Source organism: Rhizobium sp. ARZ01 (genome assembly GCF_014851675.1).
GTDB lineage: Bacteria > Pseudomonadota > Alphaproteobacteria > Rhizobiales > Rhizobiaceae > Mycoplana.
Map to the genome: position 1 here is coordinate 510,187 of NZ_JACVAE010000002.1, position 187,732 is coordinate 697,918.

The following is a 187,732-nucleotide window of genomic DNA, read 5'->3' on the forward strand; positions in this document are numbered from 1 at the left end:
CCCATCACCTCGAGCCGGGAGACTGCCTCTACATGAGCATCACCGAAGGCCACATTTTTCACAATCCGGGCATGGAAATGGCGCACTACGCCGTCGTGCTCGATCGCGGCCGCAATTGAAGAAACGAGGGAACCAAATGAACGTCGTGCGAATGCTGGGAACGGCGGAAGCCGAGGCACGGATTGGAGAACTGGCCGATGTACTCGTCGACTGCGTCATGGGCGGCGCATCCGTCGGCTTCATGGCGCCCTATGAATTGGAAGAAGCCCTCGCCTTCTGGGTGAACGTAATCGAAGCAGTCTCGGACGGGTCGACGCTCCTCTTCGCCGCAGAGATCGACAACCGCATTGTCGGAACGGTGCAGATCGGCATGCGCCAGATGCCGAACCAGGGCCATCGGGCCGATGTCAAGAAACTGCTCGTCAGGGAAAGCGCGCGAGGCCAGGGACTCGCCCGCCAATTGATGGACATGGCAGAGAGCGAGGCCGCGGTGCGCGGCAAGACCGTTCTCGTGCTCGATACCGCCACCGGAAGCCCGGCCGAAGCCGTCTATGGCAGGCTTGGCTGGGAACGCGTCGGCGTCATCCCCGACTATGCGCTCTATCCCGACGGCAGCTTCTGCGGAACAACGCTGTTCTACAAGCGGGTCGGCCCCGCCAACGTGGCCGCCTGATCGCCTTTCGCGTGCCGCAATCCCGATTGCAATCGCGCCGCTTCGGGTTCACCATTCGCCATCATCTCTACGGGAGTGCGCGCGATGGTTTTCGGACCCTCCAGGCCGCCGATCACGGAAGATGTGGCGGAAGTTATCGCCAAAGACGTTGCGGAGGGCGAAGGCCATACCCCGACCTCTGAAACGCCGATCGCCTTCGTCAAGCACCCGGCCGCGACAGTGGACATGAACAATCGCGTTCGCTGGACGCTCTTGGGCGTCCTCGCCGCGATGCTGGTTCTGATCGCGATGCTGATGATGCGCTGAGGCAATCAGGCGGAAAAAACCGCCCCGGCCGATACGGCGGGGGCGGAGGTCGTTATTCGCTGTCGGCGCGTGCGAGCGTTTCCAGTGTCGGCATCGAGGTGATGTTGAAACCGGAATCGACGTAGTGAATCTCGCCGGTGACGCCGCTGGAAAGATCCGAAAGCAGATAGAGCGCAGAATTGCCGACGTCGTCGATAGTGACGGTGCGACGCAGAGGCGAGTTCTTCTGCTGCCAGGAGAGCATGGCGCGCGCATCGGAGATGCCGGCGCCCGCAAGCGTGCGGATCGGGCCGGCAGAAATAGCGTTCACGCGGATACCGCGCGGGCCGTAGTCGCCAGCGAGATAGCGCACGGAAGCCTCCAATGCAGCCTTGGCGACACCCATGACATTGTAGTTCGGCATCACGCGCACCGAGCCGCCATAGGTCAGCGTCAGCATGGTGCCGCCTTCGTCCATCAGGTCGGCCGCGCGACGCGCGATCTCGGTGAAGGAGAAGCAGGAGATCACCATGGTGCGGGTGAAATTGTCCCGCGACGTATCGGCATAAAGGCCCTTCAGCTCGTTCTTGTCGGAAAAGCCGATCGCATGAACGACGAAATCGAGCTTGCCCCAGCGCTCCTTGATTGCTGCGATGACGGCGTCGACCGAAGCGATGTCCTCGACGTCGCAGGGCAGCAGGAATTCGGAGCCGAGTTCGGCCGCCAACGGCTTGACGCGCTTGCCCAGCGCCTCTCCCTGATAGGTGAAGGCGAGCTCCGCGCCCTGGCCGGCGAGCGCCTTGGCGATGCCCCAGGCGATGGAATGATTGTTCGCGACCCCCATGATGAGACCGCGCTTTCCTTTCATGATCCCCGTCATTGGTCTTTATCCGTTGTAGCGCTGGAAAACGAGCGTCGCGTTGGTGCCGCCGAAGCCGAAGGAGTTGGAGAGTGCGATGTCGATCTTGGCGTTGTCGATCCGCTTGCGAACGATCGGCACGCCATCGAATTCCGGGTCGAGTTCGGCAATATGCGCACTCTCGCCGATAAAGCCCGCCTGCATCATCAGGAGGCTGTAGATCGATTCCTGCACGCCAGCTGCACCCAGCGAGTGGCCGGTGAGCGACTTGGTCGACTGGATGTGCGGGAGCTTGTTGGCAAACACCTCGCGAATCGCGCCGATTTCCTTCGAATCGCCGACCGGCGTCGAAGTACCGTGCGTATTGATGTAGTCGACATCGCCCTTTACGGTCGAAAGCGCCTGGCGCATGCAGCGCACTGCGCCCTCACCTGAGGGAGCGACCATGTCGTAACCGTCCGACGTCGCCCCGTAGCCGACGATCTCGGCATAAATCTTCGCGCCGCGCGCCTTCGCATGCTCCAGTTCCTCGAGCACCAGCACGCCTGCGCCGCCGGCAATAACGAAGCCGTCGCGGTTGACGTCATAGGCCCGGGAAGCGGTGGCCGGCGTCTCGTTGTACTTCGAGGACATCGCGCCCATGGCGTCGAAGAGGTTCGACATCGACCAGTCGAGATCCTCGTGGCCGCCGGCGAACATCACGTCCTGCTTGCCCCACTGGATCATTTCCGCAGCGTTACCGATGCAGTGCGCCGAGGTCGAGCAGGCCGACGAGATCGAGTAGTTGACGCCATGGATCTTGAACCAGGTCGCAAGCGTGGCCGACGCGGTGGACGACATCGCCTTCGGCACGGCAAAGGGGCCGATGCGTTTGGGGCTGCCATTCTTCAACGTGATATCGGAGGCTTCCACGATCGTACGGGTGGACGGCCCGCCGGACCCCATGATGATGCCGGCGCGCTCGTTTTCGGCGTAGACTGACTCTTCCAGGCCGGAATCGGCGATCGCCTGCTTCATGGCGACATGGTTCCACGCGCCGCCCTGGGACAGGAATCGCATGGCGCGGCGATCAACAAGATCAGTGGTGTCGATATTGGGCGCGCCCCAAACCTGGCACTTGAAACCGTGCTCGGCGAAATCATTGGAAAAGCTGATGCCAGACCTGGCCTCGCGCAGTGAGGCTGTCACCTCATCCGCATTGTTCCCGATGGAGGAGACGATCCCCAGACCCGTGACAACAACCCGTCTCATGATTCTGACCTTTTCTTGTTTTGTCGCTCGATACGCGCTTCGGCCTTACTCGGCCTTGTCCTTCGACAGACCCACGCGCAAGTCGGTCGCCTGATAGATCACTTCCCCGTCGGCCTTCAACCAACCATCGGCCGTGCCGAGCACCAGGCGCCCGCGCATGACGCGCTTGAAGTCGATTCCGTATTCCAGAAGCTTGGTGTTCGGCCGTACCATGCCCTTGAACTTCACCTCGCCGGTGGACAGCGCCATGCCGCGTCCCGGCTCGCCAAGCCAGCCGAGGAAAAAGCCGGTCAGCTGCCACATGCCGTCGAGGCCGAGGCAGCCGGGCATGATCGGATTGCCCTGGAAATGGCAGGGGAAATACCAGTCGTCGGGGCGCACGTCATACTCGGCGCGGATGTAGCCCTTGTCGAAGGCGCCGCCCGTTTCCGAGATATCGGTGATGCGATGAACCATCAACATCGGCGGCAGCGGCAGTTGGGCGTTGCCCGGGCCGAAAAGCTCACCGCGTCCGCAGGAGAGAATTTCTTCATAGGTGAAGCTGGACTGCCTGGTGGTCATGGACTTTTCTTCCCCGGTCCTAAAATTCTTATCATCCAGCATTAGAGCAGGATGGCATCAAAATGAAGCGCCGGCTTGATCCTGCGCCGCTGACGACTGCCGCATCCCGGTCGAAATGCGGCGTCATTTTCGCGTTCCGCATACATGATGACCGGGTCTACAGCTAGTCCAAAGTGCCAGTCGGATCGTCAAAGTACTGGTTTTCCGCATTCGGTCGCCTGTTTGCACATTTCAAAACTATTGAATCCGCCGGTTCCAAAAGTTATATCGAAACGTCAAGATTGTTCTGCAAGGTCCGGCAAGTGGATTCGTCACCCATGGCGCATGCAAGAGAAGTTACTATCGAAGCGCGGTTGCGCGACTGCGGCCTGCGGCCTACGCGGCAGCGCATTGCGCTGGCCGACCTTCTCTTCGCCAAAGGCGATCGCCACCTGACCGTCGAGGAACTGCACGAAGAGGCGGTCGTCGCGGGCGTCCCGGTATCGCTTGCGACTGTCTATAACACTCTGCACCAGTTCACCGAAGCAGGGCTGCTGCGCGTATTGGCGATGGAAGGGTCACGCACCTATTTCGACACCAATATCTCCGATCACCATCACTTCTTCGTCGAAGGCGAAAACGAGGTACTCGATATTCCGTTGAGCAGCATCGAGATCGGCAACCTGCCCGCCCCGCCCGAGGGAATGGAAATCGCCCACGTCGACGTCATCATCCGGTTGCGGCCCAAAAAGGGCCGCTGACAGCCAGCGGCCAATCTCAACATAGATTTACATCACGTCGTCGGGATGTCGCCCCGGTCGAGGCTTATAGACGGTAATGCGCCAACCGAATCGCAAGGCCCCGCCGCGCACAAAAAAAGCAGCGAGGAAGCCAGCGCCGGAAGCGACCGCGAGCGGCGCACCGACCATAATCGCAGTCGTGTACACCGCAGCTCCAATCAATGCCGCCGTCACATAAATCTCCGGACGCAGCAGGACGGAAGGCTCACCCGCCAGCACATCACGCAGGATGCCGCCGATGCTCGCGGTCATGACGCCGGTGGTGATTGCCACGGTGGGCGAACCTGTTGCGGCCAATCCCTTGGCGGCACCCATCACGCTATACGCCGCCATGCCGATCGCATCGAACCACAACAGCAGGCGATAGCGTGACTCGAACAAATGCGCGGTGAAGAAGACCACCAGCCCGACGCAGACACACACAATCAGATAGGCAGGCTTGACCACCCAGAAGACCGGCCCAGTATCCAGGATGACGTCGCGGAAGGTACCACCGCCGACACCGGTTGCCGCTGCCAGAAAGAGAAAGCCGATGACGTCGAGCTGCTTGCGGGATGCCGAAAGCGCACCGGTTGCGGCAAAGACGGCGACGCCGGCATAGTCGAGCAGTTCCAATATCGTCACGCTTTCCCCTCTTCCGCTCGCTTCATCTCGGCACTTGCCAAGCCTCGCGACAGATTGATCAGGCAATGATGCGGCTCAAGCCGCCCTGCGCCGCCAGATGGATGCGCGCAGCCATCTTGACCGATCCCGCCGCCTTGGAAAGGCCTTGCACGATGTTTTCCCGCTCAGCCCTTCGCATTGTCCTTATGTCGCTTGCCTTGGTTCAGGCAATACCTGGCAGGGCGGCGGCAATCATCGATGACGCAGTCGCCTACGAAAAGGAACAGGTGGCCGATCAGTGCAAGGCGACGGTCTATGGTGATGACTTCGCTTCGATCGTGGACTTCAATAACGATGGCCTCGATGACGTGATCACCAATCTCGGCGCAGTCAATTGCGATGGCGTTGACGGCAAGCTGTGCGGCAATGTTGGCTGCCCCCACAATTTCTATGTCGGGGTCGCCGAAGGCGGCTACGTCTTCATCGCCAACGCCGACCTCTACGGTTACGAATTGAAGAAGCGCTACGGCAATTTGGTATTCGAGATGAAGGCCAACGCCGCCTCCTGCGGCCGTGACGACGATGAGTATTGCATCATCACCAGCCGCGTCCGCGGCCTGCGCTTTGACACGATCTCCAAGAAATAGACACCGCCTGCTTTACGTAGGTGGCCGCCTCACTCCGGCAGCAGCGACTGCGTGCGGCCCGCCAGGTAATAGGCAAGTAGGCCGGTCCATTCCCGAAGCGCTGTCGTCGTCAGCTGCGCATTGGCCGACGGCTGGGTAAAGTCCAGCGCCAACTGCGCAACGCCGCTCGTACGGTAGTCTGTCGGCCATGGCAGAACGTCCAGCCCCACCTTTCGAAACAGCCCGATTGCCCGCGGCATATGGAAGGCCGACGTCACGAGCAGGCAATTGTCCAGCCCGTTCTCAGCAATCAGGGTCTTAGTGTTCTCGACATTTTCGAAGGTGGTTCGCGACGCTGTCTCCTGAATGAGGCGTTCCGCTGCGACCCCGAAAGTGGCGAAAAACTCGGCCGCGACCGCGGCATCGCCGGCATAGCGGCCGCTGAACGAGCCATCGCCGCCGGACACGAGAATGCGGGCGTTCGGATAGGCTTGCACCAGCCGCAACGCTTCAACGAAACGATCACCCGCCTGGTTCATCTCGATCCCGCCGCGTGACGCGATCACCTCCGCCTCGAAGCTGCCGCCTAGAACGATGATGCAGCCAGGTCCGCCGCTCGGCATAGTGGCTCTCGGAACGTGATTTTCTAGGGCCTGCAGCATGACGGTGCCGGTGCTTGTGTACAGCGTGACGAAGAGGATCGCCGCGGACGACAGCACGCACAGCGTCCGCAGGCGCCGGAAGCCGAACCAGCCGAAGACAAGGGCACCGAGAATCGCGAGGAATGCCAGCGACAGCGGCTGGGCGGTCAGCCAGAAGATCTTCGATGCGAGATAGCTCACGTACACTCCGTCTGTGGACAACACATTCGGCAAGGCACCGAATCGCTTGCGCGGAGGGAATCACGCATGGCGCACGATGAAAAGGTCACACCGCGCCAATCCGGCTACGGCCGCTGACCGGCTATGCTGCCGCGGGCAATGCCTGCCTGCCACGGCGGAGATAGACGATCCCGGCTGCAAGCAGAGCTCCGGCCGCGAGGACGCCGATGGCGACCAGCGGCCGGTAGGCGATCCAGGCGACCGCAATGACCAGGGGACCTATCAGCATCGTGAGGACCAGCGCCACCGCACCGGTACCGAAGCGGACGATCGAACCGATGAACGGCACCACATCGGCGATCACGCCGAGGATCGACAGCATCATCGCAAAGCCGACGAAGATGCCGACAAGTCCGCCGATACGGATCAGCCAGGTGATGAGCGTGTTTTCGCTCTGTGCGGCGTCAAACATCCGCGCGGCATCGACCGTACCGGCCTCGCTCAGGAACAGCGTACGTCCGTTGCTGGCGCGATAGCCGACGATCTCCTGGCCGCGCTGGGCACCGACAAAGCTCGCCTGATCGAGATCGACGCGTTCGAAGCGAACACGCAGGTCGGCGATCGCCGGCTTCTGCGGATCGTCGGAGAAGATTGCCCACCCGTTGCGCACCGCCGCGGATCCGTCGAGACCGATGGCCTCGCTCACTTGTGCAGCTTCATCCGCCGTCAGCTCGATCGCCTTGCTCTGACCGAGGGCGGCAACTCTGTCACCGTCAATCCGGAAGGCGCCAAGGCTGGCGCTGTCGACAGTGGACAAGGCCCCCTCGATCGGCATTTCCGGATTGTCGTGCCCGGCTTGGCGGAAATTGCTGGAATCGACGGCGTCGCTCCGCCACTCCTTTGCATAGGAGTAGGTGGTGACGGTTTCCTCGCTGCCGCCGAGCTGCTTTTTCGTCTCGGACTTTTCCTGCTGGACCCACTGGTACATTTCGACGGCTCGACGGACGGCGAAGGCACCTTCGGCCGCGACACCAAGCTCGTCGTCCACCGGAACGCCATCGGGGCGGATCGCTCCAGAGATATGGACGAGTTTGCCTTCATTCGCCGGATCGACCGAGGCGCTGTCGACGGAAGAGACGAGGCCGGCGCCTTCAACGAGCGCACGGTAGGTCGCCACCGAGCGACCTTCGTTCCAGGCAAGAAGCCAGATGCAGCCGCAGACCAGCGCAAGCCCGATCAGGATCATGACGAGAGCGTTCTTCACCCTGGCGAACCAGGACGTGGTGGTTGTTTCGGTAAAACTCATCGTCAAATCCCCAGCCAAACCCTGTAAGGGTACCCGGCTTCTTAAAACGCAGTCGAGCTAAGAAAGGGACTACGCGGTTTCCCGCCGGCTGTATGCCCGGGCGGACCGGACAAGCCGCGTCCACCAACGGCAGATAGCGTTGGCAGGACTACCGCCTGCCCCACAGAACCTTGAAACGGGCGTTGCGGCAGACTTCGCCGCTGTCCTTGAAGGCTTCCTTCAGGACAGGCTCGTAGGGCAAACCGCGGTTGGCTACCATCAGGAGGCGACCGCCGATTTTCAGCGACTTTGCCGCCATGCGGATCATACCCGCACCGAGGCCGTGGTCGGCAGCGTGTCCTTCGTGGAAGGGCGGGTTCATGACGATCAGGTCGTAATGGTCGCGCGGCGCTTCCACCGTCAGATCCTGCCAATAGTAGCGGGCCGGCACGTCGGGGCAGTTTTCGGCCATGTTCTCCTTGGCCGCCTCAAGCGCATTGTAGTCGGCCTCGAACAGGTCGACTCCCTTGAGGCCCGGCGCGTGTTCGCAAAGCAGAACCGAGAGATAGCCCCAACCGGCGCCAAAATCAGCGGCATGGCCGTGGAAATCAGCCGGAATGCGGCCCGCCAGAAGCTCGGAGCCTTCATCGATGCGATCATGTGAGAACATGCCGGGGGCGGCGGTGAAGCGACCTTCAACGCGGACCGGGCTTGCGGCGAGAGCCTTGATTGCCGCGGTGGCATCTGCAGGACGAGCAAACCAGAAGGCAACACCATGATACTTCGGCGCGTGGTCGCCGCCGAATTCGTAGCGGTCGATGCGCTTGCGCAGCGACTGGATACCGTCTTCCTTGCCGCCGGCAACGAGGATCAACCCGCCCTCGCGCACGCGCCGCAACGCTTCGGCGATACGGTCTTCGTTCTCGCCCTTGTGCTTGCCGCATAGGACGAGGGCGCCGTCATAGGCCTCGCCCTCGACCATCGGCGTCACTTTCGAGCGCGCCGCCTCCAACGCCCGGTAGAGCGGCCGGAGAGGCTGTACCGCATCGATCTCAGCCACAAACCCTTCCGGCGCGCGCTGACCGGCTTCGGCACCGAGGAAGAGGAAGCGCTGGCCTTCAGTCGGCATCTCGACCAGACCGGCGGCAAAGGGGTGGAACAGGGTTTTAAGCGCGTCGCGGCTCATGGGACAACTCTCAGGACGTGCGCGGGTTAAGCCCCGCGTCTGCAATGAAAAAGGGGCGCGGAACATGCCGCTCCGCGCCCCCGCATTCGATCGGAAAGATCTTACTCGGCAGCCTCGCCGCCGTCGCTCTTCTTCTCGGCGACGATTTCCTTGCCGGTCGCCTGATCGACGACCTTCATGGAAAGGCGAACCTTGCCGCGCTCATCGAAGCCCATGAGCTTGACGTAGACCTTGTCGCCTTCCTTGATGACATCGGTGGTCTTGGCCACGCGCTCGGAGGAGAGCTGCGAGATATGGACCAGGCCGTCACGCGGGCCGAAGAAGTTGACGAAGGCGCCGAAGTCGGCGGTCTTGACGACCGTGCCTTCGTAGATCTGGCCAACTTCCGGCTCAGCGACGATCGAGTGGATCCACTTGCGGGCCGCTTCGATCTCCTTGGCCGAGGACGAGGCGATCTTGATGGTTCCGTCGTCTTCGATGTTGACCTTGGCGCCGGTCTTTTCGACGATCTCGCGGATGACCTTGCCGCCCGAACCGATGACTTCGCGGATCTTGTCGACCGGGATGTTCATCACTTCGATGCGGGGAGCGAACTCGCCGAGTTCCGAACGGCCTTCGGTGATGGCGTTGGCCATCTCGCCGAGGATGTGCTTGCGGCCGCCCTGTGCCTGGCTGAGGGCGACCTTCATGATCTCTTCGGTGATGCCGGCGATCTTGATGTCCATCTGCAGCGAGGTGATACCGTCAGCAGTACCTGCGACCTTGAAGTCCATGTCTCCGAGGTGATCCTCGTCACCGAGGATGTCGGAGAGAACCGCGAAACGGTCGCCTTCCAAGATCAGGCCCATGGCGATACCGGCAACCGGCTTTGCCAGCGGAACGCCTGCATCCATCAGTGCGAGCGAGGTGCCGCAGACGGTTGCCATCGAGGACGAGCCGTTCGACTCGGTGATCTCGGAAACGACGCGCAGCGTGTAGGGGAACTGCTCGGCGGTCGGCAGCATCGGACGAATGGCGCGCCATGCGAGCTTGCCGTGACCGATTTCGCGGCGGCCCGGGGAGCCCATGCGACCGGTTTCACCGACCGAGTAGGGAGGGAAGTTGTAATGGAGCAGGAAGCGCTCCTTGTACATGCCCGTCAGGCTGTCGACGTATTGCTCGTCTTCGCCGGTGCCGAGGGTGGCAACAACGATCGCCTGCGTTTCACCGCGGGTGAACAGGGCCGAACCGTGGGTGCGCGGCAGGATGCCGACTTCCGAGACGATCGGGCGAACGGTCGACAGGTCGCGGCCGTCGATGCGGCTCTTGGTGTCGAGGATGTTCCAGCGAACGATCTTGGCCTGCAGGTGCTTGAATACGGCTCCGATAACTTCGGCGGTGTACTTCGGCTCAACACCTTCCGGGAAGAAGTGAGCCTTGACCTTTGCCTTGACGGCGTCGACGGCAGCGTAGCGATCAGCCTTCTGGGTGATCTTGTAGCCTTCGCGCAGTTCGGCTTCGAAGAGCTTGAGCATTTCGGCTTCGAGCTCGGAATGATCTTCCGGCTGGAAATCGCGGGGCTCTTTGGCAGCGACCTCGGCGAGCTTGATGATCGCGTCGATGACCGGCTGGAAACCGCGGTGGCCGAACATGACGGCGCCGAGCATTACCTCTTCGTTGAGTTCCTTGGCTTCGGATTCAACCATCAGAACGGCGTCCTGCGTGCCGGCGACGACGAGGTCGAGAACCGACTCGTCCATCTCGTCGAGATGCGGGTTCAGAACGTATTCGCCGTTGATGTAGCCAACGCGTGCGCCACCGACCGGGCCCATGAAGGGAACGCCGGAGATCGTGAGAGCAGCCGAAGCAGCGACCATCGAGAGAACGTCGGGGTTGTTCTCGAGATCATGCTGGACAACGGTGACGACGACCTGCGTGTCGTTCTTGTAGCCTTCCGGGAAGAGCGGGCGGATCGGGCGGTCGATCAGGCGCGAAACCAGGGTTTCGTTTTCGCTCGGACGGCCTTCGCGCTTGAAGTAGCCACCCGGGATCTTGCCGGCCGCGTAGGTCTTTTCCTGGTAGTTGACGGTCAGCGGGAAGAAGTCCTGGCCCGGCTTCGGCGCCTTGGCCGAAACGACGGTGGCGAGAACGACGGTCTCGCCGTAGGTGGCGAGAACGGCACCGTCAGCCTGACGGGCGATCTTGCCGGTTTCCAGCTTGAGCGGACGACCCGCCCATTCGATTTCAACCGTATGAGTATCGAACATGTCTTGTCCTTACTTGTTGCGGAGATACGCACCGCCGCCTAGTCGGCGCAGGTGGCTCTATCCGCATTCGTGACGCATCATGGGCAAGACAACAGGAGGCTTCGCGTCGTGGCGACTTCGCATTGTCCGGATCTGGCGCTTCTCGCCGCCGGACACAGGCGAGCGCCTGAAGCATCCTGCAATCCTGCCCCATGACAGGCCATCGGTTGTTCCGCAGGTCCGGCCCATCCGGCCTGCTGGACGATTTTGTTCCGATCAGCGGAACATGCGGAGAAGCTCCGCGAAAACAACTGGCGGGCGCTCCGCGAGGAACGCCCGCCAGAAAACCTTAGCGGCGGATGCCCAGAGCAGCAATCAGCTTGCTGTAGCGGGCTTCATCCTTCTTCTTGAGATAGTCAAGAAGCGAGCGGCGGCTCGAAACCATCGTCAACAGGCCACGGCGGGAATGGTTATCCTTCTTGTGGCCTTTGAAGTGTTCCGTCAGGTTGTTGATGCGCTCGGTCAGGATCGCCACCTGGACTTCCGGAGAACCGGTATCGCCTTCGACGGTTGCGTATTCCTTGATCAGCGCAGCCTTGCGCTCAGCAGTGATCGACATCGGAGATCCTTTCTTGAAATGGAGGACTTGGGTCGCCAATCGCCGGGATGTCGTCCAGCGACGGCCATGAAGGCAGGCGGAATTGGCCCGCATGCTGGCGGTGCCTATAAACCATTCAACGGGGAAATGGAAGGGGCGTCGGTTCGGCTGCCAATGGTCTGACGTCCGCAACGCCTCCCGTCTCAACCTACCCTCTCACCGGGCATGTTGGCCGGCTCATCATCGAGCTTCGACAGCGGGATGGAAAACCGCCATTCAATTCCGTCCGCATGCATTCGGCGCTCTAGTTCCGCATCCATCGCAATGCCGATCATGCGTTCCAGGACGACGCTTCCGAAACCCTTCGGCGGGGCCTCTGTCCGTTCCGGATCGAGATTCACACCGCTCTCGCGCCAGACAAGGTTCAACCGCTCGCCCTCGACTGCCCAAGAAAATTCGACGATGCCGCGAGCATTGGAAAACGCTCCATGCTTGGCGGCATTGGTCGCAAGCTCGTGAAGCGCCATGCCGAGTGTTTGCGACGCCTGGCTGCCGAGCCGCACGAGGGGACCGGACATTCGAACTCGCGCAGGGTCATCAGGCACAAAGGGTTTCAGCTGGTTTCGCGCCAGTTCTTCGAGGGCGACGCCAAGTGCGGTATTTGCGATCATCAGGTCTGTCGAACGGGCAAGCCCCGCGAGTCGCTTTCGAAAGGCATCGGCGAAGGCAGTCGGGGATGCCGCCGTGGTCACGGACTGGTTCAGCATCGCCTGGATGACCGTCAGCTGGTTCTTCGAGCGGTGTGCCACTTCGCGCATGAGAAAGCGTATCTCGCTCTCCGCCCGTTTGCGCGCATCGGCCGCCCCCGATAACGCCTTCGACACCGTGTCCAGCTCCGAAATGATGTGGCGGCGGGGCGGCACGCGCTCGCCGAGCCCGAGCCGCATGGCGTCGCGTGCAAGCATCCTGACGTCCCGCGATAGGATCCGTGCGATGAACACCGCCGCGGCCGTCGCCAGTGTTGCGATGATCGCCCCACCGGCAATGAGCCACACGAGCGACGAGGTTGCCGGAGCCTGAACGACGGCGGCCTCGGCCCAAGTGACGATTTTCCATCCGGTCAGGGCTGAGAAGTCCGTCACGACCTGATAGTCGACATCCTGGTGACGGGCGCTGCCAAGGCCGATACGGAAGGCGGGCACCACCTGAAGGAAGAAAGGCTTGCCGGTGACGGCCGCAGCATCCGTCGAGACGATGACAGTCCCGGTATCGTCGAGCACCGCCGCATTCCAACCCGGAGACAAAAGGTCCGGCGTCACGACTTTGGACAGATAGTCCGCATCCTGGGTCAAGGTGAGTAAGACCGTTTCACCAGAGTTGAGCCGGACCGGCTGATGAACATTGAACACCCACTTCTGGGCGACTTGGTCGAAAAACAGGTTTGATACCGCCGGCCTATCGCCTTCCAACGCCTTCTGCGCGGTCGCTTCGTCCGATGTACGGCCAAGTTCCGTGCCAGAGGGCACGCGCGTGTTCAGACGCTGCTGATAGTCCTTGCCGATCACGAGTAGATGGGCATCCGTGCCTGCCAATGCTTTGACTGCCTGTGCCTGAAGGCCCTTGAAGTCGCCATTCTGCAGGTAGGATGACGTCGAAAAGAACGTCAACGTCGACAACATTGCCGACACCTCACGGTCAATCACCCTGTTGACCGCTCCGGTCGAGGTCTTGAGAAGCGATTCGACCGCCCGTTCCTGAGCCTCATTAGCTCTATTGAGCACAAGGGTGGCGAACACGAAGGACGGAACCACCACGACGAGGATCAGGCAGACAAGATAGAAAGCGACAGGACGGCGCATCCTTTCGCGCCAGCCACCTCCCGCGCGGGATGGACTGGATACAGCTCGTTCGTCTCGTGGGCTTTTGATCGTCAACCGGTGGCCCGTTCCGTGTTGGCGCTCGACGCGCATTGCTCGCTCAGCAAACGCTATTCAGCATTGCCGCCAGATGGAAATCAAGCGGCGACATTTGACCACTTCAGTAAAGCCGGACAGACAGATGATCCAAAAGCAATGTTTGCAATTGGGCTTCGGACGGGTATTCCAGCCGCGTTGCCAGTCGTTTTCCAGGAAGGAAATTCACGTGAAGCTCTACTACTCACCCGGCGCCTGCTCGATGGCTTCCCACGTCGTTCTCAATGAGATCGGCAAGCCGTTCGAGATCGAAAAGGTCAGCACCAAGACGAAGGTCATGGAAAGCGGCCGGGACTATTGGGCGATCAATCCCAAGGGCGCCGTGCCTGCGCTCGAAATTGAAAACGGGGAAATCCTGACCGAAGGTCCGGCGATCCTTCAGTACATCGCCGACGCCAATGGAGCGACGGAGCTTGCACCTCCCGCCGGCACGCTTGCGCGTGCGCGGGTGCAGGAAATGCTGAGCTTCGTCGGTTCGGAACTGCACAAGGCGTTCAGCCCCCTTTTCCATCCCGGCAAGACGGACGCAGAAAAGGACGCTGCGCGCGAAATGGTCGGCAAGAAATTCGACTGGCTGGAATCCTGTCTGTCGGACGGTAGGGCCTATCTGACAGGTTCCGCCTTCACAGTTGCGGACGCTTATGCGTTCGTCGTCGCCAACTGGTCGAGCGTCACGGGCATTTCTCTTGCGGGGTGGCCCAAGCTGACGGCCTACGTGGAACGGATTGCTGCTAGGCCCTCCGTGCAGGCAACGTTGAAGGCCGAAGGTCTGGCCTGACCGGCCAAAGCATGCGCGCGGCCAGGCCGCGCGCATTGCATCAATTGAATACCCGTTTCGGACGGAATTCGCCCCCGCCGATCTCGCCGATCGCCACCAGCTTACCGCGTGCCGTGGCATAGGCCTCATCGGCGGAAACCGGCGCATCACGGCCACGCAGGATGATGGGATTGCCCATGCGCAGCCTATGGGCCTGATCGTCATTGATGACGATCTGCGGAAGGGTCGAAAGCGCTTCACCGGTATCGATTAGGAACGCGTCCAGGGCGGCGAGGCGTTCGGCCTCATCCTCGATCTTCTCAAGTGCGGTCAGATCGGCCAGCGGCACCATATCCTCCTCGCCGAAAGGCGCGACATAGGTGCGGCGTAACTCGGAAATGTGCCCGTAACAGCCGAGATCGCGACCGAAATCGCGGGCGAGCGCGCGCACATAGGTGCCTTTGCCGCATTCAACCTCGAACCGGGCGCTGTTTGCATCAGGACAGCCGAGAAGAGTAAGGCGGTGGATTTCGACCTCGCGGGCGGGTATTTCCACCGTTTCGCCGTCACGGGCGATGTCGTAGGCGCGCTCACCGCCGATCTTGATCGCCGAGAACTGGGGCGGCACCTGCTGGATCACACCGGTATAGCCCGACAGCAATGCGTTGATTGCGTCGGCAGTCGGGCGCGTGTCGGAAGACAGCGTCACCTCTCCTTCCAGATCGTCGGTTGAGCGTTCCTCGCCCCAGGTGACGGTGAATTCGTAGATCTTCCGCCCATCCATGACATAGGGAACGGTCTTGGTCGCATCACCGAGCGCGATCGGCAGCATGCCGGAGGCAAGCGGGTCGAGCGTTCCGGCATGCCCGGCCTTCTGCGCCTTGAACAGCCACTTGATTTTCGAGACTGCTTCGGTCGAGCCGAAGTCGAACGGCTTGTCGAGGATCAGCCAGCCCGAGATCGGGCGGCCCTTGGGTTTGCGTGGTTTGGACATCGGCTCTTCTGTTATTGTTCGTCGGTGTCGTCGAGGTCGCGCGCCACTTCCGGGGAGCGCAGCAATTCGTCGATCTTCTTGTAGTTGTCGAAGCTGGTGTCGTCGCGGAAACGCACGTCCGGCATGTACTTCATCTGGCGCAACTGCGGACCGAGGCGGCCGCGGATGAACTTCGCGTTGCGATTCAGTGCCTCGATGACGGCCGCGTGGTCCTGCACGCCAAGCGGCGTAACATAGGCGGTGGCATGCTTAAGATCGGGCGACATACGCACTTCGGAGATCGAAATGACTGTCTTTTCGATCAGCGGATCGCGCACTTCACCGCGCTGCAGGACCTGGGTAATCGCGGCGCGGACCTGTTCGCCGACACGCAGCATGCGCTGCGAGGGAGCAGAGGAGGTTGCTCTAGTCATTGTCGATACCTTTAAAAAAATGCGAGCGCCGAAACTCTCCGACGCTCGCATGACAGCTGACTGGACGAGCCCTTACAGCGTGCGCGTGATGTGCTCCACGCGGAAGCACTCGATCGTGTCGCCGGCGCGGATGTCCTCGTAGTTCTCGAAGGCCATGCCGCACTCCTGCCCGGACTGCACTTCCGAGACTTCGTCCTTGAAGCGCTTGAGCGTCTTGAGCTTGCCCTCGTGGATGACGACGTTGTCGCGCACCAGGCGGACGCCAGAGCCACGCTCGACCTTGCCTTCGGTGACGCGGCAACCCGCGACCTTGCCGACCTTGGTGATGTTGAACACCTCCAGGATCTCGGCATTGCCGAGGAAGGTCTCGCGGCGCTCCGGAGACAGCAGACCCGACATCGCAGCCTTCACGTCATCCATCAGATCGTAGATGATGTTGTAGTAGCGGATCTCGATGCCCTGGCGCTCGGCGAGGCTGCGGGCCTGCGCGTTGGCGCGGACGTTGAAGCCGATGATGGCGGCGTTCGACGCTTCGGCAAGCGAGATGTCCGACTCGGTGATACCGCCGGCGCCCGAATGGACGATGCGGGCGCGCACCTCGTCGGTGCCGAGCTTTTCGAGGGAGCCGGCGATGGCTTCGATCGAGCCCTGCACGTCGCCCTTGATGACCAGCGGGAACTCCTTCAGACCGGAGGAGTGCAACTGGCTCATCATCTGCTCGAGCGAACCGCGCGAACCGGACTGGCGTGCAACCTGCTTCTCACGGGCGAGACGCTGGCGATATTCCGAGATTTCGCGGGCGCGGCTTTCGTTCTCTACCACGGCGAACTTGTCGCCGGCGGCCGGCGTTCCCGACAGACCGAGAATCTCGACCGGCATGGAGGGACCAGCAGCCTTCACATGCTCACCCTTGTCGGTGACGAGCGCGCGCACGCGGCCCCACTGGTCGCCGGCAACGATGATCTGGCCGGGCGTCAATGTACCCGTCTGCACGAGCACGGTGGCGACGGCGCCGCGACCACGATCAAGCTCGGCCTCAACGACGACACCTTCAGCAGTGCGGTTCGGGTTGGCCTTGAGATCGAGGATTTCGGCCTGCAGCAGCACCGCTTCGAGCAGCTTGTCCAGATTGGTGCCGTTCTTCGCCGAAACCTCGACGTCAAGCACTTCACCGCCCATGGATTCGACGAAAACCTCGTGCTGGAGGAGCTGCGTGCGCACCTTCTGCGGATCGGCCGTCGGCTTGTCGACCTTGTTGATCGCCACGATGATCGGCACGCCGGCCGCCTTGGCGTGGTTGATGGACTCGATCGTCTGCGGCATGACGCTATCGTCTGCCGCAACGACGAGGATCGCAATGTCGGTCGCCTGCGCACCACGGGCACGCATCGCCGTGAAGGCGGCGTGGCCGGGAGTGTCGATGAAGGTGATCTTGTTGCCGTCCTGCTCGACCTGGTAGGCGCCGATGTGCTGAGTGATGCCACCGGCTTCGCCGGCCACCACGTTTGCATGCCGGATGGCGTCGAGCAGCGACGTCTTGCCGTGGTCGACGTGGCCCATGATGGTCACGATCGGCGGACGCGAAACCATTTCGGCCTCGTCGTCGGCAACGTTGAAGATTCCTTCCTCAACGTCGGATTCCGATACGCGCTTGACCGTATGGCCGAATTCGCCAGCGATCAGCTCGGCCAGATCAGCATCGATCAGGTCGCCCGGCTTCATCATCTGGCCTTCCTTCATCAGGAACTTGATAACGTCGACGGCGCGTTCGGACATGCGCTGCGACAGTTCCTGAATCGTGATGGTTTCCGGCAGGACGACTTCGCGCGAAATCTTCTCGCGAGTCTCCTGCATCATGGAGCGTTTGAACTTTTCCTGGCGGCGGCGCATGGCCGACAGCGAACGGCCGCGCTGCGTGCCGTCTTCGTCCGTCGATGCGGTCGTCAGCGTCAGCTTGCCCTGGCGGCGGCCATCATCGCCCTTCGGGCGGGCAGGGGCCTTGGCGGGCTCGGGACGCGTAATCTTACCGCGTGCCGGACCGCTTGGACCGCGCGCACGGCTTTCATCCTCTTCGGTTTCGCGGCGGCCGCGTGCACCGATAGCAGGGGCAGGAGCCCCTGGGGTCGGGGATGCCGGACGGGCGCTCTGCGGACGCGGTGCGACGACCGGTGGAACAACTGGCGCTTCGACGGGCGCGGCGGCTTGCTCGACTACGGCCTCGCCGCGCGCTTCGGCGGCGGCCCGGCGCTCGGCCTCTTCCTTCTCGCGCTGGACGCGTGCCTCTTCCTCGGCCTTGCGGCGCGCCTCTTCCTCGACCTTGCGGCGCGCCTCTTCTTCGGCGCGGCGACGCGCGTCTTCGGCCTCACGCACCTGCGCATCCGCCAGTGCCTTGCGACGAGCCTCGATCTCTTCCGGTGACAGCTGGTTCAGCACGACGCCGACGCGCGGCCGCTGCTGCTCCTGGCGCTGCGGCTGGGCTGGCTGGTGACGCACGGGCTGCTCGGCAACGCGCGGCGATGGAGCCGGCGTATGGACCACCGGCGCGCGCTCGTCCTCCGGCCGCCCCGGGCGCCGCTTGCGGGTCTCGACGACGACGGCCTTCGTGCGGCCGCGGCCCATATCCTGACGCACGGTACCCTGTTGAACGCCGGTCGGCTTCAGGTGAAGGGTCTTCTTGCCCGCTACGCTGATCGTCTTGTCATCTTTGTTGTCCGTCATTCCGCTTCCGTTCCGTTAGATCAGGACCGGATGCGTCGCACCAGACCCTGTCGTTCAATTCCTGTCGCTCGACGCGCTTGATGCCGGTTTCGGCCGGTCACCCGCGTCATTGCTTTGGCTGGCGAGCGTCGCCTTGTGCCCGAACCGAGCCAGCGCCACGGTATCTTTCGAGCATGATTGCGCGCTTCACTACACCCTCACCCGCCTGCCCTGCAAGCGCGCAAGCATGGATAAAAGCATTCTGGCCTAAAAGCCCTTCCATTTCCGCTTCCGAGAAGAAGCGATAGGAAGGGATTTCGTTCTCTTCCTCCGCGGCGAACATATAGGCCCTCCGCGCCTGGTCAATCTTGCGCACACCATCTGCTGCCGCATCGGTGGCGTGGAACACCGCAAGGGCGGCGCCTGAGCGCACCGCCTTGTCGACATTCATGCCGCCAGTGATGAACTGGCCGGCCTTGCGGGCCATGTTCATCATGCCGGCAAGCTGCGTCACGAGGAGCCGGTCGATTTCGGCACCCAAGTCTGCAGAAGCCCGGACCTCCGCCTTTAGAGCGCGGGCGAAGGCCTTCTTCGCCACGGCCTTGTCGACCAGCGCCCGCTCCGCCTTGACCCAGCATCCGCGACCCGGAAGCTGACGCTTCAGGTCGGCAACGACAGTGCCGTCGGGTCCGGCGACGAAACGGATCAACATGTCGACATCGCCGCTCTCGCGGGTCACGATGCACATACGACCGTTCTCGCCGTCGTCCTTCCTTCTATTGTCGGGCAACGGTATCTCCGGCTGCTCAGGAGAGGCCGCCGATCAGGCGTCCTGCTCCGCACCTTCCACGACTTCAACGGGCGCATCCTCGCCAGCGAGATCGTCCTCGGTGATCCAGCCGGCTGCAAGACGCGCCTGAACGATCATCGCTTCGGCCTCGGCACGCGAAATCTCGAACTTCGAGAACAAGCCCTCGAATTTCTTGGTCACGCCATCCTTGCGCTCCGACCAGCCGACGAGATCGTCGGCTGCGCAGCCGGCGAAATCCTCCATGGTCTTGATGCCGTCTTCACCGAGCGCGACCATCATCTGCGAGGTCACGCCATCGACCTGGCGCAGATCGTCGGACACGCCGAGCTCCTTGCGCTTGGCATCCATTTCGGCCTCGATGCGATCCAGATACTCGCGGGCGCGGGTCTGGATTTCGGTGGCCGTGTCCTCGTCAAAACCGTCGATCGAGGCGATCTCGTCAAGGTCGACATAGGCGAGCTCGTCGACGGCGGCAAAGCCTTCGGAAGCGAGCACCTGGCCGACCATCTCGTCGACATCGAGCGCGTCCATGAACAGCGCGGTCCGCTCGTTGAATTCCTTCTGGCGGCGCTCGCTCTCTTCCTGCTCGGTCAGGATGTCGATGTCCCAACCGGTCAACTGCGAGGCGAGACGGACGTTCTGGCCGCGGCGGCCGATGGCGAGCGAAAGCTGCTCATCGGGAACGACCACTTCGATGCGCTCGGCATCCTCATCAAGAACGACCTTGGCGACTTCCGCCGGCTGAAGGGCGTTGACGATGAAGGACGCCGGGTCCTGCGACCATGGAATAATGTCGATCTTCTCGCCCTGCAGTTCGCCGACGACGGCCTGGACGCGCGAACCGCGCATACCGACGCAGGCGCCGACGGGGTCGATCGAGCTATCGTTGGAGATCACGGCGATCTTGGCGCGCGAACCCGGATCGCGGGCGACCGACTTGATCTGGATGATGCCGTCGTAGATTTCCGGCACTTCCATGGTGAACAGCTTCACCATAAACTGCGGGTGGGTGCGCGACAGGAAAATCTGCGGGCCGCGCTGCTCGCGGCGGACGTCGTAGACGAAGGCGCGGACGCGGTCGCCGTAACGCATATTTTCGCGCGGGATCATCTCGTCGCGACGGATGATGCCTTCGCCACGGCCGAGATCGACGATGACGTTGCCGTATTCGACGCGCTTGACCGTGCCGTTGACGATCTCGCCGACGCGGTCCTTGTATTCGTCGAACTGACGGTCACGTTCGGCTTCGCGCACCTTCTGTACGATCACCTGCTTGGCCGACTGGGCGGCGATACGGCCGAAATCCATCGGCGGCAGCGGGTCGGCCATGAAGTCGCCGATCTTGGCGTCCGGGTTGCGATCGCGTGCCAGTTCCAACGGGATCTGGGTGGAGTAGTCCTCGGCGTGTTCTACGACCTCCAGCAGGCGCTGAAGGCGGATTTCGCCGGTCTTGGAATTGATGTCGGCGCGGATGTTCGATTCCGAGCCGTAGCGCGAGCGCGCAGCCTTCTGGATGGCGTCGGCCATCGCGGCCAGAACGATTTCGCGATCGATGACCTTTTCGCGAGCCACGGCATCCGCGATCTGCAGAAGTTCGAGCCGGTTAGCACTGACTGCCATTGTCTCAAGTCTCCGTTGTCACGCCGGGGCATCGCCTCCGGCTCTGAGGAGCGTCTGCCGCTCCGGTTCCCTTTTCGCCGTCGCACGCCACGGGCCGACGCCCGAGGGAAGCAACGCACTCTAAAACTATTCGCCGTCTTCGTCGTTCTGGTTCGCCGCTTCTGCCTTGGCCGCCTTGTCGGCGCGCAACGCATCGCGGATCAGATCGTCGGTCAGGATCAGCTTCGCCTCGGCCAGCGCCGAAAACGGAATGACCACGCTCGGCTCCTCACCATAAGCCGGCTGATCACGCTCGATCGTGAAGCCATCCGCGTCAGCCGAAACGATCTTTCCGCGGAAACGCTTGCGGCTGTCGATCAGAATCGACGTCTCGCATTTGACGAGATGCCCAAGCCAACGGGAGAAGTCCGACTTTCGAACCATCGGGCGATCGATGCCCGGCGATGACACTTCCAAATGATACGCCTTGTCGATCGGATCCTCAACGTCGAGCACCGGCGAGACAGCCACGGAAACGGCTTCGCAATCCTCGACGGTCATGGTGCCATCGCTTCGCTCGCACATGATCTGCAACGTCAGGCCATGCTGCGCTGATAGGCGAACGCGAACCAGGCGGTATCCGATCTGCTCGATCGTCGGCTCGATGATTTCGGCCACCCGCCGGTCAAGGCCGGTTTCCACGATCAACCGAGGTTCGTTCTCTTGTTCCGTCATTGTCGAGTCCCTTGGCGCCGCGACCCTCGTTGAGGAAGGGCAACTGGCTTTCAAGCTTCCGGCGCGCCGTCGTCGATTGACGGCGAGCGACGCTTCCGGAGCATCGTTCATCATGCGCTCGACCTGGCCAATAAAAAAGAGCGGGTCCTTGCGGGCCCACTCTTCATCAAACCGATCAAGAATTTCGTGGCTATATACGCCGGCTGGCGGGAAATTGCAAGCTGCGCTGGAATGCGGAACAAAGTCCGGCGGGACATCAAACAGCGCCCCCGCGACAATATTCATCCACATGGTTGACTAATGGGCCGAAATCGAATATTCAACCTTATGGGTGAACAAATGGAAGTCGATGCCCTGTCACGCATCCTGAAAGCCGCGGGCGATACGACCCGGCGGAAGATACTCACGCTTCTCGTTCAGGAGGGGCCTCTGAGGGTGACCGGGCTCGCTGCCCATTTCGACATGTCCCTGAACTCGGTGTCCAAGCACATCAAGGTGCTTGAGGAGGCGGGACTGGTCACTCGCCGGACTTTGGGCCGCGAGCATTTCATTGCCGCGGAGCTCGATCCGTTGAAGCATACGGAGCAATGGTTCGGGCAACTGAAGTCCATATGGGAACTGCGCCTGTCGGCGCTCGATCAACTGCTCGCTACCGAGGAGAAGGACTATGAGCCAACTCGAATTGACCAGTGAACTCGAACTGACCGTAAACCGCACGATCGCCGCCCCGCGAGAGAAGGTGTTCAACGCGTGGCTCTCGCCGCAAACGCTTGCGAGATTCATGCGCCCATGTGAGGGGGAAGGCATGGATGCGAGGGTGGAGAACGACCCTGTTGAGGGCGGTCGCTTTTCCATCGTCATGAAACTGCCGGACCGGGAGGTGCCGCATGCCGGAACCTACTTGGAAATCGACCCCCATTCACGCCTCGCCTTCACGTGGGGGTCACCGCATTCGCTGGACGACAGCGTCGTGACGATCGACTTCACAGCGATCGACAGCCGCACCACGGAAATCGTTCTGAGGCAGGTCAAGTTCGCAAGCGAACAGGCCCGCGACGGTCACGTGGCCGGATGGACCGAGATATTGGGCAAGCTCGCCGCGATTGTTGCATAACCCTCAGGATAGGGCCGGCGACACTGCCCGGCCCTATCCCGCTGGCGGCGTTTCGTCGCCTGCGGCTCGACTTCTGCTCTTCCTGCGAAGGCGGTGCGCGATAGCACATTGGCGTGAATGTCGCTCCCCACTCATTTCGATGGCGGGTTTTTCTTGCCGCCACGCTTTACCTCGCTATCTTGGGCAACGAGCCAAATCATACGAGGTGAGACTGAACGGTGCCCGATCGCAATTCCCCCCTTGCACCCTTCAGGCACGACATCTTCCGCCTCATCTGGGCGGCGAGCCTCGTTTCCAATTTCGGCGGCCTCGTCCAGTCGGTGGGCGCTGCCTGGATGATGGCTTCGATTTCCGACTCGGCGAATCTGGTTGCACTGGTGCAGGCCTCGACGGCCCTGCCGATCATGCTGTTTTCGCTCGCCTCGGGGGCGCTGGCCGACAGCTTCGATCGCCGCCGCATCATGCTGACCGCGCAGTTCTTCATGCTCGCCGTCTCGATCACGCTGACGCTCGTTGCCTGGTACGGGCTGATCACACCCTGGCTGCTCCTCTGCTTCACCTTCCTGATCGGCTGCGGAACGGCGCTGAACAATCCCGCGTGGCAGGCCTCGGTCGGCGACATGGTGCCGCGCGAGGACCTGCCGGCGGCAGTGGCGCTGAACTCAATGGGCTTCAATCTCACCCGCAGCGTCGGCCCTGCCCTGGGTGGCGCCATCGTGGCGGCGGCCGGCGCAGCTGCGGCGTTTGCCGTCAATGCCTGCAGCTATTTCGCGTTGATCCTGGCGCTTCTGCGCTGGAAGCCGGCCCTGCCGAAGAGCCCCCTGCCTCGCGAGCCGTTCGGTCGGGCGATTTCCGCCGGCTTCCGTTACGTCTCGATGTCGCCCAACATCGGCAAGGTGCTGCTGCGCGGCTTCGCCTTCGGCCTTTCGACCAGCGCCATCCTTGCGCTGCTGCCGCTGGTCGCGCGCGACCTCGTGAAGGGCGGACCGCTCACCTACGGCATCCTGCTCGGCTGTTTCGGTATAGGTGCAATCGGGGGTGCGCTGGCCAGCGCGCGAATGCGCGACATACTCTCCAGCGAGACGATCGTGCGCTACGCCTTCGCCGGATTTGCCCTCAGCGCCGTCGTAACCGCTTTCAGCCCCAATTCGCTCATCACCGGCCCCGCCCTTTTTCTCGCCGGCGCCTGCTGGGTGCTGGCGCTGTCGCTGTTCAACACGACGGTCCAGCTTTCGACACCGCGCTGGGTCGTCGCGCGGGCGTTGTCACTCTATCAGACGATGACATTCGGCGGGATTGCCGGGGGCAGCTGGCTTTGGGGCGCCGTTGCCGACGGCCACGGGGCAACCAATGCGCTCTTGTGGGCTGCCGCTGCGATGATGGCCGGCGCGGCACTTGGTCTTCGCTATCCCCTGCCGCAGTTCGAATCTCTCAACCTCGACCCGCTCAATCGCTTCAGCGAGCCGAGCCTGCCGCTGGATCTCAAGCCCCGAAGCGGCCCGATCGTCGTACTGATCGACTACGAAATTGACGAACAGGACATACCAGCGTTCCTGACGGCAATGACGGAGCGCCGCCGCATCCGTATCCGCGACGGCGCTGGGCAGTGGACGCTGATGCGCGACCTCGAAAATCCGACGATCTGGACAGAGACCTACCACGTGCCGACCTGGATCGAATATGTCCGCCACAACCAGCGCCGCACGCAAGCAGACGCTGAAAACGGCGATCGGCTACGCGCGCTCCACCGCGGCAGGGAAGCGCCGCGCGTGCACAGGATGATCGAGCGGCAGACCATCCTGCCGACCGAATATGAGCGCTATAAACGGCAGGTCGACATGCACTGACAGAGATCAGCGCAGCTTCGCCTTCAAGGAGGCATCCGGGAAACAGGTGGCCGCCAGCCCGGATTTCGATTGCCAGTCGCCAAGCGAACGTCGGGTCTTGTAGCCGGGCAACCCATCCACCTTGCCGACGTCGTAGCCCTTGGCGACGAGCGCCTTCTGCATGGCCAGCACATCGGAGCGCAGCATCTTGCCGACGTCGCCCCACGCGCCCTGGAACGGGCCGTTGCCATAGGCGATGCGGTCGGCGAGATTGCCGATGTAGAGCGCGTAGAGATCGGAGTTGTTGTACTCCTTGATCACGTAGAAGTTCGGCGTGACGATGAACTCCGGGCCGTGTTTTCCCGCTGGCACCAGCATCATGCCGGACGCTCGCCCCTCGGTCTTCGGGAACGGTTTTCCCGAGATACGCGTAATGCCGGTGGAGGTCCACTCGCCGATCGGCTTGGCAAGATCGGGGCCCTCCTGGGCGCAGGAGACGCCGTCTGGAATACTGACTTCGTAACCCCAGCCGCGGCCTGGCTCCCAGCCTTTCTTGCGCAGATAGTTGGCGATCGAGGCGAGACTGTCGGGAACCGAGTTCCAGATGTCGCGCACGCCATCGCCATCGAAATCGACGGCATATTTCAGGTAGCTCGTCGGCATGAACTGGGGCTGGCCCATCGCGCCCGCCCAGGAACCTTTCAGCTGTTCCGGCGTACGGTCGCCGCCGTCGACGATGTGCAGGGCCGCAATCAGTTCGCGCCGGAACATATCCTTGCGCGTCGACATGAAGGCCTTGGTCGCCAACACTTCGATGGCCGGATGCGGGATATCGGCACGGCCAAAGCCGGACTCACGGCCCCAGACGGCCAGGATGATTTCGCCCGGCACACCATAGGCCTGCTCGACCTTGCGTAACGTGCCGGCATGGGTCGACGCCAGCGTGCGCCCGCTCGCAGCCAGCCCCTGCAGACGCTTCTCGGAGAAATAGGCGCCTGGCGAGGAGAACTCTGCCTGGCTCTGCTTCTGCTCTTTCTTTGGCGCCGAGCCGGGGGGCACGAGATCGGGAAGGTCCCAGTTCAGTTGAACGCCGTCAAAGGCAGCCTTGAAGGTCTTCTGCGAGACGCCAGCCTTTGCGGCTTCCGGCCAAAGATCGTTTTGCAGCCAGGACTGGAACTGGCTCTCCACCTCGGCCTTGGAGGCAGCGAGCGAAGACAACGGAGCGAAGAGAAGAGCGAGGGCTGCAAGCGTTCCCCCGATGCGGCGCACCAAACGATCCGAACATACCCGTATTACCTGCATGTCAGTCCTCTCAAATCGTCGTGCGTGCGCGCAAGGCGGCCGTCAGTGTTCCCTCGTCGAGATAGTCGAGTTCGCCGCCGACGGGCACACCGTGCGCCAGCCGGGTAATCTTCACCTCCAGCCCCTGAAGCTGGTCGGTGATGTAATGAGCGGTCGTCTGACCTTCGACGGTGGCGTTGACGGCGATGATCAGTTCGCGAACGCCGCCGGCAGCAACACGGTCAATCAGGCCGCGGATGTTGAGATCGTCCGGACCAATGCCATCGAGCGGTGACAGCGTGCCGCCGAGCACGTGATAGGCCGCGTTCATGGCGCCGGCGCGTTCCAGCGCCCAGAGATCGGAGACGTCTTCGACGACGATGATCACCGACTGGTCCCGGCGCTCATCGATGCAGACCGTGCAAGGATCGATCGTGTCGACATTGCCGCAGCAGGAGCAGATGCGCACCTTGCGATGGGCCTCACCCATTGCGTCCGCCAGCGGCCCTAGCAGCTGATCCTTCTTCTTGACGAGGTGCAGAGCCGCACGCCGCGCCGAACGTGGACCAAGCCCTGGCACTTTTGCAAGGAGTTGAATGAGTTTTTCGATTTCCGGACCGGTGACTCGTTTTGCCATGGGCGGTTTCTATCGCAAATCCGCACGGAACGAAAATCGAGAAAGCAGGTCTTTCAACGAATATCGAGCGCTCCTACCCATCATACGGGTGTTGGAGACAAGAGAGCAACCAGATCGTCGGAGCCTGTGCAACATTGATGCACGCCATCGCTGCCGCCACTCGCCGCAGGTTTGGTGCGCCAGCGTTACAGCCATTCCCGCGACGAACATCTTTGAAGCAGATCGCACCTCGGGCAGTGCTTCCGCGGCGGGAAAGCACGCGTGCCACGAGCGCCGCAATGCTTGGACCGGGCGAGCCGGCCGCCATCAACAGCGCTCCGGCAAAGACCATAAGATTTGTCAGGCTCAATGCATCGCCTCCACGTCCCTGCTCCCACCGGATCTCACTGTTCCGGTGGGGGTTCCTTTACTCCCCTTCAGGGGAGCATGCCTCAGAACGGCATCTTGAAGCCGGGCGGAATCGGCAGACCGGCCGTCAGCGCCTTGGTCTTTTCCGCGGCAAGCGCCTCGGCCTTGTCCTTGGCATCCTTGTGGGCGGCGACGATCAGGTCCTCGAGAATCTCGACGTCGTCTTCCTTGAACATGGACGGATCGACCTTCAGCCCCTTCATGTTGCCCTTGCCGTCGAGCGTGACCTTGACGAGGCCGCCGCCGGAGGTACCCTCGACGGTGAGGGCAGCGATCTCCTCCTGCATCTTCTCCATCTTGGCCTGCATTTCCTTGACCTTGCCCATCATGCCCATGATGTCGCGCATCGGCCGCTCCTTCCGTAGTTCTCTTTGAATGCTCTCAAAACTCGATGTCGTCGCCGGGCAGGATATCGCCCTCGGCGGATTCAGCGGCAGCAGCCACTTCGATCGTCTCGCTCTCGACCTCCGGCGCCTTGATGCGCACGTCGGTGATCCTGGCGCCCGGAAAACGCTGCAGGATCGCCGCGACGTCGGGATCCTGCCGCGCATCGGCGACACGCTCTTCCTGTGCCTTGACTTCGGCTTCCGCAAGCGTCAGCCCGGTGGCCTCACGGGAAACGATGACCATCCAGCGGATACCGGTCCATTCCTCCAGGCGCCGCTGCAGGTCGCCGACCAACGCCTTCGGCGCGTCATCGGCAAGGCCAATCTCGGCGCGTCCAGCCTCGAAGCGGCCGGGCCGCACGAAGTTGCGAACCAGCGCCCGCAGCCGGATGTCGCGGTTCTTCGTGCAAAGGTCGGATATGTCTTCGAGCGACCGGACGGGCACCTTCGGAACCGGCGCGGCCTCTGCAGGTTCCGCACGGCCCTCGATCGGCGCTGCCACTTGCGGCGTTGTATCGGTTGCCGGCACAGGGCGCAGCATCGTGGCTGCCCCTCCGGTGGCGCGCATGGTCGGCTGGTCAGGCGCACGGCCCACAGCGGAAACAGTACCCGATGCGGATGCCTGCACGTTTCCGGAATAGCCGGAGCTGGATGGCGCACGCTGGCCGTTGCCGCCGCCATTGCCGCCTGCAAGCTCGGCGAGGCGGCGAGCCGCGTCCTCCGGTGACGGCAAGTGGGCCGCATGGGCGAGCCGGATCAGTACCATCTCGGCTGCCCCCGCCGGGCGGCTCGAGGCTTCCGTCTCCGGAATGCCCTTCAACAGCATCTGCCAGATCCGCGACAGGGCGCTCACAGCAATACTCTGGGCCAGCTCGGCGCCGCGAACGCGCTCGATCTCGCTCAGCGACTGGTCGTTTGCCGCGTCGGGCACGTATTTCATGCGGGTGACGAGATGGGTGAAATCGGCGAGGTCGGTCAAAACAACCGGTGGGCTCGCGCCGGCCTCGTACTGAGCAGTGAACTCGGCAAGGGCCGCAGCAACGTCGCCGCGGACAACATGGCTGAAGAGATCGACAATGCGGGCGCGATCGGCAAGGCCGAGCATGGAACGCACGGCACCCACTTCCACCACGCCTGCACCATGGGCGATCGCCTGATCAAGCAGCGACAGCCCGTCGCGGGCCGATCCCTCGGCGGCGCGGGCGATCATGGCGAGCGCGTCCGCCTCCGCCTGCACGCCTTCCTTCTGAAGGATCGTGGTGAACAGGCCGACAAGGTCAGTCGCTGCGATCCGGCGCAGATCGAAGCGCTGGCAGCGTGACAGGACCGTGATCGGAACTTTGCGGATCTCGGTGGTGGCGAAGATGAACTTCACATGCTCCGGTGGCTCTTCGAGCGTCTTCAGCAGACCGTTGAAGGCCTGCGTCGAGAGCATGTGCACTTCGTCGATGATGTAGACCTTGTAGCGGGCAGAAACCGGGCGGTAGCGCACCTGCTCGATGATCTCTCTGATATCGTCGATGCCGGTATGCGAGGCAGCGTCCATCTCGATTACGTCGACATGGCGGCCTTCCATGATCGCCTGGCAGTGCTCGCCGGGGCTCTTGAGATCAATTGTCGGCTTGTCGATGTCGGCGGTCTTGTAATTCAGCGCACGGGCGAGAATGCGGGCGGTGGTCGTCTTGCCGACCCCGCGAACGCCGGTCAGCATGTAGGCCTGCGCGATGCGACCTGTCTCGAAAGCATTGGTAAGCGTACGGACCATCGGCTCCTGGCCGACCATGAGGTCCGTAAAATCTCTGGGACGGTACTTGCGCGCCAGAACCCGGTATGCGGCGGGCTTTTCGCCTGACGGAAGTGGAGTGTCTTCGCTCATCGCCCCTGCCGCATCGCTTGAAAGTCGCGTCCCGACAGGACGTTAGGTGGGAGGCTGGCACGATGACCCGTGCCGGGGCTCGTTAGGGCTGCTTCCTTCCGGACCTGACCCGGTTGGCGAGTGGCTCGTCCACCACCAACCTCCCGGCTTCCATATCGGCAATAATGCATCAGAATGCAAGCCGGAACGTCAAAAAACTGTTGGAGCGGACGGCGAACACGTGGCATGACTCGCTATGGGGCGAAACGACGGGAGCGAAAAGTTGAACCCATTCGAGGCGGATGAGCGGCTTGTACGCGATAGCGAGGTGCTGACGAGGATCGGGCTTTGCGAACTGCGCCTGATGAAGGATGCGCGCTGGCCCTGGCTCGTGCTCGTGCCGCAGCGGGCGGATGTCTGCGAGATTTTCGACCTCACACCGCTCGACCAGACGATGCTGACTTTCGAGATCAATCTCGTCGCCGACGCGCTGAAACGCGCCACCGGCGCGACCAAGATCAATGTCGGTGCGCTCGGCAACATCGTGCGTCAGCTCCACGTTCATGTCATTGCCCGCAACGAGGGCGATCCCAACTGGCCCGGCCCCGTCTGGGGTTTTGGATCTGCAGAGGCGTGGGACGAGAAAAACAAGGCCACATTCACCGCCAAGCTGCTGGAACACCTGAGCTCATGACGTCATCGATCTTCGACCTGCACCTTCCGCACGCCGAACCAAGCACGATGGTCGCCTTTGCCGAAAACAGTTTGGACCGGCGCTCGGAATACCGCGCCGAGGACTGCGTCGAACGCGCCTTCGAAATGGAGGGCGTGCATGCGTTCGCCTTTGCGAGCGGCAAATTGGTCGTGAAACACGACGAGAAAATCATCGACCCGCTGTTTGCACCCTACGAGCTTGCCGGGCTCAACCCGATTGTCGAGGAGACAATCCTGCTGGGCTACCTGAAGAACGGCGAGCCGCGGCTTGCCGTACCGGTCCGCGCCGATCCGGATGCCTTGCACGAGCCGCTCAGGGCCGCCGACGGGCGCACGCTCTATCGCCAGCAGATGCTGGATGACGACCTACTCGGCCAATTCGCGCAGGCATCCGCGCTCCTGACCTGGAACGGCAACAACCGCTTCTGCGGCCGCTGCGGCGCGCCGAATCGAATGGAGATCGGCGGCTATCGCCGCGTCTGCACCGTCTGCGGTCACCAGACCTTCCCGCGCACCGATCCCGTGGCCATCATGCTCGTGATCGACATCGAACGGGACCGCTGCCTGCTTGGCCGGTCGCATCATTTTCCCGAGGGCATGTATTCCTGCCTTGCAGGTTTCCTGGAGCCGGGGGAAACGATCGAACACGCCGTGCGGCGGGAAACGCTCGAAGAGTCCGGCATCAAGATCGGCCGGGTTCGCTATCACGCGTCGCAACCCTGGCCCATGCCGCACTCATTGATGATTGGCTGCTACGCAGAAGCAAAATCCTTCGCGATCCATCGCGACGAACAGGAACTGGAGGATTGCCGCTGGTTCACACGGGCCGAAACGGCGGAAATGCTTGCCCGGACCGCGAGCACCGACCCCGTGACGGGCGCGACCAGCTCTCCGCCCAAGGGCGCAATCGCGCACCGCCTGATGCGCGACTGGCTGGATTGGACGACATCATAGGCTGAAGGTAATGGCGCGCTCGGAACGCCTTTTGACCCTGCTTCAGACACTGCGCCGGTACCGTCGCCCGGTTAGTGGCGCTGTGCTTGCGGCCGAAGCTGGCGTTAGCATCCGTACGCTCTATCGCGATATCGCCAGCCTTCAGGCGCAGGGGGCGTTGATCGATGGCGAGCCCGGCGTAGGCTATGTCCTGAAACCCGGGTTCATGCTGCCACCCATGATGTTCTCGCAAGACGAGATCGAGGCGCTGGTCCTGGGATCACGGTGGGTCGCACGTGCCGCCGACCCGCGTCTTGCGATGGCGGGGGCCGATGCTCTTGCCAAGATCGCCGATGTTCTTCCGCCGGATATGCGTGAGGAGGTGGAAGCATCGACGCTTCTCGTCAACCTCCGCCCACCGGTCGAGACGAAGGCAGACCTCGGCATCATTCGGAAGGCCATCCGCAGCGAGCGGATGCTTAGACTGACCTATTCCGACGAGGTCGGCACAGTCTCCGTGCGGCGCATCTGGCCCTTCGCGCTCAGCTATTTCGAACAAGTACGTGTGGTAGCCGCCTGGTGCGAACTCCGGCAGGACTTTCGCCACTTCCGCACCGATCGCATCATCGAGATGCTCCCCCAAAACGAGCGCTATCCCCGCCGGCGGGCCGTTTTGCTGAAGGCCTGGCGCGACCAGCAAGATGTGCGGATCGAAGCTTAGGCTACTGCCATAAACTGTCAGCAGTGACCTGTATAGTTCATGTCATTCCAGCAGGATGGAGGACATGACGATGGCGACACTCAATCTCTCCCAGCAATATGGCCCGGTGCGGTGCGCTCTCGACGGGCGAGGCGGGAAGCCGCAACGATCGCTCCTCGTTCGACTTGCCGATCGCCTTGGCTGGCAGACGGGTCGGTCACGCTGCCCGCGTCTCGACCTTGAGCGCATGCCGGACTATCTGCGTCGCGATATCGGCTTCATCGACTGGGGCTCGCCGCCCGGCGCGTCTCGGCGACCGCTATGGAAGTCGTCCGACTTCTGAGGAACGCGCGCGCTCGATCGGGTGATCACCCGTTCCGGCTGATAGTCGAAAAGTGCGCCCCTGCCGCTGTGTTTGCGGCGGGGTGAATTTGTCAGAGTTGTCCGCGCATGGGATGCGCACGGTAAGAGCCGAGGATGCGTACTTTCTCGGAGAAGAAGCGAAGCTCGTCGAGCGCGCGGCGAACATTGGCATCGTCTGGATGCCCCTCGATATCGGCGTAGAACTGGGTAGCGTAGAACTTGCCGCCGATCTGGTAGCTTTCCAGCTTCGTCATGTTGATGCCGTTGGTGGCGAAACCACCAAGCCCCTTGTAGAGGGCGGCCGGAATGTTGCGCACGTTAAAGACAAACGTCGTGACAATGACCTCGTCGGGCTGGGTGCGGGCGGGGATATTCGGCTCGCGCGCCAGCACGACGAAGCGCGTGACATTGCTTTCCGAATCCTCAACGTTCTCGGCAATGATCTGTAGACCGTACAACTCTGAAGCCAGCCGCGGCGCCAGTGCCGCCATACTGCGATCGCCCTTTTCCGCCACCAGCTTTGCGGCGCCTGCCGTGTCGCCCGCGATCACCGGCTTCCAACCGTTCATCCGCACGATCCTGCGGCACTGGCCGAGCGCGTGGATGTGGCTGTGAACGGTGCGGATCTCGTCCTTTGTGACGCCCGGCAGGACCATCAGCTGGAACCGGATCGGCATGAAATACTCGCCGACGATGTGCAGCCGCGACTCCGGCAGGAGATGGTGGATGTCGGCGACGCGGCCGGCGAGGGTATTTTCGATCGGGATCATCGCCAGATCGGCGTCGCCGTTCTCGACAGCGAGGAAGGCATCCTCAAACGTCTGACAGGGCAAGGGTTCCATCTGCGGGAACATGTCCCGGCAGGCCATGTCCGAATTGGCGCCGAAGTCGCCCTGGAAGGCGATCCTGTTGGTCTTCTGTATCATGGACGGTCCATTCAGCGGCTCGTGGCCGAAAGCAGCCGGCAGGCCTTTTCGAGGTCGGCCGGAGTATCGACACCGAGCGGAACGGTGTCAACGATCTCGGCGTCGATCCGAAGCCCCGCTTCCAGCGCACGCAGTTGCTCGAGCGACTCGCGCTTCTCGAGCGTCGACGGCGGGAGCGAAACGAACGTTTCCAGCGCCTTTCGGCGATAGGCGTAAAGGCCGATGTGATGGTAGAGCGGGCCGTCACCATAGGGTGCGGTGGCGCGGGTAAAGTAGAGAGCCCGGAGCCGGCTGTCGCCGATCGGCGAGCCTACGACCTTCACAACGTTCGGATTCGTCTTTTCTTCCGGATCGGTGATCTCGGTCGTCAACGTGGCGATATCCGTTGCGGGATCGGCGAGCGGATTCAATGCCGCCTGGATCGTCGCCGGGTCGATCGTCGGCAAATCACCCTGGACGTTGATGATGAATTGCGCGCGCCTGTCCGGATCGCATTTCAGCAGCGCCTCGTGGATGCGGTCGGAGCCTGACTGGTGCTCGACCTTTGTCATCACCACCTCGAAGCCGGCGCTGGCGACCACATCAAAGGTATCCTGGTGGTCGACTGCGACGACAACGCGTCCAGTACGGGACTCCGTCGCGCGCTTGGCAACTTGCACGATCATCGGCAGCCCGCAGATGTCGGCAAGCGGCTTACCCGGCAGGCGCGTGGAGGCCATGCGCGCCGGGATCAACACGAGCGTTTCTTCAAAATTAGGAGGATTCATGCCCTGCCCTTCAAGCGCACATAACAAGTGTCAATTCGTCTCATCGACAGCTGCACAATCTCTGTTGCAACGAAGCAGCAAAAGACATAGGTTCCGCGCGATTTCAAGACTGGCCGGCTAAGATGTGCCGGCTCCAGGGGAGCTGCGGATGAACTCTTATGTGAACATGGGCGTGGGTGCCCTTCTCGGCACCGTCTTTGTGCTGATGTCGGTATCCATCGCGTCGGAAGGCATCTTCCACTCGGCGACCCCGGAGAAGGAAGGCTTTGCGATCGTTGCCGAGGAAAGCGGAGCGGAAGCAGGCGGAGAGAGCGCCGGCGCTGAAGCCGCAGCGGCCGTGCCGATCGCGACACTGCTGGCATCGGCGGATGCCGCAGCCGGCGAAGCCACCTTCAAGAAGTGTGCCGCCTGTCATAGCGGAGACAAGGGCGGTCCGAACAAGGTTGGCCCGGGTCTCTGGAACATCGTCAACCACCCGGTTGCCACGCATGAGGGCTTCAGCTACTCGGCCGGCATGAAGACCTTTGCCGAAGGCGGCAAGGTTTGGGACTACGAGCACCTCAACCACTTCCTCGCAGGTCCGAAGAAGTACGTCGCTGGCACGGCGATGGGCTTTGCCGGCCTGAAGAAGGATGACGAACGCGCCAACCTGATCGCTTACCTGCGCACGCTTGCCGACAGCCCGGCACCGCTTCCGGATGCGTCGGCAGAAGGCGCCGCAGCCGCTCCGGCCGCCGAAAGCGCAGCTCCTGCAGCAACGGAGACCGCGCCGGCTGCCCAGTGAGGCGACTGCTAAATTCTTATCTGTCAAACCCGGCCTATTCGGCCGGGTTTTTTGTTTGATGGTCATGGCGATTGCAAGGTTGGAAACTAAGCGCGAAAACGCCATGGACCGCGCTGCGGAAATGAAAAAAGCGGGGTCATGTCACCCCGCTTCCCCATTCCCGGCCTTGCCGGGACCATGTCCGATGCTGCCAGTACATCCGTGGTCAGCATCAGGACAAATCGTTTGTCGCCGTTGACCGGCGAGTGCCTGTACGATCCTGTAGTTTGCCTCGGTAACAACCGTATGACAGGATCGGCCTCGGCCCTGATTGATCCAGCATCGGCGGAATTGGTTAATGAACCGTCAAGAGATCGAAATTCGGCGTCCCCCTCGGTCATCGGGGAACCCGACGCCAGTCTTTTCAGTTCCCTTCCAGACAGACACAGCTGTTGCAGGAGACTTAGATGGCAAATGACAAGGAAACAGGTGAAAACGGTCGGCGCGCGTCGATCGGCGTCGTGCGCGGCAGCGACAAGAAGGCAAGCAAGACGGACACAGACGTCCCTGAACGCACCCCGGTGGAGGAGCAGGATGCCGAGGCGGCAAAGGCTGCAATCGTCGAGCAGATTGCGCTACTGAAAGAAGAGGTAGCACGCCTCAAAGCATCGCTCGGTGTTCTCGCCGAAAGCAGCGGCCAGTATGCCGTATCGCAGGTCAATTCGCTGCGGGACGACGTACGTGCGGCGGTAGTCGCAAACCCATTGTCCGCAGTTCTCTGTGCGTCACTCGTCGGCTATCTTTTCGGCCTTCGCCGACGGTGATGGGCTCAACTGACGAGTGACGAGATTACAGGGTGACAATCGGCGACCACATCATCATTGGGCTGCACCGCAAAGTACGGAAGAGCCTAAGTTCAACGCCAATATCTGCTGCGCGTAGGTGGTTCGGCGGCGCTCGCCAAGAGGTAGCCGATGACGACACCGGCGAGGCCGGCCGTCAAAACCAGCGTCGAGACGGCGGCGGGGTGCTCGCGCGCTGCATCAGCGACAGCGGTTCCTTCGGATCGGACATAGCCAGCACCGGTTCTGGCCGCTGCGCGCATTGATCTGCCCGCTTTACCGGCTCGGTTACTGATCCCTTCGTAAACTTCGGCGGATTGCGCCGCAAGTTCCTCATGAAGCTTCGCCATCTCTTCGCGAAGGGCCTCGATTTGTGCCTGAGCATCGAAGTTTGCCATACTTGTCTCCCTTTCAGAGGCGCAGGTTGTGACGATGGTGCCAACTGTGCCACCTCATGGCGGCGCATCCAAGCGGACCCACGAAAACGGCAACGCCTGCTGTCGGCCGCACAAACACACGAACTATCGTTCGTGTCCGCTGGTCGTCAAACGGACAAACCTGCTGGAAGTTCCTGGGGAATACGGCTTGCAAAATTCAGATCGCAACAGGAAGAACCCGGCGCTGCGCGCGGGCGCCGGGAGGCACAGGTTGGGACCTTTTGTAGGGTGGAGCTAGCGCCACCACTAGAAGCTTAATTGCAATCAGCATTTGTTCCAAGCAGTTTTGGACAATCTAGATCGAATTGTTGACCCATGCGCCAAAACCTAGTCAACGACTTCCGGGAGCCGGTCGCCGACCGTTCGTAACGATGCAGCCGCCTTATTCGACGACAGCGACCTGCTCGACTTCATCCCCTGCAAAATGGGAGGCGACAAACTCGGGAGCAAGCGCCAATCCGAACATCACGGCGATAAATGTGACAAACACCGTCACTGACAGACTGGTACGAATCATCTCCGCCCTCCTTATACAGAGTCAGGCTACACCAGCACCGAAAGGTGCATCAGTGCTTTCTGAACGCCAGATGAACAAAAAACCGTGACAGGGGGAAGTAACGAAATTTTTACGCCTGTCACTAAACCACCCTCCACGCCCACCCCGCTGAAGTCGTCTCTTTGACATGCCCATCCAAGCAGGGCTACCTAGCCCGGCGTCCTACCGATTCCGGATCCTTTACATGCCCCCCCAAAAAACGCGAAAACGCAAAAGCACCGGAGGCCGTCGGCCATCAGTGGCACGCAGTCGAATGTGGCCCTGGTATCTCCTCGGCCTAGCGATCATCGGCGTTATCGTGGCAAGGGAAAACCTGCCCGACCTTGCCTCGCGGCTGATGCCCGCAGAGCCCACCCGCAAGATTGAGGCCACCCGCAAAGTTGAGGCCAAGGCACCCAGCAGGCCGGCGGAGACCAGAACGCCCCATGTTCCGCCGCCAACGCCGGATCAAAGGCCGACGCTTCCGCACGCGGCGGCGAGCGAAACCGGCTCCGGCACTAACGATATCACCTTCTTCTACTGTGGCATCAAGCAGGACAACTGCATCGTGGATGGCGGCAACTTCATCTATCGCGGCGTAAGGATCCGCATGGCCGACATTTACGTTCCGGCGACGAAGGAAGCGAAATGCGACCGCGAACGCCTGCTCGGTGGTGACGCCAAGGAAGCCTTACGCATTCTGCTCAACGCGGGCCAGTTCGAACTTGCCGAATGGCGTCCGATCGGCGAGGACCAGTTTGGCCGCAAGCTTCGTGTCGTACGCCGGGACGGCAAGTCGATTGGCGACGCTCTCGTCGCACGCGGCCTGGCCAGGCCCTGGACCGGGCAGCGCGAGTCTTGGTGCCCGTAGGCGGATTTTGGGCAAGACGCGCGGTGCCACGGCTCGCGGCCTCGCTATCTGTTAAGCCGCGGCACAAGGGATACGACCTTGATCAGGCTCAAGGAGCGCTCGATTTCAGCGGCGAGACTATCGACCAGTTGGGTGAACTCAATGCGCCGATCGTCACGAACCGCACTTGGCAGCCGGTCGACAGAAAGCAACGCCTGTTCTGCGATCGCGAGGTCGTCGCACATCGCTCGAAAGCTCTCGTTGCGCTCGATCAGATGCTGGATCTGTGCTGCATGAGTCGGAAATCGCCGAAGCGCAGACGACAGTCCCTCATCTCCCCCCGATCCAGTCATGGCGTTTCTCCGGCCAGACACAGCAGATGGAATGCAGGTATTGAAGGATGATATTGCGCCGCCTCGATCCGTTGACGTAACATACTTGAACATACAGGCGTGGGTCCTAGCTATCCTTGTTACGCGAAGGCACGAGGGGAACGGATGTGAGTCTGGCTATACCGGAAAACGTTCCGGCGGACGTCTCCACTCCGCCTACGAACAGCGAAATCCAGGACCAACTCGCACGAATCCGAGCAAGCTCGGCGTTCGACGCGCCTGACCGGGCGCACAAATTCCTCGCCTATGTCGTCGAGGAGGCGCTTGAAGGGCGGGCAGACAGGATCAAAGCCTACTCCATTGCCATAGAGGTCTTCGGCCGCGACGCAACGTTCGACGCACAGAACGATCCTGTCGTTCGGATCGAGGCAGGGCGCGTCCGGCGCGCCTTGGAGCGCTATTACCTTCTCGCGGGGCAGCGGGACCCTATTCTCATCACCATGCCGAAGGGTGGCTACGTTCCCGTTTTCACCCGCTTCAATGGCGCAGCGCCGAAGACGCTAACCTCGCAACCCGGGGAGGCCCGGTTTGGCGCAGAAAAGGGCAAGAGGGGATGGCCTGCTTTTGGCACTGCACTCGGCATTGTTACCCTTGCGGTTGCGGGGATGGCCTTGCTGAGCAATTTGCGTGACATTCAGTACTGGAATTCGGATTCAAGGCCATTCCCCAGCGCCACGCCGAACATGCCACAGGTGATTGTCAAACCGTTCGAGGACCTCACCAACACACCGAATTCGGCGATGATCGCACGAGGTCTTACAGATGAGGTCATCGGGCAGATGGCCCGCTTCAAGGAAATAGAGATCGTCGCTGGCCGGCCGAACGATGCCGCCGAAGCAAGTCACCCTTCCGATAAGAGTCTCCCGCTCTATATGCTTGAGGGGCGCGTGCGGGCAGACAGCGACAGGCTCCGATTGACCACTCGCCTCGTCAGCCGGACAGATGGCTCCGTCGTATGGACCAGCAGTTACGATGCTGACATTGGTGCGCGCGAACTTCTGGATCTTGAGGCCGATATGGCGCGCTTGGTCGCAACTACGCTTGCCCAACCCTATGGCATCATATTCCAGACAGATGCGGCCCAGATGCTCCAGGCGCCTTCCGCCGACTGGAAGGCATACGCCTGCACCCTGTCCTACTATGGTTATCGAGCGGATCTGCACCCGCAAACGCACGCATCGGTCCAGAACTGCCTGAAGGAGGCCGTCGCGCGCTTTCCGAACTATGCAACGGCATGGGCACTGCTGTCGCTCACCTACATCGACGAACTGCGTTTCCGCTACCGCTTGCAAACGCCCTCCCCGCCTCCGATCGATGTGGCGGTGCAGGCAGCCGAGCGCGCCGTCCAACTTGATCCCCAGAGTGTTCGCGCGTTGCAGGCCCAGATGCTCGCCTATTTCTTCCGGGGTGATGTCGACACGGCCATTGCCGTGGGGGAACGGGCCCTCACCATCAATCCGAACGATACGGAACTCAGCGGCGAGTACGGATTTCGCCTGGCGCTGTCGGGGCAATGGCAGCGCGGATGTGCGCTGGTAAAGGAGACCGTTGGCCGCAATCCGGGGCCTATTGGGTATTTTCAGGTCGCACTGTCCGTCTGCTCATACATAGACCGGGACTACGGTGGCGCCGAGCGATGGGTCCGCATGGCAGACCTGCGCGAGAGTCCCATTTACCATATCATCCTGACCGCCATTCTCGGCCAGCAGGGCAAGCTTGCAGAGGCACAGGAAGAACGCAACTGGCTGACAGCGCATGCACCCGAGTTTCTGGACGGTATCCGAAAGGAAATAGCGATGCGTTTCCACCGCCCCGAAGATCAGGAGCGGATTTATGACGGGCTGCGAAAAGCTGGGATGAAGATCCCCGCGCATTAAGGGGAGGAAGCAGCACGCGCATTGGCAATCGACCGCACCCCCGCGGTCCGGATAAGGAGAAGCGAAGGCTTCAACTCTACAGCTTTTGCTCGGGTCACCATATTGCTTCGGATGAAGACCCTATCCCAATGACAAGACACTCTACCGACAGCGCCATAAATCGAGAAGCTATTCACCGAGTTCAAGGGGCGAAGTACGCTCGCCGTCCCCGGGGGTGGCTCTCAATTTTTTCGGGTTCGCCTGGGCCCTGGAGTTTTTCAGGTGGCAAGCCCTATCGGGAGCGCATCAGCCGTCCTGCGCCGTCCAGCAAGATTTTCCGCCTTCCGAAACGAATTGGGAGGAACGCCAAAAAGCACTCTCGAAAAAGCGCTATCTGTCAGCCATTTAGGGAGAGGAATGGCGGACAGAGAGGGATTCGAACCCTCGATAGAGTTTCCCCTATACACGCGTTCCAGGCGTGCGCCTTCAACCACTCGGCCACCTGTCCGTCCGCAAACGACCGGCGGTCAACCCGGTGCGGGCCGCCTTCCTGTTTCCATTGGGGCGGGACGGCGCGATATATACCGATGATGGCGACGGGATCAACCCGCTTTCTGACAGAATTTTAACATCGTCGCGATCGGCCGCAGCAGCGGGCCGGATTGCAACAAAAGCCCGTAACTCCTATCTATCGTTGGAAGCTGCGGACTGTGCGTTGTCGTTCCGCCTCGGAGTCAAGCAAATCGATGTTCCGCTTCATTTTTCGGATCCTCAGCCTCATAGCCCTTGCGATGGCCATCATGGCCGCAACGCTGGACGCGATCCAGTCGGTGGCAGCCTCCGAGCCGGTGCTGACACCGCTTGCGGTGGCCTGGACTGCCTCAAGCCCCGATTCGATCGCCTTCGTCGCCGATACGATCATGAACCGGCTTCATCCTGCCCTGTGGGACCCCGTCGCCCTTTGGGTTCTCGCGCAGCCGGCGTCGATAGTCCTGCTCGTGCTTTCGCTTTTGTTCTGGATGGCCGGCTACAAGCGCCGGCCCTTCGCCGGCCGCTTCACCGCCTGAGCGCCGATCGTCGGCGGGAATAGACAAGGAGTATTCGCGTGTTTCTGATCGACATGTTCAACAAGAAGACGACGATGCCAACGCCGGAGAGCGCGCTTCCCGGGCGACCTGATCCAATCCCGACGGCGGAAACGCATTTCGTCAACGGCCGCCTGCTGAAGGAGCCGTATCCAGACAACACACGCTCTATCCTACTGGGTCTCGGCTGCTTTTGGGGTGCCGAGCGGCTCTACTGGCAAATCCCGGGGGTGTACGTGACAGCGGTCGGCTATTCGGGCGGCATCACGCCGAACCCGACCTATCAGGAGACCACGACCGGGCTTACCGGCCACGCGGAAGTGGTTCGGGTGGTATACGATCCGCAAGTCGTTTCCCTGGAAGACCTGTTGAAGGTCTTCTTCGAGCAGCATGACCCAACCCAGGGCATGCGCCAGGGCAATGACATCGGCACGACCTACCGCTCGGCAATCTACACGACCGGCGACGACCAGATCGAAACAGCCCGCAAGGTTCGCGACCGGTATCAGGCGGCACTGAATGCAGCCGGCCATGGCAGCAAGATCACGACGGAGATCGCACCTGCCGGGCCATTCTTTTTCGCCGAGCCGTATCACCAGCAGTACCTTGCAAAGAACCCCGACGGGTATTGCGGTCTCCGGGGTACGGGTGTTGCCTGCGCCGTCGGCTAAGGTGGCAAGAAACACAGGGTGTTAGGGTGCCCATAGAGACGCCGGTGACAGGCCGTTCCGGGCGCGCAACGTTTTTTTACCAAGTGAAAAAATTCTGGTGAATTTTTCCTGCAACCATGCAAGGATCGCGGCCGTCTGACCCTAGGGAACGGGGTCGGCGACTCCGCAAACCCGTCATATACGGGACGTGCGGGAGGGACCCGACATAATCAGAGCAACAGGGCTGCACGATGAAAAAAACCTTTCTGACACTTCTTGCTACAGCGGCCATGTCGGCGACGGCGCTTGCGGCCGACATCAAGCCGGCGATCATCTACGATCTGGGCGGCAAATTCGACAAATCCTTCAACGAAGCCGCGTTCAACGGGGCTGAAAAGTTCAAGACCGAAACCGGTATCGAATATCGCGATTTCGAGATCGCCAACGACGCCCAGCGCGAACAGGCGCTGCGCCGCTTCGCCGGCGACGGCAACAATCCGATCGTGATGGCCGGCTTCTCCTGGGCCGCGACGCTGGAAAAAATTGCTGCCGAATACCCGAATACCCAGTTCGCCATCATCGACATGGTCGTCGACAAGCCGAATGTTCGTTCGGTCGTCTTCAAGGAAGAGGAAGGCTCCTGGCTCGCGGGCATCCTCGCCGGCATGTCTTCGAAGTCCAAGACCGTGTCCTTCGTCGGCGGCATGGACATTCCGCTGATCCACAAATTCGCCTGCGGCTACATCGGTGGCGCGAAGTCGACCGGCGCGGACGTGAAGGTGCTGGAAGCCTATACCGGCACGACGCCTGACGCATGGAACGACCCGGTCAAGGGCGGCGAAATCGCCAAGTCCCAGTTCGACCAGGGCTCGGATGTCGTCTATCACGCCGCCGGCGGCACGGGCGTCGGCGTCCTTCAGGCGGCAGCGGATGCCGGAAAGCTCGGCATCGGCGTCGATTCCAACCAGAACATGCTGCATCCGGGCAAGGTGCTGACCTCGATGCTCAAGCGCGTCGACGTGGCCGTCTATGATGCCTTCAAGACCGCCAATGACGGCACGTTCAAGCCCGGCATCAACGTGCTCGGCCTGAAGGAGGACGGCGTCGGCGTCGCCTTGGACGACAACAACGCCCCGCTGATCTCCGACGAAATGAAGGCTGCGATCGAAAAGGCCAAGGCTGACATCATTGCCGGCACGGTCACCGTCCACGACTACATGTCGGACGAGACCTGCCCCTACTGATCGGGGTTCGGATCGAAGGCCCGCCGGTTTGAAAAGGACCGGCGGGTTTTCTGTGCCTGCTCGGCGCGTCAGTAATGCGGCGGGCGTGTGATCGCAGGCGCTTCCAACGCGTTCCCCTCGAGAACGAGGAAGCGCTCGGTCAGCTGGTCGAGTTTTGCGCGCATCTGCTCGACGACCTTCCACTGCTCGGCAAGCTGGTCGGAGAGTTCCTCGATCGTACGGTCCTGGTGGGCGATATGCTCTTCCAGCGCGGCGACGCGGCTTGAGGTGGCAAGGTCGAGGGTTTCACGATTGGTCATGGTTCGATCGGTCCTGGCACGACCGCCTCCGCTTCGTTGCGGTGGGTCTATCGAATGATGGGGCTGGCCGCAATGATGCTGGACAAGCGGAACGGAAGCAACAAGACTGAACCAGAAGAATCCGCGCCAAGCGGACGGTCGGTTTCCATGTGGGAAAACAACGGATGGTCATGGGCGAATTGGCTATAGAACTGAAGGGCATAGACAAGAGCTTCGGGCTCGTCCATGCCAACAAGGACATCAACCTGAAGGTCCGCAAGGGCACCATCCATGGCATCATCGGCGAGAACGGCGCCGGCAAGTCGACGCTGATGTCGATCCTCTACGGCTTCTACCAGGCCGACCGCGGCGAGATCCTGGTCGATGGCCGCCCGGTAGACATCCGAGACCCGAATGCGGCGATCGCCGCTGGCATCGGCATGGTCCACCAGCATTTCATGCTGGTCGAGAATTTCACTGTGCTGGAGAACGTCATGCTCGGGGCCGAGGAGAGCTCGATCCTCAACGCCGGCATCGCCAAGGCGCGGACCGAACTGAAGCGCCTCGAAAAGGAATATGCGCTTGAGGTCAATCCGGACGCGGTGATCGAGGAACTGCCGGTTGGCATCCAGCAGCGTGTCGAAATCCTCAAGGCGCTCTATCGCAAGGCGGACATCCTGATCCTTGACGAGCCGACGGGCGTACTGACCCCGGCGGAAGCCGACCACCTGTTTCGCATCCTCGAACAGCTGAAATCACAGGGAAAGACGATCCTCCTCATCACGCACAAGCTGCGCGAGATCATGGCCATTACCGACGAAGTCTCCGTCATGCGCCGCGGCGAGATGGTTGCGACGCGTGAGACGGGCAAGACCTCGGTGGAGGAGCTTGCGGAGCTGATGGTCGGCCGCCGCGTGCTGCTGCGCGTCGAAAAGGGCGAAGCCCATCCCAGCGACGTCAAGCTTTCGGTCAACAACCTCACCGTCCGCGACAGCCGCGGGGTGACGATGGTGGATAACGTCTCCTTCGACATTCGCGCTGGCGAGATCGTCGGCATCGCGGGTGTAGCCGGCAACGGCCAGTCCGAACTGCTGGAAGCAATATCGGGAATCCGGCGTGCGATTTCCGGGACCGTGCTGCTGAACGGCGAGGCGATCAATGTTACCGGCGACGCCGATCCGGCTGAACTTCGCGCGCGAGGCCTCGCTCACGTGCCGGAAGACCGACACCATGTCGGCCTGGTGCTGAAATTCGAGGAGAGCGAGAACGCGATCCTCGGCTACCATCACGATCCGAAATACCGAAAGGGCGTTTTGCTCGACGTCGACGCGATCCGCGCGGACGCGGAAGAGAAGATCCAGAAATACGACATCCGCCCGCCGAACGCCCGGTTGAAGACCGCCAATTTTTCCGGCGGCAACCAGCAGAAGATCGTGCTGGCGCGCGAAATGGAACGCGACCCGGACGTGCTCATCATCGGCCAGCCGACGCGGGGCGTCGATGTCGGGGCGATCGAATTCATCCACAAGCGCATCATCGAGATGCGCGATCAGGGCAAGGCGGTTCTGCTTGTTTCCGTTGAACTCGACGAGATCCGTGCCCTGTCCGACCGCATCCTTGTCATGTTTGCCGGCCGCGTCGTCGGCGAGCGCGCACCCGATGCCACCGAAGGCGAACTCGGCCTGTTGATGGCCGGCGTGGAAGGCCGGAAGGAGGCCGCAGAATGAGTGTCCCCTATGTGAAACTGCCGGCCTGGGTCGAATACGGGCTGATACCGCTCGTCAACCTGGTCGTCGCCTTCGCTGTGGCCGGCCTCGTCGTGCTGCTCGTTGGCGAGAGCCCGCTCGAAGCCGCCTACCATATGATCAATGGCGCCTTCGGGCGCGGCGAATATATCGGCTTCACACTTTACTACGCCACCACCTTCATCTTCACCGGCCTGGCCGTCGCCGTCGCCTTCCACGCCGGACTGTTCAATATCGGCGGCGAAGGGCAGGCCTATGTCGCCGGTATCGGCGTGGCGCTCGCCTGCCTCTGGCTCGACCGGATCATGCCCTGGTACGTGGTTTTTCCAGTTGCGATCCTAGGGGCCGCCCTCTTCGGCGCCGCCTGGGCGTTCATCCCCGGCTGGCTCCAGGCCAAGCGCGGCAGCCACATCGTCATAACTACGATCATGTTCAACTTCATCGCCGCGAGCCTGATGAACTACATGCTCAACCGCGTGATGAAGCCGCTTGGCTCTATGTCGCTGGAGACGCGCACTTTCGACGCCGGCGGACAGCTGCCGAAACTTGATTGGCTGATGTCGATCTTCGGGCTCAGCGTCGGCACCTCGCCCTTCAACGTCACCTTCCTTCTGGCGCTCGCAGCCGCCTTTGGCGTCTGGGTGCTGATCTGGCGCACCCGGCTCGGCTACGAGATGCGTACGATGGGGCACAGCCCGGCGGCCGCCCGCTATGCCGGCATCAAGGAGGCGCGCATCATCGTCATCACCATGATGATCTCCGGTGCGCTCGCCGGCATGATGGCGCTCAACCCGATCATGGGCGAAACCTACCGCATGCAGCTCGATTTCGTGCAAGGCGCGGGCTTTGTCGGCATCGCCGTGGCGCTGATGGGCCGGTCGCATCCGGCCGGCATCATTCCGGCGGCGGTCCTGTTCGGCGTGCTCTACCAGGGCGGCGCGGAGATCTCCTTCGAAATGCCGTCCATTTCGCGCGACATGATCGTCATCATCCAGGGTCTCGTGATCCTCTTTGCCGGTGCGCTGGAGCACATGTTCCGTCCCGCCATCACGCGCGCCGTCCTCGCGTTCTCCGGGCGCGGGCGCACGCAAGCGGCCGTCAAGGGAGCCTGATACAATGGACCTACTCCAGCTCTTCCTCGAACTCGGCCAATCGACGATCCGCCTTTCGACGCCCCTCATTCTCGCAGCGCTTGCCGGCCTCTTCACCGAGCGGGCCGGCGTCTTCGATATTGGCCTGGAAGGCAAAATGCTCGGTGGCGCGTTTGCCGCCGGTTGCGTGGCCTTCGTTGCGCAGTCGGCCATGGCCGGACTGCTCGCGGCGGTCGTCGTCTCGGTCCTACTTTCGTTGGTCCACGGCTATGCCTCGATCACGCAGCGCGGCAACCAGATCGTTTCCGGTGTGGCCATCAACTTCATCGTGGCCGGCTCAACCGTCATCCTCGGCGAGGCGTGGTTCCGGCAGGGCGGTCGCACGCCGGCACTTGCCGAAGGCGCGCGCTTCCAGGCTATCGACCTGCCCTTTGCGGAAGAGCTGCGCGGTGTTCCCCTGCTCGGCCCGATCTATGCCGATCTCATCTCCGGTCACCAGGCGCTGACCTACTTCGCCTTTCTGATGGTGCCTATCACCTGGTGGATCCTCTATCGCACGCGGTTCGGTCTGCGCCTGCGCGCCGTCGGCGAGAATCCGGGTGCAGTCGATACGGCCGGCATTTCCGTCATCTGGATGCGCTATCGCGGCGTCATCTGCTGCGGCATCCTGTGCGGTGTCGCCGGCGCCTATCTGTCGCTGGCCGCCAATGCCGGCTGGACCAAGGGCATGACCGCCGGCAAGGGCTATATCGCGCTCGCGGCGCTGATCTTCGCCAAGTGGCGGCCGGTCAACGTGATGCTTGCCTGCCTCCTCTTCGGCTTTCTCGACGCGTTCGCGATCCGTTACCAGGGAACACCGCTGCCCCTGATCGGTAAGGTCCCGGTACAATTGATGCAGGCGCTGCCCTATATCCTTACCGTCGTCCTGCTGGCAGGCTTCATCGGCAAGGCCATTCCGCCCAAGGCAGGCGGCGTCCCTTACGTGAAGGAGCGCTGAGAAATGTCGCACGACCTGTTCGAAGCGGCGCGGAATGCAATGGCATTCGCCCACGCACCCTACTCGAAGTTTCCCGTCGGCGCGGCCATCCGCGCCGAAGACGGCAGGATCTATGCCGGCGCTAACATCGAGAACATCTCGTTTCCGCAGGGCTGGTGTGCCGAGCCGACGGCGATCAGTGCCATGATCATGGGCGGCGCGAAGAAGATCGTCGAAATGGCTGTGATCGCCGAGAAGCTGCCGCTCTGCCCACCCTGCGGCGGTTGCCGGCAGAAGATTGCCGAATTCGCTTCCCCCTCGACGCGCATCTATCTCTGCGACGAGACGGGCGTGAAGGAAACTTTGACGATGGATAAACTTCTTCCGCACAGCTTCGCAACGGAGGTCATCGGATGAAAGGGGTAATCGATCATCTCGTCCCGCGCCTCGGCGGACTTCTGCCGCGCTATGGCATCGTCCTCGGCTCCGGGCTGGGCTCGCTGGTGGACGCGGTGGAAAACAGCGTTCGCATCCCCTACGCCGAGTTGCCCAGCTTTCCGGTCAGCGCTGTATCCGGCCATGCGGGCGAACTGGTCGTGGGCCTCCTCAGGGGCGTGCCGGTGATCATGCTGTCGGGCCGCGTGCATTACTACGAGCGCGGCGATGCGAACGCCATGCGCGGGCCGATAGAGGTTTTGAAGGGCCTCGGCGTGCAGTCGCTGATCCTGACGAACTCGGCAGGCTCCCTTCGCGAGGACATGCCGCCCGGCTCGGTGATGCGCATTGCCGACCACATCAACTTTGCCGGTGCCAACCCGCTGATCGGCGTCGAGAGCGACGATCGTTTCGTCGGCATGACCAATGCCTACGATGCGGGACTGGCTGCGCGAATGGAGAAGGCTGCGGAGAAGACCGGCACGCCGCTGCACCAGGGTGTCTACATGTGGTTCTCCGGGCCCAACTTCGAAACGCCGGCCGAGATCCGTATGGCACGCATCCTCGGTGCCGATGCTGTCGGAATGTCGACTGTGCCGGAAGTGCTGATCGCCCGCTTCCTCGGACTGAAAGTCGCGGCGGCTTCGGTGATCACCAATTTCGGCGCCGGCATGACCGGCGCGGAACTCAGCCATCACGAAACCAAGGACATGGCCCCGGTCGGCGGCACACGGCTTGCCACCGTCCTTGCAGAAATGATCTCGGGCGGAGACACGGACGATGAATGAGACCACACCCCGCCAGATGGCAGCCAAGGCGCTGTCACTGCTGGATCTGACCGACCTGACGGACAATTGCGACGCCGCAGCGATCGAACTGTTGTGCCAGCAGGCCGTCACACCATTCGGCCACACGGCAGCCATCTGCATCTGGCCGCGCTTCGTCAAGCAGGCGCGAGCATTGCTTGGATCCAGCAGCCCGATCAGGATCGCGACCGTGGTCAATTTCCCTTCTGGCGGTCTGCCGGTCGATGACGTTGTTGCCGAAACCAGACAGGCTATCGCGGACGGCGCCGACGAGATCGATCTGGTCATCCCCTACAAGGCCCTTATAGCCGGGGACGAGGCGGCGGTACGGGAGATGGTCGTCGCTGTGCGCGCGGTTTGCGCGCCACCCGTCCTGCTTAAGGTCATCCTCGAGACAGGCGAATTGAAGGATCGCGACCTGATCCGCAACGCTTCCCACCTAGCGATCGCATCCGGTGCCGACTTCATCAAGACCTCGACCGGTAAGGTCGCGGTCAATGCAACGCTCGAGGCCGCCGACATCATGCTGAACGCCATCCGCGAAAGCGGACGCAAGGTGGGCTTCAAGCCAGCCGGCGGTGTGCGCACGGTCGGCGACGCGGCCCTCTACCTCAATCTTGCCGCAACGATCCATGGGCCGGACTGGGCGATCCCCTCCACCTTCCGCTTCGGCGCCTCCGGTCTCCTGGGTGACATCCTCGCTGTGCTCGATGGCCGCGGGTCCGGTAGCTCGAACGCGACCTACTGAGATGCTCCCGCAGGAGATCATATGCCGCAAGCGCGACGGCGAGGCGCTTAAGCCCGAAGCCATCCGCGAGTTCATCTCCGCGCTGGCTGACGGCACCGCAAGCGAGGGACAGGTCGCCGCCTTCGCTATGGCGGTGTGGTTTCGCGGAATGGACGCGGGCGAAACCGTGGCGCTTACGGAAGCGATGCGGGATTCCGGTGAGGTCCTCGACTGGCGGGACATCGACCGTCCGGTTGCCGACAAGCATTCGACCGGTGGCGTCGGCGACGATGTCTCGCTGATGCTGGCGCCGATCGCGGCCGCCTGCGGACTGGCCGTGCCGATGATCTCCGGGCGCGGCCTCGGCCATACGGGCGGCACGCTCGACAAGCTGGAGTCGATCCCCGGTTACACGATCAATCCACCATCCAGCCTGTTCCGTCGAACCGTGAAGGACGCCGGCTGCGCCATCATCGGCCAGACGCGCGATCTGGCGCCCGCCGACCGGCGCCTCTACGCCATCCGCGACGTCACGGCAACAGTCGATTCCGTGCCGTTGATCACGGCCTCGATTCTGTCAAAGAAGCTTGCCGCCGGGCTCCAGTCACTGGTGCTGGACGTCAAGCTCGGCAACGGCGCGTTCATGACCGACCGGCCGGACGCCGAGCGCCTCGCCCGCGCGCTCGTTGAAGTCGCAAACGGTTCGGGCCTGCGCACCACAGCCGTGATCACGGACATGAACCAACCGCTGGCTGACGCCGTGGGCAACGTGGTGGAGATCGAAAACTGCATCGCTTTCCTGAAAGGCGAGAAGGCGGGAACGCGGTTGGAAACGGTCGTTCTGACGCTCACCGGAGAAATGCTGGTGACAGCCGGCCTTGAGCCGGATCAAACTGCTGCGCATGCCACGGCACAGCGCGCCCTATTGGACGGCAGCGCCGCCGAAACCTTTTCGCGGATGGTCGCCCTTCTCGGTGGTCCCGGCAACCTTCTTGACGATCCAAGTTCGATACTCGCAAAGGCACCGGTCATCCTCCCGGTCACGATGGATGAAGTCGGCTATCTCAAAGCCTGCGACGCCCGCGGTATCGGAATGGCCGTCATCGAGCTGGGCGGCGGCCGAACGCGCCCCGATCAGTCGATCGATCATCGCGTCGGCTTCGACCGGCTGCGACCGCTCGGGACATGGATGGACAAGGGCGATGAGATCGGGCGCGTGCATGCCCGGACGCTTGACGAGGCGGCGGCTGGTGCCGCGCGCCTACGCAGCCTCTACATGGTCGGCGACGAGGCGCCCGGCCCCGAGTACCCGATCGTCGGCCGTATCAGCGAATGAGCCGCATCTTGTCGCCATCCACCTGGTAGGACGACAGTCCCTTGAGGAAAGTCATGCCGATCAGCATGCCCGACAGCGCCTTGTCCTCCAGCACCATGGCACCGACGTTCGGGACGCTTATGGAGCCGATGGCTATACTGTCGAGGCGCACATAGGCGGCCCGCGCCTTCCCGTTGGCGGTGTCGACGGCATAGCGGAAGTCCAGATTCTTGCGCAGAATGCCGAGCCGCTCGGCGGTCGACAGGTTGATCGCGACCATGCTGGCGCCGGTATCGATCATCCCCTTTTCCTTGCGGCCGTTGACCATGAACAGGCCGGAGAAATGGCCGGCACCGTCCGCTTCCAGCGTCACACCGCGATTACCGGTGTAGCGGGCAGTCGAAACCGGCTGCGCCTTTGCCGCTTCTGTCGCCTTGGTTTCCGGCTCGACCTGAAGGTAGGTGCCGGCAAGGCCGGGCACATAGACCGCGGCGACGGCAACGGCGGCGACCACGAAAAGACTGCGGGCGAACATGGGCATCTCCTTGGGAACGTCCCAACTAGAGCATGCCCGGGTTGACGGAACAGAAATATCCGCTCGACCTGTCCCGTTTTGCCACAACGAACCTGCGCTGTGGCAAACGCTTCGTTAATGCACCTATTTCGTGCCGTACATCCGGTCACCGGCATCACCGAGGCCAGGCATGATGTAGCCCTTTTCGTTCAGATGACTGTCGATGGAAGCGGTGTAGATCTTCACGTCCGGATGTGCCGCCCGGAAGTTCCGGATGCCCTCCGGGGCCGCCAGCAGGCAGAGGAAGCGGATGTTGGTGGCGCCGCGTTCCTTCAGCTTCTCGATCGCCGCGATCGCCGAGTTACCGGTCGCCAGCATCGGGTCGACGACGATGACCAGGCGCTCGGCCAGGAGATCCGGCGCCTTGAAGAAGTATTCCACCGCCTCAAGCGTCTCGTGGTCACGATAGACGCCAATATGGGAGACGCGGGCGGAGGGGACGAGTTCGAGCATGCCCTCGAGCAGGCCATTGCCGGCGCGCAGGATCGAAGCGAAGACGAGCTTCTTGCCTTCGAGGATCGGCGCGTCGATGACCTGGAGCGGTGTTTCAATGCGCTCGGTCGTCAGCTCGAGATCGCGCGTGACCTCGTAGCAGAGGAGGGTCGAGATTTCGCGCAGCAGCCGGCGAAAACTGCCGGTCGACGTTTCCTTCTTGCGCATGATGGTCAGCTTGTGCTGCACGAGCGGGTGATCGATGACTGTGACGCCGTCCATGGACAAACCTTCCCTATTTCTCTGTTGATGGCCCTCTTTTTCCACAATAACGCCACCTCCTGCAAGAGATCGCAGACGCCTACGGCAGCTCATCCCCGATTGGGCACAAAACCGCTTCGCACAAATAGCGAAGCCGGATCAGAGGCGCGCAAGGAGTGCTGTACGCGTCGCCTCGTCGACGAAGGCCGCTTCGATGGCGGTCCGCGTCATTCCATCGAGCTCCGCCTCGGTGAACCCCATTGCCTCGGAGGCGATAGCATACTCCCGTTGCAGCGAGGTCTGGAAGAACGGCGGATCGTCGGAGTTGAGCGTAACCTTGACCCCGGCGGCATGCAGTCGGCGGAGAGGATGTGCGGCAAAGTCCGGGAACACACCGAGTGCTACGTTGGACCCCGGACAGACCTCGAGAACGACGCCTTCGCCCGCCAGCCGGGCTACGAGGTTGGGATCCTCGATTGCGCGTACGCCATGCCCGATGCGGCTTGGACGGATATGGTCCAGCGCGTCGCGCACGCTGGACGCGCCGCAAAGCTCGCCAGCGTGAACGGTGATGCCGAGGCCCGCAGCGCGCGCGATGTCGAATGCACGGGCGTAGTCGGCAAGGCGTCCCATTCGCTCGTCACCGGCCATGTTGAAACCGGTGACGAGTGGGTTGCGGCAGTTCGCGGCGTAACGCGCGGCCCATTCGACCCGCTCCGGTCCCCGGTGCCTGAGGCCGACCACGACCATGCGGCATTCGATCCCGGTCCGCGCTTTCGCTAACTCGATTCCCCGGCCGATACCGGCAATATAACCATCGGCGCCTAGCCCGACTGCCTCGCCGTGGTCGGGAGAGACGAAAAGCTCGCTGTAGACCGCTCCGGCCGCGGCAAGCTCTTCGAGATAGGTCTCCGTCAACAACGCGTAGTCGTGCTCGGTGCGAAAGAGGTCGGCCACAGCATCATATGCGGCAAGAAAACTCGTAAAATCGCGCCAGACATAGGCGCCGTCACACAGGAACCCGCTGGCATCGACACCGTATTTCCTCGCCTGCGCCTGTGCCAGCGCCGGCGGCACGGCACCCTCCAGATGACAATGAAGCTCCGCCTTCTTCACATGTGCGCTCACAGGAAGCTTTTCCCGTGCGGTCCGGGCGGAATGCCCAGGTGCCTTGCGATCGTTTCCCCGATGTCGGCAAAGGTCATGCGGGTCCCCAGCAGACGGGAGCGGATCCCTTGGCCGAAGGTCAGGACCGGAACCCGCTCACGCGTGTGATCGGTGCCGCGCCAGGTCGGGTCACAACCATGATCAGCAGTGAGAATGAGCAAATCACCCGGACGCATCTTACGATCGACCTCCGGCAGAAGCCGGTCGAACGCCTCAAGTGCAGCGGCGTAACCCGCCACGTCGCGGCGATGACCGTAGAGCATGTCGAAATCGACGAAATTGGTGAAGACGAGGTCGCCGTCCTTGGCTTCATCCATGGCGCGCAACGTCTCATCGAAGAGCGCCGCATTGCCGTTTGCCTTCGACAGCCTGCCGATGCCCTTGTGGGCGAAAATGTCCCCGATCTTACCGACGGCGTGTACCGTGCGTCCCGCCTCGGTCAGGCGATCCAGGAGGGTCGGCTCCGGTGGCTCGACCGAATAGTCGCGCCGGTTGCCGGTTCGCTCGAAGGTCGCCGGCGTCTCGCCGACAAACGGGCGCGCGATCACGCGACCAATTTTGCCACCCGGCCATTCGTCGAGAATGATCCGTACCGTCTGGCAGAACGACAGAAGCCGATCGAGCCCGAAATGGATCTCGTGTGCCGCGATCTGGAAAACGGAATCGGAGGAGGTGTAGCAGATCGGCTTTCCGCTACGGATATGCTCCTCGCCGTATCGGGCGATGATATCCGTGCCGGACGCGTGGCAATTGCCAAGGATTCCCGGAACCTTGCCGATCTCGCAGATCGCCGCGACCAGTTCGGGGGAAAAGGCATCGCCTTCTGAGGGAAAATAGCCCCAATCGAACATGACGGGTGTACCGGCGATTTCCCAGTGGCCGGACGGCGTATCCTTGCCGCGCGAGACTTCGGTTGCGGCCCCATGGTGGCCGAAAACGCGCTCGGGGACATTCATGCCTGCCGGAAAGCGTCCGGTCGCCGCGTGCGCGGCGTGGAGCAGGCCGAGGGCAGCCATGTTGGGAAGCTTCAGCGGTCCCTGACGCAGGCCAGAACGTTCCGCGGCACCCGCAGCGCAGAACTCGGCGATGTGCCCGAGCGTGTCCGCGCCCTCGTCACCGAACGCAGCCGCATCCGGCGCCCCGCCGATGCCGAAGGAATCAAGTACGAAGAGAAACGCTCTGGCCATCCGACACCTATTTCGAACACAAGGCGACCCATGTCGATCTGTCGGCACGGCTGCACTTTGCTACGACATGGCACGGAAAAAGACGTGCGCTCAAGAAAAATCGATGAGCCTTACGGCAGGATTCTCGCCCTGTCCAAGTCGAATTGACTGCCCACTATTTGGCCATGCAAAGGTTGCAAGAAATGTCGTTGCCCTTGCGAACGCGGCTGTAGGTGACGCGGGTTAGCTTGATCGGCTGAACATCCGTGGCCTTAGGCACACCGGGTAGGCTGGGCAGAAAGATCAGCACCCTGTAGGGAAGAACGAGTTTGGTTTCGACGTAGAAGCTCCTGGTCTTGCGCATGTCCTCCGGAAGCTTGCCGTCGGTGCCTGGCACTTTGGCCTCGGCTTCGTCACCCCACCCACGTGACCAAGCGACCGTTGACTTTTCATTGTCATCGACGGCTATGCCAGTCACAGTCAAACTGAAGTTCTGCGGCTTCTCGACCGTGCCGGTCGTCATATTGGGCGAGCCTACGGCGGCGGCGACGTCGTTCATGCTGGTCAGGAAAGTCGAATTGACCGATTCCTGTTGGGCGATCATGTCGGAGATGGTGGCTGACGCCCGACCGACCTTGTTCAAGACCGTCATCCCCACCGATAGCTCATAGGCACCGATATAGCCGAAAAGCAGGAGTGGTGCGACGATGGCGAGTTCGACGGCGGCGGAGCCGTTCCGCGCGCGCTTGAGGCGAAGCAGTGTCGCCAACAGACCTTTTTCGGGCCTTCCGCTTTCTACCCCATCGGTCATTTGTAGTCCTCGTTTTGGACTACCGCCGTAGCAACCAGCTCGTGGGAAGCCCCCAAAGAGCTATTCGGAGGCAGCAGACGAAGGTAGTCCACGATCACAGGCCAGTGATACTTTGCGCGAATGAGATTTGTGGACGATTTTCCACCTGGTGCATATCTGCGCTCGAATTTGGATTCTTTGGCCGTCAAAAGGCCGCTCAAGGGGACGCTGACGACATCGATTTCCAGTTTCGAAGGGATCTCGATTTCCTCTAACGAACACGTGACCAGAATCGTGAGCTCAGCGCAGTATTTTTTACGAAACGCGGCCTCATTCTCTACATCGGTCGAACGGCCGGTATTGAAGGTGATCTGGCCCAAGCGGATCTGGCGCGCAATCGCATCATTGGCGTTGAGCAGGACCTGCCCGGCCATGTAGGCGACGAACGTCTCCAGGATCGCAAACACGACGGCGAAGAACACCGGGGCGCCTATGGCAAACTCGATGGCGGTGGCACCTTGGCGCTCGCCAAGGAAGCGCTTCATAAGCCCCAATTTCCTCTTTGCCCGCTTCCCGATTGTCAGCATGGTTGCGACACACCCTACACCCACATCGTCGGCCCATCGCTGATGGTCGCCGGATGCTTAGATCCACGCATCGCCGTGCCGTCTACCCTCATGGCGCCCCGGCAGGACAGCTTCGGCAAGCTTAATTCATCGATTGTTTATTTTTCGTAAGCAGGAGCCGAGGCATTTTAGCAGGCACTCACTTTCGCATAGTGGCGATACTTTTTCTTCAGGGGGAGGTGTTCGCAGTGCGTTGCGCATGCTGCTCGCAGATGGGGGTGCAGGAAAGTACCGAGCGCTCCGTCTGACGGAACACGCGAACGGTATTGCCCTCATCAATTGAAACGAGGATGCGCTCATCGACGATCGCATTGCCGTCCGCATCGAGCAGGACGAGATTGGTGGTGCCAAAATTGCGGCCGGTCAGAACGATCGTCTTGGCATCGGCCACCGTCGCATCGGCAACGTCGGCGTTGCCGACGATGACCTTGCTCACCGGGCGATCGAGCTTGAGCACGCGCGCGTGGTCCATATAGACCCGCAGCATATCATTCTCCTCGGCACGGGCGGCGCCGATCGCAAGACATGTCTGTGAAAGCAGTACGCCGATGACCAGACGCATGATCCTGGAGGTGGCAAGTGCCCCGACGGTTTCCATCCCGAATACCTTATAGCTGTCGCTTTCGCTAGCATCGCCGTGAATGGTGAATGAAGCCTTAATCAGCCCGGAATTCTTCAGCCCCTGCGTGTGCGGTTAAAAAGCGGACCGCTACTCGACGCGCTCCGAGTCACTTTTCAGCATCTCCAGCGCCCGCGTGCCGCCCGCGCGATCGTTGGCCCTTTGTTTACCACAATATCTGGCAGGCCGCATTAACACTCCAGTAACCGATTTCCTTAAGCAGGCAGCAATGCGACGTCTGTAGGTTGCAGTCATCCGAACAACGGCAAACAGTTGTCGGACGTGCTGAACCCAACACTCGTGGAGTTAGGAGAAATTCCCATGACCAAGATCTTCGCTCGCTTCCTGAAAGACGAATCCGGCGCGACCGCCATCGAATACGGCCTGATCGCGGCCCTCATCTCCGTCGCCCTCATCACCGGCGCAGGTATGCTGGGCGGCGCACTGGACAACCAGTTCAAAGAGATTTCCAAGGAAATGGACTACACGGCGAAGCCTTAAGGCACGCCTTAGAGATTGAGATGTGAGCCGCCTCGTAAGAGGCGGTTCATTTTATTTGAACATCATACGGAAATGCCGAAACTACGTCCAAGTATTCACCGTTCGGTAATTTAGACTATGGGAGAAGGCCGTGACCGCAGCAGCAATCTTTGTCATATTTCCGCTGTGCCTGGCGATCGCCGCTCTCTCCGATTTCTTCACCATGACCATCCCGAATCGCATCTCCGCGATTCTTCTCGCCAGTTTCCTACTGATCGCTCCGCTTGCCGGCCTGCCCCTCGCGCAGATCGGGCTGCATCTGGCTGCTGGGCTGGTCGTATTCGGCGTCTGTTTCGGGCTTTTCGCAATCAACGTCATGGGCGGAGGCGACGCAAAGCTTTTGACGGCGAGCGCAGTGTGGTTCGGCCTGACGCCGTCTCTGGTCGTCTACCTCATCTACGTATCCTTCTTCGGCGGCATACTCACGCTTGCGATCTTATCGCTTCGTGGCCACACGAACACGATCCTGGCCTCGGGCCTGCCGGTTCCCAATCACCTCCTGACGCACAAAAAGATACCCTACGGCATCGCTATCGGCATTGCGGCCTTCTTCGCCTACCCTTCATCGCCGCTCATGCAAGCCGCGCTGGCCAGTTTCCGTTGAAAAGCAGCCGGCTGCGGCCCTGACGCTTTTCGTCCCGCCAATTCCGCAAGTCGAGCCGAGGTGATTGCGCAGCAACGCAAATGCGATCCATTCACATTTGATTGCATGGCCGTTGCAGCCTGATTCTAGCCCACCGGAAACGATCCGTTAACCAAGTCCTTAAGCAACTTATTAACCATAAATACACCAATTGATGGTCAATGTGACGTTACGCATCTCCGCACGTCCAGGGGCCAACCATGAAACCGGCGCGAATCATCATTCTGGCAGTGGCCGTCCTTTCGGCCGGCGGCGCAGGCTATCTCGCCCTGCAGCTCGCCCGCGGAAAATCCGTGGTTCAAAGCGAGCCGGTGGTGGAGCGCGAGCCGACGGTCAACGTGCTGGTCGCAACCCAAAGCCTCCCTGTTGGTTCCCGGCTGAACGCCGATTCGCTCGGCTGGAATGCTTGGCCGGAGAACAGCGTCGCCGAGGGCTTCATGACCGATCAGAACCGACCCGACGCGGTCGAGAAACTCGACGGCGCGGTCGTGCGCATGCCGATCTTCAAAGGTGAACCGATCCGCCAGGAAAAGGTTGCCGATTCGAACAGCAAGATCATGTCGTCGTTGCTTCCGGCCGGTAAACGGGCCGTCTCGACAGAAATTTCCGTCGCGACAGGTGCCGGCGGCTTCATCCTGCCGAACGACAGGGTCGACGTTATCATGGTCCGCCAGGGCGACGATGATATGAAGATCACCGAAACCATCCTGAACAATGTGCGGGTGCTGGCGATCGACCAGCAGATCGAGGAGAAGGACGACGGGTCGAAGACCGTCGTCGGCACGACGGCAACGCTCGAGCTAACCCCCGACCAGGCCAAGGTTATCACCGTTGCCCAGCAAATGGCCGAGCGCCTGCAACTGGCGCTGCGAAGCGTCGCCGATGCGCAGGAACAGGATACCGAGGCCGCGGATCATCTTTTGAGTGGCGGTGACGGCGCGCCGATCATCCAGGTCATCAAATCCGGCGAGATCGTCAAGTCGAACTCGCCCGCCGCCAACCAATGAAGCAGGAGCGCAACGTGCGTCGATTCGGAAAGAGATTTCGGGCTTCTGTCGCCGGCGGGATGACCTTCTGCCTTGCTTTCTCGGGCATGCCGGGAGCGGTATTGACTGGTGGAAGTGCCATCGACCGCGCAGAGGCGGCTTCGGTCTCGCTCGTACGCATCACCAACGCCGGACCGGGTGCGCGCAAGTCTCTAAAGCTCGGGCTGAACAAGGCGATAGTTGTCGACCTGCCGGCCGACGCGCACGATATCCTCGTCGCCGACCCGATGAAGGCCGATGCTGTCACCCGTACGTCACGGCGCATCTACATCTTCGGCAAGGAAGTCGGCCAGACGAACGTCTTTATTTTCGGCCCGAACGGCGAAGAAATCGTCAGCCTCGAGCTCTCCGTCGAACGCGACATTACTGGCTTGGAAGCCCACCTGCGCCGGTTCATTCCGGACTCCGATATCTCCGTCGAGATCATCTCGGACAACATCGTGTTGACCGGTACGGTGCGTACGCCGCAGGATGCGCTGCAAGCCGCGCGCCTGGCCGACATCTTCCTCACCGGCGGTGAGGCGACGACCCGCACGGTGACCGCCCAGGGCAATAACGGCGATGCCGCGATCTTCGGCGAGGAGCGCCAGCGCTCGCAGGTCGTCAACATGCTGAAGATCGACGGCGAAGACCAGGTCACGCTAAAAATCACCGTGGCCGAGGTCAGCCGTCAGGTACTGAAGCAGCTCGGTTTCAGCGGGTCGATCGGCGGCACGGACGGCGGTATTGCCTTCCGCAACCCGACCAATCTGGGTGGCGCCATAGACTGGACCACGAACACCGCGCTGAAGGGTACGGTTGGCGGCCTGAACATTGCGACCTACGTCAATGCGATGGAACAAGCGGGCGTCATGCGAACGCTCGCAGAGCCCAGCCTGACAGCCATCTCGGGTGAAGCTGCGAGCTTCTATGTCGGTGGCGAATTCTGGCGCCCCGTCGAGCAGGAGATCGACTCGGAAGATAACAAAATCAAGCGCACGAACGAGGAGATCGAGTATGGCATCCGCTTGAACTTCAAGCCCGTCGTGCTTTCAGCCGGCCGTATCAGTCTGCGTGTCGAAACCGAGGTATCCGAACCCACATTCGAAGGGACCACCAACACCGGCGGTATCATTCAGCGGGGCCTCGACGCATTCAAATTTCCACACAACGACCAACTTGGCTTGCCCGCCGTCACCACGATGTCGATCCGGAGGCGTGAGGCTTCCACGAGTGTCGAGCTTCCCTCTGGCGGTTCCATCGTGATCGCCGGTCTTGTCAAGGAGGACATCCGTCAGGCCATGTCGGGCTATCCGGGACTATCGAAGATACCGGTGCTCGGTACGCTGTTCCGGTCCAAAGACTTTGTGCGCAATGAGACCGAAATGGTCATCATCGCCACCCCCTATCTCGTTCGACCGGTTGCCCGCAGCGAGCTGAACAGGCCTGATGACAATTTCAATCCGACGAACGACGCCGCGAGCTTCTTCCTTGGCCGGGTCAACCAGATCTACGGCCGCAAGGAGGCCGGGATGCCGTCCGGAAACTACGCCGGCGCAGTCGGCTTCATCTACAAGTGATCGGGGAACGGACATGACCGCACGCACGCACTCCAAGGGTCCCTTCGAAAGGCTCCGCCCCATGCCGCTCACCCGCATATTTCCGGCTGCGCTCGTGCTCTCGGCCGCCTTGGTCACGGGTTGTGCCAATCGCGACGCCACGACGACCGCGTCGATCCCCGACGACTATCGCACCCGGCATCCGATTGTCCTGACTGAAGCCGAGCACACGTTGGACATCCCCGTCGCCTCGGGCGATCGATCGCTGACGCTGTCAGTGCGCGATAACATTCGCGGCTTTGCCCAGGACTACGCGTCGAAGTCGAAGGGGACGGTGCAGATCATGGTCCCGCAGGGCTCGATGAACGCCGGTGCCGCCGCGGCACTGCGCAAAGAGGTCCGCGCAACGCTCGTTGGCGCGGGTGTGCCGAGCAAGCGCATCATTCAGACCACATACGGGGCTGCCGGCCAGGGCGACGCCGCCCCGATTCGGCTCGCCTTCGTCTCGACCACCGCAAAGACGAATACCTGTGGCCAGTGGCCGGAAGACCTGACGCTGAACACGATGGAAAACAAGCAGTACTACAATTTTGGCTGTGCGACCCAGGCCAATCTCGCAGCACAAATCGCCAACCCGATGGATCTCGTCGGACCGCGCGGCATGACGCCAATCGATGCCGAACGGCGGGCCACAGCCATCCAGGACTATCGCGAAGACGGAACGAGTTTCTGACGGAACGGGTCGCAGCGGTCGACCTGACGGACAAGGATAGGACTTCACGATGACGAGTATCGACTACGGCATTGAGGCGCGGCAGCCGTCCGACGCCTTCCTCGACGAAGGCGGGCACGCCGGCGAACTCGACCACCTGCGCCCGTTGCCGCGCATTTCGATCCATGCCTTCTGTGAGAGCGAGGGCATGCTGCAGGCGATGGAGCGCTGTGCAAGCGATCGTCGCATGGCGAAGGTCAGCCTGCGCATCAATAGCGGCAGCATACCGGCAGCCGCCAACATGTTTGCCTCCGCCCCGACGCCGAACCTCATTGTCATCGAGACGCAGACCGAGCCGTCCGCGCTGATGAACGAGCTTGCACCGCTTGCCGAGGTTTGCGACCCGAGCACGAAGGTGGTGATCGTCGGTCACTACAACGACATCGCGCTCTACCGGGACCTCATTCGAAACGGAGTATCGGAGTATCTGGTCGCACCGGTCTCTATGGCCGATATTCTCAATGCAATCGCTGCAATCTTCATCGATCCCGAGGCCGAACCGCTCGGCCGTACAATCGCCTTTATCGGTGCCAAGGGTGGGGTTGGATCTTCGACGATCGCGCACAATTGCGCCTGGGGCATCTCCAACCTGTTTTCGACGGAAGTCATCCTGGCCGATCTCGACCTGCCCTACGGCACGGCCAACATCAATTTCGACCAGGACCCGCCACAGGGCATGGCCGAAGCGGTCTACACACCCGAGCGGCTGGACGAGGTCTTCCTCGATCGGCTGCTTTCGAAATGCTCCGAACATTTGTCGCTGCTCGCGGCACCCTCGATGCTCGACCGGGCCTATGATCTCGAACGTGGTTCGTTCCAGCCGATGATCGAGGTCTTGCAGCGCAGCGCCCCGGTGAACGTGCTCGACGTGCCGCATGCATGGTCGGAGTGGACGCGCACTTTGCTCGGCGAGGCCGACGAAGTCATCGTGACCGCCGTGCCAGACCTTGCGAACCTGCGCAATGCCAAGAACATGTTCGACGCGTTGAAGAAGCTGCGGCCGAACGACCGCCCCCCTCACCTGATCCTCAACCAGGTCGGCATGCCAAAGCGACCAGAGATTGCCCCCAGCGACTTTTGCGATCCGCTGGAGATCCAGCCGATCGCGATCATTCCCTTCGATGCGCAGTTGTTCGGGACAGCCGCCAACAGCGGACGCATGATTGCCGAGATGGACAAGAAGTCCCCTGCGGCGGAAACGTTTTCGCAAATTGCGCACGTCGTAACGGGACGGGCAACCGTCAAAAAGCCCAAGAAGGGCGGGCTCGGCAAGGTGCTGGGCATGCTCGGCCGCAAATGATGCCCCGCCGGGGCCTGGAAAACTGGATGAAACGGCATGTTCGGTAGACGCGGAAACGAAGGCTTTGGAAAGGGCGGCCCGGCCGGCCATGCGCCACAGGCCGCGCCGGTGTCTGCGCCCGCCGAGCGCGCAGCCGCAACGGTTACCGTCGAACCCATCCGGGAGACGGCAGTTGCCGCACCGCCGCCACACCAGCCCTCACCAATCGGGCGCAAGCGTTCGCCGCGGACGGAGGACTACTACGACACCAAGTCGCAGGTGTTTTCCGCACTGATCGATACGATCGACCTGTCGCAACTCGCCAAGCTCGATACCGAGAGCGCGCGTGAGGAAATCCGCGACATCGTCAACGACATCATCACGATCAAGAACTTTGCGATGTCGATCTCCGAGCAGGAAGAACTGCTCGACGACATCTGCAACGACGTTCTCGGCTACGGTCCGCTGGAGCCGCTGCTTGCACGTGACGATATCGCCGACATCATGGTGAACGGCGCGGGTAAGACCTACATCGAAGTGGGAGGCAAGGTGCAGGAATCGGAAATCCGCTTCCGGGACAATGCCCAGTTGCTGTCGATCTGCCAGCGCATCGTCAGCCAGGTCGGTCGACGCGTCGACGAGTCGAGCCCGATTTGCGACGCCCGCCTGCCCGACGGCTCGCGTGTGAACGTTATTGCCCCGCCGCTCGCCATAGACGGCACCGCGCTCACCATCCGCAAATTCAAGAAGGACAAGCTGACGCTCGACCAGCTCGTGCGCTTCGGTTCGATCACGCAGGAAGGCTCAACGATCCTGCAGATCATCGGGCGCGTGCGCTGCAATCTCGTCATCTCGGGCGGCACCGGTTCGGGCAAGACGACGCTGCTCAACTGCATGACACGCTACATCGATGCCGACGAGCGGGTGATCACCTGCGAAGACTCCGCCGAACTGCAATTGCAACAGCCGCACGTGGTCCGCCTCGAAACCCGCCCGCCGAACATCGAGGGCGAGGGCGAGATCACCATGCGTGACCTGATCAAGAACTGCCTGCGCATGCGGCCCGAGCGCATCATCGTCGGCGAAGTGCGCGGCCCGGAGGTGTTCGACCTCTTGCAGGCCATGAACACCGGCCACGACGGATCGATGGGGACGATCCACGCCAACTCCCCCCGCGAATGTCTGAGCCGAATGGAATCGATGATCGCCATGGGGGGGTATACGCTGCCGGCCAAGACGGTGCGCGAGATTATCGCCGGCTCGATCGACGTCATCATCCAGGCTTCACGCCTGCGCGACGGTTCCCGTCGCATCACGCACATCACCGAAGTCGTCGGCATGGAAGGCGACGTGATCGTCACCCAGGACCTGATGCGCTTCGAGATGGAGGGCGAGGATGCGAATGGCCGGATCATCGGCCGCCATGTCGGCACCGGCATCGGCAAGCCGCATTTCTGGGACCGCGCACGCTATTTCAACGAAGAACGGCGCCTAGCGGCAACGCTCGACATGATGGAAAAACCGGAATAACCGAGGTTTAGGATGTTCGGACTGGATATCACCATCGTCGCGATCATCGCCCTGGCGGCCCTGGCCGCCGGCGCCCTTGGATACGGCTTGCTCTTTTCGCGCATCGAAACCGAGAAAAAGGCCGAAAGCCGCGTCAACCGGGTGAAAGCTGCCGAAACCGATCAGATCAAGGTCAAGGCAGCACGCGAACGCATGCAGGAGATGACGAAGCGGCGCAAGTCAGTCCAGGATTCACTGAAAGAGCTCGAGAAGAAGCAGGCCGAACGTCACAAAAAAGCCTCGCCTAATCTCAAGGCTAAACTGTCGCAGGCGGGCCTCTCCATCACTCCGACGCAGTTTGTGCTGGTCGGCATTGCCTTTGGCCTCTTCATGATGGTCGCATCACTCGTTGCCGGCGCCCCGCTGGTCATTGCAGCCGGCCTCTTTGTCGTCGCCGGTCTCGGCCTTCCGCGCTGGGCCCTGAACTTCAGCGTGAAACGGCGCATGAATAAGTTCCTGGAGGAGTTTCCAAATTCGCTCGACGTAATGGTGCGGTCGATCAAGTCGGGCCTACCGCTCACCGACGCTCTGCGCCTGATCGCTGCGGAAGGTCAGGAGCCGGTCAAGTCGGAATTTCGCCGTGTCGTCGAATCGCAGCAGATGGGCATGAACATACCGGAGGCCTGCGCCCGCATGGTCACCCATATCCCCCTGCAGGAAGTCAACTTTTTCTCCATCGTCATTGCTATCCAGAGCCAGGCGGGCGGCAATCTCTCCGAGGCCCTCAGCAATCTTTCCCGCGTTCTGCGTGAGCGACGCAAGATGAGGGCTAAGGTTAGCGCGATGTCGATGGAGGCAAAGGCGTCTGCTGCGATTATCGGTGCCCTGCCTTTGATCGTCATGCTTCTCGTTTACCTGACGTCGCCTGACTACATGATGATCCTCTTCACCGACCCGCGTGGCCATCTCATTCTCGGTGGCTCAGCCATCTGGATGTCCATCGGCATCCTGGTGATGCGCAACATGATCAACTTCGATATCTGAGAGGGAATGGCCGCAATGTCAGAACTGGCCGCCACGCTTACGGACCCCGACAATCTGCTGCCGGTTTTCGTCGCAATCGCGGTTCTCGCGACCATCTACTCACTCGCCGCCCCCTATTTCGAGGGAGGCGATCTCGACAAGCGGATGAAGACGGTCGCGCTGGAGCGCGACCAGATCCGGTCACGGGAACGCGCGCGGCTGAATGCCGAAACCCAAGGCAAGGGCTCGCTACGGGCCCAGCACAACAGCTCCGTGCGCCAGATCGTCGAAAAGCTCAATCTGCGGGAGGCGCTGGTCGATGCCGGAACGATGAACCGGCTGCGTCAGGCGGGATACCGGTCGCAGAACGCGCTCAACATCTTCCTCTTCGCCCGCTTCGTCCTGCCGTTTGTATTTTTTGCCGTTGGCGCGTTCTACATCTTCTATCTTGGCTACCTCGGCGACAAGCCGATGGCGATCCGCATCCTTGCAGCCATCGGCAGCGCCTATGTCGGCTTCTACGCGCCCAACATTTACATTTCGAATCGCGTCTCCAAGCGCCAATTGTCGATCAAGCGGGCCTGGCCCGATGCACTCGATCTGCTGTTGATCTGCGTCGAATCCGGGGTGTCCATGGAAGTGGCTCTGCGCCGCGTTGCCGACGAAATCGCCATGGCCTCGACGGAGCTTGCCGAAGAGCTGGTGCTGACGACGGCGGAGCTTTCCTTCCTGCAGGACCGACGGGTTGCCTACGAAAACCTCGGTACCCGTACAGGTCTCGATATCGTGAAGGCAGTGATGCAGGCGCTGATCCAGGCCGAGCGCTACGGTACGCCGATAGCCCAGGCGCTGCGCGTGCTGGCGCAGGAAAGCCGCGATACCCGCATGAACGAGGCCGAGAAGAAGGCCGCGGCCTTGCCTCCCAAGCTGACGGTGCCGATGATCCTGTTCTTTCTGCCAGTTCTGATCGCCGTTATCCTTGGCCCAGCCGGAATTCAGGTGGCGGACACGTTCTGAGTTCGGCCGCGGCCCGCGTTCACTTGTGACATCTGAGCAAACCAACGAAGCCGGCATCGTCGACCGGCGAGTGACGCGTGTTTAGGCCGCTCGGCCGGACGGTTAGGCGGCAACACATGTCACGCGAACATCGGCGTTATGCACGAAGTTGGGATCGGCGGGCACTCTGGCATGAATGGGTCACCCCACCTGTCAGTTCGTATTGCCTGCATCATCCTTGGAAAGCTGCTTCCATGCGTTTTGCTGCGAAAGCATGCCACGAAGATAAGCCACGTTTGCCCGGGCTTGTTCAACATTGAGTTCTTGCCCGGCGATCTGCTCTGCCTCTTCGAACCGGCCCTGCAGGCCGACCGTAAGGGCGAGGTTCTGCCTGACGCTGCTGTCGGCACCGGGCTGCTGAACGGCTGAGCGCAGGTAGGTCTCGGCCGTACGGAGGTCGCGCGCGAGCACATAGGACATGCCGAGATTGGAAAGAACGGACGGTTCGTTCGGCTGCAGGTCAAGCGCCTCGCGGTAGCGGGTGCGGGCATCGGTCGAGCGGCCCAACTGATCCAGGATCGCGCCTTCTGCCGACTTCAACCGCCAGTCCGGACGATCGGGCGTCTGCGCCCGCTGAATGGTGCCCAATGCCTGCTCGAGTTGGCCTGCTGCGGCCTGCGACTTTCCGTAGGCAGCGAGCACCTCCCGATCGGTCGGATGGAAGATCGCCACTTGCTGCATGACGGCAAGCGCCTGATCGTTGCGACCCGTCATTCGCAGCAGGTTTGCGTAGTTCAGGCCAGCCTGACGATCCTTAGGGTTCCTTTCGTAAGCCTTGCCGACGCCTTCCGCCGCGCGGCTCAACTCGCTGGCGTTCATTTCGGTCACAGGTTTCGAAAGCTTGGGTATCGAGCCGGTCTTCAGGTCATCGCGCCCAGCACCAGCACAGCCTGCAAGCGTCGCCGTCAGCAGCGCCGCTGCGGTTGCCATCAGCAGTTTTCGGCTAGAAGAACTTGCGTGCGCGGAGCGGTGCATGAATTTTCCCCAGGGCGTCTGCAGCGGCATGTGTGCGAAAGAATCACGCCGCAATCCTCACGCCAGCAATAATCTGTTAACCCTAACAGACCGTTAATTCGCTGATTCCCGGATCGCACCGCAAAGGCTCTGCAATGGCCCCCTACCAGTTCATCGATCGCCCATCTCCGTTCAACACGCGCGGAGGAAAGACGCTCCCAATCTTCGCGATCACGCCAGCCCATATCGAGACAGGCACGATCGATCCGATTGCGCTGGACTGGGCCAGGAAGGCTGGCTTCAAGGGGGATTCCGGTTCCCTTCTGCTGATTCCAACCGAGGACGGCCACCTGGGTGGAGCCTTGTTTGGCCTTGGCAAATCTCCGTCCGAGGCGCCCTTTCTGACCGGCAAGCTCGCACGCACATTGCCGGCGGGCGACTGGCACATCGAGACAGCACCCCTGACGGCAAACCGGCTGTCGCTCGGCTACGGCCTCGGCAGCTATCGCTTCGAACGCTACCGCGCCGCGACGAACGATGCGCCCACACTGATGATTCCTGCGGACGCGGACGCAGTCGACATCAAGCGTCAGCTTGCCGGGGTCTTCCTCGCCCGTGACTTGATCAACATGCCGACCAATGACATGGGGCCGGATGCCCTCGAAGACGCTTTCCGCGCTCTTGGCGCGCACTACAAGGCCAAGGTTTCGGTCGCTCAGGGCGACGACCTCCTGAAGGAGAACTTTCCTTTGATCCACACGGTCGGCCGCGCCGCTGCCGAGGCACCGCGCCTGCTGGAACTGCGCTGGGGCAAGAAGGGGCATCGCAAGGTGACCCTCGTTGGCAAGGGCGTGTGCTTCGATACCGGCGGGCTCGATATCAAGCCGGCCGCTTCGATGCTGCTGATGAAGAAAGACATGGGCGGGGCCGCCAATGTCATGGGCCTGGCACTGATGATCATGGACGCCAAGCTCAAGATCGATCTCCGCGTGCTGGTGCCTGTCGTCGAAAATTCGATCTCCTCCAACGCCTTCCGGCCCGGCGACATCTATCGCAGCCGCAAGGGCCTGACGGTGCAGATCGACAACACCGACGCGGAGGGCCGATTGATCCTGGCCGATGCATTGGCTCTGGCCGATGAGGACGAACCGGACCTCCTGATTGACATGGCGACGCTGACCGGTGCGGCTCGCGTCGCACTCGGCCCCGATCTTCCCCCCTTCTTCACCGACGACGAGGACCTGGCGCATGACCTGGTCGACGCCAGCCTGTCGGTGGACGATCCGATGTGGCGGATGCCACTCTACATGGGCTACGACAAGGACGTCTCGGCCCGCATCGCCGATCTGACCAATGCGCCGGCAGGCGGCATGGCGGGCTCCATCACTGCGGCCCTGTTCCTGAAGCGTTTCGTGACGCGAACAAAGAGCTGGGCGCATTTCGACATCTATGGCTGGGCCCCGACCGAACGGCCACATTCGCCGATTGGCGGCGAAGCGCAGGCGATCCGTGCGCTCTACAAACACCTGAAGTCTTTTGCCGGATAACGACAGACGGAATGCGCGGTGGTCAGCACCGCGCATCTCTACTTGGATGTCAGTTCTCACGACCAGCAGATTGGGCCAAACAGCGAAGTCCTTTTCATCCCAGCAACGATCGGATAGCGTGATAACACTATCACCACTTCGGAGTCGGACTTGCCAGTGGAACTTACGGCCTCGCAGGCGCTCGGCCTCTGGCATACCGTGTCGCTTGAGCAGGTGCGGCTTGACGGACGCGACCTGAGCCTGCGCCAGCTTGCAATCCTCCTGGAGATCTACCTCGTGCCGCCGCCACACACGGTTCGGGGCCTTGCCGCGAAACTCGGCGTGACGAAGCCCGTCATTACCCGCGCGCTCGACACGATGGGCGAACAGGGCCTTGTGACGCGCGAACGCGACGAAAGCGACAAGCGCAATGTCATCATCAAGCGTACCCTGAGCGGTGCGCTCTATCTTGAGAAACTCGGCGATCTGATCATGCGTCGCGGCCGAGTGCTGAACCCGTGAGACCTGTTATGAACGCTTTGCCCGACCGCCGCCTGAACGCCTATCGCGCCGATCTTGCCGAGGAAGCGCTACGTGGCGCCGTCGATGCAGTTCGCTATACCGCCGGCACACCGGCGCGGATCAACGCCCCTGTGATCGGGCTCCGCCCACGGCCGGATCTGACGGCGGGCATCGATACGGAGCTGCTCTACGGCGAAACCGTGCGTGTGCTCGACCGGGCCGACGGTTGGGCCTGGGTTAAAGCGGACTTCGACGGTTATGTCGGCTACCTGCCGGAAGCGGCCCTGCTGGGTGCCGACAAGGTTGCGACGCATGTCATCACCGTTCCGCGCACCTTCGCCTATACCGGTGCCGACCTGCGCACACCGGCGGCATTTTCCTTGTCGCTCGGAAGCCGGATATCGGTCATCGGCGAGAGCGAGACCCGTGGCACGCGATATTTGACCCTGGAGAGCGGCCAATCGGTCGTGGCGAACCATTGCGTTCCGGTAGGCCAGCTGATCGCAGACGACTACGTATCGGTCGCGCTCCGGTTTTTGGAAACACCCTATCTGTGGGGCGGTCGCAGTGGCTTCGGCATCGATTGCTCCGGCTTGGTCCAGCTCTCGATGATGATGACCGGCCGTGTAGTCCAGCGCGATTCGGATATGCAGGCCAGCGGCCTTGGCACGCCGATTGATCGTAGTGATCTGCGGCGCGGCGACCTGGTGTTCTGGAAGGGTCACGTTGCGATCATGGAAGATCCGGAAACCATCGTGCATGCCAACGGCCACACGATGAGCGTCGCGCGAGAGGGGCTGCAGGCGGCGATCGAACGGATCGGCTGGCTCTATGAGCAGCCGAACGGATACCGCAGGCCCTGAAGCGCGACCCGATCAGTAGCCGGCAGTGCGATCGACCACGTGCTCCAGCGATCGACCGCCTTCCAACCGGGCAATCTGTTGCTCGACATGCGCAAACAGCGCTTTGACGTCTGAAGCCGCCGCGGCATGCGGGGTCACGAAAACCTTCTCATGCGTCCACAAACGGCTTTCGAGCGGCAGCGGCTCCTGCTCAAACACGTCCAGCGAGGCGCCCACAAGAACTCCGCTGTCGAGTGCAGCCAAAATGTCCACCTCGACCTGGCTGCCACCGCGACCGGCATTGACGAAGACCGGCCCGCCCAGAGGCCCGTTGCGGCGCAGCTTCGAGAAAAGGCGGGCATTGAAGATGCCGCGGGTTTCTGCCGTCAACGGCAGCAGACCAACGAGAATATCCGTCCGGGCAAGGAACGCGTCCAGCCCGGCGGCATCGAATGTCTCTATACCATCGATTTCCTTCTTGCGGCGCGACCACCCGATGACGTCAAAGCCCATTGTCCGCAGTTTTGCCGCCGCGTCGGTCCCGAGCACGCCGAGCCCCATGATACCGACGGTGACTTCCCTGGCCTCAGGCTGGGCGAGCTCTCGCCAGACGCGCTTGCTGTTCTGTGCCTCGTAGGCCTTGAATTGACGAAGATGCAGCAGGCACTGCAGCACGACCCACTCGCTCATGCGCGTCGTCAGCGTGGTGTCGACGAAACGGACGACTGGAACGTCCGGCAGGCCCGGCAGGGTCATGACGTGGTCGACGCCCGCTCCGCCCGAGAAAACCACCTTCAGATCCTTCGCCCGCGAAAACAGATCGGCGGCAGGCTTCCAGACCACCGCGTGATCGACGCCCGACAGATCACGTGCTTTGTTTGCCGGGAGGGCGAGGTCAATCACTTCGCGGTCGGCAAAGGCTCCCTTCAGCGCGGCCGAAACCTCTTGGCGATCGAACTTCAAATCGATGATGACGGGGCTTTTCTTCTGCACGTTCATACCTGCACTGTTGGGGAAAGCCAGCTACTGGCGGATGACGTCTGATTTTACGGCTGCGAGATCGAAGGCAGCGGCCATCAGAGCTTTTGTGTAGGGCATCTCGGGCGCTTCGATAATGCGCGCCGCCGGCCCCTTCTCGACCACCTTGCCTGCACGCATGACGATGATGTCGTTGGCAAGCGCACGCACGACCTTCAGGTCGTGGCTGATGAAGAGATAGGCGAGATTGTGCCTGGCCTGCAGGTCGCGCAGGAGATCGACGACCTGCGCCTGCACGCTCATGTCGAGCGCCGAGGTCGGTTCGTCCAGCATGACGAATTCCGGCTTCAGCACCATGGCGCGGGCGATCGCGATGCGCTGGCGCTGGCCGCCGGAAAACTCGTGCGGATAGCGCCAGCGGGTGGCCGGATCGAGCCCGGTCTCCTCCAGGGCGGCGGCGACCCGACGATCACGCTCGTCGGCGGAGAGTTTCGGCTCGTGGATTTCCAGTCCTTCGGCGACGATATCGGCCACCGACATGCGGGGCGACAGCGATCCGTAAGGGTCCTGGAAGACGATCTGCATGCGGCTCCTGAGCGGCCGCATTTCCTTGAACGTGTAGCTGGCGATGTCCTTGCCGATGAAGGCGATCCTGCCCTTCGACGCGATCAGCCGCGTCAGCGCCAGACCGAGCGTCGTCTTGCCCGAGCCCGATTCACCGACCACGCCGAGCGTATGGCCGGCCTTCAGCGTCAGATCGATGCCGTCGACCGCCTTCACGTGGTCCACGACCTTGCGCATGAAGCCCGCCTTGATCGGGAACCAGACCTTGATGTCGTCGGCCTCCATGATGACGGGCTTGCTTTCATTAGGCGGCAGGGGCGCCCCTCTCGGTTCCGAGGCCAAAAGATGGCGCGTGTATTCATGCTGCGGATTGGTGAAGATCGCCTCCACCGGGCCGCTTTCGACGATCTGTCCCTTGGTCATCACGCAGACCCGGTCGGCGAACTTTCGCACGATGCCGAGGTCGTGGGTGATGAAGAGCATGGACATGCCGTGCTCTTCCTTGAGATTCTTCAGAAGTTCGAGGATTTGCGCCTGCACGGTGACATCGAGCGCCGTCGTCGGCTCGTCGGCGATCAGCAGTTCCGGCCGGTTCGCCAGCGCCATCGCGATCATCACGCGCTGGCGCTGGCCGCCGGAAAGCTCGTGCGGGTAGGCGTCAAGCCTTTTCTCAGGCTCGCGGATGCCGACCTGGTTGAGGAGCTCGAGCGTGCGCGTCCGCGCCTGCTGACCCTTCAAACCCTGATGCAGCTCGAGGATTTCACCGATCTGCCGCTCGATTGAGTGGAGCGGATTGAGCGAAGTCATCGGCTCCTGGAAGATCATCGTGACGTCGTTGCCGCGCACTTCGCGCAGCTCGGCGTCCGGCGCGTTCATCAGGTCGCGGCCCTTGAAGAGCACCGTTCCCGAGGGATGGCTCGCCGCCGGATAGGGCAGGAGCTTCAGGATCGAATTCGCCGTCACCGATTTTCCGGAGCCGGACTCGCCAACAAGCGCGACCACCTCACCACGACCGATCTCGAAGGAGACGCGATCGACCGCAAGCGACGTCTTGCCGCCCTGGTGGAAGGCGACCGAAAGGTCTTTCACACTCAGGATCGGATCTCTGTATTGATCGTTCATGGCGGCGCTCAACGGAAGGTCTTCCTCGGGTCGAAGGCGTCGCGCGTCGCTTCCCCGACGAAGATCAAAAGCGACAGCATCAGCGACATGATGGCGAAGGCGGTCAGCCCCAGCCAGGGTGCCTGCAGGTTCTGCTTGCCCTGGGCGATCAGTTCGCCGAGCGACGGCGACCCCGGCGGCATGCCGAAGCCGAGGAAATCGAGCGAGGTCAGCGTCGTGATGGAGCCCGACAGGATGAAGGGCAGGAAGGTGAGGGTGGCGACCATCGCGTTGGGCAGGAGGTGGCGCACCATTATTGTGCCGTTGCCGACGCCGAGCGCGCGGGCGGCCCTGACATACTCGAAATTCCTCGCCCGCAGGAATTCCGCGCGAACGACTCCGACAAAGCCGACCCAGGAAAAGAGCAGCATGATGGACAGCAGGATCCAGAAGCCGGGCGGCAGGATCGAGGCGATGATCAAGAGAATGTAGAGCACCGGCATGGACGACCAGATCTCGATGAAGCGCTGCATCAAGAGATCGGTCCAGCCGCCGAAATACCCCTGCACGGCACCGGCGCTGACACCGACGATGGCCGAGGCGATAGTCAGCGCCAGGCCGAAGAGCACGGAAATGCGGAAGCCATAGATCGTGCGGGCCAGCACATCGCGCGCCTGGTCGTCGGTGCCGAGCCAGTTCATGTTGCCGAGGATGCAACCCCGGTCATCCTGTCCCATCGGATAGCCGGAGCAGCGCTCCTCCTTGCTCATCAGCCAGAAGGGTTTGGTGGGCGCCGAATGGGGAATGTTGGAATTGGTGCTGCGATACGAGTAGCGGATCGGCGGCCAGATCATCCAGCCGTTCGCCTCGATCTCGTCGCGGATGAAATCCGACTTGTAGTCCGTCTCGGCAAGGAAGCCGCCGAATTTCTCTTCCGGGTAGTTCACCAGCACGGGAAACAGGATTTCGCCCTTGTAGGAGGCGACGACCGGACGATCGTTGGCGATGAACTCGGCGCAGAGACTGAGACCGAACAGCACCAGGAAGATCCAGAGTGACCAATACCCTCGGCGGTTGGCCTTGAAGTTCTCCCAGCGGCGGCGGTTCGTCGGCGACAGCAGCCCCTTCGGCGGCGTGCTGGTCGGCATCGAACGGGTGTCGGGAAGGGCGGCCATCAGACGTCCCTCCGCTCGAAGTCGATGCGCGGATCGACCCAGGTATAGATCAGGTCGGAGAGCAGGCTGACGAACAGCCCCATCAGCGAGAAGATATAGAGGGTCGCAAAAACGATCGGATAATCACGGCGGACGACGGCGTCATAACCGAGGCGGCCGAGGCCATCGAGCGAGAAGATGTACTCGATCAGAAGCGAGCCGGTGAAGAAGGCCGAGATGAAGGCGCCGGGGAAGCCGGCGATGATGATCAGCATGGCGTTGCGGAACACGTGACCGTAGAGCACCTGTCGCTCCGTCAGCCCCTTCGCGCGGGCGGTCACCACGTACTGCTTCTTGATCTCGTCGATGAAGGAATTCTTCGTCAAAAGCGTCGTCGTGGCAAAGGCCGAAAGCAGCAGCGTGATGATCGGCAGCGTCATATGCCAGAGATAGTCGAGCGGCTTCTGCCACCACCGCAGCTGCCAGAAATCGTCGGAGACGATGCCGCGCAACGGAAACCAGTCGAAGAACGAGCCGCCGGCAAAGACGACGATCAGGAGAATGCCGAACAGGAAGCTCGGCACGGCGTAGCCGATAACGATGACGCCCGAGGTCCACACGTCGAAGGTAGAGCCGTCGGAAACCGCCTTCCTGATGCCGAGCGGGATCGAGATCGCGTAGGACAAGATCAGGATCCAGACGCCCAGCGAGATCGAGACGGGCATCTTCTCCTTGATGAGGTCGACGACGGAGGTGTTGCGGAAGAAGCTTTCGCCGAAATCGAAGCGCAAATAGTTGCCCATCATCGTCAGGAAGCGTTCGAGCGGCGGCTTGTCGAAGCCGAACTGCTTTTCCAGCTTGGCGATGAACTCCGGGTCGAGACCGCGCGCGCCGCGATAGCCGGAGGATGAATCCTGCGAAAAATCCTGCAACATGTCGCCGGAGCCGGACAGCCGATCGCCGCCACTCTGGCTCGTGAGATCGGATATCACCTGCTCGACCGGTCCGCCCGGCGCAAACTGCACGACGATGAAGGAGATCGCCATGATGCCGACGATCGTCGGAATCATCAAAAGCAGGCGGCGGAGAATGTAGGCCCCCATCAGTCCGGTCTCCGCATCACCAGATGTGCCGTGCTGCCGTCAGTTGCCTTGCTAGCTTTCAATCCACCGTACCTTGCTGTGTCGCGCCGCCATGGCGGTGATTCGTATCGGGGCCATTTGGAGCGCAGCCGCGTGTCAAAGCAAGCCATCAATCCTGCTTCACCTCGGTTGACCACCAGGCGTCGGGGAACCCAAGCCCGTAGGTAGGGAGCTCCGCGGCGTGGGTAATCCGGTTCCAGTAAGCTATCGGTGCCGCCATGCGGTAGTACATGGGAACCACGTAGTGGTGGGCTAGCAGGACGCGATCCATGGCCCGTGTCGCCGCGACGAGCTCCTCACGGTCCTTGGCGAAAATGATGCGATCGATCAGCGCGTCGATCGCCGGATCGGCGATGCCGGCATAGTTCCGCGATCCCTCGCGAGAGACCGATGACGAACCCCAGTAGTCGCCCTGCTCGTTACCAGGGTGCAGCGTCTGCCCCCAGACGAACCAGGTCATGTCGTAGTCGAAGGACCGCAGGCGGTTCGTATACTGCGCGGGATCGACGGTGCGCACGCGCGCGTCGATCCCAATGCGCTTGAGATTGTTGGCATAGGGTACGGCGACGCGCTCCAGCGTCGGGCTGGAGAGCAGGATCTCGAAGGATAGCGGCTCTCCGGTGTCCGCCTTCACCATCCGGTTGCCCTTCAGGACATAGCCGGCGTCCTTGAGGAGCACTACCGCCTTGCGCAGGTTTTCACGGGCCTTTCCGGGGTCGCCGCCAACAGGGTTTTCATAGGGCTCGGTGAAGACACCCGGCGGAACCTTGTCCTTCAATTCGTAGAGGATCTCCAGTTCCTTGCCTTCGGGCAGACCCGATGAAGCGAGCTCGGTTCCGAAGAAGTAGCTGTTGACCCGCTTGTACTGGTCGTAAAAGACCGTCTTGTTCAATTCCTCGAAATCGAAGGCATAGTTCAGCGCCTGGCGGACGCGTTCGTCCTGGAACATCTCCTTGCGCATGTTCGGCACCATGGCCTGCATGATGCCGGTGGCGCGATAGGGATTGGGTACCTCCTCGCGCTTCACGCGGCCGTCCTTGACGGCCGGAAAGTTGTAGCCCGTCGCCCATCGGCTTGCCTGGTTTTCAAACCAGTAGTCAACATTGCCGGCGCGGAAGGACTCGAACTCGACGTTGCGGTCGCCGTAGAAGGAATATTCGATCCGGCCGAAGTTGTTCTGGCCGACATTGACGTTCAGGTCCTTGGCCCAATAGTCGTCGCGCAGCTCGTAGCGGATCGCCGAGCCCGGCGAGAAGGAGGCGATCTTGTAAGGGCCGGAGCCCATCACCGGTTCGAGCGTCGTCTTCGATATGTCACGCTGCTTGCCGGCGGCGTCCTTGCCCTCCCACCAGTGCTTCGGCACCACCGGGAACTGGCCGAGGATCTGCGGCAGCTCGCGATTGTTCTTCTCATCGAAATGGAAGGTCACATCGCGCTCACCGGTCTTTTCGACGGACGTGACGTGCTGGTAGTAATTGGTCAGCATCGGATCATGCTCGACCGCCTTCTCAAAGGAGAAGATCACGTCTTCGGGCGTCACCGACTGCCCGTCCGCCCACTTCGCCTCCGCGCGCAGGCGATAGGTGGCAGAGGAAATGTCGTCCGGATAGGAAACGCCTTCGGCAAGCAGGCCATAGGAGGTGGTCACCTCGTCGTCGGACGATTTCATCAGCGTGTCGAAGACGAGGCCGACACCCGCCGCGGCCTCGCCCTTGGCGAGCAGTGGATTGAACGTATCGAAAGTGCCGTCGTTGGAAAGCCGGAGCGTACCGCCTTTCGGCGCCTTCGGGTTGACGTAGTCGAAATGGGCAAAGCCGGGCTGGTACTTGAGATCGCCGACAGTCGAAACTCCGTGGCGCCATTGCGGGGCTGGATCCTCGGCGCGTGCAGGGGTGAGCAGGCAGGCGGCGGCCGTCGCCGCAACGATCAAGCCGAAGAAGAACCTGTACGGTCCGTGTAGCATGCCAAACCCCTTTTGTTGTGTTGCGAATGCCCTTGCCGGAAAGATTAGACAAATTCCGGGCACGCCGCCATCAAAGCGGCGATTTTTTGCGGCCCCTTGCTGCAGTCAAAAATTCATTCACGCGAAAGGGCGCCGTGCTATTTCGTGAAGAACGTTAGTCACGACCGATTCTGGGCCATCAAATGTCTCCCATGCTCAAGCCCTTCCTTCTCCGCCTGACAGGTGCAGCTGCACTGGCCGCAGCACTTGCCACCCCTTTGCATGCCGAGGAGCGGCCGGCCAAGGAACTGTTCGGGGCCAAGCGCCTGCCGGCCAAGATGGAAGCCGCTTCCTACGGCTCCTACGCCAAGGGTTGCATTGCCGGGGCGGTGGCGATTCCGACGGACGGACCGGCCTGGCAGGCGATGCGACTGTCGCGCAACCGGCGCTGGGGCCATCCCCAGATGATCGCGCTCCTTGAACGGTTCTCGCAGGATGCGCAGAAGCTTGGCTGGCCGGGACTGCTGCTGGGCGACATTTCCCAGCCGCGCGGCGGGCCGATGCTGTCGGGCCATGCCTCGCATCAGATCGGCCTCGATGCCGACATCTGGTTCGCGCCGATGCCCGATCGACGGCTTTCGGCGCAGGAGCGCGACGAACTGCCCTTCACCTCCATGCTCGACAAGAGCAAATTCCTTACCGTCGATTCGCGCCGATGGACCTCCACCCACGCCCGGCTCGTCATGAAGGCGGCGAGCTATCCGCAGGTCGAGCGGGTTTTCGTCAATCCAGCGATCAAGAAGAAGCTCTGCGATACCTGGCAGGGAGACCGCTCGCTGCTCGGCAAGGTGCGGCCGGTCTACGGTCATGACGAGCATTTCCACATTCGCATGAAATGTCCTCAAGGTACTGCCGGCTGCAAGCCACAGGCGGCGGTGCCGGCTGGCGACGGCTGCGACAAGTCGCTCGCCTGGTGGTTCACCGACGAACCCTGGGCCAAGCCGAAACCGAAGAAAAACGAGAAGCCGGTCAAGCCGCGCGTCACGACCTTGTCCGACCTTCCGAAGGCGTGCGCCGTCGTGCTTGCCGGTGCGGCGCCTTCCTCGGAGCAAGAGGTTACCTATGGCGGCGGCAAAGCCCTCGCTTTCAGCCGGCAGGAAACCGCCGACAATGGCATTGCGGCCGTGATCGCCGCCGATGCGGCGGCCGAGCCGGCTGGTCTCATCCCCGTGCCCATGCCGCGCCCATCGCTGCAGTAGCGGGTCGCGGTACCGACAGGGATGCGCAGCGGGCTTCTCAAGGAGAGAACGGTCCTGTATAAGGCCGTCAAATCGATTTAAATCCGATGTCCGCCCCAGTGAGCCTATCCATGTCTCTTCCTCAAACCATCGCCCTGATCGCGCATGACGAGAAAAAGGACGACATGTCGGACTTTGCCCGCCGCAACGAGGCGGCGCTGCGCCAATGCCGGATCTTCGCCACCGGCACGACCGGCGGTCGGGTGCTGGACGCCTGCCCGGGCCTCAACGTCACCCGGCTGAAGAGCGGACCGCTCGGCGGCGATCAGCAGATCGGTGCCCTGATTGCGACCGGTGAGGTGGACATGCTGATCTTCTTCGTCGATCCCTTGACAGCGATGCCGCATGACGTGGACGTGAAGGCCTTAATGCGGCTCGCAATCGTCTATGACATACCGATGGCATTGAACCGTGCTACGGCCGAGTTGCTGGTTTCGACCGGCACCTGACAATGGCGGCGCAAGCTTGCGCATCGAAAACAGTCACGACACGAAACAGCGGGCAGGAACGCAGGAATCCATGGCAAAGTCGAACGACAGCGAAATCGCGCTCCCCTTTCCGATCCTGATTGGTGACATCGGCGGCACCAATGCCCGTTTCGCGCTGCTGATCGACGCCTTTGCCGCACCAAGGGAATTTCCGGTCATCCAGACCGCTCAGTTCGACAATATAGACGATGCGCTGCAGCGCTGCATCCTGGACACAACCTCGATCCAGCCGCGTTCGGCGATCCTTGCGCTCGCGGGGCCGATCCAGGGCGACGAGGTTCCATTGACGAACTGTGACTGGATCGTTCGCCCTCGCGACATGATCGCCAATCTCGGGTTCGAGGACGTGCTGTTGGTGAACGATTTTGAGGCGCAGGCGCTCGCCGTTGCCTCGCTATCGGACAACGATCGCGAACAGATCGGCGGGGGGAAAGAGAGCTTTGCCGCCTCCCGCGCCGTCCTTGGCCCGGGAACGGGCCTTGGCGTCGCCGGACTCGTCCACGCCCAGCGCACATGGATTCCCGTTCCAGGGGAAGGCGGGCACGTCGACATGGGACCGCGCACCGAGCGTGACTACCAGATCTGGCCCTTCCTCGAAGCGATCGAAGGCCGAATTTCCGCCGAGCAGCTCCTGTGTGGCCGCGGCATCATGAACATCTATCACGCTGTCAGCGCGGCGGACGGACGGGAAGCATCGCTGGAAACGCCCGCCGCCGTCACCTCGGCGGCACTTGCCGGAACCGACGAGATGGCGGCCGAGACCGTGTCGCTCTTTTCCACATACCTTGGGCGCGTCGCCGGTGACATGGCGATGATCTTCATGGCCAGGGGCGGCGTCTATCTGGCGGGCGGTATCTCGCAGAAAATCCTGCCGGCACTGCGCGGGCCGGAGTTCCGCGCCGCCTTCGAAGACAAGGCGCCGCACAACGAATTGCTGCGCTCGATCCCAACTTTTGTCGTGACGCACCCGATGGCTGCGCTCGCCGGCCTTGCTGCGTTCGCACGCATGCCGGATCGCTTCGGCGTCACCACCGAAGGGCGGCATTGGCAGAAGTAGGCCGCGCTCCTGTCGCACGCCAGACTCGCCAAACGGGCCGCGAGGCACTATAGAGCGCCGCAACGGGCACTCTTGTATCAGCGGCGTGCCGTGCAACGCAGGAAGATGGTTTATTGAGCGACAAGAGCCGTACCGATCGTCACCTCAGTGCCGAAACGATCACGAGCGTCCTGAAGCGCGTCATCGCCGAAAACGGGCGCGACCACATTCGCGGCTACTTGTTTGCGATCCTCTGCCTCATCGTCGTTGCCGGCTCGACGGCGTTTACCGCCTGGATCATGGAGGCGGTCGTCAACGAGGCGTTCGCCAACAGGCGCGCCGACCTCGTCGCCTGGATCTGCGGCGCAATCCTGCTTGCCTTCATCCTGCGTGGCTTTGCCACCTACGGTCAGGCCGTGGCCCTTTCCAAGATCGGCAACAACATCGTCGCGCGCTATCAGCGCAGGCTCTATTCGCACCTGATGACCTTGAGCGTGGACTTTTTCACCGAAGCGCGTTCCGCGCGTCTTGCCGCGCAAATCAATCAGAACATCAACGGCGTCCGCGACGTCCTGAACATGACGGTGACATCGATCGCCCGGGACTTCCTCACCCTCGTGGCGCTGATCGGCGTGATGATCTCGAAGGACGCGCTTCTGACAGGGATCGTCTTCCTCGTCGCCCCACCGCTGCTGCTCGGTCTTCGCTACATCTCCAAGCGATTGAAATTCGCCACGCGTGAATCGGTCCTCATCAACAGCCATGTTCTCGGGGCCATGCAGGAAACGGCCCAAGGCATCACCATCGTGAAGGCGTTTACGATGGAGGACCAGTTGCGAGCCAAGGTCGAAGGTATCATCGACCAGGCGGAGAAGCGGTCCAACCGGATTGCCCGGCTTTCGGAACGCACGGCGCCGATGACCGAGACCTTCGCGGGCGTAGCGATCGCAAGCGTGCTTGGCTATTCCGCCTATCAGGCGATTTACGGCGGCGTCCTGCCCGGCGCCTTCTTCGCGTTCATCGCCGCACTTCTCATGGCCTACGATCCGGCTCGCCGCCTTGCCCGATTGCAGGTCTCGCTGGAGCGCGCCGTCGTCAACGCGCGGATGATCTATGAAATTCTCGATATCGAACCGCACCAGCGCGACCGACCGGGCGCCAAGGCCCTGCAAGTCGACAAGGCGCAGATCGAATTCCGGGGCGTCTCCTTCTCATACGCCAACAGCAAGCCCATCCTGAAGGGCGTCAGCTTTGTTGCGGAAGGCGGCAAGACGACGGCCCTTGTGGGGCCTTCCGGCGCCGGCAAATCGACCGTCATCAGCCTGATCCCGCGTTTCTACGACCCGGCGGAGGGCCAGATCCTGATCGACGGACAGGACATCGCCCATGTCACGAAAAAGTCGCTGCGCAACAACCTCGCCTACGTCTCCCAGCAACCGTACCTGTTCGAAGGCACGATCCGCGACAACATCCGCTACGGCCGCGCCGATGCCACCGAGGCCGAGATCGAAGCAGCGGCACGGCACGCCTACGCCCATGATTTCATCATGGAGCAGCCCCAGGGCTATGACACGCCGGTCGGCGAAAACGGCATAACCCTCTCGGGCGGCCAGCGCCAGCGGCTTTCGATCGCCCGCGCGCTGGTGCGCAACGCGCCGATCCTGCTTCTCGACGAGGCAACGTCCGCGCTGGACACTGAATCGGAACAGGCAGTCCAGAAGGCGCTGGAACATGCCATGAGCGGACGCACCGTCGTCGTTATCGCCCATCGCCTTTCGACCATCGTCAACGCGGACAAGATTGTCGTTATGCAGGACGGGGCCGTGGTCGAGGAAGGCTCGCACGACGTGCTTGCTGCACGCCCCGACGGTCTCTACGCTCGCCTCAACAACATGCAGGCGACAGGCGGCTATCTGCAGGAAGTCGAGAAGGAAGCAGGCGAATGACGGCGACAGACATGAAGCTGGTCGTGGTCGGCGCGGGTGGCCGCATGGGCCAGACGCTGATCCGGGCGATCCACGCGATGGAGGGCGCAACGCTCTTTGCCGCGGTCGAACGTCCCGGCTCGCCTTTTGCCGGCAAGGACGCGGGCGAACTGGCCGGACTCGGGCCGATCGGGGTCAAGGTGACTGACCGGCCGCTCGAGGCCTTCGTCGAGGCGGAAGGCGTGCTTGACTTCACTGCGCCCGCCGCGACGGTTGAGTTCGCGGGTCTCGCGGCACAGGCCCGCATCGTGCACGTGATCGGCACGACCGGATGTTCGGCGGAGGACGATGCAAAGATCGCCGCGGCCGCCCGCCATGCCCGCATCGTCAAATCCGGCAACATGAGCCTCGGCGTCAATCTGCTCGGCGTGCTCACCGAACAGGCTGCACGCGCGCTTGGCGCGGTGGACTGGGATATCGAGATCGTCGAGATGCACCACCGCCACAAGGTCGATGCGCCTTCCGGAACCGCACTGCTGCTCGGCGAGGCGGCCGCGCGCGGCCGCGGGATCGCCCTTGCCGAAAATGCGGTGCGCGTTCGTGACGGTCATACGGGGGCGCGTGTTGCCGGCACGATCGGATTTGCCACCCTGCGCGGCGGCTCGGTCGTGGGCGAACATTCCGTTATTCTGGCCGGCGAGGGCGAACTGGTGACCCTGTCGCACAGCGCCGCCGATCGGTCGATCTTCGCGCGCGGCGCGGTGAAGGCCGCTCTTTGGGCGCGTGACAAGAAACCCGGCCTCTATTCCATGCTCGACGTGCTCGGGCTCAACTGACATCCAACTTCTTCGAGGAGCGAAGACCCAATGAGCGGAACCCTTGTCCTTGTTCGCCACGGCCAGAGCGAATGGAACCTGAAAAACCTCTTCACCGGCTGGAAGGACCCGGACCTGACGCCGCTCGGTGTCGAGGAAGCCAATGCCGGCGGCAAGGCGCTCGCCGACTACGGCATCAAGTTCGACATCGCGTTTACTTCGGACCTCATCCGGGCGCAGAAGACCTGCCAGATTGTCCTCGACAATGTCGGCCAGCCCGATCTTGAGACGATCCGCGACCAGGCGCTGAACGAGCGCGACTACGGCGATCTTTCCGGCCTCAACAAGGACGACGCCCGCGCCAAGTGGGGCGAGGAACAGGTGCACGTCTGGCGCCGCTCCTATGACGTTCCGCCGCCGGGCGGCGAAAGCCTGCGCGACACCGGTGCGCGCGTCTGGCCGTACTACCTGACGGACATCCTGCCGCGGGTGCTGCGCGGCGAGAAGGTACTGGTCGCTGCTCACGGCAACTCACTGCGCGCGCTGGTGATGGTCCTTGACCGGCTGACGAAGGAACAGGTCCTGAATCTCAATCTCGCGACCGGCGTGCCGATGGTCTACAAGCTGAACGCGGATTCAACTGTCGCCTCGAAGGAAGTGCTGGGCGACATGTCCGGCGCGCATTGAAGCGGTCACGTCGTCCGCGTGTGCGAAGGGCCGCTGATGCGGCCCTTTTTTCGTTCAAGCCTTGCCCGCTTCCCAGCCGAGCATCGCCCGCTTGCGGGTGAGCCCCCAGTGATACCCGGTGAGCGCGCCGCTCTTGCCCAGCGCTCGATGGCAGGGCACCACGAACGAGATCGGATTTCGGCCTACGGCCGCCCCCACGGCGCGTGACGCCCTCGGCTGGCCGAGCTGCCCGGCGATATCGGAATAGGTGACCGCTCTGCCCAGCGGAATGCGCAGCAGAGCCTCCCAGACGCGAACCTGAAAGTCGGAGCCGATCAGCACGATGCGCAGCGGCTCGTCAGGACTCCAGCGGGACGGATCGAAGATCCGCGCGGCATAGGCGGCGGTCGCCTCCCGATCCTCCACATATGCTGCATTCGGCCAGCGGCAGGCCATGTCCTCGAAGCAGGCCTTTCCGTTCTCGTCGTCGCTGAAGGCAAGGCCGGCCAGACCGCGCTCGGTCACCATGACAAGCGCCCGCCCGAACGGCGAGGCATGAAAGCCCCAGCGGATCGTCAATCCCTCGCCCCGCGCCTTCCACTCGCCCGGCGACATTGCCTCGTGAGTCACAAACAGGTCATGCAGGCGGCTTGGGCCGGACAAGCCGACTTCGATGCTGGTTTCGAGCAGCGGCATCGATTCCTGCCGCAGCAGGCGTTTGGCATGATCGAGCGTGACAGCCTGAAGAAAGGCCTTGGGCGAGAGGCCCGCCCAGCGGGTAAAGGTCTTCTGCAGTTGCGTCGGCGACTGCTTCAGGCGCGCAGCGATGTCATCCAGCGAGGGCTGATCACGATAGTCGTCTGTGATCATCTCGATGACGCGGCTGACGGTGTCATAGTCAGTGCCATCAGGGGTGATGTCGGATTTGAGCGTGGCGGAAATATTCATCGTTCTTCTCCTGTAGGATCAGGAAATCATGCCGCGCGCTGTACCGCCACCCGAAACTTGTCGATCAGTGACCGCGCTTCACCCGGGCGAGTGCTCCGGCGAAGGCGGTCGCGAACCGCTCGCGGTCATCGAGGTGCAGGAAGCCGCCAACGTCGGTCCGACGCCCCTGCCCGCTCACCGCCATGTCCGTGATGCCGACCTCCTCGTGCCGCGACACATGGAAGCGCGCCCAGAACGTATTGAAGTCATGCGCGGTCTCGCGCCCGGAGGGGGCGAGCTTGCGGATGGAGATGCAGGTACGCGACAACGCGATCAGTTCGCAGGTGCGGGCCGCACGATTGTTGAGCCAGAAGGCGGCAAACAGGATGACGAAGTCGACGCCGAAGAACATCACGATCGGCCAAGCGCCCGAGATAAGAAAAACCGCCATATGGGCGACGGTCAATGCGCCGGCGATGAGGAAGAAGATCAGGTGGCCTTTTCGGCCCAGCGACCGGTGCGGCCTGAGCTCAGCAACGAACACAGGCCGGTCGTTCACACTGACATCGTCGTTGCCATCGCTCATGACCGACGACTATAGAGGGAACATGAAGAACGCGAAACCGAAATCAGGCGTTGCGACCGGCGCCCGGGCGGTGCCGAAGCGCCACAGCGCCAAGCCGAGATCGGCCTACACTACCGAAGAGATCCGCGAAATCTTCCGGCGGTTCTCGATCCAGCGTCCCGAGCCCAAGGGCGAACTGGAGCACGTCAATCCGTTCACCCTCGTCGTCGCGGTTGCGCTCTCGGCGCAGGCGACCGACGCCGGCGTCAACAAGGCGACGCGCGCACTGTTCGCCGTCGCCGATACGCCGGAGAAGATGCTCGCGCTCGGCGAAGACAAAGTCCGGGACTACATCAAGACGATCGGGCTCTTCCGCAACAAGGCGAAGAACGTCATCGCGCTCAGCCAAAAGCTCGTGGACGAGTTTGGCGGTGAGGTGCCCCGCACCCGCGAGGAACTGGTGACGCTTCCGGGCGTTGGTCGGAAGACCGCAAACGTCGTGCTGTCGATGGCCTTCGGCCAATCGACGATTGCGGTGGACACGCACATCCTGCGCATTGCCAACCGCATCCTGCTGGCACCCGGCAAGACGCCGGACGACGTCGAAGACCGGCTCATGCGAATCATTCCGGACGAGTACCTCTACCGCGCCCACCACTGGCTGATCCTGCACGGGCGCTATGTCTGCAAGGCGCGCAAGCCCGAATGCGAGCGCTGCGTGATCGCCGACATCTGTCGGTCGCCGGAGAAGACCTGCGATATTCCCGCGCCGCTGGTCGAACTACCACCACAGGCAATCGCGGCAACCGGCTAGAACATGTTGCGCGAAGGTGTGCAGCGGTATTGCGTTCACATCCGACGGATTAACGCCAAACTTTAGTGGTGCGCCTTCGCCAGCACGAGGCCATCGACAAGCACCGCAATCGCATCCTCGAAGGCCTTGCGGTCCGCGCCGGCGGCAATGGCAAGAGCCGCGCGGTCGAAGGCGGCCGATAGAAGCGACGTCAGCTCATCGAGCAACGGCGAGGTTCGCTCCTCTTCGCCCGCGAGGGCGGCAAGACCGGCCCTGAGGGACATTTCTGCATTCTCCCGCTCGAGCGCACCGATCGCGTCCGGGCCAAGGACGGCTGGCGCCTCCAGCAACAGTAGCCTGGTCCTGCCCTCGACCGCCATTGCGTCGAAATACCCCCTAGCACCGAGCAGTAGCGCCTGATGGGCATTCGCTGCAGGCGTGGCGCCCGCTTCGATTTCGGCAGCGACCGCCACAGCCTCACGCTCGATCACGGCGCGAAAGAGTGCCTTCTTGCCCTCGAAGTGATGGTAAAGGGCACCACGGGTAACGCCGGCACACTCGACGATGTCGGGGGTCGCCGTCTCCGCATATCCCTTCTCGACAAACAGCATCCTTGCCGCGTCGATGAGCGCGGCTCGCGTCGCCTCGGTCCTGTCTCTGTTGCTGCGGCTCACGATTCCTCCTTTACATACAATCTGCACGTATGTTATTTGCGAACATACAGATTGTATGTTTAAACCCAATGGAGGGAAAGCCGTGAAATCCACCAGCTATTATCCCGTCATCATGACGGACGACGTCTCCGGCACGGCGGCATTCTACTGCGCTCATTTCCGCTTCCAGCCGCTCTTTACCAGTGATTGGTACATCCACCTGCAATCGACCGAAGACGAGCACGTGACACTCGCGATCCTCGACGGCCAACACGAGACGATACCCGCCGCAGCGCGCGGCAGGATATCGGGGCTTCTGCTGAACTTCGAAGTCGAGGATCCGGACGCGATCTACGAAGCCTGTCGTGCCGCTGGTTTGCCGATCCTGAAGGCAATCTGCGACGAAGATTTCGGCCAACGCCACTTCATCACCGCCGATCCGAACGGCGTCCTTATCGACGTGATAAAGCCGATCCCGCCAGATGCGGAATACGCCGCCCAGTACGAACCTTCCGCACTCCCTGCCTAGCCGCGAAACGACGGATCGCTATGCGAAAGCAGCTTGTGCAGATGAACCATGAGGCCCGCGGCAAACAGCGGCGTCAGAAGGTTGACGATCGGCACGGCAAGAAAGGCCGAGATGGAGAGGCCGGCCAGGAAGACGGTCGAGGCATGCTTGGCCCGAAAGAGCCGCGCCTCTTCCGGCGGCCTGAAGCGCATCGCCGCGAATTCGAAGAACTCGCGCCCGAGGAGATAGCCGTTGACGAGGAAAAAGGCTATCAGGTTGACGCCCGGAATGAACAGCAGCAACAGCGCGACCAGGTTGCCGACAAGCACGACGCCGAGAAACTTGATGGAGCCTGCGATTGCCGCTCCGAGCGGAAGGGCCTGGCCAGGCGCCTCGCCAGGATAGTCGCGTCGCTCCACCACCTCGGCGACATCATCGAGGAAAAAGCCGGCAACGACGGCCGTGACCGGGGCGAGCAGCAGCGCAAGGGAAAGCGCCAGACCGATGCTCGCAAAGACGCCAAGGAGAAGCGTGAGCCAACCCGCCCAGTCCGGAACGCCCGTGAGGTAGCCGTCGAACCAGGGGAGTGCATAGGCGATGAAGCTTTCCCGAAGGGCGAACCACAGCACGATCAGAAAAAAGATCGTCAGCCCGAGCACCTTCCAGAAGACGCGACGCGTTTCCGGTGCGAAGAGATTGACGAGCGCCAGGCGCACCGCATCGAGAATCATCCGCTTTCTCCAAGTTGAGCGGTCCCGATGTAGGATGTGGACAACCGGCTCGCAAGGTCGTTCGCCACCGGCGCGATTAAGTCGGCGTTAAGCAACCGAAACTAGACTCCCCGCCAAAAGGCTCGCCAACGGCGACAGCATAATCTGGGAATCTTCATGCGTACGATCAGGATCAGCAGGCTCCTCCCCGCTCTTTTCGTCTTGATGGTGGCGCTCGGCGCCTTGCAAGGCGCGGTCGCGTTCCGATCGCTCTCGACAATCACCGGCCAGTTCGAGCGCATCGGCAGCGAGCACATGCCGCAGTTGCGCACGATCCTGAAGATCAATCGCGACTTCGCGGAGCTGCAAGGCAGCTATTCCGAGCACATGCTGACGAGGGACCCAAATGAAATGCCGGCGATCGAGGCCAGGATCGCCGAACGCGGCGAGGCATTGACCAAGCAGGTCGACACCTACGCGGCCGCGATCTCCATCGATCCGGATATGGCAAAGGTGATCAGCCCCGTCAAAGACAGCCTCGTCACTTATCTCGCAGAAGGGGAAAAGCTAAAGCAGGCCTCCGCCATGGCCGCCAAGGGCGTGGCCGCGGAAACCTTCCAAGGCCCCATGAAGCAGGATGCCGAGAGGATAGAGTCCGCACTCGCCAGCCTGATCGCCAGAAATGAGCGCGTGACGGCGAGCGGCATTGAGACCGCCGTCGCTGAACAGGAGTTCGCCTACCGGCTGACGATTGCCGCACTGATGTTGTCAGTCGGGCTCGCCATTGCAGCGATCTTCATCGTCAACCGCCGCGTCGTCCGCCCGCTAAACGGTATTTCCGGCGCGATGAGACAGGTTGCAGACGGCAATATCGGCCAGGAAGTGCCCTATTCCGAGCGCCGCGACGAGATCGGCGAGATGGCGGCGGCCGTCACCGTCTTCCGTGATAACGCCGGCGAACGCATGCGCCTCGAACGCCAGTCGGCTTCCGACCGGGCCATTGCCGAGGGCGAGCGCATGGCGCGCGAGGCGGAGCGCAACCGCGACAATGGCAAGGTGCAGGCGGCCGTCGCCTCGCTTGCCGACGCGCTGGGCCGGCTGGCCTCAGGCGACATGACCTGCGACATCGATACGCCGTTCGATGGCGAGCTCGATCGGCTGCGGCAGGATTTCAATATATCCGTCGCGCGACTGAAGGATGCGCTCTGCGAGGTCGGCGACAATGCGCGGGCGATTGACGCCGGCGCCCGCCAGATCCGCTCCGCGGCCGACGCACTTGCCCGCCGCACCGAGCATCAGGCGGCTTCGGTCGAAGAGACCGCTGCAGCATTGGAGCAGATCACGACGACAGTGAAGGATTCCACCCGGCGCGCCGAGGAAGCCGGGACGCTGGTGGCCCGCACACGCGACGGCGCGGAAAAGTCCGGCCAAATCGTTCGCCGGGCCATTTCGGCCATGCAGCAGATCGAGCAGTCCTCCGGCGAGATCGGCAACATCATCGGCGTCATCGACGACATTGCCTTCCAGACAAACCTGCTCGCGCTGAACGCAGGGGTGGAGGCTGCGCGCGCCGGCGAGGCAGGCAAGGGCTTTGCCGTGGTGGCTCAGGAAGTCCGCGAACTTGCGCAGCGTTCGGCCAAGGCCGCACGCGAGATCAAGGCGCTGATCACCGCTTCGGGCGGTCAGGTGCAGGATGGTGTCGCCCTGGTCGACGAAACCGGCAAGGCACTCGAGACGATCGTGGCCGAAGTGCAGGAAATCAATGGCCACGTCCAGGCAATCGTCGTGGCAGCGCGCGAACAGGCGAGCGGGCTGTCGGAAATCAACACTGCCGTTGGCACAATGGACCAGGGAACGCAGCAGAATGCGGCAATGGTCGAGGAGACCACGGCTGCCAGCCATGGCCTGGCAGATGACGTGCAGGCGCTGAATGCCCTGATCAGCCGGTTCAACGTCGGCGCCGCGCAGGGCCAGTCATCACGCGCGCCACACCTTCAGATGGTGCAGGCGTCCGATTCCGCGCCGTCAGGCTCCGCGTTGGCGCCGAGAAGCGCATCGGTGACGAAATCGGCACAGTCATCGACGGGGACCGTTACCCAATTGCCGCGCAAGTCGCCCGGTCAATGGAACGTGAAGGCCGCCAGCGCGACGTCCCGTGCGGTGGCGTCACCTGCGAACCTGCTGAAGCAGAAGTTGCTCGGCGCGCTCGGCGCGAAACAGGAAGGCAAGAAAGACGGCGACTGGGAGAAATTCTAGTCGCCGGGGCGCCGTCGCCGACTACTGCGCAGGCGCAAACGGTTCGCTCTCAGACGATGGCGGATAAAGGTGCTCCCCGCCGCGGAAGTCCCGGATCCGGAAGCATCCATCGTCGGTCTCCTGCACCGCACTCGAAAGAACGGGCACCTTGCCGTAGCCGCCGGGAATGTCGAGGATATAGGTCGGTTGGCAAAGACCGGAGATGCGGCCGCGCAGCCCCTCCACCAGCGCCCGTCCCTCGGCGAGACCAAGCCGGAAATGGCTCGTTCCGGGCGCCAGATCGGGATGGTGCAGATAGTAGGGACGAATGCGGATTTCCACGAAGGCGCGCATGAGTTCCGCCAGCACGTCGGCGTCATCGTTCACGCCCTTGAGCAACACGGTCTGACTGATCATCGCAATGCCCGCATTGACAAGTTGCGCACAGGCCAGGCGCGCTTGTGCGGTCAGTTCGCGTGGATGGTTGGCGTGAAGGGCGACATAGGTTGTCTTGCCCGATGCCTGCAGAGCTTCAACCATGTCGGCATCGATCCGCTCCGGCTCGACCACGGGCACCCGCGTATGAAAACGAACGACCTTGACGTGGGCGATCGCGCCCAATCGCTGCATCAACTCGCGCAGCCTGCGGGCTGAGAGCACCAGCGGATCGCCGCCGGTCAGGATCACTTCCCAGATATCCGGATGCGCGGCGATGTAGCCGATCGCGGCATCCAGTTCCTCAGGCGTCAATGTTCCCAATCCGGAAGGGCCGACCATCTCGCGGCGGAAGCAGAAGCGGCAGTAGATGGGGCAGACGTGCACGGCTTTCAGCAGCACCCGGTCCGGGTAGCGATGAACGATACCCTCGACAGGACTGTGGGCCAGGTCGCCGATCGGATCGGCGCGCTCTTCCGGCAGCGTCGTCAGTTCGGCGGTGGCGGGAATGAACTGCCGGGCGATCGGGTCGCTCGGATTTTCATTGTCGATCAGCGCTGCCACGGCAGGCGTCACGGCAACGGCATAGCGCTCGCCCACGCGCGCAACATCGGCCTCGGCGGAGCCGCGCGGCATCAACCCGGCCTTCTCAAGCTCGGCAACCGACCGAAGCGTTCGCGCAACATTCATGGCGCTGTCTCCGCCACCGGCGCCCAGATAACCTGATCGATGCGTGCAGCACCCGTCGCCAGCATCACCAACCGATCGAAGCCCAGCGCGATGCCGCTCGCCTCGGGCATGATTTCAAGCGCCGCAAGAAAATCCTCATCAAGCGGGTAGGTTTCGCCATAGACCCGCTGTTTCTCAGCCATCTCCAGGCCGAAGCGCCGGCGCTGTTCGGCCGCGTCGGTCAGTTCACCGAAGGCATTGGCGAGTTCGACACCGCAGGCATAAAGCTCGAAGCGCTCGGCGACCCGGGGGTCGCGCGGCGAGGGGCGCGCGAGTGCCGCCTCGGCCACCGGATATTCGCACAGGATCGTCGCGCGGCCGAAACCGAGTAACGGTTCGACGCGCTCGACGAGCACGCGGCTGAAGAGATCGGCCCAAGTATCATCGGGCGCGACGCGCAACCCGCATGCAGCCATCGCTTGTGCGAGCGCATTGCGATCGGTCGAGCCATCGGGGCGGATCGTCTCAAGCAGATCGATGCCGGCATGTCGGGCAAAGGCGTCCGCGACTGTGAGGCGTTCAGGCTCGGCAAAGGGATCACAGTCCTTGCCGCGGTAGACGAGGCGTTCCATACCGGCTGTTTGTGCCGCAACGGCAAGAAGTTCGGCGCAATCGTCCATCAGCGTCTCGTACCCCTCCCCCGCCCGGTACCACTCGAGCATGGTGAACTCGGGATGATGCAGAGGGCCGCGTTCGCGATTGCGGTAGACATGGGCAAAGCAGGAAATGCGTTTCTCGCCTGCCGATAGCAGCTTCTTGCAGGCGAATTCCGGCGAAGTGTGCAGGTAGAGCGGCGTCGTGGCGCCTGAGTGGCCGATGGCGTCCGTGCGGAACGCATGCAGATGAGCCTCGTTGCCCGGCGAGACCTGAAGCGTTGACGTATCGACCTCGACGAAATCGCGCTCGGCAAAATAGCTTCTCAGCGCCAACTGGATGCGGTTGCGTGCAATCAGGAACGGACGGCGGTCGGCATGGACATCAGGCGTCCACCAGGGCGACGGTGCAGGGCTGTTCGGCTTCATGGCAAGGTTTCTATCAGATTCCGGCGGACACACTGGTCTTTTTCCGGAATTTAGGCTAGTTGCGGCCCGATCCCGCTTTCTGCGGTCCGGGGATGAAACTTGAACCGTCCTCTACGACGCGGCCGCTCCAGATACAAGGAAGACTTATGGCAAAGATCATCGCTTCTTCCGTCCGCAAGGGCAACGTGCTCGACGTCGACGGCAAACTCTATGTGGTTCTGACGGCGCAGAACTTCCACCCCGGCAAGGGCACGCCGGTCACGCAGGTCGACATGCGCCGCATCTCCGATGGCGTGAAGGTTTCGGAACGCTACCGCACGACCGAACAGGTCGAGCGCGCGCACGTGGAAGACCGCGAACACACCTTCCTCTACGAAGACGGCGACGGCTTCCACTTCATGAACCCGGAAAGCTACGACCAGCTGACGATGTCGGCCGAGGACGTCGGCGACGCCAAGGCCTACCTGCAGGAAGGCATGGCGGTCATTCTGTCGACACACGAGGGGGTAGCAATCGCGCTCGACCTGCCCCGTAACGTGATCCTCGAGATCACCGAGACCGAGCCGGTCGTCAAGGGTCAGACGGCTTCCTCCTCCTACAAGCCCGCCATGCTCTCCAACGGCCTGCGCACGCTCGTCCCGCCTCACATCCAGGCCGGCACGCGCGTCGTGATCGCGACCGAAGACGGCTCCTACGTCGAGCGCGCCAAGGATTGATCGCTTTTGGCCACCCGATCGGCCCTGATCGGGTGGCCCCTTACATTCCCCCAAGAATCCGCTATGACCCGTAACCGGCTCTTACCCTTCGAGACGGAAAATTCCGAATGACCCAATTCGACGTTCTGACGGTCGGCAATGCCATCGTCGACATCATTGCCCGTTGCGACGACGGCTTCCTCACTGAAAATGGCATCATCAAAGGGGCAATGAACCTCATCGACGCCGAGCGCGCGGAGTTGCTCTATGCCCGCATGGGGCCAGCGGTGGAGGCCTCTGGAGGCAGTGCAGGGAACACGGCGGCGGGGATCGCGAGCTTTGGTGGTCGTGCCGCCTATTTCGGCAAGGTCGCCAAGGATCAGCTTGGCGAAATCTTCACGCACGACATTCGCGCCCAGGGCGTCCACTTCGGAACAAAACCGCTTGACCGTTTGCCGCCAACGGCGCGTTCGATGATCTTTGTCACCGAGGATGGCGAACGCTCGATGAACACCTATCTCGGTGCCTGTGTCGAGCTCGGTGCCGAGGACGTCGAAGCGGCCGTCGTGGCTTCGGCAAAGGTCACCTATTTCGAGGGTTACCTGTGGGATCCGCCGCGGGCCAAGGACGCGATCCGCGCCTGCGCCCGCATCGCGCATGCGAACGGCCGCGAAATGTCGATGACACTCTCGGACAGCTTCTGCGTCCACCGCTATCGCGACGAATTCCTCGAATTGATGCGCTCGGGCACGGTCGACATCGTCTTCGCCAACAAGGCCGAAGTGCTGGCGCTCTATGAGACTGAGGATTTCGAGCAGGCGCTTTCGATAATCGCCAGCGACTGCCGGCTCGCCGTCGTCACGATGAGCGAAGAGGGTTCGATCATCCTGGCTGAAGGGAAGCGGATCCGCGTCCATGCGACGCCAATCGAGCGCGTGGTGGACACGACAGGCGCCGGCGACCTCTATGCGGCCGGCTTCCTGTACGGCTATACACAGGGGCGTTCGCTTGAAGACTGCGGCAAGCTCGGCAGCCTGGCAGCCGGCATCGTCATCGAGCAGATCGGCCCACGGCCGCTGGCTTCGCTTGCCGAGGCCGCGATCGAGGCGGGGCTGGCCTGAGCGCCTTGCCTATTTGAAGGCCTCGCCGGGATAGGCGCCCCAGATTTCGCCTTGCGCCACCCAACCCTCGGTGCCGTCCACGTCGGCGCGGCACCAGTCGCCATTGCACTCGCCTACCTTGATCACAACGCCCGGCTCGAGCTTGGCGACAATTGCGCCGGAGGATTGCGGGTCACGGCGCATGTTCACATAGATGTCGGCACCCTTGCCGCGCATCCATGGCGCGGTCACTGCAGTGCGGTCCCCGGATAGAAGCGCCTGGTTGACCCAACCCTCGGTACCATCGGCATCGCGAATGCGCCGCCAGTTGTCGTACTCCTGGATGATCTCGACCGGCACACCGGATCTCATGTAGCGCCAAGCCACGGCGTAGTCGACGCTCGGACCAACGCGCAGGTTGACGCTCTTGGCCTTCAAGCTGACGAAACGCGGCAGGGGCAATCCGCTCGGCCCCTTTGAGGCTTGCGCCAAAGCGTCCGTGGCCGCCTGCGACGCCAATGCGATCAGGGCGGCAAATGTGACGGTGCAAACGCGAGAATGTAAGCGACGCATGACGAGATCCACTTCCAGCCTTAAGGGCATCCGGCAGCCGGACCCTGCCGGCATGCAAATCACGGGACCGGCGTTCAGAGCGGATTGTGTTCGCGACGGGGTCTGGTAGAAAATGCCCTTGATGAAGCAAGTCTTACCCATCTTGGTTAAGGACCCGTCAACAGGACGCTCGAACAGGCCATGACGAACAAGAAAAAACCGAAGGTCTACATCACCCGCCGCCTGCCTGACGTAGTCGAGACGCGCATGCGCGAACTGTTCGACGCCGAGCTCAACATTGAAGACACGCCCCGCTCGCAACCGGAGCTCGTCGCCGCCGTGAAGGCTTTCGACGTGCTGGTACCGACGGTGACCGACCGGATCGACGCCGCACTGATCGAGCAGGCGGGTCCCCAACTCAAGCTCATCGCAAGCTTTTCCAACGGTGTGGACCACATCGACGTGGACGCAGCCGCGCGGCGCGGCATCACCGTCACCAATACGCCGAACGTCCTGACAGAGGACACGGCCGACATGACGATGGCGCTGATCCTGTCAGTCCCGCGCCGGCTCGCGGAAGGCGCCCAGCTACTCACGGACCGCAAGGGCGAATGGGCCGGCTGGTCGCCGACATGGATGCTCGGGCACCGCATTTGGGGCAAGCGTCTCGGTATTGTCGGCATGGGCCGTATCGGAACGGCCGTGGCGCGCCGCGCAAAAGCCTTTGGGCTATCGATCCACTACCACAACCGGCACCGCGTGCATCCCGTAACAGAGGAAGCGCTCGAGGCAACCTATTGGGACAGCCTGGACCAGATGCTGGCGCGGGTGGACATCGTATCGGTCAACTGCCCATCGACGCCGGCGACCTACCATCTGCTGTCGGCACGTCGGCTGGCACTGATGCAGCCGTCGAGCTACATCGTCAACACCGCACGCGGCGGCATCATCGACGAGGCGGCGCTGATCAAATCCCTGCGTGAGGGCAAGATCGCAGGCGCAGGGTTGGACGTGTTCGAGCACGAACCGGCCGTCAATTCGAAGCTGGTGAAGCTCGCAACCGAGGGCAAGGTGGTGCTCCTGCCGCACATGGGTTCGGCGACCCTTGAGGGCCGCATTGACATGGGCGAGAAGGTGGTGATCAACATCCGTACGTTCTTCGACGGTCACCGCCCACCCGACCGGGTGCTGCCGGGACGGAACTGACCGACTGGCGGGATCGCAGACCACCGGCAATGCCCGCCGCGATTCGAAAAAATCAGAGCCGTTTGGTCATCTCGATCGAAGTGGTGCTGTCGTAACCCGGATGGCGGTTCTCGGCCGTCTTCTCAAAACCCCAGGCACGAAAGCGGGCGTGGTTTTCGACAAGCTCGGTTCGCGTCTCAAGGCGCAAGGCTGGAAGTTCGAGCGTGCGCGCCTCCTGCTCAGCCGCCACGAGAAGCGCTCGGCCGGCACCCGACCCCTGACTTGCCGGCAGGACGGCCAGCTTGCCGATATAGAGGCAATTTTCCTCCGGCCGACAAAAGATGCAGCCAACGATCGCGCCACGGTCGAGGGCGAGGAAAACGATCTCGGCCAGCACCTTTTCCTGCAGGCTGGCGGCGGTCAAACGGTATGCGGAGGACGGCGGTTCGATCCGGCCGTCCATATAGGCGAAGGCGTATCGGATGACGGACAGCAGCTCGTCATATCGGTCGAATGACGCGTCCAGCCGTTGCACCTCCATCTATGAAGCCCCGCGGCGCCGGTAACGCATCACGTCGAAACGGGCGGCAAGCCCATCGTAAAGCATCAAACGCCCGACCAGCGGCTCTCCGGCGCCGGTGATCACCTTGATCGCCTCCATAGCCATTAACGTGCCTATGACACCGGTGAGCGCACCGACGATCCCAGCCTCGGCACAGGATGGTACGACACCCGGTGGCGGCCGCTCCGGGAAGAGATCGCGATAGCCCGGATTCTGCCGGCCGTCCGCCGCCTGTTCCCACGGCTTCAGCACGGTCAACGAACCATCGAATCGACCGACGGCGCCCGTGACGAGCGGGATCTTGGCCGCCTCTGCAGCATCCGCAGCCGCATAACGGGTATCGAAATTGTCCGAGCCGTCCATCAGGAGATCGAAGCCGCGCAGAAGATGCGGCGCAGTCTCCGGCGTTAACCGTGTATCGAAAACCGTCACGCGCACATGCGGATTGATCGCTTCGATTGCTGCTTTTGCGCTCTCGACCTTGCTGCGGCCGATCGATTCGGTGCCGTGGATCACCTGCCGCTGCAGGTTGGAGAGGGAAACTGTATCGTCGTCGATGATGCCGATATGGCCGACACCTGCGGCGGCAAGATATTGGAGAACGGGCGCGCCGAGGCCGCCTGCGCCGATAACGAGCACGGCCGCATTCTTCAGTTTCTGCTGCCCGGCCCCGCCGATTTCGGCGAGCACGATATGGCGACGGTATCGCTCGATCTCGTCCGGACTTAGCGGCTCTGCGGTCTGCACGGGCTCCTCCGTCAATCCTCGGAAATCGTTCCGTTTGCAACAGTCAGAAACAGCGCACGATCTCCGAACGCTTCGAACATGGCACGATCCGTGCCGGTCATGAAGGCTTGGCCGCCGAGTGCATCGATCCGGTCGAAAAGTGCTGCCCTGCGTCCTTCATCGAGATGGGCGGAGATTTCGTCCAGAAGCAGGATCGGAGCGTGGTCGGTCATGCCGGCGACGAGGCCGGCGTGGGCAAGCACGAGGCCGACCAGCAAGGCCTTCTGCTCACCAGTCGAGCAGCGTGCCGCATCCATGCCCTTTTCGCGATGGCGGATCAGAAGATCGACCCGATGTGGCCCGTCGAGCGTGCGGCCGGCAGCAGCATCCCGGTAGCGCCCGTCACGAAGCATGGCGGCATAGGTCTCTTCGATCTCGTAGGCTGGCCGGTCGAGGTCATCATCAAGAAAGCCGGCAAGCGACATGACGGCCGAGGGGAACGGCCCCTCGTCGCGGGATGCCTCGACGAGCCCAGCGAGAAGCCCCACCAACTCGCGTCGCGCCAGCGCCATCGCCACGCCGAGTTCGGCCATCTGCCGTTCGAGCGCACTCAGCCATTGCGGATCGGGGCGCGGATCGGCCAGCAGCCTGTTCCGTCCCCGCATGGCTTTTTCGAAATCCGCCGCCCGGCGCCCATGTTCCGGATCAAGCGAGAGAACCAGTCGATCAAGAAAGCGGCGCCGCTCGGAGGACGAGCCGGTAAACAGCCCATCCATCGCGGGGGTCAGCCATACGACACGCAGGTGATCCAGCAGTTCATCGACCGAGCGGGCCGGCGTGCCGTTCAAGCGAAGTCGGCGCGATTGCCCCTCCTCGCCCGTCTCCGTACCGGTGCCGATTTCGATCTCGCCCTGCATGCCCTCGACGGCGGCAAAGACGCTGAAGCCCCCGACCGCCCCCTCGCGTGGCACGTCGGCATAAGCCGCACGCCGCAACCCGCGCCCCGGAGACAGGAACGAGACGGCTTCCATCAGGTTCGTCTTGCCGGCGCCGTTTGCCCCGGTCAGCACGACATGGCGGCCGTCAAGTTCGAGTGCGATCGACGCATAGTTGCGAAAATCGTGCAGCTTCAGGCGACAAATGGTGACCTTATGAGGCATCTGGCATCCGGATCGTTCCGGCAGAGAGCTATGCCGAAGCAGGCGCAATGGCAAGTCCGCAACCGGTGGCCTGTTCCTGGCACTACACTAGACGGCCCGTTAGTGCGCCTCATCCCAGTTGTGCGCGGCCCGCGCATCGACTTTCAGCGGAACCTTCATCGCCACTGCAGGCATCGAGGCGTTTTCCATCACCTCGACGATGATGGGAATCGTCCTTTCGACCTCACCGTCCTCGACCTCGAAGATCAGTTCATCGTGAACCTGCAACAGCATGCGCGCGGAAAGCCCCTTTGCGGCAAGTGCCGGCTCCATCTTGACCATGGCGCGGCGGATGATGTCGGCTGCCGATCCCTGGATCGGCGCATTGATCGCGGCGCGTTCATTGAAGGAGCGGACGGAGGGATTGGACGACTTGATCTCCGGATAGTGTGCGCGGCGGCCGAAGATCGTTTCGACGTAGCCGTTCTCGCGGGCGAAGGCCTTGGTCGAGTCCATGTAGTCCTTGATACCCGGGAAGCGCTCGAAATAGCGCTTGATGTAGTCGCCGGCCTCCGAGCGTTCGATTGAGAGCTGGTTGGCGAGGCCGAAGGCGGAGATGCCGTAGATGATGCCGAAGTTGATCGCCTTGGCCCGGCGACGCACTTCCGCCGGCATGCCCTCGACCGGCACGCCGAACATCTCGTATGCCGTCATCGCGTGAATATCGACCCCGTCAGCAAACGCCTGCTTCAGTTGCGGGATATCGGCGACGTGGGCGAGCACGCGAAGCTCGATCTGGCTGTAGTCGGCCGAGACCAGCTTGTGGCCGGGCGAGGCGATGAAGGCCGTACGGATCTTGCGTCCCTCGGCGGTGCGGACCGGAATGTTCTGCAAATTCGGCTCGGAAGACGAAAGACGCCCTGTCGTCGTGGCGGCGAGCGCGTAGGACGTATGGACCCGCTTGGTGTCAGGATGCACGAAGCCCGGCAGGGCGTCCGTATAGGTAGATTTCAGCTTCGTCAGTTGGCGCCAGTCGACGATCTTGCGCGGCAGCGGAATGCCTTGCGCAGCGAGATCCTCTAGCACCTGCGCCGAGGTGGACCATTGACCGGTCTTCGTCTTTGCGCCGCCGGGAAGGCCCATCTTGCCGAACAGAATGTCGCCGAGCTGCTTCGGCGAGCCGATGGTGAAGCGCTCCCCGGCAAGTTCGTAGATCTCGTCCTCAAGGGCGGCGGCGCCCTGTGCAAGCTCGCCCGACAGGCGCGACAGGATCTGCCGATCGATGCTGATCCCGCGCTCCTCCATACGCGCGAGCACCGGCACGAGCGGTCGCTCCAGGCGTTCGTAGACCGTCGTCATTCCCTGCGCCGCAAGCCGCGGCTTGAGCACGTGCCAGAGGCGCAGCGTCACGTCAGCGTCCTCCGCCGCGTAAGTCGCCGCCCGGTCAATGTCGACCAGGTCGAAGCTCTGCGCACCCTTACCGCTGCCGGCAACGTCCTTGTAGGCAATCGGCTTGTGCCCGAGCCAGCGCTCCGACAGCGAATCCATGCCATGTGTACCGGCGCCCGCGTCGAGCGCGTACGATATCAGCATCGTGTCGTCGAAGCTCTGCATGGTCACGCCATGGCGCTTCATCACAAGGTAGTCGTACTTCAGGTTCTGTGCGACCTTGAGAATGGACGGATCTTCAAGCAGGTCCTTCAGCCGCTCCAGCGCCTGGCGCATCGGTATCTGCCCATCCACAAGCCCGCCGCCGAGCAGATCACCGACGCCGCTCTTGTGCAGGATCGGCACGTAGGCCGCGCGAATGGAAAGTCCGGACGGGTTCTTCGCATTGTCGGCGATCGCCAGCGAGAAGCCGCAAAGCTCGGCCTGCATCGCGTCGAGAGAGGTCGTTTCCGTGTCGAAGCCGACAAGCCCGGCCTCCCGCGCATCGGCGATCCAGCGATCGAGGGTTTCGAGGTCGCGGATCGTCACATAGGCCGAATGATCGATCGGCTTGCCGAAGAAACTCGCGGCGCGCGCCTTCGCAAACGCTTCGGGCGTAGGGCCATCCGGGGATGCATCCGGCAGCAGCGTTTCGGCGGCATCCGCAGCGCTTTCTGTGCCATCTGCAGCGGTCGCCGCATCGGCCTTCGCATCGAGGTCCGGCCCGTGCGCTTCCGCCCCCCACTCGACCGGCACGTTCGCCGCCTCGATTGCGGAGGCGTCGCAGCCGCAGACCTCGGCGACGCGCCGGGTCAGAGAGCTGAACTCCATCGCCTTCAGGAAAGCGATCAGCTTGGGTCCGTTCTGCGGCTCAAGCACGAGATCCTCGAGCGGCACATCGAGCGGCGTGTCTATCTTGAGGGTAACAAGCTCACGTGACAGCAGCGCCTGGGCACGGTTGGCGATGATGTTTTCGCGGCGCTTCTGCTGCTTGATCTCCTCGGCCCGTGCCAGCAGCGTGTCCAGATCGCCGTATTCTTCCAGGAGCTGGGCCGCCGTCTTCGGACCGATGCCCGGAATGCCCGGGATGTTGTCGGTCGAATCACCCGTCATCGCCTGCAGGTCGATCATCTTGTCCGGGGTCACGCCCCATTTTTCGACGACCTCGGGAACAGAGATCTGCTTGTCCTTCATGCTGTCGTACATCGACACCTTCGGCGTCACGATCTGCATGAGGTCTTTGTCGGAAGAGACGATGGTGACGTCGGCGCCGGCAGCCTCGGCAAGGCGTGCGTACGTGGCGATCAGGTCGTCGGCCTCGAAGCCTTCCTTCTCGATGCAGGGCAGGTTGAAGGCGCGCGTCGCATGGCGGATCAGCCCGAACTGCGGGATCAGGTCTTCCGGGGGCGCCGTTCGATTGGCCTTGTACTGGTCGTACAGCGCGTTGCGAAAGGTTTTCGATGAATAGTCGAAGATGACGGCGAAATGGGTCGGCGTAACGCCAACATCGGTGTTGCGCGCGTCTTTCAAGAGCTTCCACAGCATGTTGCAGAAACCGGAAACGGCATTGACCGGCAGGCCGTCCGACTTGCGGTTCAGCGGCGGGATCGCATGGAAGGCCCGGAAGATGAAGCCCGAACCATCGACGAGGAAGAGATGATCACCATTTTTCATGGCGTCATGGATAGCGCGCGCCGTCTCGCGCGTCCATCGTCCATTATCGCTTGTGCGACCGCTCAAACCGCTTTGACCGCCTCACACAAACGTTACCAATTTGTAATTTTCCCGGCGGCTCAAATCCCTTGAAAAGCCATATTCCCGGGACCAAATGATGGTCATCGGCACCTGATCAAGCCGTGGTCTGGCATCCCGGCCTGTCCCCCGCCGCGCCAGACTATAGGACAAAGGCCTTATCCCCCTCTCCGGGCCTTTGTCCACAATTCGCAAGAGCCGTTGCGGACGAGCCTCCCGTCCGCAACGGCTTTTTCTTGCTCGGGCGACTGTCACTCTCTCCGTAGGATCCAGTGCCGACAGGTGCACCTGACCGCGGGTCGTCCCGGAGCGACAATTCTCCGAAAACCGATTTCGATCCGCAGGAGCATGCGTTAAGGTCCGGCCGCAAGGAAGGATTCGACCATGACCAATCTTCTACCCGTACTCGACCACGCCGCCGCAAACGTTCCCGCAAGCCTCGAGCGCCTGTTCGAGCTCGTCCGCATCAAATCGATATCGACCGATCCGGCCTATAAGGCCGAGGTCCTGCGCGGGGCCGAATGGCTGGTGGCGGAGCTTCGTTCCCTCGGCTTCGATGCGGCCGTGCGCGAGACGCCCGGCCATCCGATGGTGGTCGCCCATCATGACGGAGTATCGCCCGACGCACCGCACGTGCTGTTTTATGGTCACTACGACGTTCAGCCGGTCGACCCGCTCAACCTTTGGGAAAACGATCCGTTCGAGCCCGCAGTGCGCGACATCGCCGGCGGACGCCGGATCATTACCGGTCGCGGCACCTCCGACGACAAGGGCCAATTGATGACCTTCGTCGAGGCCTGCCGCGCCTACAAGGAAACGGTCGGCTCGCTGCCCTGCAAGGTCACGATTCTCTTCGAGGGCGAGGAAGAATCCGGTTCACCTTCGCTCAAGCCCTTCCTCGAGGCCAACGCGGCCGAACTGAAGGCCGACTATGCGCTCGTCTGCGACACCAACATGTGGGACACCGATACGCCGGCGATCTCGGCCGGCCTGCGCGGCCTTGTCGGTGAGGAAATGGTCGTCAAGGCTGCCGACCGCGACCTGCATTCCGGCTATTTCGGCGGTGCCGCCGCAAATCCGCTTCACATTCTTTCCGATATCCTTGCAGGTTTGCACGACGCGGACGGCCGCGTGACGCTCGACGGATTTTACGACGGCGTCGAGGAAACGCCTGAAAACATCAAGGCAACCTGGGAGAAGCTCGGCCAGACGCCCGAAAAGTTCCTGGGCGAGATCGGCCTTTCGAACCCCTCCGGCGAAAAGAACCGCTCGATCCTGGAACTGACCTGGGCGCGGCCGACGGCCGAGGTAAATGGTCTGATCGGTGGCTACACCGGCGAGGGCTTCAAAACCGTGATCGCGGCGGAAGCCACCGCGAAAGTCTCCTTCCGCCTCGTCGGCAAGCAGGATCCGGCAAAAATCCGCGATACATTCCGCGCCTATGTCCGCTCGAAGATCCCGGCCGACTGCTCGGTGACCTTCCACGCGCATGGCGGGTCGCCCGCCATCCAGCTGCCCTATGATTCGCCGCTGCTGAACAAGGCGAAGGACGCTTTGTCCGAAGAATGGCCGAAACCTGCCGTGATGATCGGCATGGGCGGCTCCATCCCGATCGTCGGCGATTTCCAGAAGATGCTGGGCATGGAGTCACTCCTCGTCGGCTTCGGGCTTTCCGACGACCGGATCCACTCACCGAACGAAAAGTACGAGCTGCGCTCCTTCGAGAAGGGCATGCGCTCGTGGATCCGGATTCTGGCGGCTCTCGGCGCGCGCTAGCAGCAGTATCTGCGTTTGCGGGTCGGCAGGGACCCGCAAACGCAACGAAGAGAACATACCGCCTCCCTGCATCGATCACGATTTGATCAACTTGCGCCGCACATTGATGACGCATCATTGTCCTGATTGCCCGACAATGATTAACTTCGATTCCGTCAAACAGGACGCCGAAGGGCAAATCCGCAGGGCTCGCTTCGCAGGAGAGGGCGACGGCAGGAAATGAACCGCATGAATGCTATTCCGGAAATTCTGCCACGACCAGGCCCTGACGCTGCGGGCCGAGGCACTCGCCAACGGTCGCCGGACACATGAAACTGAGCAAGCTCTTCTGGCCGGTCGTCGGCGCCGCCGCGATCGTCTTTTCCGTCTGGATCCTCTACCACGATCTCAAAGGGCTTTCCTACTACGAGTTTCGGGACAGCCTGCTGGCGATCCCGCCATCCGGCTGGCTGCTCGCGGCGGCGGCAACCATTGCCGCCTATGCTGCGCTTGCGGCCTACGACCACCTGGCGCTCGAGCACCTAGGCCACCGCATCTCGCTCTGGTTCATCACCGTTGCGTCATTCACGGCCTATGCGCTGGCGCACAATATCGGGGCGTCCGTGTTTTCAGGAGCGGTGGTGCGGTATCGCGCCTATTCCTCCAAGGGCCTGTCGGCAAGCGAGGTGGGCGTGCTCGTTGCCTTCTGCTCCTTCACCTTTGCGCTCGGCACGGCGGTGCTGTTCGGCCTTGTCCTGATCATCGAACCGGAAATCATCGAACGCTTCGCGGCGTTCCTGCCGATCGAAGCGGCCTTCTCAACCGGCGTACTCATCCTTTTCCTTGTTGCCCTCTACATCATCGGCAGCCTTGTCGGGTTCCGGCCGATCCATACGCGCTGGCTGCACCTGGAGTATCCCCGCCCCTCCGTCGCCGTACGACAGCTGCTGATCGCGCCGGTCGAACTGCTGGCCGCCGCTGCGATCATCTATTTCGTGCTGCCGGCAGAGGGTAATCCCGGCTACCTGGTGGTGCTAGGAATCTTCCTTGCGTCGTTCTCCGCAGCACTCTTGTCCCACGCCCCCGGCGGGATCGGCGTCCTTGAACTCATCTTCATAGCCGCCCTCCCCGAACTCGAGCCGGTCGATGTCCTCGCAGCGCTCGCAGTCTTCCGCGTCTTCTATCTCATCATTCCCTTCGTTTTGGGACTGGGAGCCGTGTTCGTGTTCGAACACGCGCGTTACACCCAGATGAGAGCCAAGGAGGACGATCGGGCATGAGGTGGGTCGGTTCATCCCCCATTCAGCCGGCTTATTTCATAACGCGTTTAATCGCTGTTCTGAGAAGTCAGTCTTTTTGGAGTTGAAGATATGGGAAAGATCGTCACGGGCCTCATGGCGGCCGTCTTGTCTGCGGCCACGCTTGCGACCGCCCTCGTTCCAATTCAGGCAAGTGCCATGCCCCGCGCTGGCGCGACCGTTGCGACCGACGTAGAGAACGTGGACTACTATATCCGGCGTGGCTATCGCGACGGCCCACGCTACTACGGCGACGGCCGCTACGATCGCGGTCGCCACGGCTACTATCGCGGATATCGCGGCTATCCCTATTATCGCGACGGCTATCGCCGCTATGACGACGGCTACTGGTATCCGTTGGCTGCCTTCACAGCCGGCGCCATCATCGGCGGCGCGGTGGCCAGCCAGCCGCGCTATTACAACGAAGGCGGCGTCAACCCACGGCACTTCGATTGGTGCGCCGGGCGCTACCGGTCCTACCGGGCCTACGATAACACGTTCCAGCCCTATTACGGGCCGCGACAACAGTGCCTGTCACCGTACTACTGATGAAATTACAAAGGGCGGCCTCGAGCCGCCCTTTCTTCTCCCGGCGCCGCGTAAGCCGCCCGGTGGTATAGGTATGTGCACAGCTATTCCGCGGCCTTCTCTTCCACCACAACCTTGTCCTGCTTCTTCAACAGAACGATCTCATCGGAAGGAACCGGTGCATTTTCGGAAATGCTGGCGGTAGTTGTCATCTTGTCGACATTCGCCTTGGCATTGGTCTGGTGATAGGCGCAGTCGGCAAACGCCACGGGGGCGGACAGGGTGAGGGCAGCTGCAATTACGAGGATGCGCTTCATGATCGTCTCCTTGGTCGTTGCGGCGGCAAGAATAGTCATTGGGCGGCGAAAGCGGAAATCACGATTGCGCGCGCCAGCCGGGAAAGGCCGCAACCGTCGCGTTAAGCCGTCCTTAACCACCCCTTAAATCGCCGCATTTACAGTTCACCCGACCACAATCAGAAGAAGGCGAATTTCTCCCAGCATGGCAAGTCGGCGCAAATCACAGCGGATCGAGCCCTCGTTCGACAACGAGGACGATTATGACGACGATGATTTGCGCATCGACGAGGAGGATCGCGTGACAAGGACTGCAACGCGCAAGGCGAAGCCGGCCAAGCGGAACGCCGCACCTGCGCGACGCAGGAAGAGGTCCGGCACCCGTCGCTCCCAGAGCGGTGGTTTTCTAGGCGCCGTCCGCTTTCTCGCCTATTGGTGCATTGTACTGGGCATCTGGGGCGGCATGGGTGTCGGCGCACTCGTGCTTTACTACGGCGCGCAGATGCCGAGCGCAAAAAGCTGGTCGATCCCGGCACGGCCGCCAAATGTGAAGATCGTGGCGCGTGATGGGAGCCCCATCGCCAACCGCGGCACCACGGGCGGCGAGGCCCTGTCGCTCGAACAGATGTCACCTTACATTCCGCAGGCGGTGATCGCGATCGAAGACCGGCGGTTCTATTCTCACTTCGGCATAGATCCGCTCGGCCTTGCCCGCGCGATGGTGACCAACCTCACCACCGGGCGCATGGTTCAGGGTGGCTCGACACTCACCCAGCAGCTTGCGAAGAACCTGTTCCTGTCTCCCGAGCGCACGCTTGAACGCAAGGTCCAGGAAGTGCTGCTCTCCTTCTGGCTCGAGCACAAGTACACGAAGGACGAGATCCTTGCGATGTACCTGAACCGGGTCTTCTTTGGCTCCAACGCCTATGGCGTCGAAGCGGCGTCCCGACGCTATTTCAACAAATCCGCTCGCGACGTGAACCTTGGCGAAGCAGCGATGCTTGCCGGACTCTTGAAGGCGCCCTCCCGCCTCTCACCCGCGCGCGATCCCGAAGCCGCCGAAGCGCGGGCCCAGGTCGTGCTCGGCACAATGCGCGAAGCCGGCTTCGTCACCGACCGGGAAATCACCACCGCCATGTCCCAGGCTCCGACGCGGGCGAAGAGCTACTGGTCGGGTGCCGAGCATTACGCAGCCGACCTTGTCATGGACCAGGTGCCGAAACTCGTCGGCGATATTACGGAAGACCTCGTGGTTGAGACCACGATCGATCTCGACCTCGAGAAGAAGGCGGACGAGGCGATCACCGCCATCATCGATGCCGAAGGTGACAAACTCAATGCCTCCCAGGCCGCGCTTGTTTCGATCGACGGTAGCGGCGCGATCCGGGCCCTTGTCGGCGGCCGAGACTACGCCACCAGCCAGTTTGACCGCGCCTCCAAGGCAAAGCGCCAGCCGGGATCGGCCTTCAAGCCATTCGTTTTTGCGGCAGCGCTTGAAGCTGGCCGCTCGCCTCTCTCGGTACGTAACGATGCGCCGGTCAAGATCGGCAAGTGGACCCCGGAGAACTACGACCAGAAGTATCGCGGCGAGGTCACGCTCAGTTCGGCGCTCGCCAACTCGCTGAATACGATTGCGGCACAGCTCGTGATGGAAGTGGGGCCGGACCAGGTGATCAAGCTGGCGCACCGGCTCGGCATCGAATCCGAGATGCAGGCGAACGCCTCGATTGCGCTCGGAACGTCAGAGGTGACGCTCGTCGAGTTGACCTCCGCCTATGCCCCCTTCATGAACGGCGGCTACAAGGCGACGCCGCACATCATCCGCCGTATCTCGACTGCGGCCGGAAACGTGCTTTACGAGAACACCTATGACAACCCGCCGCGCGTTCTCGAGCCGGAAATCGTCGCGATGATGAATGGCATGCTGATGCGGGTGATCACCGAAGGCACCGGCAAGAACGCCAAGCTGCCGGGTTGGCAACCGGCTGGCAAGTCCGGCACGACCCAGTCCTTCCGCGACGCGCTCTTCGTCGGCTACACGAGCAACCTGACGACCGGTGTCTGGTTCGGCAACGACGACGGCATGTCCATGAAGAAGGTGACGGGCGGCGGCCTGCCGGCCAAGGCCTGGAGCCGGTTCATGGTCGCGGCGCACGAGGGCCTGTCGCCTTCGCCGCTCTTCGGCACGACGGGCGGCGACCTTCCGGTCGTTCAGGCCGAGCCCGCCCCTGCCCCCGACGAGCCGGACACGCTCGCAGAGATGGTGGCGCGCGCTCTGGGAACGAGCACGCGAGGTGCCGGGGCCGAGACGCAAGCGCCGGAGAATGATGGCGGTCTACCGGTGCCGCCGGCGGATGTCGGCCAGCAGCCACCGGCGAAGCGGCGCTCCACCCTGCTCGATGTCCTGATCGGCGGCTGATTGGTGACAGTGTATGCCATGCAGCCTTGACGGAGGTGTAGCGCCCTCCCACATTCGTTCTGTGGCGGCAATTTGCGGATGTCTCAGCCTTCTGATCGCGCGACTTTTCGGGAAGATTGACGCCTTGCAGTCACCTAGACTGATCCTTATATAGCCGGAAGCCGCGGCTTTCGTCGCGAATTTCTGCAATACCATCCCACTAGGGACTGCCAAACGAATGCCTGATTGGGTTCTGGCAGTTCGCTTCAAGGAGAGAATGACATGGCAAAAGTAATCGGTATCGACCTCGGAACGACAAACTCCTGCGTCTCCGTCATGGATGGCAAAGACGCAAAAGTCATTGAGAACGCCGAAGGCGCGCGCACCACGCCCTCGATGGTCGCCTTCACGGACGACGGCGAGCGCCTCGTCGGGCAGCCGGCCAAGCGCCAGGCAGTGACGAACCCGGAAAACACCCTCTTTGCGATCAAGCGCCTGATCGGCCGCACCTTCGACGATCCGACGACGCAGAAGGACAAGGGCATGGTGCCCTACAAGATCGTCAAGGCTTCCAATGGCGACGCCTGGGTCGAAGCCCACGGGACGGACTATTCCCCGTCGCAGATCTCCGCCATGATCCTGCAGAAGATGAAGGAAACAGCTGAATCCTATCTCGGCGAGAGAGTCGAAAAGGCAGTCATCACTGTTCCCGCCTACTTCAACGACGCCCAGCGCCAGGCCACCAAGGACGCCGGCAAGATCGCCGGTCTCGAAGTGCTGCGCATCATCAACGAGCCGACCGCGGCCGCCCTTGCCTATGGCCTCGACAAGAAGGATGGCAAGACGATCGCCGTCTATGACCTTGGCGGCGGCACGTTCGATATCTCGGTTCTCGAAATCGGCGACGGCGTGTTCGAGGTGAAGTCGACCAACGGCGACACCTTCCTCGGCGGTGAAGACTTCGACATGCGCCTCGTCGAGTACCTGGCCGACGAATTCAAGAAGGATCAGGGCATCGACCTGAAGAACGACAAGCTGGCACTGCAGCGTCTGAAGGAAGCTGCTGAAAAGGCGAAGATCGAGCTGTCCTCCTCGCAGCAGACCGAAATCAACCTGCCGTTCATCACCGCTGACGCGTCGGGCCCGAAGCACCTGACGATGAAGCTGACGCGCGCCAAGTTCGAAGCACTGGTCGACGATCTGATCCAGCGCACGATGGCGCCCTGCAAGGCAGCCCTCAAGGACGCCGGCGTCTCGGCTGCCGAGATCGACGAAGTCGTTCTCGTCGGCGGCATGACCCGCATGCCGAAGGTGCAGGAAGTCGTCAAGCAGCTGTTCGGCAAGGAGCCGCACAAGGGCGTCAACCCGGATGAAGTGGTCGCCATGGGTGCCGCGATCCAGGCCGGCGTCCTGCAGGGCGACGTCAAGGACGTCCTGCTTCTCGACGTGACCCCGCTGTCTCTCGGCATCGAAACGCTTGGCGGTGTCTTCACCCGTCTGATCGAACGCAACACGACGATCCCGACGAAGAAGAGCCAGACCTTCTCGACCGCCGAAGACAATCAGTCGGCCGTGACGATCCGCGTCTCCCAGGGCGAACGCGAGATGGCTGCGGACAACAAGCTGCTCGGCCAGTTCGACCTCGTCGGTATCCCGCCGGCGCCGCGCGGCATGCCGCAGATCGAAGTGACCTTCGACATCGACGCCAACGGCATCGTGCAGGTCTCGGCCAAGGACAAGGGCACCGGCAAGGAGCACCAGATCCGCATCCAGGCCTCCGGCGGTCTGTCCGATGCCGACATCGAGAAGATGGTCAAGGACGCCGAAGCCAACGCAGAGACCGACAAGAAGCGCCGCGAGGCTGTCGAAGCCAAGAACCAGGCCGAAAGCCTGATTCACTCCACCGAGAAGTCGGTCAAGGAGTATGGTGACAAGGTTTCGGCCGATGACCGCAAGGCCATCGAGGATGCGATTGCGGCTCTGAAGACCGCAGTCGAGGCTTCCGAGCCCGATGCCGAGGACATCAAGGCCAAGACCAACACGCTGATGGAAGTCTCCATGAAGCTCGGTCAGGCGATCTACGAGGCCCAGCAGGCGGAAGGCGGCGAGCCTTCGGGTGAGGCAGGCGACAACGTCGTCGATGCCGACTACGAGGAAGTCAAGGACGACGACGACCGCAAGCGGTCGGCCTCGTAACAGCACAAGCTCCCGGCCGCGCGCTGCGCGGCCGGGCTTTCCGGTGCAACAGAGGCGGAAGACGAACGAAGGACAAGTCCATGATGCTTTCGGTTCACTGCGGTGACGATATCATGGTTTCCTCTGCCCTCCGGTCATCCACTATCTTGCCTTTTCGCCGTGAAGCCGGATACACCAAGAACGGCTGGCATTTCCCCTTTCAACGAACGAGACACCGTCCATGAGACGGGTGCGGCAGTGATATGGCTAAGACTGACTTCTATGAAACGCTGGGTGTGGCCAAGGGCGCCGACGAGAAGGAACTGAAGAGCGCCTTCCGCAAAATGGCAATGAAGTATCATCCCGACAAGAATCCGGGTGATGCCGCGGCTGAGGTTAAATTCAAGGAAGTCAATGAAGCCTACGAGATCCTCAAGGATCCACAGAAGCGCGCCGCTTACGACCGCTATGGCCACGCCGCCTTCGAGCAGGGCGGCATGGGCAGCGGTGGCTTCGGCGGCGGCGGTTTCGGCGCGGGTGGCTTCTCCGACATTTTCGAAGACATCTTCGGCGAGATGATGGGCGGCGGCCGCCAGCGGCGCTCCTCGGGTGGGCGCGAACGCGGCGCCGACCTGCGCTACAACATGGAAATCTCTCTGGAAGAGGCTTTTTCCGGCAAGACCGCACAGATCCGTGTGCCGACGTCGATCACCTGCGACGTCTGCACCGGCTCCGGCGCCAAGCCCGGTTCCAAGCCGCAGACCTGCGGCACCTGCCAGGGCGCGGGCCGCGTCCGCGCAGCACAGGGCTTCTTCTCGATCGAACGGACCTGTCCGACCTGTCAGGGTCGCGGCACGGTCATCCCGGACCCCTGCACCAAGTGCCATGGCCATGGCCGTGTGACCGAGGAGCGCTCGCTCTCCGTCAACATCCCTTCGGGCATCGAGGATGGCACGCGTATTCGCCTTGCCGGCGAAGGCGAGGCTGGCGTGCGTGGTGGACCGGCCGGCGACCTCTACATCTTCCTGTCGGTCAAGCCGCACGAGTTCTTCCAGCGCGACAGCGCAGACCTGCATTGCAGCGTTCCGATCTCGATTACCACGGCAGCGCTCGGTGGCACCTTCGACGTCTCCACGCTGGATGGCACCAAGTCGCGTGTCAGCGTTCCCGAAGGCACGCAGAACGGCCGGCAATTCCGCCTGAAGGGCAAGGGCATGCCGGTGTTGCGCTCAACCCAGGTTGGCGATCTCTATATCCAGATCCAGATCGAGACCCCGCAGAAGCTGACCAAGCGGCAGCGCGAACTGCTCAAGGAGTTCGAGGAAATCTCCTCGAAGGAGAACAACCCGGAATCGGCCGGGTTTTTCGCCCGGATGAAGGAGTTCTTCGAGGGCTGAAACCAGCGCATCCGGCAGATACGATGCCCGGGGCGACCCGGGCATTTTCATTTCGAGCATGACGCTTGCGGTTGTGCCACCTGTGACAGGACGAACGCTACGCGGCGCTCCAGATCGGCTTTCGGCAACTCGATCGTCCTGTATCCGAGCCTTGCGAAGGTCGAAAGCGAAGCCTCGAATTGCAGAACAGCGTCCTCGAAAGAGTGCTTGCGTTCGCTGTCGCCGACGAAGATCTCCTGCCAGGGTGGCGTCAGGAACACGGACGAATGATACCGGCACTGCCATGCCGCCCGTTCGATATGGGCTGGGACAGCCTGTCCCACATACTCGAAGAAGGCGACCGCATCGATGACGCCGCGATCGAAGAAGACCATGCCTTCGCTGCTAGACGCTGCTCCCAGCTGCTGCATGGCACGGGAAACGCAAAGTTCGGCAAAGAGCGGGGCGTCACACCACGGAAGCCCCGGGCCATCGATGAGATGCTGCTCCCGGACGATCTGCCGGCCCGGTTCCTCGAAGACAGTAAAGCCGCGCCGTTTCAAGGCGCCGAGCAGTGTCGACTTCCCGCCGCCCGAACAACCGGACAGAAGAATGAAGCGCTCGGCGCCGAGATGACCGTTTTCTTCGTGCATGACCAATCCTCATGGTGACAGCGCCGGTCGCAGTTGCGCCGCCGGCGATTTTGGGAATGTCGGGAGATTGACGGGAGCGAGTTCAACCCCTTGCCCGAATGCGCCACAGGCGCGGGCTATAGTCAATCACAGCCTTCAGCGATCGAGATCGGCGGCGGCGAGTTCAGCGATACGAAGGTCGATATCGGCCGCCATATCGTCGTCCAGGTACCAGACAGCCGAAAGGCCGGACCAGGCGAGGATCCACTGTAGCAACCGGCGTCGCTCAAGTCCCGCTTCGGCGCACACGATTTCGAGGCGCCGTTCGAACCGCTCAGGGCGAGTGGCTACAGCAATCGACGGGTCGGCGAGATCCGGATTGCAGAAGATGTTGGCGTAATCGAAGTAACGTTCGCCGCGAAGCCGCTTCGGATCAATTGCGAGCCAGCCGCGATCCCCGAAATCGAGGAAATTGTCGTGGTGCACATCGCCGTGCAAGACAACGATATCGCGCTGGCCGGCAAGGAGCGTCCGAACGACTTCGGCGGAACGACGCAGGACGCCACCATAGGCGGCGGCCCCCGGCTCGAGGGCCTCGAACCATCGCGACAATGGGATCAATTCCGGCAGTGGCTTGTCGCGCGGCGCGTGCAGCCTTGCGACCGAAGAGCAGAGGATGCGTGTCGCCTCGTCGTCGCGCTCGCTTCGGGCATAGGCGGAAAGCGATCGCATACCTTCGGCACGCTCCAACAGCAGGCCATCGCCGTCATGTGCGTAGACCCGCGCCGCGCCTTCCCCATCCCACCAGGCCATGAGCCGGCCGCCGTACCGTTCCTCGGTCTCGGTCGCTACCTTCAGCATCGCCGGATGACCCTGCCATCGCACCGGCAGCAGATGGCTGCTCGGCGTAACCAGCGCCTCGCCATCCAGCGTCAACGCCCAGCGTTCGACAAAGGGTTGGAGGGCGGGGTCGATCGTCGGCAACTCCTCAGGCAGCAGCGATGCGCCTCAGCGACAGCATGCCATCGACATCCGAATTCGCGTGGAGATCGTCATAGGCCATAATCCTTGGATGCTGCGTCTTCGGACCGTGTCCATGCGTTGCCGCCACGACCACCACGCTCGCACCGGCGCCCTCGCCGGCCTGAACGCCTGCCTCGACGTCCTCAAACACCAGACACTGGCCGGCGTCGACCCCAAGGCGGGCCGCTCCCAGCAGGTAGCCCTCAGGTGAGGGCTTGCCGATCTTGACGTCCTCGGCAGTGACCATGACCTTCGGGATCGGGATGCCGGCGGCCGCAAGGCGGCGGTGTGCGAGGGCAATCGGGGCCGATGTGACGATCGCCCAGCGCTCCCTGGGCAAGGCCGACAGGAATGCGATGGCACCGGGAATGGCGACTACGCCGTCCACATCGGCTATTTCGCCCTTCTCAATTTCGAGGGCTTCGGCGATGGGATCCACACAGGGCAGGTTGAGCGCGCGGATCGTATCGATACCGCGCTTGCCATGCATCGTCGGCAGGAAGCTGTCGGCATCCAGTCCGTGGCGGCGAGCCCAATTGCCCCATACGCGCTCGGTGGAAGCCGTCGAGTCGAGAAGGGTGCCGTCCATGTCGAACAGGAAAGCAGCAAAGGTCTTGCCGAACACTGGAGAGGAATGCGCGTCCACGTTTCTGATCCGTTTCCGAAATGCGCGCCAGCCGCGGCGCTCGTATACTTCGCTTAGCTTCCGATCGGGTCACGCGCAACCAATATTGGCTGTCGACACGCTGTTGCGAGACGGAAGACAGTCCATCAACGTGCAGGCTATGGCGCAGCAGCGACGAGAACATTATCTTCGCTTGTGAGGCTTTGGTTCTCTTCCAAACTGGCGGAGGGGATGAAATGAAATACGCATCGACCGTCATTGCGACACTCGCAGTCCTCCTGGCGGTGGGCGTCGCGCGCGCCGACTCTCCCGATGACAACGAAGGTCAATCCTACGATTTACCGACGATCGTCCATGGCAAGACGAGCATGCAGCAAGCAATGCAGTCCGGCTCCACCTTCAGCTTCAAGCTGTTCCAGGTCGATGAGCCGCAGAAGCAACAGCCCTATTCCTACCCGGAGCCCAGCTTCAATCACCGGTGAAATGATGCGAAATCCATTGCGACCGTCCGGAAAGGTCCGCCGGTCGCAATGGATTTCATTTCAGATGTTGAAGGCCGCCCCGATCAGCGCCTTGGTGTAGGCGTCCCGCGGCGCGTCGAAGATCGCTCCGGTGTCCCCTTCCTCCACAATGCGGCCGTCCTTCATGACGATCACATAGTCCGACATCGCCTTCACCACCGAAAGATCGTGGCTGATGAAAATGTAGGAGAGCTTGTGGCTGTTCTGCAGTGTCCGCAGAAGGTCGATCACCTGGCCCTGAACCGATCGGTCAAGAGCGGACGTCGGCTCGTCGAGGATCACCAGATGGGGTTTGAGGATCATCGCCCGGGCGATCGCGATGCGCTGGCGCTGTCCGCCTGAAAACTCGTGCGGATAGCGATTGCGCGCGTCGGGATCAAGGTCGACCTCGCTGAGTGCAGCGACTGCGCGACGGTCCCGATCGGCCTTGCTGAGGCTCGGCTCATGCACGAACAGCCCCTCGGTGATGATCTCCCCGACCGTCTGGCGCGGCGAGAGGGAGCCGTAGGGATCCTGGAACACGAGCTGCATCTCCTTGCGCAGCGGCCGCATCCGTGCGCGGTCGAAGCCGGAAATGTCGGTCGAGCCGAAGCGATAGTAGCCCGCGCCGGGGATCAGCCGCAAAAGCGCACGGCCCAGCGTCGATTTTCCCGAGCCCGACTCGCCGACGATGCCGATCGTCTGACCCTCGCGCAGCCGTACCGTGACACGATCCACGGCCCGGAAGATGGAGGAGCGAGCGGAGAAAAGCCCACCGCCGATCTTGTAGTCCACGGTGACGTCGCGGCCTTCCAGTACGATTGGTGCCGTGTCTGCGGGCGGTGACTTGCGACCGCGCGGCTCGGCCGCAAGCAGCATCTTCGTATAGTCGGACGTCGGTTGCTCGAAGATCGTCGCCGTCTCGCCCTGCTCTACCACCTCGCCGCGTCGCATTACCGCGACCCGCTCGGCAAAATGCCGGACGATGCCGAGATCGTGGGTGATCAGCACGATCGCCATGCCAAAGCGCTGCTGCAACATGCGCAGGAGTGAAAGAATCTGCGCCTGGATGGTGACGTCCAGCGCAGTCGTCGGCTCGTCCGCGATCAGGATATCAGGCTCGTTCGCCAAGGCCATGGCGATCATCACGCGCTGGCGCTGGCCACCCGAGAGCTCGTGCGGATAGCTGTCGATCCGCCGGCCGGGCTCGGGAATGCCGACCAGTTCGAGGAGTTCCAGCACGCGTTTTCGCGCGTCCTTGTAGCTGACGCCGCGGTGGTGGACCATGGGTTCGGCAATCTGCCGGCCGATCGGGTAGAGCGGATCGAGCGAGGTCATCGGCTCCTGGAAGATCATGGTGATCTTGGCGCCGCGGACCTTGTTCAGCTCTGCCGATGGCAGACCGATCAGTTCCCTGCCGCGATACTTGGCCGACCCGCTGACCGCGCCGTTATTGGCGAGCAGGCCCATGATGCCCATCATGGTCTGGCTCTTGCCGGAGCCGGATTCACCCACGACCGCAAGCGTCTCGCCGGCGCGGACGTCCAGGCTGATGCCCTTGACCGCGTTGACGATACCGTCGGGCGTGGTGAAGTTCACCTTCAGGTCACTGATCGCGAGAATGGTTTCGTTTCTGTCTGCCATCTTAGCGGTCCTTCGGGTCGAGCGCGTCACGCAATCCGTCACCGACGAAGTTCAGCGAGAACAGCGTCGCGACGAAGAAGATCGACGGGAAGATCAGTAGCCATGGCGCCGATTGGATGTTGTTGGCGCCTTCCGAGATCAATGCGCCCCAGCTGGTCAACGGCGCCTGAACGCCGAGGCCGAGGAAGGAGAGGAAGCTCTCCAGCAGGATCACCTTGGGCACGACGACCGTGACGAAGACGATGACCGGGCCGATCGTGTTGGGAATGATATGGCGACGGATGATCTGCCAGTCGGTCAGCCCCAGCGCCTGGGCGGCGCCGACGAATTCACGCCGTTTCAATGCCAGCGTCTGGCCGCGCACGATACGGGCCATGTCGAGCCATTCCACCGCGCCGATCACCAAAAAGATCAGGATGAAGCTGCGGCCGAAGAAGACCACCAGCACCACGACGAGGAAGACGAAGGGCAGCGAATAGAGGATCTCGACGAAACGCATCATGACGTTGTCGACACGCCCGCCGATGTAGCCTGAGGTGGCACCATAGGTCACGCCGATGCCAAGCGAGACAAGGCTCGCCAGGAGTCCGACGGCGATGGATATCTGGCCTCCGAGCATGACGCGAACGAGCTGGTCGCGACCATTCGGGTCGGTACCGAACGGGAAATAGTCCCGGTTGACCTGACCGGTCAGCTTCAAGGTACGCCCCTCGTTCTCCGACGACTCAATCTTCGTGTCGCGGAACTCGTTGGCCCGGTCGAAGTAACGGGTCGCACGCGGATCGATCGGGTCGTCGGCGCTGATGGTCGCTGTGAACGTCTGACCGTCCACGGCAAATCTGTCGAGCTTCACCCGGGCGCGCGAAGCTACGCCTTCGATCGCCTCCTGAAGCGTCGAGGCATCCGGCCGCGGTTGCAGGCTCGGCGGGACCGTCACATAGGAAGGAAACACCTGGTCGTAGGCGTGGGGCACGAACAGCGGCCCCAGGAACGAGAACATGGCGATTAGCAGCAGCATCACGCAGCCGGCCATCGCCGCCTTGTTGCGGCGGAAGCGGATGAGAGCGAGCTGGAACAGGCTCCGGCTGACCGTCTTCGGCGCCTCATGCATCGGATTTACGGCAATGTCAGTCATGGCGAACCCTCGGATCGAGAAGGCCGTAGAGGATATCGACCAGCAGGTTGAAGACGATGACGAAGATGGCAACGAGGATCACCGTGCCCATCACCAGCGTATAGTCGCGGTTGATCGCACCCAGCACGAAGTATCGGCCGACGCCGGGAATGGTGAATATCGTCTCGACCACGGCCGAACCAGTGAGAAGGGCTGCGGCACAGGGCGCGAGATAGGACACGACCGGCAGGAGCGCCCCACGCATGGCGTGTGTCACGACAACAACGCGCGACGGCAGGCCATAGGCCTTTGCTGTACGAATATGATCGGCGTGCAGCGCCTCGATCATCGAACCTCGGGTCAGGCGTGCGAAGACCGCAAGCTGTGGCAGCGCCAACGCGATCATCGGCAGGATTAGAAAGCGCAGCGAACCATCTCCCCAACCGCCGGCCGGCAACCACGACAGCACGATCGCGAAGATCAGCGTCAGAACCGGACCGACGACAAAGTTCGGCACGGTCGTCCCGATTGTGGCCAACGACATGATGGAAAAGTCGAGCGCACTGTTCTGCCGCAACGCCGCAACCGTGCCCATCAGGACGCCGCCCGCAAGCGCAAGCAGCAGCGCATAGAAGCCAAGTTCCATCGAATAGGGCAGGCCCTTGCCGATGAGTTCGGCAACCGTGTTGTCCTTGTAGATGTAACTCGGGCCGAAATCGCCTTTGACCGCATTGCCGAGATAGTGGGCGTATTGGCGCCAGAGCGGCTGGTCGAGCTGATAGGTCCGCATCAGGTTCTCCATTGTCGTTGGAGGCAGCGGACGCTCGAGATTGAAAGGCCCACCAGGGGCAAACCGCATCAGAAAGAAGGAAATGGTGACGACAATAAAAAGCGTCGGCACCGCGCTCGCCAAGCGGCGCAAAACAAAGGACATCATGCCCGTACTCCTGCGAAACGGCGCGCAGGAAAATCTCCCGCGCGCCGCCTCTTCTTGTTATTCGGAAATGCTCAGGAACCGGCTCAGATGCTGGTTGGCGGCATTGTCGCTCCAGCCCTTGACGCGGCCGGAGACCAGCCACAAGTCAGCCGACGTCATGAACGGAGCCACCGGCTGATCCTTCATCAGCAAGGCCTCGGCGTCGTGCATGGCCTTCGAACGGGCGGCCGGATCGCGCTCCTCGTAGGACTTCTTCATCAGCGCGTCATACTCCGGGTTCTCGTAGTGACCGTAGTTGAAGGTCTTGTTGGAGCTCAGGTTGAGCGCCAGGAAGTTCTCCGCATCGGCGTAGTCGCCGGACCAGCCGGCACGCGCGACGTTGAACTTGCCGCCTTCCTGCAGGTAGGCGTAGTGCGAGGACACGTCGAGGTTCACCAGCGAGACGTCGGCCTTGAAGGTGTTCTTCCACATATCGGCCACCGCCGTCGCCACGCGTTCGTGGTTCGGGTTGGTGTTGTAACGGATCTCGATCTTCAGCGGCTTGCCGCCTTCGCCGTAACCTGCCTCCTTCATCAGCTCGAGCGCCTTGTCTTCGCGGTCGAGTTGGGACATGTCGGCAAAGTCGGCCTTGGACGGATCGCCATAGCTGTCGATGCCGGGCGGCACCATCGAGTAGGCCGGGATCTGGGCGCCCGAATAGATCTCCTTTGCCAGGAAATCACGGTCGACGGCCATGGAGAGTGCACGGCGGACGCGCACGTCGCTGTAAGGCTCCTGGCGGGTGTCGAAGGCATAGTAGTAGGTCGCCAGAGCGGGGGCAACATGGACCTGGTCGCCATAGGCACCACGCAGGCGGTCAATCTGGTCGGCGGAGAAGTTATAGACGAGGTCCATTTCCTTCGCCTCGAACCGGCGAACCGAGGCGGCCTGATCGTCGATCGGATAGAAGACGACCTTGTCCAGCTTGACGTTTGCGGCATCCCAGTAGTTCGGGTTCTTCTCGGCGACAAGATTGTCGTTCGGAACATGGCTGACGAGCTTGAACGCTCCGTTCGACACCATCACGCCCGGTTTGACGAAGTCGGCGCCATTCTTTTCGACGCTGGCCTTAGAAACCGGCAGCGCGGTCTGATGGGCCAAGAGTTCGAGGAAGAAGGGGGTCGGACGCTCGAGCGTGATCTCGACGGTCTTCTCGTCAATCGCCTTGATGCCGAGGTCCTCGGGCTTCATCTCGCCCTTGTTGACCTTTTCAGCGTTCTTGATCGGGTAAAGGATGTTGGCGTATCCGGCGGCTGTCTTCGGGTCCTCGACGCGGCGGAACGAGAAGACGAAGTCTTCGGCCGTGACCGGCGAACCGTCCGACCACTTGGCATCCGCGCGCAGCTTGAACGTGTAGGTCACGCCATCGTCCGACAGGTCCCAGGTCTCGGCCGCACCCGGGACGATCTTGCCGGTTGCGTCATAGATCGTCAGACCCTCATACAGGTCCTTCAGGATGAATTCTTCGATATTGATCGAGGTGTGTGCCTGGTCGAGCGTCTGCGGCTCGCCGGCATTGCCGCGGTGAAGGACGGCCTCGGCGAGCGCCGGGCTGCTGGCCATCAGGACCGCGCCGAGCACGAGTGCTGCGCGTAGGTTGAGGAGACGAGATGCCATGTTATATTTCCCTCCCATGTGTTTTGCATCGATATCGCGGAGTGAATTCCAGAAATTTCGGGAAAGCAAGGGAATTTGCGACGCATTTCGCCGATTCTTACCTCAATCGGTGCAGTTGAACGTCAGGATTGCATCTCGCGATTCTACCGTTTCAAGCGGTGTTGAAATGGCGCGATCAGCCTCAATCATGGCGCGGAGAGACCCGTCGCGCAAGATTCGGAATGAATAAGTGCCGTTTACGTAATATGTGAAATCGGCGGCGCCATTCTCGCTGCATCCAGCTGAAAAACGTCTTTCGATCGATTGCTGATAAGAGCCAACATACAGGGCCAATTCGAAACCGGCCATCAAGCATATGCTACCTTTAGTAGCATCTCGCTCTGTGGACGCAGCGCCCCAATCCGAGCGCGACTATGCCCCACGAGCAAGATTTCCAGCCGTAGTCCGCATTAAAGCGCGTGGCAGACGCCCCCGGCCTTCGCGCCGCATGCCATTGCAGGCAATTTGTCGCGCCTTGCCACAAACGGCGCTTCAAGGCTAACGTCCGCGCAACCAAAGCAGGGGAGCATATGGGAATGCGCGTAATTTTCTCCGAGGATCACAAGCTCAGGAACGCCAAGACAGAACTCTACGGTGGCGAACACGTGCCACCGTTCGAGGCACCGTTCCGCGCGGAATGGATCCTCACTGCGGTGAAGGAGGCCGGTTTCACCGACGTCGCCGCCCCGGCCCGGCACGGGCTCGATACGGTCCTTAAGGTCCACGACGGCGGTTACCTGAAGTTCCTCGAAACCGCCTGGGATCGCTGGAAGGCCGCCGGATACAAGGGCGAGGCGATCGCCACTTCCTTCCCCGTGCGCCGCACCTCGCCGCGCATCCCCACCGACATCGAAGGTCAGATCGGCTACTACTGCAATGCCGCAGAAACGGCGATATCGCCTGGTACCTGGGAAGCTGCGCTTTCCTCCATGTCGTCGGCGATTGATGGCGCCGATCTCGTTGCCGCCGGCCACAAGGCTGCCTTTTCGCTTTGCCGACCGCCGGGACATCACGCCGGCATCGACATGTTCGGCGGCTACTGCTTCATCAACAATGCCGCCGTTGCCGCCCAGCGCCTCCTCGACAAGGGCGCGAAGAAGGTTGCCATCCTCGACGTCGACTTCCACCACGGCAACGGCACGCAGGACATTTTCTATGAGCGCGGCGACGTCTTCTTCGCCTCACTGCACGGCGATCCAGCCGAAGCTTTCCCGCACTTTCTCGGCTATGCGGAAGAAACCGGCAAGGGTTCTGGCGCCGGTACGACGGCCAACTATCCGATGGGAAAAGGCACCCCTTACAGCGTCTGGGGCGCGGCGCTGGGGGATTCGCTGAAGCGCATCGCAGCCTTCGGGGCGGAAGCCATCGTCGTCTCGCTTGGCGTCGACACCTTCGAGAAGGATCCGATCTCCTTCTTCAAGCTGACCTCGCCGGACTACATCACGATGGGCCGGACGATCGCCGCCAGCGGCGTGCCGCTTCTCGTGGTCATGGAAGGCGGCTACGGCGTTCCGGAAATCGGCCTGAACGTCGCCAACGTCTTGAAGGGGGTGGCGGGCTGACGCCCGCCTCATTTTTCGATCCGCTCCCAGCCGGGTTTGGCGGAATTTGGGGATAGTCCGCGATCTTTCATGTTGCTGCCGCAATCGCTAGTTTGAAGCAGAATCAAGACAAACGCTCAGGAATCGGGTTTTCATGTACAAGAAGATTGCAATCGTTTCGCTCTCCGCCATTTATCTCTCCGCCTGCACCACGGCCGATCCCTATACCGGGGAACAGAAGGTCTCCAACACCGCCGGCGGCGCGCTGATCGGCGCAGGCCTCGGTGCTGCATCCGGCCTTCTGATCGGCAACAACCCGGTACAGCGACGCAATGCCGCCCTGATCGGCGCAGGCGTCGGCGCGCTCGCCGGCGGCGCGATCGGCAACTACATGGACAACCAGGAAGCAGAGCTTCGCGCACAGTTGCAGGGCACCGGCGTCTCGGTGACCCGCGCCGGCGACCGCATCATCCTCAACATGCCCTCTAACATTACCTTCGCCACGGACCAGGACCAGATCGTACCGGGCTTCTACCCGACGCTCGACTCCGTCGCGATCGTGCTGCGCAAGTTCGACAAGTCGCTGATCGATGTGGACGGCCACACCGACTCAACCGGAAGTGCCGCGCACAACCAGGCCCTCTCGGAGCGGCGCGCCTACTCTGTTGCGAACTATCTCGGCTCGCGCGGCGTTGACCAGCGCCGCATTTCCGCGATGGGTTACGGCAAGGATCGCCCGATCGCCTCGAATTCTTCGGCGTCCGACCGCGCTCAAAACCGTCGCGTCGAGATCTCGATCTCGCCGCTGAAGGGCTGATGACCCAAACCCGAGGGGGCGCAATGCGCGCGCCCTCGGGTTCCGCAAACCAATGGGCACCACTCATCCACGCCTCTCCCAGAGCGTCCCTTATCCTCACGGCGCGACAGCCGTACGCGCAGCGACCGGGGTGCATTGGCACCATCCATCAGTTTGACTGAATATTGAGCTCACCACTATCAATTTGAAGAACAGCAGCCTCTTGGGGTAGAAGTACCTCCGGGAGGAACTGCGATGGATCAAAGAGTGGCGACGAACAGTCCCGGAGAAATTGGCAATGCGGTGCGCGGTTTGCCGTCCGACCGCACTGCCTTGCTGAGCGGTGTTTTGTTCTGCCTGCTTTCGATGTCGAGCGTGCAGATCGGATCGGCTCTATCGGCCGATTTGATCGCCGCCTACGGCCCGTTCGCCACCAGCTTCCTGCGCCTTCTGTTCGCCGCGCTGATCCTGATGGCGGTGCTGCGCCCACCGATCCGTTCCTACAGCCGCGCGCAATGGAAAAGCGCGATCCTCCTTGGTATCACCATGGCGGCCATGACGGTCTGTTTCTACGGCGCGATCGCGCGCATCCCACTGGGCCTGACTGTAGCCATCGAATTCCTCGGACCGTTGGCCGTTGCTAGCTTTGGTCTGGTTGGCTGGCGGCTGGTCTGGCCGGTTGCGGCACTCGCCGGGGTCGTGCTCCTCTGCCACAATGGCGAGAGCTGGACCATCGACACGGCCGGACTTTTGCTCGCCGCTGGCGCAGGCGTCGGCTGGGGTTGCTACATCGTCCTCATGAAACGGTCCGGCAAGCTTTTCCCCGGACTGGAAGGACTGGCGATATCGCTGCTGGTCGCAGCCATCGCGTGCGCTCCCGTTGGACTGCTGCAGATACCGAATATGATGTCACCGGCAGTGCTGTCGACGATGCTGGGCTTGGCGATCCTCGTGCCGCTGCTGCCCTATGCGCTGGAGATGATAGCACTCAGGCGCATGCCGATCGCCGCGTTCGGCATTTTGATGAGCCTGGAGCCCGCAATCGGCGCGCTTGCCGGCTTCCTGATCCTGCACCAGCCGATGACGCCACTGCAGATGCTGGGGACTGCGCTTGTTGTTGCCGCAAGCGCCGGCGTCACCATCGGTGCGAAACCGACGGCTACCTAGGACGCAGTCGAGGCGTTCAGGCCTTCGTCGCGGCCGGGTCGTCATCCGCCGGATTGTAGAACAACGACAGCACCAGGCTGCGTGCGATCCGCTCCGCTGTCGCCATGAACCAATCCTTGGCCTCCTGTGACGGGGCAATGTCGTCCAAGGTCGCGGAAAACAGCCCGAGCCACACCTGGAACAGCGGCGGGTTGAGGTTGGCGACGCCCTGGTGCGCCATCACCGGCTTGCCTTCATATCCGCCGTCCTTGAAAGCTACGGCGGACCAGAAGCGCTTCATCCGCTCCATATGCTCTGACCACCGACCCGAAAGCCGCGCATCGAACACGGGGCCGAGTTCGGGATGGGTCCGCACGCGGCCATAAAAGGTATCGACGAGCACTGGGATGAACGAGGCGGTCACGCCGATCCGGGCCATCTCTTCGGTCGCCCGGCTGCGGATCTGTTCGAATTGGGAGCGGCGGGCGCCTTCGGCTTTGTCCATGACCCGAAAATAGGCAAAGGACGCCGGGTCTGCAATTGCACACTTCGCCGCGGTGCCTGCGCCAATTGGCTCAACCAGACGCTTGCCAGAACCACGACCATGCCGGCGATCTGCAAAGCAGTCAGGCTCTGGTCCAGGACGCTCCAGCCAAGCCCCACCGCCACAAGCGGGCTGAGAAACCCAAGCGGCGCGACGGCGGACGGCCCAAGCCGGGAAAGACCGCGAAACCAGAGAATGTAAGTGAAGGCCGCGCCGATGACCCCGAGATAGAGAAGACCGAGGAGGTTGGCCGGGGCGAGCGGCGGCAATGGCGGCTCGACCAGAAGGACCACCGGGATCAGGAGGATACCGCCGGCGGTCAGTTGCCATGCCGTGAACGTCAGTGGCGAGACCGGCGGTTCCCAGTGCCGCGACAGTACGGTTCCGAACGCCATGGAAACAGCGCCTGCCAGGCCGGCGATGATCCCGATCAGGTCGAGGCTCGCGCTGGGGGTGAGGACGAGCAGGGCGACGCCGCCTATGCCGGCAACCCCGGCTACAACCGAAAACACACGGATGGGCGTACCCATGACGAGCCGTGACAGCCCGATCACGATCAACGGCTGTATGGCGCCGACCGTTGCCGCCACGCCACCCGGCAGGCGATAGGCGGAAACAAACAGCATTGCCCAGAAGAAGGAAAAGTTGAGCGCACCGAGCAGGAACGTGCGCGGCCACCAGATCCCCTTCGGCAACTGGCGGACGATGAGCAGGAGAAGCACACCGGCCGGCAGGGCCCGCAGCAGAGACACCGTTAGCGGATAGCCCGCCGGAAGGAATTCAGTCGTGACGATGTAGGTGCTGCCCCAGATCGCTGGTGCGATCGCCGTCAGGAGCACGTCATGTAAGCGGGCCATGATGTAACCTCATTTATCTTGACTTCAAGATAATGCGTTTTGCCTTGACGTCAAGATAATTTGCGCGATAGTCGGCAGCATGGATCACGTCGACAGAATTCTCGCCCAATGGAACCGCGAACGGCCCGACCTTGACGTCGGCCCGATGGGGCTGCTTGGCCGTTTCGGTCGCGTTCGTGCGCATCTGTCGCGCGAGATCGAGCACGTGCTCGCCGCACACGGCCTTTCCGGTGCGAGTTTTGATGTGCTGGCGACGCTGCGCCGCTCAAGTGCGCCCTATCGGCTCTCGCCCGGAGACCTCCTCGCCACGACCATGGTAACGTCGGGCACCATGACAAACCGCATCGACCAGTTGGAAAAAGCCGGCCTGGTCGAGCGTGTGCAAAACCCGCAAGACGGTCGCAGCGTGCTGATCAGCCTGACCTCGAAGGGGTTGGCACTGGTGGATGAGGCGGTGACGGCCCACGTCGAAAACCAGCACCGCCTTGCAGCGGCGCTGAGCCCGGCGGAACAGCGCGAGTTGGATGCTTTGCTTCGAAAATTCCTTGCCGCCTTTGAGTGAAGGCAGGCACATCAAAGACAATCGCGTGAGTGATCAAAACCGGGTGACGAGCGCCTTCACGCGTTCGATATGAGCGTTTCGCTTTGCTTCATCCGCGCGATCCATGTCGTGCAGCGTTACCATTCGAAAGTCGACGCCCTTGGCGCAGAATGCGGCGATCCCCCGCTTGAGGAGGCGCCGGACGGGATCGCCCATGTAGAGACGCGCGACCCACCATGGCGAACCGGTGGTGGTGAAGGCCCAGAACAGCTTGATGTTCGACAGGCGCGGGATGATGCGCCCGCCCTTCGGGTCGTTGTCGAAGGCGACACCGGGCACGAAAACACGGTCAAAGAACCCCTTCAGTATCGCCGGGAAATTGAACCACCACTGCGGGAAGACCAGCACGAGACCGTCGGCAGCCGTGAGCCGCTCGACGAGCGGGGCTGCCGAACCTGGATCGTACCCCTCGACGAAGTAGCTCAAGCGCTCGGCGTCGCTCAGCCGCGGATCGAAGTCTTCGCGGTAGAGATCGAGCAGGTCGACCTCATGCCCAAGCGTTTCGAGCGTCGTGCAAACCGCTGACGCTACGCCTGCGGCAAAGCTGTCTTCCAGCGGGTGGGCGAGAACGACGAGAATGCGTCTGCGGCTCAAAACAGCGACCCCTGCTTGGACGCATCGGGGCCAGCCGGCGGCGGCTTTGTGGCTTTTCTTTTCTGTGGCGTGGCTTGGACCGGCGTAGGAGCATCCTGCACCGACCGTGCACCAGCGACCGCATCTACGCTGCCGTCGGCAAAGGTAATGGAAATGGCGGTCCCTTCAGCGACTTCGGCCGCCTGCTTGACGGCATGCCCCTCCTCGTCGCGTACGAGCGCATAGCCACGGCTAAGCACATTCTTGTAGGATAGTGACTGCAAGACGCGATCCTGGGCCAAGACCAGGGCCTTGCGGCGCCCAATGTCGCCGGCAAGCGCCGTGTCTGCACGCAATGCGAGGCCTCTCAGGCGATCACGCGCGCTCCCGGTGCGCACAAGGATGCGGGAGGGGGTGGCTCGCAGTGCCGCGTCGAATGCGGCCAGCCGGGCCCGGTTCTGATCAATACGACGCTCTACCACGCGTTCCGCCCGGCGCAGGACATCGGTCAGCCGCTGGCGGCGCTCCGCAATACGGCCGGCAAGCAATTCCGGTCTCAGATGAGCCGCCGCGCGCTCGAATGCTCGCCGCTTGTTGACGGTGTTCATATGCAAGCCTCGTCCGAGGCCCAACGCCGCCTCATCGAAGCGGCGGCGCGGAAGTGCCAGCAGTTGGTCCAGCGACGGCAGCGCACGGGCGAGCGCACGCAGGCCCTGGCGGCGCGCGTCCATCTGGCGAGTGGCTGCTCCCTTCAAGCGCGCGGCCAGTGCGGCGACGGCTGCCTCCAGATCGGCCTTCACCGGTACGGCCATTTCGGCTGCACCGGTCGGAGTGGGGGCACGCCGGTCGGCGGCGTGGTCGATCAGCGTCCAGTCCGTCTCGTGCCCTACCGCGGAGATCAGCGGGATCTGGGAGGCTGCGGCCGCACGGACCACGCTCTCGTCGTTGAAACTCCAGAGGTCCTCCAGGCTTCCGCCGCCGCGTGCCACGATCAGCACGTCCGGGCGGGGGATCACACCGCCCACTTGAAAAGCGTTGAAGCCACGGATCGCCGCGGCAACCTCTTCGCCCGAGCCATCACCCTGAACCTTGACGGGCCAGACGAGCACGTGAACCGGAAAACGATCGGCAATGCGGTGCAGGATATCCCGGATGACCGCACCTGTCGGCGAAGTGACGACGCCGATGACGTGCGGCAGGAACGGCAGTGGTCGCTTTCGACCGACCTCGAACAGGCCTTCCGCTGCAAGCTTGCGCCGGCGTTCTTCGAGCAGCGCCATGAGCGCCCCGGCACCGGCCGGTTCCAGCGTCTCGATAACAATCTGGTACTTCGATGATCCCGGGAATGTGGTGACCTTGCCGGTCGCGATCACCTCCATGCCCTCTTCGGGGCGGAAGCGCAGCTTTGAGAAACTGCCCTTCCAGATGACGGCGTCGATCCGCGCCCGATCGTCCTTCAGGCTGAAATAGGCGTGGCCGGAAGAATGCGGGCCGCGATAGCCGGAGATCTCGCCGCGCACCCGCACCTGGTCGAATGCCTGCTCGACGGTACGCTTGATCGATCCGGAAAGCTCGGAGACCGAGTACTCGGCAAGATTGGTGGGCGAATCGTGGTTCGGAAACATGCTCATGGCCCATTCTTATCGTCCCGACGGTCCGTGGCCAGCGGAAAGACGCAGTAGAGGCGCAGTTTTCCGTCAGTTCGCGTCAGCCTGGGCTTCGGGCCTGACGCGATAAACCTGCAACTGAGAGTCGCCATTTTCGACCCGTTGCAGATAGGCCGGGGCATCGCCTGCAATCAGGCGCGCATACAGTCCCTGCGGCTCAGCCTTGGCAATCATCTGCACCTGACTGTCGGTAGGGCAGAAGGCCAGTAACGTGACCCCTGCCCCACGCAGGAAGGCTTCAGCCTGCCGCGGTTCGGAAAGGCCTATGTGCAACTCCGTCAGCATGCCACCCTGATTGCGATGATAGGGTGCCGAAAGGGCGCGGTGCCCCGTAAAGCGCAGTATTTCTGCACCAAGATCTGACGCCGCGGCTACTACACCGACCGGCTCTGCTGCGAGCGCCACCATCGACTCGCGACTGCCGCAGGAGGTGGCCGTCGTCTCGGGCGCAGAAGCGGAAGGCGAGCTGTAACCCACCAGCTTCGTCATTGCGAAACCCGACACCGCCCAGGCGGAGGGGACGCAGGCGAGCGTAAACGCCGCAAAGCCCAATCCGCGCTTCAAGTTCCTCGTATCAGCATTGGCCCGGCGGCGCAGGTCCGAAATCGCGAGTGCGAGCGGCGGCATTGCGAAAAGGTTGGTGAAGACATTCCCCCGAACCTGGACCAGAGAAATGATCATGGACATCGCAAGCAAGGCCAGAAACGTCAGGTGGGCTTCGCTCTTGTCGCGCCGTTGAATCCGGAACAGGCAAACGGCCATTGCAAGCAGCCCCGGAAGATAGAAAGCACCGATTGGAACGGGGTTATATTGCCATTGACCAAAGACGGACTGGGCCTCGGTGACGTTGGAGAGCCAGAAGGTGTGCAGCATGGGATCAAGATCGGCAAGCGGGCTTCGCAGGCAGTTCGGCGCGATCGCCAGCACGGCGATTGAAAGCACGGCCCCCGCCCCTACAAGCGCCAAAAGCCGCATTCCTCCGCTCCACCGGCTGGCGAGGGACGCTACGAGGAAGAGCGCCGATCCCCCAAAGGTTGCAAGCGCATAGAAGCCATAGGAAAGAGCGTCGCAGGTAACCTCGCGATAGTGGGCAGGCGCAATGGTGGCAAAGAAGGCGAAAGTCGTCATGGATGCCAACGCCAGGCCAAAGGCGGCCGCGGCCCGACGGTAAGCCTCGCCGTGCCACGCCCACCGAAACGCGACGACTATGCACACGACAGCAATCAGCGGGGTTGTCTCCGCACCGATCGCGATCGCCAGCGCGCACAGAATGCCGGCCGTCGCATAGCTGCGCGCCCGGTGCAACGGATCCACCAGCATCGCCGCGATGATTGCCAGCAGGACCAGCTGGACATTGTGATGATCGATTGCGCCCGGGTGGAAGCGACCAATGGATATGACCTGGATCGTCGCCAAAACGAGCGATGCATGCATCGCCACGCGACCACCAAGATGAAAACCGGCAAGTCCGATCCCGAAAAGAAGCGGCCCGATCAGCAACAAAGGCCAGACGGCTAGGGCCACAGCTTCGGCTTGCTCCGGCGCAAGGACCAGACCATAGACCTCGATCAGATTGGCGATTGGAAGGTCTATGAAGCGCGACCAGTGCATCGGCGTGCCTCCTGCAAGGCCGAGCCGATACTGCGTCATGTCGAACCAGCCCTGGCCGGCGAGCAGGTCGCGAACCTCGACCAGGCGCATCGCATCGTCATTGTCCGGCCCTACATAGTCGGTCGCGAAGGGCAGTGCACTGACCAGCACGCAGACAATCGCGAGAAGCGTATAGAACGCGATCACGCGCAACGGAAATCGTGCCGTCTCCTGCACGGACGGCACACGCCGGACAGGCGCTGCATGCAAACCCGACGCCATGTCCGTCATCCGGCTCCCCGTCCCGCTGTCAATTTTCCGAGACGAAACCTAGCCTTAACCTTCTCAAGAAATAGTAAAGCGCGCGGGGCGTGGAGCGCCTGCAACCTCGCAACGATCGGTCTCAGGCGACACGCGGTATCCACTATGACGGAAGGTTCACCAGTGGCGCTGGATTTGGCAGTCCTCCTGCCCTGCTACAACGAGGCGCAGACGATCAGCGCCGTCGTCACCGGTTTCAAGTCGTCGCTCCCCGGAGCTCGGATTTACGTCTACGACAACAATTCGACCGACGGCACGGCGCTGCGCGCGCTTCTTGCCGGCGCAACGGTCGTGCGCGAACGCCGTCAGGGCAAGGGCAACGTGGTGCGGCGGATGTTTGCGGACATCGATGCCGACGTCTACATCATGGCCGACGGTGACGGGACCTACTCGCCAAACGACGCCCAGAAACTGATCGACACGCTGCTGTCCGAACGGGCGGATATGGTCGTTGGCACTCGTCGTGGCGTGCATGCCGATGCCGGCAGACAAGGCCACGCCTTTGGCAACCGAATATTCAATGTGCTGTATCGCACGCTCTTCGGCACCGATTTCACCGACATCTTCTCCGGCTACCGCGCGTTCTCCCGGCGCTTTGCCAAAAGCTTCCCGGCTCTTTCCGCTGGCTTCGAGATCGAAACGGAAATGTCTGTACATGCCTCGCGCCTGAAGCTCCCGATCTGCGAAATCGAGCTCGACTACGGCCGCCGCCCGGAGGGATCGCACTCCAAGCTGTCGACATTTCGCGACGGAGCGAAAATTCTCTGGATGTTCGCCATGCTGATGAAGGAAACGAGACCCTTCACCTTCTTCGGGGCATTCAGCGGCCTTTTCATGCTGGCAAGCCTTGTTTTCATGGCGCCGGTCCTGGCGGAGTATTTCGAGACCGGTCTCGTGATGCGCATGCCGACATGGGTACTTTCGATGGCGCTGATGATGATCTCGTTCCTGGTCTTTTCTGCCGGCTTGATCCTTGATTCGCTCGCACGCGCACGAAACGAGCAGTTGCGGATGCATTACGTAACGCTGCCGGCCAATGCATGGATGCTGACCGAGTTCTCGACTGGTGCGGACACTGATGGGCACATGCCCAAGCAGCCCGACGTTGCGGCCTAGCTGCGAAAGGAAAGACACGTGAACAGGGAAACGACCAATCGCATCCGGTTCGTTATCGAAGACCTGCTGCCGCCGATCCTACGCGACTCCGCCTTGTTTCGAACCGCCGCAAAGCTGGTCTGGGGAGACCACATCGTCAAACTAGCGCGCTTTCGCGAGCGGGCGCCCTTCCTTTCGTCAGACGAATACGAGGATCTCTATCGGCATCATCCCCGCGTCCACGCCGGCACGGACAACTCCGCCGCCTGCATCGAACGTATCGTCGAAGAAATCGACGGAACAAGCGTCTGCGATGTCGGCTGCGGGACCGGCGCGCTTCTCAGCCACATCCAGGCTGCCAATCCCAGCCTGACCCGTCTGACTGGCGTCGATTTCGTCGTCGACGATGCCGCCAAGCTCGACGGCGTGGAATATGTCGCCGCCATGATCGAGGCGCTGCCATTTTCCGACAACGAATTCGACACGATCGTCTGCACCCACGTGATCGAGCACGTTCTGGACTATCGCAAGGCGATCGCAGAGCTACGGCGCATAGCCCGCAAACGCCTGATCATCGTCGTCCCGCGCGAGCGCGAATATCGCTACAGCTTCAATCCGCACTTCAATTTCTTTCCCTATACCCATTCCTTCCTGCGTGCGGTCCATCCGGTGCCGCAGAAGCATGTCTGCGTCGATATCGGACGCGACATTTTCTATTGCGAGGAACGAGAGCAGATCGAACTGGAGAAGGCAGCGTGACGCTGGAGAACCACGGCCCTGCCCTTTGGTTCGGCTTGCTCGGAACACCGCTCCTTATTGCGGCGGGTCAGGTCCTCTTCAAACTGACCAGTGCGACCACTGGCGAATTCGGTCCGCGCGGACTTGTTCATTTGCTGTTCAACCCGCTTATGATCGGTGCGCTTGCCATCTATGGCATCGGCACCGTCATCTGGATCTTCGTCCTGAAGTCCGTGCCGTTGACAATCGGCTATTCGTTCATGGCGCTGACGTTCTGTTTCATCCCGCTGCTGGCGAGCATCTTTCTGGGGGAAACGCTGACCCTTCGCTATTTTGTCGGGGCGTTCCTGATCATCGGCGGGATGGTCGTCATTAACAGTTAAGAGCGTCGCGTTCGACGCGCGACGCCCTTTGTTGCTGCGCGCTTGGGTGGATACATTTGGCGGCTTCAGACGCCTTCCCAGCCGTCTTTCTCGCTGGCGCGATAGATGGCGTCGATGAGTTTCTGGTTGTTCACCGAATTTTCGAGCGTCACGATCTCTTCCTTCTCTCCTATCGCCGCCCGGGAGAAGGCCTCGGCCTCCAACCTGTACTGCCGGGCATCCTGGAAGCGGAACAGCTGCGACTGGGAATGGTTCTGGTTGGTCAGTTCGAGTTCCTCAGAACCGTAGCGGTCGGCGTTGAAAGGTGACTTGACCTCGATGAAGCCCTTGTCGCCGTGGAACACCATGACCTGGCGGGCGGCAAGCTGGGTGGAGATGTAGAAGCTGAGCTCGAAGTCGCCGAAATCGGCGCGTACGCTCGAGTAGATATCGGTGCCGAATTCGGGGTCGCGCTCGGTCGTCGCCTGCACGCGAAGCGGCTCCTTGCCGGTGACGAAGCGGGTGGTGATCGTCGGGTAGACGCCGATGTCCGGCAGTCCACCGCCGCCAAGCTCCGGGATATTGCGCATGTTGCCGGGATCGCGGTTAAAGTAGGTGAAGGCCCCCTGCACGTGCCGGAGCCTGCCGATCGCGCCGTCCTTCAACAGTTCGCGCACCTTGCGCCAAACCGGGCTGTAGGTGACCATGTAGGCTTCCGACACCAGCACCTTGTTGCGATCGCGCGCGGCAATCAGCGCGTCGATCTCCGATGCTTTCAATGCAATCGGTTTCTCGCAGAGCACATGCTTGCCAGCGTCGGCCGCCTTGATCGTCCATTCGACGTGCTGAGAAGTCGGCAAGGGAATGTAGACGGCATCGATCAGGTCGGACGCCAGCATTTCCTCATAGGAGCCGAACGCGTGCGGGACCGAGAAGCGATCCGCCATGGCGCGCGCCTTGGAGAGGTCCCGGCTGGCGATCGCTGTCACGACGCAGTTCTCCGCGTCCTGGATGGCGGGCACGACGAGTTCGCGGCCGATCTTGGCCGTCGACAGGATACCGAAGCGCAGCATGGGGAGTCCTCCTGAAATTCCGGTGCAGCCTAGCCCCGAGGTACGTACCTAGCAAGGGCGGCAACTGGGCAAACCAACCAAATCGATACGTGCAATCGAAACGATGCCGCCCTATGCTTGATCGATAGCCCCCCCTTTTTACATCACGAATTCCTGGAGAAATCTCATGCAGACACGCCCGCTTGGCCGCACCGGCCTCGACATCGCGCCGCTCGTCTTCGGCGGCAACGTCTTCGGGTGGACCGCGGATGAGAAGACGTCGTTCTCGTTGCTCGACGCCTTCACCGGCGCCGGCTTCAATGCCATCGATACGGCGGACGTCTATTCGTCCTGGGTGCCCCGCAACAAGGGCGGGGAATCCGAGACCATCATCGGCAACTGGCTGAAACAGTCGGGACGTTCCCGCGACAGCGTTGTGCTGATCACGAAGGTCGGATCCGACATGGGCCAGGGGCATCGTGATCTGTCGAAGAAATGGATCCTGCAGGAGGTCGAAGCCTCGCTGAAGCGCCTGCAGACCGATCACATCGACCTGTACCTTTCGCACTGGCCGGACGAGCACACGCCCTACGAGGAGACGCTCGAAGCACATGCCGCGCTCGTAAAGGCCGGCAAGGTACGCGCCTTTGGTGCTTCCAACTTCGATGCCGGACAACTGCAGGCATCCTTCGACGCAGCGGACAAGGCAGGCCTGCCGCGCTACGCCGTCTTGCAGCCGGAGTACAACCTGTATGACCGCGCCGGCTTTGAGGGCCAGCTTGCTTCGTTGTGCCAGCGCGAAAACATCGGGGTGATAACCTATTTCAGCCTCGCATCGGGCTTCCTCACCGGGAAGTACCGCTCGATCGCGGACACCCAGGATAAGGCGCGCGGCGAAGACATCGAGAAATACCTCGACGCCCATGGTCTGCGAATTCTCGCCGCACTCGACAAGGTCAGCGCCGAGACACGGGCGAAGCACGCGGAGATCGCGCTTGCCTGGCTGATGGCGAAACCGGCCGTCACCGCACCGATCGTCAGCGCCACCACACTGGCCCAACTCGACAGCCTGGTGAAGTCGGCCAACCTTCAGCTGTCTGTCGACCATATGGCCGCGCTCGACGCCGCGGGAACCTGATCGCGGCGGCCAGACGGCTGGCTCGCAGATGAAAACGGGGATGGGCAAAAACCGATCCCCGTTTTGTTGTCATTCGGCATCCGCCTTGTCAGGCGCGCAAAGTTCCGCCGGTCGCCTTGGCGACATTGGCGACGATCTTCGCCGTCAGCGCCTCAAAATCCTCGTCGGTCAGGGTCTTATCGGTCGGCTGGATGACGACCTCGATCGCGAGTGACTTCTTGCCCTCGCCAAGCGAAGCGCCCTCGAACACGTCGAAGACATTGACGGCCGTCACCAGCTTGCGATCGGCGCCGAAGGCCGCGCGCTGCACCGCGCCGGCTTCCACGGCCTTGTCGACCACGAAGGCGAAGTCGCGCTTGACCGCCTGGAAGGGCGAAAGCTCCAGCGCCGGCTTGGTGCGGGTCGCCTTCTTCTTCGGCTCCGGCATGGCGTCGACGAAGATCTCGAAGCCGCAAAGCGCGCCGGAGACGTCGAGGGTCGCCAGGGTCTTCGGATGGAACTCACCGAAATAGCCGAGCACGATCTTAGGGCCCATCTTGATGGTGCCGGAGCGGCCGGGGTGGTACCAGGCGGGACCGCCCGGCTCGATCTGCACATTGCCCGTTGGCAGGCCGCAGGCCTCGATCACGGCAAGTGCGTCGGCCTTGGCATCGAAGACGTCGACCGGCTTGCCGCCACCCTTAGCTGCATTCGACCAAAGCCGGCCAGCTCCGGCCAGCGAAGCCGTACCGCGGCGCACACCGCCGGCAACGCGGCGCTGGCCTTCCGGGCGGTCGTTTTCGTAGGTACCGGAGACCTCGAAGATCGCGACGTCCCCATAGCCCTTGTCGGCATTGCGCTGTGCAGCCGTCAGGAGGCCCGGCAGCAGCGAGGGGCGCATGTCCGACATGTCGGCAGCGATCGGGTTCGACAGCGCCAGTTCCGGCGCGCCACCACCGAAGAGCTCGGCCTGCGCCTTCGGGATGAAGGACCAGGTGACGGCCTCCATCATGCCGCGCGAGGCGAGCGCGCGCTTCGCCAGGCGCGAGCGGATCTGCAGCGTGGTGAGGATCTTGGTGTTGACGCTCGTATGGCTTTCGAGCGGGGCGGCGTGGATGTTGTCGACGCCGTGGATGCGCATCACCTCTTCGACGAGGTCTGCCTTGCCGTCGACGTCCGGCCGCCACGAGGGGACCGAGACCGACAGCCGTTCGCCGGAGCCGGACACGCCAAAGCCGAGCTTTTGCAGGATGTCGCGGCCTTCTTCCGAGGACACTTCAAGCCCCGTCAGGCGCTTGACCTCGGAGACCGGGAAATCGACGTTCTTCGGCTCGTAACCCTTGTAGCCGACCACATCCGCCGAGGCTGCGATGCCACCGCAAAGTTCGAGGACGAGTTCAGTGGTGCGCTCAAGGCCGGGGACCATGTATTCCGGATCGACGCCGCGTTCGAAGCGGTAGCGCGCATCGGTGATGATGCCGAGCGTGCGGCCAGTCTTGGCGATGTTCATCGGATCCCAGAGTGCGGACTCGATCAGCACGTCGGTCGTGTTCTCGTCGCAGCCGGAATGCTCACCGCCCATGACGCCGCCGATCGACTCAACACCCTCGCCATCCGAAATCACGACGTTGGCGGGCGAAAGCGTGTATTCGCGCTGGTCGAGCGCCAGCACCGTCTCGCCTTCCTTGGCGCGGCGGACGGTCAGGTTGCCGTTGACCTTTGCGGCGTCGAAGACGTGCATCGGCCGGCCCTGGTCGAAGGTCATGTAGTTGGTGATGTCGACCAGCGCGTTGATCGGACGCAGGCCGATCGAAAGCAGCCGCTGCTGCATCCAGCGTGGGCTCGGGCCGTTCTTCACGCCGCGCACGAGGCGGAGCGCGAAGCCGGGGCAAAGATGCGTATCCTCGCCGAGCTCAAGGGCCACCTTCACTGGCGTCTCGCCTTCAACCCTGAAGCTCGGCGCCTTCGGCGCCTTCAGCGTGCCGAGGCCGGATGCGGCCAGATCGCGGGCAATGCCGAAGATGCTGGTGCAATCGGGGCGGTTCGGCGTCAGGTTGATCTCGATGACCGGATCGTCGAGGCCGGCGTAAGCCGCAAAGCTCGTGCCGACGGGCGCGTCAGCCGGAAGCTCGATGATGCCGTCATGACTGTCGGACATCTCGAGTTCCCTTTCCGAGCACATCATGCCGCGGCTTTCGACGCCACGGATGTTGCCGACGGAGAGGGTCACGTCGATGCCGGGAACATAGGTGCCGGGGGCTGCGAAGGCGCCGATGAGGCCCTCGCGCGCGTTCGGAGCGCCGCAGACGACCTGCACGGGCGCGCCGATACCAGTGTCGACCATCAGCACGCGCAGCTTGTCGGCGTTCGGGTGTTGCTCGGCGGAAACGACCTTGGCGATCACGAAAGGCTTGAACGAGGCCTTGTCATCGACCTCTTCGACTTCCAACCCGATCGAAGTCAGGCGTTCGCAGATCTGTTCGAGCGAGGCGTCCGTTTCCAGATGCTCTTTCAGCCAGGAGAGTGTGAATTTCATGTCTCTGATCCTTACGCGCGCGACTTATGCACTGAGGCCGCCGAACAGGGTCGGCACGTCGAGCGGGCGGAAGCCGTAGTGGTTCATCCAGCGGACATCGGCGTTGAAGAAGTCGCGCAGGTCCGGCATGCCGTATTTCAGCATGGCGATGCGGTCGAGCCCCATGCCCCAGGCAAAGCCCTGGTAATCGTCCGGATCGAGCCCACCGGCCCGCAGCACGTTCGGATGCACCATGCCGCAGCCAAGGATCTCCATCCAGTCTGTGCCCTCACCGAACTTGACGATCGGGCCGGACGAGCGGTCGCACTGGATGTCGACCTCGAAGGACGGCTCGGTGAAGGGGAAGAAGGACGGGCGGAAGCGCATGGTGACGCTGTCGACCTCGAAAAAGGCCTTGCAGAACTCTTCCAGCACCCAGCGCATGTTGGCGACGTTCGCTTTTTTGTCGATCACCAGGCCCTCGACCTGATGGAACATCGGCGAGTGGGTCGCGTCCGAGTCCTGTCGGTAGGTTTTCCCGGGGATGATGATGCGGATCGGCGGCTTCTGCGCTTCCATCGTGCGAACCTGCACCGGCGAGGTGTGGGTGCGCAGCACCTTGCGCTCGCCGTTCTGATCCGGCGGGAAGAAGAAGGTATCGTGCATCTCGCGCGCCGGATGGCCTTCGGGGAAGTTCAGCGCGGTGAAGTTATAATAGTCGGTCTCGATATCCGGGCCTTCGGCGATGGAGAAGCCCATGTCGGCGAAGATCGCGGTGATCTCGTCGATGATCTGGCTGATCGGGTGGATGCGGCCACGCTCGGCGGGCGACTGGCGCACCGGCAGGCTGACATCGACCGTTTCGGCGGCGAGCCGGGCAGCGATCGCCGCATCGCGCAGTTCGCTCTTGCGGGCGGTGATCGCGTCCGTCAGTTCGTTCTTCAGCGCGTTGATCGCCGCACCGCGCGTCTGGCGCTCTTCCGGCGTCATGGTGCCAAGCGTCTTCAGCAGTTCGGAGACGGAGCCCTTCTTGCCGAGGGCGGCAACGCGCACGCCCTCGATGGCGGCTTCATCGCCAGCGGCCGCGACGTCCGCTAACAGGGTCTGTTTCAAGGTATCGAGATCGGACATCGTTCAAATCCATTGGCTCAAAGAAAAACCCGCGCCAGCCCTGCCAGCGCGGGTTTCCCAACTTCTATGGTCAAAAGGCTTGGGAAGCGCTGGTCTTAACGAACCACGCTTTCAAACTCATTCTTCGTGCCGTCCTTGAGGTAGGCGAGTGCCTTCTTGGACGCTTCGACGAGGGCGCCGAATGCTGCCGGCTCATGGATCGCCATGTCGGACAGAACCTTGCGGTCGACTTCGATGCCGGCCTTGTTCAGACCGTCGATGAAGCGGCCGTAGGTCAGGCCGAATTCGCGGACGGCGGCGTTGATGCGCTGGATCCACAGAGCGCGGAAGTTGCGCTTGTTCACCTTGCGGTCGCGGTAGGCGTACTGCTTGGAACGGTCAACCGCGGCCTTGGCGGCGCGGATGGTGTTCTTGCGGCGGCCGTAGAAGCCCTTGGCTGCCTTGAGCGTCTTCTTGTGCTTGGCGTGCGAGGTAACGCCGCGTTTTACACGTGCCATGTCATGATCTCCTTAACGTATCCAAAGTGCCTTAAAAGTCTCAGAGACCGTTCGGCAGGTAGTTCTTGATGACTTTCTTGCCATCGGCTTCGGCCAGAACCATGGTTCCGCGCGCGTCGCGAATGAACTTGTTGGTACGCTTGATCATGCCGTGGCGCTTGCCGGCGGCAGCTGCAACGACCTTGCCTGTCGCGGTGATCTTGAACCGCTTCTTGGCAGACGACTTCGTCTTCATCTTGGGCATTTTGCTACTCCATTCTTTTTTGAATTCGAGACGGCTGACGAGGCGCGTCTCCAGCGTAAAGAACGGCCACGGCATGCCCTGCCGGACCGTTCGGACGGGGGCTTTTAACCGAACTGCCCCGAAAGCGCAACCGGATTCCTGAAATCTGCGGCGGTCGCGCAAAAAGCAAAAAGCCGCCTTGAGGGCGGCTCATGCAATCGGTGCCGCTCCATCACTTCGGAGCGAGCACCATCATCATCTGGCGACCTTCAAGCTTGGGCTCGGCTTCGACCTTGGCGATACCCACGGTATCTTCCTTGACCTGCAGCAAGAGCTTCATGCCAAGTTCCTGGTGGGCCATCTCGCGGCCGCGGAATTTCAGGGTCACCTTGACCTTGTCGCCTTCTTCGAAGAAGCGGTTCATCGCCTTCATCTTCACGTCGTAGTCATGCGTGTCGATGTTCGGGCGCATCTTGATTTCCTTGACCTCGACGATCTTCTGCTTCTTGCGCGCCTCTGCCGCCTTCTTCTGATTGGCGTATTTCAGCTTGCCGAGATCGAGAATCTTGCACACCGGAGGATCGGTGTTCGGGGAAATCTCCACGAGATCCAGGCCGGCGTCTTCCGCCATGCGAAGGGCCTGATCGGTGGGAACAATGCCGTGGTTCGTGCCTTCGGCATCAATGAGCTGAACCCGGGGTATCCGGATTTCTCGGTTTGAACGCGGGCCGTCCTTGACCGGTGCGTCCGCTTTGAAGGGTCTGCGAATGGTCGTATTCTCCTCGAATCGTTTCGGATAGAGATTGCGGTTTTCGGAAGGTAATCCTCACCGCCGCGTCGCGCACCAGCGCTCATCGCGGCAATGTGTTGATCACCGAGGCGATGTCAATAGCACGCCGCGGGGAAAAAATCACCATCTGTCCTGCCTGGCGCGAAATCGTGTAAATCGAGGGCCAAAGAGGCCGCCGGGGCGCCCGTATTCACGCGCAACACGACAAATCAGGAGCATGGCATGAACCAAAATGGAACCAACGAATCTATCGATCGGCTGACGGTGGGAGCAGGCGCGGAAGGTCGCGACCTCGCAATGCAGCTACTGCAGGAGAGAGACGGCAATACACAGCCGCATATCATCTGGCTCGGCGGCTATCGCTCGGACATGACCGGCACAAAGGCCGTCGAACTGGCTCGGTTTGCGGCACGCCTGGGCACAGGCTGCATCCGCTTTGACTATTCCGGACACGGAGCCTCGGGCGGCGCCTTTGTCGACGGCACGATTTCCCGTTGGCTCGAAGAAACGCTTGCCGTCCTCGAGTACGCCCGAACCAGACTGGGGACGCAACGCCTCCTCGTCGTCGGCTCGTCCATGGGCGGATGGCTAGCCCTTCGGCTGGCGCAGGAACTGCGACAACGCGGCCGGGAGAACGACCTCGCCGGCATGGTGCTGATCGCGCCCGCCCCGGATTTCACCAGCGAATTGATCGAGCCCAATCTGACGGAAGCCGAGCGCACATCACTTGCCGAGCGCGGCTTCTTCGAGGAGCCGACGCCCTATGGGCCCGATCCGAACATCTATACCCTGAAACTGATCGAGGACGGGCGACGTAACCGCGTGCTCGATGGCGTGATCAACACAGGCTGCCCGATCCACGTGCTGCAGGGCATGGAGGACCCCGACGTGCCCTACACGCATTCAATCCGGTTGATGGAGCATCTTTCCTGCGACGACGCGGTGCTGACGCTCGTCCGCGACGGCGATCACCGCCTGTCGCGTCAAGAGGACATCGAAAAGTTGCTCGAGGCGGTCAAACACCTGCTGGATGCGTCATGAACAGCACGCGATGCGGCGCATCTTAACCATGTTGTCGCATTGCTAATTATCGTGATTGACTTCTCGCCCCCCAAAAATTTACGTTTTGTTAACGATTGAAGGGGACACCCATGGCGCGAATGATTGGTGCTAAGGCTATTTTTGTGGCGTTCACAGCCTTGTTCGTATCGTCTTCCGCCGCCTTCACCGCTCCTGCTTCCGCCCTGGCGATGCGCACGGGCGGCGTCACTTCCCAGCCGATCGGCCACTACGAATTCTGCCAGACGCACCGTTCGGAATGCGCGGCCGGACAACGCGATCCGGGCGCAGCAAAGGTAACATCCTTCGGCTGGAAGATGATCCGCGAGATCAACGACACGGTGAATCGCGACATCACGCCGATGACCGACAAGGAGTTGTTCGGCGCGGACGAGCACTGGGCCTTCCCCGATCTGGCGGGCGATTGTGAAGATTTCGTCCTTCTGAAGCGCCGCAAACTGATCGAGCAGGGTTTCGCACCCGCCGACCTCCTCATCACCGTTGTGCGCAAGCCTGATGGCGAAGGGCATGCAGTCCTTACCATGCGCACGACGGAGGGGGACTTCATTCTCGACAATCTTGAAAACGAGGTGAAGCGCTGGACCGAGACACCCTATCGCTACCTGAAGCGCCAGGCGTCGTTCCATCCAGGTCGCTGGGTCTCGATCGAGAACGGCGATGCTGTCATGGTGTCGTCGGTCGACAAGTAAGCCCACACACTGCCTAGCAAAGTTCGAGGCGACCGGATTCCGGTCGCCTTTTTTGTCTTACGCGTTGCCGATCAGGACGCCGCAGGCGAAGACCAGGCTGCCGCCAAGCACGACCTGGAACGCCGCACGCCAGAACGGTGTTTCCATGAAGCGGTTCTGGATGAAGGCGATCGTCCATAGCTCCACGAAGACGACGACTGCGGCAATGGCAGTCGCGAGCCAGAAATGCGGGATCAGATAGGGCAGCGCGTGGCCGAGGCCGCCAATCGCCGTCATGATACCGGAGGCGAAGCCGCGTTTAACCGGCGAGCCGCGCCCGGAGAGTTTCCCGTCGTCGTGCGCCGCTTCCGTGAACCCCATCGAGATGCCGGCGCCAACCGAAGCCGAAAGCCCCACCAGAAAGGTCTGCCAGGTGTCCTGCGTAGCGAAGGCCGCCGCAAAGATCGGCGCGAGCGTCGAAACGGAGCCGTCCATCAGCCCGGCCAGGCCAGGTTGTACATAGGTCAGGATGAACTGGCGCCGCTCGACCTGCGCCTCCTCTACCAGCGCAGCCTTGCCCTCCTCACTTTCCTCGATAAAGCGCGCCTTGGTTTCGTGGCTCTTTTCCGCAAGCGCCAGATCGCCAAGCAGCTTGCGCGTCGGCGCGTCCGTCGCGCGTGCCGCAGCTTCGAGATAGAAGCGGTGCGCCGCCTCCTCCATCGCCTTTACATTTGCGCGCACCATCTCGACCGGCATCCTGGCGACCAGCCAGTCGGGCTTACGCTTGGGGAAATCTCTTATGTACTCGCGCCGGACCAGGGGAATGCTGTCGCCGAAACGCTTCACGTGCATGTCGATCAGCAACCGCCGGTGCTCATTTTCCTCCTTGGCCATGGCGACCAGCATGTTTGCCGTATGCGGAGAGGCCTGACGCAGACCCTCGGCGTAAGCAAGGTATATGCGCCCGTCGTCCTCCTCCGCCGATATGGCGAGGGCCAGGATTTCCTGTTCGCTGAGAGATTCGAGACTGCGCTTGCTTGGACCAAAAAGACGAGAGATCATTGCGAAACCATTTTTAGAATAATTCTAAAAATAGGCTCCACTTATGGTCCGGTCAACCCAGCCTGCGCCATTTCCCTTTCGACTTTCGTCAGGATGACGAAGAGCCCTTTGCCACGCGCCGCCGCGCTGCAGAAAGCCCCTTGAAGATCGGCGCAGCCACATCGGACTCGATCATCGCAGTCAGGCCGGCAGCAGTCGTTCCCTGATATTCCAGGAAGACATCGACGAGACCTGCGGGCGTCGTCTCCGACTGGGCCATCAATACGCCAGCGCCGAGAAAAAGCTGGCGCACTGCTGCGTCTGCCACGTCAGGGTCGATGCCGGCACCAATCGCATGGCGGATCATTGCATCGGCAAAGAGCGCCGGGAAAGCAGGCCCCGAACCGGTCAGTGCGGTGAAATAGTCCAACTGCGTTTCGTCGGTGATCCCGTGTGCCCGGCCGGACGCGGAGAAGAAGCGGAAGACGAAATCCAATTCGTGGTCGGGCACATTGTCGGTGGCAAACCACGGCGTGAACGAGAGCCGCTGTTCGGCGCAGGCGTTCGGCATGGCGCGTACGATCCGCCTGGCGCCGAAATTACGTGCCAGCGCCTCTGCCGTAACGCCGGCGACGACGGAAACGAGGAGCTTGTCGGTGAGGTCGAGCGTGATGTCGGCAAGATCATGCGGACGAACGCAGAGCATGACGACGTCGGACTCCGCGACAAGCTCGGCGTTGTCCGTTGTCATGCGGACGCGCGGCCAGACATCGAAACCGGACACGTCACCGGAGCGGGATGAGAGTATCAGGCGCTCCGGGCGTACGATGCCGCCGGCAAGCGCGGGGCGCAGCAACGCCCCTGCAAGCCAGCCACCGCCACCAACGACACCGACCGTCGCCATGGACACCTCAGGCCCACTCGCCGGCGCGCATCACCGGCGTGCGGCCACCATCGGCCCTGACGCCGTCGATGTCGATCTGGCCCGAGCCGATCATCCAGTCGATATGGATGAGGCTCGAATTGCCGCCTTGCGCCGTGATCTGCTCCGGCGCCAGATTTGCGCCGTCGACGAAGCACTTGGAATAGCACTGGCCGAGGGCGATGTGGCAGGCGGCATTCTCGTCGAAGAGGGTATTGTAGAACAGAAGCCCGCTCGCCGAGATCGGTGAGGAATGCGGCACCAGCGCCACCTCGCCGAGACGGCGCGCGCCCTCATCCGTATCCAGCACCTTGTTGAGCACCGCCTCGCCCTTCGAGGCGTGCGCTTCGACGATGCGGCCACTCTCGAAGCGGACGCGGATGTCGTCGATCAGCGTGCCCTGGTGCGAAAGCGGCTTGGTGCTTGCGACGAAACCTTCCACCCGCAGCGCATGCGGCGTCGTGAAGACCTCCTCGGTCGGGATGTTCGGATTGCAGGTGACGTTATTCTTGGCGACCGAGGCGCCGCCATGCCATTCGTGGCCGTCGGCCAGGCCCACGGTCAGATCAGTGCCCGGCCCCCTGAAATGCAGGGCCGAAAAGCGTTCGCCGTTCAGCCAGGCCGAGCGACTGCGCAGGTTGGTGTTGTGCGCTTCCCAGGCGCCGACCGGATCTGCAACGTCCACGCGAGAGGCGGCGAAGATCGCATTGGCGAGTTTTTCGACCGCCACGTCTTCTGGATCGTTCGGGAAGACCAGTTTGGCCCAGGACGGGTTCGGATAGGAAACGATGTTCCAGTTGATGTCGAAATTGGCGATCTTCTCCAGCGCCGGCTTGTAGGCCATGGAGTTTGCCTTGTTGGCGCGCGCCACCTTCGACGGGTCCTCGCCGGACAGGAGCATCGGATTGTCGCCTGCGATTGCAAGACGCGCGGCTCCGTTGGCATAGGCTTTCGCCATGCCCTCGTAGAGCCAATCGGTCGCCCGGTCGAAGCTCTCTTCCGGCGCGTGGCGGTAGCGTGCCAGGGTCGCCTCTTCGTCGGCATAGAAGGTGCTGACGAGGCCTGCGCCGGAAATGTAGGCATGCTTGGTAATGAGGCGAGCCAGCGGAAGGGCGGCGATCGGGGCCGTGATCACCAGGTCCTGCCCCTTTTGCAACTGAAGCCCAACCTTCACGGCCACCTCAGCGAGCTTTTCAAGCTTGACTGGATCGACCGGGGCGATTGCGTTACGAAGCGGTGCGTTCATCGGCTTTCCTGCTGTCTTCGATTGCGGTGCCCTCTTTTAGGACGGTTTTGCGCAAAACAGAAGATCGGCCGTGAACGCTTCACGCGGCGATGGAGCCACCCTTCAGCATGATGGCATTGTGCTTCCTCAAAAAATCCATGAGCCGTTCGGGATAATCCGCCGTCACGGCGCTCCTGACGCTCGCCCGAGCCGCGAGACTTCTGCGCCACGCAGGCACGCGCATCAATCCGTCGAATACGCCGTGATCGGCGATCGTGTCGAAGACGTCGAAATACCGGAAGATCGGCGCAAAGACGGCATCAACTAAGCTGAAGTCCACGCCGCCGAAGAATGGGCCACCATCGTGCAACTCCGCTTCGATCTGGACGAATTTTGAGGCGAGTGCCTGACGCTTTGCGGCAAAGGTCTGTGTGTCAATGGTCGTCTCGAACACCCAGATGTCGGCAAGGAGGTTGGAGCCGAACTCCATCCAGCCGCGGTGACGTGCCCGGACAAACGGATCGGTCGGATGCATCCGCGGCCCCGGCAGCACCTCCTCCAGAAATTCGCAGATCGCCGCGCTTTCGAAGAGCACCTGCCGCCCGTTACTGTCATCGATGCGAAGAAGCGGAACCTTGCCGAGCGGGGATACGCCGAGGAACCAGTCAGGTTTGGCCGAAAGATCGATATAAATGCGCTCGAAGCCAACTCCTTTCTCTTCAAGTGCAATCGCTGCGCGCTGAACGTAGGGGCAGAGATGGTGGCTGACGAGAGTGAACGTGCGTTCAGTCATCATATGGTCTCCTTGAAGGCGGTCAGTGTACAGGGGCGGTCGCGAGCGGACGTGACGGCCGCAAGGCGAGGGCACCGTCGCCGAGCAGCGCCTGCGCAAACGAAACAGCGATGAGGAAGAGCGGATACTCCCAACCGCCGCTTGGCGCGGTAAAGACCCAGCCGTTAGCGCCGTGCGCCCAAATGATCGCCCCCAGCAGCGCGGGTACCAGCGCAAGGGCGACGTAACGTGTGTGGATGCCGACCACCAGCATCACGCCCCCGACAGCTTCCGCTGCGAAGGTGAGATAGGCCAGCCAAGCTGGCAGACCAATTGAGACGAAATAGCCAGCCGTGCCATCGAGCCCGTAGGTCAGAAGTTTCAAAAGGATGCTGTGCGCCAGATACATGGCTCCAAGGCTCACGCGCAGCAGAGCCGTGCCGTAGGCGGTAAGTGATTGCTGGTGCATATCGCCGTCTCCGATTGATAGATGCATCTGCATATAACTCCGCTTGCGCGCGGCGTCAAGATAGATGTAATTGCATTTATGTCGAAGAGAACAAACCTTCCTTCTGCCGAAGTCACTCGTGCCTGGATCAACTTGATGCGAGCGCAGCGAAGTCTGCTCACGGCCATTGAGAACGACCTGCGATCCGCGGGCCAGCCGCCACTTGGCTGGTACGACGTCCTTTGGGAGCTTGACCGCGCCGGAGATGGGCGACTGCGCCCCTATGAGATCGAAGAACGCACGCTGCTCGCGCAATACAATCTCTCCCGCCTAATTGACCGGCTTGAAAGGGAGGGTTTGGTCAAACGGGAAACGTTCGATCAGGATGGCCGCGGCCGATGGGTGGTGATCACCGAAAAGGGCCGTTCCGTCCGCGCAGCAATGTGGGACATCTACGGCCGATCCATACAGGCACACATCGGCGAGAGGCTTGGAGAAGATAAGGCCGCAATGCTCGCAGCGCTGCTTTCACGGCTCACTTGACGGATAATTGGGCCCGGTCGGCTGGCGCTCAGGCCACCACGGACGCTGCCACCGCCTTCAGTGTATTGCGCGCATCTACCGGCGAGAGCCGCACCTGCAGGCCACGCTGGCCGCCGTTGATGTAGACGGCTGCGTGCGCCAGGGCCTGCTCCTCGAGCACAGTCGGCACCGCTTTGCGCTGCCCGAAGGGGCTGATGCCTCCGACATGATAGCCTGTCAGCCGCTCCGCATCGGCCGGCTTCATCATGCTTGCCGTTTTACCGCGGAAAGCGGCCGCGAGTTTCTTCATGCTCACCTCGCGGTCAGACGGCACGATCACACAGACCGGCCTACCGTCGACTTCCGCCATCAATGTCTTGAGAACGCGGCCCGGCGTTTCCCCCAGTGCCACCGCAGCCTGCATCCCCACCTTTTCCGCCGAGGGATCGTAGTCATAGGCATGGACGGTGAATGACACACCGGCCTTGGCCAGTGCTTGCGTTGCGCGCGTTGTCTTGGACATGTCGGGGCCGTGGAACTCTGCTCGTTGAACAGTCTATGGGTGCAGGAACAACCCGGCACTTGTCAATTGAGCCCCGAGGCACCTTGTCGGACCATCGCTACGGCAAGAGCCGGTTGGCGCCGGGCCGGTCAACAATGCTCGACCAGACCTGACCTGCCTGGACACCGGACGACCCTCAATCAATTCGTGCTCCACCATATTGGGTGTTGCGAAACCGTGCGGCCGCTTCGGTCCTGTTATGAACACCCAGCTTGCGAATGATGTTGTGAAGATGAATTTTCACCGTATTTTCGGACAGGCCGAATGCCGCAGCGATCAGTTTGTTTTGCAGCCCGCGGGAAACCATTTCGAGGATCTGCAATTCCCGGGCCGTCAGCTCCGCCCGGTTGCCTTCAGTCTTTCGGTGCAGCTGCCGCGAACCATAGTGCCCTAGGATTGGCAAACCGGGATCACCCGTTCTCGTATGGATGATCGATCCCGGGGGCAGGTACTCGCCGCCGCACAACATCAGTCGGACAATCGACAGCCAGACATCCAGGCGAAGGTCCATCGGCAAGACACTTCGGACAAGCGGTGAATCGACGACCGCTGAAAGCGACGTGGTCTGAAGCTTGTCATTCGGCTCGATGACCGCGGTCAGGGCATTCGGGTGAACGCGCGTCAATATCGCGGACGCTGCTTCAGCCTCCCTCATCAAGGCGATGTCGACAAGGATCAAGGCAACGGGATGAGAAAAGGTCCGGCACGCGGCATTGACCTGTTCGAGTTGCTCGACAACAACCCAGGGAAATTCCCGTTCGACGGCATCGATGAGGCGGTTCGATACACTTCCAGTGTTGGTCAGGATCAGCATCACACGCTGCGGCTCAGGTCCTCCCCTGACACCAACCGCGCCAACCCCTGCCTCGGCGTAATCGTTCCCGTCCAAAAGCACCATATCCTTCACCCGCGGCTCGATCGACCGGCAATCGTCACTACCGGTAGAGCGGGCGCACCTGCGCACCACTCGCAGAACCTTACCGCACGCTAGGAATGACCGCGACGGCGCAAAAGGGCTGAACCATGGATCGAAGGGCAATGCGCGTGGGCGTGCCGGGCAAAGCGCTTCATCCAAACGAACTAGGAAATGACGGCACCTATCCACCAACTATGGAACCAGGAGCAGAATTTCGTACACCTTTGCCATTCGATCACGATCCGGCGACTGGCCGGATCAGTGAAGAACCGGCCTGGGCAAGTTGGCCATAACCCGCTTCACCAATATTGATGAGGCTGAAGCACGCCCCTTCCCCTTCTCAACATTTCAATAATTTGCACACTTAGGCTGCTGTGGACGCAAGTCGGGCAGGTATTCTGTTTTCCGGCGATGCGCCATCCGACAATCGAAGGTTGGAGATCCCGATGCAGGCTAGTTTCCAGGATCACAATCGCTCCCTTGGAACCGTGTTCGTGCTGCTGGCAACGCTTGTCTTAGGCGGGGTCGGCGCTCCTGCAGTTGCCGAAGCTGGCAAACTCGTTCCACAGACGAGAATACGCCTCAGTGTCGTCCAATGGATGCCGACCAAAGGCATCTACGAAAAATGGGAGGCACTCGGCGGGGAGTATACAGTTGCCGAGGACGGCACAGTGTCGCTGCCGGTTCTGGGAACGGTTTCCATCGGCGATCTCGATGAATCGGCGTTGGCCGCGAAAGTCGCCGATCAACTAAAGGCCAAGATCGGGTTGGTCGAGCGGCCGGATACATCGGTCGCCATCATCGAGTATCCGCCGGTTTATGTGGTGGGCGACGTGACGACGCCGGGGGAATATAAGTTCCGCGAGGGTCTGACTGCGCTTCAGGCGTTGGCCCTGGCCGGCGGAACCTACCGTCAGGTCGACGTTTCCGGCCTGGGGCAGGCGGAGGTCGTCGGCGATCTGCGCGAACTCGATGACCAGATCCTGCGCAGCACCATTAGATTGGCCCGGCTTGAGGCCGAGATGGCCGGCGCCAACGACTTCCGGTTCGATCCACCGCCAGACGATGACGGTGCGTTGGCGGCAACGATCTACAATCAGGAAAAGCAGATCTTTGCCGCACGTGCTGCCGCCAACGAACGGCAATCGCGGTCTTACTCCGCGTTGCGCGAGCTGATGAACCGCGAGATCGACACGCTGGAAAAGAAGATCGCCAACAACGATGAAGACATCAGTTCGGTCCGCAAGGAACTCTCCACGATCAAGCCCATGGTGGAAAAAGGCGTAATCCTGCCGACCCGACAGGTGGACCTGGAGCGAACGCTCAGAGGCTACCGGGCATCGAGGCTCGACATGGTCACCGCGATCATGAGGGCGCAACAAAACATTTCCGAGGCGACTCGCAATCTTGAAGGACTAACCGACAACCGACGCGTCGACGTCACGGCCCAGATCCAGTCGGAAAGGGGCTCGATGAAACAACTGCAGGTGCGGCGCGACACTCGGCAGAAGCGATTGCTCGACATGCTCGGCGGCGATGCGACCTTGCCATCCACGGTGACATCTCCCGCCTTCAGCATCTCGCGGCAGATTGAAGGCAAGACCGAGGAGTTCGCTGCATCAGAAACAACGGCCCTGAAGCCGGGCGACGTCGTCCGTGTCTTGCGGACACGTTCTGTAAGCGCCCCCTCCCAGAGCTCGGGCATGCCCGTCGACAAAGCCGCGGAAGGGACCCAGCCGGGACAGGTCAGCCAATGACGATATTGGAAGGCAAACCAACTGATCGGAGCAGGCACAGGGGGCGGTCGCAATGAAGGGGATCATCTTGGCAGGGGGCAGTGGCACGCGGCTCTACCCCCTCACGATCGCGGTGTCGAAACAGATTCTCCCCATCTACGACAAGCCGATGATCTACTATCCGCTCAGCGTCCTGATGCTCACGGGCATACGCGACATCCTCATCATCACGACCCCACGCGACCTCCCCTGTTTCCAGGCACTATTGGGGAACGGTTCCGACTTCGGGCTCAACATATCCTACGCCGAACAGCCCCATCCAAACGGACTGGCCGAGGCCTTCATCATCGGCCGCAACTTCATCGGGCGGGACAATGTCGCGATGATCCTTGGCGACAATATCTTCTTCGGACACGGTCTGCCGGCCATTTGCCAGCAAGCCGCGGCGCGCAAGTACGGCGCCTCCATCTTCGCCTATCATGTCGACGATCCCGAACGCTATGGCGTGGTCACTTTCGACCAGCAGACCGGTCAGGCCATCACGATCGAGGAGAAGCCAGTCACACCCGAATCCAACTGGGCGGTGACGGGGCTCTATTTCTACGACAATGATGTGGTGGAGATCGCTCGCTCGATCGAGCCGTCGGCTCGGGGTGAACTTGAGATAACCACAGTCAACAACATCTACCTGTCGCGGGGCGATTTGCACGTGTACCAGCTCGGGCGCGGTCATGCCTGGCTCGACACCGGCACCTATGACAGCCTCCAGGAAGCCTCTTCCTTCGTGCGGACTGTCGAACGCCGGCAGGGTGTTCAGATCGCCTGTCCGGAGGAGATCGCGCTCCAAAAGGGCTGGTTGGGACCTGAAGCAGTCCGCCGGCGCGCCGGCCTGCTCGGAAAGACGTCCTATGCCGACTATCTCCTTGGACTCGTTGAGGAATATCCCGGATGAGCCTTGAAATCCGGTCGCTCGAACTCGAAGAAGTTTTGGAGATCCGCCCGGTTCGGATTGGCGACAATCGCGGCTTCTTTTCTGAGACCTGGAACGCTCAGCGGTTTTCAGACGCCGGGCTGAACTTGCATTTCGTCCAGGATAATCATTCATACTCCGCGGCGCGCGGCGTCCTGCGTGGCCTGCACTACCAACTGCCGCCCTATGCTCAGGACAAGCTGGTCAGGGTCGTCAGGGGCGCAATATTCGACGTTGCTGTCGACATTCGACCGGACTCCCCGACTTTTGGGAAATGGTGCGCGGCGCGAATCTCGGCCGCCGACTGGAACCAGTTGCTCGTACCAAAGGGATTCGCGCACGGCTTCCTCACGCTCGAGCCGGAAACTGAGGTGATCTACAAGGTCACGAACCATTATTCTCCGTCCCATGACCGCGCAATCCGCTTCGATGACGCCGATATCGGCATCGTCTGGCCAATCCATCATTCCCAGCTCGAACTCTCCGAAAAGGACCGAAACGCCCCTCCGCTGGCGCTCGCGGAGGTCTTCACGCCGTCGCGAGAGGCAGGACGATGAGGATCCTCGTGACAGGCAGGCACGGGCAATTGGCCACTAGCCTGGTCGAGATCACGACCGGTATGTCCGACATCACGCTTGTCGCGGTCGGGCGTCCAGACTTGGAGCTTTCGGACCCGTCGTCGATTCGGCGCGTGCTAGCCGCCACAAGACCCGACATCGTCGTCTCGGCTGCCGCCTACACCGCGGTCGATCGAGCGGAAGATGAACGGGATCTCGCCTATGACGTCAACGTGGTTGGTGCCGCTAATATTGCCGAAGCTGCTGCACAGCTTCGGCTGCCTATCATACACGTGTCGACCGACTACGTTTTTTCGGGTGATTCACCAAATCCCTACCTGGAGGACGACGAGACGGAACCGAGAACCGTTTACGGCTATACAAAACTCAGGGGCGAGCTTGCGGTTGCCAGTGCCAATCCACGTCATGTCATCCTTCGCACAAGCTGGGTCTACAGCCCGTTTGGCACCAACTTCGTCAGGACGATGCTGAGGCTCGCTACCGAACGTCGGGCCATCAACGTCGTCGCCGATCAGTGGGGCAATCCGACCAGCGCAATCGACCTTGCACGTGCTATCATTCACGTGGCAACCCATCCCTGGCGAAATCGGGCCGGCGTCTTTCACGTGACCGGGATGGGCGAAGCCAACTGGTCCGGCTTTGCGCGACATGTATTTCGCACAAGCCAGTCGCTGGGCGGGCCTTTCGCGGACGTCATCGACATCGCCAGCGCCGAGTATCGGACAAAGGCGAAGCGCCCGTCGAATTCACGCCTTTCCTGCGACAAGTTCGAGCAGACATTTGGCTGGCGCGCGCCAGCCTGGCAAGCCAGCACCGATGCCGTCGTCCGACGGCTCGTGCAGGCGGAATATCCCCACTACCACAGGTCGGACGGCTGACAGGCAGCGAGCGATCCATGGCGACACAAGACACCTCGGTGGCAGCACAGAGCTACTTCCAGATACTCAAAGCGATGATCTTGATCGGCGGCTCATCGCTGGTCAATGTCCTGTGTTCCATCGTACGCAACAAGGCAATGGCCGTGTTGCTTGGCCCCGCCGGCGTGGGCCAGATGGGACTCTATTCGTCCATCATCGACCTGACCCAGGTTGTCGCCGGCCTCGGCGTGCAGTCGAGCGGGGTTCGACAGATCGCCACGGCAGCCGGCACCGGCAACATCGATTGGATGGCCCGCACAGCAACTGCGCTGCGACGAACGTCGATCGTTCTGGGGATCATCGGAGCACTGCTTCTCGCTGCCCTGGCACAACCCATCGCCAACCTGACATTCGGCGACGACCAGTATACCGCAGGGGTCGCGCTTCTTTCGTTTGCCATCTTTTTTCAGTTGGTGGCTGGCGGGCAACTCGCCTTGATCCAGGGGATGCGCAACATCGCCAGTCTCGCCCGGATCAGCATCCTAAGCGGCCTTTGCTCAACAGTTATTACCGTGGCTCTCGTCTATATATTCGGCACCAATGGCATTGCTCCCTCGATCGTTGCCTCCGCGGCCGCAATGTTCCTGATCGCCAGGTGGTTCGGCCGCAATGTGCAGGTCAACCGGACGGTCATGTCCGCGCGCCAGCTTGCGGAGGAGATCAGCCCGCTTCTGAAGCTCGGCCTCGTCTTCATGGTCAGCGGCCTGCTAATGGCTGGATCGTCGTACGTCATCCGCCTCATCGTTCTGCATGATAATGGCGTGATCGGAGCAGGACTGTATCAGTCCGCCTGGGCGCTTGGGGGCATATACGCCGGCTTCATATTGCAAGCGATGGGGACAGACTTCTTTCCCCGCCTGGCGGCTGTCGCCTCGGACCATGAGGCCTGCAACCGCCTCGTCAACGATCAAACCCACATCAGCCTGCTGCTTGCCGGTCCTGGCGTGATTGCCACGCTGACACTTGCACCGGTTGCGATGTGGCTCTTCTACTCACCTGAGTTCTATCCCGCTGCAGCAATCCTGCGCTGGATCTGCCTTGGCATGATGCTGCGGATCATTGCCTGGCCGTTAGGCTATATCATCATTGCGAAGGGTTCGCGCGGCATCTTCTTCTGGACGGAAGCTGCGGCGACCGGCGTCCATGTCGGGTTGGCGTGGTTCTTGGTCGCCGAATTCGGACCGTTGGGTGCCGGTATCGCGTTTTTCGGCCTCTACGTCTGGCATGGATGGCTGATCTATGCCGTTGCCCGCCGGCTCACCGGCTTTCGCTGGTCCAAAGCCAATCTCAGGCTCGGAGCGTCCTTCATTGCATCGACCGGTGCAATTTTCTGCGCGACATTATTGCTGCCTTCATGGCAGTCGATGGTCATTGGTACCCTGGCCACGATCGTGAGCGGAGTTTATTCGCTCTTGCATCTAATCGACATTCTCCCAGAGGGTGCGCTACCAAGACCAATTCGCACATGGATCTCGAAGTCCGCCTGATCAGCGATGACGGCGAAGCGGCCCGCGATTGGTGGACGACGCTCAGCCGCGCCACTGCGGTCTTCCGGCGCCAGTAACGCGTGTTCCAGGAGGCACCCGACCCGGAACATCATCCGTCAGCCGACGAGGCGAGATACACTGCGGGAGAGGGTGCTGGTTGCCTGCTGCAAGCTCTCCAATACGAAGGATAGCTCACTCTCGGTCATCTGTGCGAAGAGCGGCAGGATGATGGATTTTTCCTGAGCTGCGATGCTTCGCCCCAGATGTCCGGCGATACGGTGTGAGTGCGGGTCGGCATAGGCTGATTCGCGATGAATGTTCATCACGCCACGACGGGTCGAAACGCCGCGATCGAGCAACGCCTGCATGATTTTCGATTGATCGAGCCAGTCCGGCAATGTCACGCAATAGCTCTGCCAGTTTGTACGCGCCCAGGATGGTTCGACAGGGGCCGTCAGCCCTTCGATGCGGCTCAATCCGTCGCGGTACTGTTCCGCCAATCGGCGCCTCTTGGAGACGAGACCAGGCAGACGGATCAGTTGAACGCGCCCAATCGCGGCCTGAAGATCGGTCATTCGGTAGTTGTAGCCGAGTTCAGGGTAGCTCTCGAAAATGACGCGCTGAGAACCATGGCGGACGGTATCGGGCACACTCATCGCGTGCTGCCGCCAAAGTCGAAACTTCGCATCGAATTCCGCAACAGTTGTCGTCAGCATGCCGCCGTCGCCGGTGGTCAGCAGTTTTCGGGGATGGAACGAGAAACAAGCCACATCGCCATGCGACCTGCCGATCTTCTCCCATTGGCTGTTCCACAGGACTTCACTTCCCGAAGCGCAGGCCGCATCTTCGATCACGGGAATCGAATAGCGCCGGCCGATCTCGACGATCTGAGCGAGATCACACGGCATGCCCAGTTGATGCACACACAGGATCGCCTTCGTCTTTGGCGTGATCGCCGCCTCGACCAGGCTGGGATCGATGTTGAAGCCGTCCGGTTCAATATCGACGAAAACCGGGACCGCCCCACAATAGCGAACCGCGTTTGCCGTGGCGATGAAGGAATGACTGACCGTGATGACCTCATCACCTTGGCCGACACCGACCACCTTCAACGCCAAATGCAGTGCCGTCGTGCAGTTAGATACGGCGCAGGCATGGCTGGCGCCGACAAATGCGGCAAACTCCGACTCGAATGCGGCGACTTCCGCTCCCTGCGTGATCCATCCCGACAACACCACACGCCGAACCGCATCGATCTCCTGTTCGTCGAGAAGTGGCTTTGCGACCGGAATTTGCATGCCGGTTGGGCTCATGCGGCTTCTCCCCCACTTTGCACTTCCACCTCCCGCCGCCACCAGTCGACCAGGTCGCGCAGGCCCTCCTCCAGCGATATCTCGGTTTGGAAGCCCAGAAGGCGTTCTGCCTTGCTCGTATCTGCCAGCCTGCGCGTCACGGCATTCACTTTGCGGGCCTGCTGGTACTGGGGCTCGATCGATGCTCCCATGATGCGGGTCAGCATTTGTGCAAGTTCCGTCAGGTTCGTTTCGGTGCCGCTTGCCACATTGAACACTTCGTCGGTCACGTCAGACTTGGCCGCCAGCAGATTGGCGCGAGCGATATCGCGGACGTGTACGAAGTCCATCGTCTGCAGGCCATCACCGTGGATAATCGGCGGCAACCGCGCCGCGATCCGCTCCATCCAGCGGATCATCACCTCGGTATAGGCGCCATAGGCATCCATTCGTGGTCCATAGACGTTGAAATAGCGCAGAGCTACATATTTCAGGCCGTACATCTCCGCAAAACTGCGAAGCAACGCTTCATTGAAAGCCTTCGCCGCTCCGTAGATTGTACGATTGTTGTACGGGTGGTGCTGTTCGGTGGTCGGAAAATCCTCGGCAAGACCGAGAACGGATGCCGAAGATGCGGCGATAACCTTTGATACGCCCGCTTTCACAGCAGCCTCGAGTACGTCGAATGTACCCGCAGCCAGCACGTCGAAGGCCAACCTTGGCTCCTCCGCACATTGGGTGATGCGAATTGCTGCTTGGTGAAAAACGACATCTACACCCTCGAAGAGCCTCGCCAGCAGTTCACGATCTCGGATGTCACCCTCGACGATCGTCAACGGAAGGATTGACGCAGCCGGCGCAAGATTTTTTCGCCGCCCCCGGACGAAATTGTCGAGAATCAAGATTTCGCGCGGCCCTTCCATGGCGACGAGGTCGGCGATGTGCGAGCCAATTAAGCCGGCGCCTCCGGTAATCAAAATCCGTTTGCCCTTCATGGTTCGCTCCTTATGCTGACGTCGGCGCCGGGTCAGAATCCTTTCGCCAGCGCAAGAATCGCGCGGGGACCCCAACAACAATGGAGAACGACTGAACGTCAGAGACAACCACTGCGCCGGCACCTACTATGGCGCCCATGCCGATCGTTACGCCCGGCAGGATCGTGGCATTGGTACCAATATCCACCCACGCGCCGATCCGCACGGGCCTGATCTCCAAATCGGTCGCAATCATTGGTATGTCTTGCGGAATACCCGTGTGGACGGAGCCGAGAACCTTGGCCCCCGGGCCCCATCCGACGTAGTCTCCCAGTACCAGATCCCGCGCATCAAGAAATGCCTGCGGACCGATCCAGACCTTGTGACCGATCGCGCATGTTCCGTCGTAACGACCCTGGATCTGGGCGCCGGCTCCAATTCGCAGACCGTCGCCGATCTGGAACGTCTCGAGGTGACGAAAGACGACGTCACTACCGATGCGGAGATGCGAGCCGCACTGTCGTGCAAGGGCCCGCCAGATCACCCGTCGCATCAGGCCATCGATGAATCCGGCACCGGAGGAAAAGCGCCCGTAGAGTTCGACCAACCCTTCCGAACCATAAGTATTCTTCAGTTCGTCTGCCAACTGCTGTTCATAGGGTGGATCTGCAGCTATCTCGCGCTTGGCATGCACCGCTTCCACCACTTTGGACATCATGCTCAGATCAGCAGACATAACTATCCTGCTCCACGGCGGCCACCACATCAGAGACCTGCATCGACGTCATTTCGGGATAGATCGGAAGCGAAACGACCTCACGAGCGGCGGTTTCGGATACAGTAAAGTCGCCAACCCCATAGCCAAGGTCCATGTGCGCCTCCTGCAAATGCACAGGAATCGGGTAGTGCAGACCGAACTGAATGCCCTTGGCCTGAAGACAGCGCTGGAGTTCTGCGCGCTGTCGACTTCTCACGGCATAGATGTGGTACACGTGGTGCCGATCGACCGCCTCGGTCGGAGGTGCGACAACGGCCGAACGCACCAACAGCGACGAATATTGTGCGGCATGAGCACGGCGAGCGGCTGTCCAGGCGTCCAGGTGCCTGAGCTTTACGCGCAGGATCGCCCCCTGGATGCCATCCATGCGATAGTTGTAGCCCTTCAAGACGTGATGGTAACGCTGCTTCTGGCCCCAGTCCCGCAGCATTCGGATGGATGCGGCATGTTCGTCATCGCTTGTGACAACCATGCCCCCCTCGCCGCACGCGCCCAGGTTCTTGCCGGGATAAAAGCTGAAGCATCCCGAAGTACCGATGCTTCCTGCACGACTCCCCCGGTAGGCCGCCCCATGCGCCTGACAAGCGTCCTCGATCACTGTAAGCCCGTAACGCTCGGCCACGGCGCATATGGCATCCATGTCGGCCATCTGCCCATAGATATGAACAGGTACGATAGCCTTGGTCCGCGGTGTGATCGCGGCCTCGAGTTTTGTCGGATCCATGGTGAGCGTTATGGGTTCGACATCGACAAACACCGGCCGCGCGCCGGTGTAGCAGATGGCCGATGTGGTGGCGATGAAGGTGAATGGCACCGTGACGACCTCGTCGCCGGGACCGATGCCGGCCGCCAACAAGGACAGGTGTAACGCGCTTGTCCCGGTATTGACCGCGATGGCATGGCTCACGCCACAATATTCCGCAAACTCCTGCTCAAAAGCCGCCACCTCTTCCCCCAGCACATACTGAGCGGAAGCGAGAACGTTTAGCACCGCTACGTCAATTTCCTCCTTGATCGAGGCATACTGCGCTTTCAGGTCGAGAAACGGGATCATGCAATCATCCTCGCCTGGCCGAGTTCGACGACACGACCGCGCTGAGCTAGCGAATGAGTTGCCGCTTCTAGGATCCGCACGACACGGAGGCCAGCATTGCCATCGACGATCGGCTTCTCGTTGCGCTCCACGCACGAAACGAATTGCCGCAGTTCGCGGCTCAATGCCTCCGTTATATCCAATTCGGGGGCATACATGTCGCCAGTGCGATAACCGACCAACATCTCGTAAATCTTCTCCCCGCTGTTTCGCGGGTTGTCGCTCAATGTTATGCCCTTGTCGTAGACCTTGATCTTTTCGCTGGGCTCCAAATCGTCGTAGACAATCATCTTGCGGCTGCCACCCACAAGCGTCCGGCGCACCTTCACAGGCGCGAGCCAATTGACGTGGATGTGGGCTATCAGCTTGCTCTCAAAGAAGAGATTGAGGTAAGCGATGTTCTCCGGCTCTCCGAGGACGTGGCTCATGCCTGTCGCCGAGACCGCCACCGGCTTCTCTCTCAGTATGTAGTCGAGGATCGACAGGTCATGGACCGCAAGGTCCCAGATCACACTCACATCGTGCTGAAACAGCCCGAGATTAACCCTTACAGAATCGTAGTAGTACATCTCGCCAAGACCATTCTCGACGATTTCGCGCATCTTCCGGACCGCTCCGGTGTGTACGAATGTGTGGTCAACAGCCAGCACAAGGTTACGTCTTGCAGCTTCCTCAATTAGCCGCTTCGCTTCCTCTGAGGTCGATGTCATCGGCTTCTCGACTAAAACATGCTTACCGGCCATCAGGGCCTGCATGGCTATCCTGAAATGGGTCGAAACAGGCGTCGCAATTGCGATAGCGTCAACATGGGGATCGCGGAGAACATCCTCCAGACTGTCGGTGATCACCACGGTTGGATACCGCGCCTTTACCTTCGCCAGCCGCTCCTTGTTGAGATCGCAAACATGGGTCAGACGTGCGTCTGGAATTTCTGCAATGTTGCGGGCTAGGTTCGGGCCCCAGTATCCATATCCCACGACAGCAAAGCCGATCATCACGTTCTCCTGGAGGAAATGGGTGCGAGCGACACGCCCTTCGCATACCCGATAACCTTTGCCGGCACGCCGGCGACAATTGCATCGTCAGGTACGTCCTTGGTGACCATCGCGCCGGCCCCGACCTGAGCACGTTCGCCGATCGTGACACCGGCCAATATAGTCACGTTGCTGCCGATGGAGGCATGGCGCCTGACGAGCGTGGGGATCAGTTTCCAGTCCTTCTCCGTCTGCAGGCTGCCATCCGGATTGACAGCACGCGGATAGAGGTCGTTCGTGAACATCACGCCATGGCCGACAAAGACGCCATCTTCGATCGTTACGCCTTCACAGATGAAAGTATGGCTGGAAATCTTGCAGTCGCGTCCGACGGATGCGTTCTTCTGGATTTCCACGAACGTTCCGATACGGCTGCCGGCACCGATCCTACAGCCATAGAGGTTGACCAGATCGGGATGGTGAATGACTACGCCGTCATCCAAGGCAACAGATGGAGCGATCATACCGCAAAGTCCGTGCTCATTGTTGGCATAATTCCGAACTGAGGCATCCGGCCAAAGACATCATCCCACCGCCTGAGTTCCTCGTAGATCAGGAAAGTTCTTTCCGATCAGCGAGTAAAGAAAACAAATCGCGGTAGCTGGCACGCCGAAAGGTGTAGTAAGCGCCGGTACGTCATAATGCTTTCGCCTTCGCGCACCGGCGTCTCGCACAAAGGTAGGCGTTGTATCGGGTTCGAATTGACTTGGGCCTTCGCCTCAGGGCGGCTCGCAGAAGACATTGTCGGCGCTTCCTATCCGATCGAGGGCTGCGATCTGCTGGCAAATAATCTATGCACCCGACCGCCAAACTGCGCTTTGCAACCCACGCGCGGCATCTCCGCGCGATTACCTGCCGCGTTCGGCAGTAGAGCGCGCAATCCAAGGGGCGTCCCTCATACGCGAGGCTGTCAGCCCCACCCGAAGGTAGTTCAAAAAGGTCAACTACCTATCCCCTTTGCCGACTGGAGACTTAAGGATCGCAGATCGTATGGTCGTGCCTCGAATTGCTCGCGGATGCGCATGGAGGCTGCCATTTCCATGAAGAATCACATCCTAATATTGGTTGAAAACCTGCCAGTTCCATTCGATCGCCGGGTCTGGCAGGAGGCGCAGGCTTTGCGCGAGGCCGGCTATGAGGTGTCGGTGATCTGCCCGAAAGGAAGGGGTCACGACAAGAACTACGAGGTCATCAACGGCGTCCACATTTATCGGCACCCGCTCAAGGAAGCCGTGTCGGCGGCCGGATACTTCGTCGAGTATTTCACCGCGCTGATACATCAGTTCCACCTATCACTCCGGGTCCGACGACGCCAAAAAATCGATGTCATCCAGGCATGCAACCCTCCGGACTTACTGTTCCTGGTGGCGCTCTTTCACAAGTTGCTGTTTGGAACCTACTTCGTATTCGACCACCACGATCTGAGCCCGGAACTCTATGTAAGCAAGTTTGGCCGCAAGGATCTGTTCTACAAACTCCTGGGCTTCTTCGAGCGACAGACATTTCGCTTGGCGGATGCAAGCATTGCAACGAATGAGACATTTCGCGACATAGCAGTCGCCCGAGGTGGCATGCCCCCGGATCGAGTCGTCGTAGTCAAAAGCTATCCCGAGGCCTCACGGTTCAAGCCGGCAGCGGCGGATGAATCAGTGGTGGCTGCCGGAAAACACCTCATTGGCTACATCGGAATCATGGGAAAACAAGATGGTGTAGAAACTCTGGTTCGCGCCATCGCTGAGATTTTGCATGTGCGAAAGCGGGACGACATCAATTGCCTGATCATAGGCGACGGACCGGAACTCAACCGGCTGAAGACTATGACAGCCGAACTCGGGCTCGGCCGCCACCTGCAGTTTACCGGCTACCTGAGCGGTCCGCGCCTTTTGTCCCATCTGTCGGCGTTTGATGTCGGGATTATCCCAGATCCCCCTGGTGAACTGAACGACAAGCTCTCGATGAACAAAGTCTTCGAATACATGATGCTGGGTCTGCCCATTGTTCAGTTCAATCTACGCCAGGCAACGCGAGAAGCCGCCGGCGCGGCGTTGGTGGTGCACGAGCATTCTCCGGAGGCACTCGCGGATGGCATCCTCGCACTCATCGACGATCCGGAACGCCGCAGGCAAATGGGCGAGCTGGGGCGGACGGTGGCCGAACGCGAATTTCGATGGACGGGCGAGGCCGGGCGTTACCTTGATGCCTATGGTTACCTGTTTAGTCGGAGGCCGAACGACATTGAAGAGCGACACTATTCCACATCCTAGTCAGGGTGACTCACTAAGGCGGAGGCGTACCGTCAGACCCGAACCGGCAGCGGAACTCATTGCCACCGAACCTCACCCTGAACTGGTGGGCCCTTTACGGAGTCGAGGCGCATGTGCGGAATAGCTGGATGGATCGGACCTGCAGCCAGTGATGCCACACTGCGCGCGATGACCGACATCATCCATCATCGGGGTCCGGATGGAGATGGCCATGCCATGCTCCGACTTGGCGATGGGACCACCGCGGCTCTCGGCCACCGCCGCTTAGCCATCATTGATCTGACCACCGGCGATCAGCCAATGAAAAGCCATGATGGCCGCTTCACGGTCGTCTACAACGGCGAGATATATAACTACCTGGAGCTGCGGTCTGAACTCAAAGCCAAAGGGGCGGTACTGCGGACCCATTCCGACACCGAAGTGATTCTTGAAGCTTGGCGAGCTTGGGGCAAAGACAGCTTGGTCAAACTTCGCGGCATGTTCGCCTTTGCCCTGCATGACAACGGCGATAACTCCGTAGTCTTGGCGCGCGATCCCTTTGGCAAGAAGCCGCTTTTTTATGCCACTACACCCCTTCCCAATGGGCAGGGGCTTGTGTTCGGGTCCGAAGTGACCGCTCTTCTGGAACATCCCGCGATCAACGCCGAACTGGACGTTGACTCGCTGCATGATTTCCTGTGCTGGCGCTATGTCCCTGGCCCAAATACCTTTTTTCGAGGCATCCGAAAACTGGCGCCCGGTGGACTGATCACCTGGAAAGCCGGGCAATGGCGCGAGGAACGGTATTGGGTTGCGCCCGAGGCTCAGGGCGGCGGTCGTCTTCCAGTGCCCTCGGACCCAATCGCAGGCTTTCTGGAAGTGTTCGATGAGGCTGTGCGCTTGCGCTTGCGTGCTGACGTGCCCCTGGGGGCGTTTCTGTCCAGCGGGCTCGATTCTTCATCGATCGTCGCAACTTTGAAGCATCTCGGCGCCCCGGAAATCCGCACTTTTTCGGTTGGCTTTCGGGGCGATATGGATGCGGAACTACCCGCCGCCGCCGACACCGCCAGGCTTCTGGGCACCATCCATACCCCAATCGAACTCGAAACCGACGACATGGCTGATCTCTTGCCTATGCTCAGCCGCCACCGTGGTGCCCCGATGAGCGAGGTTGCGGATTTGCCAATCTATATGATGTCGGTGGAAGCGGCGCGCCATGTGAAGGTGGTGTTGTCAGGCGAAGGATCGGACGAACTGTTTGCTGGGTATCCCAAACATCTGGCCGAGGCACACCTGGGGCGCCTCGCGCCCTCAGGTATTATGTCCCTCTTGGGACGAGGGATACTGGCCGCCACCGCTATTGCCCCGAAAAGCGACCGACGCCTCAATATCGCAGGGCGTGCGTTGCGCGAGCGCCGATTTGAGGACCGAATGGTGCGCTGGTTCGGCGCGATCACCCCGGCGGAACGCGCACAGATATGGACAGGGCCACCGGCCACACGCCAACCGGGGCAGGCGCCGTTTCAGTCGGCCAATGGCGCGTCACCGTTACGCCAAGTGCTGCATTTCGATCAAACCTCTTGGTTGCCGGACAACTTGCTGGAGCGCATGGATGCAATGACCATGGCCGCCTCAATTGAAGGGCGCGCGCCGTTCATGGACATCAGACTCGCAGAATACGCCTCGAGCCTGCCCGAGGAATGGCGCATCAAGGGCCGCACGACCAAGCGGATCGTGCGTGAAGCCCTGGCCCCCCGCCTCCCCGAAGCGGTATTGCGCCGCCCCAAGAACGGATTTCGCATGCCGGTCAGTGCTTGGTTTCGCGGGCAGCTGCGCGAACCATTCAATGAGATAGTGCTGGGCAGCGGCGCGATCACACGCGACTACCTTGACCCGGACGCCATCCGCCGCCTGATGTCAGATCATAGCTCCGGCCGCCGAGACCACGCCAAGACGCTCTGGGCGCTGTTCGCGCTGGAAACCTTCCTGTGCGAATTTTTCTGAGAGCTTAGCCATGCTGATTTCAGTGATCATCCCACATTTCAACCAGGAAAATCAGCTTGTGGTCTGCCTTTCGTCGCTGCACGCGCAAAGAGGTGTTTCGGCAGCAATTGAGTTCATAGTGGTTGACAATGCTTCGCGCCGGATGCCGGAGGCAGTCTGCGCGGCTTGGCCCGATGTAACTTTGCTGTCCGAAACGACCCCCGGCCCCGGGCCTGCGCGCAACGCCGGGGCGGCCGCGGCAAATGGCGACGTCCTGGCCTTCATTGATGCCGATTGCTATGCGCACCCGGATTGGCTGCATCATATCGAACAGGCGTTTACCAACCCAGACACCCAGATCCTCGGTGGCGAAGTGTTGGTGGGCTACGCGCATCCCTCCAAACACACCTTCCTCGAACCCTACGAGGCGATCTATTCCTACCGGAACAAAGAGCATATCGAAGAAGGCTTTTCCGGCACGGGAAATCTTGCCATGCATCCCGCCGTTCTGCGCCATGTCGGCCCCTTTGCCGGCATTGGCGTTGCCGAGGACCGCGATTGGGGACTTCGCTCCAAAGCACTTGGCTATCGAACAGAATATCTGGCCCAGATGATTGTCTATCATCCGGCACGCAAAAGTTTTTCCGAACTGACGCAAAAATGGGACCGCCATATCGCCCATGATTTTGAAGAGAAGATGCCTGGAACCTTGGGCATCGCCCGATGGATCGGCCGCACAATAGCCGTTTCCGGCTCACCGCTCTTCGAACTGCGTACAATCATGACCACACCGCGCGTGGCCGGATTGACGCAACGGATCACAGCCTTTGGCTGTCTTTGTGCCGTACGGATTTATCGCGGCTATGCGATGGCGCGCATCCTGCTGCGCGGGCCAGCGAGAGACCGAAGCGATTGGAACCGATGAGCACAACCACCCCATTTACCCAAGGCAATCTGACATGACGCAGACACCCGCCTCCCCGGCCAACGCGCTACAGCGCCCCGATCTGTCCATCATCGTGGTCAGCTACAACACCGCTGAGATGACGATCGCGGCCCTCCAATCGGTGCTCGACACCAGCGAAGGCGTCAATTTGGAATTGCTGGTCTGCGACAATGAAAGCCCGGATGGATCAGCCGACATGATCGAAGCCGCCTTTGTCAACGAATTGGGCAAACGGGTGCACCTGGTTCGCTCGGGGGGAAATCTGGGCTTTGGCCGGGCGAACAATTTGATGGCCGACATGGCGCGGGGACGACGCATCTTGCTCCTCAATCCCGATACCATCGTGTTGGCGAATGCGTTACAAAGCCTGCTCGCATTTGCCGAGCGCACGCCCTGGGCGCAGATCTGGGGTGGACGGACCTATGATGGTAAGCGCCAACTCGATCCCTCATCGATTTGGGCTCGAATGTCGGTCTGGTCGGTATTTTGTTATGCTTTCGGACTGCAGAAGATCTTTCCCCGTTCGGCGGTGTTCAACTCGGAAGCGTATGGTGGGTTTGACCGGCAAAGCGAACGCGAGGTCGACATCGTCTCCGGCTGCTATCTGCTAATCGATACCGATCTGTGGCATTTACTTGGCGGCTTCGACCCACGCTTCTACATGTATGCGGAAGAAGCCGACCTATGTCTGCGCGCACGTGTTTTCGGGGCCAGACCCAGATTCACGCCAGCATCCGAGATCATTCACTTCGGAGGCGCGTCAGACCAGATCTACTCCGGCAAGATGGTAAAGCTGTTCGCTGGCAAGATGACGCTGGCTCAAAAGCATTGGCCCGCTTGGCAGTTGAGATTGGCGCGCGTTTTCATGGGCCTCGCCGTCTGGCTTCGAGCACGTGCCGTGCCGTTTCTCGGGATGCTGACCGGACGTGAACGCTGGAAAAAGGCTGGAGCAGAATGGCGCATTATCTGGCAGCGCCGCAAGGACTGGATGGATGGCTATCCAGACCCATCCTGAACCTTTGCGACCTGCCGATATTTGCGACCATCAAATCAACTCACAGGATTGGGACCGCGATGATCAAGGGATGGGTGAAATCCAACGAAGCAATTTACCGAACAGCCAAGCTTTCACGGGATATCAGAGGTTTTCCGCTGCGAAGGTCCGGATCGTTAACAAGGATTGGAACGATCTGGAAAATATATACCAAGACCATGTTGCCCCCCGTCCGGCTGTTCAACATATGCGACGCCGTTGAACACGTAAATCAGCGCGGGATACCTGGGGATTTGGTCGAGTGCGGGGTGTGGTCGGGCGGCTCAATAGCCTTGATGGCTCTTTGGGACATGCGATTTGAGACGGCCCGCCAATACCACGCGTTCGATAGCTTTGAAGGGTTGCCTCCTCCGACTCCCGCAGACAACGAGGTGTTTGAGAGCTTTATGGTTGATCGCCGCGAGCAGGGCGAGAAATTGCCAGGTACACTAACGTGGACGGGAATTTGTCAGGGCGACGGAGCCGACACAGTGAGAGCGTTCTTTTCACGAGTTGGCATCCCACGAGAACGGGTAATTTTCCATGTGGGCTGGTTTCAAGATACTGTTCCCGCTGCCAGCATACATTCCATCGCAGTCCTGCGCATTGACGGCGATTGGTACGATTCAACGAAAACTTGCCTTGATCATCTTTACGATTTTGTTTCCCCTGGAGGCATCATAATCATTGACGACTATGGTACCTTTTCGGGATGCAGGAGGGCGGTTGACGAGTTTCGCAAACAACGCAACATCAACACTCCTGTAGAGTATGTCGACTCCGAGTGCGTGCAATTTACGACGCCTAAAGATGGCCCCCCTAAAAAACGACCAACACCACCAGTGTAATACTGACACCGTCCGGCGATGGATCGCACGGCTTTTCTGATTAGATCTATACTTACGGGCTTTCTGCCTCTGTGAGCGTTCAGCCTTGGCTTCGACGTCAATGCCGGTCGTTCTTCGCGCGCCACCCCTTAATGAGTTGAGTAAACGCAATGGCTCCAGAGCTGGGAGTTGTCGATGTCGCGATCCAGATCGACATTAGCGAACCAGAAGCGGTTATGGGCGGTTAAACAGCTAATCGGCAACAAGGTGCCGACCTGAGCGTAACCCCGGAAATTCCAGCCTTGACTGGCCTAGAATCGGGGCGGGCGTCGACCGACACTCGGAGATTTCGGTGAATAACCCGGATTTTGCCAACTTTTCAGGTATTGCAGAATTGACAGCATCAAAGTTAAAGGCAAGCATCTCAATATTGCTTGATCAACATGCGTTACTTAATTTCATTATCAGTGAGTATTGCATGCCTTTGAACCGCACTCATCCCTTTAGGTGATGGAAGATTGAAGCATCGACGTCGCGCTTCGCCGCCGCGACGGAAAATCAAGCTAACATCAATCGAACGTTAGCAAATCGCGGCCCTCGTCACCCTCTCCAATAGACGTAGAATACTGATACTTTCGTACGAACTCTCGATCTCAAAGCGGTAGCTGGGGAAAGAGCGCGGCGCGCCTTGATTGCGCCCAGGAGGCAACAGCTGCGCTAGGCAAGAAGGTTATAATGGGGTAAATAAGCTATGTCTCATACGAATTAAGCCATTCTTAAGACCGCGAATGACCGGCAAATATAGGGGCCTTTAAAGTACAGTTGGGGCTAGCACGCACTTTCTATTGTGTCTCTGCAAGACAGGGGTATTTTGCGTGCGTTTGTAGGGAGTAACGCAGCTATGACTTCGGCAATGATCTCAAATGGCAAGGAAATAGCAGGCAATCTCGACCACCGTATTGCAATCGGCGATTCCAGCACTTTGAACAAAAAATCGTTCGAGGAAGTACCCGTCGCAAGAGGCCGTTCACTCCTGATCATCGACAACAGGGCGCTTGATCGCGAATGCCTCGCACAATGCATCTCGGCGCACAAGGTCGAGATGGACGTGGTCGCTTTCGGCTCGGTGGAAGAATGGAAGCGCAAGCGCCATGACTATCCACCGCCGGCCGCAATCTTGCTCAATGTAGGCGGAAGGAAGGTCGCAGAAGCGACAGTCACTGAAGAGATAAAAAAGCTCTCGACCGAGTTCGAGGCGCCAATAATTGTGCTTGCTGATAATGATGACCTCGCGCAGATCATGAAAGCCTTGGAATGCGGGGCGAAGGGATACATACCTTCGTCTGTGAGTATCGATGTTTGCATCGAAGCAATTGCACTCTCGCTCGCTGGCGGCATTTTCGTCCCCGCCAGCAGCGTGTTCGCGATGCGCCAGGTGCTTGAGACCGGCGGCCCAGTTGCCCGTCCGCTCGCAGGCATGTTCACCGCTCGCCAGGCAGAAGTTGTCGAGGCGTTGCGGCGCGGGAAGGCAAACAAGATTATCGCCTATGAGCTCAACTTGCGGGAAAGCACCGTCAAAGTTCACATCCGCAACATTATGAAAAAGGTTAAGGCAACCAACCGGACCGAGGTCGCCTACAAGATCAACGATCTCCTGCCTGCCGAATTCACCTCCGATACCTCAAGTCGGCTGGAACATTGAGAGGAAGTTCCTCGCTTAAAAGCAGAACCAGGCTCCGCATTCGGGGCCTGGATTTTTTCGTTTATCGGCGCCCTTTTTTACATACCGGTCCCCTTGAAGACGACGATCGGTGTTTTCGACAGGATCCAAAGATCCGTACCGAGTGACATCATTCCGAAGTAACGGGTATCGTGCATCGCACGCTCCGCGAAGGTGCAGCCATTCCGCTCGCTGATCTGCCACAGACCTGTCAAACCGGGCCGCATCTTAAAGTAAGCGGTGCCGGGGTACTGTGCACGCTGATCAGGCAGCATCGGGCGAGGGCCGACCAGACTCATGTCGCCGCGAAGGACGTTCCAGAATTGTGGCAATTCGTCGAGCGAGTATTTGCGCAGAAATTTGCCCAAACGCGTTATACGCGGATCGTCCTTCAGCTTCTGCGTGCTCTCCCATTCGAGGCGCACCGCAGCATCGCTCGCCAAATGTGCCTGCAACTGCTCGCTGGCTCGAGGCACCATCGTCCGAAGCTTCCACAGTTGGAACGCCCTGCCGTCCTTACCAACGCGTGGCTGGCAAAAAAACGCAGCTTCGCCGTCCAATCGGACCAACAAAGCGAGTAAACCGACCACAGGCAGAACGAGCGGCGCGATTGCCAGCGTAAAGAGAATATCGAATAGGCGTTTCGATACGGGATAGATCGATCGCGAGCCAAGTACTGCGTCATGTAATACTGGCTGGCTTGCAAGCGAATAGGGCAGGTGGTCTTTCGACATTACAGCCTCCGCGTACGCTGAACATAGCTGCAAGCGTCAACGTTACGGCGGCACGCAAATGCCCCCGGTCGGCAGTTTAGCCAACTGTATCCGGTGTCATATTTTTCGAATTCGCTTGAGCAAGACTATATTAACCATATAGAATGGCGTCTCAATAAATCGCTCGTTAGACAATTCGATCTAGTCTGACGGGTTGTGCCGTGCTCCTCAATTCGATGCGTTCGATGGCCTGCGGGATTGGTGCAGTGCCAGCGCGTTTTCGTCGTCAGCTTTGCAGGCAGGGAATGCATACCGTTGCAGGTTGGGCCGTTGCGAGTTGGGCCTTGGGGATGCGCGCGGGATGGCCAGGCGCCATCGATAAGGCATAGGTCTAACGACGCCACCCAAAGGGATTATCACGCGCGCGCAGTGCAACCGGTTCACCCACCATTGACGATCTATTCTGCAATGCACGCTCGCTTGAGAATGGCAGATATCAGATGCCTCGAAATTGAGTGGTTTCATGATCAGCAGCTTGGACTTACGGTTTTACCTTGCGCTCCTTGTTAGACGGCTCCCACTCGTTCTTTTGACTGCCGCGGCGGTCTTTGGACTTGCGGTCGGCGCAGCATCTCTGATGCCCAAAAAATACAAGGCGGTCGCCAAGGTTTTGGTCGAGGCGCCGCAAATCCCCTCGGAACTTGCGCGCTCATCGGTGGCCATTGGCGCTATTGAGCAGATGCAGCTCCTGCAGCAGCAGATCATAACGCGCGAAAACCTCCTCGCCCTCGCCGACCGGTTCGCTATCTATGCCAAGAGCGAAGTCAAGCCTGCAGACGAGGACATCGTGGAGGATCTGCGTTCAAGGATAATCTTCGAGGAACTGATCCAGGACTCTTCGACGCGGAGTCTGGGCACGACCATTCTCCAGGTTTCCGTTACCGGACAGGATCCAGTGCTCGCCGCCCGGATTGCCAATGAGATCACGTCGATGCTAGTTGCAAAAAACCAGCAGCAGCGGACTGACCGGGCGGGAAACACGCTGCAATTCTTCAATCAAGAGGTGGCGCGGCTCGGTGCGGAACTAAACAAGATTGAAGCAGATATCCTGAGGTTCAAGACGGAAAACAAGGATACCTTGCCAGCCAGCATTGATTTCCACCGAACCCAGCAAAGCAGCCTCCAGGAAAGAATCGCCGCGCTCGAACGTGAGGAATCGGAGCTGCGCACTAGGCGGAGCGGCCTCATCGCCACATACACCAATACCGGTCGGCTATCGGATGCGATGCCCCTGACACCCGAGCAGCAGATGCTGGCGGATCTCAACAGGGCGCTTGTCGAGCAGCTTGCCGTTTTCTCAGAATCCAGTCCGAACGTTACCGCGTTGAGATCGCGCATTGCAGCACTGCGAAGCAAGGCGCTCGATCGCCAACCGAAGGAAGCAGCAGTGCGCGCGAGCCGGGAGCGTGACGCGGCAGAAACTGCCTCATTTGGTCTCGACCTGCAATTGTCGGACATTGATGAGCGCCTGGAGGCTATCGACCGGGAGCGGGTGGCTGCAAACAAGCGGATAGAGCAATTGACGAACTGGATTGCCGCGACCCCTGCAAGCGAGACCGTCCTCAACGCACTGGAACGCAATCACGCCAACATCCAAACGCAGTATAACGCTACAATTGCGCGACGGGCGGAAGCATTGACCGGAGAGCAGATTGAAATGCGTTCTGACGGGGGGCGCCTGACCCTAATCGAGACCGCAGTAGCGCCGCGTGAACCCACCAATCGAAAACAGGCCCGCGTCGTTGCAATAATGGGGGCTCCGGTCGGACTGGCTTTTGGTCTCGGGCTGCTTGTGTTGCTTGAAATGCTCAATCGGACGATTCGCCGCCCTTCCGATGTCGTGCGACTTCTGCAAATGCAGCCACTTGCGACCATTCCCGAAATCCGGACGCACGAACAGGCCCACACGGCCAAGCCCAAGGATAGGATCTTCGCGCTTGTTTCGGCCAGCGTCATAGTCAACCTTTTGATGATCTCGCAAAATCATCATGGCACTGCATCTTATACTTCAGGAGCTGGGAACCCTTTGCGCATCAAAGGTGCAATTGACATCAGCCGCGCTCTGCCATTCAGGATCGGACAATAGACCATGGACCAACCTCCAGCACCGTTGCACGAAGCAATGCGTTTTCGCAGCGCCGAACGCCTCGCTGAGCGAACCGTCGAAGGTTCCGCCCGGTTCGAGCGGGCGGAGGCATGGGACAGTCTTCCGGGGCTGACATTAAGCCCGAGGCTGGCCAAACAGAACCGGATAGTGACATTCAATCGTTCAGATCCTGCACACGGCGCCTTCGACATGCTGCGGACAAGACTGCTGCAGTGCTTGCGACAGAACGGTTGGACATCTGTGGCCATCACGTCGCCGAGAGCGTCCTGCGGAAAGTCACTCGTCGCACTCAACCTAGCTTTCAGTCTCGCCAACCAAAGTGACTGCCGTACTATCTTGATGGACATGAATCTTAAGGAGCCCAGCATTGAAAACCTGCTCGGGGAGAAAAGCAGCGGATCGATGGAGGATTTCCTCAGTGGAAACTGCGCGGCTGCAGATGTGCTTCGCCGATTTGGCAAGAATCTGGCGATCGGCTCCAATTGCCGACCGGTGAAATATTCTGCGGAGCTCTTGCAGAGCCTGAGCGCAGCAAAGGCGTTGCACGACATGCGAAAGTGGATGGGCCCCGACGTCGTTCTGTTCGATCTTCCGTCGATGCTACCGAATGACGACGTCACTGCATTTTTGCCGAATGTGGATTGCGCGATCCTTGTAGCAGCTGCCGAACAAAGCACGCTGGACGATGTAGATGCCTGCGAACGCGAACTGTCGGAGCGATCGAACATGGCCGGCGTTGTCCTTAATCGATGCCGATACGGAATCGGCGAGTAGCCCTGCGGCCTTGAACCGCGCCGGGTTCACCGGAGGCTCCAACTTCTGAGGAAGTGGAGCCTATATGAGCAAGACAGCGAACAAAAAATTTGCACCTGAAGTCCGCGCCAGACCTGTGCGGGTGGCTTTGGATCACGAAGGCAAATATTTTCATCGAGATGGGCAGCGGTTCGTCGATAGCAGCCAAGATCGGCTGCACGGCGCAGACGCTCTATGAATGGGTAACGAGGGCCATCCTGGACGAACCAGCAGGCTTGAACACCTAAAACCAAATCGCCTCCGGCAGACCCGCCTCGCTCCTTGAACAACCCGACTCCACCGGAAATTGCTGGCGGCCGCCGCTCCTACACCATTTGCCGGGTATCATCAAAGCGGGCTCTGCGCGGCGGTCACCGGGGCGGGCTTAGCAGGCGGGCATAAAATCGCAGCGGCCAACAAGAAATTGCGATTGTGATTCGCGCTCCACCGTCGCCACCTGCAAAGGAAGCGTTCAAATTGCTGATTGAGTGGTCTCGTTTTCCAGCTCACAGGTTGTAAAATTGCGATATTCACAAAAAAATTGCTTGGCTCGCCTCCCACGGGAATTTTGCGGCGCACTCTACAATCTTCATTAAGATTTCTCTAATGTTTTCAGCGGCCGTCCGCGCGGATCACGTTGCAGCAGCAACTTTCGCAGCATGAGAGTAGCGAGATTCTGCCCCAATTTGGGCGGATCCGATTCTCGTAAATATTTCAAAAGTAAACTCAAGAACCCAATAAATAATGTGGCGGCAATAAGGCTAGGCCATTGATATTTTTACTAGATCACACTGTTGCCATGCGACGACGATCACACTAACTATCGCCGCCGTAACGCCGGATAAGCAATAACTACTACCGGCTTCGCACAATGTAGTGACCACCATCTCCAAAGGGTTTAGGGGTGGGAAGAAAGGTAATAACGCAGTGACAAGCACAATTCGCGATGTAACCAAGGCCGGAATCCCGGCGGAGACCACGCATGCCGATCTGATCGGCAATGCCATCAACGAAAGTGGCCAGACTGCAGCTCTGACGCTTGACAAACTGTTCGATCGTCTGTCGAGCATCACCGATAAGGTCGATGCAGACGCCTTCAACGACAGCGTCAGCAAGATGATAGAGGAGTTCGGCTCCAAGTTTGCCGACCGCCTGAGCCATAAGGATGGCTGGGGCGACTTCTCGGTGAACGACAAGTCGGGCACGACCTCCACAAAGGCCGACCTCCAGTCGTCGACCGAACTGTCCTCGATCAAGCCCGCTAGCGTATCCGACACCGTCGCAGAAACCGGGCCGGCCGCGACCCTTGCCAACACGTCGGCGCGTGTTGCCGATGCCGCCCCGGTCGCCGCTGCTGCGCCCGCCGCTGCTGCGGCTGCCGATGCCGCAACCAGGTTCCCGGATGCGTCGAGCACCGGCGTTCCGGAAGGCACCGTATTGACCGACTATACCGGTCCGATGACGATCACGACACCTGGCACGGTGATCGAAGGCAAGATCATCACTGGTGGGCTTCGCGTCACCGCCCCGGACGTCGTGATCAAGAACTGCGTCATCAAGTTCGATGGCTGGTGGGGCGTTGAAGCTGAAAACGGAAAAAACATCACCATCCAGAACTGCGACATTACCGGCCCGGGTTATGCGGCCGAGAACAATTCCGCAATTCTTGGCGCCGGTAACTTCATCGGCAACGATATCTCCAAGGTGCAGAACGGTATCGTCCTGTCGTCCGGGTCCAGCACGGTCAAGGGCAACTACATCCATGACCTCGAAGCGCTCGGTGAGCCGCACTATGACGGCATCTCGGTACAGGGCGGCCAGAGCGGCGTACTGATCGACGGCAACACCATCGATAGCCGCCAGACCTCCAACATCATCATCAACAACGACTTCGGCTCGGTTTCCGACGTGACCGTCAGCAACAACCTGCTGATTGGCGATGCAGGCTACGCGATCTATTCCCACGGCGGACAAGCCGGCCGCACCACCACCGGCGTCAATATCACGAACAACCACATCGAAAAGGGTAACTGGGATTACTATTCGGTTTACAATTCCGATACCAAGTTCTCCGGCAATATCGAATACGCCAACAACCAGGCGCCGAAGCCTGGCGATGTAAACACAACGGCGCCATCCAATCCGGACACGCCAACCACGCCGCCCACGACGCCGCCGGACACAGATACCCCGACCACGCCGCCCACGACTCCGCCCGACACTGGCACCGATGTCCCAAGCAATAAGGTTCATCTGGGCACCGAAGGTGACGACAACATGCCGCTCTCCGGTCAGTCCATCAGAGGCAACGAGACCTTCAAGGGCCTCGGCGGCAACGACACACTAAAAGGTGGCGCTGGCGCGGATGTTCTTGACGGCGGCAGCGGCACGGACACGGCGACTTATTCCGGCTCGAACGCCGGTGTGAACGTCAACCTCGCGACCGGTGCCGGCACCGGCGGCCATGCGCAGGGTGACAAGCTCACCAGCATCGAGAACCTGACCGGTTCCAGATACAATGACGTCCTGACCGGCAACGATGGCAAGAACGTCCTCAATGGCGGTGCCGGTTCTGACAAGCTCCTTGGCGGCGCAGGCGACGACACCCTTAACGGGGGCACCGGGAAAGACACCCTTAACGGAGGCGCGGGGAAAGATACGCTTACGGGCGGCTCCGGGGCTGATACCTTCGCCTTCAAGACGACTTCGGAAGCGGGGTCAGGTTCGACTCGCGATGTCATCACCGATTTCCAGAAGGGGACGGACAAAATCGATCTGTCGGCTATCGATGCAAACGGATCTGCAGCAGGTGACGGCGCCTTCCATCTGATCGCGCAAAACAACGCCGCGTTCGATCACAAAGCAGGCGCATTGGCCTGGCGTACGGAAAACAACTCCGGCACTGCCAATGATGTCACCATCATCCAGGGCGACCTGAATGGCGACGGTGTTCACGATTTCGAACTCCAATTGCAGGGACTCGTCAATCTCTCTGCGAGCGACTTCCTCCTCTAAATTCTGCGCGGACGCTGCGCCACTGGCGCTGCGTCAAGAGATGAAATGTCAGTTGCGGCGGCCGTGAGGCCGCCGCATCATTCATATTACCAAGATCTACCTGACAGAGTTCCCTAACATCCCTCCTGCCTCCAGCAGACGCATCGTTGTTGTCGGCTGCACATTTTTCTGCGCCTTACGGAAAGACTGATAGACGTATATGCCAAGCGGGAACTCGCTCTTCATATTCAAGATCTGACAACAATACAGGACCAAGTAGTTTCTACATTTCCTGCTCTGTCATTTTGCTGCATATTTGAGCCTATATATGCAAGTTGAGGGAGGAAATGCACGTGTCCCATCACACTGCCAACACGCCCGTTGCAAAGTTGCTCTTTGCCGCATTGACTGTCTCCATGCCAATCGCCACAGCGGCACCGGCACATAGCGAGCAGCTTTCGCAAGCGGAAACCTGGCGAGCAATTGTGCACACGATAGCCTGTGAAAGTGCTTGTGCCGCCCCGGTCGCAGCTGCTGCGGCTGCCGATGCCGCAACCAGGTTCCCGGATGCGTCGAGCACCGGCGTTCCGGAAGGTACCGTATTGACCGACTATACCGGTCCGATGACGATCACGACACCCGGCACGGTGATCGAAGGCAAGATCATCACCGGCGAGCTTCGCGTCACCGCCCCGGACGTCGTGATCAAGAACTGCGTCATCAAATTCAATGGCTGGTGGGGCGTTGAAGCGGAATACGGCAAAAACATCACCATCCAGAACTGCGACATTACCGGCCCGGGTTATGCGGCCGAGAACAATTCCGCAATTCTTGGCGCCGGTAACTTCATCGGCAACGATATCTCCAAGGTGCAGAACGGTATCGTCCTGTCGTCCGGGTCCAGCACGGTCAAGGGCAACTACATCCATGACCTCGAAGCGCTCGGTGAGCCGCACTATGACGGCATCTCGGTACAGGGCGGCCAGAGCGGCGTACTGATCGACGGCAACACCATCGATAGCCGCCAGACCTCCAACATCATCATCAACAACGACTTCGGCTCGGTTTCCGACGTGACCGTCAGCAACAACCTGATGATTGGCGACGCAGGCTACGCGATCTATTCCCACGGCGGACAAGCCGGCCGCACCACCACCGGCGTCAAGATCACGAACAACCACATCGAAAAGGGTAACTGGGATTACTATTCGGTTTACAATTCCGATACCAAGTTCTCCGGCAATATCGAATACGCCAACAACCAGGCGCCGAAGCCTGGCGACATAACACCCCCTCCTCGGTGAGGTGTGCTATTTTCCTCAATCACCAGATCCTAGCGGCTCGGCGCCACACCCTCCTATCCCGCCTGAAATTGAAGACCTCAGCCACGGTCCCCTTGCATTGCCCTGGCACCCTCAGCCCTTTCGTTGGAGCGCCCCTGCCTATTCATAGACTTGGAAGCTCGTACGTTTCGCACTTCGCCATCCGGTCTTACGTCAAGAATCCACACACCGCTTCCCATCAGGAACAGGAACCACGCATAGACCGCTGCCCAGAAGTGGACCGTCGAGCCAACAAGCAAGAAGAAGACCATGCAAATGACATATCCTGTGCGATAGGTATCGGCTTTGTCATCAAGTCCCCTTTTGAAGGCCGCCGCTACCAGCAGCGACAGGTAAGCGACAAAGAACAAGACAATGGCCGGAATACCGTGGCGCATGGCAATCACCAGCCAAAAATTGTCGACGCTGGTCGGCATCCACGAAGGGCGCACCCAATCGCCTAGCCCGATGCCAAAGATAGGATGACTGGCGACAGACGCTGTCCCGTATTCCCAGATGCCCAGGCGCATCCAGCCTGTCTGAGCGTCGAATGTGAAACGTGAAATATAGAACTGCACGGGGGTTTGATTCGAGCCAAACTCGACAACCAAGTATCCCATGAACAGAATCCCAAACAACAATGCCCACTTGTGCTTTAAGGGGCGCAGGAGCGCGTTCCACCCGATGAGTACATATTGCAGCAGGACGCCTGCAATAGGAGCTGATGACATCGACATGAATGCGGTCAGCGAAATTATTGCCAGCAACCACCGCGAAAGCGTGTGCTTTCCGTAGCCCAAGACCAGGTATGTCAATGCGACAAGGCTACCACAAAACAGACCAAACAAGATCGAATGGTTGAACGGCCCCTGTACACGCCAGAACCCCATTCGAGGCACCATTTTCGTGATTTCCACGGTGGGCAAAATCATCGCTAGCGTCGACAGCAATGGCTTATCGCCTGTTATCCATTCATACAGGAACAATGGAAGTAGAATGACTATAAGCCTGACGGTGAACTGAAGCATGTCGTGAAAATCGTCCGCAGTGCGGATGTAGCAGCGGGCCAGCAAGTAGCCGCCCAACGTCTCTATGTTCAGCATTCCAATTGCCTCAATCATAGGGAGCGTGCCGCCAACGATGGCAAGGCTCAACGAGGCCCAAATGCAAAACAAGATGATGGCGACGTCCGCAACGCGGATCCGGCCTGCTTTGCCGCGCACCCACATCTGGAAACACGGCACCCACGCCAGGAGCAGAACAAGACGATACACTGACAGATTCAAGGTACCCATGGGAATAATCCATGGGATGAAAAGGCCGACAAGGAAAACCTTAACTGGCCAAGCTAGCCCAACCTTGCTTTTCTCATTCACAGTGTGCTGGTGAAGAAACGTACGGCGACGCCCAACTTCCGCATTACTCGTTGGTGATCTGAGTATACGTTCGGTGTGTCTGCTAGAACGGGAACCAGCACCAGCTCTCATTGCCGCCACCGAGTCGCGCTGTCCACGTTTTTGATGTGTGCCAACTAGTTCTGCCAGAGGATAGCCCTCCTCTCATTGCGACCTGGAGCCAAGAAGTAGTTGCAGCCGGGCCCATAATGGCGCGAGCGTTCGCCAGTTTGGAACGCCAATTGCGCGCTTGAAGCCCAATTTGGCCCATGGGAGAGACTTCCACGCGTTTGGAGATAATTCGAGTGCGAACCGGCGCAGTTCCTCGGATAGCGCCAGGTTTCCGTAGTTGAAAGCTGAGCTTGCTTCTCCGATCGCCTGGAATGCGAGATCCTGTATCAATCCGGCCTCAAGTACATTGGCGTTCGGCAGCGAAGGGGCAGCCCGGAATACCGTCTTGATTGCTTTCTTTCTCTGATAAAGATCGCGTAGAATATTCTGCCCACTGTACATCAGCGACATATTGGCATCATGGAGCCGGTACACGGCCTGATAGTCGCTGATGAACCCGACCGGGGCCTGTGCGGCCAATCTCAACCACATTTCCATGTCCCCGCAATGCGGGAGGTCCTCGCGATACCCGCCAACACGCTTTTGTAGCTCTGTCCGGACGACTGCCGTGGGGGTGGGCACAATGTTCTTCGCCCCAGAGAACGTGATGAAATCATTGCCCGTCAGAACGCGGGTACCGTGGCCAAGCGCCGCTCCACGCAAAGGGTTGATGTGCACGACCTTTCCCTCCCCGTAGCGTATGACCGCACTACCGAATGCAAAACCAGCATCCGAATTCTCGATTAGGAGGCGCGTCGCACGTCCCAATGAGCCAGGCAGGAGATAGTCATCGGCGGAAAGCAGTAAAAAAAACTCGGAGGAGGACCAATCGATCCCTTCATTAAAGGTCGCGACGTGACCCATGTTCACCGCGTGTCGATGAAATTGAACGTTTGTGCTGCCTCTTGCGATCTCGCTCGCCACCTCCGCACTGTCGTCAGGAGAAGCGTCGTCGATTATAAGTATGCGCGGGTCGACATCATGTTGACACAGTATGCTTTCGACACAACTTTCGAGATACTTTCCGTATTTATAGCACGGAATAACTATATCTATGGTCGGATTCATTTCTTCTCCCCGAGATATAACACCTCACATTTTAATGTTTACTTCTACTAGCAACTATTTATTACGCAGAATGCCTTGGACGAAATTGGTTGTTCGCCATCAACGCCCGGCGCAGTGCCTTCTCAACAGTTGCACCAGCAGTGTCCCAAGATCTCGATGCCACGCTTGTCGCTGCCTCTCTTGAAACCGATTCGAAATCTCGCGCGCAAATCACATCTTCCAATGCGGCAGCGAGAGAATGGGGGGTTAGCGAGGCATAACGGACGGAAGGATTGTCCAGCACGACACGGTTGTGGTCGGCGTCATTGACGATCGGGATGCAGCCGGACGCCAGCATCTCATATGGGACCAGCGAAACGTTGGTCAGCGACAGAGTAAGACCGGCAAAACACGTATTATAGATTTCATTGAGTTTATCAGGACTCACTAAACCGTGGTTTGTGAACTTGAATGGAAGGTCGCCGAAATCATTACCGAAGATATGCACCTCGATCTGGGGTTGGCGCTTGGCAAACAGTTCCAAAGCCAGAAGTCCGAGTTCAACAGCCCTACGGGGGGTTCCTAACCGCGCGTAGAACACGACGCCCGAACGCTCTGTCGACGGATCACGGCGATACCGCGTGGTGTCGCAACCAAACGGAAAATAGTCCGTGTCCATGCCAAACTCACGAGCTAGCTTATCGGCCAGCCATCGGCCTGCCGTGATCCCATGGAAGCCCATCCGATAGGTGTTTTCGGCAAGCACACTATTGGTCCCGACCGGGTAGAAATACGGCTCATAGTCCTGAATAAAGTAGAACCGCTTTCCGGCGCAGCGCGCATTGTAGACCCCATAGGCAGATGGCCAACCGGTCGCTAGCACCGCATGTGCGTCACTCATCCCTGCTCGTGCATTACCGATCTCACACGTCATTCCATAGTGCTCGCGCGCAAGCATCTCATAATACTTGTGGTCCCCGCAGTATGGATCATAGAAATAAACGCGGTTTGTGTGCCCTTTGTCTTGGAGGTAGTTCAGGACGCGTGAAATCGTCGTGTGGCCGCCCGACCCTGGCCCTGCAGGACCCATCACCCAATTGATTACCATCGGCTCGCTTGCCGCTATATTTGGGCTGGACGGCAGCGCTGGGCGGATCAGATCGGCCGACGTCACGTCGTCGGGAAAGACGTCCCAGGCGAAGCTTCGCGGTTTGATCCACTCGGATACCTTCAATCTCGCACGGTCGACAACTGTCCGATATCCTTGCGTTGCCAATAATCTTGAAATCTGGCGGGCGCGGCGATCAATCTGCAGACGTACGGAACTCAATGTCGAACCAAGCGTTGATGCTGCCATTCGTAGCTGCCCCCACTAGTTGGTACACACCTCACGAGGCGCCTACCCTCGACGCAAAGTACTCCAGGACCGATCCCTCGCCGCAACGCATAACGATTTACTACTCGTTCTAGGATGTCGATATGCGGCGTGAATGCCATTGGGCGACCTCACCAGCGTGCCAGAAGACAGTCGGCGAGTTGGATTCTCGCCCAAGCCGGTCCAAATGCACACACGAGAACCCCAGGTGCTCGTCTCCGGCGTGATTTTCTGCGATGCGTCCATGAGTTCCCGCTGAAATTCACAACGCGTCGCTATCCAGGTTTTGCAATGCGTGCACCAAACGCTTGCCGCACGACCCTATCTAGTTTGTTGGGAAACGACAATTCGCTCAAACGTTGGACGGACTACGCCAATGGGGCGTGGGGGACCAGCGACGAGTATCGGCGCGTCACCTCGGGCGGGCAATACAAAGCCCGAGTGATGGCCCTTGTCCAACGGGTCCTTGCCTCATTCTTAAAGAAATGCGCCCGCAAATCTGGAGGAATTCACCCGACGGCGGGTCGCAACACCACTAACCAAATTGCCGACTATGCAACAGTAACGCTTTCATATTCAGTCTTTTCCAATAGCGCTCGCCAGCCTGCAACCAGCCTTCCACCATCCCGGAAGGATCGCTCGCGCGTGCCAATGCGCCGTTTCGACATTGTTCAGATGTCCGCCCCCGGGGGACTCGATTGGCTAACATGGAAGCTCTCGAATTTAATTGTCTGACATACTGCCCGCTACCCTACAATGGCCGCGGCTGGACTGAGACATGCGCCAACATGTTAGCGAATTTCCCTTCGGCAGGAGTAGCGCCGGTGCTAGTCCTGCCGCGGGCAACCAGAGGGCCACCCCCTACCATCAAAGTTCTGGAAAGCTTGTCATTTCCGCTGTCCTGGCTTCCTTGGCAGTTCGTAAGCTCGGCCGGCGTGGCAAAGCTCAACCAGCTATTCAGGCGCCAGGTTTCGTTGGCGGATCCAGACAAGACTGTGGCCTACTTCTGGCCGGGAACGCCAACGGTACTGGTTGAAGAGGCAAGGAAAGCCGGCATTCTGACCGTCAGACAGATGATCAATACCTCTCAGGGCACAGCCAAGAGAATCCTGGAACGCGCCTACAGCGATTTGTCGCTACCTATGGCCGTCCCAATTACACAGCACGCCGTGGATTGCGAAATTGAGGAACTGAAGCTGTATGACTATGTTTTTTCGCCCAGTGCTGAAGTCGATCAGTCGGTACAAGAAGCGGGTGTTCCGGAAAAACGGGTAGTTCCCACGAGCTTTGGCTGGTCGCCATCACGCTTTGCGTCGACCTCCCTGCCTCGCAAGGCAGGAGGCCCGCTCCGGTTTCTTTTCGTCGGAACAGCATGTGTCCGCAAGGGCATCCCCGCATTACTGCAAGCCTGGAAGAAAGCACGCGTCGCTGGCGAGCTCGTGATCGTGGGGAATGCGGAAGCCGCCATACAGGATATGATGACTGAGGCGATGCGCAACGGCTCAGTCCGACACATCCCATTCACCGACAAGATCGAAGCCTTCTACCGTAGCTCCGATGTTTTCGTTCTGCCGACGCTCGAGGAGGGTGGTGTCCAGGTGACTTTGGAGGCTGGGGGGTGTGGCCTGCCAATCATAACGACTGCCATGGGTGCCGCGCGTCTGGTGAAACACGACGTAAATGGCCTCATAGTGGAGGCAGGGAACGTTGAAGATTTGACAAGGGCACTTCAGCGAATGGCTGGCGACGCGGCACTTCGGAGCGAGTTTTCCAGGCGGATAGAGCAGGATGCTGCCCCCTTCGCCTATGATAAAGTTAGCAATTTGCACGGCAGGATCATAGCCGGACTTCTTCGCTCAGCTCCATTTGGAGTAGACGCCAGCCACAAGGCATCGCACACGGCGAAGTTTTAGCAGGCGACAGCCCAGCAATAAGGACCCGATTTCGCTGATAAGCGGCTCATCAGCCCCCCGCCGACATCAGCCTTAAATCCGGAGGCAGATCCGCGCTCCAGTGCTTTCGGCATCACCCTTTCCACGACACATGGTCTTACCCGACTTTAGGAGGATGCTAAGCGACAGCAAGCGGACACTGTTCCGGCCCCTCGTCGGGGACTCGACCAAGGCTACGCCGGATTGGTTACACCAGCCGCCAACATGCCGAATATCCGTGCGGATCGGCCGATGCGAGTATGACCAAAATTTTCTCAAAGCGTGCAGAGGTCTCATGTGGAGAGTTGCAGTCGTCGGATCGGGGTTTATCGGATCGACCATCGCATCCGTTCTCGCCTCCAGAGGGTGCGACGTCGACGCGATCGACGTCAATGAACGTCTGATCGCGGCCTTCCTGCGAGGCGATCACCCGATAAAGGAGCCTGGATTGGGCGAACTATCGGATGAGCAGATGGCATGCGGGCGTCTGCGCTTCAGTTGTGACTTTTCCCGCGTGGCGAACGCAGACGTGATTCTCCTGACAGTCGGTACGCCACTGGCCGACGACTTCACGCCGAACGTGAGCCATATCCGTTCCGCGATTGAATCCATTGCGCCCCACGTACGCGACAATCAACTGGTGATGGTCAAGAGCACGGTCCCGCCCGGCACAACGCGCACGCTGGTGGCCGAACCGCTGCGGCAGGCAGCGGACGTGCGCGTGGCTTTCAGCCCCGAGCGGCTTGCCGAAGGCGCAGCCATCCGCGAACTGGCGAGCCTGCCTATCGTCGTCGGTGGCATGGATGCAAGGAGTAGCGCCGCGGCGGAGGCGTTCTGGAGAGAAACGCTTGGCGTCGACGTCATTGTCGTCAGTTCGCCCGAGGCGGCCGAGATGGTCAAGCTGGCGAACAACCTTTGGATCGACCTCAACATTGCTCTGGCGCACGAACTGGCAAAGCTATGCGATGCTCTCCCATACGATCTGGATGTTCTCGAAGTGATCGCTGGAGCCAACAGCCTCAAGAAGGGTCAGCACTACGTTAACATTCTGACCCCTTCGAATGGCGTGGGCGGGTATTGCCTGACCAAGGATCCGTGGTTCGTGCATACGCTCGGTGCCGCCCATGGAACCGAACTGCTGACGCCACAGATCTCGCGCACGGTGAACGCCGGCATGCCCGCCTACTGCGCGGCGCAGATCGCCCAATGGGCCCGTCGCCAGGATCGCGCACTGTCGAACCTCCGGCTCGCTGTGCTCGGTCTCGCCTTCAAGACCAACTCCGGCGATATACGCCTGACGCCGGTGATGCCGCTGCTGGATGCGCTGCATTCCGAAGGCTTCCGGACAATCACGATCCATGATCCGATGGTGCGCAAGGAGGACGCGGACGACTCGGGCGTGGAACTCAACTCGTCAATGGACGACACGCTACGCGACGCCGACGGCGTCATTTTTCTGGTCGGACATGACGATTTCAAAGCTCTGTCCCCCGAGCGTATCGCCAGCCTGGCCGCGCCTGGCGCCCTCGTCTTCGACGGGAGACGATATTTCACCAGAGCCGAAATTGCGGAACTTCAAACCTTGGGATTGGCCTATAAAGGAGTTGGGCGTTGAACAGCGTCATGGTAACCGGCGCCGCCGGAATGATCGGCAGCCATCTCATCGATCGGCTACTCGCGGACGGCGTGATCGTCCACGGCCTCGACATCGTGCCGCTGGAGCGCGCCAACAACCTGCGAGAGGCGCGTAGTCACCCCAATTTTCACTACATGCTGGGCGATATCCGCGACAAGGCGACGATCGAGCGTTTCTTCCGTCCTGAGGCGAGCACCCTCTATCACCTCGCCTCCGTCGTCGGCGTGCGCCACTACATGGAAGATCCGCTGAGCCTTATCGATATCGCCATCATCGGCACCCGCAACTTCATCGCACTGTGTGAAAAGCACAATGTGCGAATCCTCTTTACAAGCACCAGCGAAGTATATGGTCGCAATCCAGCCGTGCCATGGAAAGAATCCGACGACCGCGTGCTGGGAGCAACCAATGTCGACCGTTGGAGCTATTCGACGAGCAAGGCATTAATCGAACACATGCTATTCGGCGTGTACCGCAAGAGTGGCATGCCGATGTCGATTGTTCGCTTCTTCAATGTCTATGGTCCGCGACAGAACCCAATCTATGTCGTTTCCCAGTCCATCTATCGGGCTTTGCGCCACGAAGCACCGGAACTCTACGACGGCGGGAAACAGACCCGCTGCTTCACCTACGTCGGCGACGTCATCGACGGTGTCGTTCGGGCGGCCACAAATCCCGAAGCAGTGGGCGAAGTCTTCAACCTGGGCAACCCGACGGAAGTGCAGATCGGCGATGTCATCAGGCTATGCGTCGAACACAGCGCCACCGGGACAAAGCCCATCCCAATCCAGAGCGAAAAGAAATATGGCGCTGTCTACGAGGACATCGAGCGCCGCGTGCCGGACGTGAGCAAGGCTCGCGACCGCCTTGGGTGGCAGGCAACAACGAGCGTCGAGGACGGCATTGCGCTGACGGTCAAATGGGCGCGTGCCAACCCTTGGTATCTCGCCTGAGACTTACCGGAGTCTCCCCCTAATCCAAACATGAGGAACGGGGAGGCTGCTCCCAGATATCATTGTCCGAGGGTGTCGAGGCTATTCAGAACTTCAGTTCCACGCGCACGCAGAATTCGAGGCCTCAATCGAGGTCTGAAGAAGACTCGGCATTCGCGCAAAAGCTCCTCCATACGTATGCGGAGGAGCTTTTGGTGAAGCGACTTGCGCCGAAGTGTCGAAGCGAAATTTGAAGGGTTTTGGGGGCGCAGCAGCAGAAAATGAGAATGCTGCCTTTCAAACAACGGGGATGCGTATGCCTTCGGTGCGGCGACGCTTCAGCGCCGAGTCCGTCACTGCCTTGTCGAGACGTGCGCCCAAGCAAATTTCAAAAAGGCTTCATCAAGCTGTTATGTAGCCCGACTAGGTGAGGCCGGAGTTAAACACAAAGGGCCCAACCAGTGCATCGTATCACGCTCCTCTCCACCCTTGCCGGCATCCTGCTTTCATCCTCCGCGCTCGCTGCCGATCTGACGATCGCAGTTCAAAAGGTGCCGGATGTTCTTGATCCGACCTTTGACAATTCGAATGTCAATGAACGCATCATGTGGTCGCTGTTCAACACGTTGGTGACGACCGATTATCGCGATGGCGGCAAGCTGAAGCCGGGCCTTGCGACCGAATGGAAGATTATCAATCCGCAAACGATCGAATTCAAGCTGCGCCCGGGCGTGAAGTTCCACAACGGCGACAGCCTCGACGCCAAGGACATTGTCTTCACGTTCTCGCCTGAGCGCACAGGACAGGATTCAGCCACCGCCAGCGCCGTTCTTTCCAAGCCGTTCCTTGGCGGCATAGAGACGGTTGAAGTCATCGATCCGCTCACCGTGCGCATCCATATGCGTCACCCGGATGCTCTGATTGTTCAGCGTTTCGCCAACTACCCCTCCCAAATTCTTTCCAAGAAGGGATTTGATGAGGCGGGATCGATGGAGGCGTATGCGAAGCGTCCCATCGGCACCGGCCCCTACAAGCTCAGCGGCTTCGATCTCGGTGAAAAAGTCGTTCTGGAAGCCTTTGACGATTACTGGGATGGAAAGAAAGCGGCCGCGGACAAAGTCACTTTCACCGTGGTGCCGGAAACCTCCACCCGTATCGCCGGACTGCTCTCGGGCCAGTTCGATATCGTGACAGAACTCAATCCTGACAACTTCCAGCAGATCGACAGCTCGTCCAACGCAACCATTGTTGGCGGCGCCGTCGAGAACATTCGCGGGATCGTTTACGACAGCACGGACTCGGTCCTCAGCGATCCGCGCATCCGCGAAGCGCTCGATCTGGCCATCGACCGCGATACGATTGTGAAATCGCTCTACAGCGGCAAAACCGACGTTCCCAATGGCTGGCAGATGAAGTCGTTCGGCGGCATGTATCTCGCCGACAAGCCGGCTCCCGCATACAATCCCGAAAAGGCCAAGGAACTGCTGAAGGAAGCCGGTTACAAAGGCGAGCGCATCTCCTACCGCACGATGAACGCCTACTACACGAATGAAATTGAAACGGCGCAGGTCCTGCAGGCCATGTGGTCGGCTGTTGGCCTCAATGTGCAGCTGGATGTAAAGGAAACCTGGGGGCAGATCGACGAGGACAGCCTGGACCGGGCCATCTTCAACGCGTCGTTCACGGCTTACTATCCAGATCCCATGGGACAGTTCTGGCGCCGTTACGGTTCCTCGTCCAGCTGGGCGGCAAGCGGGATTTTCAAAGTCGATCCGGAGCAGGCGAAGCTGGGAGAGACCCTCTCAACCAGCATGGACACCGACGAGCGCCGGAAAATCTTCGGTGAAATGCTCGACCGTTTCAACACCAATCCGCACGGCTCGATCCTGCACTTGCTCACCCAGTTTTTCGGCGTCAACAAGCAGCGCCTGACGCTCGACGTCATGCCGACCAACTATCTCGACCTCACGACCACAGGCGTTCAGTTCAAGTGAACGCCATGACGGATACGGCTCGAAAGGCGCTCCAGCAGGGAAATCCCCTGCTGGAGGTCTCAGGACTGCAGGTCTCTTTTGGTGCGACGGATGTGGTCCAGGGGATGGATTTTGCGCTTGGAAGCGGTGAGATCCTCGGCATCGTCGGAGAATCCGGATCCGGAAAAACCATGTCATGCCGCGCTCTGACGGGGCTTCTGCCGGATCATGCGCGCGTTTCGGGGCGCATGAGATTTGACGGCCGGGACTACGATCTGTCGGATCGTTCAAGCTGCGCCCGGTTGCGCGGGAGCCAAATCTCCATGATCTTTCAGGACCCCATGAGCGCCCTTGATCCGCTCATGCGGATTCGACGCCAGCTCGCCCTGCGTGGCGCCAGCGGCGCGGAGGCACAACAGCTTCTCGAAAAAGTCGGCTTCCCCGATCCCGCGACAGTTCTCGACCGTTATCCGCACCAGCTTTCCGGCGGACAATGCCAGCGCGTATTGATCGCTTGCGCCATGATATCGCGGCCCCGGGTGCTGATCGCGGATGAGCCGACCACGGCGCTTGATGTTACGGTTCAGGCCGGCATCCTCAATCTTCTGCGTGAAACCGTTCAGCATGCCGGAATGAGCATGCTTTTCATCACCCACGACCTGAGCGTCGTTTCCGAGCTCTGCGATCGCGTTCTGGTTATGCGGCATGGCCAGATCGAAGAGGTCGGCAAAGCCACCGAGATCCTCCGCCATCCCCGCGCGACCTACACACGCAGCCTTATCGCCGCGATTCCGCGGCCGGAAAATAAGGGCAAGCGACTGCCGACACTGGAAGACCTGCAATCCGGAAGCTCGCCGCTCCAGTTGCCTAGCGCTCCATTCATCAACCGGAAGGGCGATCCTGTTCTCAGCTTCCGCCATATCCGCGTCAACTACAAACGCCCCGATGGAGGCCAGTTTCGCGCGGTAGACGACATCAGCCTCGACGTCTACGAGAACGAAATCCTCGGCATCGTCGGCGAGTCCGGCTCCGGCAAAAGCACTTTGTCCAAGTCCGCAGTTGGCCTTGTCAGGCCGGATTCCGGCGAAATACGGATCGACGGCGATCCTGTCGACTGGACAAAGGCCACGCGCGCGGATCGGCGCAAGATCCAATACATCTTTCAGGATCCGCGTGGCGCCCTCGACCCCGCCCGCCGGGTGCTTTCACAGGTGCGCGAGCCGCTCGATGTGCATGCGATCGGCCGCGAAAGCGACCGTGATCGTATCGCCGCGAATGAGCTCTGTCGCGCCGGACTGGATCCCTCGCTGCATCTGCGCAAGCCCGGAAGCCTGTCCGGCGGGCAGCGCCAGCGCGTGACGATCGCCCGGGCCCTGGCGCTCGAACCGCGCGTGCTGATTTGCGATGAAAGCGTGTCGGCGCTGGACGTTTCAGTGCAGGCGCGAATTCTAAACACATTGCTGGAAATCCGCGCGCAAAGAAACGTCGCGATACTGTTCATCAGCCATGACCTGTCAGTTATCCAGCACCTTTGTGATCGCGTCGTGGTCATGCGCGCGGGAAAAATCGTCGAAACCGGATTGGTCGATGACGTGTGGCGCTCGCCAGCCGAGGCGTACACGCGCGAGCTTCTGAGCTCGTTGCCTCAACTGCCAGCCGTCGGCATGCGTCATGAGGCCATGGCAGTATGATTTCCTGGATATTGAGCCGGATGGGGCGCGCGGTCGTGACGCTCCTCCTTCTGATCAGCTTCACATTCTTCGCCCTGAAGATCAGCGCGGACCCCGCGCTGCAAATTCTCGGCCCCGATGCCGGCACGGAGGCCGTGAATGCCTTTCGCGCCAAATGGGGGCTCGATGATCCGCTCTGGCAACAGTTCCTGACCTATTTCCTCAACGTTCTGCGGCTGGATCTCGGCCTTTCCTACCGGACCAATGAGCCAGCCCTGGATCTGGTCTTGTCGCGCGTGCCGGCAACGCTGGCGCTCATGATCCCGACAACCATAGCCGCCTTGGCTCTCGGCGTTCCAATGGGCATTCTGGCCGCTTACGAGCGGGGCACCGGCTGGGATCGCGGAATAACCCTGCTTTCCATCATCGGCTTTGCGATCCCGAATTTTCTTATCGGCGTCCTGCTGATCTATCTGTTTTCGGTCAAGCTTGGTTGGCTCCCCCCTTCGGGAATCGTGGACTGGCGATCCTATCTGATGCCCATGTTCACCATGGCGATCGCCGAAGCCGCGATATTCGCCCGCTTCACCCGCTCGGCGATGATCGAGGTGCTGGAGCATCCGATGGTTGAGACCGCATTGGCTGGCGGGTTTTCGAAGGCAAAAGTCCTGCTCGCGCATGTGCTGCCCAATGCCGCGCTCCCCTTGCTCACGATCACGGGCCTTTTCGTCGGCAGCCTCATCGGCGGAGGCGTGGTGACGGAGAATGTCTTTTCCTGGCCGGGAACCGGAAGATTGCTGGTGGAAAGCGTCGGTGCCCGCGACTTCACGGTCGTGCAGTGCACGGTCCTGCTGATCGGCATGACGATGATCGTCACCAATCTCCTTGTCGATGTCTGTTATCTCTGGGTTGATCCGCGCCTGCGCGATGCGAAGCGGAGGAGTAAATGATGGCTGCTGTCGTGGAAATCACGCCGACCGACCGGAATTCCGTTCTGGGTTCCATACCCGTGCTGGTCAGGCTCTCCATCCTGTTCACTCTAGCGCTCATCGTCTGCGCGGCATTCGCCCAATGGCTCATGCCATATGACGTGGCGAGCACGAACCTGCTGAATCGCTTCGCCCCGCCGGTCCTGCTCGGGGGAGATTGGGCGCATCCCCTCGGCACCGACAACTTGGGACGGGATATGCTGTCGCTGGTGCTGCGGGCCATCCAGGTCAGTTTTTTCATCGCTTTCATCGGGACCATCGGCGGCGCCATAGCCGGCACCATGCTGGGCCTGATCGCGGCCTGGGCCGGCGGCATCATTGACGATATCATCGGCGTGCTGGTCGACTTCCAGGCGACGATGCCGTTTCTGGTGTTGGCGCTGGCCCTTCTGGCGGTGCTCCCCAGCGCCGACATGACGCTCTTCATCGTTATCATGTGCATCTACGGCTGGGAGCGCTACACGCGCCTGGCGCGCTCGGTGGCCCTGTCAGCCAAGGAATCGACCTTCGTTCAGGCGCTGACCGTCACGGGAACGCCGGGCTGGCGGATCTATCTGCTGCACATACTGCCAAACGCGATGGGTGTTCTGCTCGTCAACATGTCACTGAATTTCCCTGCGACCATTCTGGCCGAAACGTCGCTCAACTTCCTCGGGATTGGCATTCAGCCGCCGGACACCAGTCTCGGCGTTCTGATGGGCCTTGGCCGAAATCATATCTACAACGCGCCCTGGCTTGCTCTGATCCCGGGCCTCATCATTCTGCTTGCCACCTTGTCGGTGTCTCTCATCGGAGACTGGTTACGCGACAAGATTGACCAAGCTTGAGTTCGAAAGGAATGAAAAAATGACAAAAATAATCGTCTTGAGCGACCTTCATCTCGGTCCGTCTGGCAGCGTCAAATTCGGGCTGGATACCGAAGAGCGGTTCGCGAAAGCCCTCGATGATATCAACAAGCTGTATGGCGACGTCGATATGTGCGTCTTCGCGGGCGATATCGCCGATGAAGCGGAGCCGGCCGCATACCAGCTCTTCGAGGAAATGCGCACGCGCCTATCGATGCCGCAGTTTGTCATGCTGGGCAATCACGACGACCGCAAGGTCTATCTCGAGCATTGCAAGGCCCCGATGCTCGATCCCAACGGATACGTGCAGGGCGTATACGAAATCGACAACACGCGCGTCGTGATGCTTGATAGTTCCGAGCCCGGACACGTTGAAGGTATTCTGTGCCCAACGCGCCTGAACTGGCTGAAGGACCAGCTGACGATTGCCAAGGACAGAAACCAGCAGGTGGTCCTGATCCTGCACCACAATCCTCAGAAACTGCACATGCCGGTTGACCGATACAGCCTCTCGGAGCCGGAAAAACTTCTGTCGGTCCTGAAGGCAAGCGGCGTTCCTATCCCGCTCATCATGGCGGGCCATTGCCACATCACCGCGGCGGGAAGCTGGGGCGGTTATGCCGTCGTCACGATCAGTGGCAATCAACATCGTGTCGCTCCGTTCCTCCCCGGCATGACTGGCCAGCAGGCGTGTTACGAAGGGGGTGCGCAGTTCGGGATTATCATGTGCGAGGGGGAGCACTGCACCGTGCATTTCCATAGCTACGTGGATCGCAACATCGAGCTTCCAGCCGCCATGTTCCCGTGGAAGAAAGATCAATGGCAGAAAACCCCTGATTTTCTCCGTTAAAAAGATCAAGGGAGGTGGTGCAAGTCGCAGTCTACGTGAACCTGCAATCGGTCATCACCATCCCACAGCGATCGCCTGGTTAAGGCTGCCACCGGGATGGCAGCCCGATCCTCGACCCAGGCCGACGGTATTTTTGGCGAAGTCACTTGACGCCGCCGTTGCAGACCTCGCGAAGAGCGGCGACAGCGCCTACACGGCTACCTTCACCCGTTCAAATGCTGATATCTGCGCCCCAAAAGGCAGGCACGGCGGCCACTTTGCCGATCCCCACCGACCACAATATCGCCATCGTCGTTCTGCGTGGCGAGATCGAGTTCAATTGCGTGACGGTCTCGGAGCGATCATGCTGGCGAAGATAGCAACAAAAAAAGCCCCGCGGCTTTTGCGCCTGCGGGGCTTTTCTTTGTTTGGTTGCGGGGGCAGGATTTGAACCTGCGGCCTTCAGGTTATGAGCCTGACGAGCTACCGGGCTGCTCCACCCCGCGTTATCTGTTTGTCCTGCGGCGATTATAGCAAAGCAAAAGGGCCGCTGGAAGGCGGCCCGGCTTCGGCTTTGGGCCGGTGTTTGTGTCGAGAAGATTGTTCATTTGCCTTTAGCAGACCTGGCAGCGACCTACTCTCCCGCGTCTTGAGACGAAGTACCATTGGCGCTGGGGCGTTTCACGGCCGTGTTCGGAATGGGAACGGGTGCAGC

Annotated in this window: 180 protein-coding genes, 2 tRNA genes, 1 rRNA gene, 1 other RNA gene and 1 pseudogene (1 of these 185 cut by a window edge); 93 read left to right on the top strand and 92 right to left on the bottom strand. The window is 61.1% G+C overall.

From position 1 onward, the window contains the following. The 3 genes from IB238_RS16575 to IB238_RS16585 form a co-directional block, all read left to right on the top strand. Window positions 1–119, top strand: the 3' portion of a protein-coding gene (locus tag IB238_RS16575; protein WP_192249167.1) for a helix-turn-helix domain-containing protein. The gene continues 460 nt to the left of window position 1, outside the view; only the last 119 of its 579 coding nucleotides appear in the window; the start codon falls outside the window, past its left edge; the stop codon is at window positions 117–119. Window positions 120–136: 17 nt separating this feature from the next. Further along, the gene (locus tag IB238_RS16580) at window positions 137–673 is read left to right on the top strand and encodes a GNAT family N-acetyltransferase (protein WP_192249169.1); all 537 of its coding nucleotides are present in this window, start codon (window positions 137–139) and stop codon (window positions 671–673) included. A gap of 84 nt (window positions 674–757) precedes the next feature. After that, a complete protein-coding gene (locus tag IB238_RS16585) occupies window positions 758–979 on the top strand; it encodes a hypothetical protein (protein WP_192249172.1) in 222 nt (73 codons plus the stop codon). 52 nt (window positions 980–1,031) lie between these two features. On the opposite strand, the gene fabI is transcribed toward IB238_RS16585, so the two are convergent. The 3 genes from fabI to fabA are packed head-to-tail and all read right to left on the bottom strand — an operon-like array spanning window position 1,032 to window position 3,629. Continuing rightward, complete coding sequence (fabI, locus tag IB238_RS16590) at window positions 1,032–1,838, bottom strand: enoyl-ACP reductase FabI (protein ID WP_192249175.1); 807 nt, start codon at window positions 1,836–1,838, stop codon at window positions 1,032–1,034. A gap of 6 nt (window positions 1,839–1,844) precedes the next feature. Next, window positions 1,845–3,068, bottom strand: a complete 1,224-nt coding sequence (gene fabB, locus IB238_RS16595; RefSeq protein WP_192249179.1) for a beta-ketoacyl-ACP synthase I — start codon at window positions 3,066–3,068, stop codon at window positions 1,845–1,847. 45 nt (window positions 3,069–3,113) lie between these two features. Then, window positions 3,114–3,629 carry a 3-hydroxyacyl-[acyl-carrier-protein] dehydratase FabA gene (fabA, locus tag IB238_RS16600; protein ID WP_192249182.1) on the bottom strand — a complete coding sequence of 172 codons (516 nt, stop codon included), beginning with the start codon at window positions 3,627–3,629 and terminating at the stop codon, window positions 3,114–3,116. Between the two features lie 317 nt (window positions 3,630–3,946). On the opposite strand from fabA, the gene irrA reads away from it, so the two are divergent. Beyond that, complete coding sequence (gene irrA / locus IB238_RS16605; protein ID WP_192249185.1) at window positions 3,947–4,369, top strand: iron response transcriptional regulator IrrA; 423 nt, start codon at window positions 3,947–3,949, stop codon at window positions 4,367–4,369. Between the two features lie 27 nt (window positions 4,370–4,396). Here the strand turns inward: irrA and IB238_RS16610 are convergent, their stop codons facing one another. Then, window positions 4,397–5,032 (bottom strand): trimeric intracellular cation channel family protein, encoded by a 636-nt coding sequence (locus IB238_RS16610; RefSeq protein WP_192249188.1) that lies wholly within the window; start codon window positions 5,030–5,032, stop codon window positions 4,397–4,399. 152 nt (window positions 5,033–5,184) lie between these two features. Between IB238_RS16610 and IB238_RS16615 the strand changes: the two genes are divergently transcribed. Next, window positions 5,185–5,658 carry a hypothetical protein gene (locus tag IB238_RS16615; protein WP_192249191.1) on the top strand — a complete coding sequence of 158 codons (474 nt, stop codon included), beginning with the start codon at window positions 5,185–5,187 and terminating at the stop codon, window positions 5,656–5,658. Window positions 5,659–5,687: 29 nt separating this feature from the next. On the opposite strand, the gene IB238_RS16620 is transcribed toward IB238_RS16615, so the two are convergent. From IB238_RS16620 to IB238_RS16645, 6 genes are all read right to left on the bottom strand, one after another. After that, entirely contained in the window at window positions 5,688–6,479 is a 792-nt protein-coding gene (locus IB238_RS16620; protein WP_192249194.1) for a YdcF family protein, read from the bottom strand. A 121-nt stretch (window positions 6,480–6,600) separates the two neighbouring features. Then, a complete protein-coding gene (locus IB238_RS16625) occupies window positions 6,601–7,764 on the bottom strand; it encodes a TMEM43 family protein (protein WP_192249197.1) in 1,164 nt (387 codons plus the stop codon). 148 nt (window positions 7,765–7,912) lie between these two features. Continuing rightward, complete coding sequence (locus IB238_RS16630; RefSeq protein WP_192249200.1) at window positions 7,913–8,929, bottom strand: class I SAM-dependent methyltransferase; 1,017 nt, start codon at window positions 8,927–8,929, stop codon at window positions 7,913–7,915. A gap of 101 nt (window positions 8,930–9,030) precedes the next feature. After that, window positions 9,031–11,175 (bottom strand): polyribonucleotide nucleotidyltransferase, encoded by a 2,145-nt coding sequence (pnp, locus tag IB238_RS16635; RefSeq protein ID WP_192249203.1) that lies wholly within the window; start codon window positions 11,173–11,175, stop codon window positions 9,031–9,033. A 328-nt stretch (window positions 11,176–11,503) separates the two neighbouring features. Continuing rightward, the gene (gene rpsO, locus IB238_RS16640) at window positions 11,504–11,773 is read right to left on the bottom strand and encodes a 30S ribosomal protein S15 (RefSeq protein ID WP_112600475.1); all 270 of its coding nucleotides are present in this window, start codon (window positions 11,771–11,773) and stop codon (window positions 11,504–11,506) included. A 182-nt stretch (window positions 11,774–11,955) separates the two neighbouring features. Beyond that, complete coding sequence (locus tag IB238_RS16645) at window positions 11,956–13,611, bottom strand: sensor histidine kinase (RefSeq protein WP_246723687.1); 1,656 nt, start codon at window positions 13,609–13,611, stop codon at window positions 11,956–11,958. 283 nt (window positions 13,612–13,894) lie between these two features. On the opposite strand from IB238_RS16645, the gene gstA reads away from it, so the two are divergent. Then, entirely contained in the window at window positions 13,895–14,503 is a 609-nt protein-coding gene (gstA, locus tag IB238_RS16650; RefSeq protein WP_192249209.1) for a glutathione transferase GstA, read from the top strand. Between the two features lie 40 nt (window positions 14,504–14,543). On the opposite strand, the gene truB is transcribed toward gstA, so the two are convergent. The 6 genes from truB to rimP form a co-directional block, all read right to left on the bottom strand. Next, window positions 14,544–15,476 (bottom strand): tRNA pseudouridine(55) synthase TruB, encoded by a 933-nt coding sequence (gene truB / locus IB238_RS16655; RefSeq protein ID WP_192249212.1) that lies wholly within the window; start codon window positions 15,474–15,476, stop codon window positions 14,544–14,546. An 11-nt stretch (window positions 15,477–15,487) separates the two neighbouring features. Then, window positions 15,488–15,889 (bottom strand): 30S ribosome-binding factor RbfA, encoded by a 402-nt coding sequence (rbfA, locus tag IB238_RS16660; RefSeq protein WP_192249215.1) that lies wholly within the window; start codon window positions 15,887–15,889, stop codon window positions 15,488–15,490. A gap of 72 nt (window positions 15,890–15,961) precedes the next feature. Further along, window positions 15,962–18,607 (bottom strand): translation initiation factor IF-2, encoded by a 2,646-nt coding sequence (infB, locus tag IB238_RS16665; protein WP_192249217.1) that lies wholly within the window; start codon window positions 18,605–18,607, stop codon window positions 15,962–15,964. 106 nt (window positions 18,608–18,713) lie between these two features. After that, window positions 18,714–19,376, bottom strand: a complete 663-nt coding sequence (locus IB238_RS16670; protein ID WP_246723688.1) for an RNA-binding protein — start codon at window positions 19,374–19,376, stop codon at window positions 18,714–18,716. A gap of 33 nt (window positions 19,377–19,409) precedes the next feature. Then, window positions 19,410–21,017: a transcription termination factor NusA gene (nusA, locus tag IB238_RS16675; protein WP_192249220.1), complete on the bottom strand. Its 1,608-nt coding sequence runs from the start codon at window positions 21,015–21,017 to the stop codon at window positions 19,410–19,412. A 126-nt stretch (window positions 21,018–21,143) separates the two neighbouring features. Then, window positions 21,144–21,731, bottom strand: a complete 588-nt coding sequence (rimP, locus tag IB238_RS16680; protein WP_192249222.1) for a ribosome maturation factor RimP — start codon at window positions 21,729–21,731, stop codon at window positions 21,144–21,146. Window positions 21,732–22,070: 339 nt separating this feature from the next. Here rimP and IB238_RS16685 point away from each other — a divergent pair, with 339 nt between their 5' ends. The 3 genes from IB238_RS16685 (at window position 22,071) to IB238_RS16695 (ending at window position 24,692) form a co-directional block, all read left to right on the top strand. After that, window positions 22,071–22,424, top strand: coding sequence for a metalloregulator ArsR/SmtB family transcription factor (locus IB238_RS16685; protein ID WP_192249225.1), 354 nt, complete (start codon window positions 22,071–22,073; stop codon window positions 22,422–22,424). After that, a complete protein-coding gene (locus IB238_RS16690) occupies window positions 22,399–22,845 on the top strand; it encodes an SRPBCC domain-containing protein (protein WP_192249228.1) in 447 nt (148 codons plus the stop codon). The genes IB238_RS16685 and IB238_RS16690 overlap by 26 nt, the downstream gene beginning before the upstream one ends. Before the next feature lie 218 nt (window positions 22,846–23,063). Next, window positions 23,064–24,692 (top strand): MFS transporter, encoded by a 1,629-nt coding sequence (locus tag IB238_RS16695; RefSeq protein ID WP_192249232.1) that lies wholly within the window; start codon window positions 23,064–23,066, stop codon window positions 24,690–24,692. 6 nt (window positions 24,693–24,698) lie between these two features. Here the strand turns inward: IB238_RS16695 and IB238_RS16700 are convergent, their stop codons facing one another. The 6 genes and pseudogenes from IB238_RS16700 to ffs form a co-directional block, all read right to left on the bottom strand. Beyond that, a complete protein-coding gene (locus IB238_RS16700) occupies window positions 24,699–25,943 on the bottom strand; it encodes a lytic murein transglycosylase (protein ID WP_192249746.1) in 1,245 nt (414 codons plus the stop codon). 40 nt (window positions 25,944–25,983) lie between these two features. Next, on the bottom strand, window positions 25,984–26,589 hold the full coding sequence (gene recR / locus IB238_RS16705; protein WP_192249234.1) for a recombination mediator RecR: 606 nt from the start codon (window positions 26,587–26,589) through the stop codon (window positions 25,984–25,986). A 247-nt stretch (window positions 26,590–26,836) separates the two neighbouring features. Continuing rightward, window positions 26,837–26,938: pseudogene (locus IB238_RS24625) on the bottom strand (LysE family translocator); the annotation flags it as partial. Window positions 26,939–27,020: 82 nt separating this feature from the next. Then, entirely contained in the window at window positions 27,021–27,344 is a 324-nt protein-coding gene (locus tag IB238_RS16710) for a YbaB/EbfC family nucleoid-associated protein (protein ID WP_192249237.1), read from the bottom strand. A gap of 34 nt (window positions 27,345–27,378) precedes the next feature. Beyond that, window positions 27,379–29,259, bottom strand: a complete 1,881-nt coding sequence (locus IB238_RS16715; RefSeq protein WP_192249240.1) for a DNA polymerase III subunit gamma/tau — start codon at window positions 29,257–29,259, stop codon at window positions 27,379–27,381. A 46-nt stretch (window positions 29,260–29,305) separates the two neighbouring features. Further along, window positions 29,306–29,403, bottom strand: an RNA gene (ffs, locus tag IB238_RS16720) — signal recognition particle sRNA small type. Between the two features lie 118 nt (window positions 29,404–29,521). Here ffs and IB238_RS16725 point away from each other — a divergent pair. The 4 genes from IB238_RS16725 to IB238_RS16740 all read left to right on the top strand — a co-directional run bounded on the left by IB238_RS16725 (window position 29,522) and on the right by IB238_RS16740 (window position 31,928). Next, complete coding sequence (locus tag IB238_RS16725) at window positions 29,522–29,932, top strand: HIT family protein (RefSeq protein ID WP_246723689.1); 411 nt, start codon at window positions 29,522–29,524, stop codon at window positions 29,930–29,932. After that, on the top strand, window positions 29,929–30,906 hold the full coding sequence (nudC, locus tag IB238_RS16730; RefSeq protein WP_192249246.1) for an NAD(+) diphosphatase: 978 nt from the start codon (window positions 29,929–29,931) through the stop codon (window positions 30,904–30,906). The genes IB238_RS16725 and nudC overlap by 4 nt, the downstream gene beginning before the upstream one ends. A 10-nt stretch (window positions 30,907–30,916) precedes the next feature. Next, entirely contained in the window at window positions 30,917–31,606 is a 690-nt protein-coding gene (locus IB238_RS16735; RefSeq protein WP_192249249.1) for a YafY family protein, read from the top strand. Window positions 31,607–31,670: 64 nt separating this feature from the next. Continuing rightward, complete coding sequence (locus IB238_RS16740; protein WP_192249252.1) at window positions 31,671–31,928, top strand: hypothetical protein; 258 nt, start codon at window positions 31,671–31,673, stop codon at window positions 31,926–31,928. 91 nt (window positions 31,929–32,019) lie between these two features. Here IB238_RS16740 and IB238_RS16745 read toward each other — a convergent pair whose 3' ends face one another. Further along, a complete protein-coding gene (locus IB238_RS16745) occupies window positions 32,020–32,874 on the bottom strand; it encodes a prephenate dehydratase (RefSeq protein ID WP_192249255.1) in 855 nt (284 codons plus the stop codon). Window positions 32,875–32,885: 11 nt separating this feature from the next. Further along, window positions 32,886–33,641 (bottom strand): 3-deoxy-manno-octulosonate cytidylyltransferase, encoded by a 756-nt coding sequence (locus IB238_RS16750; RefSeq protein ID WP_192249259.1) that lies wholly within the window; start codon window positions 33,639–33,641, stop codon window positions 32,886–32,888. A 148-nt stretch (window positions 33,642–33,789) separates the two neighbouring features. On the opposite strand from IB238_RS16750, the gene IB238_RS16755 reads away from it, so the two are divergent. Both IB238_RS16755 and IB238_RS16760 read left to right on the top strand, forming a co-directional pair. After that, the gene (locus IB238_RS16755; protein WP_192249262.1) at window positions 33,790–34,425 is read left to right on the top strand and encodes a cytochrome c family protein; all 636 of its coding nucleotides are present in this window, start codon (window positions 33,790–33,792) and stop codon (window positions 34,423–34,425) included. Window positions 34,426–34,871: 446 nt separating this feature from the next. Then, window positions 34,872–35,228: a hypothetical protein gene (locus IB238_RS16760; protein WP_192249265.1), complete on the top strand. Its 357-nt coding sequence runs from the start codon at window positions 34,872–34,874 to the stop codon at window positions 35,226–35,228. Window positions 35,229–35,320: 92 nt separating this feature from the next. Here the strand turns inward: IB238_RS16760 and IB238_RS16765 are convergent, their stop codons facing one another. Both IB238_RS16765 and IB238_RS24985 read right to left on the bottom strand, forming a co-directional pair. After that, window positions 35,321–35,644 (bottom strand): hypothetical protein, encoded by a 324-nt coding sequence (locus IB238_RS16765; protein WP_192249268.1) that lies wholly within the window; start codon window positions 35,642–35,644, stop codon window positions 35,321–35,323. A 421-nt stretch (window positions 35,645–36,065) separates the two neighbouring features. Then, window positions 36,066–36,200, bottom strand: coding sequence for a hypothetical protein (locus IB238_RS24985; protein WP_281414473.1), 135 nt, complete (start codon window positions 36,198–36,200; stop codon window positions 36,066–36,068). A gap of 277 nt (window positions 36,201–36,477) precedes the next feature. Between IB238_RS24985 and IB238_RS16770 the strand changes: the two genes are divergently transcribed. Next, window positions 36,478–37,089, top strand: a complete 612-nt coding sequence (locus IB238_RS16770) for a thermonuclease family protein (protein WP_192249270.1) — start codon at window positions 36,478–36,480, stop codon at window positions 37,087–37,089. Window positions 37,090–37,133: 44 nt separating this feature from the next. Here IB238_RS16770 and IB238_RS16775 read toward each other — a convergent pair whose 3' ends face one another. Continuing rightward, a complete protein-coding gene (locus tag IB238_RS16775; RefSeq protein ID WP_192249273.1) occupies window positions 37,134–37,421 on the bottom strand; it encodes a hypothetical protein in 288 nt (95 codons plus the stop codon). 146 nt (window positions 37,422–37,567) lie between these two features. On the opposite strand from IB238_RS16775, the gene IB238_RS16780 reads away from it, so the two are divergent. Continuing rightward, entirely contained in the window at window positions 37,568–39,337 is a 1,770-nt protein-coding gene (locus tag IB238_RS16780; RefSeq protein ID WP_192249276.1) for a hypothetical protein, read from the top strand. A gap of 397 nt (window positions 39,338–39,734) precedes the next feature. On the opposite strand, the gene IB238_RS16785 is transcribed toward IB238_RS16780, so the two are convergent. After that, window positions 39,735–39,824 (bottom strand) — tRNA-Ser (locus tag IB238_RS16785). A 238-nt stretch (window positions 39,825–40,062) separates the two neighbouring features. Between IB238_RS16785 and IB238_RS16790 the strand changes: the two genes are divergently transcribed. The 3 genes from IB238_RS16790 (at window position 40,063) to IB238_RS16800 (ending at window position 42,295) form a co-directional block, all read left to right on the top strand. After that, entirely contained in the window at window positions 40,063–40,383 is a 321-nt protein-coding gene (locus IB238_RS16790) for a hypothetical protein (protein ID WP_192249279.1), read from the top strand. Between the two features lie 38 nt (window positions 40,384–40,421). Beyond that, entirely contained in the window at window positions 40,422–41,072 is a 651-nt protein-coding gene (gene msrA, locus IB238_RS16795; RefSeq protein ID WP_192249282.1) for a peptide-methionine (S)-S-oxide reductase MsrA, read from the top strand. A 230-nt stretch (window positions 41,073–41,302) separates the two neighbouring features. Then, window positions 41,303–42,295, top strand: coding sequence for a BMP family ABC transporter substrate-binding protein (locus IB238_RS16800; protein ID WP_192249284.1), 993 nt, complete (start codon window positions 41,303–41,305; stop codon window positions 42,293–42,295). Window positions 42,296–42,363: 68 nt separating this feature from the next. On the opposite strand, the gene IB238_RS16805 is transcribed toward IB238_RS16800, so the two are convergent. After that, window positions 42,364–42,594 carry a SlyX family protein gene (locus IB238_RS16805; protein ID WP_192249287.1) on the bottom strand — a complete coding sequence of 77 codons (231 nt, stop codon included), beginning with the start codon at window positions 42,592–42,594 and terminating at the stop codon, window positions 42,364–42,366. Window positions 42,595–42,764: 170 nt separating this feature from the next. Here IB238_RS16805 and IB238_RS16810 point away from each other — a divergent pair, with 170 nt between their 5' ends. The 7 genes from IB238_RS16810 to deoA are packed head-to-tail and all read left to right on the top strand — an operon-like array spanning window position 42,765 to window position 49,689. Then, on the top strand, window positions 42,765–44,300 hold the full coding sequence (locus IB238_RS16810; RefSeq protein WP_192249290.1) for an ABC transporter ATP-binding protein: 1,536 nt from the start codon (window positions 42,765–42,767) through the stop codon (window positions 44,298–44,300). Next, window positions 44,297–45,430 (top strand): ABC transporter permease, encoded by a 1,134-nt coding sequence (locus IB238_RS16815; RefSeq protein ID WP_192249293.1) that lies wholly within the window; start codon window positions 44,297–44,299, stop codon window positions 45,428–45,430. The genes IB238_RS16810 and IB238_RS16815 overlap by 4 nt, the downstream gene beginning before the upstream one ends. A gap of 4 nt (window positions 45,431–45,434) precedes the next feature. Next, window positions 45,435–46,406, top strand: a complete 972-nt coding sequence (locus IB238_RS16820) for an ABC transporter permease (RefSeq protein ID WP_192249296.1) — start codon at window positions 45,435–45,437, stop codon at window positions 46,404–46,406. Window positions 46,407–46,409: 3 nt separating this feature from the next. After that, complete coding sequence (locus IB238_RS16825) at window positions 46,410–46,802, top strand: cytidine deaminase (RefSeq protein WP_192249299.1); 393 nt, start codon at window positions 46,410–46,412, stop codon at window positions 46,800–46,802. Continuing rightward, complete coding sequence (locus tag IB238_RS16830; RefSeq protein WP_192249302.1) at window positions 46,799–47,608, top strand: purine-nucleoside phosphorylase; 810 nt, start codon at window positions 46,799–46,801, stop codon at window positions 47,606–47,608. Before IB238_RS16825 ends, IB238_RS16830 begins: the two co-directional genes overlap by 4 nt. Beyond that, window positions 47,601–48,374 (top strand): deoxyribose-phosphate aldolase, encoded by a 774-nt coding sequence (gene deoC, locus IB238_RS16835; RefSeq protein ID WP_192249305.1) that lies wholly within the window; start codon window positions 47,601–47,603, stop codon window positions 48,372–48,374. Before IB238_RS16830 ends, deoC begins: the two co-directional genes overlap by 8 nt. A gap of 1 nt (window position 48,375) precedes the next feature. Beyond that, window positions 48,376–49,689, top strand: coding sequence for a thymidine phosphorylase (deoA, locus tag IB238_RS16840; protein ID WP_192249308.1), 1,314 nt, complete (start codon window positions 48,376–48,378; stop codon window positions 49,687–49,689). On the opposite strand, the gene IB238_RS16845 is transcribed toward deoA, so the two are convergent. From IB238_RS16845 to IB238_RS16875, 7 genes are all read right to left on the bottom strand, one after another. Continuing rightward, entirely contained in the window at window positions 49,679–50,203 is a 525-nt protein-coding gene (locus tag IB238_RS16845; RefSeq protein ID WP_192249311.1) for a TIGR02281 family clan AA aspartic protease, read from the bottom strand. The genes deoA and IB238_RS16845 overlap by 11 nt on opposite strands. A 123-nt stretch (window positions 50,204–50,326) precedes the next feature. Continuing rightward, on the bottom strand, window positions 50,327–50,956 hold the full coding sequence (upp, locus tag IB238_RS16850) for a uracil phosphoribosyltransferase (RefSeq protein ID WP_192249314.1): 630 nt from the start codon (window positions 50,954–50,956) through the stop codon (window positions 50,327–50,329). A gap of 138 nt (window positions 50,957–51,094) precedes the next feature. Continuing rightward, window positions 51,095–52,063, bottom strand: a complete 969-nt coding sequence (locus IB238_RS16855; protein ID WP_192249317.1) for an adenosine deaminase — start codon at window positions 52,061–52,063, stop codon at window positions 51,095–51,097. Then, a complete protein-coding gene (locus tag IB238_RS16860; protein ID WP_192249320.1) occupies window positions 52,060–53,289 on the bottom strand; it encodes a phosphopentomutase in 1,230 nt (409 codons plus the stop codon). Before IB238_RS16860 ends, IB238_RS16855 begins: the two co-directional genes overlap by 4 nt. Before the next feature lie 154 nt (window positions 53,290–53,443). After that, entirely contained in the window at window positions 53,444–54,079 is a 636-nt protein-coding gene (locus tag IB238_RS16865; protein WP_192249323.1) for a TadE/TadG family type IV pilus assembly protein, read from the bottom strand. Further along, complete coding sequence (locus IB238_RS16870; RefSeq protein ID WP_246723690.1) at window positions 54,076–54,603, bottom strand: TadE/TadG family type IV pilus assembly protein; 528 nt, start codon at window positions 54,601–54,603, stop codon at window positions 54,076–54,078. The genes IB238_RS16865 and IB238_RS16870 overlap by 4 nt, the downstream gene beginning before the upstream one ends. Window positions 54,604–54,853: 250 nt before the next feature. Further along, window positions 54,854–55,282 carry a pilus assembly protein N-terminal domain-containing protein gene (locus IB238_RS16875; protein WP_192249329.1) on the bottom strand — a complete coding sequence of 143 codons (429 nt, stop codon included), beginning with the start codon at window positions 55,280–55,282 and terminating at the stop codon, window positions 54,854–54,856. A 342-nt stretch (window positions 55,283–55,624) separates the two neighbouring features. Between IB238_RS16875 and IB238_RS16880 the strand changes: the two genes are divergently transcribed. The 9 genes from IB238_RS16880 to IB238_RS16920 all read left to right on the top strand — a co-directional run bounded on the left by IB238_RS16880 (window position 55,625) and on the right by IB238_RS16920 (window position 64,670). Beyond that, a complete protein-coding gene (locus IB238_RS16880; protein WP_192249332.1) occupies window positions 55,625–55,804 on the top strand; it encodes a Flp family type IVb pilin in 180 nt (59 codons plus the stop codon). A gap of 130 nt (window positions 55,805–55,934) precedes the next feature. Further along, complete coding sequence (locus IB238_RS16885) at window positions 55,935–56,447, top strand: prepilin peptidase (RefSeq protein ID WP_192249335.1); 513 nt, start codon at window positions 55,935–55,937, stop codon at window positions 56,445–56,447. A 239-nt stretch (window positions 56,448–56,686) separates the two neighbouring features. Beyond that, window positions 56,687–57,493 carry a Flp pilus assembly protein CpaB gene (cpaB, locus tag IB238_RS16890; protein WP_192249339.1) on the top strand — a complete coding sequence of 269 codons (807 nt, stop codon included), beginning with the start codon at window positions 56,687–56,689 and terminating at the stop codon, window positions 57,491–57,493. Window positions 57,494–57,507: 14 nt separating this feature from the next. Beyond that, on the top strand, window positions 57,508–59,091 hold the full coding sequence (locus IB238_RS16895; RefSeq protein ID WP_192249342.1) for a type II and III secretion system protein family protein: 1,584 nt from the start codon (window positions 57,508–57,510) through the stop codon (window positions 59,089–59,091). A gap of 61 nt (window positions 59,092–59,152) precedes the next feature. Further along, on the top strand, window positions 59,153–59,803 hold the full coding sequence (locus IB238_RS16900; RefSeq protein WP_246723711.1) for a CpaD family pilus assembly protein: 651 nt from the start codon (window positions 59,153–59,155) through the stop codon (window positions 59,801–59,803). 49 nt (window positions 59,804–59,852) lie between these two features. After that, entirely contained in the window at window positions 59,853–61,142 is a 1,290-nt protein-coding gene (locus IB238_RS16905) for a CpaE family protein (RefSeq protein WP_192249348.1), read from the top strand. A gap of 36 nt (window positions 61,143–61,178) precedes the next feature. After that, complete coding sequence (locus IB238_RS16910) at window positions 61,179–62,651, top strand: ATPase, T2SS/T4P/T4SS family (RefSeq protein ID WP_192249351.1); 1,473 nt, start codon at window positions 61,179–61,181, stop codon at window positions 62,649–62,651. A 12-nt stretch (window positions 62,652–62,663) separates the two neighbouring features. Next, on the top strand, window positions 62,664–63,674 hold the full coding sequence (locus IB238_RS16915; RefSeq protein WP_192249354.1) for a type II secretion system F family protein: 1,011 nt from the start codon (window positions 62,664–62,666) through the stop codon (window positions 63,672–63,674). Window positions 63,675–63,689: 15 nt separating this feature from the next. After that, a complete protein-coding gene (locus tag IB238_RS16920; RefSeq protein ID WP_192249357.1) occupies window positions 63,690–64,670 on the top strand; it encodes a type II secretion system F family protein in 981 nt (326 codons plus the stop codon). A 192-nt stretch (window positions 64,671–64,862) separates the two neighbouring features. Here the strand turns inward: IB238_RS16920 and IB238_RS16925 are convergent, their stop codons facing one another. Then, the gene (locus tag IB238_RS16925; RefSeq protein ID WP_246723691.1) at window positions 64,863–65,639 is read right to left on the bottom strand and encodes a tetratricopeptide repeat protein; all 777 of its coding nucleotides are present in this window, start codon (window positions 65,637–65,639) and stop codon (window positions 64,863–64,865) included. Window positions 65,640–65,818: 179 nt separating this feature from the next. Here IB238_RS16925 and IB238_RS16930 point away from each other — a divergent pair, with 179 nt between their 5' ends. The 3 genes from IB238_RS16930 (at window position 65,819) to IB238_RS16940 (ending at window position 68,574) form a co-directional block, all read left to right on the top strand. Continuing rightward, window positions 65,819–67,210, top strand: a complete 1,392-nt coding sequence (locus IB238_RS16930; protein WP_192249362.1) for a M17 family metallopeptidase — start codon at window positions 65,819–65,821, stop codon at window positions 67,208–67,210. Window positions 67,211–67,360: 150 nt separating this feature from the next. After that, a complete protein-coding gene (locus tag IB238_RS16935; RefSeq protein ID WP_192249365.1) occupies window positions 67,361–67,711 on the top strand; it encodes a MarR family transcriptional regulator in 351 nt (116 codons plus the stop codon). Between the two features lie 8 nt (window positions 67,712–67,719). Further along, window positions 67,720–68,574, top strand: a complete 855-nt coding sequence (locus IB238_RS16940) for an NlpC/P60 family protein (RefSeq protein WP_192249368.1) — start codon at window positions 67,720–67,722, stop codon at window positions 68,572–68,574. Between the two features lie 12 nt (window positions 68,575–68,586). Here IB238_RS16940 and IB238_RS16945 read toward each other — a convergent pair whose 3' ends face one another. From IB238_RS16945 to IB238_RS16965, 5 genes are all read right to left on the bottom strand, one after another. Beyond that, complete coding sequence (locus tag IB238_RS16945; RefSeq protein ID WP_192249371.1) at window positions 68,587–69,546, bottom strand: glyoxylate/hydroxypyruvate reductase A; 960 nt, start codon at window positions 69,544–69,546, stop codon at window positions 68,587–68,589. A 30-nt stretch (window positions 69,547–69,576) separates the two neighbouring features. After that, window positions 69,577–71,217, bottom strand: a complete 1,641-nt coding sequence (locus IB238_RS16950; RefSeq protein ID WP_192249375.1) for an ABC transporter ATP-binding protein — start codon at window positions 71,215–71,217, stop codon at window positions 69,577–69,579. A gap of 8 nt (window positions 71,218–71,225) precedes the next feature. Further along, window positions 71,226–72,371 (bottom strand): ABC transporter permease, encoded by a 1,146-nt coding sequence (locus IB238_RS16955; RefSeq protein ID WP_192249377.1) that lies wholly within the window; start codon window positions 72,369–72,371, stop codon window positions 71,226–71,228. After that, a complete protein-coding gene (locus IB238_RS16960; RefSeq protein WP_192249379.1) occupies window positions 72,371–73,453 on the bottom strand; it encodes a microcin C ABC transporter permease YejB in 1,083 nt (360 codons plus the stop codon). The genes IB238_RS16955 and IB238_RS16960 overlap by 1 nt, the downstream gene beginning before the upstream one ends. 148 nt (window positions 73,454–73,601) lie before the next feature. Further along, window positions 73,602–75,455, bottom strand: a complete 1,854-nt coding sequence (locus tag IB238_RS16965) for an extracellular solute-binding protein (RefSeq protein WP_192249382.1) — start codon at window positions 75,453–75,455, stop codon at window positions 73,602–73,604. Between the two features lie 182 nt (window positions 75,456–75,637). On the opposite strand from IB238_RS16965, the gene mepA reads away from it, so the two are divergent. The 6 genes from mepA to IB238_RS16995 all read left to right on the top strand — a co-directional run bounded on the left by mepA (window position 75,638) and on the right by IB238_RS16995 (window position 81,683). Then, a complete protein-coding gene (gene mepA / locus IB238_RS16970; RefSeq protein WP_192249385.1) occupies window positions 75,638–76,693 on the top strand; it encodes a penicillin-insensitive murein endopeptidase in 1,056 nt (351 codons plus the stop codon). Window positions 76,694–76,803: 110 nt separating this feature from the next. Then, window positions 76,804–77,181, top strand: a complete 378-nt coding sequence (locus IB238_RS16975) for a methylglyoxal synthase (protein ID WP_192249388.1) — start codon at window positions 76,804–76,806, stop codon at window positions 77,179–77,181. Window positions 77,182–77,251: 70 nt separating this feature from the next. Continuing rightward, window positions 77,252–78,277, top strand: coding sequence for a glucokinase (locus IB238_RS16980; RefSeq protein ID WP_192249391.1), 1,026 nt, complete (start codon window positions 77,252–77,254; stop codon window positions 78,275–78,277). A gap of 113 nt (window positions 78,278–78,390) precedes the next feature. Then, entirely contained in the window at window positions 78,391–80,202 is a 1,812-nt protein-coding gene (locus IB238_RS16985; protein ID WP_192249394.1) for an ABC transporter ATP-binding protein, read from the top strand. Continuing rightward, window positions 80,199–81,017 carry a 4-hydroxy-tetrahydrodipicolinate reductase gene (gene dapB / locus IB238_RS16990; protein ID WP_192249398.1) on the top strand — a complete coding sequence of 273 codons (819 nt, stop codon included), beginning with the start codon at window positions 80,199–80,201 and terminating at the stop codon, window positions 81,015–81,017. The genes IB238_RS16985 and dapB overlap by 4 nt, the downstream gene beginning before the upstream one ends. Before the next feature lie 30 nt (window positions 81,018–81,047). Further along, window positions 81,048–81,683, top strand: a complete 636-nt coding sequence (locus IB238_RS16995; RefSeq protein ID WP_192249401.1) for a 2,3-bisphosphoglycerate-dependent phosphoglycerate mutase — start codon at window positions 81,048–81,050, stop codon at window positions 81,681–81,683. 54 nt (window positions 81,684–81,737) lie between these two features. Here IB238_RS16995 and IB238_RS17000 read toward each other — a convergent pair whose 3' ends face one another. Together IB238_RS17000 and IB238_RS17005 are read right to left on the bottom strand one after the other, a co-directional pair. Continuing rightward, window positions 81,738–82,610 (bottom strand): bifunctional helix-turn-helix domain-containing protein/methylated-DNA--[protein]-cysteine S-methyltransferase, encoded by an 873-nt coding sequence (locus IB238_RS17000; protein WP_192249404.1) that lies wholly within the window; start codon window positions 82,608–82,610, stop codon window positions 81,738–81,740. Between the two features lie 64 nt (window positions 82,611–82,674). After that, window positions 82,675–83,175 carry a DUF2244 domain-containing protein gene (locus IB238_RS17005; protein ID WP_192249406.1) on the bottom strand — a complete coding sequence of 167 codons (501 nt, stop codon included), beginning with the start codon at window positions 83,173–83,175 and terminating at the stop codon, window positions 82,675–82,677. Between the two features lie 22 nt (window positions 83,176–83,197). Between IB238_RS17005 and nth the strand changes: the two genes are divergently transcribed. Then, window positions 83,198–83,968, top strand: a complete 771-nt coding sequence (nth, locus tag IB238_RS17010; protein WP_192249409.1) for an endonuclease III — start codon at window positions 83,198–83,200, stop codon at window positions 83,966–83,968. A gap of 62 nt (window positions 83,969–84,030) precedes the next feature. Here the strand turns inward: nth and IB238_RS17015 are convergent, their stop codons facing one another. Next, a complete protein-coding gene (locus IB238_RS17015; protein ID WP_192249412.1) occupies window positions 84,031–84,621 on the bottom strand; it encodes a TetR family transcriptional regulator in 591 nt (196 codons plus the stop codon). 82 nt (window positions 84,622–84,703) lie between these two features. Here IB238_RS17015 and IB238_RS17020 point away from each other — a divergent pair, with 82 nt between their 5' ends. After that, entirely contained in the window at window positions 84,704–85,129 is a 426-nt protein-coding gene (locus tag IB238_RS17020; protein ID WP_192249414.1) for a VOC family protein, read from the top strand. Here IB238_RS17020 and IB238_RS17025 read toward each other — a convergent pair. Next, on the bottom strand, window positions 85,126–85,839 hold the full coding sequence (locus IB238_RS17025) for a sulfate transporter family protein (RefSeq protein ID WP_192249417.1): 714 nt from the start codon (window positions 85,837–85,839) through the stop codon (window positions 85,126–85,128). The two genes, IB238_RS17020 and IB238_RS17025, sit on opposite strands and share 4 nt — an antisense overlap. A 156-nt stretch (window positions 85,840–85,995) precedes the next feature. On the opposite strand from IB238_RS17025, the gene IB238_RS17030 reads away from it, so the two are divergent. Beyond that, window positions 85,996–88,074, top strand: a complete 2,079-nt coding sequence (locus tag IB238_RS17030; RefSeq protein ID WP_192249420.1) for a HAMP domain-containing methyl-accepting chemotaxis protein — start codon at window positions 85,996–85,998, stop codon at window positions 88,072–88,074. Between the two features lie 21 nt (window positions 88,075–88,095). Here IB238_RS17030 and IB238_RS17035 read toward each other — a convergent pair whose 3' ends face one another. Both IB238_RS17035 and epmA read right to left on the bottom strand, forming a co-directional pair. Then, window positions 88,096–89,178, bottom strand: coding sequence for a lysine-2,3-aminomutase-like protein (locus IB238_RS17035; protein WP_192249423.1), 1,083 nt, complete (start codon window positions 89,176–89,178; stop codon window positions 88,096–88,098). Then, on the bottom strand, window positions 89,175–90,239 hold the full coding sequence (gene epmA, locus IB238_RS17040) for an EF-P lysine aminoacylase EpmA (protein ID WP_192249426.1): 1,065 nt from the start codon (window positions 90,237–90,239) through the stop codon (window positions 89,175–89,177). Before epmA ends, IB238_RS17035 begins: the two co-directional genes overlap by 4 nt. 146 nt (window positions 90,240–90,385) lie before the next feature. Here epmA and efp point away from each other — a divergent pair, with 146 nt between their 5' ends. Both efp and IB238_RS17050 read left to right on the top strand, forming a co-directional pair. Next, window positions 90,386–90,955, top strand: coding sequence for an elongation factor P (efp, locus tag IB238_RS17045; RefSeq protein ID WP_192249429.1), 570 nt, complete (start codon window positions 90,386–90,388; stop codon window positions 90,953–90,955). Window positions 90,956–91,062: 107 nt separating this feature from the next. Beyond that, window positions 91,063–92,055 (top strand): adenosine kinase, encoded by a 993-nt coding sequence (locus IB238_RS17050; RefSeq protein WP_192249432.1) that lies wholly within the window; start codon window positions 91,063–91,065, stop codon window positions 92,053–92,055. A 9-nt stretch (window positions 92,056–92,064) separates the two neighbouring features. On the opposite strand, the gene IB238_RS17055 is transcribed toward IB238_RS17050, so the two are convergent. Beyond that, window positions 92,065–92,607 (bottom strand): SH3 domain-containing protein, encoded by a 543-nt coding sequence (locus tag IB238_RS17055; protein ID WP_192249435.1) that lies wholly within the window; start codon window positions 92,605–92,607, stop codon window positions 92,065–92,067. Between the two features lie 180 nt (window positions 92,608–92,787). On the opposite strand from IB238_RS17055, the gene IB238_RS17060 reads away from it, so the two are divergent. Continuing rightward, a complete protein-coding gene (locus IB238_RS17060; protein ID WP_192249437.1) occupies window positions 92,788–93,792 on the top strand; it encodes a D-glycerate dehydrogenase in 1,005 nt (334 codons plus the stop codon). 52 nt (window positions 93,793–93,844) lie between these two features. Here the strand turns inward: IB238_RS17060 and IB238_RS17065 are convergent, their stop codons facing one another. The 4 genes from IB238_RS17065 to polA form a co-directional block, all read right to left on the bottom strand. Next, entirely contained in the window at window positions 93,845–94,312 is a 468-nt protein-coding gene (locus tag IB238_RS17065; protein ID WP_192249439.1) for a GNAT family N-acetyltransferase, read from the bottom strand. Further along, window positions 94,313–95,080: a molybdopterin-synthase adenylyltransferase MoeB gene (locus IB238_RS17070; RefSeq protein WP_348648257.1), complete on the bottom strand. Its 768-nt coding sequence runs from the start codon at window positions 95,078–95,080 to the stop codon at window positions 94,313–94,315. An 11-nt stretch (window positions 95,081–95,091) separates the two neighbouring features. Beyond that, window positions 95,092–96,219 carry a DNA replication/repair protein RecF gene (recF, locus tag IB238_RS17075; RefSeq protein ID WP_192249443.1) on the bottom strand — a complete coding sequence of 376 codons (1,128 nt, stop codon included), beginning with the start codon at window positions 96,217–96,219 and terminating at the stop codon, window positions 95,092–95,094. 99 nt (window positions 96,220–96,318) lie between these two features. Then, window positions 96,319–99,300, bottom strand: coding sequence for a DNA polymerase I (gene polA / locus IB238_RS17080; RefSeq protein ID WP_192249445.1), 2,982 nt, complete (start codon window positions 99,298–99,300; stop codon window positions 96,319–96,321). Window positions 99,301–99,762: 462 nt separating this feature from the next. Between polA and IB238_RS17085 the strand changes: the two genes are divergently transcribed. From IB238_RS17085 to IB238_RS17095, 3 genes are all read left to right on the top strand, one after another. After that, complete coding sequence (locus IB238_RS17085) at window positions 99,763–101,154, top strand: dipeptidase (protein ID WP_192249449.1); 1,392 nt, start codon at window positions 99,763–99,765, stop codon at window positions 101,152–101,154. A 308-nt stretch (window positions 101,155–101,462) separates the two neighbouring features. Next, window positions 101,463–102,413 carry a lysylphosphatidylglycerol synthase domain-containing protein gene (locus IB238_RS17090; protein ID WP_192249452.1) on the top strand — a complete coding sequence of 317 codons (951 nt, stop codon included), beginning with the start codon at window positions 101,463–101,465 and terminating at the stop codon, window positions 102,411–102,413. 90 nt (window positions 102,414–102,503) lie between these two features. Beyond that, on the top strand, window positions 102,504–102,980 hold the full coding sequence (locus tag IB238_RS17095) for a BA14K family protein (protein WP_192249455.1): 477 nt from the start codon (window positions 102,504–102,506) through the stop codon (window positions 102,978–102,980). An 83-nt stretch (window positions 102,981–103,063) separates the two neighbouring features. On the opposite strand, the gene IB238_RS17100 is transcribed toward IB238_RS17095, so the two are convergent. After that, window positions 103,064–103,276, bottom strand: coding sequence for a hypothetical protein (locus tag IB238_RS17100; RefSeq protein ID WP_192249458.1), 213 nt, complete (start codon window positions 103,274–103,276; stop codon window positions 103,064–103,066). Between the two features lie 184 nt (window positions 103,277–103,460). Here IB238_RS17100 and IB238_RS17105 point away from each other — a divergent pair, with 184 nt between their 5' ends. From IB238_RS17105 to dnaJ, 3 genes are all read left to right on the top strand, one after another. Then, the gene (locus IB238_RS17105) at window positions 103,461–105,674 is read left to right on the top strand and encodes a transglycosylase domain-containing protein (RefSeq protein WP_192249461.1); all 2,214 of its coding nucleotides are present in this window, start codon (window positions 103,461–103,463) and stop codon (window positions 105,672–105,674) included. Window positions 105,675–105,935: 261 nt separating this feature from the next. Continuing rightward, window positions 105,936–107,849 (top strand): molecular chaperone DnaK, encoded by a 1,914-nt coding sequence (gene dnaK, locus IB238_RS17110; RefSeq protein WP_192249464.1) that lies wholly within the window; start codon window positions 105,936–105,938, stop codon window positions 107,847–107,849. A gap of 242 nt (window positions 107,850–108,091) precedes the next feature. Further along, the gene (gene dnaJ / locus IB238_RS17115; protein WP_192249467.1) at window positions 108,092–109,225 is read left to right on the top strand and encodes a molecular chaperone DnaJ; all 1,134 of its coding nucleotides are present in this window, start codon (window positions 108,092–108,094) and stop codon (window positions 109,223–109,225) included. Window positions 109,226–109,272: 47 nt separating this feature from the next. Here the strand turns inward: dnaJ and IB238_RS17120 are convergent, their stop codons facing one another. From IB238_RS17120 to IB238_RS17130, 3 genes are all read right to left on the bottom strand, one after another. Then, window positions 109,273–109,857 (bottom strand): AAA family ATPase, encoded by a 585-nt coding sequence (locus IB238_RS17120; protein ID WP_192249470.1) that lies wholly within the window; start codon window positions 109,855–109,857, stop codon window positions 109,273–109,275. A 135-nt stretch (window positions 109,858–109,992) separates the two neighbouring features. Continuing rightward, window positions 109,993–110,820, bottom strand: a complete 828-nt coding sequence (locus IB238_RS17125) for an aminoglycoside phosphotransferase family protein (RefSeq protein ID WP_210333599.1) — start codon at window positions 110,818–110,820, stop codon at window positions 109,993–109,995. 4 nt (window positions 110,821–110,824) lie between these two features. Continuing rightward, window positions 110,825–111,505 carry an HAD-IA family hydrolase gene (locus IB238_RS17130; RefSeq protein ID WP_348648258.1) on the bottom strand — a complete coding sequence of 227 codons (681 nt, stop codon included), beginning with the start codon at window positions 111,503–111,505 and terminating at the stop codon, window positions 110,825–110,827. A 215-nt stretch (window positions 111,506–111,720) separates the two neighbouring features. Between IB238_RS17130 and IB238_RS17135 the strand changes: the two genes are divergently transcribed. Next, entirely contained in the window at window positions 111,721–111,966 is a 246-nt protein-coding gene (locus tag IB238_RS17135; protein WP_192249473.1) for a hypothetical protein, read from the top strand. A gap of 60 nt (window positions 111,967–112,026) precedes the next feature. Here IB238_RS17135 and IB238_RS17140 read toward each other — a convergent pair whose 3' ends face one another. The 5 genes from IB238_RS17140 to IB238_RS17160 all read right to left on the bottom strand — a co-directional run bounded on the left by IB238_RS17140 (window position 112,027) and on the right by IB238_RS17160 (window position 117,683). Next, window positions 112,027–113,628: an ABC transporter ATP-binding protein gene (locus tag IB238_RS17140; RefSeq protein WP_192249477.1), complete on the bottom strand. Its 1,602-nt coding sequence runs from the start codon at window positions 113,626–113,628 to the stop codon at window positions 112,027–112,029. Between the two features lies 1 nt (window position 113,629). Then, entirely contained in the window at window positions 113,630–114,763 is a 1,134-nt protein-coding gene (locus tag IB238_RS17145) for an ABC transporter permease subunit (protein ID WP_192249480.1), read from the bottom strand. Then, window positions 114,756–115,679: an oligopeptide ABC transporter permease OppB gene (oppB, locus tag IB238_RS17150; RefSeq protein WP_192249482.1), complete on the bottom strand. Its 924-nt coding sequence runs from the start codon at window positions 115,677–115,679 to the stop codon at window positions 114,756–114,758. The genes IB238_RS17145 and oppB overlap by 8 nt, the downstream gene beginning before the upstream one ends. A 57-nt stretch (window positions 115,680–115,736) precedes the next feature. Beyond that, entirely contained in the window at window positions 115,737–117,335 is a 1,599-nt protein-coding gene (locus tag IB238_RS17155) for a peptide ABC transporter substrate-binding protein (protein ID WP_192249485.1), read from the bottom strand. A 102-nt stretch (window positions 117,336–117,437) separates the two neighbouring features. After that, a complete protein-coding gene (locus tag IB238_RS17160; protein ID WP_192249487.1) occupies window positions 117,438–117,683 on the bottom strand; it encodes a hypothetical protein in 246 nt (81 codons plus the stop codon). Between the two features lie 227 nt (window positions 117,684–117,910). Between IB238_RS17160 and IB238_RS17165 the strand changes: the two genes are divergently transcribed. From IB238_RS17165 to IB238_RS17175, 3 genes are all read left to right on the top strand, one after another. Further along, entirely contained in the window at window positions 117,911–118,936 is a 1,026-nt protein-coding gene (locus IB238_RS17165; protein WP_192249490.1) for a histone deacetylase family protein, read from the top strand. A 133-nt stretch (window positions 118,937–119,069) separates the two neighbouring features. Further along, on the top strand, window positions 119,070–119,732 hold the full coding sequence (locus IB238_RS17170; protein ID WP_192249493.1) for an OmpA family protein: 663 nt from the start codon (window positions 119,070–119,072) through the stop codon (window positions 119,730–119,732). A 234-nt stretch (window positions 119,733–119,966) separates the two neighbouring features. After that, a complete protein-coding gene (locus IB238_RS17175) occupies window positions 119,967–120,878 on the top strand; it encodes an EamA family transporter (protein ID WP_192249496.1) in 912 nt (303 codons plus the stop codon). 16 nt (window positions 120,879–120,894) lie between these two features. On the opposite strand, the gene IB238_RS17180 is transcribed toward IB238_RS17175, so the two are convergent. Together IB238_RS17180 and IB238_RS17185 are read right to left on the bottom strand one after the other, a co-directional pair. Beyond that, window positions 120,895–121,362 (bottom strand): truncated hemoglobin, encoded by a 468-nt coding sequence (locus IB238_RS17180; RefSeq protein WP_192249499.1) that lies wholly within the window; start codon window positions 121,360–121,362, stop codon window positions 120,895–120,897. Next, window positions 121,278–122,258: an EamA family transporter gene (locus IB238_RS17185; RefSeq protein ID WP_192249502.1), complete on the bottom strand. Its 981-nt coding sequence runs from the start codon at window positions 122,256–122,258 to the stop codon at window positions 121,278–121,280. Before IB238_RS17185 ends, IB238_RS17180 begins: the two co-directional genes overlap by 85 nt. A 67-nt stretch (window positions 122,259–122,325) precedes the next feature. Between IB238_RS17185 and IB238_RS17190 the strand changes: the two genes are divergently transcribed. Beyond that, window positions 122,326–122,820, top strand: a complete 495-nt coding sequence (locus IB238_RS17190; protein ID WP_192249756.1) for a MarR family transcriptional regulator — start codon at window positions 122,326–122,328, stop codon at window positions 122,818–122,820. 33 nt (window positions 122,821–122,853) lie between these two features. Here the strand turns inward: IB238_RS17190 and IB238_RS17195 are convergent, their stop codons facing one another. From IB238_RS17195 to IB238_RS17205, 3 genes are all read right to left on the bottom strand, one after another. Beyond that, on the bottom strand, window positions 122,854–123,453 hold the full coding sequence (locus tag IB238_RS17195; protein WP_192249506.1) for an NAD(P)H-dependent oxidoreductase: 600 nt from the start codon (window positions 123,451–123,453) through the stop codon (window positions 122,854–122,856). After that, entirely contained in the window at window positions 123,450–125,063 is a 1,614-nt protein-coding gene (gene xseA, locus IB238_RS17200; protein WP_192249509.1) for an exodeoxyribonuclease VII large subunit, read from the bottom strand. The genes IB238_RS17195 and xseA overlap by 4 nt, the downstream gene beginning before the upstream one ends. Before the next feature lie 66 nt (window positions 125,064–125,129). Beyond that, a complete protein-coding gene (locus IB238_RS17205; protein WP_246723692.1) occupies window positions 125,130–126,971 on the bottom strand; it encodes a hypothetical protein in 1,842 nt (613 codons plus the stop codon). 144 nt (window positions 126,972–127,115) lie between these two features. Here IB238_RS17205 and IB238_RS17210 point away from each other — a divergent pair, with 144 nt between their 5' ends. Genes IB238_RS17210 through IB238_RS17220 form a run of 3 tightly spaced genes read left to right on the top strand, consistent with a single transcriptional unit; the run spans window position 127,116 to window position 129,226 of the window. Further along, complete coding sequence (locus IB238_RS17210; RefSeq protein ID WP_192249515.1) at window positions 127,116–128,126, top strand: glycosyltransferase; 1,011 nt, start codon at window positions 127,116–127,118, stop codon at window positions 128,124–128,126. A gap of 18 nt (window positions 128,127–128,144) precedes the next feature. Continuing rightward, window positions 128,145–128,864, top strand: coding sequence for a class I SAM-dependent methyltransferase (locus tag IB238_RS17215; protein ID WP_192249519.1), 720 nt, complete (start codon window positions 128,145–128,147; stop codon window positions 128,862–128,864). After that, entirely contained in the window at window positions 128,861–129,226 is a 366-nt protein-coding gene (locus IB238_RS17220; RefSeq protein WP_348648259.1) for a transporter, read from the top strand. Before IB238_RS17215 ends, IB238_RS17220 begins: the two co-directional genes overlap by 4 nt. A 65-nt stretch (window positions 129,227–129,291) precedes the next feature. On the opposite strand, the gene IB238_RS17225 is transcribed toward IB238_RS17220, so the two are convergent. Beyond that, window positions 129,292–130,278: a Gfo/Idh/MocA family oxidoreductase gene (locus IB238_RS17225; protein ID WP_192249522.1), complete on the bottom strand. Its 987-nt coding sequence runs from the start codon at window positions 130,276–130,278 to the stop codon at window positions 129,292–129,294. A gap of 166 nt (window positions 130,279–130,444) precedes the next feature. Between IB238_RS17225 and IB238_RS17230 the strand changes: the two genes are divergently transcribed. Further along, window positions 130,445–131,395, top strand: coding sequence for an aldo/keto reductase (locus IB238_RS17230; protein ID WP_192249525.1), 951 nt, complete (start codon window positions 130,445–130,447; stop codon window positions 131,393–131,395). Between the two features lie 88 nt (window positions 131,396–131,483). Here the strand turns inward: IB238_RS17230 and pheT are convergent, their stop codons facing one another. From pheT to infC, 5 genes are all read right to left on the bottom strand, one after another. Beyond that, window positions 131,484–133,910 carry a phenylalanine--tRNA ligase subunit beta gene (pheT, locus tag IB238_RS17235; protein ID WP_192249528.1) on the bottom strand — a complete coding sequence of 809 codons (2,427 nt, stop codon included), beginning with the start codon at window positions 133,908–133,910 and terminating at the stop codon, window positions 131,484–131,486. Window positions 133,911–133,934: 24 nt separating this feature from the next. Beyond that, window positions 133,935–135,020 carry a phenylalanine--tRNA ligase subunit alpha gene (gene pheS, locus IB238_RS17240; RefSeq protein WP_192249531.1) on the bottom strand — a complete coding sequence of 362 codons (1,086 nt, stop codon included), beginning with the start codon at window positions 135,018–135,020 and terminating at the stop codon, window positions 133,935–133,937. Between the two features lie 95 nt (window positions 135,021–135,115). Continuing rightward, window positions 135,116–135,517: a 50S ribosomal protein L20 gene (gene rplT, locus IB238_RS17245; protein WP_192249534.1), complete on the bottom strand. Its 402-nt coding sequence runs from the start codon at window positions 135,515–135,517 to the stop codon at window positions 135,116–135,118. A gap of 40 nt (window positions 135,518–135,557) precedes the next feature. Further along, window positions 135,558–135,761 carry a 50S ribosomal protein L35 gene (rpmI, locus tag IB238_RS17250; protein WP_108001508.1) on the bottom strand — a complete coding sequence of 68 codons (204 nt, stop codon included), beginning with the start codon at window positions 135,759–135,761 and terminating at the stop codon, window positions 135,558–135,560. Between the two features lie 211 nt (window positions 135,762–135,972). After that, entirely contained in the window at window positions 135,973–136,509 is a 537-nt protein-coding gene (gene infC, locus IB238_RS17255; RefSeq protein ID WP_192249762.1) for a translation initiation factor IF-3, read from the bottom strand. A gap of 243 nt (window positions 136,510–136,752) precedes the next feature. Between infC and IB238_RS17260 the strand changes: the two genes are divergently transcribed. Beyond that, complete coding sequence (locus IB238_RS17260) at window positions 136,753–137,571, top strand: alpha/beta hydrolase (RefSeq protein ID WP_192249537.1); 819 nt, start codon at window positions 136,753–136,755, stop codon at window positions 137,569–137,571. A gap of 110 nt (window positions 137,572–137,681) precedes the next feature. Next, window positions 137,682–138,299: a transglutaminase-like cysteine peptidase gene (locus tag IB238_RS17265; RefSeq protein WP_210333601.1), complete on the top strand. Its 618-nt coding sequence runs from the start codon at window positions 137,682–137,684 to the stop codon at window positions 138,297–138,299. Between the two features lie 57 nt (window positions 138,300–138,356). Here IB238_RS17265 and mbfA read toward each other — a convergent pair whose 3' ends face one another. The 5 genes from mbfA to IB238_RS17290 form a co-directional block, all read right to left on the bottom strand. Next, complete coding sequence (gene mbfA, locus IB238_RS17270; RefSeq protein WP_192249540.1) at window positions 138,357–139,340, bottom strand: iron exporter MbfA; 984 nt, start codon at window positions 139,338–139,340, stop codon at window positions 138,357–138,359. 88 nt (window positions 139,341–139,428) lie between these two features. Beyond that, window positions 139,429–140,223, bottom strand: a complete 795-nt coding sequence (locus tag IB238_RS17275) for a pyrroline-5-carboxylate reductase dimerization domain-containing protein (protein ID WP_192249542.1) — start codon at window positions 140,221–140,223, stop codon at window positions 139,429–139,431. Window positions 140,224–140,230: 7 nt separating this feature from the next. Next, window positions 140,231–141,487, bottom strand: a complete 1,257-nt coding sequence (locus tag IB238_RS17280) for an aminopeptidase (protein ID WP_192249545.1) — start codon at window positions 141,485–141,487, stop codon at window positions 140,231–140,233. A gap of 79 nt (window positions 141,488–141,566) precedes the next feature. Then, window positions 141,567–142,259 (bottom strand): glutathione S-transferase family protein, encoded by a 693-nt coding sequence (locus tag IB238_RS17285; protein WP_192249548.1) that lies wholly within the window; start codon window positions 142,257–142,259, stop codon window positions 141,567–141,569. A gap of 22 nt (window positions 142,260–142,281) precedes the next feature. Further along, window positions 142,282–142,707, bottom strand: coding sequence for a DoxX family protein (locus tag IB238_RS17290; protein WP_192249551.1), 426 nt, complete (start codon window positions 142,705–142,707; stop codon window positions 142,282–142,284). Between the two features lie 78 nt (window positions 142,708–142,785). Between IB238_RS17290 and IB238_RS17295 the strand changes: the two genes are divergently transcribed. Continuing rightward, entirely contained in the window at window positions 142,786–143,229 is a 444-nt protein-coding gene (locus IB238_RS17295; protein ID WP_192249554.1) for a MarR family winged helix-turn-helix transcriptional regulator, read from the top strand. A 28-nt stretch (window positions 143,230–143,257) separates the two neighbouring features. Here the strand turns inward: IB238_RS17295 and ybaK are convergent, their stop codons facing one another. Both ybaK and IB238_RS17305 read right to left on the bottom strand, forming a co-directional pair. After that, window positions 143,258–143,731, bottom strand: a complete 474-nt coding sequence (ybaK, locus tag IB238_RS17300) for a Cys-tRNA(Pro) deacylase (RefSeq protein ID WP_192249557.1) — start codon at window positions 143,729–143,731, stop codon at window positions 143,258–143,260. Between the two features lie 175 nt (window positions 143,732–143,906). Continuing rightward, a complete protein-coding gene (locus IB238_RS17305; RefSeq protein WP_246723714.1) occupies window positions 143,907–144,659 on the bottom strand; it encodes a response regulator transcription factor in 753 nt (250 codons plus the stop codon). Between the two features lie 473 nt (window positions 144,660–145,132). Between IB238_RS17305 and IB238_RS17310 the strand changes: the two genes are divergently transcribed. Genes IB238_RS17310 through IB238_RS17330 form a run of 5 tightly spaced genes read left to right on the top strand, consistent with a single transcriptional unit; the run spans window position 145,133 to window position 150,374 of the window. Then, window positions 145,133–146,443, top strand: coding sequence for a polysaccharide biosynthesis/export family protein (locus IB238_RS17310; RefSeq protein WP_192249563.1), 1,311 nt, complete (start codon window positions 145,133–145,135; stop codon window positions 146,441–146,443). A gap of 52 nt (window positions 146,444–146,495) precedes the next feature. After that, on the top strand, window positions 146,496–147,374 hold the full coding sequence (gene rfbA, locus IB238_RS17315; RefSeq protein ID WP_192249566.1) for a glucose-1-phosphate thymidylyltransferase RfbA: 879 nt from the start codon (window positions 146,496–146,498) through the stop codon (window positions 147,372–147,374). Then, window positions 147,371–147,949 carry a dTDP-4-dehydrorhamnose 3,5-epimerase gene (gene rfbC / locus IB238_RS17320; protein WP_192249568.1) on the top strand — a complete coding sequence of 193 codons (579 nt, stop codon included), beginning with the start codon at window positions 147,371–147,373 and terminating at the stop codon, window positions 147,947–147,949. The genes rfbA and rfbC overlap by 4 nt, the downstream gene beginning before the upstream one ends. After that, window positions 147,946–148,848: a dTDP-4-dehydrorhamnose reductase gene (gene rfbD, locus IB238_RS17325; protein WP_192249571.1), complete on the top strand. Its 903-nt coding sequence runs from the start codon at window positions 147,946–147,948 to the stop codon at window positions 148,846–148,848. Before rfbC ends, rfbD begins: the two co-directional genes overlap by 4 nt. Before the next feature lie 17 nt (window positions 148,849–148,865). Beyond that, complete coding sequence (locus IB238_RS17330) at window positions 148,866–150,374, top strand: O-antigen translocase (RefSeq protein ID WP_192249574.1); 1,509 nt, start codon at window positions 148,866–148,868, stop codon at window positions 150,372–150,374. A gap of 116 nt (window positions 150,375–150,490) precedes the next feature. Here IB238_RS17330 and IB238_RS17335 read toward each other — a convergent pair whose 3' ends face one another. Genes IB238_RS17335 through IB238_RS17360 form a run of 6 tightly spaced genes read right to left on the bottom strand, consistent with a single transcriptional unit; the run spans window position 150,491 to window position 156,009 of the window. Further along, the gene (locus tag IB238_RS17335) at window positions 150,491–151,687 is read right to left on the bottom strand and encodes a DegT/DnrJ/EryC1/StrS family aminotransferase (protein WP_192249577.1); all 1,197 of its coding nucleotides are present in this window, start codon (window positions 151,685–151,687) and stop codon (window positions 150,491–150,493) included. Further along, the gene (locus IB238_RS17340) at window positions 151,684–152,661 is read right to left on the bottom strand and encodes an NAD-dependent epimerase/dehydratase family protein (RefSeq protein ID WP_192249581.1); all 978 of its coding nucleotides are present in this window, start codon (window positions 152,659–152,661) and stop codon (window positions 151,684–151,686) included. Before IB238_RS17340 ends, IB238_RS17335 begins: the two co-directional genes overlap by 4 nt. 10 nt (window positions 152,662–152,671) lie before the next feature. Further along, window positions 152,672–153,376, bottom strand: coding sequence for an acyltransferase (locus tag IB238_RS17345; protein ID WP_192249584.1), 705 nt, complete (start codon window positions 153,374–153,376; stop codon window positions 152,672–152,674). After that, entirely contained in the window at window positions 153,366–154,472 is a 1,107-nt protein-coding gene (locus IB238_RS17350) for a DegT/DnrJ/EryC1/StrS family aminotransferase (RefSeq protein WP_192249588.1), read from the bottom strand. The genes IB238_RS17345 and IB238_RS17350 overlap by 11 nt, the downstream gene beginning before the upstream one ends. After that, a complete protein-coding gene (locus IB238_RS17355; RefSeq protein ID WP_192249591.1) occupies window positions 154,469–155,506 on the bottom strand; it encodes a Gfo/Idh/MocA family oxidoreductase in 1,038 nt (345 codons plus the stop codon). The genes IB238_RS17350 and IB238_RS17355 overlap by 4 nt, the downstream gene beginning before the upstream one ends. Continuing rightward, window positions 155,506–156,009 carry an acyltransferase gene (locus tag IB238_RS17360; protein ID WP_192249594.1) on the bottom strand — a complete coding sequence of 168 codons (504 nt, stop codon included), beginning with the start codon at window positions 156,007–156,009 and terminating at the stop codon, window positions 155,506–155,508. The genes IB238_RS17355 and IB238_RS17360 overlap by 1 nt, the downstream gene beginning before the upstream one ends. 576 nt (window positions 156,010–156,585) lie before the next feature. On the opposite strand from IB238_RS17360, the gene IB238_RS17365 reads away from it, so the two are divergent. The 6 genes from IB238_RS17365 (at window position 156,586) to IB238_RS17390 (ending at window position 164,279) form a co-directional block, all read left to right on the top strand. Further along, on the top strand, window positions 156,586–157,809 hold the full coding sequence (locus tag IB238_RS17365) for a glycosyltransferase family 4 protein (protein WP_246723693.1): 1,224 nt from the start codon (window positions 156,586–156,588) through the stop codon (window positions 157,807–157,809). A 111-nt stretch (window positions 157,810–157,920) separates the two neighbouring features. Further along, window positions 157,921–159,792: an asparagine synthase (glutamine-hydrolyzing) gene (asnB, locus tag IB238_RS17370; protein WP_192249597.1), complete on the top strand. Its 1,872-nt coding sequence runs from the start codon at window positions 157,921–157,923 to the stop codon at window positions 159,790–159,792. 10 nt (window positions 159,793–159,802) lie between these two features. Then, on the top strand, window positions 159,803–160,696 hold the full coding sequence (locus tag IB238_RS17375; RefSeq protein ID WP_192249599.1) for a glycosyltransferase family 2 protein: 894 nt from the start codon (window positions 159,803–159,805) through the stop codon (window positions 160,694–160,696). A 34-nt stretch (window positions 160,697–160,730) separates the two neighbouring features. Beyond that, window positions 160,731–161,732 (top strand): glycosyltransferase family 2 protein, encoded by a 1,002-nt coding sequence (locus tag IB238_RS17380; protein ID WP_192249603.1) that lies wholly within the window; start codon window positions 160,731–160,733, stop codon window positions 161,730–161,732. After that, a complete protein-coding gene (locus tag IB238_RS17385) occupies window positions 161,672–162,598 on the top strand; it encodes a TylF/MycF/NovP-related O-methyltransferase (RefSeq protein WP_192249605.1) in 927 nt (308 codons plus the stop codon). The genes IB238_RS17380 and IB238_RS17385 overlap by 61 nt, the downstream gene beginning before the upstream one ends. Window positions 162,599–163,478: 880 nt before the next feature. Next, window positions 163,479–164,279, top strand: a complete 801-nt coding sequence (locus IB238_RS17390; RefSeq protein WP_192249770.1) for a response regulator transcription factor — start codon at window positions 163,479–163,481, stop codon at window positions 164,277–164,279. Window positions 164,280–164,356: 77 nt separating this feature from the next. Here IB238_RS17390 and IB238_RS17395 read toward each other — a convergent pair whose 3' ends face one another. Continuing rightward, on the bottom strand, window positions 164,357–165,031 hold the full coding sequence (locus IB238_RS17395; RefSeq protein ID WP_192249608.1) for a sugar transferase: 675 nt from the start codon (window positions 165,029–165,031) through the stop codon (window positions 164,357–164,359). 490 nt (window positions 165,032–165,521) lie between these two features. On the opposite strand from IB238_RS17395, the gene IB238_RS17400 reads away from it, so the two are divergent. From IB238_RS17400 to IB238_RS17420, 5 genes are all read left to right on the top strand, one after another. Continuing rightward, window positions 165,522–167,156, top strand: coding sequence for a Wzz/FepE/Etk N-terminal domain-containing protein (locus IB238_RS17400; protein WP_192249611.1), 1,635 nt, complete (start codon window positions 165,522–165,524; stop codon window positions 167,154–167,156). 3 nt (window positions 167,157–167,159) lie between these two features. Next, complete coding sequence (locus IB238_RS17405; RefSeq protein WP_246723695.1) at window positions 167,160–167,951, top strand: CpsD/CapB family tyrosine-protein kinase; 792 nt, start codon at window positions 167,160–167,162, stop codon at window positions 167,949–167,951. A 64-nt stretch (window positions 167,952–168,015) separates the two neighbouring features. After that, the gene (locus IB238_RS17410) at window positions 168,016–168,168 is read left to right on the top strand and encodes a hypothetical protein (RefSeq protein ID WP_192249614.1); all 153 of its coding nucleotides are present in this window, start codon (window positions 168,016–168,018) and stop codon (window positions 168,166–168,168) included. 728 nt (window positions 168,169–168,896) lie between these two features. Further along, window positions 168,897–170,984, top strand: coding sequence for a right-handed parallel beta-helix repeat-containing protein (locus tag IB238_RS17415; protein ID WP_348648260.1), 2,088 nt, complete (start codon window positions 168,897–168,899; stop codon window positions 170,982–170,984). A gap of 332 nt (window positions 170,985–171,316) precedes the next feature. Further along, the gene (locus tag IB238_RS17420; RefSeq protein WP_348648261.1) at window positions 171,317–172,267 is read left to right on the top strand and encodes a right-handed parallel beta-helix repeat-containing protein; all 951 of its coding nucleotides are present in this window, start codon (window positions 171,317–171,319) and stop codon (window positions 172,265–172,267) included. A 77-nt stretch (window positions 172,268–172,344) separates the two neighbouring features. Here IB238_RS17420 and IB238_RS17425 read toward each other — a convergent pair whose 3' ends face one another. The 3 genes from IB238_RS17425 to IB238_RS17435 all read right to left on the bottom strand — a co-directional run bounded on the left by IB238_RS17425 (window position 172,345) and on the right by IB238_RS17435 (window position 176,194). Then, on the bottom strand, window positions 172,345–173,580 hold the full coding sequence (locus tag IB238_RS17425) for an O-antigen ligase family protein (RefSeq protein ID WP_246723696.1): 1,236 nt from the start codon (window positions 173,578–173,580) through the stop codon (window positions 172,345–172,347). A 264-nt stretch (window positions 173,581–173,844) separates the two neighbouring features. Continuing rightward, window positions 173,845–174,858 (bottom strand): glycosyltransferase, encoded by a 1,014-nt coding sequence (locus IB238_RS17430; RefSeq protein WP_192249620.1) that lies wholly within the window; start codon window positions 174,856–174,858, stop codon window positions 173,845–173,847. Window positions 174,859–174,919: 61 nt separating this feature from the next. After that, a complete protein-coding gene (locus IB238_RS17435; protein WP_192249621.1) occupies window positions 174,920–176,194 on the bottom strand; it encodes a glycosyltransferase family 4 protein in 1,275 nt (424 codons plus the stop codon). A gap of 953 nt (window positions 176,195–177,147) precedes the next feature. Between IB238_RS17435 and IB238_RS17440 the strand changes: the two genes are divergently transcribed. The 8 genes from IB238_RS17440 to IB238_RS17475 all read left to right on the top strand — a co-directional run bounded on the left by IB238_RS17440 (window position 177,148) and on the right by IB238_RS17475 (window position 187,038). Then, on the top strand, window positions 177,148–178,125 hold the full coding sequence (locus tag IB238_RS17440; RefSeq protein WP_192249622.1) for a glycosyltransferase: 978 nt from the start codon (window positions 177,148–177,150) through the stop codon (window positions 178,123–178,125). A 313-nt stretch (window positions 178,126–178,438) separates the two neighbouring features. Then, window positions 178,439–179,758 carry a nucleotide sugar dehydrogenase gene (locus tag IB238_RS17445; RefSeq protein ID WP_192249623.1) on the top strand — a complete coding sequence of 440 codons (1,320 nt, stop codon included), beginning with the start codon at window positions 178,439–178,441 and terminating at the stop codon, window positions 179,756–179,758. Beyond that, on the top strand, window positions 179,755–180,732 hold the full coding sequence (locus IB238_RS17450) for a GDP-mannose 4,6-dehydratase (protein ID WP_210333604.1): 978 nt from the start codon (window positions 179,755–179,757) through the stop codon (window positions 180,730–180,732). Before IB238_RS17445 ends, IB238_RS17450 begins: the two co-directional genes overlap by 4 nt. Before the next feature lie 440 nt (window positions 180,733–181,172). Beyond that, window positions 181,173–182,705: an ABC transporter substrate-binding protein gene (locus IB238_RS17455; protein WP_192249624.1), complete on the top strand. Its 1,533-nt coding sequence runs from the start codon at window positions 181,173–181,175 to the stop codon at window positions 182,703–182,705. 5 nt (window positions 182,706–182,710) lie between these two features. After that, the gene (locus tag IB238_RS17460; RefSeq protein WP_192249625.1) at window positions 182,711–184,375 is read left to right on the top strand and encodes an ABC transporter ATP-binding protein; all 1,665 of its coding nucleotides are present in this window, start codon (window positions 182,711–182,713) and stop codon (window positions 184,373–184,375) included. Window positions 184,376–184,410: 35 nt separating this feature from the next. Next, entirely contained in the window at window positions 184,411–185,304 is an 894-nt protein-coding gene (locus IB238_RS17465) for an ABC transporter permease (RefSeq protein WP_348648262.1), read from the top strand. Further along, window positions 185,304–186,170, top strand: a complete 867-nt coding sequence (locus tag IB238_RS17470; RefSeq protein WP_246723697.1) for an ABC transporter permease — start codon at window positions 185,304–185,306, stop codon at window positions 186,168–186,170. Before IB238_RS17465 ends, IB238_RS17470 begins: the two co-directional genes overlap by 1 nt. Continuing rightward, on the top strand, window positions 186,157–187,038 hold the full coding sequence (locus tag IB238_RS17475) for a metallophosphoesterase (protein ID WP_192249628.1): 882 nt from the start codon (window positions 186,157–186,159) through the stop codon (window positions 187,036–187,038). Before IB238_RS17470 ends, IB238_RS17475 begins: the two co-directional genes overlap by 14 nt. 408 nt (window positions 187,039–187,446) lie before the next feature. Here the strand turns inward: IB238_RS17475 and IB238_RS17480 are convergent. Then, window positions 187,447–187,523 (bottom strand) — tRNA-Met (locus tag IB238_RS17480). Window positions 187,524–187,638: 115 nt separating this feature from the next. Further along, window positions 187,639–187,732, bottom strand: a 5S ribosomal RNA gene (gene rrf / locus IB238_RS17485); the annotation flags it as partial.

What these genes read in the sequence shown, in the direction of transcription:
- IB238_RS16580 (WP_192249169.1), top strand. Translation starts at nt 137, where the DNA reads ATGAACGTCGTGCGAATGCTGGGAACGGCGGAAGCCGAGGCACGGATT.
- IB238_RS16585 (WP_192249172.1), top strand. Translation starts at nt 758, where the DNA reads ATGGTTTTCGGACCCTCCAGGCCGCCGATCACGGAAGATGTGGCGGAA.
- fabI (WP_192249175.1), bottom strand. Translation starts at nt 1,838, where the DNA reads ATGACGGGGATCATGAAAGGAAAGCGCGGTCTCATCATGGGGGTCGCG.
- fabB (WP_192249179.1), bottom strand. Translation starts at nt 3,068, where the DNA reads ATGAGACGGGTTGTTGTCACGGGTCTGGGGATCGTCTCCTCCATCGGG.
- fabA (WP_192249182.1), bottom strand. Translation starts at nt 3,629, where the DNA reads ATGACCACCAGGCAGTCCAGCTTCACCTATGAAGAAATTCTCTCCTGC.
- irrA (WP_192249185.1), top strand. Translation starts at nt 3,947, where the DNA reads ATGGCGCATGCAAGAGAAGTTACTATCGAAGCGCGGTTGCGCGACTGC.
- IB238_RS16615 (WP_192249191.1), top strand. Translation starts at nt 5,185, where the DNA reads ATGTTTTCCCGCTCAGCCCTTCGCATTGTCCTTATGTCGCTTGCCTTG.
- IB238_RS16625 (WP_192249197.1), bottom strand. Translation starts at nt 7,764, where the DNA reads ATGAGTTTTACCGAAACAACCACCACGTCCTGGTTCGCCAGGGTGAAG.
- IB238_RS16630 (WP_192249200.1), bottom strand. Translation starts at nt 8,929, where the DNA reads ATGAGCCGCGACGCGCTTAAAACCCTGTTCCACCCCTTTGCCGCCGGT.
- pnp (WP_192249203.1), bottom strand. Translation starts at nt 11,175, where the DNA reads ATGTTCGATACTCATACGGTTGAAATCGAATGGGCGGGTCGTCCGCTC.
- rpsO (WP_112600475.1), bottom strand. Translation starts at nt 11,773, where the DNA reads ATGTCGATCACTGCTGAGCGCAAGGCTGCGCTGATCAAGGAATACGCA.
- IB238_RS16645 (WP_246723687.1), bottom strand. Translation starts at nt 13,611, where the DNA reads ATGCGCCGTCCTGTCGCTTTCTATCTTGTCTGCCTGATCCTCGTCGTG.
- truB (WP_192249212.1), bottom strand. Translation starts at nt 15,476, where the DNA reads ATGTCCAAACCACGCAAACCCAAGGGCCGCCCGATCTCGGGCTGGCTG.
- rbfA (WP_192249215.1), bottom strand. Translation starts at nt 15,889, where the DNA reads ATGACTAGAGCAACCTCCTCTGCTCCCTCGCAGCGCATGCTGCGTGTC.
- infB (WP_192249217.1), bottom strand. Translation starts at nt 18,607, where the DNA reads ATGACGGACAACAAAGATGACAAGACGATCAGCGTAGCGGGCAAGAAG.
- nusA (WP_192249220.1), bottom strand. Translation starts at nt 21,017, where the DNA reads ATGGCAGTCAGTGCTAACCGGCTCGAACTTCTGCAGATCGCGGATGCC.
- rimP (WP_192249222.1), bottom strand. Translation starts at nt 21,731, where the DNA reads ATGACGGAACAAGAGAACGAACCTCGGTTGATCGTGGAAACCGGCCTT.
- IB238_RS16685 (WP_192249225.1), top strand. Translation starts at nt 22,071, where the DNA reads ATGGAAGTCGATGCCCTGTCACGCATCCTGAAAGCCGCGGGCGATACG.
- IB238_RS16690 (WP_192249228.1), top strand. Translation starts at nt 22,399, where the DNA reads ATGAGCCAACTCGAATTGACCAGTGAACTCGAACTGACCGTAAACCGC.
- recR (WP_192249234.1), bottom strand. Translation starts at nt 26,589, where the DNA reads ATGGCAAAACGAGTCACCGGTCCGGAAATCGAAAAACTCATTCAACTC.
- IB238_RS16710 (WP_192249237.1), bottom strand. Translation starts at nt 27,344, where the DNA reads ATGCGCGACATCATGGGCATGATGGGCAAGGTCAAGGAAATGCAGGCC.
- IB238_RS16715 (WP_192249240.1), bottom strand. Translation starts at nt 29,259, where the DNA reads ATGAGCGAAGACACTCCACTTCCGTCAGGCGAAAAGCCCGCCGCATAC.
- nudC (WP_192249246.1), top strand. Translation starts at nt 29,929, where the DNA reads ATGACGTCATCGATCTTCGACCTGCACCTTCCGCACGCCGAACCAAGC.
- IB238_RS16735 (WP_192249249.1), top strand. Translation starts at nt 30,917, where the DNA reads ATGGCGCGCTCGGAACGCCTTTTGACCCTGCTTCAGACACTGCGCCGG.
- IB238_RS16740 (WP_192249252.1), top strand. Translation starts at nt 31,671, where the DNA reads ATGACGATGGCGACACTCAATCTCTCCCAGCAATATGGCCCGGTGCGG.
- IB238_RS16745 (WP_192249255.1), bottom strand. Translation starts at nt 32,874, where the DNA reads ATGATACAGAAGACCAACAGGATCGCCTTCCAGGGCGACTTCGGCGCC.
- IB238_RS16750 (WP_192249259.1), bottom strand. Translation starts at nt 33,641, where the DNA reads ATGAATCCTCCTAATTTTGAAGAAACGCTCGTGTTGATCCCGGCGCGC.
- IB238_RS16755 (WP_192249262.1), top strand. Translation starts at nt 33,790, where the DNA reads ATGAACTCTTATGTGAACATGGGCGTGGGTGCCCTTCTCGGCACCGTC.
- IB238_RS16760 (WP_192249265.1), top strand. Translation starts at nt 34,872, where the DNA reads ATGGCAAATGACAAGGAAACAGGTGAAAACGGTCGGCGCGCGTCGATC.
- IB238_RS16765 (WP_192249268.1), bottom strand. Translation starts at nt 35,644, where the DNA reads ATGGCAAACTTCGATGCTCAGGCACAAATCGAGGCCCTTCGCGAAGAG.
- IB238_RS24985 (WP_281414473.1), bottom strand. Translation starts at nt 36,200, where the DNA reads ATGATTCGTACCAGTCTGTCAGTGACGGTGTTTGTCACATTTATCGCC.
- IB238_RS16775 (WP_192249273.1), bottom strand. Translation starts at nt 37,421, where the DNA reads ATGACTGGATCGGGGGGAGATGAGGGACTGTCGTCTGCGCTTCGGCGA.
- IB238_RS16790 (WP_192249279.1), top strand. Translation starts at nt 40,063, where the DNA reads ATGTTCCGCTTCATTTTTCGGATCCTCAGCCTCATAGCCCTTGCGATG.
- IB238_RS16800 (WP_192249284.1), top strand. Translation starts at nt 41,303, where the DNA reads ATGAAAAAAACCTTTCTGACACTTCTTGCTACAGCGGCCATGTCGGCG.
- IB238_RS16805 (WP_192249287.1), bottom strand. Translation starts at nt 42,594, where the DNA reads ATGACCAATCGTGAAACCCTCGACCTTGCCACCTCAAGCCGCGTCGCC.
- IB238_RS16810 (WP_192249290.1), top strand. Translation starts at nt 42,765, where the DNA reads ATGGGCGAATTGGCTATAGAACTGAAGGGCATAGACAAGAGCTTCGGG.
- IB238_RS16815 (WP_192249293.1), top strand. Translation starts at nt 44,297, where the DNA reads ATGAGTGTCCCCTATGTGAAACTGCCGGCCTGGGTCGAATACGGGCTG.
- IB238_RS16820 (WP_192249296.1), top strand. Translation starts at nt 45,435, where the DNA reads ATGGACCTACTCCAGCTCTTCCTCGAACTCGGCCAATCGACGATCCGC.
- IB238_RS16825 (WP_192249299.1), top strand. Translation starts at nt 46,410, where the DNA reads ATGTCGCACGACCTGTTCGAAGCGGCGCGGAATGCAATGGCATTCGCC.
- IB238_RS16830 (WP_192249302.1), top strand. Translation starts at nt 46,799, where the DNA reads ATGAAAGGGGTAATCGATCATCTCGTCCCGCGCCTCGGCGGACTTCTG.
- deoC (WP_192249305.1), top strand. Translation starts at nt 47,601, where the DNA reads ATGAATGAGACCACACCCCGCCAGATGGCAGCCAAGGCGCTGTCACTG.
- deoA (WP_192249308.1), top strand. Translation starts at nt 48,376, where the DNA reads ATGCTCCCGCAGGAGATCATATGCCGCAAGCGCGACGGCGAGGCGCTT.
- IB238_RS16845 (WP_192249311.1), bottom strand. Translation starts at nt 50,203, where the DNA reads ATGTTCGCCCGCAGTCTTTTCGTGGTCGCCGCCGTTGCCGTCGCCGCG.
- upp (WP_192249314.1), bottom strand. Translation starts at nt 50,956, where the DNA reads ATGGACGGCGTCACAGTCATCGATCACCCGCTCGTGCAGCACAAGCTG.
- IB238_RS16860 (WP_192249320.1), bottom strand. Translation starts at nt 53,289, where the DNA reads ATGGCCAGAGCGTTTCTCTTCGTACTTGATTCCTTCGGCATCGGCGGG.
- IB238_RS16865 (WP_192249323.1), bottom strand. Translation starts at nt 54,079, where the DNA reads ATGACCGATGGGGTAGAAAGCGGAAGGCCCGAAAAAGGTCTGTTGGCG.
- IB238_RS16870 (WP_246723690.1), bottom strand. Translation starts at nt 54,603, where the DNA reads ATGAAGCGCTTCCTTGGCGAGCGCCAAGGTGCCACCGCCATCGAGTTT.
- IB238_RS16875 (WP_192249329.1), bottom strand. Translation starts at nt 55,282, where the DNA reads ATGGAAACCGTCGGGGCACTTGCCACCTCCAGGATCATGCGTCTGGTC.
- IB238_RS16880 (WP_192249332.1), top strand. Translation starts at nt 55,625, where the DNA reads ATGACCAAGATCTTCGCTCGCTTCCTGAAAGACGAATCCGGCGCGACC.
- cpaB (WP_192249339.1), top strand. Translation starts at nt 56,687, where the DNA reads ATGAAACCGGCGCGAATCATCATTCTGGCAGTGGCCGTCCTTTCGGCC.
- IB238_RS16900 (WP_246723711.1), top strand. Translation starts at nt 59,153, where the DNA reads ATGCCGCTCACCCGCATATTTCCGGCTGCGCTCGTGCTCTCGGCCGCC.
- IB238_RS16905 (WP_192249348.1), top strand. Translation starts at nt 59,853, where the DNA reads ATGACGAGTATCGACTACGGCATTGAGGCGCGGCAGCCGTCCGACGCC.
- IB238_RS16910 (WP_192249351.1), top strand. Translation starts at nt 61,179, where the DNA reads ATGTTCGGTAGACGCGGAAACGAAGGCTTTGGAAAGGGCGGCCCGGCC.
- IB238_RS16915 (WP_192249354.1), top strand. Translation starts at nt 62,664, where the DNA reads ATGTTCGGACTGGATATCACCATCGTCGCGATCATCGCCCTGGCGGCC.
- IB238_RS16920 (WP_192249357.1), top strand. Translation starts at nt 63,690, where the DNA reads ATGTCAGAACTGGCCGCCACGCTTACGGACCCCGACAATCTGCTGCCG.
- IB238_RS16925 (WP_246723691.1), bottom strand. Translation starts at nt 65,639, where the DNA reads ATGGCAACCGCAGCGGCGCTGCTGACGGCGACGCTTGCAGGCTGTGCT.
- IB238_RS16930 (WP_192249362.1), top strand. Translation starts at nt 65,819, where the DNA reads ATGGCCCCCTACCAGTTCATCGATCGCCCATCTCCGTTCAACACGCGC.
- IB238_RS16940 (WP_192249368.1), top strand. Translation starts at nt 67,720, where the DNA reads ATGAACGCTTTGCCCGACCGCCGCCTGAACGCCTATCGCGCCGATCTT.
- IB238_RS16950 (WP_192249375.1), bottom strand. Translation starts at nt 71,217, where the DNA reads ATGAACGATCAATACAGAGATCCGATCCTGAGTGTGAAAGACCTTTCG.
- IB238_RS16955 (WP_192249377.1), bottom strand. Translation starts at nt 72,371, where the DNA reads ATGGCCGCCCTTCCCGACACCCGTTCGATGCCGACCAGCACGCCGCCG.
- IB238_RS16960 (WP_192249379.1), bottom strand. Translation starts at nt 73,453, where the DNA reads ATGGGGGCCTACATTCTCCGCCGCCTGCTTTTGATGATTCCGACGATC.
- IB238_RS16965 (WP_192249382.1), bottom strand. Translation starts at nt 75,455, where the DNA reads ATGCTACACGGACCGTACAGGTTCTTCTTCGGCTTGATCGTTGCGGCG.
- mepA (WP_192249385.1), top strand. Translation starts at nt 75,638, where the DNA reads ATGTCTCCCATGCTCAAGCCCTTCCTTCTCCGCCTGACAGGTGCAGCT.
- IB238_RS16975 (WP_192249388.1), top strand. Translation starts at nt 76,804, where the DNA reads ATGTCTCTTCCTCAAACCATCGCCCTGATCGCGCATGACGAGAAAAAG.
- IB238_RS16980 (WP_192249391.1), top strand. Translation starts at nt 77,252, where the DNA reads ATGGCAAAGTCGAACGACAGCGAAATCGCGCTCCCCTTTCCGATCCTG.
- dapB (WP_192249398.1), top strand. Translation starts at nt 80,199, where the DNA reads ATGACGGCGACAGACATGAAGCTGGTCGTGGTCGGCGCGGGTGGCCGC.
- IB238_RS16995 (WP_192249401.1), top strand. Translation starts at nt 81,048, where the DNA reads ATGAGCGGAACCCTTGTCCTTGTTCGCCACGGCCAGAGCGAATGGAAC.
- IB238_RS17000 (WP_192249404.1), bottom strand. Translation starts at nt 82,610, where the DNA reads ATGAATATTTCCGCCACGCTCAAATCCGACATCACCCCTGATGGCACT.
- IB238_RS17005 (WP_192249406.1), bottom strand. Translation starts at nt 83,175, where the DNA reads ATGAGCGATGGCAACGACGATGTCAGTGTGAACGACCGGCCTGTGTTC.
- nth (WP_192249409.1), top strand. Translation starts at nt 83,198, where the DNA reads ATGAAGAACGCGAAACCGAAATCAGGCGTTGCGACCGGCGCCCGGGCG.
- IB238_RS17025 (WP_192249417.1), bottom strand. Translation starts at nt 85,839, where the DNA reads ATGATTCTCGATGCGGTGCGCCTGGCGCTCGTCAATCTCTTCGCACCG.
- IB238_RS17030 (WP_192249420.1), top strand. Translation starts at nt 85,996, where the DNA reads ATGCGTACGATCAGGATCAGCAGGCTCCTCCCCGCTCTTTTCGTCTTG.
- IB238_RS17035 (WP_192249423.1), bottom strand. Translation starts at nt 89,178, where the DNA reads ATGAATGTTGCGCGAACGCTTCGGTCGGTTGCCGAGCTTGAGAAGGCC.
- epmA (WP_192249426.1), bottom strand. Translation starts at nt 90,239, where the DNA reads ATGAAGCCGAACAGCCCTGCACCGTCGCCCTGGTGGACGCCTGATGTC.
- efp (WP_192249429.1), top strand. Translation starts at nt 90,386, where the DNA reads ATGGCAAAGATCATCGCTTCTTCCGTCCGCAAGGGCAACGTGCTCGAC.
- IB238_RS17050 (WP_192249432.1), top strand. Translation starts at nt 91,063, where the DNA reads ATGACCCAATTCGACGTTCTGACGGTCGGCAATGCCATCGTCGACATC.
- IB238_RS17055 (WP_192249435.1), bottom strand. Translation starts at nt 92,607, where the DNA reads ATGCGTCGCTTACATTCTCGCGTTTGCACCGTCACATTTGCCGCCCTG.
- IB238_RS17060 (WP_192249437.1), top strand. Translation starts at nt 92,788, where the DNA reads ATGACGAACAAGAAAAAACCGAAGGTCTACATCACCCGCCGCCTGCCT.
- IB238_RS17065 (WP_192249439.1), bottom strand. Translation starts at nt 94,312, where the DNA reads ATGGAGGTGCAACGGCTGGACGCGTCATTCGACCGATATGACGAGCTG.
- recF (WP_192249443.1), bottom strand. Translation starts at nt 96,219, where the DNA reads ATGCCTCATAAGGTCACCATTTGTCGCCTGAAGCTGCACGATTTTCGC.
- polA (WP_192249445.1), bottom strand. Translation starts at nt 99,300, where the DNA reads ATGAAAAATGGTGATCATCTCTTCCTCGTCGATGGTTCGGGCTTCATC.
- IB238_RS17085 (WP_192249449.1), top strand. Translation starts at nt 99,763, where the DNA reads ATGACCAATCTTCTACCCGTACTCGACCACGCCGCCGCAAACGTTCCC.
- IB238_RS17090 (WP_192249452.1), top strand. Translation starts at nt 101,463, where the DNA reads ATGAAACTGAGCAAGCTCTTCTGGCCGGTCGTCGGCGCCGCCGCGATC.
- IB238_RS17095 (WP_192249455.1), top strand. Translation starts at nt 102,504, where the DNA reads ATGGGAAAGATCGTCACGGGCCTCATGGCGGCCGTCTTGTCTGCGGCC.
- IB238_RS17100 (WP_192249458.1), bottom strand. Translation starts at nt 103,276, where the DNA reads ATGAAGCGCATCCTCGTAATTGCAGCTGCCCTCACCCTGTCCGCCCCC.
- IB238_RS17105 (WP_192249461.1), top strand. Translation starts at nt 103,461, where the DNA reads ATGGCAAGTCGGCGCAAATCACAGCGGATCGAGCCCTCGTTCGACAAC.
- dnaK (WP_192249464.1), top strand. Translation starts at nt 105,936, where the DNA reads ATGGCAAAAGTAATCGGTATCGACCTCGGAACGACAAACTCCTGCGTC.
- dnaJ (WP_192249467.1), top strand. Translation starts at nt 108,092, where the DNA reads ATGGCTAAGACTGACTTCTATGAAACGCTGGGTGTGGCCAAGGGCGCC.
- IB238_RS17120 (WP_192249470.1), bottom strand. Translation starts at nt 109,857, where the DNA reads ATGCACGAAGAAAACGGTCATCTCGGCGCCGAGCGCTTCATTCTTCTG.
- IB238_RS17135 (WP_192249473.1), top strand. Translation starts at nt 111,721, where the DNA reads ATGAAATACGCATCGACCGTCATTGCGACACTCGCAGTCCTCCTGGCG.
- IB238_RS17140 (WP_192249477.1), bottom strand. Translation starts at nt 113,628, where the DNA reads ATGGCAGACAGAAACGAAACCATTCTCGCGATCAGTGACCTGAAGGTG.
- IB238_RS17145 (WP_192249480.1), bottom strand. Translation starts at nt 114,763, where the DNA reads ATGACTGACATTGCCGTAAATCCGATGCATGAGGCGCCGAAGACGGTC.
- oppB (WP_192249482.1), bottom strand. Translation starts at nt 115,679, where the DNA reads ATGATGTCCTTTGTTTTGCGCCGCTTGGCGAGCGCGGTGCCGACGCTT.
- IB238_RS17155 (WP_192249485.1), bottom strand. Translation starts at nt 117,335, where the DNA reads ATGGCATCTCGTCTCCTCAACCTACGCGCAGCACTCGTGCTCGGCGCG.
- IB238_RS17160 (WP_192249487.1), bottom strand. Translation starts at nt 117,683, where the DNA reads ATGGCCGGTTTCGAATTGGCCCTGTATGTTGGCTCTTATCAGCAATCG.
- IB238_RS17165 (WP_192249490.1), top strand. Translation starts at nt 117,911, where the DNA reads ATGCGCGTAATTTTCTCCGAGGATCACAAGCTCAGGAACGCCAAGACA.
- IB238_RS17170 (WP_192249493.1), top strand. Translation starts at nt 119,070, where the DNA reads ATGTACAAGAAGATTGCAATCGTTTCGCTCTCCGCCATTTATCTCTCC.
- IB238_RS17175 (WP_192249496.1), top strand. Translation starts at nt 119,967, where the DNA reads ATGGATCAAAGAGTGGCGACGAACAGTCCCGGAGAAATTGGCAATGCG.
- IB238_RS17180 (WP_192249499.1), bottom strand. Translation starts at nt 121,362, where the DNA reads ATGGACAAAGCCGAAGGCGCCCGCCGCTCCCAATTCGAACAGATCCGC.
- IB238_RS17185 (WP_192249502.1), bottom strand. Translation starts at nt 122,258, where the DNA reads ATGGCCCGCTTACATGACGTGCTCCTGACGGCGATCGCACCAGCGATC.
- xseA (WP_192249509.1), bottom strand. Translation starts at nt 125,063, where the DNA reads ATGAGCATGTTTCCGAACCACGATTCGCCCACCAATCTTGCCGAGTAC.
- IB238_RS17205 (WP_246723692.1), bottom strand. Translation starts at nt 126,971, where the DNA reads ATGGCGTCGGGTTTGCATGCAGCGCCTGTCCGGCGTGTGCCGTCCGTG.
- IB238_RS17210 (WP_192249515.1), top strand. Translation starts at nt 127,116, where the DNA reads ATGACGGAAGGTTCACCAGTGGCGCTGGATTTGGCAGTCCTCCTGCCC.
- IB238_RS17225 (WP_192249522.1), bottom strand. Translation starts at nt 130,278, where the DNA reads ATGCTGCGCTTCGGTATCCTGTCGACGGCCAAGATCGGCCGCGAACTC.
- IB238_RS17230 (WP_192249525.1), top strand. Translation starts at nt 130,445, where the DNA reads ATGCAGACACGCCCGCTTGGCCGCACCGGCCTCGACATCGCGCCGCTC.
- pheT (WP_192249528.1), bottom strand. Translation starts at nt 133,910, where the DNA reads ATGAAATTCACACTCTCCTGGCTGAAAGAGCATCTGGAAACGGACGCC.
- pheS (WP_192249531.1), bottom strand. Translation starts at nt 135,020, where the DNA reads ATGTCCGATCTCGATACCTTGAAACAGACCCTGTTAGCGGACGTCGCG.
- rplT (WP_192249534.1), bottom strand. Translation starts at nt 135,517, where the DNA reads ATGGCACGTGTAAAACGCGGCGTTACCTCGCACGCCAAGCACAAGAAG.
- rpmI (WP_108001508.1), bottom strand. Translation starts at nt 135,761, where the DNA reads ATGCCCAAGATGAAGACGAAGTCGTCTGCCAAGAAGCGGTTCAAGATC.
- IB238_RS17260 (WP_192249537.1), top strand. Translation starts at nt 136,753, where the DNA reads ATGAACCAAAATGGAACCAACGAATCTATCGATCGGCTGACGGTGGGA.
- IB238_RS17265 (WP_210333601.1), top strand. Translation starts at nt 137,682, where the DNA reads ATGGCGCGAATGATTGGTGCTAAGGCTATTTTTGTGGCGTTCACAGCC.
- mbfA (WP_192249540.1), bottom strand. Translation starts at nt 139,340, where the DNA reads ATGATCTCTCGTCTTTTTGGTCCAAGCAAGCGCAGTCTCGAATCTCTC.
- IB238_RS17275 (WP_192249542.1), bottom strand. Translation starts at nt 140,223, where the DNA reads ATGGCGACGGTCGGTGTCGTTGGTGGCGGTGGCTGGCTTGCAGGGGCG.
- IB238_RS17280 (WP_192249545.1), bottom strand. Translation starts at nt 141,487, where the DNA reads ATGAACGCACCGCTTCGTAACGCAATCGCCCCGGTCGATCCAGTCAAG.
- IB238_RS17285 (WP_192249548.1), bottom strand. Translation starts at nt 142,259, where the DNA reads ATGACTGAACGCACGTTCACTCTCGTCAGCCACCATCTCTGCCCCTAC.
- IB238_RS17290 (WP_192249551.1), bottom strand. Translation starts at nt 142,707, where the DNA reads ATGCACCAGCAATCACTTACCGCCTACGGCACGGCTCTGCTGCGCGTG.
- IB238_RS17295 (WP_192249554.1), top strand. Translation starts at nt 142,786, where the DNA reads ATGTCGAAGAGAACAAACCTTCCTTCTGCCGAAGTCACTCGTGCCTGG.
- ybaK (WP_192249557.1), bottom strand. Translation starts at nt 143,731, where the DNA reads ATGTCCAAGACAACGCGCGCAACGCAAGCACTGGCCAAGGCCGGTGTG.
- IB238_RS17310 (WP_192249563.1), top strand. Translation starts at nt 145,133, where the DNA reads ATGCAGGCTAGTTTCCAGGATCACAATCGCTCCCTTGGAACCGTGTTC.
- rfbA (WP_192249566.1), top strand. Translation starts at nt 146,496, where the DNA reads ATGAAGGGGATCATCTTGGCAGGGGGCAGTGGCACGCGGCTCTACCCC.
- rfbC (WP_192249568.1), top strand. Translation starts at nt 147,371, where the DNA reads ATGAGCCTTGAAATCCGGTCGCTCGAACTCGAAGAAGTTTTGGAGATC.
- rfbD (WP_192249571.1), top strand. Translation starts at nt 147,946, where the DNA reads ATGAGGATCCTCGTGACAGGCAGGCACGGGCAATTGGCCACTAGCCTG.
- IB238_RS17330 (WP_192249574.1), top strand. Translation starts at nt 148,866, where the DNA reads ATGGCGACACAAGACACCTCGGTGGCAGCACAGAGCTACTTCCAGATA.
- IB238_RS17335 (WP_192249577.1), bottom strand. Translation starts at nt 151,687, where the DNA reads ATGAGCCCAACCGGCATGCAAATTCCGGTCGCAAAGCCACTTCTCGAC.
- IB238_RS17340 (WP_192249581.1), bottom strand. Translation starts at nt 152,661, where the DNA reads ATGAAGGGCAAACGGATTTTGATTACCGGAGGCGCCGGCTTAATTGGC.
- IB238_RS17345 (WP_192249584.1), bottom strand. Translation starts at nt 153,376, where the DNA reads ATGTCTGCTGATCTGAGCATGATGTCCAAAGTGGTGGAAGCGGTGCAT.
- IB238_RS17350 (WP_192249588.1), bottom strand. Translation starts at nt 154,472, where the DNA reads ATGATCCCGTTTCTCGACCTGAAAGCGCAGTATGCCTCGATCAAGGAG.
- IB238_RS17355 (WP_192249591.1), bottom strand. Translation starts at nt 155,506, where the DNA reads ATGATCGGCTTTGCTGTCGTGGGATATGGATACTGGGGCCCGAACCTA.
- IB238_RS17360 (WP_192249594.1), bottom strand. Translation starts at nt 156,009, where the DNA reads ATGATCGCTCCATCTGTTGCCTTGGATGACGGCGTAGTCATTCACCAT.
- IB238_RS17365 (WP_246723693.1), top strand. Translation starts at nt 156,586, where the DNA reads ATGAAGAATCACATCCTAATATTGGTTGAAAACCTGCCAGTTCCATTC.
- asnB (WP_192249597.1), top strand. Translation starts at nt 157,921, where the DNA reads ATGTGCGGAATAGCTGGATGGATCGGACCTGCAGCCAGTGATGCCACA.
- IB238_RS17375 (WP_192249599.1), top strand. Translation starts at nt 159,803, where the DNA reads ATGCTGATTTCAGTGATCATCCCACATTTCAACCAGGAAAATCAGCTT.
- IB238_RS17380 (WP_192249603.1), top strand. Translation starts at nt 160,731, where the DNA reads ATGACGCAGACACCCGCCTCCCCGGCCAACGCGCTACAGCGCCCCGAT.
- IB238_RS17385 (WP_192249605.1), top strand. Translation starts at nt 161,672, where the DNA reads ATGGCGCATTATCTGGCAGCGCCGCAAGGACTGGATGGATGGCTATCC.
- IB238_RS17390 (WP_192249770.1), top strand. Translation starts at nt 163,479, where the DNA reads ATGACTTCGGCAATGATCTCAAATGGCAAGGAAATAGCAGGCAATCTC.
- IB238_RS17395 (WP_192249608.1), bottom strand. Translation starts at nt 165,031, where the DNA reads ATGTCGAAAGACCACCTGCCCTATTCGCTTGCAAGCCAGCCAGTATTA.
- IB238_RS17405 (WP_246723695.1), top strand. Translation starts at nt 167,160, where the DNA reads ATGGACCAACCTCCAGCACCGTTGCACGAAGCAATGCGTTTTCGCAGC.
- IB238_RS17410 (WP_192249614.1), top strand. Translation starts at nt 168,016, where the DNA reads ATGAGCAAGACAGCGAACAAAAAATTTGCACCTGAAGTCCGCGCCAGA.
- IB238_RS17425 (WP_246723696.1), bottom strand. Translation starts at nt 173,580, where the DNA reads ATGGGTACCTTGAATCTGTCAGTGTATCGTCTTGTTCTGCTCCTGGCG.
- IB238_RS17430 (WP_192249620.1), bottom strand. Translation starts at nt 174,858, where the DNA reads ATGAATCCGACCATAGATATAGTTATTCCGTGCTATAAATACGGAAAG.
- IB238_RS17435 (WP_192249621.1), bottom strand. Translation starts at nt 176,194, where the DNA reads ATGGCAGCATCAACGCTTGGTTCGACATTGAGTTCCGTACGTCTGCAG.
- IB238_RS17445 (WP_192249623.1), top strand. Translation starts at nt 178,439, where the DNA reads ATGTGGAGAGTTGCAGTCGTCGGATCGGGGTTTATCGGATCGACCATC.
- IB238_RS17460 (WP_192249625.1), top strand. Translation starts at nt 182,711, where the DNA reads ATGACGGATACGGCTCGAAAGGCGCTCCAGCAGGGAAATCCCCTGCTG.
- IB238_RS17470 (WP_246723697.1), top strand. Translation starts at nt 185,304, where the DNA reads ATGGCTGCTGTCGTGGAAATCACGCCGACCGACCGGAATTCCGTTCTG.